At 71.0% G+C, this 176,295-nt stretch carries 158 protein-coding genes, 1 tRNA gene, 3 pseudogenes and 2 CRISPR repeat arrays; of the genes and pseudogenes, 83 read left to right on the top strand and 79 right to left on the bottom strand.

Features of this window, described 5'->3' with window-relative positions; genetic code table 11:
- The 5 genes from ACYVOM_RS17875 to ACYVOM_RS17855 form a co-directional block, all read left to right on the top strand.
- On the top strand, positions 1 to 954 hold a 954-nt coding region (locus tag ACYVOM_RS17875; protein WP_460304524.1), incomplete at its 5' end, for a heme/hemin ABC transporter substrate-binding protein.
- 23 nt (positions 955 to 977) lie between these two features.
- Entirely contained in the window at positions 978 to 2,051 is a 1,074-nt protein-coding gene (locus ACYVOM_RS17870; protein ID WP_460304523.1) for a FecCD family ABC transporter permease, read from the top strand.
- Positions 2,048 to 2,863, top strand: coding sequence for a heme ABC transporter ATP-binding protein (locus ACYVOM_RS17865; protein ID WP_460304522.1), 816 nt, complete (start codon positions 2,048 to 2,050; stop codon positions 2,861 to 2,863). Before ACYVOM_RS17870 ends, ACYVOM_RS17865 begins: the two co-directional genes overlap by 4 nt.
- A gap of 86 nt (positions 2,864 to 2,949) precedes the next feature.
- Positions 2,950 to 4,047 carry a saccharopine dehydrogenase family protein gene (locus tag ACYVOM_RS17860; RefSeq protein ID WP_460304521.1) on the top strand — a complete coding sequence of 366 codons (1,098 nt, stop codon included), beginning with the start codon at positions 2,950 to 2,952 and terminating at the stop codon, positions 4,045 to 4,047.
- A gap of 266 nt (positions 4,048 to 4,313) precedes the next feature.
- Complete coding sequence (locus tag ACYVOM_RS17855) at positions 4,314 to 5,411, top strand: nitric oxide synthase oxygenase (protein ID WP_460304520.1); 1,098 nt, start codon at positions 4,314 to 4,316, stop codon at positions 5,409 to 5,411.
- 343 nt (positions 5,412 to 5,754) lie between these two features.
- Here ACYVOM_RS17855 and ACYVOM_RS17850 read toward each other — a convergent pair whose 3' ends face one another.
- From ACYVOM_RS17850 to ACYVOM_RS17825, 6 genes are all read right to left on the bottom strand, one after another.
- Complete coding sequence (locus ACYVOM_RS17850) at positions 5,755 to 6,831, bottom strand: LLM class flavin-dependent oxidoreductase (RefSeq protein WP_460304519.1); 1,077 nt, start codon at positions 6,829 to 6,831, stop codon at positions 5,755 to 5,757.
- Positions 6,832 to 6,889: 58 nt separating this feature from the next.
- On the bottom strand, positions 6,890 to 7,660 hold the full coding sequence (locus ACYVOM_RS17845) for an ABC transporter ATP-binding protein (RefSeq protein WP_460304518.1): 771 nt from the start codon (positions 7,658 to 7,660) through the stop codon (positions 6,890 to 6,892).
- Positions 7,644 to 8,678: a taurine ABC transporter substrate-binding protein gene (locus ACYVOM_RS17840; protein ID WP_460304517.1), complete on the bottom strand. Its 1,035-nt coding sequence runs from the start codon at positions 8,676 to 8,678 to the stop codon at positions 7,644 to 7,646. The genes ACYVOM_RS17845 and ACYVOM_RS17840 overlap by 17 nt, the downstream gene beginning before the upstream one ends.
- A gap of 26 nt (positions 8,679 to 8,704) precedes the next feature.
- Positions 8,705 to 9,487: an ABC transporter permease gene (locus tag ACYVOM_RS17835; protein ID WP_460304516.1), complete on the bottom strand. Its 783-nt coding sequence runs from the start codon at positions 9,485 to 9,487 to the stop codon at positions 8,705 to 8,707.
- A gap of 131 nt (positions 9,488 to 9,618) precedes the next feature.
- Complete coding sequence (locus tag ACYVOM_RS17830) at positions 9,619 to 10,302, bottom strand: YceI family protein (protein ID WP_460304515.1); 684 nt, start codon at positions 10,300 to 10,302, stop codon at positions 9,619 to 9,621.
- 12 nt (positions 10,303 to 10,314) lie between these two features.
- Positions 10,315 to 12,396: an ArnT family glycosyltransferase gene (locus ACYVOM_RS17825; protein ID WP_460304514.1), complete on the bottom strand. Its 2,082-nt coding sequence runs from the start codon at positions 12,394 to 12,396 to the stop codon at positions 10,315 to 10,317.
- Positions 12,397 to 12,547: 151 nt separating this feature from the next.
- On the opposite strand from ACYVOM_RS17825, the gene ACYVOM_RS17820 reads away from it, so the two are divergent.
- Positions 12,548 to 13,600, top strand: a complete 1,053-nt coding sequence (locus ACYVOM_RS17820; RefSeq protein ID WP_460304513.1) for a hypothetical protein — start codon at positions 12,548 to 12,550, stop codon at positions 13,598 to 13,600.
- A 355-nt stretch (positions 13,601 to 13,955) separates the two neighbouring features.
- Here ACYVOM_RS17820 and ACYVOM_RS17815 read toward each other — a convergent pair whose 3' ends face one another.
- Complete coding sequence (locus tag ACYVOM_RS17815) at positions 13,956 to 15,182, bottom strand: beta-ketoacyl-[acyl-carrier-protein] synthase family protein (RefSeq protein ID WP_460304512.1); 1,227 nt, start codon at positions 15,180 to 15,182, stop codon at positions 13,956 to 13,958.
- A gap of 229 nt (positions 15,183 to 15,411) precedes the next feature.
- Between ACYVOM_RS17815 and ACYVOM_RS17810 the strand changes: the two genes are divergently transcribed.
- Positions 15,412 to 16,200, top strand: a complete 789-nt coding sequence (locus tag ACYVOM_RS17810) for an NUDIX domain-containing protein (RefSeq protein ID WP_460304511.1) — start codon at positions 15,412 to 15,414, stop codon at positions 16,198 to 16,200.
- Here the strand turns inward: ACYVOM_RS17810 and ACYVOM_RS17805 are convergent.
- Positions 16,197 to 17,228 carry a CaiB/BaiF CoA transferase family protein gene (locus ACYVOM_RS17805; protein ID WP_460304510.1) on the bottom strand — a complete coding sequence of 344 codons (1,032 nt, stop codon included), beginning with the start codon at positions 17,226 to 17,228 and terminating at the stop codon, positions 16,197 to 16,199. The two genes, ACYVOM_RS17810 and ACYVOM_RS17805, sit on opposite strands and share 4 nt — an antisense overlap.
- 107 nt (positions 17,229 to 17,335) lie before the next feature.
- Between ACYVOM_RS17805 and ACYVOM_RS17800 the strand changes: the two genes are divergently transcribed.
- From ACYVOM_RS17800 to ACYVOM_RS17790, 3 genes are read left to right on the top strand one after another with little or no spacing between them, the layout of a single operon-like run.
- Complete coding sequence (locus ACYVOM_RS17800) at positions 17,336 to 18,238, top strand: SPFH domain-containing protein (RefSeq protein ID WP_460304509.1); 903 nt, start codon at positions 17,336 to 17,338, stop codon at positions 18,236 to 18,238.
- Positions 18,239 to 18,241: 3 nt separating this feature from the next.
- Positions 18,242 to 18,514 carry a type II toxin-antitoxin system antitoxin gene (locus tag ACYVOM_RS17795; protein WP_460304508.1) on the top strand — a complete coding sequence of 91 codons (273 nt, stop codon included), beginning with the start codon at positions 18,242 to 18,244 and terminating at the stop codon, positions 18,512 to 18,514.
- The gene (locus ACYVOM_RS17790; protein ID WP_460304507.1) at positions 18,511 to 19,137 is read left to right on the top strand and encodes a GOLPH3/VPS74 family protein; all 627 of its coding nucleotides are present in this window, start codon (positions 18,511 to 18,513) and stop codon (positions 19,135 to 19,137) included. Before ACYVOM_RS17795 ends, ACYVOM_RS17790 begins: the two co-directional genes overlap by 4 nt.
- Positions 19,138 to 19,145: 8 nt before the next feature.
- Here ACYVOM_RS17790 and ACYVOM_RS17785 read toward each other — a convergent pair whose 3' ends face one another.
- Both ACYVOM_RS17785 and ACYVOM_RS17780 read right to left on the bottom strand, forming a co-directional pair.
- The gene (locus tag ACYVOM_RS17785; RefSeq protein WP_460304506.1) at positions 19,146 to 20,003 is read right to left on the bottom strand and encodes a PhzF family phenazine biosynthesis protein; all 858 of its coding nucleotides are present in this window, start codon (positions 20,001 to 20,003) and stop codon (positions 19,146 to 19,148) included.
- Between the two features lie 895 nt (positions 20,004 to 20,898).
- Positions 20,899 to 21,375: a cupin domain-containing protein gene (locus tag ACYVOM_RS17780; protein WP_460304505.1), complete on the bottom strand. Its 477-nt coding sequence runs from the start codon at positions 21,373 to 21,375 to the stop codon at positions 20,899 to 20,901.
- 56 nt (positions 21,376 to 21,431) lie between these two features.
- Between ACYVOM_RS17780 and ACYVOM_RS17775 the strand changes: the two genes are divergently transcribed.
- The 5 genes and pseudogenes from ACYVOM_RS17775 to ACYVOM_RS17755 all read left to right on the top strand — a co-directional run bounded on the left by ACYVOM_RS17775 (position 21,432) and on the right by ACYVOM_RS17755 (position 37,790).
- On the top strand, positions 21,432 to 22,061 hold the full coding sequence (locus ACYVOM_RS17775; RefSeq protein ID WP_460304504.1) for a TetR/AcrR family transcriptional regulator: 630 nt from the start codon (positions 21,432 to 21,434) through the stop codon (positions 22,059 to 22,061).
- Positions 22,062 to 22,408: 347 nt separating this feature from the next.
- A pseudogene (locus ACYVOM_RS17770) lies at positions 22,409 to 22,672 on the top strand (helix-turn-helix domain-containing protein); the annotation flags it as partial.
- Positions 22,673 to 23,872: 1,200 nt separating this feature from the next.
- The gene (locus ACYVOM_RS17765; protein ID WP_460304503.1) at positions 23,873 to 29,122 is read left to right on the top strand and encodes an RICIN domain-containing protein; all 5,250 of its coding nucleotides are present in this window, start codon (positions 23,873 to 23,875) and stop codon (positions 29,120 to 29,122) included.
- Between the two features lie 135 nt (positions 29,123 to 29,257).
- Positions 29,258 to 37,105, top strand: coding sequence for an RICIN domain-containing protein (locus tag ACYVOM_RS17760; RefSeq protein WP_460304502.1), 7,848 nt, complete (start codon positions 29,258 to 29,260; stop codon positions 37,103 to 37,105).
- Between the two features lie 85 nt (positions 37,106 to 37,190).
- On the top strand, positions 37,191 to 37,790 hold the full coding sequence (locus ACYVOM_RS17755) for a hypothetical protein (protein WP_460304501.1): 600 nt from the start codon (positions 37,191 to 37,193) through the stop codon (positions 37,788 to 37,790).
- 539 nt (positions 37,791 to 38,329) lie between these two features.
- Here ACYVOM_RS17755 and ACYVOM_RS17750 read toward each other — a convergent pair.
- Positions 38,330 to 39,598, bottom strand: coding sequence for an IS256 family transposase (locus ACYVOM_RS17750; RefSeq protein ID WP_460304528.1), 1,269 nt, complete (start codon positions 39,596 to 39,598; stop codon positions 38,330 to 38,332).
- Between the two features lie 609 nt (positions 39,599 to 40,207).
- Here ACYVOM_RS17750 and ACYVOM_RS17745 point away from each other — a divergent pair.
- The 4 genes and pseudogenes from ACYVOM_RS17745 to ACYVOM_RS17730 all read left to right on the top strand — a co-directional run bounded on the left by ACYVOM_RS17745 (position 40,208) and on the right by ACYVOM_RS17730 (position 41,506).
- On the top strand, positions 40,208 to 40,402 hold the full coding sequence (locus tag ACYVOM_RS17745) for a hypothetical protein (RefSeq protein ID WP_460304500.1): 195 nt from the start codon (positions 40,208 to 40,210) through the stop codon (positions 40,400 to 40,402).
- Between the two features lie 74 nt (positions 40,403 to 40,476).
- Positions 40,477 to 40,725 (top strand): annotated as a pseudogene (locus ACYVOM_RS17740) (transposase); the annotation flags it as partial.
- Between the two features lie 107 nt (positions 40,726 to 40,832).
- On the top strand, positions 40,833 to 41,009 hold the full coding sequence (locus ACYVOM_RS17735; protein ID WP_460304530.1) for a helix-turn-helix domain-containing protein: 177 nt from the start codon (positions 40,833 to 40,835) through the stop codon (positions 41,007 to 41,009).
- 80 nt (positions 41,010 to 41,089) lie between these two features.
- Positions 41,090 to 41,506, top strand: a complete 417-nt coding sequence (locus ACYVOM_RS17730; RefSeq protein ID WP_460304499.1) for a hypothetical protein — start codon at positions 41,090 to 41,092, stop codon at positions 41,504 to 41,506.
- A gap of 817 nt (positions 41,507 to 42,323) precedes the next feature.
- Here ACYVOM_RS17730 and ACYVOM_RS17725 read toward each other — a convergent pair.
- Positions 42,324 to 42,506, bottom strand: coding sequence for a hypothetical protein (locus tag ACYVOM_RS17725; protein WP_460304498.1), 183 nt, complete (start codon positions 42,504 to 42,506; stop codon positions 42,324 to 42,326).
- Here ACYVOM_RS17725 and ACYVOM_RS17720 point away from each other — a divergent pair.
- The 4 genes from ACYVOM_RS17720 (at position 42,495) to ACYVOM_RS17705 (ending at position 44,264) form a co-directional block, all read left to right on the top strand.
- On the top strand, positions 42,495 to 43,001 hold the full coding sequence (locus tag ACYVOM_RS17720) for a hypothetical protein (RefSeq protein WP_460304497.1): 507 nt from the start codon (positions 42,495 to 42,497) through the stop codon (positions 42,999 to 43,001). The genes ACYVOM_RS17725 and ACYVOM_RS17720 overlap by 12 nt on opposite strands.
- A 154-nt stretch (positions 43,002 to 43,155) precedes the next feature.
- Entirely contained in the window at positions 43,156 to 43,545 is a 390-nt protein-coding gene (locus ACYVOM_RS17715; protein WP_460304496.1) for an HYD1 signature containing ADP-ribosyltransferase family protein, read from the top strand.
- Positions 43,545 to 43,832 (top strand): DUF6881 domain-containing protein, encoded by a 288-nt coding sequence (locus tag ACYVOM_RS17710; protein WP_460304495.1) that lies wholly within the window; start codon positions 43,545 to 43,547, stop codon positions 43,830 to 43,832. Before ACYVOM_RS17715 ends, ACYVOM_RS17710 begins: the two co-directional genes overlap by 1 nt.
- A 174-nt stretch (positions 43,833 to 44,006) precedes the next feature.
- Positions 44,007 to 44,264, top strand: coding sequence for an SMI1/KNR4 family protein (locus tag ACYVOM_RS17705; protein WP_460304494.1), 258 nt, complete (start codon positions 44,007 to 44,009; stop codon positions 44,262 to 44,264).
- A gap of 908 nt (positions 44,265 to 45,172) precedes the next feature.
- On the opposite strand, the gene ACYVOM_RS17700 is transcribed toward ACYVOM_RS17705, so the two are convergent.
- Complete coding sequence (locus ACYVOM_RS17700) at positions 45,173 to 45,367, bottom strand: hypothetical protein (RefSeq protein ID WP_460304493.1); 195 nt, start codon at positions 45,365 to 45,367, stop codon at positions 45,173 to 45,175.
- Here ACYVOM_RS17700 and ACYVOM_RS17695 point away from each other — a divergent pair.
- The 4 genes from ACYVOM_RS17695 to ACYVOM_RS17680 all read left to right on the top strand — a co-directional run bounded on the left by ACYVOM_RS17695 (position 45,356) and on the right by ACYVOM_RS17680 (position 48,776).
- Positions 45,356 to 45,679 (top strand): GIY-YIG nuclease family protein, encoded by a 324-nt coding sequence (locus tag ACYVOM_RS17695; RefSeq protein WP_460304527.1) that lies wholly within the window; start codon positions 45,356 to 45,358, stop codon positions 45,677 to 45,679. The genes ACYVOM_RS17700 and ACYVOM_RS17695 overlap by 12 nt on opposite strands.
- Before the next feature lie 78 nt (positions 45,680 to 45,757).
- Complete coding sequence (locus tag ACYVOM_RS17690) at positions 45,758 to 46,072, top strand: hypothetical protein (protein ID WP_460304492.1); 315 nt, start codon at positions 45,758 to 45,760, stop codon at positions 46,070 to 46,072.
- A 116-nt stretch (positions 46,073 to 46,188) separates the two neighbouring features.
- Entirely contained in the window at positions 46,189 to 46,371 is a 183-nt protein-coding gene (locus ACYVOM_RS17685; protein ID WP_460304491.1) for a hypothetical protein, read from the top strand.
- Positions 46,372 to 47,444: 1,073 nt separating this feature from the next.
- On the top strand, positions 47,445 to 48,776 hold the full coding sequence (locus ACYVOM_RS17680) for a tyrosine-type recombinase/integrase (protein ID WP_460304490.1): 1,332 nt from the start codon (positions 47,445 to 47,447) through the stop codon (positions 48,774 to 48,776).
- Between the two features lie 282 nt (positions 48,777 to 49,058).
- A CRISPR array of direct repeats spans positions 49,059 to 49,453; the repeat unit is 29 nt; unit sequence CGGACCACCTCCGCCTGCGCGGAGCGAAC.
- 88 nt (positions 49,454 to 49,541) lie between these two features.
- A CRISPR array of direct repeats spans positions 49,542 to 50,364; the repeat unit is 29 nt; unit sequence CGGACCACCTCCGCCTGCGCGGAGCGAAC.
- Between the two features lie 285 nt (positions 50,365 to 50,649).
- Here ACYVOM_RS17680 and ACYVOM_RS17675 read toward each other — a convergent pair.
- From ACYVOM_RS17675 to ACYVOM_RS17640, 8 genes and pseudogenes are all read right to left on the bottom strand, one after another.
- A complete protein-coding gene (locus tag ACYVOM_RS17675) occupies positions 50,650 to 51,111 on the bottom strand; it encodes an NUDIX hydrolase (protein WP_460304489.1) in 462 nt (153 codons plus the stop codon).
- A 5-nt stretch (positions 51,112 to 51,116) separates the two neighbouring features.
- Positions 51,117 to 51,791 carry a carbamoyltransferase C-terminal domain-containing protein gene (locus ACYVOM_RS17670; RefSeq protein WP_460304488.1) on the bottom strand — a complete coding sequence of 225 codons (675 nt, stop codon included), beginning with the start codon at positions 51,789 to 51,791 and terminating at the stop codon, positions 51,117 to 51,119.
- Positions 51,792 to 51,898: 107 nt separating this feature from the next.
- Positions 51,899 to 52,654: pseudogene (locus ACYVOM_RS17665) on the bottom strand (carbamoyltransferase N-terminal domain-containing protein); the annotation flags it as partial.
- Positions 52,655 to 52,716: 62 nt separating this feature from the next.
- The gene (locus ACYVOM_RS17660; RefSeq protein WP_460304487.1) at positions 52,717 to 53,550 is read right to left on the bottom strand and encodes an AAA family ATPase; all 834 of its coding nucleotides are present in this window, start codon (positions 53,548 to 53,550) and stop codon (positions 52,717 to 52,719) included.
- Positions 53,543 to 54,505 (bottom strand): Gfo/Idh/MocA family protein, encoded by a 963-nt coding sequence (locus tag ACYVOM_RS17655; RefSeq protein ID WP_460304486.1) that lies wholly within the window; start codon positions 54,503 to 54,505, stop codon positions 53,543 to 53,545. Before ACYVOM_RS17655 ends, ACYVOM_RS17660 begins: the two co-directional genes overlap by 8 nt.
- Positions 54,502 to 55,347 (bottom strand): sugar phosphate isomerase/epimerase family protein, encoded by an 846-nt coding sequence (locus tag ACYVOM_RS17650; protein ID WP_460304485.1) that lies wholly within the window; start codon positions 55,345 to 55,347, stop codon positions 54,502 to 54,504. The genes ACYVOM_RS17655 and ACYVOM_RS17650 overlap by 4 nt, the downstream gene beginning before the upstream one ends.
- Positions 55,344 to 56,567 carry a methionine adenosyltransferase gene (locus ACYVOM_RS17645; RefSeq protein ID WP_460304484.1) on the bottom strand — a complete coding sequence of 408 codons (1,224 nt, stop codon included), beginning with the start codon at positions 56,565 to 56,567 and terminating at the stop codon, positions 55,344 to 55,346. The genes ACYVOM_RS17650 and ACYVOM_RS17645 overlap by 4 nt, the downstream gene beginning before the upstream one ends.
- On the bottom strand, positions 56,564 to 57,517 hold the full coding sequence (locus tag ACYVOM_RS17640) for a glycosyltransferase family 2 protein (RefSeq protein WP_460304483.1): 954 nt from the start codon (positions 57,515 to 57,517) through the stop codon (positions 56,564 to 56,566). Before ACYVOM_RS17640 ends, ACYVOM_RS17645 begins: the two co-directional genes overlap by 4 nt.
- Before the next feature lie 246 nt (positions 57,518 to 57,763).
- Here ACYVOM_RS17640 and ACYVOM_RS17635 point away from each other — a divergent pair, with 246 nt between their 5' ends.
- Together ACYVOM_RS17635 and ACYVOM_RS17630 are read left to right on the top strand one after the other, a co-directional pair.
- A complete protein-coding gene (locus ACYVOM_RS17635; protein WP_460304482.1) occupies positions 57,764 to 59,191 on the top strand; it encodes a helix-turn-helix domain-containing protein in 1,428 nt (475 codons plus the stop codon).
- Positions 59,188 to 59,748 carry a GNAT family N-acetyltransferase gene (locus tag ACYVOM_RS17630; protein ID WP_460304481.1) on the top strand — a complete coding sequence of 187 codons (561 nt, stop codon included), beginning with the start codon at positions 59,188 to 59,190 and terminating at the stop codon, positions 59,746 to 59,748. Before ACYVOM_RS17635 ends, ACYVOM_RS17630 begins: the two co-directional genes overlap by 4 nt.
- 1,703 nt (positions 59,749 to 61,451) lie before the next feature.
- Here the strand turns inward: ACYVOM_RS17630 and ACYVOM_RS17625 are convergent.
- Positions 61,452 to 61,525, bottom strand: a tRNA-Pro gene (locus tag ACYVOM_RS17625).
- 110 nt (positions 61,526 to 61,635) lie between these two features.
- Positions 61,636 to 62,568, bottom strand: coding sequence for a Ppx/GppA family phosphatase (locus tag ACYVOM_RS17620; RefSeq protein WP_460304480.1), 933 nt, complete (start codon positions 62,566 to 62,568; stop codon positions 61,636 to 61,638).
- Positions 62,569 to 62,661: 93 nt separating this feature from the next.
- Here ACYVOM_RS17620 and ACYVOM_RS17615 point away from each other — a divergent pair, with 93 nt between their 5' ends.
- On the top strand, positions 62,662 to 64,053 hold the full coding sequence (locus ACYVOM_RS17615) for an alpha,alpha-trehalose-phosphate synthase (UDP-forming) (protein WP_460304479.1): 1,392 nt from the start codon (positions 62,662 to 62,664) through the stop codon (positions 64,051 to 64,053).
- Positions 64,054 to 64,113: 60 nt separating this feature from the next.
- On the opposite strand, the gene ACYVOM_RS17610 is transcribed toward ACYVOM_RS17615, so the two are convergent.
- Complete coding sequence (locus ACYVOM_RS17610; protein ID WP_460304478.1) at positions 64,114 to 64,734, bottom strand: TetR/AcrR family transcriptional regulator; 621 nt, start codon at positions 64,732 to 64,734, stop codon at positions 64,114 to 64,116.
- A gap of 130 nt (positions 64,735 to 64,864) precedes the next feature.
- Between ACYVOM_RS17610 and ACYVOM_RS17605 the strand changes: the two genes are divergently transcribed.
- Together ACYVOM_RS17605 and ACYVOM_RS17600 are read left to right on the top strand one after the other, a co-directional pair.
- Positions 64,865 to 67,051, top strand: coding sequence for an MMPL family transporter (locus ACYVOM_RS17605; RefSeq protein ID WP_460304477.1), 2,187 nt, complete (start codon positions 64,865 to 64,867; stop codon positions 67,049 to 67,051).
- Between the two features lie 99 nt (positions 67,052 to 67,150).
- Positions 67,151 to 67,747: an NADPH-dependent FMN reductase gene (locus ACYVOM_RS17600; protein ID WP_460304476.1), complete on the top strand. Its 597-nt coding sequence runs from the start codon at positions 67,151 to 67,153 to the stop codon at positions 67,745 to 67,747.
- Positions 67,748 to 67,846: 99 nt separating this feature from the next.
- Here ACYVOM_RS17600 and ACYVOM_RS17595 read toward each other — a convergent pair whose 3' ends face one another.
- The 5 genes from ACYVOM_RS17595 to ACYVOM_RS17575 form a co-directional block, all read right to left on the bottom strand.
- On the bottom strand, positions 67,847 to 68,134 hold the full coding sequence (locus ACYVOM_RS17595) for a hypothetical protein (RefSeq protein ID WP_460304475.1): 288 nt from the start codon (positions 68,132 to 68,134) through the stop codon (positions 67,847 to 67,849).
- A gap of 629 nt (positions 68,135 to 68,763) precedes the next feature.
- Positions 68,764 to 69,600, bottom strand: a complete 837-nt coding sequence (locus tag ACYVOM_RS17590; RefSeq protein WP_460304474.1) for an SAM-dependent methyltransferase — start codon at positions 69,598 to 69,600, stop codon at positions 68,764 to 68,766.
- A gap of 152 nt (positions 69,601 to 69,752) precedes the next feature.
- Positions 69,753 to 70,073, bottom strand: coding sequence for a hypothetical protein (locus ACYVOM_RS17585; RefSeq protein ID WP_460304473.1), 321 nt, complete (start codon positions 70,071 to 70,073; stop codon positions 69,753 to 69,755).
- A gap of 46 nt (positions 70,074 to 70,119) precedes the next feature.
- Complete coding sequence (locus ACYVOM_RS17580) at positions 70,120 to 71,550, bottom strand: M1 family metallopeptidase (RefSeq protein WP_460304472.1); 1,431 nt, start codon at positions 71,548 to 71,550, stop codon at positions 70,120 to 70,122.
- Positions 71,551 to 71,614: 64 nt separating this feature from the next.
- A complete protein-coding gene (locus ACYVOM_RS17575; protein WP_460304471.1) occupies positions 71,615 to 72,370 on the bottom strand; it encodes an IclR family transcriptional regulator in 756 nt (251 codons plus the stop codon).
- Positions 72,371 to 72,531: 161 nt separating this feature from the next.
- On the opposite strand from ACYVOM_RS17575, the gene ACYVOM_RS17570 reads away from it, so the two are divergent.
- From ACYVOM_RS17570 to ACYVOM_RS17560, 3 genes are all read left to right on the top strand, one after another.
- Positions 72,532 to 73,251 carry a CoA transferase subunit A gene (locus tag ACYVOM_RS17570; RefSeq protein ID WP_460304470.1) on the top strand — a complete coding sequence of 240 codons (720 nt, stop codon included), beginning with the start codon at positions 72,532 to 72,534 and terminating at the stop codon, positions 73,249 to 73,251.
- A 1-nt stretch (position 73,252) separates the two neighbouring features.
- Positions 73,253 to 73,903 (top strand): 3-oxoacid CoA-transferase subunit B, encoded by a 651-nt coding sequence (locus tag ACYVOM_RS17565; protein WP_460304469.1) that lies wholly within the window; start codon positions 73,253 to 73,255, stop codon positions 73,901 to 73,903.
- A 76-nt stretch (positions 73,904 to 73,979) separates the two neighbouring features.
- Complete coding sequence (locus ACYVOM_RS17560; protein ID WP_460304468.1) at positions 73,980 to 74,207, top strand: hypothetical protein; 228 nt, start codon at positions 73,980 to 73,982, stop codon at positions 74,205 to 74,207.
- A gap of 54 nt (positions 74,208 to 74,261) precedes the next feature.
- Here the strand turns inward: ACYVOM_RS17560 and ACYVOM_RS17555 are convergent, their stop codons facing one another.
- From ACYVOM_RS17555 to ACYVOM_RS17510, 10 genes are all read right to left on the bottom strand, one after another.
- Positions 74,262 to 75,845 carry a GMC oxidoreductase gene (locus tag ACYVOM_RS17555; RefSeq protein WP_460304467.1) on the bottom strand — a complete coding sequence of 528 codons (1,584 nt, stop codon included), beginning with the start codon at positions 75,843 to 75,845 and terminating at the stop codon, positions 74,262 to 74,264.
- A gap of 438 nt (positions 75,846 to 76,283) precedes the next feature.
- Positions 76,284 to 76,781, bottom strand: coding sequence for a hypothetical protein (locus tag ACYVOM_RS17550; RefSeq protein WP_460304466.1), 498 nt, complete (start codon positions 76,779 to 76,781; stop codon positions 76,284 to 76,286).
- On the bottom strand, positions 76,778 to 77,140 hold the full coding sequence (locus ACYVOM_RS17545) for an ArsR/SmtB family transcription factor (protein ID WP_460304465.1): 363 nt from the start codon (positions 77,138 to 77,140) through the stop codon (positions 76,778 to 76,780). The genes ACYVOM_RS17550 and ACYVOM_RS17545 overlap by 4 nt, the downstream gene beginning before the upstream one ends.
- A gap of 139 nt (positions 77,141 to 77,279) precedes the next feature.
- Positions 77,280 to 77,651, bottom strand: a complete 372-nt coding sequence (locus tag ACYVOM_RS17540) for an ArsR/SmtB family transcription factor (RefSeq protein ID WP_460304464.1) — start codon at positions 77,649 to 77,651, stop codon at positions 77,280 to 77,282.
- Positions 77,652 to 77,881: 230 nt separating this feature from the next.
- On the bottom strand, positions 77,882 to 78,088 hold the full coding sequence (locus tag ACYVOM_RS17535) for a DUF4287 domain-containing protein (protein ID WP_460304463.1): 207 nt from the start codon (positions 78,086 to 78,088) through the stop codon (positions 77,882 to 77,884).
- Between the two features lie 72 nt (positions 78,089 to 78,160).
- Positions 78,161 to 79,255: a mechanosensitive ion channel family protein gene (locus tag ACYVOM_RS17530; RefSeq protein ID WP_460304462.1), complete on the bottom strand. Its 1,095-nt coding sequence runs from the start codon at positions 79,253 to 79,255 to the stop codon at positions 78,161 to 78,163.
- Between the two features lie 138 nt (positions 79,256 to 79,393).
- Complete coding sequence (gene kynU / locus ACYVOM_RS17525) at positions 79,394 to 80,644, bottom strand: kynureninase (RefSeq protein ID WP_460304461.1); 1,251 nt, start codon at positions 80,642 to 80,644, stop codon at positions 79,394 to 79,396.
- Between the two features lie 233 nt (positions 80,645 to 80,877).
- Complete coding sequence (locus ACYVOM_RS17520) at positions 80,878 to 81,495, bottom strand: AAA family ATPase (protein ID WP_460304460.1); 618 nt, start codon at positions 81,493 to 81,495, stop codon at positions 80,878 to 80,880.
- 347 nt (positions 81,496 to 81,842) lie between these two features.
- Positions 81,843 to 83,162 carry an amidohydrolase family protein gene (locus ACYVOM_RS17515; RefSeq protein ID WP_460304459.1) on the bottom strand — a complete coding sequence of 440 codons (1,320 nt, stop codon included), beginning with the start codon at positions 83,160 to 83,162 and terminating at the stop codon, positions 81,843 to 81,845.
- On the bottom strand, positions 83,159 to 84,322 hold the full coding sequence (locus ACYVOM_RS17510; protein ID WP_460304458.1) for a nitrate ABC transporter substrate-binding protein: 1,164 nt from the start codon (positions 84,320 to 84,322) through the stop codon (positions 83,159 to 83,161). Before ACYVOM_RS17510 ends, ACYVOM_RS17515 begins: the two co-directional genes overlap by 4 nt.
- Before the next feature lie 278 nt (positions 84,323 to 84,600).
- Between ACYVOM_RS17510 and ACYVOM_RS17505 the strand changes: the two genes are divergently transcribed.
- Entirely contained in the window at positions 84,601 to 85,629 is a 1,029-nt protein-coding gene (locus ACYVOM_RS17505) for an isopenicillin N synthase family dioxygenase (protein ID WP_460304457.1), read from the top strand.
- 24 nt (positions 85,630 to 85,653) lie between these two features.
- Positions 85,654 to 86,898, top strand: a complete 1,245-nt coding sequence (locus tag ACYVOM_RS17500; protein WP_460304456.1) for an FAD-binding oxidoreductase — start codon at positions 85,654 to 85,656, stop codon at positions 86,896 to 86,898.
- On the opposite strand, the gene ACYVOM_RS17495 is transcribed toward ACYVOM_RS17500, so the two are convergent.
- Positions 86,899 to 87,783 carry an EamA family transporter gene (locus ACYVOM_RS17495; RefSeq protein ID WP_460304455.1) on the bottom strand — a complete coding sequence of 295 codons (885 nt, stop codon included), beginning with the start codon at positions 87,781 to 87,783 and terminating at the stop codon, positions 86,899 to 86,901.
- Between the two features lie 68 nt (positions 87,784 to 87,851).
- Here ACYVOM_RS17495 and ACYVOM_RS17490 point away from each other — a divergent pair, with 68 nt between their 5' ends.
- The gene (locus ACYVOM_RS17490) at positions 87,852 to 88,727 is read left to right on the top strand and encodes a LysR family transcriptional regulator (RefSeq protein WP_460304454.1); all 876 of its coding nucleotides are present in this window, start codon (positions 87,852 to 87,854) and stop codon (positions 88,725 to 88,727) included.
- A 128-nt stretch (positions 88,728 to 88,855) separates the two neighbouring features.
- The gene (locus tag ACYVOM_RS17485; protein WP_460304453.1) at positions 88,856 to 89,698 is read left to right on the top strand and encodes an SAM-dependent methyltransferase; all 843 of its coding nucleotides are present in this window, start codon (positions 88,856 to 88,858) and stop codon (positions 89,696 to 89,698) included.
- Between the two features lie 10 nt (positions 89,699 to 89,708).
- Here the strand turns inward: ACYVOM_RS17485 and ACYVOM_RS17480 are convergent, their stop codons facing one another.
- From ACYVOM_RS17480 to ACYVOM_RS17450, 7 genes are all read right to left on the bottom strand, one after another.
- Entirely contained in the window at positions 89,709 to 90,374 is a 666-nt protein-coding gene (locus ACYVOM_RS17480) for a GntR family transcriptional regulator (protein ID WP_460304452.1), read from the bottom strand.
- 152 nt (positions 90,375 to 90,526) lie between these two features.
- Positions 90,527 to 91,522: an isopenicillin N synthase family dioxygenase gene (locus ACYVOM_RS17475; protein WP_460304451.1), complete on the bottom strand. Its 996-nt coding sequence runs from the start codon at positions 91,520 to 91,522 to the stop codon at positions 90,527 to 90,529.
- A 67-nt stretch (positions 91,523 to 91,589) separates the two neighbouring features.
- Complete coding sequence (locus ACYVOM_RS17470; RefSeq protein WP_460304450.1) at positions 91,590 to 92,453, bottom strand: ABC transporter permease; 864 nt, start codon at positions 92,451 to 92,453, stop codon at positions 91,590 to 91,592.
- Between the two features lie 5 nt (positions 92,454 to 92,458).
- On the bottom strand, positions 92,459 to 93,241 hold the full coding sequence (locus ACYVOM_RS17465; protein WP_460304449.1) for an ABC transporter ATP-binding protein: 783 nt from the start codon (positions 93,239 to 93,241) through the stop codon (positions 92,459 to 92,461).
- A gap of 224 nt (positions 93,242 to 93,465) precedes the next feature.
- Positions 93,466 to 96,384: an aminotransferase gene (locus ACYVOM_RS17460; protein ID WP_460304448.1), complete on the bottom strand. Its 2,919-nt coding sequence runs from the start codon at positions 96,382 to 96,384 to the stop codon at positions 93,466 to 93,468.
- A 100-nt stretch (positions 96,385 to 96,484) separates the two neighbouring features.
- Positions 96,485 to 97,921 carry a hypothetical protein gene (locus ACYVOM_RS17455; protein WP_460304447.1) on the bottom strand — a complete coding sequence of 479 codons (1,437 nt, stop codon included), beginning with the start codon at positions 97,919 to 97,921 and terminating at the stop codon, positions 96,485 to 96,487.
- Positions 97,922 to 97,967: 46 nt separating this feature from the next.
- Positions 97,968 to 99,185: a cytochrome P450 gene (locus ACYVOM_RS17450; protein WP_460304446.1), complete on the bottom strand. Its 1,218-nt coding sequence runs from the start codon at positions 99,183 to 99,185 to the stop codon at positions 97,968 to 97,970.
- Positions 99,186 to 99,294: 109 nt separating this feature from the next.
- On the opposite strand from ACYVOM_RS17450, the gene ACYVOM_RS17445 reads away from it, so the two are divergent.
- The gene (locus tag ACYVOM_RS17445; RefSeq protein ID WP_460304445.1) at positions 99,295 to 99,882 is read left to right on the top strand and encodes a TetR family transcriptional regulator; all 588 of its coding nucleotides are present in this window, start codon (positions 99,295 to 99,297) and stop codon (positions 99,880 to 99,882) included.
- A gap of 2 nt (positions 99,883 to 99,884) precedes the next feature.
- Here ACYVOM_RS17445 and ACYVOM_RS17440 read toward each other — a convergent pair whose 3' ends face one another.
- A complete protein-coding gene (locus ACYVOM_RS17440; RefSeq protein ID WP_460304444.1) occupies positions 99,885 to 101,027 on the bottom strand; it encodes an acyl-CoA dehydrogenase family protein in 1,143 nt (380 codons plus the stop codon).
- Positions 101,028 to 101,121: 94 nt separating this feature from the next.
- On the opposite strand from ACYVOM_RS17440, the gene ACYVOM_RS17435 reads away from it, so the two are divergent.
- Together ACYVOM_RS17435 and ACYVOM_RS17430 are read left to right on the top strand one after the other, a co-directional pair.
- Positions 101,122 to 101,730, top strand: a complete 609-nt coding sequence (locus ACYVOM_RS17435; RefSeq protein WP_460304443.1) for a TetR/AcrR family transcriptional regulator — start codon at positions 101,122 to 101,124, stop codon at positions 101,728 to 101,730.
- Positions 101,727 to 102,821: a CaiB/BaiF CoA transferase family protein gene (locus ACYVOM_RS17430; protein WP_460304442.1), complete on the top strand. Its 1,095-nt coding sequence runs from the start codon at positions 101,727 to 101,729 to the stop codon at positions 102,819 to 102,821. Before ACYVOM_RS17435 ends, ACYVOM_RS17430 begins: the two co-directional genes overlap by 4 nt.
- Before the next feature lie 153 nt (positions 102,822 to 102,974).
- Here the strand turns inward: ACYVOM_RS17430 and ACYVOM_RS17425 are convergent, their stop codons facing one another.
- Both ACYVOM_RS17425 and ACYVOM_RS17420 read right to left on the bottom strand, forming a co-directional pair.
- Positions 102,975 to 104,147 (bottom strand): acyl-CoA dehydrogenase family protein, encoded by a 1,173-nt coding sequence (locus ACYVOM_RS17425; protein WP_460304526.1) that lies wholly within the window; start codon positions 104,145 to 104,147, stop codon positions 102,975 to 102,977.
- A gap of 108 nt (positions 104,148 to 104,255) precedes the next feature.
- Positions 104,256 to 105,119 (bottom strand): helix-turn-helix domain-containing protein, encoded by an 864-nt coding sequence (locus tag ACYVOM_RS17420; RefSeq protein WP_460304441.1) that lies wholly within the window; start codon positions 105,117 to 105,119, stop codon positions 104,256 to 104,258.
- 125 nt (positions 105,120 to 105,244) lie between these two features.
- Here ACYVOM_RS17420 and ACYVOM_RS17415 point away from each other — a divergent pair, with 125 nt between their 5' ends.
- From ACYVOM_RS17415 to ACYVOM_RS17405, 3 genes are read left to right on the top strand one after another with little or no spacing between them, the layout of a single operon-like run.
- A complete protein-coding gene (locus ACYVOM_RS17415; protein ID WP_460304440.1) occupies positions 105,245 to 106,270 on the top strand; it encodes a phosphotransferase family protein in 1,026 nt (341 codons plus the stop codon).
- Between the two features lie 50 nt (positions 106,271 to 106,320).
- Positions 106,321 to 107,085 (top strand): 3-hydroxyacyl-CoA dehydrogenase, encoded by a 765-nt coding sequence (locus ACYVOM_RS17410; RefSeq protein ID WP_460304439.1) that lies wholly within the window; start codon positions 106,321 to 106,323, stop codon positions 107,083 to 107,085.
- Between the two features lie 45 nt (positions 107,086 to 107,130).
- On the top strand, positions 107,131 to 108,660 hold the full coding sequence (locus tag ACYVOM_RS17405; protein ID WP_460304438.1) for an acyl-CoA synthetase: 1,530 nt from the start codon (positions 107,131 to 107,133) through the stop codon (positions 108,658 to 108,660).
- A gap of 61 nt (positions 108,661 to 108,721) precedes the next feature.
- Here the strand turns inward: ACYVOM_RS17405 and ACYVOM_RS17400 are convergent, their stop codons facing one another.
- The 5 genes from ACYVOM_RS17400 to ACYVOM_RS17380 all read right to left on the bottom strand — a co-directional run bounded on the left by ACYVOM_RS17400 (position 108,722) and on the right by ACYVOM_RS17380 (position 113,908).
- Positions 108,722 to 109,492, bottom strand: coding sequence for an SDR family NAD(P)-dependent oxidoreductase (locus ACYVOM_RS17400; RefSeq protein WP_460304437.1), 771 nt, complete (start codon positions 109,490 to 109,492; stop codon positions 108,722 to 108,724).
- A 118-nt stretch (positions 109,493 to 109,610) separates the two neighbouring features.
- Positions 109,611 to 109,874 carry a hypothetical protein gene (locus ACYVOM_RS17395; RefSeq protein WP_460304436.1) on the bottom strand — a complete coding sequence of 88 codons (264 nt, stop codon included), beginning with the start codon at positions 109,872 to 109,874 and terminating at the stop codon, positions 109,611 to 109,613.
- Positions 109,875 to 110,499: 625 nt separating this feature from the next.
- On the bottom strand, positions 110,500 to 111,651 hold the full coding sequence (locus ACYVOM_RS17390; RefSeq protein WP_460304435.1) for an acyl-CoA dehydrogenase family protein: 1,152 nt from the start codon (positions 111,649 to 111,651) through the stop codon (positions 110,500 to 110,502).
- A gap of 17 nt (positions 111,652 to 111,668) precedes the next feature.
- Positions 111,669 to 112,832, bottom strand: coding sequence for an alpha/beta hydrolase family protein (locus tag ACYVOM_RS17385; RefSeq protein WP_460304434.1), 1,164 nt, complete (start codon positions 112,830 to 112,832; stop codon positions 111,669 to 111,671).
- Positions 112,829 to 113,908, bottom strand: a complete 1,080-nt coding sequence (locus ACYVOM_RS17380) for a homogentisate 1,2-dioxygenase (RefSeq protein ID WP_460304433.1) — start codon at positions 113,906 to 113,908, stop codon at positions 112,829 to 112,831. Before ACYVOM_RS17380 ends, ACYVOM_RS17385 begins: the two co-directional genes overlap by 4 nt.
- A 253-nt stretch (positions 113,909 to 114,161) precedes the next feature.
- Between ACYVOM_RS17380 and ACYVOM_RS17375 the strand changes: the two genes are divergently transcribed.
- Positions 114,162 to 115,496, top strand: a complete 1,335-nt coding sequence (locus tag ACYVOM_RS17375) for a lipase family protein (protein WP_460304432.1) — start codon at positions 114,162 to 114,164, stop codon at positions 115,494 to 115,496.
- Positions 115,497 to 116,227: 731 nt separating this feature from the next.
- A complete protein-coding gene (locus ACYVOM_RS17370; RefSeq protein WP_460304431.1) occupies positions 116,228 to 116,776 on the top strand; it encodes a hypothetical protein in 549 nt (182 codons plus the stop codon).
- A gap of 175 nt (positions 116,777 to 116,951) precedes the next feature.
- Here the strand turns inward: ACYVOM_RS17370 and ACYVOM_RS17365 are convergent, their stop codons facing one another.
- Positions 116,952 to 117,755: a GntR family transcriptional regulator gene (locus ACYVOM_RS17365; RefSeq protein ID WP_460304430.1), complete on the bottom strand. Its 804-nt coding sequence runs from the start codon at positions 117,753 to 117,755 to the stop codon at positions 116,952 to 116,954.
- 249 nt (positions 117,756 to 118,004) lie between these two features.
- Here ACYVOM_RS17365 and ACYVOM_RS17360 point away from each other — a divergent pair, with 249 nt between their 5' ends.
- From ACYVOM_RS17360 to ACYVOM_RS17335, 6 genes are all read left to right on the top strand, one after another.
- A complete protein-coding gene (locus tag ACYVOM_RS17360; protein WP_460304429.1) occupies positions 118,005 to 118,229 on the top strand; it encodes a hypothetical protein in 225 nt (74 codons plus the stop codon).
- Positions 118,217 to 118,507 (top strand): hypothetical protein, encoded by a 291-nt coding sequence (locus ACYVOM_RS17355; RefSeq protein WP_460304428.1) that lies wholly within the window; start codon positions 118,217 to 118,219, stop codon positions 118,505 to 118,507. Before ACYVOM_RS17360 ends, ACYVOM_RS17355 begins: the two co-directional genes overlap by 13 nt.
- Positions 118,508 to 118,788: 281 nt before the next feature.
- Entirely contained in the window at positions 118,789 to 120,066 is a 1,278-nt protein-coding gene (locus ACYVOM_RS17350; protein WP_460304427.1) for a tyrosine-type recombinase/integrase, read from the top strand.
- A 141-nt stretch (positions 120,067 to 120,207) separates the two neighbouring features.
- On the top strand, positions 120,208 to 121,140 hold the full coding sequence (locus ACYVOM_RS17345) for an alpha/beta fold hydrolase (RefSeq protein ID WP_460304426.1): 933 nt from the start codon (positions 120,208 to 120,210) through the stop codon (positions 121,138 to 121,140).
- A 162-nt stretch (positions 121,141 to 121,302) separates the two neighbouring features.
- On the top strand, positions 121,303 to 122,481 hold the full coding sequence (locus ACYVOM_RS17340; RefSeq protein WP_460304425.1) for a hypothetical protein: 1,179 nt from the start codon (positions 121,303 to 121,305) through the stop codon (positions 122,479 to 122,481).
- A gap of 86 nt (positions 122,482 to 122,567) precedes the next feature.
- Complete coding sequence (locus tag ACYVOM_RS17335) at positions 122,568 to 123,215, top strand: TetR/AcrR family transcriptional regulator (protein ID WP_460304424.1); 648 nt, start codon at positions 122,568 to 122,570, stop codon at positions 123,213 to 123,215.
- Between the two features lie 81 nt (positions 123,216 to 123,296).
- Here the strand turns inward: ACYVOM_RS17335 and ACYVOM_RS17330 are convergent, their stop codons facing one another.
- On the bottom strand, positions 123,297 to 123,656 hold the full coding sequence (locus ACYVOM_RS17330) for a TraR/DksA family transcriptional regulator (RefSeq protein WP_460304423.1): 360 nt from the start codon (positions 123,654 to 123,656) through the stop codon (positions 123,297 to 123,299).
- Between the two features lie 147 nt (positions 123,657 to 123,803).
- Between ACYVOM_RS17330 and ACYVOM_RS17325 the strand changes: the two genes are divergently transcribed.
- From ACYVOM_RS17325 to ACYVOM_RS17310, 4 genes are all read left to right on the top strand, one after another.
- Entirely contained in the window at positions 123,804 to 124,658 is an 855-nt protein-coding gene (locus tag ACYVOM_RS17325) for an aldo/keto reductase (protein ID WP_460304422.1), read from the top strand.
- A gap of 71 nt (positions 124,659 to 124,729) precedes the next feature.
- A complete protein-coding gene (locus ACYVOM_RS17320) occupies positions 124,730 to 126,265 on the top strand; it encodes a MutS-related protein (protein ID WP_460304421.1) in 1,536 nt (511 codons plus the stop codon).
- On the top strand, positions 126,262 to 127,743 hold the full coding sequence (locus tag ACYVOM_RS17315) for a MutS-related protein (RefSeq protein ID WP_460304420.1): 1,482 nt from the start codon (positions 126,262 to 126,264) through the stop codon (positions 127,741 to 127,743). The genes ACYVOM_RS17320 and ACYVOM_RS17315 overlap by 4 nt, the downstream gene beginning before the upstream one ends.
- 132 nt (positions 127,744 to 127,875) lie before the next feature.
- Positions 127,876 to 128,334, top strand: coding sequence for a peroxiredoxin (locus ACYVOM_RS17310; protein ID WP_460304419.1), 459 nt, complete (start codon positions 127,876 to 127,878; stop codon positions 128,332 to 128,334).
- On the opposite strand, the gene ACYVOM_RS17305 is transcribed toward ACYVOM_RS17310, so the two are convergent.
- Both ACYVOM_RS17305 and ACYVOM_RS17300 read right to left on the bottom strand, forming a co-directional pair.
- Complete coding sequence (locus ACYVOM_RS17305; RefSeq protein WP_460304529.1) at positions 128,322 to 129,857, bottom strand: hypothetical protein; 1,536 nt, start codon at positions 129,855 to 129,857, stop codon at positions 128,322 to 128,324. The genes ACYVOM_RS17310 and ACYVOM_RS17305 overlap by 13 nt on opposite strands.
- An 85-nt stretch (positions 129,858 to 129,942) precedes the next feature.
- On the bottom strand, positions 129,943 to 130,650 hold the full coding sequence (locus ACYVOM_RS17300; RefSeq protein ID WP_460304418.1) for a (2Fe-2S)-binding protein: 708 nt from the start codon (positions 130,648 to 130,650) through the stop codon (positions 129,943 to 129,945).
- A 242-nt stretch (positions 130,651 to 130,892) separates the two neighbouring features.
- Between ACYVOM_RS17300 and ACYVOM_RS17295 the strand changes: the two genes are divergently transcribed.
- The 3 genes from ACYVOM_RS17295 to ACYVOM_RS17285 all read left to right on the top strand — a co-directional run bounded on the left by ACYVOM_RS17295 (position 130,893) and on the right by ACYVOM_RS17285 (position 133,455).
- Positions 130,893 to 131,708 carry an ABC transporter ATP-binding protein gene (locus ACYVOM_RS17295; protein WP_460304417.1) on the top strand — a complete coding sequence of 272 codons (816 nt, stop codon included), beginning with the start codon at positions 130,893 to 130,895 and terminating at the stop codon, positions 131,706 to 131,708.
- A 476-nt stretch (positions 131,709 to 132,184) separates the two neighbouring features.
- Positions 132,185 to 132,946 carry an SDR family NAD(P)-dependent oxidoreductase gene (locus ACYVOM_RS17290; RefSeq protein ID WP_460304416.1) on the top strand — a complete coding sequence of 254 codons (762 nt, stop codon included), beginning with the start codon at positions 132,185 to 132,187 and terminating at the stop codon, positions 132,944 to 132,946.
- 116 nt (positions 132,947 to 133,062) lie between these two features.
- Entirely contained in the window at positions 133,063 to 133,455 is a 393-nt protein-coding gene (locus ACYVOM_RS17285; protein WP_460304415.1) for a hypothetical protein, read from the top strand.
- A 49-nt stretch (positions 133,456 to 133,504) separates the two neighbouring features.
- Here ACYVOM_RS17285 and ACYVOM_RS17280 read toward each other — a convergent pair whose 3' ends face one another.
- From ACYVOM_RS17280 to ACYVOM_RS17270, 3 genes are read right to left on the bottom strand one after another with little or no spacing between them, the layout of a single operon-like run.
- Positions 133,505 to 134,335 carry a 1-aminocyclopropane-1-carboxylate deaminase/D-cysteine desulfhydrase gene (locus tag ACYVOM_RS17280; protein ID WP_460304414.1) on the bottom strand — a complete coding sequence of 277 codons (831 nt, stop codon included), beginning with the start codon at positions 134,333 to 134,335 and terminating at the stop codon, positions 133,505 to 133,507.
- Positions 134,336 to 134,340: 5 nt separating this feature from the next.
- Positions 134,341 to 135,387, bottom strand: a complete 1,047-nt coding sequence (locus ACYVOM_RS17275) for a threonine aldolase family protein (protein ID WP_460304413.1) — start codon at positions 135,385 to 135,387, stop codon at positions 134,341 to 134,343.
- Entirely contained in the window at positions 135,384 to 137,462 is a 2,079-nt protein-coding gene (locus tag ACYVOM_RS17270) for a DUF6421 family protein (protein WP_460304412.1), read from the bottom strand. Before ACYVOM_RS17270 ends, ACYVOM_RS17275 begins: the two co-directional genes overlap by 4 nt.
- A 106-nt stretch (positions 137,463 to 137,568) precedes the next feature.
- Between ACYVOM_RS17270 and gltX the strand changes: the two genes are divergently transcribed.
- Positions 137,569 to 138,960 carry a glutamate--tRNA ligase gene (gene gltX, locus ACYVOM_RS17265; RefSeq protein ID WP_460304411.1) on the top strand — a complete coding sequence of 464 codons (1,392 nt, stop codon included), beginning with the start codon at positions 137,569 to 137,571 and terminating at the stop codon, positions 138,958 to 138,960.
- A 50-nt stretch (positions 138,961 to 139,010) separates the two neighbouring features.
- Entirely contained in the window at positions 139,011 to 140,111 is a 1,101-nt protein-coding gene (gene galT, locus ACYVOM_RS17260; protein ID WP_460304410.1) for a galactose-1-phosphate uridylyltransferase, read from the top strand.
- Positions 140,112 to 140,214: 103 nt separating this feature from the next.
- On the opposite strand, the gene ACYVOM_RS17255 is transcribed toward galT, so the two are convergent.
- The 3 genes from ACYVOM_RS17255 to ACYVOM_RS17245 all read right to left on the bottom strand — a co-directional run bounded on the left by ACYVOM_RS17255 (position 140,215) and on the right by ACYVOM_RS17245 (position 142,912).
- A complete protein-coding gene (locus ACYVOM_RS17255; RefSeq protein ID WP_460304409.1) occupies positions 140,215 to 141,033 on the bottom strand; it encodes an SAM-dependent methyltransferase in 819 nt (272 codons plus the stop codon).
- A 128-nt stretch (positions 141,034 to 141,161) separates the two neighbouring features.
- On the bottom strand, positions 141,162 to 141,794 hold the full coding sequence (locus tag ACYVOM_RS17250; protein WP_460304408.1) for a response regulator: 633 nt from the start codon (positions 141,792 to 141,794) through the stop codon (positions 141,162 to 141,164).
- Positions 141,791 to 142,912 carry a sensor histidine kinase gene (locus ACYVOM_RS17245; protein WP_460304407.1) on the bottom strand — a complete coding sequence of 374 codons (1,122 nt, stop codon included), beginning with the start codon at positions 142,910 to 142,912 and terminating at the stop codon, positions 141,791 to 141,793. The genes ACYVOM_RS17250 and ACYVOM_RS17245 overlap by 4 nt, the downstream gene beginning before the upstream one ends.
- A gap of 179 nt (positions 142,913 to 143,091) precedes the next feature.
- Here ACYVOM_RS17245 and ACYVOM_RS17240 point away from each other — a divergent pair, with 179 nt between their 5' ends.
- Positions 143,092 to 143,610, top strand: coding sequence for a GlcG/HbpS family heme-binding protein (locus tag ACYVOM_RS17240; RefSeq protein ID WP_460304406.1), 519 nt, complete (start codon positions 143,092 to 143,094; stop codon positions 143,608 to 143,610).
- Positions 143,611 to 143,661: 51 nt separating this feature from the next.
- Here ACYVOM_RS17240 and ACYVOM_RS17235 read toward each other — a convergent pair whose 3' ends face one another.
- From ACYVOM_RS17235 to ACYVOM_RS17220, 4 genes are all read right to left on the bottom strand, one after another.
- Positions 143,662 to 143,859, bottom strand: coding sequence for a hypothetical protein (locus ACYVOM_RS17235; protein ID WP_460304405.1), 198 nt, complete (start codon positions 143,857 to 143,859; stop codon positions 143,662 to 143,664).
- 129 nt (positions 143,860 to 143,988) lie between these two features.
- Positions 143,989 to 146,094, bottom strand: coding sequence for a bifunctional polysaccharide deacetylase/glycosyltransferase family 2 protein (locus ACYVOM_RS17230; protein WP_460304404.1), 2,106 nt, complete (start codon positions 146,092 to 146,094; stop codon positions 143,989 to 143,991).
- Complete coding sequence (locus tag ACYVOM_RS17225) at positions 146,091 to 146,555, bottom strand: hypothetical protein (RefSeq protein ID WP_460304403.1); 465 nt, start codon at positions 146,553 to 146,555, stop codon at positions 146,091 to 146,093. Before ACYVOM_RS17225 ends, ACYVOM_RS17230 begins: the two co-directional genes overlap by 4 nt.
- A 66-nt stretch (positions 146,556 to 146,621) precedes the next feature.
- Positions 146,622 to 147,542 (bottom strand): TetR/AcrR family transcriptional regulator C-terminal domain-containing protein, encoded by a 921-nt coding sequence (locus tag ACYVOM_RS17220; RefSeq protein ID WP_460304402.1) that lies wholly within the window; start codon positions 147,540 to 147,542, stop codon positions 146,622 to 146,624.
- 103 nt (positions 147,543 to 147,645) lie between these two features.
- On the opposite strand from ACYVOM_RS17220, the gene ACYVOM_RS17215 reads away from it, so the two are divergent.
- On the top strand, positions 147,646 to 148,734 hold the full coding sequence (locus ACYVOM_RS17215; protein ID WP_460304401.1) for an FAD-dependent monooxygenase: 1,089 nt from the start codon (positions 147,646 to 147,648) through the stop codon (positions 148,732 to 148,734).
- 26 nt (positions 148,735 to 148,760) lie between these two features.
- On the opposite strand, the gene ACYVOM_RS17210 is transcribed toward ACYVOM_RS17215, so the two are convergent.
- The gene (locus ACYVOM_RS17210) at positions 148,761 to 149,195 is read right to left on the bottom strand and encodes an excalibur calcium-binding domain-containing protein (RefSeq protein WP_460304400.1); all 435 of its coding nucleotides are present in this window, start codon (positions 149,193 to 149,195) and stop codon (positions 148,761 to 148,763) included.
- Positions 149,196 to 149,350: 155 nt separating this feature from the next.
- On the opposite strand from ACYVOM_RS17210, the gene ACYVOM_RS17205 reads away from it, so the two are divergent.
- Positions 149,351 to 150,097: a maleylpyruvate isomerase family mycothiol-dependent enzyme gene (locus ACYVOM_RS17205; RefSeq protein ID WP_460304399.1), complete on the top strand. Its 747-nt coding sequence runs from the start codon at positions 149,351 to 149,353 to the stop codon at positions 150,095 to 150,097.
- A 114-nt stretch (positions 150,098 to 150,211) separates the two neighbouring features.
- Here the strand turns inward: ACYVOM_RS17205 and ACYVOM_RS17200 are convergent, their stop codons facing one another.
- The 3 genes from ACYVOM_RS17200 to ACYVOM_RS17190 all read right to left on the bottom strand — a co-directional run bounded on the left by ACYVOM_RS17200 (position 150,212) and on the right by ACYVOM_RS17190 (position 151,989).
- Positions 150,212 to 150,877, bottom strand: coding sequence for a DUF4232 domain-containing protein (locus ACYVOM_RS17200; protein WP_460304398.1), 666 nt, complete (start codon positions 150,875 to 150,877; stop codon positions 150,212 to 150,214).
- A 53-nt stretch (positions 150,878 to 150,930) separates the two neighbouring features.
- Positions 150,931 to 151,248 (bottom strand): DUF6191 domain-containing protein, encoded by a 318-nt coding sequence (locus tag ACYVOM_RS17195; protein ID WP_460304397.1) that lies wholly within the window; start codon positions 151,246 to 151,248, stop codon positions 150,931 to 150,933.
- 72 nt (positions 151,249 to 151,320) lie between these two features.
- On the bottom strand, positions 151,321 to 151,989 hold the full coding sequence (locus ACYVOM_RS17190; protein ID WP_460304396.1) for a TetR/AcrR family transcriptional regulator: 669 nt from the start codon (positions 151,987 to 151,989) through the stop codon (positions 151,321 to 151,323).
- 141 nt (positions 151,990 to 152,130) lie between these two features.
- Between ACYVOM_RS17190 and ACYVOM_RS17185 the strand changes: the two genes are divergently transcribed.
- The 3 genes from ACYVOM_RS17185 (at position 152,131) to ACYVOM_RS17175 (ending at position 155,291) form a co-directional block, all read left to right on the top strand.
- A complete protein-coding gene (locus tag ACYVOM_RS17185) occupies positions 152,131 to 153,249 on the top strand; it encodes an ABC-2 transporter permease (RefSeq protein ID WP_460304395.1) in 1,119 nt (372 codons plus the stop codon).
- A 44-nt stretch (positions 153,250 to 153,293) separates the two neighbouring features.
- A complete protein-coding gene (locus tag ACYVOM_RS17180; protein ID WP_460304394.1) occupies positions 153,294 to 154,376 on the top strand; it encodes an ABC-2 transporter permease in 1,083 nt (360 codons plus the stop codon).
- 105 nt (positions 154,377 to 154,481) lie between these two features.
- The gene (locus ACYVOM_RS17175) at positions 154,482 to 155,291 is read left to right on the top strand and encodes a hypothetical protein (RefSeq protein WP_460304393.1); all 810 of its coding nucleotides are present in this window, start codon (positions 154,482 to 154,484) and stop codon (positions 155,289 to 155,291) included.
- Positions 155,292 to 155,406: 115 nt separating this feature from the next.
- Here ACYVOM_RS17175 and ACYVOM_RS17170 read toward each other — a convergent pair whose 3' ends face one another.
- Positions 155,407 to 156,102 (bottom strand): GntR family transcriptional regulator, encoded by a 696-nt coding sequence (locus tag ACYVOM_RS17170; protein WP_460304392.1) that lies wholly within the window; start codon positions 156,100 to 156,102, stop codon positions 155,407 to 155,409.
- 135 nt (positions 156,103 to 156,237) lie between these two features.
- Here ACYVOM_RS17170 and ACYVOM_RS17165 point away from each other — a divergent pair, with 135 nt between their 5' ends.
- The 11 genes from ACYVOM_RS17165 (at position 156,238) to ACYVOM_RS17115 (ending at position 167,475) form a co-directional block, all read left to right on the top strand.
- A complete protein-coding gene (locus ACYVOM_RS17165) occupies positions 156,238 to 157,788 on the top strand; it encodes an ABC transporter ATP-binding protein (protein ID WP_460304391.1) in 1,551 nt (516 codons plus the stop codon).
- On the top strand, positions 157,785 to 158,816 hold the full coding sequence (locus ACYVOM_RS17160; protein ID WP_460304390.1) for an ABC transporter permease: 1,032 nt from the start codon (positions 157,785 to 157,787) through the stop codon (positions 158,814 to 158,816). The genes ACYVOM_RS17165 and ACYVOM_RS17160 overlap by 4 nt, the downstream gene beginning before the upstream one ends.
- Entirely contained in the window at positions 158,813 to 159,733 is a 921-nt protein-coding gene (locus ACYVOM_RS17155) for an ABC transporter permease (protein ID WP_460304389.1), read from the top strand. The genes ACYVOM_RS17160 and ACYVOM_RS17155 overlap by 4 nt, the downstream gene beginning before the upstream one ends.
- Positions 159,733 to 160,704 (top strand): ornithine cyclodeaminase family protein, encoded by a 972-nt coding sequence (locus ACYVOM_RS17150; RefSeq protein ID WP_460304388.1) that lies wholly within the window; start codon positions 159,733 to 159,735, stop codon positions 160,702 to 160,704. Before ACYVOM_RS17155 ends, ACYVOM_RS17150 begins: the two co-directional genes overlap by 1 nt.
- Before the next feature lie 2 nt (positions 160,705 to 160,706).
- Positions 160,707 to 161,879, top strand: a complete 1,173-nt coding sequence (locus ACYVOM_RS17145; protein ID WP_460304387.1) for an amidohydrolase — start codon at positions 160,707 to 160,709, stop codon at positions 161,877 to 161,879.
- A 95-nt stretch (positions 161,880 to 161,974) separates the two neighbouring features.
- Positions 161,975 to 162,964: a BMP family ABC transporter substrate-binding protein gene (locus ACYVOM_RS17140; RefSeq protein WP_460304386.1), complete on the top strand. Its 990-nt coding sequence runs from the start codon at positions 161,975 to 161,977 to the stop codon at positions 162,962 to 162,964.
- Between the two features lie 242 nt (positions 162,965 to 163,206).
- Positions 163,207 to 163,353, top strand: a complete 147-nt coding sequence (locus ACYVOM_RS17135; RefSeq protein WP_460304385.1) for a hypothetical protein — start codon at positions 163,207 to 163,209, stop codon at positions 163,351 to 163,353.
- 170 nt (positions 163,354 to 163,523) lie between these two features.
- On the top strand, positions 163,524 to 164,915 hold the full coding sequence (locus tag ACYVOM_RS17130) for a hypothetical protein (RefSeq protein ID WP_460304384.1): 1,392 nt from the start codon (positions 163,524 to 163,526) through the stop codon (positions 164,913 to 164,915).
- On the top strand, positions 164,912 to 166,048 hold the full coding sequence (locus ACYVOM_RS17125) for an ARPP-2 domain-containing protein (RefSeq protein ID WP_460304383.1): 1,137 nt from the start codon (positions 164,912 to 164,914) through the stop codon (positions 166,046 to 166,048). Before ACYVOM_RS17130 ends, ACYVOM_RS17125 begins: the two co-directional genes overlap by 4 nt.
- Positions 166,049 to 166,094: 46 nt before the next feature.
- On the top strand, positions 166,095 to 166,850 hold the full coding sequence (locus ACYVOM_RS17120) for an SDR family oxidoreductase (RefSeq protein WP_460304382.1): 756 nt from the start codon (positions 166,095 to 166,097) through the stop codon (positions 166,848 to 166,850).
- A 16-nt stretch (positions 166,851 to 166,866) separates the two neighbouring features.
- Complete coding sequence (locus ACYVOM_RS17115; protein ID WP_460304381.1) at positions 166,867 to 167,475, top strand: TetR/AcrR family transcriptional regulator; 609 nt, start codon at positions 166,867 to 166,869, stop codon at positions 167,473 to 167,475.
- Positions 167,476 to 167,540: 65 nt separating this feature from the next.
- On the opposite strand, the gene ACYVOM_RS17110 is transcribed toward ACYVOM_RS17115, so the two are convergent.
- The 3 genes from ACYVOM_RS17110 to ACYVOM_RS17100 are packed head-to-tail and all read right to left on the bottom strand — an operon-like array spanning position 167,541 to position 169,302.
- Entirely contained in the window at positions 167,541 to 168,134 is a 594-nt protein-coding gene (locus tag ACYVOM_RS17110; protein WP_460304525.1) for an NUDIX domain-containing protein, read from the bottom strand.
- Between the two features lie 57 nt (positions 168,135 to 168,191).
- Positions 168,192 to 168,602: an acyl-CoA thioesterase gene (locus ACYVOM_RS17105; protein ID WP_460304380.1), complete on the bottom strand. Its 411-nt coding sequence runs from the start codon at positions 168,600 to 168,602 to the stop codon at positions 168,192 to 168,194.
- Positions 168,603 to 168,612: 10 nt separating this feature from the next.
- A complete protein-coding gene (locus ACYVOM_RS17100; RefSeq protein WP_460304379.1) occupies positions 168,613 to 169,302 on the bottom strand; it encodes a nitroreductase family protein in 690 nt (229 codons plus the stop codon).
- A 38-nt stretch (positions 169,303 to 169,340) separates the two neighbouring features.
- On the opposite strand from ACYVOM_RS17100, the gene ACYVOM_RS17095 reads away from it, so the two are divergent.
- The 3 genes from ACYVOM_RS17095 to ACYVOM_RS17085 all read left to right on the top strand — a co-directional run bounded on the left by ACYVOM_RS17095 (position 169,341) and on the right by ACYVOM_RS17085 (position 172,593).
- Positions 169,341 to 169,805 carry a hypothetical protein gene (locus tag ACYVOM_RS17095; RefSeq protein WP_460304378.1) on the top strand — a complete coding sequence of 155 codons (465 nt, stop codon included), beginning with the start codon at positions 169,341 to 169,343 and terminating at the stop codon, positions 169,803 to 169,805.
- Positions 169,806 to 170,033: 228 nt separating this feature from the next.
- A complete protein-coding gene (locus tag ACYVOM_RS17090) occupies positions 170,034 to 171,251 on the top strand; it encodes an MFS transporter (protein ID WP_460304377.1) in 1,218 nt (405 codons plus the stop codon).
- A gap of 100 nt (positions 171,252 to 171,351) precedes the next feature.
- Entirely contained in the window at positions 171,352 to 172,593 is a 1,242-nt protein-coding gene (locus ACYVOM_RS17085; RefSeq protein ID WP_460304376.1) for a GNAT family N-acetyltransferase, read from the top strand.
- A gap of 59 nt (positions 172,594 to 172,652) precedes the next feature.
- Here ACYVOM_RS17085 and ACYVOM_RS17080 read toward each other — a convergent pair whose 3' ends face one another.
- Complete coding sequence (locus tag ACYVOM_RS17080; RefSeq protein WP_460304375.1) at positions 172,653 to 173,813, bottom strand: TetR/AcrR family transcriptional regulator; 1,161 nt, start codon at positions 173,811 to 173,813, stop codon at positions 172,653 to 172,655.
- A gap of 346 nt (positions 173,814 to 174,159) precedes the next feature.
- Between ACYVOM_RS17080 and ACYVOM_RS17075 the strand changes: the two genes are divergently transcribed.
- Entirely contained in the window at positions 174,160 to 175,371 is a 1,212-nt protein-coding gene (locus tag ACYVOM_RS17075) for an oxygenase MpaB family protein (protein ID WP_460304374.1), read from the top strand.
- A 237-nt stretch (positions 175,372 to 175,608) separates the two neighbouring features.
- Here the strand turns inward: ACYVOM_RS17075 and ACYVOM_RS17070 are convergent, their stop codons facing one another.
- Entirely contained in the window at positions 175,609 to 176,238 is a 630-nt protein-coding gene (locus ACYVOM_RS17070; protein ID WP_460304373.1) for an MBL fold metallo-hydrolase, read from the bottom strand.
- Positions 176,239 to 176,295 lie beyond the last annotated feature (57 nt).

Genomic DNA, 176,295 nt, shown 5'->3' with positions numbered 1-176,295 from the left:
CCCGCCGCCGAGCACGCCGCCGGCCCCGCGGCCGGCGGCGGCTGCGGCCCGGCCACCGTCACCGGCCTGCCCGAGGACGTCGACCCGCTGCCCGCGCCCGCGCCGCGGCTCCCGGTCACCGTGACCGGAGCCGACGGGCGGAAGGCGACGGTCGCCGACACCAGCCGCATCCTCGCGCTCAACATGTACGGCTCCCTCGCCGAGATCGTGTTCAGCCTCGGCCTCGGCGACCACGTCGTCGGCCGCGACGCCTCGACCACGTTCGCGTCCGCGAAGGGCCTGCCGCTCGTCACCACGCACGGCCACGACCTGTCCGCCGAGGCCGTCCTCGGCCTCGACCCGACGGTCGTGCTCGCCGACGCCAGCATCGGACCCGACGAGGCGATCGCGCAGATCCGCGAGGCGGGCGTCCCCGTCGTGATGGTCGACGACGAGCAGACCCTGCCCGCCGTCACCGAGCACATCGCCGACGTGGCGAAGGCGCTGGGCGTCGAGCGGGCGGGCGAGAAGCTGGCGGCGCGCGTCACCGACGGCATCGAGGAGGCGAAGCGGAGCGCTCCGGAGGGCGCCGCGCCGACCATCGCGTTCCTGTACGTGCGCGGCACCGCGGGCGTCTACCTCATCGGCGGCGACGGCGCGGGCTCCGACGCCATGATCGAGGCGATCGGCGCGCGCGACGCGGGCACCGCCATCGGCCTCAAGGGCTTCCGGCCGCTCACCAGCGAGGGCCTCATCAACGCGGCCCCCGACGCCCTCCTCGTGATGAGCTCGGGCCTGGAGTCCGTCGGCGGCGTCGACGGCCTGCTGAAGCTCCCCGGCGTCGCGCAGACCCCCGCGGGCGAGCACCGCCGCGTCATCGACGCCGACGACGGCTCCCTGCTCAACTTCGGCGCGCGCACCGGCGACACCATCGCCGCCCTCGCGCACGCCGTCTACGAAACGTGCGAAGAATGACCCTGGTAGAAGACACACCTCCCATGGCGAAGGCGCCCCCGGCCGTCCCGGCGCCCGGGAAGGGGCGCGCCAGGCGGATCGCGCTGGTCGCCGGGCTGGCCGTCGCGCTCCCCGTGCTCGTGCTGGTCGCGGCCGGCAGCGGCCAGGTCGACATTCCGCCCGGGCAGGTGCTCGGGTCGGTCCTGCACCGGCTCGGGCTGCCCCTCGGCGACCTGCCGACCGCCGCGCAGGGCGAGAACGCGCTGTGGATCGTGCGGATCCCGCGCGTGCTCATGGCCGCGGCGACCGGGGCCGCGCTCGGCTGCGCGGGCGCGCTCATGCAGGGCGTCTTCGGCAACCCACTCGCCGAACCCGGCGTCATCGGCGTCTCCTCGGGCGCGGCGGTCGGCGCCGCCGCCGTCATCGCGTTCGGGCTGAACGCGCTCGGCGGCTGGACGGTCGTCGCCGCCGCGTTCGCCTGCGGCCTGCTGACGACGCTCGCCGTCTACGCGATGGCACGGTCCAACGGGCGGACCGAGGTCGTCACGCTGCTGCTCACGGGCATCGCCGTCAACGCGGTCGCCGGCGCGGCCCTCGGGCTGCTGATGTTCCTGTCCAGCAACGACGCGCTGCGCTCCATCACCTCCTGGCAGCTCGGCAGCCTCGCCGGCGCGACCTGGGACTCGGTCCACGTCGTCGGCCCGATCGCGGTCGCCGGGTGCGCCGTCGCCTCGGGCATGGCCCGGAGCCTCGACCTCCTGGCGCTCGGCGAGCGGACGGCCCGGCACCTCGGCGTGGGCGTCGAGCGGCTGCGGTTCACCGGGATCGTCGTCATCGCGCTGCTGACGTCGGCGGCCGTCGCGTTCAGCGGCATCGTCTCCTTCGTCGGCCTGGTCGTCCCCCACCTCATCCGCATGGCCGTCGGGCCGGGGCACCGCGTCCTGCTGCCCGCCAGCGCGCTGGGCGGGGCCTGCCTCCTCGTGGCCGCCGATCTCGTCGCCCGCACCGCGGTGCCCTACCAGGAGCTCCCCCTGGGCGTCCTCACGGCGGTCGTCGGCGGCCCGTTCTTCTTCTGGCTGCTCCGCCGCACCCGCGCCCGCTCGGGAGGCTGGAGTTGAGCGCGATCCTCGAAGGGCTGCGCCGCAAAGTACGGCTGCCCGGAGAGAAGGTGACCCTCACCGCCGAAGGCGTCGCGGTGAAGCGCGGGGGGCGGCCGGTGCTCACCGGCGTCGACCTGGCGGTCGAGCCGGGCGAGGTGCTCGCGCTCGTCGGCCCCAACGGGGCGGGGAAGTCGACGCTGCTCGCCGCGCTCTGCGGGGACGTCGCGTTCGAGGGCGCGGTGCGGGTCGACGGGCTGCCGCTCGCCGACTGGAGGCCGGTCGAACTCGCGATGCGCCGGGCCATCCTCACCCAGACGCACTCGGTGTCGTTCCCCTTCGCCGTCGAGGAGATCGTCCGGATGGGCCGCGCGCCCTGGATCGGCACCCCGCTGGAGGACGAGGACGACGCGGCGGTCTCCGCCGCGCTGGAGGACGCCGACGTGTCCCGGTTCGCCGGGCGTCCGTTCCCGAGCCTGTCGGGCGGTGAGCAGGCCCGGGTGGCCCTCGCCCGGGTCCTGGCCCAGCGGACCCCCGTCGTCCTGCTGGACGAGCCCACCGCGGCCCTGGACGTCAGGCACCAGGAACTGGTGTTCGCGGTGACGCGCGGGCTCGCCGAGCGCGGCAGGTCCATCGTGGCCGTCGTGCACGACCTGGGCCTGGCCGCCGCGCACGCCGACCGCGTCGCGGTGCTGTCGGACGGGCGCCTGACGGCGTGCGGCCCGCCCGCGGAGGTCCTCACCGGCGATCTGCTGTCGGAGGTGTACGGCCATCCGATCGAGGTGGTCCCGCATCCGCGCACCGGCCGTCCTCTGGTCCTTCCGGTGCGCTGACGTACGGCGCCCCCAAGCCTCGCCCCGCGATCCGCGTTCTGGTAGACAGAGTGTCCAATGAACGCGTGCCGAGCGAGGAGTGCGTCATGGGGCGTCGTTACGATGCGGTGCTTTACGGGGCGACCGGCTTCACCGGCGGGCTGACCGCCGAGTACCTGGCCGCGCACGCGGGCGGGACCCGCTGGGCGCTGGCCGGGCGGGACCGGGCCAAACTGGAGCGGGTGCGCGAGCGGATCGGCGCGGACGTGCCGCTGCTGCACGCCGACTCCGGCGACCCCGGCTCCCTCGCGGAGCTGGCCCGCTCGGCCCGGCTCGTCATCTCGACCGTCGGCCCGTACCTGAAGTACGGGGAGCCGCTGGTCGCCGCGTGCGCCGAACACGGGACGGACTACGTCGACCTGACCGGCGAGCCCGAGTTCGTCGACCGGATGTACCTGAAGTACCACGAGCGCGCGGTGCGGTCGGGGGCCCGGCTCGTGCACGCGTGCGGCTTCGACTCGATCCCGCACGACCTCGGCGCCTACTACACGGTGCAGCGGCTGCCCGAGAACGTCCCACTGCGGGTCGAGGGGTTCGTCAGCGCCAGCGGCAGCGCCTCCGGCGGGACCGTCGCGTCCTTCCTCGGCGTGCTGCGCGACCCGTGGGGCATGCGCCGGGCCGCCGCCGCGCGGGCCGAGGCCGAGCCGCCGCTCCAGGGGCGGCGGGCGCGGATCGCGCGCGGTCCGCTGCCCCGCACCCGGGTGCACGGCGGCGTCCCCGTGCCGCTGCTCACGCTCGACCCGCAGATCGTCGTGCGCAGCGCCCGCGCGCTGGAGCGCTACGGTCCCGACTTCACCTACGGGCACTTCCTCGCGCTCGTGAAGGGCGGCGGGCTCGGCGGTCCGGGCGGCCTGCGCGCGACGCTCCGGCAGACCTCCGGCGAGGGCCCGTCGGCCGAGCAGCGGGCGAAGAACTGGTTCAAGGTGCGCTTCCAGGGCGAGGGCGGCGGCGTGCGCATCGCGACGGAGGTCTCGGGCGGCGACCCCGGCTACGGCGAGACCGCCAAGATGCTCGCCGAGTCCGCGCTGTGCCTGCTGCACGACGACCTTCCGCTCACCGCGGGCCAGGTGACCACCGCCCAGGCGATGGGCGACGCCCTCATCGCCCGCCTCCAGCGCGCGGGACTGACCTTCCGCACGCTGTAGCGCACGCCGCTCGGGACGCGGCGTGCGCCCGCCGGGCAAGCCCGACGAATCTGGCGAATCACCCGATGAATGCCGAGGTGGGAGGGGTCGGACGGTTCGGCGAGGTGAAGCGGGATCGTTCGCGGGGAAGTTCCCGAAGCTCCGGACGGGCCCATGCCGCCCATGCCATGCTGTGACTTCCCGTGACGGCTAATGCGCGTTTTGCAGTTATTTATCCGTCCGTCAGGGGAACCGTCCATTGTCGTCAGGTCCCGGGCAGGGGGGTCATGCTGCTATTCCGGAGCAGGAGCGGAGCCGTCGACGAGGACGAGGCCGCCCGGTTCCTCGCGGAGTTCCACGACGAGTCCGGAGCCTCGGAGCGGGCCTCTGCGCGACTGCGCGCCGTTCGCGAGGAGATCCGCCGCACCGGGACCTACCGGCACACCCCCGAGGAACTGGAGTACGGAGCGCGGGTCGCCTGGCGCAACAGCTCCCGCTGCATCGGCCGCCTGTACTGGCGCAGCCTGCGGATCCGCGACCGGCGCACCGTCCACTCGGCCGCCGGGGTGGCCGCCGAGTGCGTCCAGCACCTGCGCGAGGCGACCAACGGGGGCCGGGTCCGCCCCGTCGTGACCGTCTTCGCGCCCGACGGGCCGGAGGGCCGCGGGCCGGTCATCCACAACGACCAGCTCATCCGGTACGCCGGATATCCCGGGCCTCTCGGCGCGGCCACCGGCGACCCCGCGGGGGCGGCCGTCACCAGGCTCGCCGAGCGGCTCGGCTGGCGCGGCAGGGGCGGCGCGTTCGAAGTGCTGCCCCTGGTCGTCGACGGGCGCGACGAGCCGGGGCGGTGGTTCACCCTGCCCGCCGACGCGGTGCTGGAGGTACCGCTCACCCACCCCGACCTGGTGTCCTTCGCCGGGCTCGGACTGCGCTGGTACGCGGTGCCCGCGGTGTCGAACATGACCCTGGAGATCGGCGGCGTCCGCTACCCGGCGGCCCCGTTCAACGGCTGGTACATGGGCACCGAGATCGGCGCCCGCAACCTCGCCGACACCGACCGGTACGACCTGCTCCCGGCCGTCGCCGACCTCCTCGGCCTCGACACCCGCGACGAGGCGACGCTCTGGCGCGACCGCGCCCTCGTGGAGCTGAACGTCGCGGTGCTGCACTCCTTCCGCGAGGCCGGCGTCACCATCACCGACCACCACACCGAGGCCAGGCGCTTCCTCACCCACCTCGACCGCGAGGAGACCGCCGGACGGATGTGCCCGGCCGACTGGTCCTGGATCGTCCCCCCGCTGTCGGCCTCGGCGACCCCCGTCTTCCACCGGCTCTACACCGACGCCGACCTCCGCCCGAACTTCGTGCACCGGCCCGCCTGAACCCCTGTCCCGCCTGCGCGAGAACGGTTGCGCACCGCCCCGGTCACGGTCGCGCACAGGCCGTTGACACACTGGGAGGGGCGGCGGCACGGTGTGCGGGAACCGCCGGGGGGAAGGGAAACGATCATGAACGCACGCAAGCTCATCGGTGGTGCCGCGGCCTTCCGCGTCGCGCACACCGCGGCGTCGGACTGGACCGACCACGACGTCCTCGCCGAACTCGTCGAGGGATGAACCCCGCGCGCCCTTCGCCGTGCGACGGCGAAGGGCGCGCGTTTCCCCATCCCCATGGGCTCGCGGTCCCGGGAGGCGGCCACGCCGGGCGTGCGCCTGCCCGGCCGGGTCAGACGAGGGCCGGCGCCAGCCTCGGCAGCACGTTCTCGCCGATCCGGTAGGCCTCCTCCAGATGGGGCCAGCCGGACAGGATGAACTCCTCGATCCCCAGCTCCGCGTACTCGCGCAGCAGGCCCGCGACCTCCTCGTGGCTGCCGACGAGCGCGGTGCCCGCGCCCTCGCGCACCAGGCCCACGCCCGCCCAGAGGCCGGGCGAGATCTCCAGATCGCGGGTGTCGCCGCCGTGCAGCTCGGTCATCGCGCGCTGCGCCGTCGAGTCGAACCGGGCGAACCGGGCCTGCGCGGCCTCGATCCGCGCCGGATCCATCCCCGCCAGCAGCTTGTCGGCCTCGCCCCACGCCTCGGCGGAGGTGTCGCGGCTGATGACGTGGATCCGCAGCCCCACCCGCAGCTCGCGGCCCCGCGCCGCGGCGGCCTCCTTGAGCAGCGCGACCTTCGCGGCGACGGCCGCGGGCGGCTCGCCCCAGGTGAGCGCCACGTCCACATGCTCGGCGGCCACCTGGACGGCCGCGGGGGAGGACCCGCCGAAGTACAGCGGCGGGACCTGCTCCAGCGGGGCTTCAAGGCCGCCGCCCTCGATCCGGTAGTGCGGGCCGGCGTGGTCGAAGGGCGCCCCGGCGAAGGAGCGGCGCAGCACGGACAGGAACTCGGCGGTCCGCGCGTAACGCGCGTCGTGGTCGAGGAAGTCGCCGTAGGCGCGCTGCTCGACGGGGTCGCCGCCGGTGACGACGTTGAGCATCAGCCGTCCGCCGGAGATCTCCTGGAACGCCTGGGCCTGCTGGGCCAGCAGGGTCGGCAGGACGAACCCGGGCCGGAACGCCACGAGCAGCTTGATCGTCTCGGTGTGCTGGGCGACGGCCGCGCACGTGATCCACGGGTCCGGGCAGCCCGCCCCGACAGGGGTGAGCACTGCCTCGAAGCCGGCGTCCTCGGCGGCGCTCGCGACCTGCGACAGGTAGCGGACGCTGCCGGGCCGCCGCGAGGAGCGGCCCGCGTCCGTCGTCATGATGGCCGCACGCACCTCGTTGCCGTCGCCGGTCGTCGGCAGGAACCAGTGGAAACGCATGAGAACGCGCCTCTCTTTAAAATCGGTCGGCTTGCTAGGGATTACCCCTGGGCCGATATTACGCCGCCGCGGCCCGCACCGCTGAGGCGATCTTGTCCCGGAACGCCGGATGGTCCGGATGCAGGTGCGGGTCCTCGGCGTGCGGCAGCTCCGAGGCCTCGTCGAGCACGACCCGGCCCGGCCGCTTGCTCAGCACCAGGATCCGGGTGCCGAGATAGACGGCCTCATCGACACTGTGCGTGACGAACAGGACGGTCTTGCCCGTCGCCTGCCAGACCCGGCGCAGCTCCTCCTGGAGCCGCTCCCTGGTGAGCGCGTCGAGCGCGGCGAACGGCTCGTCCATGAGCAGGATCGCCGGGTCCGGCGCGAGCGCGCGGGCGATCGCCGCGCGCTGCTGCATCCCGCCCGACAGCTCGTACGGCCTGCGGGCCGCCGCGTCGGCGAGGCCGACCAACTCCAGCAGCTCCGCCGACCGAGCCCGCCGGGCCGCCTTCGGCAGCCCCTTGAGCCCGAACTCGACGTTGCCGCGCACCGTCAGCCACGGGAACAGCCGCGGCTGCTGGAACACCACGCCCCGGTCGGGCCCGGGCCCGGTCACCCGGGCGCCGGACACCGCGACCTCGCCGCCGGTCGGCGCGGCGAACCCCGCGACCAGCCGCAGCAGGGTGCTCTTGCCGCATCCCGACGGCCCGACGATCGCGGTGAACGAGCCGGGCGCCAGGTCGGCTTCGATGCCCTCCAGGGCGGTGACCGGGTCGCGGCGCCCCCCGTAGACGAGGGAGACGCCGCGCAGGGTCACCGCCCCGCCGGACTTAAGAACCGAAGGCATCGGACAGAGCCTTGGTGGCCAGACCGGACTGGAACACCGACAGCTGCGGCACCGCGTCGATCTGGTTCTGCCCCTTCAGGAACTCCGCGGCGCTGAAGAGGGTGTCGGCGAGCTTGCCGGGCGCCGCGGGGGTGCCGAGGTACTCGGCGCCCTTCTGCTCGGCGCCGTCCAGCAGGACGAGCTGGTCGAGCTGGCGGCCGGCCTCGGTCGGGTCGAGGTTCAGCTCCTGGCCGATCGCCGTCGCGGCCGCGGTGTGGTCGCTGCGGACCAGCTTGACGGCCTTGTCCTGCTGCTGGAGCCAGGTCTTCAGCGCGGCCGGGTACTTCTCGGCGAACTCGGTGCGCACGACGGCGAGGTCGGCGGTCACCTTGCCCTTGGCCGCGAGGTCCTTGCTGGTGATGAGGACGTTGCCGTCCTTCTCCAGCTCGCCCAGCACCGGGGTCCACACGTAGGCGGCGTCGATGTCCCCGCGCGTCCACGCGGCCTGGATGTCCTGCGGCTCCAGGTCGACCAGCGTCACGTCGGACTCGGCCAGGCCGGAGTCCTGGAGCGCGGCGAGCAGGCTGTAGTGCGCCGTCGAGGAGAACGGCGCGGCGATCTTCTTGCCCTTGAGGTCGGCGATCGTCGCGGCGTCCTTGGCGACGAGGGCCTCGTTCTCCCCGATGACGTCGAAGATCCACGGCACCTGGTACGGGATGTTCAGCGGCTCGGACAGGCCGCGCGTGACGGGGCTGCTGCCCGCGAGGCCGATGTCGACCGAGCCGGCGATGATCGCGGTGTTGACGTCGCCTCCGGAGTCGAACTTCGACCAGGTGATCTCGGTGTCGGGCAGGGCCTGCTCCAGCCACTTCTGGTTCTTGACGATCAGGTCCCCGTTGGGGATGAGCTGGTAGGCGATGCGGAGTTCCTTGGGCGTGCCGTCGGCGTTGGCGCCGCCGCCCTCCTCTCCGCTGGAGGAGCATCCGGTGAGTGCGCCCAGGAGGAGGGCCGCACCGGCGATGAGCGAGGTCAGCTTCACGGTGTTTCTCGACTTTCGGGGGAGGGTCATGCCCGGCCGCGCCACGGCACGAGCTTGTGTTCGCCGTACTGGAGGAGGGCGTCGATGAGCAGGCCCGACGCCCCGATGACCAGCAGTCCGAGGACCACCACGTCCGACTGGTTGTAGCGCTGGGCGTCCCGGATCATCCCCCCGATGCCCGGGACCCCGTTGACGGTCTCGGCCGCCACCACGGTGGTGTAGGCGACGCCGACCGCGACGCGCACGCCCGTCATGATCTCCGGCAGCGCCGACGGGAGCACGATCCGCCAGGGCAGCGCGAACCTGCTCGCGCCGAGGGACCGCGCCGCGTTCAGGTAGTCCTCGTGCACGCCCCGGACGGCGTCGGCCGTCGCCACCGCGACGGGCGGCAGCGCCGCGACGAACAGGAGGATCACCTTCGGCGTCTCGTCGATGCCGAACCAGATGATGAGCAGGCTGAAGTAGGCGAGCGGCGGCAGGGTCCGCACGAACGTCACCAGGGGCCCGAGCAGTGCCCGGACCGTCGGGACCAGTCCGATGAACAGTCCGATGACGATGCCGCCGATGATGCCGTACAGGCTGCCGAGGACGATGCGCCTGAGGCTGATGCCCAGGTGCTCCCACAGCAGGTGCCCGGCGTAGCCGCGCTGCCCGTTCTCCTGCACGGTCGAGGTCTCGATGAGCGCGTGCCAGACCGACGACGGCTTGGGCACGAACACCTCGGGCCAGATCCCTGCGGCGGCGACCGCCCACCACAGCGCGAGCAGGGCGAGCACCCCGCCCGCGCGCAGCGCCAACGCACGCGCCACCGCTACCCCATCTCCTACAAAACCAATCAAACAGGTCGGAAAAGAAGATACGGGCATCGGGAACGCTTTGTAAAGCCGCGGGCCCTCCCCGCCGGAAGGCGGGGAGGGCCCGGGATGCCGCGCGGACGCGGTCAACGGGTGAACTTCAGCAGGAACTCCACCTGCCCGTCGTCCTCCACCTTGATGCCGCCGAACGACGGGTTGGCGATGCCGTAGTCGGCGAACGCCACGGGGATCTGCCCGGCCACCTCGAACATGTCGGCGCTCGTGCGGGACGCGGTGACGGGGAACGTCACCGCCTTGGTCTGGCCCTTCAGGGTCAGCTCACCCTTGGCCTCGGCCTCGGCCTGCGCCCCGACGGCCGGGACGGCGCCGAGGTCGATCGGCGAGGTCAGCTTGAAGGTGGCGGTCGGGAACTGCGCGACGTCCATGATCCGGCCCTGGAACTGCGCGTCGCGCCGGTCCTGGTCGGTCTTCACGTTCGCCATCTGCACGGTGAACGAGCCCTCGTTCACGGTGCTGCCGGTGATGGTGAGGTCGCCGGTGACCTCCTCGGTGCGGCCGACCGCCTCCACGCTCTGGCCGAACAGCACCTCCTTGACGCGGTATCCGGCCTGGGATCCGGCGCCGACCTTCCACGCGCCGTCGGCCGAGACCGACTGGCCCGCGGCCGCCGCGGAGGGGCTCGCGCTCCCGACGGCGAGCTTCTCCGGGGCGTCGCCCTCGATGAAGCGCGTGTAGACGAACGGGGCGACGACGAATCCGAGGAAGAGCACGCCGACGGCGCCGACGATCCACCAAGTCCACTTCTTCACGAACGATCTCCATCAAGAGAGGTCATATACGGTCGTTCCAACGATCTGCTCGGCTTTGTAGTTCGCGGCCACCCAGTCCGAGATGCGCTGGGCCTCGTCACTCCCGTACTCCGAAGATCCGAACATCGAACTCCCGATGAAGTAATGAATCCGGCCCTGGGCGACCAGTTGCTGGAAACGCGCGAGCGTGGGGGCTGGATCCGTGCCGTTGAACCCGCCGATCGCCATCACCGGCTCGCCCGAGCCGAGCTGGTAGCCCGCCGCGTTGTTCGACCCGATGACGGCAGCCGCCCACGTGAAGGAACGCGCGTCCGCGCGCAGCGCCGCGACGAGTTCCGCGCCCGGCTCCGGCGCGTTGAGCAGACCGGACATACCGCCACCGCGCATCCCCCCGCCGAAGCCTCCAAAGCCTCCACCTCCGGACCCGCCGGACCCGCTGCCTCCGGACCCGCCGAAGCCGGAGCCGCCGTCCCCGGACCCGCCGGAGCCTGTGAGGCCTCCTCCTCCGGCCCCGCCGCCCAAGCCGCCGCCGTCGGTGCCAGGGCCGGAACCGCCTCCCGATCCGCCGGCATTGGGCCCGCCGGTGCCCGTCGCCCCGCCGGGGCCGATGCTCGCGGGGCCGCCGCCGGGGCCGTTGGAGCCGAAGGAGATCGCCGGTCCGCCGCCGCGGAAGCCGCTTCCGCCGCCGGGCCGTCCGGGGAAGCCGGTGTCCGTCGAGGGCCCTGCCGTCGGGGTCGCGCCGGTGTGCGGGGCCGCGGCGGTGTCCACCGCGTAGGCAGCGGGTCCGGCGAGCCCCGCGCACAGCGCGCCCACCGCCCCGACGGCGAGGATCCGGCCCCGGCCGAGGAGCAGCAGAGCCGCGACGAGCCCCGCGGCGACGATGGTCCAGCGCAACCACGGCAGGAAATCGGGGCTGCGCCCGAGCAGGACATGACCCCATACCGCGGTCACCGCGGCGGTCGTGGACAGGACCTCGCGCCGCCGCAGGCACACCGCGACCCCCATCCCGACGAGGGCGGCGACGGCAGGGGCCAGGGCGACCGCGTAGTACGCGTGGAAGATGCCCTTCATGAACGAGAAGACCAGGCCGGTCGCCACCAGCCAGCCGCCCCAGAGCGCGAACGAGAACCGGGCGGCCCCGCGCGTCACGAGGAGCCCGGTGACCAGCAGGATGAGCGCCGCCGGAACCAACCAGGAGATCTGGCCGCCCAGCTCCGAGGCGAAGATCCGGCCCACGCCCGCCTCCTGGGCGAGATTGCCGAGGCCGCCGTAGTCGGCGCCGTTGAGCCGGCCGATGCCGTTGTAGCCGAACGCCAGTTCCAGCACCGAGTTGCTCTGCGAGCCGCCGATGTAGGGCCGCGACGAGGTGGGCACCAGGGCGACCGCGACGATCCACCAGCCCGCGCCCGCGACCACGGCCGCGCCCGCGCCCAGCAGCTGGCCGAGCCGCCGCCGCACCGACCCGGGGGCCATCAGCAGCCACGCGAAGGCGAATCCGGGCAGCACCAGGAACGCCTGGAGCATCTTGGCGAGGAAGGCAAGGCCCACCAGCGCGCCCGCGATCAGCACCCAGCGCGTCGCCCCCTCGGGGAAGGCGCGCACGAGCGCGTAGGCCGCGGCGGTCAGCAGCAGGACCAGCAGCGCGTCGGGGTTGTTGAACCGGAACATCAGGGCGGCCACCGGGGTGGTCGCCAACGCGAACCCGGCGACGAGCCCGCCCGCCACCGCGGCCCGCGGCCCTACCGTGCCGGTCAGCGCCCGCCGCACCGCCGCGTAGAGCAGCGCGACGGCCGCGACGCCCTCCACGGCCTGCGGCACGAGGACGCTCCAGGAGTTCACCCCGAAGACCCGCGCCGCCAGCACCATCGGCCACAGCGCGAGCGGCGCCTTGTCGACGGTGATCGCCCCGGCCGCGTCGGTGGCGCCGAAGAACATGGCGCTCCAGCTCTCCGCGCCGGCCTGAACGGCCGCCGAGTAGTAGGCGTTGGCCCATCCGGACCCGCCGAGTCCCCAGAGGTAGAGCGCGCCCGTCGCCGCCAGCAGTACGGCCAGCGCCGGGCGCGCCCACCGGGGCTCCCCTGATCTCGTCCCCATGGCCTGGAGCGTAGGCATCGCGCATGAGAGTCCGATGAGACCTCCGTCACCTGTTTCTCAGAGCGGAGCACCCACCCTTCTCACATCCGGTTCACCCGGTTCTCACGGACACGTCGGACAGTGGATCTCGGGCAAGGGGAGGGAGAAGGCCATGAGGCTCATGCAAGCGGCGGCCGGGACCAGGCTGCGGGACCACCTGGACCTGGTGGGCCCGACCGGCGAGCTCACGCTCGCCGAGGTCGAGCGGTCCGGACTGCGCGGCAGGGGCGGCCGATGGTCGCCCGCGGCGGCCCGGCTGAAGGCCGCCCGACACTGCCACACCGTGGTGGTGAACGGTATGGAGGGTGACCCGCTGTCGGCCAAGGACACCTGGCTGCTCCAGCACGCTCCCCACCTCGTCGCCGACGGAGCCGTCGCCGTCGCCCGCCTGCTGGGCGCACGGGAGACCACGGTGGCCGTCCCCGAGGGCATCGACGGCCTCGGCGCGCTCCTCAAGGAGGCTTTCGCCGAGCGCGACGGGCACCACGTCCAGGTCGCCGAGAGCCGCGGAGGCTACCTCGCGGGCGAGGACACCGCCCTGGTGAGCGCCCTGCGCGGCGGGCCCGCCCGCCCGTCGGCCTTCCTTCCCTCGGACGAGGGATGGTTCGTCGGCAACGCCGAGACCCTGGCCCATCTCGCGCTGATCGCCCGGCACGGCGCCGCCTGGTTCCGCGGCCAGGGCACTGCCGCCGCGCCCGGCACTATGCTGGTGACGCTGACCGGCGCGGTTCCGCAGCCGGGCGTCCACGAGGTGCCGGTGGGCACTCCGCTTGCCCGCCTCGCCCACCCGGCGGGCCCCGTCCTGATCGGCGGGCACCGCGGCCTGTGGCTGGCGGGGGAGGCCGCCCGGAACGTCAACCTCGACCCCGACATCGTCCCGTGCGAATCGGCTTCGGTCACCGTCCTGCCCGCTGGGGCCCCGGTCCTGGAGCGCACCCGCGACATGACCGCCTGGCTGAAGGAGCAGGGCGCGGCCGAGGCGGGCTCCCGCCTGGTCGCCAGCGCGCTGACCGTCTCGGCGGCCGAGTCGGCCCGCACCCGCCGCCTCATGCGCTCCCTCGGCGACACGGTCTTCCCGCAGTCCGGGCCGGTCGACGAGATCGTCTTCGGGCCCGGGTCCCGGGCAGGCGACCTCAACTCCACGAACTTCCTTCCGGCCGCATAGCCGGAAGGTCCCCACGGACGGCCCCGCTCTCCGCGTGAGCGGCTGGGCCCGCCACGCCGGCCATCCCACTCTCCGGCGCGGCGGGCGGAGCGGGGCGCCCGTCCAAAGGCTCCGGCCGTTAGGAGTTCCGGCCGGAACCAGGTGTCCCCGGTGGCAGCCCGAGCCGCCGGGGACACCATTTTCCGTTCTCTCTCGCGTTCCGCCGGTGAAAGCATCCCGAATCCATCGCAAAGCACTTCGCAACCACCGCATGGCCGTCCCTCCGCATCCGCCGGACCCCCGCCGACGGGATCCATGACATCGCGGCCGGACGACCCGCCGCCTCCCTCACGTGAGGGAGATCGCGGGGCGCCCGTCAGAGCGGCCGGAACACCAGCGAGGCGCTGTGCCCGCCGAACCCGAACGAGTTGGACAGGACGGGCGCGGGCGCGATCGTCCGGGGCGCGCCGTGCACCACGTCGATCGCGTCGGCGTCCGGGCCGCCGGTGAAGTTCGCGGTCGGCGGGACGGTGCCCCGCGCGGCCGCGAGCAGGGCGAAGACCGCCTCGACGGCGCCGCCCGAGCCCAGCAGGTGGCCGGTGACGCCCTTGGTGGCCGCGACCGGGGGAGACCCGGCGGGGAAGCACGCCTCGATCGCGCGGGCCTCGGCCCGGTCGTTGTAGGTCGTCGCGGTCGCGTGCGCGTTGACGTGCCCGATCTCCTCCGGGCGGACCCCCGCGTCCGCCAGCGCCGCGCGCATCGTGCGGGCCGCCACCCTGCCGTCGTCGAGGGGCTGCACGATGTGCCCGGCGTCGACGCCCGCCGCGTATCCGGCCAATTCGCCGTAGATCCGGGCGCCGCGCGCCTCGGCCAGGTCCATCCGCTCCAACACGAGGAACGCCGCGGCCTCGGCCATGACGAACCCGTCGCGGTCCCGGTCGAACGGGCGGGACGCCTCGTGCGGGGCGTCGGCGCGGCGCGAGAGCGCGTTGATCCGGGCGAACGCGGCGACGGCGAAGGGCGTGAGCATCGCCTCGACCCCGCCCGCGACGGCCGCGTCGACCCTGCCGTACCGGATGGCCGTCATCGCCTCGCCCAGCGCGACCGCCGCGCTCGCGCAGGCGCACGAGAACGTCAGGCACGGGCCTTGGAGCCCGTGCCTGATGGCGATCCGCGCGGCCGTCGCGTTCGGCATGATCATCGGCACGGACGCGACGGGCAGCCTCTCGCGGGGGAGCGCGCCGAGATCGGCGATGGCCGAGGTGTGCGCGCCGCCGGTGCCGACGTAGACGCCGGTGCGGGGGTCGCCCTCGGCGTCCTCGGTCCGCAGGTCCGGCAGGCCCGCGTCGATCCTGGCGTCGGCCGAGGCGGCGACGGCGAGCCGGGTCGGGCGGTCGAGATGGCGTTGGCGGGCGCGCGGGAAGTAGTCGTCCGGCTCGAAACCGGTCACGGCGCACCCGAACGTCACGGGGACCGCGGCCTCCAGCAGCGCGGGCAGATGGGCCGCGGTCCCCTTGCCCGCGAGGACGGCGGCGAAGGCGTCCTCCGGGGTGTTGCCCGCGGGGCTCTTGAGGCCCATTCCGGTGACGGCGACACGGTGCACGGCGGCCTCCTGGGGGATAGGGCCGGAAAGTACCATGCACCACTCATACCGCTCGTTTGGCTCCCGTTATAGAAATCACGGATGGCTCTGTCATGGGGCGACAAAAACGTCACGGTGCCGGGTGGCGGGGGCGGCCTCGGCCGGAGCCCGCCGACCCGCCCCGCGAACACCCGGCGCGGCACCCGATTCCTGCCTAGGCTGGACGGAAGTCGGGACGAGGGGGCGCGCAATGACCGACCGCGAAGATCACCGCGATCCATACGCGGAACGCAACGAGAAGCTCGTGCGGGACCGGATCCCCGAGCTGATCAGGGCCTCCGGAGGGGAGCCCGACATCCGCGCCGCCGATCCCTCGGAGATGCGGCGCCTGCTGCTGGCCAAGCTCTGGGAGGAGGCCGACGAGTTCTCCGCGGAACCCTCCGCCGAGGAACTCGCCGACGTCCTCGAAGTCGTCCGCGCCCTCGCCGACGGCATCGGCTGCGACCTCCTCGAACTGGAACGCGTACGCGCCGCCAAGGAGGCCGCCCGAGGGGGGTTCACCGAGGGCCTGGTCCTGCGGGGCATCGCGGGAGCGGAGCGCCCCCGGGTGCTCAAGGCGCGCGCTCTGCTCCTGGACCAGGACTCCCTCGTGCTCTTCCGCCGCACCCGGCCGGGCCGCGCCCCGTACTACACGACCCCCGGCGGCGGTGTGGAGGAGAGCGACGCCGACGTCGAAGGAGGGCTGCGCAGGGAGCTCATGGAGGAGCTCGGCGCCACCGCGGGCCCCGTGAAGCCCGTCTTCACCTTCTCCGAGCACCGTCCGCACGCCACCTACGTGCACCACTTCTTCGTCTGCCGGCTCACCTCGATGGACCTCGCGCTGCGCTCCGGTCCGGAGTTCGCCGATCCGACGCGCGGCGCCTACGACGTCGAGAGGATCCCCTGCCGAGGCGAGTCCTTCACCGGCCTGCCCCTGTGGCCGCGGGAGCTGCGCGACTTCCTCATCGAGGCCGCGGGGGTCCTGCCCTCGCTCGTCTAGCGGGTCCGCCAGCCCTCGCCGGCGTGCTCGTCCAGGGCCGGTGCGGGAAGGGCGGGGCCCGTCGAGGTCCCGGGCACCAGGGAGCCCGTTCTCCCCTCCGCGATGACGCCCCGCGCCTGGAAGTGCGGATGGGCGAGCATCTGGGCGCGGTCGAGCACGGCGCTCGCCGGGGCCCCCGCATTCTCCAGCCGCTCCAGGGCGACGTCGCGGGGGAACTCCTTGAGAGCCTGCCTTATCTGGTCGTCGAGCTGGCGGACGCGGGAGATCCGCGCGCCGAAAGGCTCCTCGGCGAGAGCGGGGAGCCCCAGTGCCTCGCAAACGGCCCGCCATAGGTGCTCCTCCGACACGACGCCCAAGGCGACGCGCAGGCCGTCGGCGCAGGTGTAGACGCCGTAGCCCGCGACGGGGCCGATGCCGTCACCGCCGGGAAGGGCGGGCGGCGCGGTGGAGACCCAGTGGGCGAGGGTGTCGGCGAGGCCGATGTCGAGATGGGTGCCTTCGCCCGTCCGGGCGGCGCGCAGGCAGGCGGCGGTGAGGGCGAACGCCGCCGTGGCCGCCGCCGCCATGTCGGCCATGGGGAGGTCCACCGCGTCCGGCGGCAGGCCCCCGGGCGGGAGTGCCCCGGCCGTCGCCCGGTAGTTCACGTCGTGGCCCGGGACGCCCGCCAGGGGGCCCGTCTCGCCGTAGCCGGTGAGCGCGCACGTCACGAGCGAGGGCCGGGCCGCGCGCAGCCGCTCCGGGCCGACGCCGAGGCGCTCCGCCACACCCGGACGGAACCCGGTGACCACCGCGTCCGCTTCGGCCGCCAGCCCCAGGCAGCGCGCTCTGCCCTGCGCGCTTTTCAGGTCGAGGACGATCCCGCGCTTTCCGGCGTTGAGCGGGCCGAAGTGCCCCGGGAAGGCCCGCATCGGCTCGCCGCCCGGCGGCTCGACCTTGAGGACGTCGGCGCCCATCTCCGCCAGGAGCAGCGTGGCGTAGGGGCCGGGCCGCCACATGGTCAGGTCGAGGACCCGCAGACCGTCGAGCATGCGGCCACTGTAGCAAGCGAGCGCTTGGTTACCATCGCCGAAAATCCGGAGCTGGCAAAGTGATATCACTTTGCTAATTTGGAGACATCGCAACAGAAGGAGCAACCATGAGCGAGACCTTGATGCCCACCCCCCAGATCCGAGAGAAGATCGCCTTCGGCGCCTCCGGCTGGCCCGTCCTCGGCCTCTGCCTCGTCGCCCTCCTCGGCGGGGCCGCGGCCGTCGTCGGCGGCATCGCCATGGGCGGCGGCGCGGGCATCGGCGTCCTCGTCGCCGGCGTCGTCATCGCCATCGCCGGCCTGCTGTTCATGGCCGGCCTCACCGCCGTCGCCCCCGGCGAGGCCCGCGTCGTCACCCTCCTCGGCCGCTACACCGGCACCGTCCGGACCGACGGCCTGCGCTGGGTCAACCCGCTCACCGACCGCCGCCGCGTGTCGACCAGGATCCGCAACCACGAGACCGACGTCCTGAAGGTCAACGACGCCGACGGCAACCCGATCGAGATCGCCGCCGTCGTCGTCTGGCAGGTCAAGGACACCGCCCGCGCCGTCTTCGAGGTCGACGACTTCGTGGAGTTCGTCGCCATCCAGACCGAGACCGCGGTCCGGCACATCGCCAACAGCTACCCCTACGACACCCACGACACCGGCCTGTCCCTGCGCGACAACGCCGACGAGATCACCGAGCGGCTGTCCACCGAGATCGGCCTGCGCGTCGACGCCGCGGGCGTGAAGATCATCGAGTCCCGGCTCACCCGCCTCGCCTACGCCCCCGAGATCGCCCAGGCGATGCTCCGCCGCCAGCAGGCCTCGGCCATCGTCTCGGCCCGCACCAAGATCGTCGAAGGGGCGGTCGGCATGGTCGAGATGGCGCTGACCCGCCTCGCCGAGGACGAGATCGTGGACCTGGACGAGGAGCGCAAGGCGGCCATGGTCTCCAACCTCCTCGTCGTCCTGTGCGGTGATCGGGACGCCCAGCCAGTCGTGAACACCGGAACCCTGTACTCCTGACCCATGGCCGTGGAACGTAAGAAGCTCCTGCTCCGGCTCGACCCGGCGGTGCACGACGCCCTGGCCCGCTGGGCCGGGGAGGAACTGCGCAGCACCAACGCGCAGATCGAGTTCCTGCTCCGCCGGGCCCTCGCCGAAGCCGGACGGCTGCCTTCCGGGGTCGCCCGGATGCGCCGCCCTGGCCGCCCCGCACGGGACGTCCAGGACGACGAGCGAGAACCGACCGCCGAGACCGACCCCCCGTACGAACCCCCAGAACAGGAGGAGAAGCGATGAACCAGCCGGACAGCCTTCCCCAGCGGATGTTCCTGCTCGCCCTGAACCCGGCGAAAGGCAAGACGACCACCGGCCTCTACCTGCGCCCGCTCATCCGCTCCGCCGCCCTCACCGAGCTGTACCTCACGGGATACCTGCGCGACGACAACGGCAAGCCCGCCGTCGAGGTCGAAGGCCCCTGCGCGGACACCGTCCTCGCCGACGTCCTGGAGGAGATCGCCTCAGGCCGCCCGCGCAGGTGGCAGCACTGGGTCGGCCGCAGTAACCGGCACACCCACCTGGCCGTCCGGCAGCAGCTCCTCGACGGCGGCGTGCTGAAGGCCGAGCGCCGAAGGATCCTCGGCATCTTCCCGACCACCCGCTACCTGCTGCGCGACCCCCGCGTCCGCACCCGCCTGGTCTCGACCGTCGCAGCGGTCCTGCGCGACCCCGTGAGCCGGGCCGATCCCGTCGACGCGGCCCTCGTCGCCCTGGCCGTCCAAGGCCGCCTCAACCACGTCGTGCCCCGCGCCAAGCGCCGCGAGCACAAACGGAAGATCGCCGCCCTCACCGAGGTCGCCGGTCCCGCCGCCCCCGCCCTCAAGAAGACCATCGACTCCTACGCGGCCGCAGCCGCGGGCTGACCCCGGTGTCAGGCCAGGGGGACCGCGCCGCCGGCGACGGTGATGCCGCCTTCCGCGGGGATGTCGGCGATGAGGAGGCTCGGGCGGCCGACGTGGGCGCCCTGGCGGATGACGATGCGGTCGCCCGCGCCCGCGCGGCCGATGGCGCGGAGATAGGCGCCCGTCGAGGCGGCGGCCGATCCCGTCGCCGGGTCCTCGGTGATGCGGCCGACCGGGAAGAGGTTGCGCGCCTCGTACTCGCCCGGGCCGAGCAGGCTCAGCACGGTGACGGTGCCCGTCCAGCCGTACGCGCGCATCAGGGCCGCCACCTCGCGCGGCGCGAACCGGAACTGGTGGAACAGCTCCCGGTCCCGCAGCACCAGGATCGGATGCCAGTTCCCGGCGAACGACTCCAGCGGCGGGAACGCCGGGTCGAGGTCAGTGGCCTCCAGCCCGAGCGCCGCCAGCAACTCCCGCAGCTTCGCGCCCTCCAGCGGGCGCGTCGCGGTGTCCACGCTCCGGAAGGAGACCCCGGCGGTCCCTTCGGCGTCAAGCACGGTGTCGAGGGCGACGTCCCCGGCCGCCGTCGCGAACACGTAGGCTCCCGGCCCCGTCCGCTCCGCCAAGGCCGCCGCCAGCGCCACCGTCGCGTGCCCGCAGAACGGCACCTCCGCCCCCGGCGAGAAGTACCGCACCCCGACCCGCGCCGCCCCGCCCTCCCGCACCGGCCCCTCGGTGACGAACGCGGTCTCCGAATACCCGACCTCCCGCGCGACCTCCAGCATCTCCTCCTCAGAGAGCCCGCTCCCGTCGAGAACCACCCCGGCCGGATTCCCCCCACCAGGCCCGTCCGCGAACGCGCTGTACCGCAGGATCTCCACACGCACCCCCAGAAAGAACGGGGCGTTCCGCCCCCACGGGCACGCTCTGCCGCACCCCGCTCCGCCAAAGGCTATCCGTCGTCCGCCGCCGACCAGGCGGCACCGACCGCCCCGCGCCCCCGGCATTACCGCCGCCCTGGATGCCCCTCAGGCAGCGACTTCGCATAAACCCGCCAGAGCTCCGCGAGATTGCCGGTGTACATCTCCGTATATCCGCACGAGGCGCAGATCCAAGCCCGTACACCCCCATCGGCCGAGGCCTGCCGCCAAATGAACGGCCGCTCCTCCGGCTCGCGCTCCTCCACATGCGCCCGAACCATCACCGCCCCACCCGCCCCGTACTCCTGAATCTCCACCTCGCCCATCACATAAGCCGACCCACACTTCACACACTGCCCTCGACGCATGACACCTCCCAGACTGAGCGATCCTAGACCCCGAACACCCCACCCCCACAGCACCCCAAAGATGAACACCAGAACTCCCCCCCCGATCTCCATGCCCAAAACCAAGCCCCATTTCCACACCCAGAAAAGCCCGCCGGAATCAAAGGCCCGACTCCGGGATCCCCTCGAAGTGGTCGCCACCGGCCTGGGCGCTCCGGGTCGTCGGCCACGGAGACCGCCTACCGCCAGCAGGTTCGCCCACTGACGGAAGGCGGGACGGCCACGGACCGGCTCTCCCAGAATGACGCCCTCGCGTGGATGCGGAACTCTCGCTTCACTGGTTCGTGTAGAACCAGACGCCTGTCCGATCTGTGACGCTCTCCGCACTGAGACATCCAGCAAATCCGGGGAGAATGGATGAAGATCAACGTGAAGGGAGCCAGGCGTCTGGTTCTACGCGAACCGCTGGGGCGTGACCAGCCGTCGGGAGGAGCGGGGGTCGGAACGCCCTGCGCTCACATGGGTGGTGGGCCGAGGATCTCGATGTCGTGCAGGGCGGCGGCGTGACCGAGGGCGGCCGGGTCGATGGGGGCGGCGGTGTCCGGGCTGGGGAGATGGTGGGAGGGGGCTGGGGTGCCGGCGGCCTTGATGAAGGACGCGAATCCGGAAGGTGAGGTGATCTGGAGGGCCCTCAGTGGTTCCGTGCCGACCTTGAAGGTGTGGGGCTTGCCTGCGGGGAGCAGGACGAAGTGACCCGGCTGGGCCTTGAGGACTTGGTTCTCGCAGTGGAACTCGGCCGCGCCTTCGAGGACGTAGAACAGTTCGTCCTCGTGCAGGTGGCGGTGCAGGGGCGGGGCGAAGCCCGGCGGGTTGAGGAACTCCACCACCGTGAGCCGGTCGTGGGTGGCGGCTCCGCCCGCCTTGATCGTGGCGAGGCTGCCGAGGAACCAGAACGTCTCGCCCTCTTCGGGGCCCAGCATGGAGGCGGTCATGGCGACCAGCTTTCAGTAGACGCTGTTATGTTCAATATAAGGCTAGTATGGTCAACGTGGTCAAGAGGCAGTACGTATCCCCGGTGCGGGAGGAGGCGGCGCGGCGCACTCGGGCCGCGATCATCGCCGCGGCGACCGAGCTGTTCGTCGCCCAGGGGTACCTGGGCACTTCGCTGAGCGACGTCGCACGGGCCGCCGGGGTGGCGCGGCCGACGGTCACTGCCTCCTTCGGCTCGAAGCCGATGCTGCTCAAGCAGGTGCTGGACGAGGCGCTCGCCGGAGATGACCAGCCGGTCCCCGTCGCCGAGCGGCCCTGGTTCCGACCGGTGTGGGAGGCCTCCAGCCCCGCCGGGGTCCTGGACGCCTACGCGCGGGTGTGCACGCTGATCGGCGACCGGGCCGCACCGGTCTTCGAGACCGTCCGGCGCGCCGCGGACAGCTCTCCCGAGCTCACCGAGCTGTGGCACACCCTCCAGCAGAACCGCCTCGCCGGGGCCCGCATGGTGGTCGAGCACGCCGGGACACTCGGGCCGCTCTCCCACACCACCACGGCCGCGGTGGACGTCCTGTGGATGCTGAACGACCCGGCGCACTTCAACGCCCTGGTGGGCGAACGGGCCTGGAGCCCCGACGCCTTCACGGCATGGCTCTCGGTCACCATGCGCGCCGCCCTTCTCCCCTCATAAGGACCCGCCCGAGGCCGGACACGCGTCCACCCACGGCGGGGCCGGGCGGTCACCGCGGGAGTTCGGGCTTCGACCAGCCGCCATCGGTCGTGCACCGGTCCGGGCTCACTGCCCTGCACCGCTCCCAGGGAGCAGCTACTTGCGGTGGCACTGCCACTGCCGATTGCCGGAATTACGACAGTGACGCCATGCACGCGAAGGTGATCACTGAGCGTTTTCCAGCAGCTTCTGAGGGGCTGTTGATCACGACCTGATTGCGTTGCGGCGCGGTTGGTCGTGGACGTGAAGAAACCCCTGGTAGGAGAGGTGGTCTCTGACCTCCAACCGCCCCCGACCAGAGGTTTCACGTGCTTTTCTATCGTGCTTCGCTGCCGTTGTCGCGTTCGACCCTGATCTACCTGACCGGTCTTGTCCGGCGGGAACGGGCGAAGTTGAAGAGCAAGGGCCGGGCGTTGAACGCCGGGCAGCAGGCGTTGATGGCGCTGGCGTATCTGAAGAACGGGGATACGTTCGCGCAGCTCGGAGCGGGTTTCGGGGTGGGGACGACGACCGCGTGGAGGTACGTGAACGAGGTGGTGGCGTGGTTGTCGGCCCGCTCGCCGAAGCTGCGCTCCGTGAGTGGGCCCGTGGTGCCGGCACGCCGTTGTGAGGTCGCCGCAATCTGGGGAGGCCGGTATCCGGTGATCGTGCGACTACGGGCAGAGCCTGGTCGCCATTGGTGCCACTTCTCGCATTCGAAATCGAGATTCGGAAGTTCATCTGATCCGCTGGCGCCATTGAATCGCGGTCAATTCCCGCGTTCGCTAGCCCATCCGAGTTAGAGGATATTTCACCGAAAAATATGACGCTCTCAAATGCGCCCATCTCGCACCTATGGGTTCGGGCCCGACGCGGGTGGGTCGGGTTCACCGAGGTCACCGCTGGAAAGCGAATCTGGGCCCCTTCGACATCGTTCTCGACGGCCGCTTGGCTGTCAACCATAACTATCAGCAGCAACACCCTGACCGCCCTTGGCTACGCCCTGTATCAAATTTATCTGTGACAGAGCGTGAGCCCCCGAGATGGGTGGTTCGACGTGATAGTCCACGACCCGGTGATCGGTATTTCGGGATAGTCGGGGCTCGCGGAGACATGAAGGCGGGCAAATGCTTGGAACAAAGCCGAGCGCCCTGAGTCGCCACCGGACCCACATCAGAACTCTTCGCTAAGCAGACCCGGGTGCACGGTCGGGACTTCCGCGGCAAGGTCGGGGAGTAGGAAGCGGTGCGAACGCGGCCGAGGTTCCCTGCCGGGCGGCGGACGAGGTTCCCCGCCTTGGGCGGCCGCAGCACGGTGGGGCATCGGTATCCCGTCGGGATGGCAGGTTCGTCACCGAAAGTTCGAGAAGAAGCATAACGAATTGATCTCGAATAGGTCTCGGCTTGTGGTGTCGGCTGTGAGTTTGCCGAGGGTATGGACCGTGGGCAGGTGTGGCCGTTGCGTTGTGTAACTTCACATCCGAAAAGACGATCTTGTGGTGCTTCGTTTTTCTCAGGTACTTCTTATCCGCTTCTTATGTTCATGGGCGGTTTGGGGTGTCGATGCAACGAATGGGTGGAGCTGGGACCGAGGTCCTGTTCTCGAGGGCCCTCTGTGCTCTGGCGAAGGTCGGGCGCGCCGGGGTCGCGATCCGGAGGCGTTCGGCGCGGCGTCGGTCTGAGGGTTTTCGGGCTGTACTGGCCGGCGTTCTGTCCTGCGTAATCGCTCTCGGGCTCGTTCAGGCACCTGCCACCCCTGCGGCTGCCGAACCGCGCAAGAAGTCGCCGGAGGACGTGGCGTCCGCCGAGGCAAAGAAGTCGCGCAAGCCGGTCGAGGTCGTCCAGCGAACCTCGCAGACGCGCAGGCTCACCGCGCTGCCGAGCGGCGAGTTCAAATTCGAGCAGTCCGCGTCTCCGGAGCGGGTGAAGCGCGGTGGCAAGTGGCGCGACGTCGACCTGACGCTCGTGAAACGAGGCGGGCGGATCCAGCCGAAGGAAACCGCCGCACCGGTCACGCTGAGTGCGGGAGGCGCCGATCCGTTCATCGAGATGTCCAAAGGCGGAAAGTCGCTGTCGCTGACTCCAAATGTCGAGACCCTGCCCGCACCCGTTCTGGACGGTGACACCGCGCGCTACCCCGATGCGCTCGGCCCAGGACTCGACCTGGTCGCCAAGGCCACCCCCGTCGGCGTCAGCCACTACATCATCGTCAAGACACCTGAGGCCGCGCAGAGCCCCTCACTGGATCGGATCGACTTCGATGTGGCGGCCGCGGGGCTCGAAGTCGCCAGGCAGAAGGGTGACACCCTCACCGTCTCTGACGGCGGCACCGCCTGGGCGGCGGCTCCCCGCCCGCGCATGTGGGAGGCGCCGAAGTCCGGAGAGACCGATCTCGACACGCTCACGGCCGGCGCGATCGGCGAGGCCGCTGAGGCTCCACTCAAGGTCGAGGCAGACGCAGCGCAGGTCTCGCTGCTGCCCGACCAGGCGCTTCTCTCGAACGAAGACGTCAACTACCCCTTGGTGATCGCTCCGGTCTGGCAGACCTGGAGCGGTGATGCCGAAGGAGTAGACCCGGACATCGTGGAACCGGACAATACCAACAACTACGCGGCCTCGACCAATGCCGAGGCGCCCAACACCACCTACCCGGTGGAGTACGACTGCGCTTATGCGGTGGGCACCATCGTCCTTTCGTGTGCACCACAGATGCCGATCAACGTCGGCTACCAGTCCGCGACCCAGAAGTGGCTGGGCTACGTGCGCCTCGATGCCTCCCCGATCTGGACGTGGACGAACGAGAGCGAGATGGGCAGGAATCTCGACATCAAGATCAACTCGGCGCTGGTGAGCTTCGGGATCTCCAGTTACGCGGCCTGTAACGAGCGCACCCTGCGGTTGTTCGCGGTGCAGAACCGGGCCAAGGCGGGCGGCTGGACGTGGAACGCGGGTCCCGCGACAGGCTGGCAGACCCATCGGCTTCTGGACAGCGCCGTCGCCAAGGGTTGGACAGGCACTACCACCAGCTGTACGAAGGACTCCAGTCAGCGGTTGGAGTTCAGCTCCGCCGCGATGGCGGCCTGGTTCCAGACGGCGGTCAATCAGGAGAGCGACTTCGTCACAGTCGGCGTGTTCCCCTCTGCGACCTACTACGACGATACGTCCCACACCTATGTGGTCGGAGACTCGGCGGGTAACGCCTCGCTGAAGCGGCTGGGCGCTGACCCGCGCATCGTCGTCACGTACTCCCGCGACCCTTACGCGCCGGCCGGCCTGGAGGTGGGCGACACGGGGACCGCAGGGGGGGACTGGAACAAGCGGACCGTCTGCGAAGGGTCCAAGGTCGGAATCGCCACAGGCTTCCGCCGCTTCCGCGCGCTGATCTCCGACACCGACTCCGACAACTCGAATCCCCAGCAGAACCAGCTTCTGCGCGGTCGCTGGCAGATCGACCGGGGCCAAGAGGTCATCGTCCGCAACGACGAGCCAGACCAGCTCGACGACGCTTTCCAACCCGCCAACTTCCAGAACGGCAGTGACACGATCTATAGGGCGGAGGTGATCCACGATGTGGGCATCTCCCGTATGCCGGACCTGAAAGTCAACGGGCCCGATGGTGGAACGCCCTACACCGCGAGAGTGTGGGGTGAGGACGACACGTATCTCTGGAGTGTCGAAAGCCAATGCACGTTTACCGTCGACGAGGTCAGACCCAACGCACCCGCCGTCTGGTCGCGTGATTATCCGCAGAACCGGTTCGGCGGCTACGATCCGGCGACCCGTGCCTATCGGTGGGGTTGGTTCGGGTTCGGCCCGAACAACTCCGGCGACGTGACGACATTCCGATACCAGTTCAACGACGAAACCGTCAAGACGGTCACGGTCCCCAAGGGCACATCGTCGGGCGTCTCCTGGCAGCCGAAGAAGGCGGGCGTCCAGTGGCTCGACGTGTGGTCGATCGACGAGGCCGGCAATGTGTCGGACAAGACGCGTTTCGAGTTCGGCCTGGAGCAGCCGCCGCGCGACGCGGCCTGGTCGATGGACGAGAAGGAGGGTGCGACGGCCGTGGCGGTGTCCGGCACGGGCAACGCCCGGCCCGATGCGAACCTGATCCTGCACAACGCGGACCGGAACGCCGACGGCAACATCGCTGGCGTCATGGACGACAGGTCCGTGTCGTTCAGGGGAGTGGTGGGCTCATACGGTGAGGTCCCCGCGCGAGGCCCGGACGGGCAGCAGATCCCGCTGGTGGACACCTCCAAGCCCTTCATGGTGTCGACCTGGGTGAAGCCGAGATCGACAGCGACGGATCAGGCCGCCGTGGGCTTCGGCTCGCAGAACGGCTCGCGGTTCGAACTCGGTCTCTTTGGCGGCAAATGGTCGTTCCGGCATATTCGGGTGGACGGCTCGGTGGCGGCACAGGCTGTGCGGGATCAGGCCAAGCCGTCGAACGGGACGGAATGGACTGCGAACTGGGTCTCGCTGATGGCCGGATTCGACCCGGCGACTGACAGTATCTGGCTGCGTACCCAGTCGCCGGACAACTTCGGCACCAAATGCATCGTGGGCTGGAAGGCCCATCCTGACAACGAACAGTGCGATGTCTACCCGGTTCTCGACCCGCAGGACCCGATCAAGCCGGTCACCGACAACGAGCCGCTGTCACCGGGTTCAGGGGGTTTCGTCCTGGGTGCGGCCACCGGCAAGGACGGAGGCAACTGGGCGAACTGGAACGGCTGGATCGATGACACCCAGGTGTGGCCGCTCAGCCGCACTCAGAAGGCGACGCTCAACGCCATCTACGGGGAGACGGTGCAACCGCTCCCGCTCAAGGGCGGATCACTCGGCTCGTCCCCGGACGGAATGATCTTCCGCTTGGAGAACATCAACGCCGTGGACGGCCCCAACGGGCCCCAGTGCCTGGACAACATCGACTCGCGGCTGACCGGTGGCGCCGAACTCGGCCAGTACGGCTGCTTCACCGATCAGGCGGCCTCCGCCTGGCCGTCCCAGGACTTCAAGGTCACCGAGGTCGGCTTCAACGAGTACTCGCTGACGTCGATGAACAGCCTCAAGTCCGGCCAGCCGCAATGCGTCACGATCAATGGCGACCGCGTCCCGGCACAGGACGTGGACCGCAAGAACCGCGACGGCAGCGACCGCACGCCAGACGAGGCCGCGGCCAACGTCAACCTGTGGCCGTGCGAGGACGGCGCGCCGGACCAGACCTGGGTGATCGCCCCGGTCGACGGGGGCTACCAACTCGTCTCCCGTGCACCTGACGCGGACGGGAACGCACTCTGTCTCGAGTCGAAGAACGGCGCAAAAGCAGATGGCTCCGATGTCGTGTCGGCCTCGTGCACCGGGCCGACCGACGCCGATGAGGATGCCCCCCGGGCAGCTCAGCAGGTGTGGAAGCTGCGCTCGTCGAACAGCGACGTCGCGCGCTTCGCCGACGGGGTGGAACGCCGCCTGGTTAACGTGAACTCCGGCCTATGCCTGAACGTGCCCGGGGCGAGCGTCAACGGGCTGAAGCTCAAGCAGTACGTGTGCAACTCCAGCACCGCGCAGGACTGGCGGCTCACCCAGACCGCGACCGACATGTTCACGCTGACTAACCCCGCGGCGGGCCGTTGCGTGGACGCCCCCTACGACGGTGAAGTCCGGATCAATGAGGGCATGCACATCTGGGATTGCAACGGCCGCGACGCCCAGCAGTTCCGCGCGGTCAAGCAACCCGGCGGGTACTGGCTGATCAACCGGAAGAACAAGCTGTGCCTGTCGGTGCAGGACAACTCGCTCTACAGCGACATCGGCGTTCTGGAGACCGAGTGCGGCGGAACGGCCAAGGCGAGCCAGCTCTGGGACATAAGCCAGGGCAAGGACACCTACCTTGACGCCCAGACCGTTCGGATCCGCAGCGTGGACACCGCCAACGACCGGTGCATCGACATCCCTTGGGGAAGCACCGCGGAGAACGAGCAGGTACAGCAGGCCGGCTGCAACACTTCCGGTGCCCAAGACTGGACGCTCGCCTCAGTCGGAGACGGCTCCTACACGCTCCGCAACAGCGTGTCGGAGAAATGCCTGGAGGTGGCAGACGGCAGCACTGCCGCCGGCGCCCGGATCCAGCAGCGAAGCTGCGACTACACGCAGCGGCAGATGTTCTACGTGGGCCAGGTCGCCAACCATGAGCAGCGTTTCTCGGGCTACCAGCTCGTGAGTCGGGTCAGCGGCATGGCACTTCAGCCGACCGGTGGAGCTCCCGGCGACGGTGTCAAGATCACTCAGGCTGCGATCGCGCAGCCCGCCGCGCAGGCACAGACGTGGAAGCTGGAGCTGGCGTCCGAGGCGCCAGCGCCGCCGCCCGCCGCGCCGCAGCCCTCATTCGCCGAGGACTTCACCGGCGCCGACGGAATGATCACGAATGAGTACGGCCACTGGAACCCCGAGGACCCGGCCAAAGTGACCTCCCCGGTGTGGGAGACGACGTCAGGCACGCTGATGCGGCGGGGTAACGTCGGCTGGACCGGCGTCCCCGACGGGATTGAGCCGAATGCGACGTCCGCCAACGGAACCGGATCGAACTCGTTCCGGATGCGCAGCCGCCGCGACGATTTCACCGACTTCCGGGTGGATCTGCGGCTGCGCAACCTCGGCTTCTCGGGCGGAACGCAATCCTACGACGGCGCGCACCTCATGCTCCGGCAGCGCGGTGACGACGAGTACTACTACGTCACTTTCCGCCGCGACGGCGCCATCTCGGTGAAGAAGGTCCTTGATGGTGATTCGACCCATCGGTGGGTCGGCGGTGCCAACGACATTCCGCTCGGCGTGGACTGGACGAACGTGTCCATCACCGTCGCCGGGACCGGAACTCAGGTCGTGATCAAGGTGATCGTGAACGGGGCAGAGGTCCTGTCGGTCACGGACACCCCCGATGCGACGCTGGGCGGTAGGACCATCGCGGCCGCCGGAAGCGTCGGTGTCGGAGGGGACTTCGCTCAACTCGAGTTCGACGACATCAAGGTGTTCCCCTTGTAGCCCTTGGCGGCCGGGTCGTCGGTGTCTCTCCGACGGCCCTCTCGGCCGCCCTCGCGTCTCCCCTTCGTTTCTTCCGCCGACGGCGACGCGGCGGAGCTCCCCCCAAGAAATGAGTTGTGAGTTGTGGCTGGTGTGATGCGGGTCTCCCGGGGCTCTGCCGCGCTGGTGTCGGTGGTGGCGGCATTGTCGCTGCTCGTCGGAACAGCGGCTGAAGCGGCGGCGGAGGGTGCTCGGCCGAAGCTGTCCGCGGCCGGTGAGAAGAAGCGGCCCAAGGCCCCCGACGTCGATCCGGTGCCCGGCAAGAACGCCAAGCCGGGCAAAATGAAGCTCCAGGGCAAGCCCGACCAGGAGCGGTCGAAGGCCGACTGGCCGGGTGCCCGAGAACAAGACGCCGACCTGACTCCGCTCGGTGACGCCGCGAAGAAGGACTGGATCCGTGCGGGCGACCTGCCGGTGTGGCTCAACCGACCGGGGCCGCGTAGGGACAAAGGGAAGAAGAGCAGCCAGGTCCCCGAGCAGATCCCGGCGAAGGTCTCCGCTCGCGTCCTCGACCAGGAGGCCGCGCACAAGGCGGGCGTCAAGGGCGTGGTCGTCGAGCTGTCAGCGCAGGTGCCGGGCCGCGTCAAGGTGGGCGTGAACTACGCCGAGTTCGCCACCGCGTACGGAGGTGACTGGGCGTCAAGGCTCCGACTGCTACGGCTGCCCGACTGTGCGGCCACCACGCCGGATGAAGCCGAGTGCCAGGTCGGCACTCCGATCCCGTCGGTGAACGACCCGGGCACGAGCACCGTCAGCGCCGATGTCGAGATCGCGTCGACGGATGCCGTTGAGACCTCGGCCGCGGCGCCCTCAGACGGCACGTCGGCCACCCCTGCTGAGACCGCGCCGCAGGCCACCGCGCTCTTCGCGGTAGCCGCCGCGCAGTCAGGTCCGGGCGGAGACTGGACCGCGACCAAGCTGTCCGCGTCCTCCTCCTGGTCGGCGGGCAGCAACACCGGCGGATTCGCCTGGAATTACGAGGTCCAGGTTCCGCCCGTCCCCGGCGAGCTGGTGCCTTCCATCGTCCTGGCCTACTCTTCGGCCTCCAGCGACGGCAAGACCTCGGCCGAGAACCAGCAGGCCTCCTGGATCGGCGAGGGTTTCGACTACTCGCCCGGCTTCATCGAGCGGCGCTACCGTACCTGCACCGACGACAACGACGGTGCGGACATCCCGGCCACCGCACCCATCGCGGGCGAGATGTGCTGGTGGAACGACAACGCCCACCTGTCGATGGGCGGCCGCTCCGGTGAGCTCATCTACTACCCCGGTCAGGACATCTGGCGCCTCGCCGACGACGACGGAACCGTGCTGCGCCGCTACACCGGCGACCCTGACGGCGTCGATGAGGCCAACGACGACAACGGCGACAACAACAAAGAGTGGTGGGTGATGGCCACTCCGGACGGCACCCGCTACTTCTTCGGCCGTGACAAGCCTGATGACTGGACCTCCGGAGCCGGCACGAACTCGGTGTGGACTGTGCCCGTCGTCGGCGACGACGCCGGAGAGCCCTGCCACGACGCCGATACCTATCTGGACTCCTTCTGCGACAAGCAGGCATGGCGCTGGAATCTCGACCACGTCATCGACTCCAACAACAACACCCTCACCTACTTCTATGACAAGGAGTGGAACAACTACGCCAAGAACAGCGGTCGCGACAACGAGAACGAGATCGACGACGATCTCAACAACACGCCCTACATCTCCGGCGGCTACCTGAAGGAGATCTGGTACGGGCAGCGGCGAAAGAACGGAGACGAAGGGGGCACCTTCGGACAGGAACCGACCGCAAAAGTGATCTTCAGTCGGACCGGCCGCACCGACTACCCGACCGACCAGCGCTGCACCGACGGAGAAGCGTGCGGTGACCAGCGTCGCAGCCCCTCGTTCTTCGAACGCGAGAAGCTCTCCCAGATCACTACCAAGCTCCGGGACTTCAACGGCATCACCTACGACACGGTCAACCACTGGGATCTGGAGCACGACTACCGCAACGGCGTGCTCTGGTTGGCGCAGCTCCAGCAGTTCGGCTCCTACAACGCCTACGGCGCCGGAGCCTCGGCCCGGCCCTACACGTTCGACAACATCTCGCTTCCCAACCGTGTCACCAACAACCCGCAAGGCGGGGCGGGCCTCGGCGCCGACGACCGGCCCGCCGCGTTCCGTCCCCGCATGCTTTCGATTCACAACGGCTCCGGCGGCTCGACCACAGTGAACTGGGCCGCGACGAACTGCGTCTGGAAACCCGCGGACAAGGCACCGTTCCCCTGGACGTCCAACGGCCAGGGCGGCGGCACGACGGGGACCACACGGATCTGGCCCGCCACCAACACCCAGCGCTGCTACCCCGTCAAGTACATCCCGGCCGACACCCAGCCGGACGCGATGGACACCTGGGCCGAGCGCAAGGAGATCGTCCAGGACGACTGGTTCCACAAGTACGTCGTGGACAAGGTCGTCGAGACCTCCTACGGCGTGGCCGGCTCCGAGGCCAAGACCACCGACTACTCCTATGTCGGCGGCGGCGCCTGGAAGTTCGAGGCACGCGACGGCCTGGCGGATTATCTGCGCACCTACAACCAGTGGCGCGGCTACGCGACAGTCCGGACCATCACCGGTGACGAGGCCAACGAGAACCGCATCTACACCGAGGCCAAGTACGCACGTGGCATGTCCGGCAACCCCGACACCGACCCCATCAGAGTGGGCAACGCGAACTACCCCGTCCGATACGTCAACGACGACTATGGCATGTTCGAAGGAGACGGGGTCAGGGACGTGGACCGGCTCGCCGGCCAGGTGATCCAGACCCGGACCTTCAAGGCGTCAGGCTGGGCCGACGCCGACGCCGTCTCCGGGACCATCAGCAAACCCGCCTTCTACCCGATCGGCGCGGAGCGCACCCTACGCTGGGGCGGCAAGGTCCAGCCCGGCTACGTCCGCACCGAATGGTCGCAGGACTGGCGGCTCGACCACGCGGGCGTGCGGACCTGGACCAAGCAGGCCTTCGTCTATGACAAGGCCGGGCGCACCGTCGTCGCCGAGGACCAGGGCAGCACCAACACTGACGACGACAACATCTGCACCCGCACGTCCTACCCGAACCAGAACTTCACCAACGGAGAGGTCGAATTCGCGCTCGGGGAGTTCGACTGGGAGAACCCCAGCGCGGTGTTCCTCGACCGCCTGCTCGACGTCTCACCGGGCAAGAACCTCCTCACCTACTACAGCGTTCCGAGCAGGGTCCTGTCCGTCAACGCCCCCTGTCGGGTCTTCGGCACGGTGGACCGGACCCTGACCCTCGACGGGCAGCTCGCGGGTAAGAAGGTCGTCTCCGATGTGAAGACGATCTATGACGGTCGCGGCTACCGCGACTATCCGTCTCGGGGCAACGCCACCACCATCGAGGCGTTCACCCAGGTCGTCGGCGGCTACTCCCAGACCGCGCCGACCACGGTCACCACATACGACGCCTACGGCCGGAGCAAGACGGTCACCGACAAGGGCGACGGCAGCGCCGACGACCCCGACCGAACCACGACCATGACCTTCGAGCACAGCGACGGCGGCTGGTTGTGGTACTCCACAGTCGATAACGCGCTCGGGCACCCCATCACGACCACCTATAACCCGGCCTTTGGTGTTCCGGTGAAGGTCGAGGACGCCAACGCCCGGATCGCGACCGCCCACTACGACGGCCTCGGTCGGATGACCGAGGCGTGGCTGCCCGACAACAAGGAGAGCGCGGGCGGAATACCTTCGACGAAGTACACCTATGACACCTGGGCCAACCCTGGTGACCCCGTCGAAGTGATCACGCAGACGCTCGTCAACAAGGCCACCGGCAAATACCGCACTTCCGTCGACATCTACGACGGTCTCCTGCGGCCCCGGCAGACCCAGACCGAGGCGGTCGGCGGCGGCCGGATCATCACCGACACCTTCTATGACAGTCGTGGCCTCGCTTGGAAGTCCAACGCGGGCTACCCGATCAGCTCAGGCTTCCCCGCCCAGGTCGGCCAGACCCAGCTGTGGGAGTCCGCCGACAATGCCGTCCCGGCCCAGACGATCACCAAGTACGACCACACGGGCCGGCCTTTCCGGACGATCTCCTACTCCTACGGCAGTCGGCTCTGGGAGACCAACACGATCTTCCAAGGAGACCGGACCACCACCGTGCCGCCGGACGGTGCCAAGCCCGTCATGCAGATCACCGACGTGGCAGGGAACCTGGTCGAACAGCGCCAGTACAAGATCAACGCACCGGTCGGCGCAGACGGTCACCCACAGGCCTTTACCACAGCGGCGGCCAACAACGCTGCCAACTTCGTGGCGAGCACCTTCGAGTACGACTCGCTGGGCCGTCCCTCGAAGGTGAAGGACGCGGCGGACAACACCTGGGAGACGGGCTACAACGCGCTCGGCCAGGTCGCGTGGACGAAGGACCCGGACAAGGGCCAGACGACGCTCGCCTACAACAGCTTCGACGAGGTCATCTCCACCACGGACGCACGCGGCAAGACCATCACCACGAAATACGACAAGCTCGGCAGGGCGACGGGCACGTGGCAGGGTTCCACCAAGCTGACCGAAACCCTCTACGACACCCTGGCCAAGGGCCTGCCCACATCGTCCACCCGCTATGTCGGCGGCACCGACGCCGCGCACTCCTACGTCACCAAGGTGCGCGGTTACGACGTCATGTACCGGCCGACGGGATCGATCCTCACGATTCCGGCGTCCGAAGGCTTCGGCACATCCACGACGGGGACCACCAGTTTCACCACCGCCCAGACCTACAACGAGGACGGCACGCCCCGCACCCTGAGCTACCCCGCGGTGGCCGGCACCACCGGACTTCCGCTGGAGAACGTCACCACCTACTACAACGGCGACGGCCTGCCCACGTGGAACACCGGACTGTCGACGTATGTCGCCGACACCACCTACACCGCGCTCGGTGAAATCAGCCAGCTCTCGATGGCGGCCGTCTCGGACCGGTTCATCTGGCAGACCTTCAACCGGGACGAGAGCACCCGTCGGCTGACCTCCGCAGAGGTGAAGCGGCAGACGTCGAACGACTTCGCCGACTCTAAGACCAGCTACTTCTACACCGACTCGGGCTCGATCACCTCAGTGCTCAACGAGCAGAACGGCCTCTCCGAGCGCGAGTGCTACACCTACGACTACGCGCAGCGGCTCGAGGAGGCTTGGACGACCAAGGCGGGTGCCTGCCAGGCCAAGGGTTCCGCGAGCACCATCGCGGGAATCGCGCCGTACTGGAACGTCTATGGCTACGACGAGGACACCGGGAACCGCAAGACCGAGACCATCAAGACCTTCACCGGCTCGAACCTAGCCACCGACATCGTCCGGACCTACAACTACGGGGCGCCGCTGGGCACGAACGGGCCGGCGAGCCCGCATGCCCTGCAGTCTATCTCCGAGACGTTCGCCGGGACCACCATCACGCAGGGCTACACCTACGACCAGACGGGCAACACCATCTCCCGTCCGGGCGGCCAGGAACTGGCGTGGAACGACGAAGGAGACCTGTCATCGGTCGGTGGCGACGGCGCCACCGCCGGCGCCTTCCGGGTGATCAGCAGAGGCAGCAAGAAATGCCTGGAACTGCCCAACAGCTCCCAGGACCAGGCGGCCAAGCTCCAGCAGGCGAACTGCGACGAGACCGCCAAGCAGGACTGGCGGATCGTGCCCGTGGCCGGGACGACGGACACATTCACGCTCGTCAGCCCGGTGAGCGGCCAGTGCATGGACGTCGCCGCCGAGTCGCTCGCGGCCGGTGCCGCGGTCCAGCAATGGGCCTGCAACGGCAAGACCAACCAGCAGTGGGTCCTCGAGCGCTCCGGCGACCACTACAAGCTGAAGGCCAAGCACTCCGGCCTGTGCCTCGACGTTCCGGGCGGTGCGCACACCAACGGCCTGAAACTGCAGCAGGACGTCTGCAACACCCAGCGGTACCAGCAGTGGAAGCTCCAGTCCGCGGCGAACTACATCTACGACGCCTCCGGCAGCCGCCTGATCGCCAAGGACTCCACCGGCGCGACGCTCTACCTCCCCGGCCAGGAGGTGAAGATCACCTACACCTCGGCCGACCGCACCACCAGCAAAAAGAGCGCGATCCGCTACTACAGCCACGCCGGAATGACCGTGGCCTACCGCACCGCCACCGCCTCGACCAGCCTCCAGTTCCTCACCGCGGACCCCCAGGGCACCAGCGAACTTACCGTCAACGCCGTAGACCAGGACCAGTACACCCAGCGCTGGTACGAACCCTTCGGCGCCGAACGTGCATCCGCCACCCCCACCCTCTGGCCCCTGGCCTTCGACAAAGGTTTCGTAGGCGGCACCAAGGACTCAACAGGCCTCACCCATCTGGGCGCCCGTGAGTACGACCCCGACACCGCCCGCTTCCTCAGCGTCGACCCCGTCTTCGTCGCTTCCGATCCAGCCAGTTGGACCAACTACGGCTATGCCGGCTACAACCCGATCGACTACAGCGACCCGACGGGCACAACGCGCTGCAGCCTGGATTCGACCCTTCCAGGCTGCAAGGACTACCGACCGCCGGAAGCGCCTCCGCTCCCCAACCCGGCTCCGAGTGACCCGGGCATCACCGGCCCGGCCCCGACCGCCCCGGCTCCCGCCCCGGCTCCCGCGCCGGTTGAGAAGAAGTGCGGAACCTGGGACCTGATCTGCAAGAGCAAGAAGTTCGTGGTCGAGCACAAGACCGCGATCGTCAGCACGGCCCTCGGTGTCGGCTGCGGCCTCGCCGTCGGCTGGACTGGCGTGGGCGCCGTTGGCTGCGGAGCCCTGGTCGGCGCCGTCAACTACGCGATGTCGACCCCCCGGGACCAATGGAATGCCACCGGCTTCCTGGTCAACGCTGCGGTGGGCGGACTCGGGGCGATGGGCGGAGGACTGCTCGGAAAAGCCGCTAACGGCCTCAAGACCGTCGGCAAATCCGCGATCAGCAAACTTGCCAGCAAGGGCGGTCCTGTCTCGAAGAAGATCGCGGACAAAGCATCCGGCGGCGCAAAGAAGGCAGCCACCAAGCCCGGCTGCAACAGCTTCGTCCCCGGCACCCGGGTGGTCATGGCCGACGGCTCCGCCAAGGCCATCGAAGATGTGGACCTCGGGGACAAGGTCCTCGCCACAGACGAGACGACCGGCACCACCACCCCGCGCCCGGTAACCGCCACCATCGCCGGCGCGGGCGCGAAGTCCCTCACCACCTTGACAATCGACACCGACGGCGCCAAGGGAACCAAGACCGCCACCCTCACCGCCACCGACAACCACCCCTTCTGGGTCCCCACCCTCCACGAATGGGTAAAAGCCGCCGACCTCAAACCCGGCACCTGGCTCCGCACCAGCGCAGGCACCTCAGTCCAACTCACCTCCCTCCGCCCCCACACCACCTACACCCCGGCCCACAACCTCACGGTCGCCACCAACCACACCTACTACGTCCTCGCCGGTAACACCCCGGTCCTCGTCCACAACTGCGGACCGGGCGATGCCTTCGACGGTGTCGCAGACGATCTTGCTGGCAGCAAAGTCACAACAGGCCAGGTTGTTGATGACGCTGGAAATAAGATCGGCGGCCCCGTATCAAGCGGTGAGCACGGATCCTTCCCAGCGGTCAGAGACGCAATCCAGGAGTCTGGCCTTCCTCACGACCCGACTGGCTCCTTTGCTGCGGCCAGTCACGTGGAAACTAAGATCGCGCTGGCGATGCGTAACAACGGCGTCACGAGAGCTACGGCGGTTATCAACAATCCAGCTGGGGTCTGCCCTGGCCCCTATTCCTGCTCGACGGCGGTGCCATCTATCCTTCCTAGCGGATCCAGTCTGACCATCTGGTGGAGAAATAGTGACGGTTGGAACGGGTTGACCCTTCTTGGAAGAGGTTGATCGTTAAGATCGCTTCGACTGGCCTCCCCCTGGAGTAGAATATCCAGGGGGAGGCCAGTCCCTTGCTGGAGATGAAGAGGTGATTATGATGCTTGCGCTGCATGCGTTTTTCCGAGGGCAGGTTTACTATTCATTGTCGGGCATCAGGCTTGATCGCTTTGTAGATGAGGTGCTCAGCCCATCTGATTCTGGTGGCGGCCCCCTTCCTGGTGGTGGGACGGGCGAGACCCTTGCGACGTTCGTTCTTGCTGCTCCGCATAGAAACCCGACCAGGCCTGATATGGAGTTCGATAGCTACCTACAGGTCATGGCAAATCTTCAGAGTATGCATGGTGCGCTAAAGTGGTTGCTTCCCACAGGTTCTGTGGTTTCGGTGGACGAATCCTTGGCAGGCAACGTGTGGCTCTCCGACAATCCGGAGCCGCCTGCCGTCGACCCGCTCGTTGTTGCAGATATGGATAGTGGTCTGACTATCGACCTTCGTTGTACATTTCCAGTCTCGAAGGTACGCGTCGCAGTCGACGAATTCTGTGGACTGAGGACCGGAAAGCGGCCGGATTCTATTGGCTGGATTCCAGGTGACTTCAGCGGTCACCGTATCGGCGACGAGGTAGTCAATGATAATTCGCGTTACTGCGAGGATCCTTGGTGTCAAGTTTCCGACTCCCCGCACAACTATCATTGACAAATTTTTAGGTGCTGCGTAAATCCTTCCTGGCCTACTGAGGACGCGGAAACATGGGTCCGCTCGGGGGAATTTACGGTGGCTCTGTAGGTGCTTTGTGTCACTTCGCAAAACGGTTGCAAACTGGCCCGAACGATCTCGCAACTGGTCACACTGGGTGTGCATGGGTGTCGTTGTGCGGCTGCGTTGCCGTCAGCGTTGCCGTCAAGCTGAGGGGCGCTTGTAGGGTTCCTACAAGCCTTGTGAGCTGGGCCGGGTACAGAGCGGGTGTCGGGTCTCGGGTATCCGTCGTGTTTCTTCGATGCCTGGCCGGGGCGACACTCTCGAAGGCGGGTCAGGGCTGGGCGGAGCCTACGGCTTGAGTGCCGCCCTCCGGCGTACAGGCCGGTCGATTCGGACTGGCTCTTTGTGCGGTGAGTGGGCTCAGCCCCGCTGCTTGCCATTCTCGGGCGGCTATTCCCGGTCTTGGGCTTGGTGCCGGGCGGGCTGCCGGGCCGGGGGTCTGTTTAGCGAATGGTGGGACAGGTTGTTGTTGCTGTCTAGTGATGGTTGCGGGTGAGGCGGCCGTCGAAGGCGAGGTCGAAGGCGCCCAGGGCGGCTTTCCAGCGGCGACCCCAGCGGGCCTGGCCCGTTCCGGTCGGGTCCAGGCTCATGAGGGCGAGATAGACGCATTTGAGTGCGGCTTGCTCGTTGGGGAAGTGCCCTCGCGCCCGGACGGCCCGGCGGATCCGGGCGTTGACCGATTCGATGGCATTCGTCGAGCAGATGACCTTCCGGATTTCGACGTCGAAGGCGAGGAACGGCACGAATTCGGGCCAGGCGTTGTCCCACAATCGCACGATTGCCGGGTAGCGGCCGCCCCACGTTTCGGCGACTTCGCACCAGCGCTCCAGGGCGGCTGCTTCGGTCGGGGCGGTGTAGACGGGTTTGAGTGCTTCGGCAAGCCTGGGCCAGTGCTGGCGGGGCACGTACCGGAACGTGTTGCGCAGCAGATGGACGATGCAGGTCTGCACGACGGTCCGCGGCCAGGTGGCGTTGATCGCCTCGGGCAGGCCTTTGAGCCCGTCGCAGACGGCCATGAGCACGTCGCCGACGCCGCGGTTTTTGAGCTCGGTGAGGACGTGCGCCCAGAATTTGGCGCCTTCCGCGCCGTCGCCGGCCCAGAGGCCGAGAATGTCCCGGAACCCGTCGGCGGTAACCCCGATAACGAGGTAGATCGGCCGGTTCGCGACTTTGCCGTCCCGCACTTTGACGTGGATTGCGTCGATGAACAGAACGGCATAAACCGAGTCAAGTGGGCGGTTCTGCCATTCGGTCATGCCTTCCAGGACGCGGTCGGTGATCGTCGTGATGGTCGCTTTCGACACTTCCGCCCCATAGATCTCGGCCAGGTGGGCGGAGATTTCTCCGTGGGTGAGGCCTTTGGCCGAAAGGGACAGGACCATGTCGTCGACCCCGCCCAGGCGCCGCTGCCGCTTGCGGACGATCTTCGGCTCGAAGCTCGCGTTCCGGTCCCGCGGGACCTCGATCTCGACCGGCCCGACGTCGGTGACGACCGTTTTGGGCCGGGCTCCGTTGCGGTGATTGACCTTCTCGCCAGGGTCGGTGATCTCGCCGTGGCCACGGCCGAGATTGGCGTCCATCTCGCCCTGCAACGCGGTCTCCAGCACAAGCTTCACCAGCCCCGCCAGCATCCCGCCCGGCCCGACCAGCTCCCGGCCCTCGGCCTGGGCCGCCTCGACCAGCCGGCCCACCAGCGCCCGCTCCTCCGACTGCTTCCTCTGCTTGTCCTGCCGCGAACCGGACAGACCGGCCTCCACGATCTCGGGGGAATCCTCGCTCACAGCGTCTCCTCAGATTCTCTGAGTCACACCCTTCGCGGAACAGTCCCGAGCCAAACGCTACGGTCGGTGACCTCCGGAACCTGGAGTCTGACGGTAGCTTCGATAAAATGAAGACGGGAATAATGAGGTCAATTTCGGACGATGACCTAATTAAGGCATCCAGGCAGACGGATGAAATTGAGGCAATGTCGCTTTATGAAGATGAGCTAGTCATGGGTAATGGAAATCACCGAATGAGGGAGCTGCTGAAGCGGGCCGATAGTCCGAATTCGATCATTACCGACGATACGCCTATCTACATTCTGGGTTTCTAGAATGTCTGTTTGGCGATCGTGGAGGCGGTACCCTCGTTGGCCGACCGTGCAAAGTCGCACGGGCGGCCAGGTTAAGGGCGATATTAAATCGGCTCTAGTAGACGATGTGCTCCGCCTCGGTGCTCTGGCGGAGACTCGTCACTGGACTGGCAGGGGTCGGCCGGCATGGCTGCGAGAGCATCGATCGAGAGCAAGCAGAATATTCGTGACGAGGCTTCGGAGGGAGGCGGGTGGATATCTTCACTGTTCGGTTACTGTCGTGCTCGACGACGGGACGGGAGGGCACTTCGGTCTGCACGTGTCCGAGGATGATTTCGACCGATTGGAAGAAATTACGGTAGATGGTTTGGTGCTCCTTGCGCATTCCTTCCTTAGGACGTTCAGAAACATTCCTCTGGATCAAGAACAGCGGGAGGCTTGGGAGGCTGGCTATAGCGATGGCGGCCTCGCCTGATCTAGATTCGGGCATGTCGGCACTTGTTCCCTGAGCTTCCCCCGTGGTTACGGACAGCTACAGTAGTTGACCTTGTGTCAGCTGGAGGGGGAGCTTCGTGCCCCAGACCGCACCCGACCGAGTTCCGTGAGCGCGCTGTCGCGTTGGCTCGCCTCGGCGATAAGCCTGTGCCCGAGTTGGCGAAAGAGCTGGGGATCAGCGAGTCGTGCCTTCGGAATTGGGTGTCGCAGGCGGATGCGGATGCCAAAGGCGGCCGGGACGGTCGTTTGACGAGCGAGGAGAAGCGTGAGCTGACGTGTCTTCGGCGCAAGAACAAGCAGTTGGAATTGGAGAACGAGATCCTCAAGCGTGCGGCGGTGGAGTCAACTGGTCAGCGCAATACCCGACGTGGTGAAGGGGGTTGTGCGTGGCGAGGTTGGGTCGTCCGGGTATGTCGGACGTGCAGAAGCGTGAGTTGTGGGATCGGTGGAAGGCCGGGGAGTCGATCAGTGCGATCTCCCGGGCGCTGGGGAGGCCGCCGGGGTCGGTGTTCACGATCCTCAAGTCCAACGGCGGCTACGTGCCGCCGGTGCGCAAGCGCAGGCCGGGAGCGCTGACGTTCTCTTAAACCCTGGCCAATGGCTGCAACTGCCAAACGGTAACCGCGTCCGGATCACGGACACAGAGCGTCATATCCGTACTACTTCTGTGTACAACCTGACGGTAGCCGGTTATCACACCTACTACGTCCTCGCAGGTAGCACGCCCGTCCTTGTCCACAACTGCGGACCTGCCGACCCGGTCCACGTGTATCGGGCACCGCAGCGGGGTAACGGACCGGACGAGCTCGCGAACGGGCTGAACCCTGCCAGGCACTCGGAGCCAGGTGGAAGGGCTTATGTGGGGACTGAGGATGTTGCCCAGAAGTACGCTGACTATTCGGTCGGTACACACGAGGATGGCTACATCAAGTTCACATTCAACCGCTCCGAATTCGAGGAACATTTCGGTTCTGGATTCCGCTATGAAGCGGGTCCCGGCAGGGAATGGGAGATACCTCATGGGCAGATCGATCTGTTCAACCGGCTGACGATATCCAGAGAGTGGTTCCACGCGCCATGGTAGAAGGTCGAGACATACGAGACATACGAGACATACATGAACTTCCTCCGGCTCAGTGGGGAGAGTTCGGCCCTGACCTGGTCGGGCGTGTCGTCGAGGTGCGGATCTTGTGCGTCCACGTCTTCGGTGTCGGTGTCCAACTGACGTCCCAAGGTGCCTACGGCCACGTGAACCCTCCGCGCGTGACGGACGGACGATTCACGGTCGAAGAGGCCTCGGAACATGTCGGAGAAGTTCGGCGGGCCTTGGTGCTCGCAGCAGATCCGGGTCGGCAGCCGACTCTGACGATCCGCCCGTCTGAAGTTCCAGAAGCCTGACCGTCATCCTGGCCCATTCTCGGAATGGAGAATGGGCCAGGGTACGTCCCAAATCGAGCGGACCGATTGATTTGTATTAATCGTCGCATTCAAAATGCCTTGGCCGGTCCTGCGAGCTATGCTCGGGTTCCTGAGGATTTGGCCTTAGGGCTTCCTGTATGTCAGGTTAGGCGGCCTTCGTTCAGCTCCCGTCCGGTCGCAGTGAGTGCTCAACCGTCGTGGTCGGACGCCCCCGTTGCCGTCAGCGTTGCCGTCAAGCCGCAGGGCCTGTTGTAGGAAACCTACAACGTCCGTGAGCTGGGTAAATGCGAACTGTCGTCGGTCGGGCATGTTGGTCCTGTCAATGCTCGCCAGGATTCGGTGCCTGCCCGGTATTCGGGTCTTCGGCGCGGGGCGGGCTGCTGGGCCGGAGGCAGGAGGCTGCCCGTCCCGGGCGGGGCGTAGCCCGCGGCGAGCGGAGCGCGCTCTTGATACTTGTAGAGAAAGTCTCAGCCAGCTCGTCGTCAGGCGGGCGGTTTCTGGCTCTTGGTGTCCCTGCGCTTCGGCTGGTCCCGTTCGGCGCGGCGTTCGGCGGCTGCTCGGTCGTCTTCGGCCTTGGCTTCGGCGATCTGGGCGTCGATGTCGATGCCGGCTTGCCGGTGGCGGTAGAGGGTGGCGCCGATGAGGAGTCCGTGGTGGTCGTGCATGGCCTGCCCGATGGCCTGGCGGGCGGCTTTCAGCCGAGTCCAGTCCTGGGCCTCGAAGAACTCGGACACCTGCTGCACGGCCAGGGCTACGTCGTCCAGGTCCGCGAGTACCACCTCATCGCCGCCGACCGCCAAGGCGGCCCGGGCGCCCGCGCCGCCGAGGTCTGGTGCCAGACCCGCCCGAACGACAGGCGCCTTTGGTTCACCCACGCCGGAGGAGTCTCCATCTGCCCCGCCGACCAGCTCGACACCGCCCGCGAAGCCGTCGACGACGAGCTCACCCCAACCGCCGCGATTAGCGACGGCGTGATCGACCTGACCGCTCTCACCCAGACCCTCGAAGCCGACCTCGAAGCCCGCTTCCCCGGCTGGCTCATCACCCGCGAGACCACCGGCCGCTGGAACGCTACCCGCCCCGACTGGGGCACCCTCTACGCCACCACTGCCACCGAACTCGGCGACCGACTCACTCGCCACGCAACGGCCCGCCCGTAACACCAAGCCCAGAGCCCTCGTCCGCCCCTGTTGCCGTCAGCGTTGCCGTCAATAACCGCGACCAGTCCGGCACGCTCCGAACACCCACCAGGTAGAAGCCATGAGCCGCGACCCATAAACCACCGGAACATCGGCGCAGCCGCACACCTACTACGTGCTCGCCGGCAACACCCCCGTCCTTGTCCACAACTCCGGACCTTGCCCTCCGGAGAAGCTCTACCACTACACAACCGAAGACAAAATGAACAAGATCCTCGATAGTAAGGAGCTTTGGGCCTCCACCAAGGCTGCCAAGCCTCAGGATGCTAAGCTCGGCGATGGGCAATATCTCTCGGATATCGCGCCTGGTACGAAGACGCTGGGCCAGTTGGCCAGAGCGTTCTACGGAACGCCGTGGGGTGGCAGAAACTTCAGCCACTTCATCGAGATCGATGTTCGCGGTCTACCGCTCGTCACAGCACCCGATCGTCCAGGCGTCTTCCTGATCCCCAACGACAGCGCCCTGGACATCACAGAAAGAATCCTGAGATTCGGGACGAACTAATGACTAGCTATCTGAAGCTCATCTGGCATCACGAATTCACTGATGAGCCAACCTGGCTCTACAGCGAACTCGATGAGAATAGATATGAGGTTCGCAAGGTCGAAGTTTTCAAGGACGGGCGAAGGTTCTTCGCTGACTCTCAGAACTCGAGCGGAAACTCGATGCTCGGTGAAATTCCGGCACCGAGTCTGGTGGACCTGGCGGACGAACCGGAGTTCACGCCGTCCGAGATCAGCCGCGCCGAGTTCGAGGTCGAGTGGGATGCCGCGCACGCTGACCTCGAGTAGCAGGGGCGCCAGGTAGTCGTAGCTCAGGCTGCCGATAGACCTCGAGAGGGTGGATGGGACTTATCTCCAGCCACCCTCTTGGGGTTTGAGGAAGGCCGGGGATCTCGGGGTCCGGGAGCTTTGCTTAATAACTGGCCAGCTCAGATCAGCAGATCAGAGGTATGGAGACGAGCCGTGGAGTTCGGAGAGTTCGAGGAGTTGCCACAGGCCACCCGTGCTGGGCGGTCTGGATCTGGCTACCCCGAAGAGATCACCATCTTCGCCTGCTGGCTCGCATCTGAGCCTGACATCCAGCGCGCCGAATCGCTGCTGGGTGTCAGGCTTCCGGAGAAATACAAGACATTCATGATGCGATACGGGGGAGGGATACGGGGGAGGGGAGTTTCTCTTCCTCGACCTGCTTCCAGTGGTGTCCCCGGATGGACGTGCTGAAGATCTTATTGGGGTTAACAGCGGCGAATATAGAATTGAGAACTTCGTCGCCGTATCCCCGGTGGGCACTGGGGACTGGTGGGGTTTCTTGGTCGTTGATGGTGCATGCGGAAACACAGTTGACTTTTGGGACCACGAAACCGGACAGGTGGAATATTCACCCCTCGACTTCTTGGACTTTTTTGCCCGAAAAGGGCTAAGAGTCGGCAACTGACGTGAGCAGCGTGGCCAGCCGCGGGGCCTCGGTCGGGCCTGCTTGGTGGCCCGCGTGCGCCCCCGTTGCCGTCAGCGTTGCCGTCAAGGCGAGAGGGTGCTTGGAGGTTTCCTACAAACGCTGTGAGCTGGGCGGATGCTCCTTGAACACATCTGCCGGGTTGATCGTTTCTTTCTGAGGATCCGCGGGCCGAGACCGAGGTCTTGATACGGCTCTGACGAGCCTTGCTGACCATGCCCGAGTGCGGGCGTGAAGGCTACGACTGGCCATGATCGAATCGTCGCCGGCGATGTTCTGGATCTTGTTGCCGGGCGGGCTGCTGGGCCGGAGGCAGGAGGCGTGCCCGTCCCGGGCGGGCGTAGCCCGCGCGCGCGTCAGCGCGCTACTTGATACTTGTAGAGAAAGTTTCAGCCAGCCCATGTGACTCTTGGTTACTCTGCGTACGTTCTGGTGGTTGGGGCTTGTTCGGATTCGCGAGCTGAGCGATCGGTTTGGCAGGGGCGGGAGCCCGTACGCTGGCCCGGCGTATCGGGCGGGCTCCTGGCCTGCCCGCTGAGGCCCGATCAGGGCTCCCGCGAGGGTTCCCTGCCCAAACCGGTCGCGCCCGTCTTCGCGCGCGCCTTGGCCGCCTGGCGATCCGGGTCCCGACGCTTCCGAGGCGGTGGTCTCCTGGTCGCGGTCGTCGCTGGCACGTTCACGGCATCTGCTCGTCCTGATCGCTCGTCTGGGTTGCCGTCACCGTTGCCGTCAAAGCCTGCACTCGGACCGTCACCTTCTGGAAACGGGGCAGGTCGAAGCCATACGACAGCCCGCAATAGCCGCGCACACGTCCTGAACGCCGCACACCTACTACGTCCTTGCTGATGACAAGGCCCCGATCCTTGTCCATAACTGCAATAAAAATCAGGGGATCTACCTATTCCGCGATCTTGCGAATAAGGGGAAGCTTTATGTGGGTAAGACGAACAATTTCGCGCGAAGGATCCGAGAGTACATGGGGAAGGGGCGCCTCTCTTCGCCCAAATGCATCGTGAAGATCCATGTCTGCGGAGGGGATGATGAAATGTTCGCTGCCGAGGATCTACTCAAGAAGCGTCTGGAAAGGAACGGCTGGGAGCTTTCGAATAAGATTGAATCGCCGGGTGCGTCAATAAACTCTAAATTTGGCGACCAGTTGTCCATATTCGATCTGCTAGAGTAGCGTCGTCGGTCTCCGCACGGTCGGGGTAGGCCGCCGTTGTCCGTGCGTTGTGTAAGGGGTGCCTTGGAAGAGCATGCGATGATTTTGACGTATTCGCTGCGTGGAGGTCAGTTCGGAGGAGTTCACGAGAGTCGGAATGTCCGGGCTAGGGCCAGGAGAATAGGTGATCTTCTCGCAGAGGCCGGAGCGGGAGAATTCGATGGTGATGAATTTGGGGACGCAGAGGTATCCCTTTATTTCTATGGCCCCGACGCCGATCTGCTCTTTAGTATCGCAAAGGATCAGTTGAAATCAATTCCATACAGGCCTGCCTCGATTGAGCTCCGATATGGGAGCCCTGATGATAAGCATGCGCAGGAATCTGCGACCGTGTTGGATCTTGACACTATTTGAAGTGGTGAAGTTGATTACTTTTCCGGTGGTTTCATCAGGGTTGCTCGTTACAGCATGATCGCATCTCGGCACGGCGTTTCAAGGTCGGTGAGAACAGCGCCAAGGGCATCGACCAGATGGTCACCGATCCGGCGGCCAACACCCTCAAGTGCGCTGGCGGCAACTGGAAGTCCGGCGGTGACCTGGACAAGAACATCCTCGTCGGCCCCATGGGCGACCCCATAATTAACGCCCAGGTCCTCATCGACACCGTCTCCGACGTCGTCGGCGACTGCCGCAAGGGCGACTACGACTCCTGAATCACCAAGACCGTCACCTACGGCGCCATAGCCCTCCTCACCCGAAAACTTCCCATCAAGGGCGGAGCCCCGGAACCTCTCGGCAAACCCAACGCCAATCCCACAGGCCCCGCCCCGAAGCCGTTGATTTCAGCAACAAAAAGATTTCAATGCCTGGCGGTCGCGGTGTAACGTGCGTTGAACGGAGCAGCTTCGTTCCAGGAATGCTCGTCCTCATGGCCTGGTCTGGAGGTGCAAGGGGAAGGCGCGTATAGCCGACGAGCCGGCTAGGGATCGTATGGCCATTTCCTCGGAGGAGGTGGTAGAGTTCTGCGGCTTTTCGGGGTCGTCGAGTGGAGCCGTATCTCGCTGGGGCGGTATCCGTTCGACGGGATGTATCAGGTGCCGTTCGGCGTGTGGCGGTTTACCGAGCGCGGGGAAGAGGTGCGGCAGGCCATCAGCGAGGTAGCGCGGGCTCATAAAGGACCGCAAATTGGGTGGTTGATTGCACTATGAGGAATTGGCTGAGAGGCGGAGTCGCCGAAACCCCCAAAGGCAGCCGACACTGGCTCTGTCCCGACAGGCGGTCACATGGTTCTGTGCTGGTTCCGCGGAGAGGCAAACATCTCCAACCTGGGCCGCGAGCATAGCGTTGCACGCGCCACCGGACGTCCGACTGTCTGCCTGCACGGTCAGCGGCACCTTCCCCGGAGACGACCGTGGACCGCACTTGACCAGAAACGACACGTAATAGACCACGGAACCGCAGGTCAGAGCCTTGGGTGAGATCCGGGTCAAGGTGGTGCACTAGAGCTGGGGACCACGAAAACCGCTGAAAACAGCTCAGACGGGATGCTTGCTGTTGCAAGCACCCCGCCTGACCTGCGAATATCCGTCGGGACGACAGGATTTGAACCTGCGACCCCTTGACCCCCAGTCGCTTGGTGTGGTTCATCATTCACCTTGAGTAATCGTCGACTTTGGGAGAAACTGCAGGTAGAGCGCTTGATCATCTGTTGGTCCGTAGCAGTCGGTGCCAGGCGCTCGCTCACAGTCCACGGTCAAACGACGGTCAGACGATCATGAGGTGCGACATGGGGTTCTCCCGGAAGCGTGCTGCCAAGAACGGCAAGCCGAGGTACACGGCCTACTACACCGACCTCCGCGGCAGGGAACTGTCCGCAGGAACGTTCGCCACCAAGAAAGAAGCCGACAAAGCCTGGCAGAAGGAGGAGGCCAAGGCGGCCGAGGGCCACACGGGCGATCCGGCCCGAAAGAGACAGAGGTTCCGAAGATACGTGGAAGAGGAGTGGCTCCCGAACCACGTCATGGAGGCCACGACCCGAGAGGGCTACACGTACTCGATCTACGCGCACATCATGGACTGGTTCGGCCCCCTGCGCATGATCGAGATCATGCCGAGCGACGTGCGCGCCTGGGTGAAGGACCAGCACGACCGCGGCTGCTCACCCGCCGTCATCCGCCTCAACAAGTCCATCCTCAGCGGCATCTTCACCACCGCCCTGAACGACCAGATCACCGTCCTCCACCCCTGCAAGGGAGTGAAGACCCCGACGGTCCCGAAGAAGCCCCTGCGCATCGTCGCCCCCGAGGAGTTCGACAAGCTCTACGTCGCCCTCTCCTCAGACGATGCCCGCCTCCTCGCCGAAACTGCAATCGAGAGCGGAATGCGCTGGGGCGAACTCACCGAACTGCGAGTCAAGGACATCGACCTGACGACCCGCATCGTCACCGTGAGCCGAACGGTCGTCGAGCTCAACCCCAAGAACCACCCGCAGGGCAAGCGCTTCCTCGTCAAGCAGTACCCGAAGGACCGCGAGTTCCGCCGCTTCAAACTCAGCCCCCACATGACCGCCAAGCTCAAGCACCACGTTGAGAGCAAGAAGCTGGGCCCCGAAGACCTGCTCTTCCTCCACCAGGAAGAAGCACCGGCCTTGAAGACGATTCCCGACCAGACGACTCCCCTCGGCCTAACGGACCCGAACGCCGCCGGCCGAAGCTACCGACACGGCACCCTCAGCGCCTACTCCGCCGGAAAATGCCGCTGCCGCCACTGCAGAGGCGCCTACGCCACCTACCGCGCCCAACGCCGACGCACCGGCAAAGACCACCCCCGCAACCCCCGCACCTGGGACACCGACGGCCACATCCCCCGCCGCTGGTTCCGCGACCACATCTGGCGCCCCGCCCTCAAAACCTCCGGCCTGGACTTCAAAGTCCGAATGCAGGACCTCCGCCACGCCCACGCCTCCTGGCTCCTAGCCGGCGGCGCCGACCTTCAAGTCGTCAAAGAACGCCTAGGCCACGGCAGCATCTCCACCACCGAGAAATATCTCCACACCCTCCCCGACGCCGACGACACCGCCCTAGACGCCCTGGCCCGCACCCGCTCCCGTACCAGGTAGCCCTCACACTGCCTCTCGATAACACTGGGAGGCAAACAAGACACAGTCGCGGCCAGCCGTCCGACATCTCTGCCGGACGCGCTCCTTTCAGATGACTTCCTCGACTACGCCTGACCATGCTCGCGCTCCGATAGGCCGCGAGCATGGTCAGGCTCCACGGCTTCGCCCGGTCGAAGGCCCCGAGATCTGCTTGTGCAGGAAGCCGTCGCTGCAGGCATCAACGGATTAACTTCCACACCTGCGCGGGCCGGAACACTCGCGCATCGTGCGTACGCGTCGCCCCGGACCACCTCCGCCTGCGCGGAGCGAACCGGGCCCGCAAGGAGACCGACCGGTGGATCGCCGGACCACCTCCGCCTGCGCGGAGCGAACGGCGGCCTCGACACCGGCGTCTACGTCAGGGACGGACCACCTCCGCCTGCGCGGAGCGAACGACTTACCTCCGGGGGGCCTGTGTGATCAGCATGGACCACCTCCGCCTGCGCGGAGCGAACCCGACCACGGGCGCGGAGTAGTACGGGCTGACCGGACCACCTCCGCCTGCGCGGAGCGAACCCGACCACGGGCGCGGAGTAGTACGGGCTGACCGGACCACCTCCGCCTGCGCGGAGCGAACGCTTCGTGAGGAAGCGGCGCGCGCCGCTACCGCGGACCACCTCCGCCTGCGCGGAGCGAACCCTTCGCGACCTGCGGCTAAAGGGCGGGGTTATCGATTTGAGATACTGGGAGCGAACGAGCCCCACATGACCACCCAGAGCAGCAGCCACGGACCACCTCCGCCTGCGCGGAGCGAACCATGACGCCTTCGCCCGGAGGGTCGCGGCGGCCGGACCACCTCCGCCTGCGCGGAGCGAACTCCTGGAGATTGGCCAAGGCCTGCTGGTAGTTCGGACCACCTCCGCCTGCGCGGAGCGAACTCGGCGCCGACCATGCGGAGAACTACGGTGCGCGGACCACCTCCGCCTGCGCGGAGCGAACGCTAGTCACCGCGAGTGCTCCCCGTCAGATGGGGGACCACCTCCGCCTGCGCGGAGCGAACCCGCACACCGGCACCAACCTGGCGTACAACAACGGACCACCTCCGCCTGCGCGGAGCGAACAGCAGTCGCAGCGCCTCCGCGACGCCACCGACCGGACCACCTCCGCCTGCGCGGAGCGAACCTCGGCGTGCTTCGTCGTCGCCAGGCCGGCGGCGGACCACCTCCGCCTGCGCGGAGCGAACGGACGCGCGATCGCCAATGACCAGTCCGAGAGCGGACCACCTCCGCCTGCGCGGAGCGAACCGGTCAGCGAGGGCCGGACGGCGTCGGTCAGCTGGACCACCTCCGCCTGCGCGGAGCGAACCCGCCGAACATGCCGAGCATCGGCATGCGGTGCGGACCACCTCCGCCTGCGCGGAGCGAACACCGGGGTGGAGGTCAAGATGGTGGGCAACGTCGGACCACCTCCGCCTGCGCGGAGCGAACGCGGCTACGACCCGGTCGGGGGCGTATGCATCCGGACCACCTCCGCCTGCGCGGAGCGAACACTCTGGCGATCGCAGCCGCAGCGGCCGACCACGGACCACCTCCGCCTGCGCGGAGCGAACCCTTCGCGACCTGCGGCTAAAGGGTGGGGTTATCGATTTGAGATGTTGGGAGAGTGTGTAGAGCCGTCATATGGCTGACGGTAGTGGTTGGGCTTGGAGTGGTGTGGACGTTCAGTGATCGTTGTCTGCGCCGATGTCTGACGTCCTCAGCCGGTAGCGCACCGGACGGCTGTCCGGACCCTTCGTGTTCGCGACCGACGCTCCTTCGGAGCGCGATATCTCCAGGGTGTGGTGGGCGGACGATCTCTGCGTCCGCTACGCGAAGATTGGCCTGGCTTTGGGTGATCAGGTCAGGGAGACCGGGTGTGCGGGTGGTCCGGTTTCCAGGTAGTCCCGGACGATGTCTCCGAGTTGTCCGGGATAGATCGTTTGGTCGGCCTTGGTGATGTCGGTCAGGGTCCACCAGCGGTGTTCTTGGATGTTGTCGGGGCGGGTGGCTTGCTCGGGGCGGACCTGGTCGAGAGCGATGTGTGCGGCGAAGTAGGTCTCGACCTGGCGTGCGAGGTGGCCGCCGACGGCGTGGTCCTTGGTTCGGGTCGCCAGTTCGGGGCCGAGGTTGACAGCGGTGATGCCGAGTTCCTCGTGGAGCTCGCGGGTGAGTGCCGCTTGGGGGGTTTCGCCGGGGTCGAGGGAGCCGCCGGGGGTGGCCCAGAAGCCGCCGTTCTCGTCGTAGCGCAGGAGTAGGACCCGGTGGTCGGGGTCTAGGAGGATGGCGCGGGCGGCTTCTCGGATGGGCGGCGTGGTCATGGCTCTCATGGTAGGTCGGCCTTCTCTACGAGGTAGGGACCGATGCACAGCGCGTCCAGGTCGGTGTCCTGGAAGGTCGCTAGGGCGTGTGCGGGGGTTTCCACGATCGGTTCGCGGTCGTTGAAGCTGGTGTTGAGCACGATCGGGACGCCGGTGAGTTGGTGCAGTTCGGTCAGGACGGGGGCGAGGGCCTGGCCGTGGTCGACGGTCTGGACGCGGGCGGTGCCGTCGGTGTGCAGGACGCCGGAGATGTCTCCGGGGCGGTCGGGCAGGGCCGGGGGCGCGAGGAGCATGAAGGGCGAGGGGACGTCGAGGTCGAACCAGTGTTGGGCTTGGTCGGCCAGGATGGCGGGCGCGAAGGGCCGGAAGGGTTCGCGGTGCTTGATGCGGGCGTTGAGGGCGTCGGCGGCTGTGCGGTCGCGGGGGTCGGCGAGGATGCTGCGCTGGCCGAGGGCGCGCGGGCCGAGTTCGCTGCCGCCCTGGAACCAGCCGACGAGTCGTCCGTCGGCGATGAGCTGGGCGGCGGTGACGGCGATGTCGGTCTCCCGCCGCCACACGAAGCCGGTGCGGCGGCGCTCCACGAGACCGGAGCGCGGGTCCCGGCGGAGCGCGGTCTCGATCTCGGCGTCGCTGTAGGGGCGGCCGAAGGAGTCGGCGGACAGGGGTCGACGGGGGAGCATGCCGGTGAGGTGGTGCCAGGCCCACAGAGCGCAGCCGAGGGCCTGACCGCGGTCGCTCGCAGGCGGGGGGCGAAGTAGGACGAGACGGCGGGCAGGCGGCGGATCCGGTCGGCGGCCACGCAGTTGAGGGCGACGCCTCCGGCGAAGCACAGGTCGGGCAGCCCGGTGGCGGTGACGATATTGGTCGCCAGGAGGCAGAGAGCGGCTTCGGTCTGGGCTTGCAGGTAGGCGGCGGCGTCGGTCCCGCGCGGATGGCGGCCACGGCTGCCTGGCGGGCCGAAGTCCCAGCCGGTCGTATGTGCGAGTCCGGCGATGCCGCGGGCATGGGTGGCGGTCAGGCGACCGCGCGCATCGGTGCCGGTGATCTCGAAAAGGGGCTCGGGGTAGGCGTTGGGGTCGCCGAGCGCGGCGAGTGCCATCGTCTTGCCCGCCTCCTGCTCGTGCCAGCCCAGCCAGTTTGTGAAGGCCTCGTAAGTGGCGCCGATCCCGGCGGCGCGCGCCCGATGGGGTGGGTTGCCGCCGAGCCGCTGGATCCCGTCGGGGGTCGCGGCGTAGAAGGTCTCGGTGTCGCCGCCGTTCCCGGCACCGTCGACGACCAGGACGGTCGCCTCCGCGGCGGGCCCGAGGCAGTAGGCGGTGTAGGCGTGGGCGAGGTGGTGATCGACGGGCAGGACCGGGAGCTGCGCGAGGTGGTGCAGGCCGACGCGGGCGGGATCGGGAAGGGTGTGGCCGAGGCCACTGACGGCGACCAGGTCGATGCTGTCGAGGGTGAGGCCGGCGGTGCGCAGGCAGTACAGCAGGGCCGACTCCCAGCCGGGGCTGTAGCGGGTGCGGTTGAGCCGCTCTTCGCTGATGGCGATCATGGTGTCCTCGGTGAGAAGGGCCGCTCCGCCGTCGTGTCCAAGGTTGATGCCGATCACCGCGGTCATCGGGAGACCTCCGTTGCCGCAGCCGGGTTCCACAGCCCGGCAGGGCCGGACGGCGGTCGATGGAGGGTGCCGAGCTGGCAGATCTGGACGTGCCCGCCCCGCCAGGGCAGCAGGTCCGTGACGGGGTGGCCGAGGATGTCCAAGCCCCCGAGCGCGGCGTAGACGTCGGCGACCGTCTCGTGGAGCACGGGGCGGCCGGGCATCATCGGCCAGGTCGGGGCGAAGGGAAGCCCCGCGGCGGTCAGATGGGCGGAGATGTGGGCGTAGACCTGGCCGGTGGTGAGGTTGTCGGTGTTGATGACGAGCGGCCGGTTGGGGCCCAGGCTTGGCGCGATGTCGCGGTAGAAGATGTGCAGCCGCTCCAGCAGGCCGCGGTCGTACCACCGGTCCCAGTGGGCCCGTTCGGCGGAGTTGCCGCGCCGGTCCAGGCTCACTTGGGGGCTGACCAGCAACACGATGGTGCGCAGCCGCTCCGACTGGTGCGGCTGCACGTGCCGCATGTAGAAGGCGAGGGCGTCGTCGTAGGGCATGGCGTCGCCGGGGTCGGCGGCGTAGCAGTAGGCCAGGGCGCCGAGGTGGTTGCGGTCGGAGACGATGAGGCCGGTAGCCGGGTCTTCGGCGAGTTCGCGGGTGCGGCGGGCCTGATCGGCCTCGCGCTTCAGGAACCAGCGCGAGAGGTCCGGGCCCGTGGCGTCGTGAGCGGTGCAGTGGCGGTTGGGCTCTGAGAACCACACCGCCGCGTCCAGGTAGGTGGTGGCGAGCTGGGCGATCAGGGAGGTCTTCCCCGCGCCGGGTGGCCCGTCGAATGCGGCGATCACGGGTTCAGACATGGATGCTCCCGAGGGTCGTGGTGATCCGGGCGAGGCCGAGGGCGAGGTTTTCGACCTGGACGGAGAGGGCGGCGCTGCCGGTCGACGTGCCGGACGACAGCGCGTCGGCGACCGCGGCCCACATTGCGGGGAACGGATCGGCGTCGCCCGCGGGGCTGTAGGGGGCGGGCCAATGCACGTCGGCGGGGGCGTCGGGGCCGATCAGGTGGAAGGAGTCGGTGAAGACGCCGGGGCCGGGCCGGGCGATGACGATCGAGTAGGGCCTGCCGTGGTCGTCGGTCACGATGGCGTGCACGGCGTGGTCCGGACCGATCGCACAGGCCGCGGGGTAAGCGGGGCCGACGACGGTCAGGAGAGAGGTGAGCTGGTGGTAGCCCTCCCACAGCAGCACCTTCAGCGCGGCTTCCTGGTGCGGGGCGAGTCCATCGGGGACGGGCTGGGGTGGGTCGTCGGCGAAGGTGTAGGGCGCGAACCCTTCCGGAAGGATCCGAGAGCGGGCGGTGGCGTCGACGCCGTCGGCCTTGACCAGCCAGCCGCCCCGCACCGACGGCATCGTCGCTTTGAGGTCGTGGAGGGAGGGGTCGTGCATGCGCATGGCACCGACCTCCAGGAGCAGGCCGTGCTGCTCGGCCTCACGGCGGAGCCGCGCGGAGAGGGTCGCGTCGAGGGTGAGCGGCTTCTCGGTGAAGACGTGGACGCCCGCGGCGAGCGCCTCGGCGATGAGGACGTGGTGCACCCCGGTGAGGACGGCGAGCATGTCGGCACCGTCGAGCAGCTCCGGCAGCGTTCCTGCGACGGTGCCGACGCCGAACCGATCGGCGGCGGCCGTGGCGCGCTCGCTCTGGCGGTCCAGGACGGCGGTGACGGTCCAGGCGGGCGAGGCGGTCAGCGCGGGCAGGTGAAGGCCGAACGCGGCGGCGCCGCATCCCGCCACGGCGATCTTGTGGGGCTTCACGATGCCTCCCAGCAGGTCTGGGCCCCGTGCAGGGCGCGGGTGCAGATCTCGTTCTCCGGCAGCGCCCGAAGGGCGGGGTTGAACAGCTCGACTGAGACCGGCCCGGCATAGCCGCCCAAGGCCAGGGCTTCGGCGAACTCGGCCCAGGGCAGGTGGCCGTCGCCGGGGAACAGCCGTTCCTCGTCGGTCCACCGGTCGGTCGGCAGAGCCGGCGCGTCGGCGATCTGGACGTGGCCGATCCTCAGACCGGCGACTGCGGAGGGGTCCGCGCCGGTGGCGGCCCAGTGGAAGGCGTCGACGCACGCCTCGACGCGTGGCACGCGTTCCAGCAGCTCGGCGAGTTCGGGCAACGTCGACAGGACTGGGTTCGGGCCATCAAGGTCGGCGGGCAGACCGCGCTGAACGCCGACGGCTTCGGCAGCAAGCACCACGCCGTGCTCGCCCGCGATCCGGGCAAGGGAGCGCAGCCGAGTGGCGGCGGTGGCCAGGGCGTCCTCGCGGGTTCGGTGGGAGCGGGGATTGACGACGATCGTGGCGACCGGGCAGCCGATCGTGCTCATCGCGGCCAGCCGCTCATCCAGGCGTTCCAACGCTTCGGAGAAGGAATCGACGAGGATCGGGTGCGGCAGGACGGGCCCGGCGGGCAGGAGACCGGAGGCAGCCGCCACGCTCAGGCCGAGTTCGCCCAGCAGGCTTGCGGTCTGGTCGGGGCCGTGGGCGAGGACCTGCTGGATGGGGATCTCGACCGAGGTGAAGCCCGCGGCGGCCGCGGCCAGGAGGAAGTCGGGCAGAGCGAGGCCGGACAGCGTCGCGGCGTTGAGGCAGGGCGTGAGAGCGCTCATGCGGTGGCCAGCTTCCCGGCCAGCAGCTCCGTGCGCAGCGCGTCCAGATCGGCCATGACGGAGGTGACGACCTGGCGGACCAGGCGCGGGTCTGCGGGACCGGAGGTCTGGCCGAGGACCTGCCAGGGGTCGTCGAGGTCGCGGCCGGACTGGGAGACGAGCGCTACCGCCCACTCCTGCCCGGTGAGCACGTGCAGTTGCTCGGCCGCGCGCTGGGCGGCGAGGTTGTAGAGCTTGCCGACGTGGTAGACGGGGTTCTTGCCCGAGACTCCCTCGGCGCTCCACGGCCGGAACATCGAGATGAGACCGTTAGCGCGGTTGCCGCGGCCCACGACCCCCTCGTCCCCGGACTCGATGCTGGACCCGGTCGCCGTCAGGTACAGCTCCCGCCGGGCCTCGTCGTCGCGGGTGTTGACCGCCACCGTGATCCGGTGGCCCGGCGCGATGTCGTGCGCCAGGGCGAGGACGGTCTGGCGGGCGAGGTCACGGTGGGCGATGTAGGTGTCCAGGTCGGGGGTGTGGGCCGCGATTTGGGGCACGCAGCAGGTGAGGGAGATGTCCTGCTCGTTGCGGGCGACCATCAGCTTGACGTCGGTCCCGAAGTAGGGGTGGGCGGCCAGGAAGCCGGGGGAGGTGAGGTGCCGCTCGACGGCCAAAGCGAGTTGCTCGGCGGGGCCGTAGGGGGCGTATCCGACCCCGGCGCTGGTGTCGTTGGCGAACATCCTGCGTCGCTCGGCCAGGTCGTCGATGGTGCGAGGCGCGAACCAGAAGCGGCGGCCTGCCTCCTGCTGGTCGGTGTCTCCGTGCACGGCACCGGGGCTGGAAGCCGTGCTGATGCGCCGCCGGACCTCGATGTCGTGGTCGACGTCCAGGAGCGGGAGCGCGTCGCCGAGGAAGGTGCGGACGGTGCCGTCGACGAGGTCGTCGACGGGGATGCGGTGGCCGCCGAGGGCGGGGGTGAGGCGGCCGTTGACCAGCACCTGGATCGGGGCGGTGAGGCGGCCGACTCCGAAGGTCACTTCTGCGGCACCGCCGAGCAGGGCGGTCTTGTCGGTGTTGTGGTGCAGGATCGCGCCGAAGCGCTCCAGGCAGTAGGTGCTGTAGGCGCGGGAGACCGCCTCGGCGACGCCGTCGGCGAGGGTGTCGGGGTGCCCGGCGCCCTTGCGCTCGACCAGCTCCAGGCCGGGCGCGCTCGGGACGGTCACGGCGGAGACCTTCATCGTTTGTTCTCCTTCGCGGGATCGTTCATGGGTCGGGGAGGAAGCAGGTGCTGACCGGACAGCACGAGCCGGGCCATCTCGGCTCGGTAGGCGGCGATGCGGGCGAGATCGCGCAGCCCGGTCACCGCGTCGGTCGGGCTGGTGAACGCCCACGAGCCGACCAGGTGGCCGAGCGCGTCCTGGACATCGCCGAGGCCGGCTCGGATCGCGGCGGGCTCGACGTGGACGCTGGTGTGCATGCGGGCGAGGCTGACGCCGTGGCCGATGCCCTGCCGCAGGTAGTAGGCGAGCGTCGTCTCCGACCGGTAGATCGGGTGCACGGCGTGCGCCGCAGGCTCGATGAGGATCCGCAGGCCGCGCTGACGGGCACGGTCGAGGAACTCCAGGTCCTCGCAGTCGCCCATCCACCGGCCGCGCCGCCCGAGATCGGTGCGCAGCAGGCCGATCTCCAGCGCGGTCTGCCGGTGGAAGATGAGGTTGCAGCCCGTCACCCAGAACGGCCACAGCGCCTCCGCCCGGTCCGCCGGCCAGCTCACGGCACCGTGGCATTCGGCGAGCACCGGGGAGGCGAAGCGCGCGCCCTGCGGGTACTCCACGGTGGTGCGGCCGCCGACCGCGAACACCTCCTCGGCAGTGATCGCGGCGGTCAGGGCCTCAAGCCACAGCGGATCGGGCATCACGTCGGGATCGATGAAGGCCACATAAGTGCCGCGCGCCGCACCGATTCCGCGGTTCTTGCCCGCGCTCAGGCCCGCGCGCGGCTCACGCACGACCCGCACCGGGAACGGCCGGATGCGGCCGCTGACGAGCCGTTGCACCCGCCGGACGGGCCCGGGCGGGTCGTTGTCCACGATCACTGCCTCCATGCGCTCCGACGCGAACGTCTGCTCGCCGAGTGCCTCCAGCAGATCCGGCAGGCGCTCGCGGCTCGCTCCGCGTGCGCTGACCACCACTGACGTCGTAGGGCGGTCGGATCGCGCCATCCGTTGTTCGTCGGGCATCGCCGCCTCACCTCCTTCTCCCAGGAGCCTCGCGGTGGACCGACGCACGACCAACAGCGTTTCGTCATAGCGCTGTGACCGACCGTTAGGCCACATCGGCCTAACAGATCGCCGTACTGCGGTTACGGTGTCGGCAGGGCTGATCACCACAGGACCCGCCGCGGCGGCCGACGGGGACGCGCGCGGAGGCGGCGGATGAGTGAGACGGCGAAAGAGCGGCTGTGCCCGACGTGCCGACGCACGCGGGTCTCGCGTTACAACCCCGATCCGCTGTGCGGGCCCTGCCTCTCCGCCGCCCGCGCGCGCGGCCACGCGCCGCAGTGGTTGTGGGATTCCGAACTCTTGCGGCGGGCGCTGGCACGCGCGGACATGGCAGCGGTCGTGGCCGTGATCCGAAGCGCGTGCGGGATGTCCCAGCTGGAGTTCGGCCAGATCCTCGGCTGGTCTCAGTCGGTGGTCACGAAAGTCGAACGCGGGGAGCGGCGCACCGCCTACGACATCGGCGAGATCCTGCGGATCGCAGACGCGCTCGGCATGCCGCGCCCCGCGCTGATCCCGCTGGTCCTAGGTGCCGATCCCGGTCACTGCGGGCAGGATGAAGACGAAGCCCGCAGGTTCTGGGGAACGGACGAGAACGTGGATCGACGGCACTTCGGCCAAGCGGCCCTCGGCACTGCGCTAGCCGCCGCGCTACCCCCGCCCGCACGCGTCGACCAAGGGCATCTGCGGTATCTGCACGCCTGCCTGAACCGCCTGCGCACCGCAGACGCCACCGCCGGGGGAAGCGGCGTCCTACGCGAGGCCATCGCGACCTACCGGCGCGCTTACGCGATGCTCGACGACAGCGACTATACCGAGCAGGTCGGACAGGAGCTCTTGGCCGTCACCGCCGACCTCGCGATCCTCGCCGGGTGGCTTGCCTACGACTCAGACGACCAGTACCTGGCCCGCACCCTGTACGAGAAGGCCGACCACCTCGCGGCAGCCAGCGGTGTCGCCTCCATCCAGGTGCACGCCGCGGTCAACCTCGCCCAGCAGGCCAGTCACCTGGCCGCCGCCACCGGGAAACGCGGGTACGCCCGCGAAGCCCTGCGCTTCGGCGACCGCGCAGCCGAAGCCGCACGCTACGAGACACCGTCGTCCCTGCACGCCCTCATCGCGCTCCGTCAAGCCCTCGTCCACGCCCGCCTCGGCGACCGCATGGCCCACGAGAAATGCATCGGCAGAGCCCGGCGCGCCCTCGAACACGATCGCGGTGAACCCCTGCCCTGGACCCGGTTCGTCACCCATTCCGAGATCACCGGCTACGAGGCATTGGGCGCGGAAGCTCTTGATGAGCCAGACCGCTCCCTCTCCCTCTACCGCGACGTCCTGTCGGACGACAACCGCTCACCCCGCGATCGAGCCGTCTACCGCGCGTACCTGGCGGGCGCGCTCTGCACGGCAGGCGACGTCACCCTCGCGGTCTCCCAGGGAACGCAAGTCCTGACGGCTCTCGGCGCCTCCATCGGTTCAGCCCGGGTACTGCGCACGCTCGCTCCGCTCAGGTCCGCCTCGAACGATGAGGAGTTCGCGACCCGATTCGACGCCGCCGCACGCGACTTCCCGGCTCTGACCGCATGACCGCCGACCTGACCTTCCAAAGGCTCACCGCCGCCCAAGTCCGGGCCCGCCGCGACATCGTCCAGGACGTCCACGCCGACGCCTACGCCGAGACGCTGACAGACCCGTTCCGCGCCGGCTCCGAGTTCATGCGCCGCTTCGACGCCTACACTAGCCGCGAGAACTTCGATTTCGTCTTCGTCCTGGTCGGCGGCCACATCGTCGGCCAGGCATGGGGCTGGCCGCTCCCACCCGACACCGCCTGGTGGAACGGCCTGGACGCCGAGCCCGAACCGGGCTTCACCACCGAAACCGGCACCCGCACCTTCGCCCTCTCCGAGATCATGGTCCGCCGCGCCTGGACCGGCCGCGGCATCGCTTACGCCCTCCACAACGAACTCCTACGCCACCGCCCCGAACAACGCGCAACCCTCCTGGTCCGCCCCACCAACCCCGCCTACCCCGCCTACCTCCGCTGGGGCTGGCACCCCGTCGGCCACCTACGCCCCGACCTACCCCACGCCCCCACCTTCGATGCCCTGATCCTTTCCCTCCGCAACGACGACCAGGAGCCTTGAGCTGGAAGGTCACATGCCCGGCTCGGATCTGGTCAGAGGCAGGATGCAAACTCAGGTCCGATATCGCCTGCCGGCCTTCGTCGCAGGCACAGCCGCTCGAGGAACTCGGGATAGGCGAGTGACGGCGCCTCTCCGAGAGCTTGAGCATGGCGTTCCGCGTCGTTCCGCACCGTTCCGCGGAGCGGATACGTGCGGAACGGCCCGGCATCATCCCGAGTGGCGACGGCTTGCCCGGTGAGGCGCCCCAGAGAGACTTTCGGTGCGCGGGGCTCAACGAGCATCCGGCTTTCCTTCCATGAGAGCTCCTCAACGCTGTTCCGGCGTTGAGGGCAAGAGCAGTTCTCCGTACGCTGCGGAACGATCCGGATCGAGCGGATCGACTCGGATCGCAGCGGACGACCCGCGACGATGGGCCGGGGACACCCTCGAGTGCGGGTCGGCCGCCCCCGCCAACACCGACCGCAGCGCCATCGGCCCTGGCGGAACCCCGAAGCCCGTTGCGCGCCAGGTGATCTCCCCGGGCTGTGTGGCGTCCCCGTTGGCCCGACAGCCGGCCCTTCGCCGCTCAGCAGCTTACGAAGCGGCGGCTCCTGAGCCTTTCGGCAGCCTGTACGTCTCCTGATCGGCAGAGCCGATACCTCGAACATGCGCCAAGCAGCTCATCGCGCCTTCACCCTGATCGGCACAGGCTGCCCGCCGCGCCGCGCAGCGATGACGAATGCCCCCGTGCCCGTCATGGTCAGAAGAGCATGGACCCTGCCGCTGGGACCAGGCAGGCCGCTTCGCGGGGCAAGAGATAGATAAAGGCAACTTACGCCCTGAACCGGAACCCGCTATGGACGGGACCGGGCGCGGTCCGATCATGTGCAGCACTCGGGAAGTGCATGGCTTGAGACTCCGACGCCAGGTGCCCCACCCGGTATCTACCCAGTTCACCCCAGCCGATGAAGGCCGTGGCTCCCCGATCAAACTCTCGGCCTCCAGGAGGCTGAGAGCGGACCACCTCCGCCTGCGCAGAGCGAACGGCGTCAGCATCGGGGCGGAGGGCACGGCGTACGGACCACCTCCGCCTGCGCGGAGCGAACGCGACGATCATCCGGGACCACTACGGCCGTGCCGGACCACCTCCGCCTGCGCGGAGCGAACCCTTCGCGACCTGGGCTTATATGGGGGCGTTATTGTTTTGAGATTCTAGTTGGTTGCGGCGTGGCATGTGCTCCACCGTAGCGCGGCGGGCCGGGGTGGGCGGATGCTGGGGCGGGCTGGCGAGGCGTTTGCCGGCGGCGGTCCTGGTCTGCCGGGGCTGGCATTGGCCAAGGTGCCGACGTTATGTCTCGATCTTGGTCTTCTGAAAGCCAAGAGGCCCCGGTTGGGGTCGGAGAGGTGTGGCTGGTCGGTATCTCGTAGATGTAGTGCCTGAGTGTGCTGAGCGCCCCTGTCGCTCTTGGAAGCTCCGAACGTTCGTTGACGCCTTGATCATCCCCGTCGGTATCCGGTCTGCCCTGACGCGTTCTCGGACGGGTTCGTTTGAACATTTCAGGCGGAGTTGGTGCGTTGACCGGGGACTGGCTGGTCGGGGCTGGGATGGGTGGGTACCAGTCGGGGGTGGTCGGCAGGTCCGATGCCACGGTCAAACGGCGGTCAAATGATCAAGGCCCCATCTTCCCAGTAGGGAGATGAGGCCTTCGACCTGCGGTTATCCGTCGGGACGACAGGATTTGAACCTGCGACCCCTTGACCCCCAGTCAAGTGCGCTACCAAGCTGCGCTACGTCCCGGATTTGTCGTCTTCGTGGGGGTTTCCCCGGTGTTGGCGACGGGGTTAACTGTAGCGCAGGTTGGGCGGGGGCGCACATCGGTTGGGCGGGGGTGGGGAGGGAGCGGGTGGTCAGGGGGTGTGGGGGAGGAGGTCGAGGCGGCGGAGGATGACGCCTTCGCGGAGGGCCCAGGGGCAGATCTCGAGGGCGGGGATGGAGAAGAGGTCCATGACGGCGTCGGCGACGATCGCGCCGGCGAGGAGCTGGGGGGCGCGGGCGTCGGAGACGCCGGGGAGGGCCTGGCGGTCGGCGATGGGCATGCGGGTGAGGCGGTCGGCCCAGTCCTTGGCGGCCTCGCGGGTGAGGATGCGCCGGACGAAGGGGCCCTCGGCGCTCGGGGCGGCGCCCGCGATGCGGGCGAGCTGCTTGAAGGTCTTGGACGTCGCGACGGCGTGGTCGGGAAGGCCGTAGCGGGTGATCGGCCCGACCTGCGCGGCGATCATGGCGCGGACGTGTTTGCGCAGGGCCCTGACCTGCTCGGGGTCGGGCGGGTCGGCGGTCAGCCAGGCCCGGGTGAGGCGGCCCGCGCCGAGCGGCACCGAGACCGCCGCGTCGGGCTCCTCGTCGATGCCCGTGGCGATCTCCAGGGAGCCGCCGCCGATGTCGAAGACCTGGAGGCGGTTGGAGGACCAGCCGAACCAGCGGCGGACCGCGAGGAACGTCAGCCGGGCCTCGTCCTTGCCGGACAGGACCTGGATCTCCGTCTGGAGGTCGGTCCTGATCGAGGTGAGGATCTCCTCACCGTTGACCGCCTCCCGGATCGCGGAGGTGGCGAACGCGTGGATCTCCTGCACGCCCTTGTCCTCGGCGACCTGCAGCGACTCCTTGACGAACGAGTGCAGGCGCTTGGCCCCCTCGTCGGAGAGGCGGTCGCCGTCGAGGTGCTCGGCCAGGCGCAGTTCGACCTTGTGGGAGTAGGCGGGCAGCGGCCTGCCGCCCTGGTGTGCGTCCATGACGAGCAGGTGCACGGTGTTCGATCCGATGTCGAGGACGCCCATTCTCATGGAGTTGAAGTTAGCCGACGCCGCAGGTGTCGCGTGGTGACGGTCACGTGTTCGATGTGGGACCGTTCCCGGTATCTGGGTAGGTTCGATCTTGTGAGTGATTTCGTCGTCGTCGCCAATCGCCTGCCCGTGGACCGTGTAGTAGGACCGGAGGGCGAGGTCGGATGGCGCCGGAGCCCAGGCGGCCTGGTGACGGCGATCACCCCCCTGATGCGTGAGCGGGACGGCGCGTGGATCGGCTGGACGGGCGCGGCCGACGAGGAGGCCGAGGCGTTCACCGAGGACGGTCTGCGTCTTGTGCCCGTTCCTTTGACCGCGGAAGACGTCGAGCTCTACTACGAGGGCTTCTCCAACGCGACTCTTTGGCCCCTCTACCACGACGCGATAGCCCCGCCCGAGTTCCACCGGACCACCTGGGACGCCTATGTGCGCGTCAATAGGCGGTTCGCCGAGAAGGCCGCTGAGGTGGCGGACGAAGGCGCGCTGGTATGGGTGCAGGATTATCAGCTTCAGTTGGTGCCGAAGATGCTCCGGGAACTCAGGCCGGACGTGAGGATCGGGTTCTTCCTGCACATCCCGTTCCCGCCCGCCGAGCTGTTCTTCCGCCTCCCCTGGCGTAAGGAGATCGTCGAGGGCCTGCTCGGGGCCGACCTCGTCGGCTTCCAGTTGCCTGCGGCGGCGGCCAACTTCGTCCGCCTGGCCCGTCGTCTTCTGGACGTCCGGGTGCACGGCACCGTCGTGCACGTCGACGGCCGCGACGTCCTCGCCGAGGCGTTCCCGATCTCGGTGGACGTCGACGAGCTGACCGATCTCGTGCACCGCCCCGAGGTGAGGGAGCGGGCCGTCCAGATCCGCAAGGAGCTGGGCGATCCGGGGTGCGTCCTGCTGGGCGTGGACCGCCTCGACTACACCAAGGGCATCACCCAGCGCCTTGAGGCGTTCGGCGAGCTGCTGGCCGACGGGGCGCTCAAGCCGGGCGAGGCGGTCTTCGTGCAGGTCGCGACGCCGAGCCGGGAGCGCGTCGAGCAGTACCAGATCCTGCGGGACGAGATCGAGCTCCAGGTCGGGCGGGTCAACGGCGAGTTCGGCCAGCTCGGCAACCCGGTGATCAACTACATGCACACCAGCTACAGCCGGGACGAGCTCGCCGCCCTCTACCTCGCGGCCGACGTGATGGTCGTGACGCCGCTGCGCGACGGCATGAACCTCGTCGCCAAGGAGTACGTGGCCTGCCATGAGGACCTCCGGGGCGCGCTCGTCCTGAGCGAGTTCGCGGGAGCCGCCGCGGAGCTCCGCCGCGCCTACCTCGTCAACCCCTACGACGTCGACGGCCTGAAGCGCGCCCTGCTGGACGCCGTCCGCGCCGACGCCCGCGACGTCCAGCGGCGCATGCGCGCCATGCGCCGCCGCGTCGTCGACAACGACGTCTCCCGCTGGGCGTCCGAATTCCTGGCCCGCCTGCGCAGCTCCACTCCGGCGCCGTAACGGCCGCCGCCGCAAGCGCCCGCGCCGCTCGCGCCGCGGGCGCTTTCGCGCTGCCCGGGGTCAGGTCGAGGGCGCGCCCAGGCAGAGGGCGGTGATGGCGGTCACCAGGGAGTCGATGAGGGCGAGGGTCTGGGGGGCGGGGTCCTCGCCGGCGCGGGTGAGGAGGCGGTGGCGGGAGAGGAGGCCGAAGAAGGAGGAGAGGAAGAGGGCGGCGGCGTCGCCGGCGGGGAGGGCGAGGGCGATGCCGTCGGCTTCGGCGATGTCGGTGAGCATCGAGGCGGCGATGCCCTCGATCTCGTGCTGGTGGGCCTGGACGATGTCCTGGAGGTCGGGGTCGCGGGCGGCGAGGGTCTGGAACTCGTCGAGGAGCGCGTTGCAGGCGTCGTCTTCGAGAACGCCGTCCCACAGGGCGGCGACGAGGGCGCGGACCTGGTCGGCGAAGGGGCCGCGGCCGGGGGCGGCGGCGCGGACCCGGTCGACGAGGTCGGCGGTGAGCTGCTGGATGACCGCCCGGTAGAGGTCCTTCTTGGTGCCGAAGGCGTAGTGCACCGTGCCCTGGGCGACGCCGAGTTCGGCGGCGATCGCGCGGGTGCTCCCCGCGGCGACGCCCTCCCGCGCCATCAGGTCGATGGCCGCCCTGACGAGTTGCGGGCGTCGCTCGGCGGTGGGGACGTGGGCCATCGGCCAAGGCTACCGGGTGAGCGGTCTCACGCTGATGTGGGCAAACGACTAGGTCGAACGACTTGGTCGAGTGACCAAGTCGGGGATACGGTAGGCCGCGCCCCCGAAGCCCTCCCCTCGAAGGTTCCTCATGGCCGCATACCTCTACCGCCTGGGACGTCTCTGCTTCCGCCGCCGCAAAGCCGTCCTCGGGCTGTGGCTCGCGCTCCTCGTCGCCGCCGGCGCCCTCGCGGGGGCGTTCGCCGGCAAGACCGGCGACGCGTTCACGGTGCCTGGCACCGAGGCCCAGGCCGCACTCGACCGGATCAAGGACACGTTCCCCGAGCAGGGCCACGGATCCGCCCAGGTCGTCTTCGCGGCAGACGCCGAAGGCGGGATCCTCTCAGCGCGCGCCAAGACGGCGGTCGGCCAGGCCGTCGCCCGGATCAGCCGGGTCGACGGCGTGGCAGCGGCCCCCGATCCCTTCGCCACCGGCGCGGTCTCCCCGGACGGGCGGGTCGCGCTCGGCCTCGTCTCCTTCGCGGTACCGCTGGACGAGATCGAGGACGCGCAGCGCGAGGCCGTCAAGGAGGCGGCGGCACCGGCGGAGGCGGCGGGCCTGACCGTCGCCTTCGGCGGCGACGCCTATGCCGAGTTCGCGAAGGTCGAAGGGGGAGAGTCCGTCGGGCTCCTGGTGGCGGGCGCCGTCCTGCTCATCACGCTGGGCTCCCTCGTCGCGGCAGGGCTGCCGCTGCTCAGCGCGCTGGTCGGCGTCGGCGTGGCGCTGGCCGCGCTGTTCGCCCTCACCGCCCGGTTCGAGATCATCTCGACCGCGCCCGTGCTCGCGCTGATGGTGGGGCTCGCGGTGGGCATCGACTACGCCCTCTTCCTCGTGTCCCGGTATCGAAGGAACCTCGGCGAGGGGCTCGCACAGGACGAGGCGGCGGCCCGTGCCGTCGCGACCGCGGGGAACGCGGTCGTCTTCGCCGGGCTGACGGTGGTCGTCGCGCTCGGAGGGCTGGCGATCGCCGGAGTGCCCTTCCTGACGGTCATGGGCCTCGCCGCGTCGGGCGCGGTGGCCGTCGCGGTCCTGGTCGCGATCACGCTGCTGCCCGCGCTGCTCGGCTGCGTCGGGTCGTCGATCGACCGGCTGCCGGTCTGGCGTCGGGCGGTCCGGCCGCGCGCCGGCACGACGCTCGGCGAGCGGTGGGCCGGGGTCGTCGTGCGGCACCCGGTGGCCGCGCTCTGCGCGGGACTCGCCCTGCTGGCCGTGCCGGCGGCGCCGCTCGCGAGCCTGAGCCTCGGCCTGCCCGGCGGCGGCTCCCAGGCCGAGCACACGGACGCCCGCGAGGCCTACGACCTGGTACGCGACGCCTTCGGGCCGGGCTTCACCGCGCCGCTCATCGTCGTCGCCGACGCCGGTCGAGCCGCCGACCCCGAACGGGCCCACACCCGGATCGCGCATGACCTGGCCGCACTCGACGGCGTCGCGGCCGTCCTGCCCCCGGAAGCCGACGGCCCGACCCGGACCGCCCTGCTCACCGTCGTCCCGCGGACCGGCCCGGACGAGGAGGGCACCCGCGACCTCGTGCACGAGATCCGCGACCGCCGCGGCGAGTGGCGGGCCGAGACGGGTGCCTCGATCGACGTGACGGGCACCGCCGCCGCCAACATCGACATCTCCGAACGGCTCGGCCGCGCGCTGCCGCCGTTCGTCGCGGTGATCGTCGGGGTGGCGTTCGTGCTCCTGGCCGTCGCGTTCCGCTCGGTGCTGGTGCCGCTGAAGGCCGTCGCCGGCTTCCTGCTCAGCATGGCGGCCTCCCTCGGCGCGGTCGTCGCGGTCTACCAGTGGGGGTGGCTCGACGGCCTCATCGACGTCCCGAAGGTCGGCCCGGTCGTCAGTTTCGTCCCCATCCTCCTGATCGGTGTGCTGTTCGGACTGGCGATGGACTACGAGCTGTTCCTCGTCTCCGGCATGAGGGAGGCGCACGCGCGCGGCCTGGGCCCGCGCGAGGCCGTCGTCGCCGGGGTGCGCGGCGGCGCCAGGGTCGTCACCGCCGCGGCGCTCATCATGGTGTCGGTCTTCGGCAGCTTCGTCCTCGGGCACGATCCGGTCGTGCAGCCGATCGGGTTCGCCCTGGCCGTCGGCGTCCTGCTCGACGCGTTCGTGGTCAGGATGACGCTGGTCCCGGCCGCGATGGTCCTGTTCGGCGAGGCGGCCTGGTGGTTCCCCAAGTCCCTGGATCGCTTCGTCCCCCGCGTCGACATGGAGGGCGCGGACTTCCTGGACGCGCTCGCCGACGAGAAGGGGGATCTTCGGGAGACCGCGGCGGTGTGACCTCGTCGCCTCCATGGGTCCTGTTCGCCGCGTCGCTCGTGTTGACCTTGAGGAAGGTTGAGGTTCTAGCCTCGGGGCATCCGGAAAGGGAGGACGCTCATGAGCGAGCAGGATCTGCGTCTCGTCGTCATCGTCGGGAGCGTGCGGGGCGGGCGGCTGGGCGGGACGGTGGCCGAGTGGTTCACCGGCCGGGTCGCGGAGTTCGGCGGGTTCGACGTGGACGTGGTCGACCTGGCGCAGGTCGACCTGCCGCTGGCGTGGCCGGCGCACGGGGAGGATCCGCCGGCCGAGGTGCGGGCGGTCAGCGAGCCGCTGGCCGCCCGGCTGGACAGGGCCGACGCGTTCGTCGTGGTCACACCCGAGTACAACCACAGCTACCCGGCCGCCCTGAAGAACCTCATCGACTGGCACGGCAGGCAGTGGTACGCCAAGCCCGTCGGCGTCGTCTCCTACGGCGGCCTGTCCGGGGGCCTGCGCGCCACCGAGCACCTGCGCGCGGTCTTCGCCGAGCTCCATGCCGTGACCGTCCGCGACACCGTCAGCTTCCACGGGGCGTGGTCCCATTGGGACCCGTCCGGCACCTGGCCCAAGGACTCCGCCGCCTGCGACGCCGCGGCCAAGACCCTCCTCACCCAGCTCGCCTGGTGGGCCGGCGCGCTCAGGTCCGCGAAGGCCGCCGCCCCCTACCCCGCTTGACCGCCGCGACGCGTGCCGATCGAATCGGCCCGCCATGTGCGGGAAGAGCCCGCCCATCTGCTGGGCGGGCTCTTCCCGGGCAGTTCCGGCAGTGCGGAATCAGCCGTTCGGCGGCGAGATGCTCTGGAAGGCCGTGCAGTTGTCAGGCCACTCGTCGGGCGGCTCCGGCTCGGGATTGATCCTGCATGCGGTCAGCCAGACCCCGCCGTTCTCGGTGAGGACGGTCACTTCCAGCAGATCCCGCACCCTAGACGAGAGCGTGACATCAACGACGTTATCTGGATAAGTAGGCATTTCCGAGAAGGCATGCCAGGTCGCCGTCTGCATGAGGTCGCGCGGATCCCGGATGTAGGTCTCCCCGTCGCCGGTGACGATCGCGGTGAACATCACATTTCCGTGGAACTCGGAGTCGATTCCGAAGCCCCCTCCGGCCGGCCCCGGAGGCCCTTGTTCTCCGGGAGGCCCCTGCTCTCCGGGAGGCCCCTGCTCTCCCGGAGGGCCGGGCCGGCCCTGGCACTTCTTGCACGGCCCCTCGTCGGCGGTGTTCGCGGAGGGAAGCGCCCAGCTGTCCCGGGAAAGGTCGGTCTGTGAGGTCGCCTCCTCACCGGGCCCGGCGGGCGCGAGCGCGCGCGGTTCGGGATCGGCGACGCGGATGACCGCACCGTGTGTCGTCTCCGCACGCGCCGCGGTGGCCGAGGCGAGCGAGGCGACCGCGAGCACGCCGGTGGCGGCGAGGGCGATGCCGTAGGCCAGTTGCCGGTGGCGCCTGGGCGACGACGGCGGCGGGGCTTTTCGAGAGTCCAAAGACCGCTCCCTGGTGGGTCCGACGGATCGGACGTCCAATTCCATGGCCGGAGATCGGCTCCGGCGCAGTGGAGATACCCAGGGGAACTGCGATGGCGGCGTCCGCGTTCATCGGATCGACAAAGGTAAATTGGGTCTTCGCAGAGATTCGATCGGCATATCGGAAATCAACGAATAAAGTGATGAATTGGTCCGCCTGGGCGGACGCCGGCCTACGAGAGCCTGCCGACGCCGGCGTAGAAGTGGACCCGGGAGAGGTGGTTCGCGGTCGGGGGGATGGCGGGGCGCCAGCTGGGGAGATGGACGAGGCCCGGGGAGACGAGGTCGAAGCCGTCGAAGTAGGCGAGGATCTCGGCGTGGGTGCGGGGGACGAGCGGAGCCGTTGCCTTGCTGTAGATCTCGCGGAGGGCGTCTCCCGTCTCGGGGTCGCTGAAGTCCAGGGTGCAGTGCGACAGGACGAGATGGCTGCCCTTGGGGAGCGCGTCGCGGAGCGTGGCGACGATCTCGCCGGGCTGCTCGGCGTCCTTGATGAAGTGCAGGATGGCGACCAGCAGCAGCGCCACGGGCTCGTCGAAGTCGATCGCGTCGCGTACCTGGGGGAGGGCGAGGATGGCGGCGGGGTCGCGCAGATCGGCCTGGACGACCGAGGTGGTGCCGCGGCTGCCGTCGGCCATCAGGGCGTTCGCGTGCACCAGGACCATCGGGTCGTTGTCGACGTAGACGACCCGGATCGACGGGTCCACCTCGTGCGCCACCTGGTGGGTGTTGCCCGCGGTGGGAATGCCCGTGCCGATGTCGAGGATCTGCCGGATGCCCGCCTCCGCCGTCACATGGCGGACGGCTCGGCCGAGGAACGCCCGATTGGCACGGGCCGTCACGGCCATGTCGGGAGCGGCGGCGAGGGCGGCGTCGGCGGCGGCCCGGTCGGCCGAGAAGTTGTCCTTGCCGCCGAGGTAGTAGTCGTACATCCGGGCCGGGTGCGGCCTGGTGATGTCGATGTCCTGCGGCACCCGGTCCGGTTCGACCGAGGTCCGGTCCCACTCTGACATGCGCGACTCCCCGTGGATGGTTCGGTGACAGGAGAAAGATCGTCTCAGAAGTCGGGAATCTCTGCCACGAAAAGCGCCAGGGCGGATGCGGAGATTTCGGTCGGCCTTCCGTCAGCCGTCCACGAAGTCACCGATCATGTCGGCGCCCGTGCTCAGGGGCGACCCGGCGGCTCGGTCAGGGTGAGCCGGGTGCCGTCCCAGGTGCCGACGACGGTGTACTCACCCCATCGCACGTCGTTCTGCGACCTGTGCGGCACCGCGTTCCAGTCCCAGCCGACGATCTCAGGGCCGTCGCACTGCGGGGGCAGGGACTCCCGGACCACCGAGCAGAACCGGGGGCCGGACTCGGCTTTCTCCAGCACGGTTCCGACGCCCGTGTGGCGGCCCGGAGGGCCGGGCGTGGAGGCCGGTCGGGCCGACTCCGTCCCGCAGGCGGCGAGCAGGAGGAGGAGGGCGGGGGCCAGGAATCTCATACCTTCCTGACGGGCCGCGCCCTCCTCCGCGTTGCGCGTGCGGCGCCTAGAGGGCGGGCTTGCCCGGGGTGCTCACCCAGGCGGTGAACAAGGCGTCGAGGTCCTGGCCGGAGATCCTCTCGGCGAGGGCCTGGAAGTCGGCGGTGGAGACGACGCCGTCCTCGTACCGGGCGACCCAGGTGCGGCCGAGCTTGAAGAAGTTCGCGTCGCCGACGGCCTTGCGCAGGACGTGCAGGGTCATCGCGCCGCGCGTGTAGGAGGACCAGTCGTAGATGCCGTCGCGTCCGGGGTCGTCCATGACGGTCTGCCAGGACGGGTTCGTGGCGGCGCGCGCGTACGCCGCGTCGAAGGCGGCCTGGGCGGTGCGGCCTCCGGTGGACTCGGTATAGAGCCACTCGTTGTACGTCGCCCAGCCTTCGTTCAGCCAGATGTCCTTCCAGAGGGCGGGGGTGACGCTGTCGCCGAACCACTGGTGGGCGAGTTCGTGCGCGATCGTCCCGGTGGACGGGAGGCGGCCGGGTGTGCCGATGTCGTAGACGGACCGGCTCTGGGTCTCCAGGGCGTAGCCGACGCCCACGCGGTCGACGATCCCGCCGGTGGAGCCGAACGGGTAGCGTCCCCACGTCCTGGCCATCCAGTCGGTGACGGTGTTCGTCGTGGCGAAGAACGCGGCGCCCTGGCCGGTGTCGAGCGCGGTGTCGACGGCCGTGACGGACGCGATGCCCGCCTCGGTCTTCCCCTCGGTCACGTTGTACTTCCCGATGGTGAGCATCGCCAGCTCGCTCGCCATGGGCTGCCGCATGCGCCACGTGACGGTCGTCTTGCCTTGGGAGGTCTTCTCCCGCGTCTTCTCTCCGTTCGCGAGGGCCGTCAGGTCGGACGGCGCCGTAACGGTGACGCTGTACGTCGCCTTGTCTTGCGGGGTGTCGTTGACCGGGTAGTACGTGGCCGCGCCGAACGGCTGGTTGAGCGCTGTGACGCCGTCGTCGGTCGCGATCCAGCCGGACGTGCCGAGCGTCTCGTCGTCGATCCGCTGCGGGACGCCGTGGTAGGCGACGGTCACCACGAACGTCCGGCCCTTCACGATGCCCTTGCGCGGGGTGACGACGAGTTCCTGAGCCCCCTCGCGCGCCCACCGCGCGGGCCCGTCGACCTTGACGGAGTCGATCTCCAGGGGGCCGAGGAAGTCGAGGTCGAACGAGGAGAGGTTCTGCGTCGCCTTGGCCCGGATCCGGGCGGTCGCGGTGATCGCGCCGGTCGCCGGCTCGTAGGCGAAGGACAGGTCATAGTCCTGGACGTCGTAGCCGCCGTTGCCGTTGTCGGGGAAGTACGGGTCGCCTCCTCCGGCCGCCCCGGGCGTGAACTTCCCGCCTGCCTGCACCGCCGACGCCCCTGCCAGCACCATCGCCGCGGCCGCCACCGCGACGGCTCCGCCCCGCCACATCACGTCGTTCTCTCCCGTTCGCCGGCTGATCACCGCTCCCGAGCCTCGTGCACGCGTGTTACGGCCACAAGTCCCGTCCTCGGTTTTTTCGGGCCGGTCAGCGGATGAGCCGGCTGAGCCGGTGGGACTCCTCCAGGAGGAGGCGGCCGAGGCCGGGCCGGCGGTCGGGGCGGAACCGCGGCTCGATCCCGGTGAGGGTGAGGGCGTACTCGGGGGAGCCCGAGGGGGAGAAGACCGCGGCGGCCATCCCCCAGGAGCCTTCGACGACCAGGCCGGGGTTCAGCGCCCAGCCGTTCTCCCGCACGGAGGCGAGTCGTTGCCTCACCTCCGCCGCGGAGTGCGAAGGGCCCCAGCGGGAGACGAGGTCCGTGCGGGCCAGATAGGAGTCGATGCGCTGCTCGGGAAGGTAGGCGAGCACCGCCAGGCCCGCCGAGACGACGCCCAGAGGGAAGCGCGCGCCTTCGTAGAGCACGTACGAGCGGATGGGGAAGTCCCCGTCTTCCCTGAGGAGGACGACGGTCTCGTCTCCGCGCAGTACGGAGAAGAAGGCGCTCTCTCCCGTCTCGCGGGCAAGGCGGAGCACGCTCTCGCGGGCCTCGTCGGTGAGGTCGTAGCGGGCCGCGGCGGCCATGCCGAGGACGTAGACCTCGGGGCCCGGATACCACCGGCCCGTCTTGGCGTCGCGGTCCACCAGGCCCTCGGCGGCCAGGGACTCCAGCAGCCGGTGGGCCGTGGCGCGCGGCAGTCCAGTTCCGCGCGCAGCCTCCGTGGTGGTGGCGCCCACGGCGGTGTGCCTGGACAACTCGCGCAGGAGGGCGGCGGCACGCTGGATGACGCCCGAGGTCTCGTTCATCGGTCGATCCTAGCGTCCACTCACTGGACACTTGATGGCCGACCTGTCTGCTGGACAGGAGGAATCCCCGCTTCTCTTGACGGTGGAGCTGGCGCTATCGGATAACTGATGCCGTCCGCTCAGCGGACGATGACCGAGGATCGGCGAGAGAGGGTGCGCGGATGCGGAAGCTGCGCGAAGGCGCGTCGGCGGCGCTGGCCGGGGTGCTGCGCGACGGGATGGTCGTCGCGGTGGGCGGGTTCGGCCTGTCCGGGATCCCGCGGGGCCTCATCGAGGCGGTCCGCGACTCCGGAGTGCGGGACCTCACCGTCGTCTCCAACAACATGGGCGTGGACGGCAAGGGCCTCGGCCTGCTCCTGGAGAACAGCCAGGTCGCCAAGGTGATCGCCTCGTACGTCGGCGAGAACAAGCTGTTCGCCCGGCAGTACCTGGACGGCGTGCTCGACGTGGAGTTCTGCCCGCAAGGCACCCTGGCGGAGCGGCTGCGCGCGGGCGGCGCCGGGATCGCGGGCTTCTACACCCGCACAGGCGTGGGCACCGAGGTCGCCGAAGGCAAGCCGCACGAGGTGTTCGACGGCAAGACCCACATCCTGGAGCGCGGCATCGTCGCGGACGTGTCCCTCGTGCACGCGCGCGTCGCGGACGCCGAGGGCAACCTCCGCTACCGGTACACGGCCCGCAACTTCAACCCCCTGGTGGCGACCGCGGGGCGGGTGACCGTGGTGGAGGCCGAGGAGGTCCTCGAAGGCTTCCTCGACCCCGACGACGTGATGACGCCCGGCATCTACGTCGACCACGTCGTCAGGTCGGCGCACCGGGAGAAGGACATCGAGCAGCGCACGGTCAGGCCGCGGCCCGTGACCGTCGGACAGGGGGCCTGACATGGGCTGGACACGTGAGGAGATGGCCGCGATCGCCGCGGCCGAACTGCGGGACGGCGACTACGTCAACCTCGGGATCGGGATCCCGACGCTGGTCGCGAACTTCGTCCCCGACGGCGTGCGGGTGCTGCTCCAGAGCGAGAACGGCCTCCTCGGCATGGGCGCCTTCCCGTACGAGGGCGAGGAGGACGCGGACCTCATCAACGCGGGCAAGCAGACCGTCACGACGGTCCCCGGGGCGTCGTTCTTCGACTCGGCGGAGAGCTTCGCGATGATCCGCGGCGGGCACGTCGACATCGCGATCCTCGGGGCCCTCCAGGTGGCGGCCAACGGCGACCTGGCGAACTGGTCGGTGCCCGGCAGGCTCGTCAAGGGCATGGGCGGCGCGATGGACCTCGTCGCCGGGACCCGCAGGGTCGTGGTGCTCACCGACCACGTCGCCAAGGACGGCACCGCCAAGATCGTCGAGCGGTGCGCGCTGCCGCTGACGGGGGTCGGCGTCGTCGACCGGATCATCACCGATCTCGCGGTCCTCGACGTGACGCCGTCGGGGCTCGTCGCCCGCCGCCTCGCGCCGGGCGTCGACCTCGCCGCGCTGCGGAAGGTGACGGGCGCGCCTGTCGCCGACGGCCTCGCGGCACCCGTAGGCTGACCCCCGCGACGCGCTGATCTGCTGGAACGCCCCCGCCCGTCGAACAGGTGAGCGATTCTTGCGGTAGGGTGTGCGCATGCTGAGGAACGAACCGATCACCGCCGAGGTCACCGGCGCGGGCCGTCCGGTGCGCATCATCCGGGCGGGGCGGCGCTTCGGCGTCCGGGTCCTGCACCAGTGGCAGGCGCCAGGGGAGGGCAGGCTGTACCGCCTCCAGGTGAGCGGGGAGGACGGCTCGGCGGTCGCGGTCGCCGAGGTGGTCCAGCACCACGGGGCGTTCCGCCTGCAGCGCTGGTGGGATTGAAGAGCACCCTGTCCGGCCCGCCCCGCGCGTGCGAAGGCGGGCCGGGGGCTCGGGCTAGAAGACGGTGTCCTTGTCTTCGGCGATGAGGTGGTCGGTCGCGCGCTCGGCCAGGGCGGCGATGGTCATCGAGGGGTTGCAGGCCGCCGTGGTGCCGGGCACGAGCGCTCCATCGAGGACGTAGAGGCCGGGGTGGCCCTTCACGCGTCCGTCGAGGTCGCAGACGGCGCCCATGGCGGCGCCGCCGAGCGGATGCCAGGTCGAGGGGTAGAGGGCGGTGGTGTCGGTGAGGGCGGAAAGGGGGCCGGCGATCTTCGTGGCGCGCTGGTGGATCTTCCGGTAGAGGGCGTCGTCGGCGTCGGCGGGCCAGTGCAGGACGGCGTCGTCCTTGGCTGCGTCGTAGGTGAAGGTGCCGCGGCCCTGGCTGATGCCGAAGCCGACCATCATGGTCGAGCGGAGGTTCGGGGTCGGCGGGAGCGAGGCCTGGATGATGGTGTTGGCGCCTGCCGGGTCGGACCAGTCCTTGCTGCCGTAGATGACGGGGCCGCCCTGGGGGGCGCCGAAGTCGTCGAGGAAGTTGGTCCACAGGTAGATGCGGTCGCCGTTGGAGCCCCAGCCTTCGCCGAGGCCGTCGGGCATGTCGGGGATGGCGCCCTTGGCCGCGGCGCGCATGAGCAGGCGGGTCGTGCCCGCCTGGCCCGCGGCCATGACGAGGGCCTTGGCGGTGAGGATCTTGTTCTCCAGGACGGTCCCGTCGGTGGCGATCCGATCGACCCGCACCTCCCAGCGGCCGTCGGGGAGCTTGGCGACGTCGGTGACGTTGTGCTGCGTCGCGACGCTCACCAGGCCCGTCGCCTCGGCGGCGGCGATGTAGGTGACGTCGACGGAGTGCTTGCCGCCGTTGTTCACGCCCATCGCGCAGTCGCCGTTGGTGTACGACGGCTTCATCTCGCCGTCCAGCTCGCGCAGCGCCCAGGTCCAGTCGATCGGCATCGGGATCTTGGAGACGGCGTATCCGGCGCGCTCGGCGTTGCGGGCGAAGACCCGGGCGGGCTTGTAGGTCTTGCTGTTGATCAGCTCGTCGGGGGCGGTCTCGACCCGGAGCATCTGCGCGACGCGCCGGTAGTAGACCTCGTCCATGCGGGTGTAGTCGATCCCGGCCGGCATCACCGCCTCGAAGAGCTCGCGGGTCGGCTGGAGGGTCATGCCCTGGTAGACCAGGGATCCGCCGCCGACGCCGGAAGCGCAGATGATGTCCATCCCGTCGCCGAAGACCCGCTCCAGCAGGCCGGTGTAGGGGGTCTCGAAGCCCTTGAGCTTCATGCCGAAGAGCTCCACGGGGGAGCCGAGCCAGAACAGCCGCTTGTCCGGGGAGGTGGTGACGCGCGGGAAGGTCTCGGCGTTCGGCCCGGTCGGCCAGCGGACGCCGCGCTCCAGCACCAGCGAGGGGATTCCGGCCTGGGCGAAGCGCAGCGCCGTCACGCCTCCGCCGAAGCCGGATCCGATGATGACGACGCGATGCTCCTCGCGGGTCAGGGGGACCCGCCTGCCCGCGGCGCGCGCGGCGGGGGCGGCCGCGACGGCGAGCCCGGCGCTCGCGGCGGCGCCGGCGAGGACGGAACGGCGGCTGAGAACGGACATGGTGCTCCTAGCGATCGGGGTGGGGCCGCGCTGGAAGGCCGAGGGGAGGGGCGCGGCGCGGCCTGGCGCCGTCGCCCATGCGGGCTTCGCCGGTGGGGAAGTCCAGGTGGGGCGGCGGCTCGGACCGTGAAGACGAGCAGCGGACGCGGCCCCGCACGGGCGCCGCGCTGACGAATATGCGATTCTCAGAAGGCGGTAACGCGATTACGGGTGTCGGCCCGGCAGTACTTTTCCGTGCGCTGGACACCGGCGGTAGGCGGCTTCGGCCACACGGACGCCGGATCCGTTGTCACCGCGGCGAGAACCGGCGAGTAGGGGTCGGCGGCGGGGAGGGCCGGAAAGGCCCGTGAGCGGCGGTGGTCCTTCAGGGGCCGGGCACGGAGGGTGGGGGCCGGAGGACGGAATCGTGCGCGGTCCCGGCCCCTGACGCGCGGACCGTCAGGAAAGGGGTTCGGGGAGGGGCTCGATGAGGTCCTCGGCCCAGAAGGGCAGGCCCGTCGGGGTCAGGGGCGCCCGGCAGAGCGCGGGGACGGAGGTCACCGGGACGTCGCGCAGGGCCGCGCGCAGGCGTTGCGCGAGGACGGCCAGTGCCCACGGCGGCACGGACGCGGGCAGGTGGGCCGCGATCTCGCGGGCCTGCGCGTCCTGCGCGGTGACGCCGTCGACGGGTTCCAGGACGATGACGACCTTGGCGCGGGGTCCGTCCGGGCCGCCGTACTCCTCGGCCGCGCCGAGCCAGGCGTCGTCGACGGCGACCGTCCAGGGCGCGGCGTCGGCGGGCTGCGCGGCGATCGTGTGCCCGGCGTGGTGGAGTCCCCTCGGCAAGGTGACGTCGAAGAGGTCGCCGAGGGTGTCCGGGGCGAGGAGCAGCAGGGGGACCGCGTGCTCGAACTGCCCGGGCATGGGCGGGATGGTGAACGCGAGGCGCTGGATCATCGGGGAGAAGCCGTCTCCGTCAGGTGCACGGGCGGGGCGGTCTGGAGATCGGTGAGCAGGGCCTCCTGGCCCACCGCGAGTTCGGTGAGGATCCGGCGGGCGGCCCGCATGAGGTCCGACACGTCGGGCCCGGCCAGCTCGTAGATCACGCTCGATCCCTCCCGGTTCGCCCGGACGATCCCGTGGCGGCGCAGTACGGCGAGCTGCTGGGAGAGGTTGGAGGCCTCGATGCCGAGGTCGGCGAGCAGGTCGCGGACCGCGGTGGGGCGCTCGCAGAGCAGTTCCAGCACCCGGATCCGCACGGGGTGTCCGAGCATGCGGAAGAAATCCGCTTTGACCTGGTACAGCGGTACCGGCATACGGCTGTCCCCTTCTGCCCCGCATGACTGAGTGACTTGAAGATATCTTCAAGTCATAGGGAAAGAATCCAACCACAGTCGGTTGGCGGCCCGCGCGGATATCACCTCACGGGTCTGGGTCCCCGGCGGTGCGAAGGGCTCAGGCCCGGCGGGGATCGTCGCCGCGCAGGTCCTGGAGGAGGTCGATCTGCCCGGCGAGGACCTCGGTCAGGATCCGGCGCGCGACGGCGAGCAGCTCGGCGACCTGCGGATCGGCGAGGCGGTACCGCACGCTCGTGCCCTCTCTGCGCCCGGCCACCAGCCCGGTCCGCCGCAGCACCGCGAGATGCTGCGACAGCTGCGCGGGCTCGATCCCCACCTCCCGCGCCAGCTCAGCCACCGTGTGCTCCCCCTCGCAGAGCAGCTCCAGCACCCTGATCCGCGCGGGATGCCCGAGCGTCCGGAAGAACTCGGCCTTTCGCTGGTACAGCGGCGTTCTGGAAACCGGCCCGCGCGCGGCATCCCCGGTCATCCGCCGCCTCCGTACTCGACAACCCACCCGGCCCCGACCCTACCGGCATCGCCCCGACGAGCAGCGGCCCCGACCACGGCTTCCGTGATCGGGCCGGCTTCATCGGAGCTGTCGGATCGGAGGTGTCCAGGGTGATTCCTGCCCTGGGCTGGACGAGGTTCCGGGCACCGGCCTGTGCCCGGAGCCTCTCGACGGGGACGGTGTCGAGCGCCGGTGGTCCGCCGGGGTACTTATCGCGGGGACTTGAGGGCGTGGGCGACGAGGGCGTTGGCGTGGCCGTGGCCGAGGCCGTGCTCGGCCTTCAGCCAGGAGACGAGTTCGCCGTGCCGGGCGGGCCTTCTGTCGTCGATCAGGGCGATCCAGTGCGCGACGGGGTGCCCGTACTTCTTCTCGATCGACGGGAAATAGCTCGCGGGGCCCTTCACCGAAGCGTCCATCGTGTTCCTCCGTGCTCGTCGGGTCTGCTCACCTCCACGACGCGCCCGCTATGTGACAGGGAACGCGGCGCGTCAGCGGGGGCGGGGGACGGGGCCGCCGGCCCGGCGGGGCCGGAAAGGGGTGCGGGGGAGGGCCGGGGGGAGGTCGGCGAAGACCAGATGGCGCGTCGGCAGGGGGATCTCGATGTGCTCGGCGCGGAAGCGGGCGTGCAAGCGTTTGAGGAACTCGTGCTTGACGAGGAACTGGTCGTTGAACTCGCGGGCGCGCAGGACGACGGTGAAGTCGACGCTGTGCTCGCCGAAGGTGTGGAAGCGCACGAGGGCCTCGTAGCCGGGGATGCCCCCTTCCACCTCGGCCATCACCTCCTCGGCGACCTTCAAGGTGACGCGTTCGACCTGGTCGAGGTCGCTGTGGTAGCCGACCTTGGCCTGGAGGAGGAGGTCCATCTCCTGGCCCGGCTGGTGGAAGTTGGTGAGGATCGCGTCGGCGAACTTGGCGTTCGGCACGATGACGAGGTTGTCGGTGATCGTGCGGATGGTCGTCTTGCGCCAGTTGATGTCGACGACGTTGCCCTCCTGGCCCGTGCTGAGCTGCACGAAGTCGCCGGGCTCGATCGTCTTGGACGCGAGGATGTGCACGCCCGCGAAGAGGTTCGCGAGGGTGTCCTGGAGGGCGAGCGCGACCGCCAGGCCGCCGACGCCGAGCGCCGTGAGCATCGGCGTGATCGACACGCCGAGGCTCTGGAGCAGCACGAGTGCGCCGATGACGAGCACGACCGCGCGGCTGATGTTGGCGAAGATCGTCACGGAATGGGCGACGCCGGAGCGGGCGAGCGCGACCGCGGTGGCGAGCCCGCCGGCGAGGCGCGCGGTGGCGAGCGACACCGCGAGGATGAGCACCGCGATGAGGGTCTGGCCGACCGTTCGCTGGACCCCGGGGTCGAACCGGACGAGCAGCACGCCGACCCAGACGCCGCCCGCGAGGCAGGCGATGATCGCCAGATCGGACATGAGCCGCACCACGAGGTCGTCCCACGCCCAGCGCGTGCCCGCCGCGCGCGGCGACAGGATCCGCATCAGCAGCCGGACGCCGAGTCCCACCGCGAGCATGCCGACGATGGCGGCCGTCGCGAGCAGCAGACGATCCCAGGTGAGCGACTCGGGCACCGTGTTCCGTTCTGGCGGCGGACATGACTCTTCGAGGCCGATGGTAGGCCGCGGCCCGCGCGCCGGGCTCGGATAAATGGCCTTGACCTGCGAAAGGGATCGTGACTGTCACCGTCAGGACACATGGCGTAGCCGGGATCAGGTGAGACCCTGGGGACTGTCGGGAAACGTGAGGTGGCGGTCCGCGGCGACGATGTCGCGGAGGCGGGTGAGGCCGGTATGGATGTCGCGGTGACGGGTGTAGAGCGGGGCGAAGCCGAGGCGCAGGTGCTCGGGCGGGCGGTAGTCGGGCACGACCCCTTCGGCCTTCAGCGCCTGGCACAGCTGCCAGGCGGCCGGGTGGCGGAGGGCGAGATGGGAGCCGCGGCGGGCCGGATCGCGCGGCGTCGCCACCGTGAAGCCGAGCGGTGCCAACCAGGCGTCGGCGAGGCGCAGCGCGTAGTCGGTGAGGGTGCGCGCCTTGGCGGCGACGGGCTCGATGCCCGCGCGGGCGGTGAGCCGCACGCCTTCGAGCGCGGCGAGGCCGGAGAGCATCGGCGGCGTGCCGACGAGGAAGCGGTCGATCGTGGGCGGCGGCCGCCAGTCGGGCCCCATCGCGAACTGGTCGGTCTGGCCGAACCAGCCGTGGATCGGCTGGGCGAGGAGGTCCTGGAGGTCGCGCCGGACATAGAGGAAGGAGGGCGCGCCGGGGCCGCCGTTCAGGTACTTGTACGTGCAGCCCACCGCGAGGTCGGCGCCGGCCGCCGCCAGCCCGGTCTCGACGGCGCCGGCCGAATGGCACAGATCCCAGAGCGCGAGCGCGCCGTGCCGGTGGGCCGCGGCCGTCACGGCGGGCAGGTCGGCGAGCGCGCCCGAACGGTAGGAGACGTGCGAGAGGCAGACCAGGGCGACCCTGCCGTCCAGGGCGGCCTCGACGTCCTCGGTCCGCAGGCCCTCGTCGGTGTGGGCCCGCACCCTGCGCATTTCGAGGCCGCGCGCGGAGGCGATGCCTTCGAGGATGTACCGGTCGGTGGGGAAGTCGTCCGCGTCGGTGACGATGACGTCGCGGCCCGGCCTGGCGTCGAGTGCGGCGACGGCGAGCTTGTAGAGGTTCACGCTCGTGGAGTCCGAGAGCACGACCTCGCCGGGTCGTGCGCCGAGGATCCCGGCCAGCGCGTCGCCCGCCTCGCGCCCGACGGTCAGCCAGGAGTGCCAGCCGTCGATGAGGTCGCTCTGCCAGGTGTCCAGGGCCGAGTGCAGCGCGGCCCGGGTGGTTTTGGGCATGCGCCCGAGGGAGTTGCCGTCGAGGTAGACGGTGCCGGGATCGTCGATGACGAAGTCGTCGCGGAAGTCCGCGAGAGGGTCCGCCGCGTCGAGCGCGCGGGCCTCGGCGAGAAAGGGGTCGAGCACGGGCATTACCGTACAAGCAGGCAGCAGGCACCGAAGACCTCCGCCTCGTCCGCCGGAGCCGTGGGCCGACGCACGTGAACCGATCCGTCAAGGCTGCGGGTCGGGGTGGTTCCACGATCCAGCGGGATCCTTGGCTCCTCCAGCGCGATCGACGCTCGGCCGTCGGCGGCGCCGAGCCAGCCGAGGGCGGTGGGGCGTCGGGTCATGGGTGCCTGGGGTTGTGGGGCGTGGGGTCACGCGGGTCCGGGGTCACGCGGGTCCGGGGTCGTGGGGGGCCGGGGTCGTGAGGGTGTGGGTGGGTGGAGGAAGGCGGTGAGGGGGGCGAGCAGGGGGGTGAGGTCGGGGTCGGGTGGGACGGTGGTGTCGTGGGTGAGGACGGGGCCGGGGATGTCGAGGGGGTCGTAGCGGCCGGCGAGGAGTTCGGCGCGGAACTCCGCGAGGTTCGCGGTGTCACGGTGGCCCGGATGGCGGGAGGGGCCGGCGGCCCGCGCGGCGAAGCGGTGTAGGAGGACGTCGCCGCGGGCGTGGCACTGGACCTGGACGGTGCGGGCCCCGGTCGCGGCGATGAGGGCCTGGAAGTCCGGGCAGGAGACGCCGCGGCGGAAGTTGGACTCGGCCACGCAGTCGGCGCCCGCGGTGAGCGCGTCGCGCAGGAGGGGGAAAAGGACGGCGGCGGACGCGGCGCCCAGCCGCCGGGAGCGCTCCCGGTCCGACCAGCCGAGGCTGTCGAACAGCGCCTCCTTGATGACGTCGCGGCCGTAGTACGGGAGCGAAAGCCGTGCCGCCAGGGCGCGGGCAAGGGTGGTCTTGCCCGAGGCGGGCGGGCCGGACACCACGATCAGGGCCGCCATGCCGCGCCTCCTCTGCGCTCCGTAGCCTCGTGTGAGGAAGACGCTACACGCAGGTGCCGACATTCCCGGTGCGAGCGGCGGCGACGGGCCGCCCGGCCGGACCGCCCATGCGACCGCGTCAGTTGGGCCGTCCCGGCCGGGCTGCCCCGTGTTGGGCCGCCCCGGCTGGCCGCCCACGCGACCGCGTCGGTCGGGCCGTTCTGGCCGGGCTGCGCCGTGTTGGGCCGTCCCGGCTGGGCCGTCCATGCCGACCGTCTTGGCTGGCCGTCTTGGCTGGGCTGCCCATGGGGGCCGCCTCGGTTGGGCCGCTCTGGTCGGGCCGCCCGGGGTGGGGCGGCCCGGGGTGGTCAAAGGGTGAGGAGGCGGGCGGTGAGGTCGGCCTCGTCGAGGCGGGTGCTGCGGCCGTCGGCGATGACGGGCGTGCCGCCCACGATGACGGTGTCGACCAGGCGGGGCGTCGCCGTGGTGAGCAGGGACGCGGACGGGTCCCGGACGGGCAGGACGGCGAAGTCCCGCGCGAACCGCAGAAGGGTGAGGTCCGCGGGGGCGCCGACGGTGACGCCGCCGGACGACGCGGGGAGGCCCAGGACCCGGTTGGCTCCGGAGAACGCGATGTCCATCATCTCCGGCGCGGGCAGCAGGTCGGCCCGCCGGTGGAAGGCGCGCTGCACGTAGGAGCCCATCCGCAGCGATTCCAGCATGTCCTGGGTGTCGTTGCTGGCCGCCCCGTCGACGCCGAGGCCGACGCCGAGGCCCGCCGCGAGCATCGCGGGGACGGGGGCGACCCCGCTGCCGAGCCGCATGTTGCTCACCGGGTTGTAGGACACCGCGACGCCGCGCGCGGCGAGCCTCGCCATTCCTTCGGGGGAGAGTTCGACGCAGTGCACGGCGAGGAGCCTGTCCCACAGGAAGCCCGAGGCTTCGAGGAAGTCGACGGCTCCGAGCCCGGTGTGGGTGCGGCACATGTCGTCGTCGGTGGTGGTCTCCAGCAGGTGGATCGAGACGGTCATGTCCCGGGCCTCGGCGAACTCCCGGACGCGGGCCATGCCTTCGGGCGTCAGGCAGCGGGGGTTCGGCACGGCGAGCGCCATGGTGATCCGCCCATCGCCCTTGGCCGCGCGGGCCGCGAGCGCATCGGTGTGCGCGAGGGCCTCCTCCAGCGGTTGGACGAGCCGTGGGTCCGATCCCCACTTGCGGGTCGCGTCGACCCGGTCGGTGACGCCCCTTCCGAACACGACTCGGACGCCGACGTCCTCAAGGGCCCGCATGACGGCGTCGTGCAGTTCCTCGGAAGGTGACGGCCACATGTGCTCGACGAGGGTCGTCGTCCCGCTGCGCAGCGCTTCCAGCGCCCCCGACGCGGCGGCGAGGTAGGCCTGCTCAGGGGTGAGCGCGACGGTGTCCTCGGCCACCGACAGCAGCCACGTCAGCAGAGGCAGTCCTTCGCCCACACCCCGCATGAGCGTCTGCTGGAGGTGGGTGTGGGTGTTGACGAATCCGGGGATCACGTGCGCGCCGGCCCCGCCGATCCCGGACGTTCCGGGCACGTGGTCGCGGATCGCGGTGACGGCTCCGCCGTCGAACAGGACGTCCTGGTGGGGGACCCAGGCGCCGCCGGTGTAGACGGTGGCGTCGACGACGGCGCCCGGGGTGGTCGGGTCGGTCACTTCACGCCGATCTCGTGGTCGGTGAACTGGTCGGTGAAGAAGTCCGCGGGCTTCAGGTCCGCGGGCACCTCGACGCCCGCGCCCTTCAGCACGGGGGTGAGCATCTCGACCTGGTCGTTGACGCGGCCCTCGTCGTAGGTGCCGAGGGAGCCGTCGGCCTCGTTGGCGAGCAGGCCCTCGTCCTTGAGGAGCTTGGCGCTGTAGGCGGCCTCGCCCTCGCTGTAGGGGTTGAACGAGATGACCTCGGCGACCATGTCGGTGATCACCTTGTTGACCGCTTCGGGCGAGGTGATGTAGTCGACGCCGCTCTGCTGGATGATCGGGACGAGCTTCTCCAGGCAGGGGGACAGCTCCGTGAGCTTGTCGGCGCGCACGGAGACGTTCGCGGCGTAGGTGTCGTAGCCGACGTCCTTGAGGAGCTGGTAGGAGACGGGCTTGTTCCAGGCGGGCGTCTGCTCCTGGAAGGTGTAGGGCTCGGAGTTGGCGTAGCCCTGGAGGGCGATGTCGGGGCGGCCGGCGAAGCGCGCGGGCGAGCCGTCGTAGCTCTCGTCGATCTGCGACTTCTTCAGCAGGCCCTGGGCGACGAGCCAGGCCGGGTAGTACTGGCCCTTGGAGACGACGACGGCCGCGTCGGTCTTGCCGATGTCGCCGATCGTCTTCCAGTCGGGGAAGGTCGCCGGGTCCCACATGAGGATCGCGGGGCTGTGCGACAGCAGCGGGGTGACGCCGACGACGCGCTGCTCGGCGGAGGCGGCGACGAGCTGGTCGCCGTGGACGAGGCCGAGGGTGATGTCGTCGTCTACGTACATCTGGGACGGCACGGACTGGAAGCCGATCGCGGGTCCCCCGGCGCGCAGTTCCAGGTCGACGCCGGTGTCCTTGCCCTGGGCGACGAGCGAGCCGGTGACCGACTTCTTCTCGGTGTCGACCTTCGCGTCAGGGCCGAGCAGGCCGAACATGGCGCCCATGTCGGACTGCGGCTGCCACTGGAGCTGGACGACCACCTTCGCGGGGCAGGCCTGGCTGAGGTTCTGCGCCTCGGGGGCGGCCTCCAGGGCCGCCGCGGGGGCGGCGTCGGTGGCCTCGTCCGCGCCGCAGGCGGTCAGCGCCAGCGCGCCGACCGCGCCGGCCGCCAGCATCGCCGTGAACCTCTTCATCATGTGCCGCTCGCTCTCTGGCCGGCCCCATCGGAAGGTTTCCCTGGGGCTGATGTCTGGGAGTGGATTGCATGTAAACATGCGTTTGTGTCGGCGTCGTTAAATGTGGTTTCGAGAGGAAGATCCCTGCCAAATGCGAGTGATCGTAACTTCGTGTTACGTGGGCGACATAAATGGGGCGCAGGCTGGCGCCTGGAAATGGGGATTGCATGTAACCCGCATTTCGCCGGACCGGGCGCCCGCCGTACCGCCGGACCGAACCTGAGCAGAAAGGGCCGCCCATGTTCGCGGTGCCCGTCCTCGACATCAGCCCGTACCTGGCCCCCGGCGCGCACGCCGGAAACGACCCCGCCTGCGCCCGCGTCGCCGCCGAGCTCGACCGGGCCTGCCGGGAGGTCGGCTTCCTCCAGATCACCGGCCACGGCGTCCCCGCGGAGGCGACCGACGGCCTCGCCGCCGCCCTCGACGCGTTCTTCGGCCTCCCGCTGGACGCCAAGAAGGCCTACCGGCGCCCAGGGGAGAACCGGGGCTACTCGCCGCCGAAGTCGGAGTCCCTGAGCCGCAGCCTCGGCATCGAGACCGCCATGAACGACTTCTACGAGTCCTTCACCGTGGGCAGTGAGCGGTCCTGGTATCCCGGGCGCGACCTGCCCGAGGCGAGCTACGCCGGCAACACCTGGCCGGACGCCGCGCCGGACTTCCGCCCGGCCGTCGAGGCCTACTTCGCGCAGGTCACCGACCTGTCCCGGGTCCTCCTGCGGATCTTCACCGACGCGCTCGGCCTTCCGCAGGGGTACTTCGGACCGATGACGGGCCACTCGATCGACGCCCTGAAGATGAACAACTACGCGCTCCCCGAAGGCGAGGTCGCCGGGGAGGTGCTGGGGATGGGCGCGCACACCGACTTCGGCATCCTCACCGTCCTGTGGGCCGACCGGGTGCCCGGCCTTCAGGTCCTGGACTCCGGCGGCGTCTGGCACGACGTGCAGCCCGCCGAAGGCGCGTTCCTGGTGAACCTCGGCGACGCGATGGCCCGGTGGACCAACGACCGCTGGATGTCGACCGTGCACCGGGTCGACCCGCCCGTCGTGGACGGCGCGATCGTGCGCCGCCGCTCGGCCGCGTTCTTCTTCGACGGCGACCACGACGCCGTCATCGAGGCGCTGCCCGGCTGCGCGGACACCGGCTCGCCCGGGTACCCGCCGATCACCGTCGCGGAGAACATCGCCATGAAGGTCGCCGGCCTGAAGGGCGGCGCGCTGGCGGCCCAGGACCTGCGCGAGGCCGACCGGGTCCGCGCCGCGCGCTAGACGAGCCTTCCAAGGACCCCGCTCATGACCCGCATCCTGCTTCCGGAGCACGTCCGCGCGTTGGAAGACCTCCTCGGCGCGGACCGCGTCGTCTCCGGCGCGGACGCGGTGGCCCGCTACCTCAGGGCGTCCGCTCCGGGCATGTCCCGTACGGACGCCTTCGAGGCGGTGGCCCGCCCCCGCTCCGTCTCCGACCTCGTCGCGATCGCCTCGCTCGCGGCCCGGCACCGCCTCCCGCTCGCCCTGCACGGCCTGGGCGCGGGCCCGCACGTCCCGTCGGAACTGTCGGGCGGTGCGGGGGTCGCGGTGGACGGGCGGGGGGTGGCCGGGGTGGCCGAAGTGGGGCGCGGGAGGATCGCGGTGCTGCCGGGGACGCTGCTGCGGACCGCCGAGGAGGCGGCGCGGATGACGGGCCAGGAGCTCGCCGTGCTGCCCGGCACGCGGCGGGTCGCGACGGTCTCGGGGTTCGTGAGCGGCGGCGCGGACGGGCTCGGGTCGGCTTCGCACGGGGAGCTGGGCGACGGGAACGTGCTCGCGGCCGAGCTGCTCAGCGTGGAGGAGGAGCCGCGGCTGATCCGGCTCGAAGGGGCCGAGGTCGGCGCGGTCCTCGGGGCCCGCGGGACGTCGGGGGTCCTCACCCGGATCGAGCTGCGGCTCGTCCCGGCGCGGGAGTACACGGCGTTCTGCGGGGTGTTCGCCACCTATGACGCGTGCTGCCGGTTCGGCTGGGACCTGGTCGAGAGCGGACTCGGCGCACGCATGGTCTCCTTGCACGGGGAGCCTTCGGCGTCGCTGCCGATCGCGGCCTCCGACCTCTGCCCGGACGGCCCCGTCGCGCTCGTCCGGATCGACTCGGCGGCCGTCCCGGAGCTGTCCGCGCTGGCCGCCCGGCACGGCGGCCTCCTCATGTCCTGGCCGGACGACGAGGCGCTGCTGCCCTACAGCCACCGGGCGGAGCAGCCGTCATGGGTGCGCGCGGAGTACCCGGCCGAGGGGCGCGAAAGGTTCCTCGCGCAGGTCAGGTCGTCGGCGGGCCGTCCCCCGGGGGCCTATCTGCGCCACCTGGAGCTCCAGCGGACGCCGGCGGGAGGGGTGCGCTGCCTGGGCTTCCCGCCGGTCGCGGCGGCGGCGTCCCTGGACGAGGTCCGCACGGTCTGCGACTCCTTCGGGATCTCCCTGGTGGCCGGCGTCCCCGCCGAACCCCCGGCCCGCACCGTCCTGCGCCGCCGCACCGACCCGCACCGCCTGCTCACCGGCCCGCACGCGTGATCACGCGGGTTCGGCAGGTGTGATCGCGGGACGCGGCGCGGGCCGGACCGTGGCGACCGACAGCGCGTTGACGCCGACGATGACGGCGATCGCGGTCCAGGAGCGCGGATCGAGGTGCTCGTCGAGGACCAGCAGTCCGATGAGCGCGGCGAAGACGGGGTGGACGCTCATGAAGACGCCGAAGAAGCGTGGCGGGACGGTGCGCAGGGCGAGGAAGTCGGCGAGGAACGGGACGGCCGAGGACAGGACGCCCGCGGTGAGCGCGCACAGCAGGGCGGCGGCCGTCGGAGGGTGCTGCCACAGGATGATCGCGCCGACGGGCACGTAGGCGAGCCCGGAGACGAGCGCCGCCGCTCCGGAGCCCTGTACGCCGGGCAGCCTCTGCCCGACGGTCCGGTTGAGCATGATGTAGCAGGCCCAGCACACCGCGGCCAGCAGGCCCATGCCGATGCCGAAGTAGTCGGTGGACGGGCGCGGCCGGGTCAGCTCCAGGACGGCGACGGAGGCGGCCAGCGCGCAGAAGAGGTCGATCCGGCGGCGGGTCCCGGCGAGCGCGACGGCCAGCGGCCCGAGGAACTCCAGGGTGACGGCGAGGCCGAGGCCGATCCGGTCGATCGCGGTGTACAGGCCGAGGTTCATCAGCGCGAAGGTGGCCGCGAGGCCGAGGACGGGCCGCCACTGGGCCGCGGTGAAGGCGCGCAGCCGGGGCCGGCCCGCGGCCATCAGGACCGCCGCCGCCACCCACTGGCGCACCGCGACGACGCCGGCCGGCCCCAGGACCGGGAAGGCCAGCGACGCCACCGAGGCGCCCACCTGGTTGGAGAGCGCGCCGCCCACCATCAGCGCGATCCCGCTCGCCGACGCGCCGCCTTCGTCAGATCTCATACCGGTACTGTGCGGCACGACCATCCATGCGCAAAATGCATCGAACGCCCCACTTATACGATGGACGCATGGATGAGCACCTCGCGGGCGATCCCCGGCTGGAGCTGCGGCATCTGCGCTGCCTCGTCGCGGTCGTCGACGCCGGGAGCTTCACCGACGCCGCCGCCGACCTGGGCGTCTCCCAGGCGTCGGTGTCGCGCGCGCTGCTGGCGCTGGAGGCGCTGCTGGGGGTGCGGCTGCTGCACCGCACGAGCCGGACGGTCAGCCCGACGACGGCAGGGGTGCAGGTCCTCGCCCGCGCCCGGGCGCTGCTGAGCGGCGCCGACGAGCTGATCCGGGAGGCCGCCACCGGGCACCGGAGGCTGCTCGTCGGGCACGCGTGGGCGGCGTTCGGGCGGCACACCGCGGAGTTCCAGCGCCGCTGGGCCGACCGGTACCCCGACGTGGACCTCCACCTGATCCGGCACAACACGCCCACGGGCGGCCTCGCCGAGGGCCTGTGCGACCTTGCGGTGATCCGCGCCCGCGTCGACCTGCGCCCGTGGTCGCACGCGGTGGTCGGCCACGAGGGCCGCACGGTCGCGCTGGCGGCCGACGACCCGTGGGCGCGCCGCCGCTCGATCCGCCTCGCCGAACTCATCGACCGCACCCTCGTCCTGGACCGCCGCACCGGCTCCACGACCCTCGACCTGTGGCCCGAGGAGTCCCGCCCGCGGGTGGAGTACATCACCGACATCGACGACTGGCTCGCCGCGATCGCGACGGGCCGGCGCGTCGGCGTCACCCCGCAGTCGACGGCCGTGCAGTACCGCCGCGAGGGGATCGTGTACCGGCCGCTGCGCGACGCGCCGCCCGTGCCCGTCCACCTGATCTGGCGCCGCCACGACCCGCACCCGGCGGCGCACGCCGCGGTCGCGCTCGCCACCGAGCTCTACACGGCCTGACCTGCGCGGCGGTCCTGAGGCCTTACCCTTGGATCATGCACTCCCTCCGCTGAACCCCCGCCGCGGCCTCCGCCTCCGCCCTGGACGCCCCGCCCGCCGCGGGGCCGGTTTCGCCTGAGGAGAACGCCTTGTTCGCCGAGCTCACCGCGCTCACCACCCGCCCCGAGCCCTTCGCCCGGACCACCACCGCCGAGCTGTGGACCGACCCGCACCTCTCGGAGCGGATGCTCGCCGCCCACCTCGATCCCGACGTGGACCTCTCGTCCTACCGGTCGGCCTTCCGGCAGCGCTCGACGGACTGGCTCACCGCCCGGTTCGGACTCGGCCCCGGCGTCCGGGTGGCTGACTTCGGGTGCGGCCCCGGCCTGTACGGGAACGCCCTCGCGCGCTCCGGCGCGGCGGTCACGGGGATCGACATCTCGCTGCGCTCGGTGCTGTACGCGGCGGCCGAGGCACGCCGCGAAGGGCTGTCCGCCCGGTACCTCCAGGAGGACTACCTGACCTGGCGGTCCGGCGAGCGGTTCGACCTCATCATCATGATCATGCGGGACCTCGGGGCGCTCTCCCCGCACGACAGGCACCGCGCTTTGCGGACCGTCGCCGCGCACCTCGCCGAAGGCGGCGCGTTCGTCTTCGACGTGGACGGCCCCGCGGGCTTCGCCGAGGTCCGCGAGCAGACCCGCTACGCGCCCTCCCTCATGGACGGCTTCTGGTCGCCGGAGCCCTATTTCGGGTTCCATACCACCTTCCGGTACGAGCACGCCTTTCTCTCGCTGGACCGGTACGACATCTACGAAGCCCGCCGGACCAGGACGTTCTGGAACTGGGTCCAGTACTTCACCCCGGCGACCGTCCGCGCCGAACTGCACGCCGCGGGCCTCGCCGACGCCGAGGTCCTGGGCGACGTCGCCGGATCGCCCTACGATCCGGCGGCTCCGCACTTCGCCGTGGTGGCCGCACCCGTCCCGTGACCGGGGCGGCTCAGGTCCGGGAGGCCGCCAGCCAGCGCTTCATCCGGACGGTGAGGGCAGCGACGTGCGCGGCCGCCGTGCACTGGGCGGCGACGGCGTCGCCCGCGTCCAGCGCGGCGAGGATCGCGCGGTGCTCGGCGAGGGCGCGCTCGCGGTTGCGCTGGACCGACCACATGCCCGAGCGGTACAGGTGCGCGCGGGCGTCGAGGCGGTGCAGCGCGTCGCGCAGCGCGGCGTTGCCGGAGGCCGCCCGGATCGCGGTGTGGAACTCCAGGTCGAGCGCCGCCTCGGCGGCCGGGTCCGGGTCGCGCTCCAGCAGCTTGGCCTGCCGTTCGACGATCTCGGCGAGCACGAGCAGGCCGGGCTCGTCGATCTTGACGGTGGCCTCTTGCGCGGCGAGGCCGTCCAGCACCTCCCTGACCCGCATCACGTCGAAGATGGACTCCTCGTCGATCGCCGCGACCTTCGCCCCCGCGTACGGGGTGTGCACCGCGATCCCGTCGTAGATGAGCCGCTGGACCGACTCGCGGACGGGGCTGCGGCTGACGTTCAGCTCCACCGCGAGCGCGGGGACGCTCAGGGGGGCGCCCGGCGGCAGTTCGCCGGAGAAGATCCGCTCGGCCAGCCTGCCGTAGACGGTGTCGACGAGGAGTTCGCCGCTGTCGCTACCGACCATCTCTACCTCCGGAGCGTCGTCCGGATCCGGGCCGCGCGGGGGCTGCGGCGTCCGGCTCCCGGTGGGGGACGGGGGCGGCCCGGCCGCGGGAGGACCGGGGCCGCGCCGGGAGGGCGCGCGGGGCGGCCGGAGACCGGCCGCCCGGCAGTCCCTCAGGCCTTGCGCTCATCGTAGTTCGCCGAGACGCGCCGCCTCAGGTACTCGGCCGCGGTGATCGCCTCGTACTTGCGCTCGGGCCCCTCGATGACGACGTCGCGGTTCGCCTGGGCGAAGAACGGGATGCTGTAGCGCGGCCCGGAGTACTCGCCCTCGACGGGCATGCGCACCCGGTGGAAGTTGGAGACGAGCCGGTCGTCGCTCCAGCGCATGAGCATGTCGCCGATGTTGCAGGTGATCGCGTCCGAGGACGGGGGCACCGGGGTCCACTCCTCGGCCTCGGCGTCGCGGCCGGGGCAGACCTGGAGGCCGCCCTGGCCGTCGCGCTGGAAGAGCAGGGTCAGGCAGTCGAAGTCGGTGTGCGCGCCGGCCCGCCACACGCGCGGGTCGGGGCGGTAGTCCTCGGGCAGCGCGAAGTAGTGGATCATGCGGAGCGTCGAGGCGTACTGCTCGCTCGCCGGATCGTGCGCGCCGGCGAAGAAGTCGGTGTCGAAGCCGAGGCGGTCGGCGAAGCAGGACAGCACCCGCATCGCCACCTCCCAGCAGCGCGCCTCGAAGGACAGGGCGAACTCCCGGAAGCCCGGCAGGGCCTCCTCGCGCGGCCAGAGCTCGGCCATGTGCGGCCGGGTCATCTGGTAGGACTCCTTGCGGTCGGGCGTGCCGATCGACGGCCGCACCTGCGTCTGCGACTCCCAGCCCGCGTTGAACGCCTTCACCAGCGGGATCTCGGCCTTGACCTCCTCGGGCAGCGCGAAGAACCGCTCGGCCTCGGCGAACGCCCGGTCGATCAGCTCGGGCTCGATGCCGTGGCCGGTGAGCTGGAAGAAGCCGATCTCGGTCGCGGCCCGCCAGAGCTGATCGGTGATCTCGGCCTTGCGGGCCTCGAAGTCGGTGAGATCGATGACCGGGATGGCCCGGTCGGTCGTCTCCACGCCCATCCCGCCCATCCGGGCTTCCTTGCTGAGTTCGGCGAGCGAGTAGTCGGTGGTCAATGCTCCTGCTTTCGTGCTCGATGTGCCCGATGTTTCGTGCTCGGTGTGCTGGTTGCGGGCCCGCGCGTCAGCGGGAGCCCGAGGTGTGCCACCGCCCGACGGCGAGCCGCGTGACGGCTGCGAACAGCCCGAAGACGGCGACGCCGAAGAGGGAGGCGAGGAAGATCGCCGCGACCATGTCGTCGGAGCGCAGCTGCGCCTGGAAGGAGGCCAGGAGCGTGCCGATGCCGGGCTCGCCCTGAGCGAAGAACATGTCGCCGATGATCGCGCCGACGACGGCCTGGCCGGACGCGATGCGCAGGCCCGTCAGGATCGACGGGAGCGCGGCGGGCAGTTCGAGGCTGAGCAGCCGGCGCGGGCCGGAGGCGCGGCCGAGGGTGAACATCTCGTGCAGGCTCCGGTCGATCGACCGCATCCCGAAGTGGGTGTTGGTGATGATCGGGAACAGCGAGATGATCGTGCAGACGACGGTCCGGGAGAACGAGCTGTAGCCGAACCAGATGCCGATGAGCGGCACGAGCGCCAGCACGGGGATCACCTGGAGCATCACCGCGTAAGGGAAGACGACCTGCTCGGCGACCCGGGAGCGGCTCATGATGATGCCGACGACCACGCCGATGACGGTCGAGGCGGCCAGGCCCATCGCGGTGTGCCGGGCGGTGACGGCCAGGGCCTCCAGCATCGGCTGGAGCCGGTCGGGGTCCAGCAGCGACTCGGTCAGCACCTCGTGCGGCGGCGGCAGCAGGAACCTGCGGTCCGGCGCGAGCAGCAGGTAGCTGACGGCGTACCAGCCGGCGAAGCCCATCAGCACGGACAGGACCGGCACCAGCGCGCGGCGCAGGACGCCCTTGCGCGCGCTCTTGGCGGGGGAGGGCGCGGCCTTGACGGCGGCCGTCGCGGTGATCTTGGGGGCGGTGGTGGTGCTCGCCATGCCGCTCATCCCTTCCCGTGCAGCAGCGCCGAGACCTCGGCGACGCGATCGGTGAACCGCTGGTCGAACCTGATGGCGCCGTCGCGGTCGCGGGGCAGGCCCACCTCGACGACGCCGCTGATCCGGCCGGGACGCGCCGACATGACGACGACGCGGTCGGCGAGGTAGACCGCCTCGGACACCGAGTGGGTGACGAGCATCGCGGTGAACTCCTCCCTGCGGTGCAGGTCGAGGAGCTGGTTCTGCATCTCGTCGCGGGTCATCTCGTCGAGCGCGCCGAACGGCTCGTCGAGCAGCATCACCTCGGGCTCCAACGCGAGCGCGCGGGCCAGGGAGACGCGCATCCGCATGCCGCCGGACAGCGCCTTGGGGAGCTGCTTGGCGAACCCGGTGAGCCCGACGGCGTCGACCGCCGCGTCCACCCGCCTGGCGCGCTCGTCCTTGGGCATCTTGGCGAGCTGGGTGAGCAGCTCGACGTTCTTGCGGACGCTGCGCCACGGCAGCAGCGTCGGGTCCTGGAAGATGAAGGCGACGGACTCGGTGGCCAGCGCGACCGAGCCCTCGGTCGGCTGCTCCAGGCCTGCCGCGAGGCGCAGCAGCGTCGATTTGCCGCAGCCAGAGGGCCCGACGATGGCGACGAACTCGCCGCGTCCGACGCTCAGGCTGACGTCCTCCAGCGCGGTGGTCCCCGTGGCGTACCGCATGCTCACGCGGTCCACCGAGATCTGCCGCCCGTGCAGCAGATGTGCGGCGTCCACGCCGTGCATCGTGTCGATCAGTGACCTCACCGCATCCAGCTCCTTCCGGTATGTCTCCCGGACTCGGTGGACCTCAGTGTGGATTACATGTAGATCGCGAAAAGGTCCCTGCCGTAAACATCGTGTTTCGTGGTGCTATCCGCGACTTTGAGCTGGGAAGTCATGGGAAATGTCGCCGTGTTCCAGGCTTGGGCCGCGTTCGCCAAGTGTGTGGGAAGCGGGTTCTTTGCCCGGAGATTGAATGTAATCCTGGGTCAGGTGGTGGCGAGGGCGCGGTCGAGGACGGTGAGGAAGAACGCGGCGCCGTCGGCGTCGAGGCACAGCGGCGGCTTGATCTTGAGGATGTTCAGGTGGTCGCCGGTCGGCTGCATGATGACGCCGAGGTCGCGCAGGTGGTCGCAGAGCGCGGCGGTCAGGCGGGTCGCGGGCTCGCGGGCGGCGCGGTCGGCGACGAGTTCGAGCCCCAGGTAGAGGCCCGAGCCGTGGACGGCGCCGATGGCCGCGTGCCGCTCGGCGAGGTCCCGCATGCCCTGGATGAGGAGGCCGCCCACCCTTGCCGCGTTCTCTTGGAGGCGCTCGTCGGCGATGACGTCCAGGACGGCCGTGCCGATGACGCTGGAGACGGGGCTCCCGCCGGTCGAAGAGAAGAAGTAGCCCTGGGTGCGGTACCGCTCGGCCACCTCCCGGGAGGTGACGACCGCGCCGAGGGGGTGGCCGTTGCCCGCGGCCTTGGCCACCGTGACGACGTCGGGCACCACGCCCTGCTGCTCGAACCCCCAGAACCAGGCGCCCAGCCTCCCGTACCCGACCTGGACCTCGTCGGCGATGGCGAGGCCGCCGTGCCGTCTGACGGCTGCGTACACCTCGGCGAGGTATCCGTCCGGAAGGGGGACGCCCCCGGCGTTGCCGTAGAACGGCTCGGCCACGAACGCCGCGGGCGCACGGCCTTCGGCGGCCAGGGCGTCGATGAAGGCCGCCGCCTCGGGGCCGTACCTGTACGCCTCGCCGTCGCGGTGCCGGCCCCGGTAGGGGTTGGGCGCGTCGACCGTGTGCACCCAGGGCGGGCGGGTGGCCAGGGCGTCGGGGTTGTCGGCGGTGGACGTCGAGACGGCGTCGGAAGCGTACGTCCAGCCGTGGTAGGCCTCCTTGACGGCGACGACGTCGTGCCGTCCCGTCGCGGCGAAGGCGAGCCGCAGAGCCAGGTCGGCGGCCTCGGACCCGGAGTTGACCAGGAACACGGTGTCCAGGGGCTCGGGCAGCAGTCCGGCGAGGCGCTCGGCGTACTCCACGACGGACGCGTAGTGGAACCGGGAGTTCGTGTTCAGCCGCCGGAGCTGCCGGGAGGCCGCCCGTTCGATCCGGGGATGGGCGTGCCCGGCGACGGCCACGTTGTTCACCATGTCGAGGTAGACGCGGCCGTCGTCGGCGACGAGGTGGTGCCGCCAGCCGCGCTCGATCCTGGGCGGCTCGTCGTAGTAGTGCTCCTGGACGCCGGCCAGGGCCGCCCGCCTGCGCGCCAGGAGGGAGGGGCCGTCGTCGGCGGCGGAGGGGGCGAGCCCGAACAGGGGTGAAGGGTCGGCGGTGAGGGAGAGCCATCCTTGCGCGTACTCCGGGCGAACCATCCTCGGCGGCTCGGGAGCGCCCGCCTCGCGCACCGTCGCGTGCAGCCGGGCGCCCACGCGCACCGCCATGAGCACGTCTCCGGCCTTCACGTCGCCCTCTTCGGCGACCCGCACGCCGTCCGCACACGTGACGGCGAGTTCGGCGATGCCGTCGCTGAGGACGAACCCGCGTTCCGTGTGGGAGAGGCGTCCCGCGAAGGGCGCGCGGGCCTCGGTGTCACACCCCGGCCACACGTCGACGCCCGTCGGGACGGTCGCGGCGGAGGACTCCGACAGCACGCGCGCTGCGGTCAGCCGTGGCCGCGCGTAGTCGGTGGCGACGCCCGCCGCCGTCCCGTGCGCCGCGAGCGCTTGAGCGGCCAGCTCCTCCTCGGCGCCGGGGCGCAGCCACGCGCCCTCGTCGAGCGCGTCGGCGTCGGGGGAGAGGTCGAGCCGGACGAACGGGCCGGCCAGCATCGGCACCGCCGCGGGGACGGTCACGGACGTGGTGCGCGGGTCGGCGAGGCCGAGTGAGCCGCGCACGAGCCCGGCCATGACCTCCGAGGGCACCGACACGGCCCGTTCGAAGATCCGGAAGTCGTCGTCGATCGCGTCCATCGCGTAGGCGTTGTCGGAGTCGATGACCGCCTGCCACGCCCCGCTCAACACGAGGATCGCGCCGCGCAGCACCACCAGCGGCCACAGCGCCCGCGCCTCGGCCGCCGACAGCGGGCGCGCGGCGTGGAAGGCCCGGACCGCCGGGAGCACGCCGTGCGGCTCGGCCGAGGCGTGGTGCAGCACCGAGGCGACGGTCGAGGCGAGCTCCGCGACGCCCCAGCTCAGGGTGAGGTCGCCGAAGTCGATGATCCCGTCGGGCAGCCCCGCCGCGTCGCACACGGTGTTGTCGTCGGTGATGTCGAGGTGGACCGCCTGCAAGGGCAGGTCGTCGCCCAGGATCGTCAGCCTTGCCCAGGCCTCTTCGGCGGCGGCCAGCGCGGCGTCCGTGCGCGGCGAAGACGGCACCCGGTCGGCCAGCGCGGGCAGCACCCTTCCCGCGTGTCGGGGATCCCACTGGAGCACCCGGTCGAGGCCCGGATGCGTGAAGTCCCGCAACGCGGCGCTTGCCAGCCCCGACACCCTTCCGAGCGCCGCGACCGTCCGAGGCGGCAGGTACGCCGACCCCGTAAGGCTCCCACCCGGGAGGAACCGCAGAAGGCGCGCCACCCGGGGCCCGCCCGAGGTCTCCACCCGAGCGGCCAGCCTCTCTCCGCCCGCCCCCCGCAGCACCGTCGCGATCCTCAGCCCGGGCACGGCCTCCGCGAGCGCGTCGGCCGCGGCATCCTGCGCCGCGACCTCGTCCCCCGTGAACACCGGATGCGCGAACTTGAGCACGCCGAGCGTCCAGCCCTGCCCGTCGAGGAAGAAGTTCGTGTCCTGCTGGCTCCCGATCGCCCGGGCCCGCCCCGCGACCCCGAACACCCGCCCCGCGATCTCCGCGGCCTCGCCCTCCCCGATGACGGGCGCCGCCCCGATCTCGTCCCGGAAGAAGTCGAACCCCACCGAACCACCCATGACTTCTCCCAAAGCTCCACAAGCCCGCATTCCACCCGGACCATATTCTGTCGCCCGAGATCGTTGCACTCCGGAGGACCGGCCCCCGCGGACTGGACCCTCAGGTGCGGGTGAGGGTGCGGGTGAGGGCGGCCACGATGGTGGTGGCGAGGACCCACCCGGCGAGTATCAGCAGGTGGGCGAGGGTCTGGTAGCCCGACACCGGCCGGAACGCGGCCTCCTGGCCTAGGCCGACCACGGGGAGGAGAAGGTCGAGGGTGTAGAAGAACGGGCTGAACTCCGGCGCCTCGCCGGGCTTCAGCGGAGCCGGATGGCGCAGGCCGTAGACGGTGGTGCCGATCGCCAGCAGGGCGGCCAGCCAGATCGCGGCCCGCGCCGGGCGATAGCCGTAGCCGACCGTCGCGTCCTGAAGGTGCCCCCACATCCGGGCGTACCAGACGAGGGACGAGCGCCGCCGCCGTTCCCTGGCGAGCCGCACCGTCCGGGCGGCCACGTCGTCCCCCGCCCGCGCGTACGCGGCGCTCAGCTGCTCGTAGGACGACGGCACCTGGCCGTCGGCGTCCCGGCCGAGCACGCCGAGCCATGCCGCCACGGCCGAGCGCGGGTTCAGCGCGGTGTAGGAGAGGCCGTCGAGCCGGACGACGTCGGGCCACACCTCCGGCGGCGCGTGGATCACCCCGATCCGCGATCGGCGCAGGACGAGTTCGCCCGTGATCGACGTCTCCTCGTCGAGCAGCAATTCCTCGACCGTCCAGCTGCTGGCCCGCAGGCAGGTGCCCTCGGGATGGCGCAGTGCGGCGCCCCGCAGGTCCACGAGCACGGCCCCCCGAAGCCCGCGGAGGTCGGTCATGCCCTCCGCCTGCATTCCGCCCGCTGACAGTCGTGAACCCACGGTGACGGTTTCGGCGTTCAGCGCGGTCCCACCCGGATCGCACAGCCTCGACCGGGACAGATGGACGGTTCCGGCGACGACCAGGCCGGTGAGCCGGGTCTCGCCGTGGATCTCCGCATCGGTCGCGATCACCGAGCCGCCGACGGAGGCGTGGTCGAGTTGGAGCACGCGCGCTCCCCACGTCTCGCGCTCGACTCCGATGCGGGCGCCGTCGAGGAAGACGGCGCCCGCGAGCCGTGCTCCGCCGAGCCGCACTCGGAGGATCCGGCACCCGGACAGCCGGAGCACTCCGCCGACCTGTACCGTCGCGGCGTCGAGTTCGGGCATCACCGACTCGCGCAGGTTGAACTGCCGAACATCCGCGCCGTAGAGGCAGAGCGCCTGCTCGAAGTGGCACTGGGCGAGTCGGACGGGGTGGCGGACCACGGCGTGGCTCAGGTCGAGCCGGCCGGTGATCCGGGCGCCGACCAGCCGCAGCGCGCTGACCTCCCCGGACGGTTCCGGTTCGGTGAGGAGCAGGGCCTTCAGCACCTGCGCGCGGACCGTGCGCGCCGGCCCGGCGCCGCCGCGCAGATCCACGACGCGTCCGGCGGGAAAGGCCTTCCACACCCGGCGCTCGGTCTCCGAAAGATCAGCAATTTCCACTTTGGGGAGCTTGCGGTATATCCGGAGCGGCTGTCAACGCCGGGCGTCAGTTGAAGGTGGTGGGGAGGGAGGACCAGCCGCGGAGGGCCAGGCCGGTGCGGCGGACGGGGGTGGCGGCGGGGGTGAGGGAGGGGAAGCGGGTGAGGAGGCGGGTGAAGGCGATGCGGGCTTCGAGGCGGGTGAGGTGGGCGCCGAGGCAGAAGTGGGAGCCGGCGGCGAAGGAGAGGTGGTCGTTGGGGGCGCGGGTGAAGTCGTAGGCCTCAGGGGAGGGGAAGTGCGACGGGTCGTGGTTGGCCGCGGCGAGGATCGTGATGACGGTCTGGCCGGGCAGGAGGTCGGCGCCGAGCAGGGTGACGGGTTCCAGGACGGTCCTGGCGTCGATCTGGATCGGCGGCTCGTGGCGGAGGAACTCCTCGACGGCTCCGGGGATCAGGTCGGGGTCGGCGCGCAGGGAGGCGAGGAGGGCGGGGTCGGCCAGGAGGGCGGCGAGGCCGCTGCCGAGGAGGTTCGTGGTGGTCTCGAAGCCCGCGCCGAACAGCAGCAGCGCGGTCGAGGCCATCTCGGCCTCGGTGAGGCCGTCGTGCGTGACGAGGCGGGTGAGCAGGTCTTCGCCGGGTTCGCGGCGCTTGCGGGCGAGCAGGTCGAGGAAGTAGCCGATCATGATCCGGCCGGAGGAGGCGAACCCATCGAGCTCCTCGGGGGAGACCTCGGGGTCGGTGAACCGCGCCATGGTGCGCATGAGCGGGAGGAAGTCCGCGCGGTCCTCCTGCGGCACGCCCAGGAGATCGGCGATGACCTCCAGGGGCAGCACGAAGGCGAAGGAGCGGATGAAGTCGGCGGTCCCCTCCTCGGCGAGCCCGTCGAGGAGCGCGTCGGTCCGCCGGGTGACGATCCCGGCCAGCTCGGTGACGTGCCGGGGCGTGAACTGGTCGCTGACGAGGCGGCGCAGCCGGGTGTGCTCGGGCGGGTTGGCGAACAGCATGCTCGCCCCGATGGTCGAGGTGATGAGGTCGCGCACGTCGCTCGCGACATTGCTGAACTGCATGCCGAGCAGCTCGTCGCCCTTGCCCAGCGCGCGGTGGCGCAGCGCGGCCGAGCAGCCGTCGAAGCCGGTCAGCACCAGGGTTCCGTCGGCGGTGAGCAGGGCGGGCGCGGCCTCGCGCAGCCGCCGGTAGGCCCCGTAGACGTCGGCGTCGGACGGGGTGAGCATCGCCTCGTAGAAGAGCTGTTCGGCGGGCGCGGAGCTGACGGCTTGGACGGTCATGGCGACTCCCGGTCGAAAGACGGCGTACCCCACGAGAGTGACACTTTTCGAGAATCCGTCAATACCTCGAACAGAGACGGCATATCTGTCTCGCTGTTAGGGTGCGGGCGTGGAGGAACCAGCCGATTTCCGGCTCCGTGTGCGCCGGCAGCTCCGCGAGGACGCGATGGACGCGGCCTACGCCGTCATCGTCGGGGCCGGGTGGGGGGCCGTGCGGATGACGGCGATCGCGCAGGCCGTCGGGGTGAGCAGGCAGACCCTGTACAAGGAGTTCGCCGACAAGGAGGAGATCGGGCGCGCGCTGGTGCTGCGCGAGACGGCCCGCTTCATCGACGGGTTCACCGCGCAGACCGCCGATGTCCGGGACATCCCCGCCCTCATCGGGGCGGCGGTCCGGTTCGGGTTCGAGCACGGCTCGTCGCACCGGATGCTCGTGGCGATCCTCGCCGAGCCGCCCGGCAACGACAGCCTGCTCCCGTTCGTCACCACCGACGGCGGGGCGCTGGTCGCCGAGGCCGCCGAGGTGCTGGCCGCGCCCATCCTGACGCTGGCCCCGCACCTCGACCCCGGCGACGTCACCGAGACGTGCGACGCCCTGATCCGGCTCATGGTGAGCCATCTGCTCCAGCCGAGCGGCGACGCCGAGGCCGCCGCCGCGGGGATCGTCCGGATCGCGCTGCGCGGTCTCGGGCTCTAGCCTCAGCGCGCCAGGTGCCGGGAGATGACCAGGCGCTGGATCTGGTTGGTGCCCTCGAAGATCTGGGTGATCTTCGCCTCGCGCATGAACCGCTCGACGGGGAAGTCCCGGGTGTAGCCCGCGCCGCCGAGTACCTGGACGGCGTCGGTCGTCACCTTCATGGCGTTGTCCGTCGCGGTGAGCTTGGCGATCGAGGCCTGGCGGCCGTAGGGGCGGCCCGCGTCCTTGAACCGGGCGGCCGACAGGTAGGCGGCCCGGGACGTCTCCGTCGCGGCGGCCATGTCGGCGAGGAGGAAGCCGAGGCCCTGGTGGTCGATGATGGCCTTGCCGAACGCCTCGCGCTGCTTGGCGTAGGCGACGGCGTGGTCCAGCGCGGCCTGGGAGATGCCGGTCGCGACGGCGGCGATGCCGAGCCGCCCGGCGTCCAGGGCGTTCAGGGCGATCGCCAGGCCCTGGCCTTCGGCGCCGATGAGGTGGTCGGCGGGGACCCGCACGTCCTCCAGCCGGACGGTGACCGTGGCCGAGCCGGTGAGGCCCATCTTCTCCTCGGGCCTGTCGAACGCGAGGCCGGGGGCGCCCGCGGGGACGTGGAAGCAGGAGATGCCGCGCCCGCCGTCGTCGCTGGTGCGGGCCATGACGGTGTAGAAGTCGGCGTGGCCGCCGTGGGTCGTCCAGGCCTTCGCGCCGCTCAGCACGTAGGAGTCGCCGTCGCGGACGGCCCTCGTGCGCATGGCGGCGGGGTCGGATCCGGCGTGCGCCTCCGACAGGCAGTACGCGCCGAGCAGCTCACCTGACAGCATCTCCGGTAGCCAGCGCGCGCGCTGCTCGTCGGTGCCATACGCGAACAGAGGGAAGCAGGACAGGGCGTGCACGCTCACGCCGACGCCGACGCTCGCCCAGGCGGCGCCGATCTCTTCCAGCACCTGGAGGTAGATCTCATAAGGCTGCGCGCCGCCTCCGAACTCCTCGGGATACGGCAGGGAGAGCAGCCCGGCGCGGCCGAGGGTGCGGAAGACCTCGCGGGGGAAGACCTCGTCGCGCTCGGCCTGGACGACGCGGGGCAGCAGTTCCTTCGCGCACAGCTCACGGGTGAGGCCGATCAGGTCCTCGGCCTCGGGGGAGGGCAGCAGGCGTTCGGCGGGCATCGGGCGGCTCCTTTCGATGCTCGGACGGTACCACTATGAGTACCAAGGAACCCCAACTGGTACTGATGGGCGGTCGACCGGTAGGGTCCGGCTCATGGAGACGCAGGCCAGGGCGCGCAGGCGCGCGGAACTCGTGGAACGGCTGATCGAGCTGTTCCTGGAACGCGGCTTCGCCGACTTCGGCGTCGCCGACCTCGCCAAGCTCCTGCGCTGCTCCAAGACGACCCTGTACGCGGTCGCCGAGAGCAAGGAGCAGATCATCACCGCGGTCGTCCGCGCCTTCTTCCGCCGCGCCACCGACCGCGTCGAGGCCCGGCTGGCCGAGGAGACCGAGCCGCGCGCCCGCATCGAGGCCTACCTCCTGGCGATCTCCACCGAGCTGTCGGCGGCCTCGCCCGCCTTCTTCGCCGACCTGACGGCCTTCGGCCCCGCCCGCGAGATCTACCGGCGCAACACCGCGATCGCCGCCGAGCGCGTCAGGCTGCTCCTGCTGGACGCCGCGCCAGGGCAGGGCGGCCGGTCGGCGTTCGCCGGAGCCGTCGCGGGCCTGGTCATGGAGGCCGTCCACCGCGGCGACATCAAGGAGGCCACCGGCCTCGACGACGCCGCCGCCTACGCGGCCCTCGCCGCCCTGCTCGTCGCCCAGACGGGCGCGCTGAACGCGCCCCGCCCCACCCACGCAGAGACAGGAGCGCGCCCATGACCGGTCCCCTGACGGGCCTGCGCGTCGTCGAACTCGCCGGCATCGGGCCCGGCCCGCACGCGGCGATGATCCTCGCCGACCTCGGCGCCGACGTCGTCCGGGTCGAACGCCCCCAGGGCACGCTCGACCTCACCGGCGGCGGCCCCGACCACCTGCTGCGCGGCCGCCGCTCGGTCGCGGCCGACCTCAAGACCGCCGACGGGCGCGACCTCGTCCTGCGCCTGGTGGCCCGCGCCGACGTGCTGATCGAGGGCTTCCGGCCCGGCGTCGCCGAGCGGCTCGGGATCGGCCCGGACGACTGCCGCGCGGTCAACCCGCGCCTCGTCTACGGCCGCATGACGGGCTGGGGCCAAGACGGCCCGCTCGCCCAGCGCGCGGGCCACGACATCAACTACATCAGCATCACCGGCGCCCTCCACGCGATCGGGCGCGCGGGGGAGCGGCCCGTCCCGCCGCTCAACCTCGTCGGCGACTTCGGCGGCGGCTCGATGTTCCTGCTCGTCGGGCTGCTGTCGGCGCTGTGGGAGCGCGAGCGGTCCGGCGAGGGCCAGGTCGTGGACGCCGCGATGGTCGACGGCGCGGGCGTGCTCGCCCAGATGATGTGGGCGATGCTCGGCCAGGGCACCTGGTCGCCCGAGCGCGGCGCGAACCTCCTCGACGGCGCGGCGCCCTTCTACGACACCTACACGTGCGCGGACGGCGGGCACGTGGCCGTCGGCGCGATCGAGCCGCAGTTCTACCGGGCGCTGCTCGAAGGCCTCGGCCTGGAGGCGGCCGACCTCCCCGACCAGAACGACAGGTCCGCTTGGCCGGTGCTGCGCGAGCGCTTCACCGCGGCGTTCGCGGCCGAGCCGCGCGACCACTGGGCGGCGGTCTTCGCCGGTACCGACGCCTGCGTGACGCCCGTCCTCAGCTGGGCGGAGGCCCCCGGGCACCCGCATCTGGCCGCCCGTGACGCCTTCGTGCGGATCGACGGCGTGGCCCAGCCCGCGCCCGCCCCGCGCTTCTCCCGGACACCGCCCGGCACGCCCGCCCCGCCGCCCGCCCCGGGCGCCGACACAGCGGCGGTCCTGGCCGACTGGGACGCTTAGCGATCGCCCTCCGGGCCGAGGAGCCCACCGCCCGGCCCCCTTACGCCCGCCCGCCGACGGGGATGCCACCGGCCGGCGCGGGCGGGAGGCGCGAAGACGGGAGGGGCCCCGGGTTCCGATTCCCCGGGGCCCCTCCCGTCATTTCCGCACGGGTCAGGCGCGGGGCGGGAGGACCGGCTCGCGGTTCAGTTCGGCGCGGCCGATGGAGCGCAGGTGGACCTCGTCGGGGCCGTCGAAGAGGCGCATCGCGCGGTGCCAGCCGTACATGGCGGCCAGCGGGGTGACGTCGGTGACGCCGGCGCCGCCGTGCACCTGGATGGCGCGGTCGATGACGCGGGTGGCGGCGCGCGGGACGGCGACCTTGGCCATGGAGACGAGGTCGCGGGCCGCCTTGTTGCCCCAGGTGTCGATGACGTGGGCGGCGCGGTGGCACAGCAGCCTCGCCTGCTCGATCTCCAGCCGGGACTCGGCGATCTCGCGCTGGATCATGCCCTGGTCGGCGAGCGGCCCGCCGAACGCGACGCGCGTCTTGGCCCGCTCGGTGAGCAGCGCCAGAGCTCGCTCGGCGGCGCCGAGGGCGCGCATGCAGTGGTGGATGCGGCCCGGCCCGAGGCGGGCCTGCGCGGCGGCGAACCCGCCGCCCTCCTCGCCGATGACGTTCTCCACGGGCACGCGCACGTCGGTGAAGCGGACCTCGGCGTGGCCGTGCTGGTCGTGGTGGCCGAAGACCGGGTAGTCGCGGACGATCTCGACGCCGGGGGTGTCGCGCGGCACGAGGACCATCGTCTGCTGGAGGTGCTTGGGGGCCGAAGGGTCGGTCTTGCCCATGAGGATGAAGACCTTGCAGCGCGGGTCCATCGCGCCGCTGGTCCACCACTTGCGGCCGTTGATCACGTAAGTGTCGTCCTCCCGCTCGATGCGGGTGGCGATGTTGGTGGCGTCGCTGCTGGCGACGTCGGGCTCGGTCATCGCGAAGCCGGAGCGGATCTCCCCGGCGAGGAGCGGGCCGAGCCACCGGCGCTGCTGCCGCTCGGTCCCGAGCAGGTGCAGCAGTTCCATGTTGCCGGTGTCGGGGGCCTGGCAGTTGATCGCCTCGGGGGCGATGTCGACGCTCCAGCCGGAGAGCTCCGCGATGGGCGCGTACTCCAGCTGGGTGAGGCCGGACTCCGAGGGCAGGAAGAGGTTCCACAGCCCTTCGGCCTTGGCGGCCTCCTTGAGCTTCTCCACCACCGGGGGCAGGTCGTGGCCGTCCGGTCCGGCGGCCTTGCGGTGGGCCAGGTACTCGGCCTCGGCGGGCAGCACCTGCTCGCGCATGAACACGACCATCCGGTCGTACAGCTCGCTCGCCCTCGGGGACGGGGCGGGGAGGTCGTAAGCCGACACTGTGTCCTCCTGAACAGACCGATCGTTAGATCGGTCTGAACTTAACCCCGGTCACTCGGCCGCGTCAACGCGGGGTGCCCGGACGATCTCCAGGGCGAACCCGACGTACTGCCGCGCGACGATCTCCGGCGACGAGGGCCCGGACGGCGACCACCACTGCGGCAGGGCCGTGCACATCGTGACGACCGCGCGGGCGGCCTCCTTGGGCAGCGCCGTCGACATGAGCCCCCGGCGGCACCCTTCGATGACCTCGTCGTCCACCATCCGCTGCATCTCCTGGCGGTCGGCGGCGATGCGCGCCCGGTCGGGCTGGTCGATGCTGCGCATCTCGCTCGCGCCGATGAAGCCCAGCTCCCGCCGGTGCGTGTGGAACAGCGCCAGGCACTCCACCAGCATCGTGAACCGCTCCAGCGGGCCGTCGCCCTCGGCGCGGGCGGCGCGCGCCCGGCGCAGCAGGTCGTCCATCGTGAGGTCGAGGAGGGCGACCAGGAGGTGCTGCTTGGTGGGCCAGTGGTGGTAGACCCCCGGCACCGACAGCCCCGCGCGCTGGGCGACGGTCCGGATGCTCGCGCCGTGGTAGCCGAGTTCGACGAACGCCTCAAGGGCCCCGGCCAGAGGGGCGTCCAGGGCCAGGGGCGGGAAGTCGCGCCAGCCGGTCTCGGGCGCGGCGGCGGGGGAGGCGGCGCCGCGCAGCTCCTCGGGGTCGGCGCGCAGCAGCCGGGCGGCGGCCTCCAGACGCTCCTCGGCGAGCCGGGTCTGCCCGTTCTCGACCGCGCTCCAGGTGCCGATGCTGACCTCCAGGGCCGCGGCGACCTGGCGGAGGGTGAGCCCGGCGGACTGCCGGGCCCCGCGCAGCCGCAGGCCGAGCGCCTGGCGTGCCTCTCTGACTTCGGACACGTTCTCGCGTACGGCCACCGTGCTCCTTCGAGGACTGTGTGCTCTTGACAACACCACTTCGGCCGGGCAATAGTACCCCCACTGTTCGGACAGAGCGTTCGATCGGTCGGTTTCAGAAAAGCGACCGGTCTCTTGGAGGGATCATGACTACGGCCGTGCCGCCCGGGGTCGACGTCCCCGCGCTGGAGGCCTTCCTGCGGGAAGCCGCCCCCGGCCTGCTCACGGGGCCTCTGCACGTCGGCCTGCTGTCCGGAGGGCGGTCGAACCTCACCTACCTGCTCACCGACGGCGCCGACCGCTGGGTGCTGCGCCGCCCGCCGCTCGGCCACGTGCTGGAGACCGCGCACGACATGGGCCGCGAGTACCGCGTCCTGGAGGCCCTGCACCCGACGGACGTGCCCGTCCCCGCCCCGCGGGTGATCGGCGGCCCCGACGTGATCGGCGCGCCCTTCTACGTCATGGACTTCACCGACGGCCTCATCCTGCGCGACCGCGCCCAGGTCGAGGCGTTCGGCGGAGCCGCCGCGACCGGCCTGGCCGCGGCCCTCATGCAGACCCTCGCCGGGCTGCACCGGCTCGTCCCCGAGGAAGTCGGCCTCGGCTCCCTCGGCCGCCCGGAGGGCTACCTCGCCCGGCAGGTCTCCCGCTGGGCACGCCAGACGGCCGCCTCCCACAGCCGCGACGTGCCCGGGTTCGACAAGCTCGCCGAACGGCTCACCGACCGGCTCCCGTCCCGGCAGGGCACCGGCATCGTGCACGGCGACTACCGGCTCGACAACGTGGTCGTCGCCCCGTCCGGCGAGGTCGTCGGCGTCCTCGACTGGGAGATGGCGACCCTCGGCGACCCGCTCACCGACCTGGCCTCCGCCGTCGTCTGGTGGGACGGCATCCGAGGCCTCGACAGCCCCGTCGCGGCCGTGCCCGGCGACGTCCCCGGCTTCCCCGCCAGCAACGTCCTCGTCTCCGCCTACGCCAGGCACACCGGCGCCGACCTCGCCGAACTGCCCTGGTACCTCGGCTTCGCCTTCTACAAGATCGCCGCGATCTTCGAGGGCATCCACTACCGGGCGCAGGCGGGCCTGACCGTCGGCGACGGGTTCGAGCAGATCGGCGCCATGGTGCCCGACCTCGTCGCACGCGGGCATGACGCCCTCAGCGACTGGTCCTGAACGGCCACCGCGTCGAAGGCGACGCGGTGCGAGAACGAAGAGGTAAGAAGATGGACATCAACGGAGCTTCCGCCGTCGTCACCGGCGGTGCCAGCGGACTCGGCCTGGCCACCGCGCGCGCCCTCATCGAGGCCGGCGCCCGCGTCGTCCTGCTGGACCTGCCCGGCGGACGCGGCGAGGAGGCCGCCGCCGAACTCGGCGACGCCGCGGTCTTCGTGCCCGCCGACGTCACCGACGAGGACGGCGTGACCGCCGCGTTCGACGCCGCCGAGGCGCTCGGCCCGGTCCGCGTCGTGGTGAACTGCGCCGGCATCGGCACCCCGGCCCGCGTCCTCACCCGGGACGGCAAGGCCTCCCCGCTGGCCGCCTACCGCAAGATCATCGAAGTGAACCTCATCGGCTCCTTCAACGTGCTGCGCCTGGGCGCCGAGCGCATGCTCAAGGCCGACCCGGCGGGCGAGGAGCGCGGCGTGATCGTCAACACCGCCAGCGCCGCCGCCTACGACGGCCAGATCGGCCAGGCCGCCTACTCCTCCAGCAAGGGCGGCATCGTCGGCATGACCCTGCCGATCGCCCGCGACCTGGCCCAGCACAGGATCCGCGTCGTCACCATCGCGCCGGGCCTGTTCAACACCCCGCTGCTCGCGTCGCTGCCCGAGGAGGCCAAGAAGTCCCTCGGCGCGCAGGTCCCGCACCCGAGCCGGCTCGGCGAGCCGTCCGAGTACGGCGCCCTCGTCGCGCACATCGTCGCCAACCCGATGCTGAACGGCGAGGTCATCCGCCTCGACGGCGCCATCCGGATGGCCCCGCGCTAGCGGCCCTTCCCGACACGAACCACCCCGAAGGGATCGGAGAAAGCCATGTACCCGGGAGTGCACGCGGACACCGCGCCGGACCGCCCCGCCGTCATCATGTCGGCGACCGGCGAGCGGCTCACGTTCGGCGACCTCGAGGAGAACTCGCGTCGCCTCGCCGACCGCCTGAAGGCCGTCGGGCTGGAGCACGGCGACGTCGTCGCGCTGCTGTCGGGCAACGACGCGCGCATGTTCGAGGTGTACTGGGCCTGCCAGCGCGCGGGCCTGTACGTCACAGCGGTGAACAAGCACCTCAAGCCGGAGGAACTCGCCTACATCCTGTCCGACAGCGCGGCGCGGGCCCTGATCGTCGGCCCCGGCATGATCGACGCGGTCGGGGACGCGCGCTCCGGCGTCGAGTACGCGGTCGCGATGGACCGGCCGGAAGCGGCGGCGGGGCAGTGGCTCGACTACGCGGCCGAGGTCGCGCTGGGCTCGCCCGAACCCGTCGCCGACCAGCCGCGCGGCGGCGACATGCTGTACTCCTCCGGCACAACCGGCCGCCCGAAGGGCATCCGGCCGCCGCTGCCCGACCGGGACATCTCCGAGCCCGGCGACGCGATGGTCGCGCTGTTCGGCCCGGCCCTCGCGCTCGACTCCTCGACGGTCTTCCTGTCACCCGCGCCGCTCTACCACGCGGCCCCGCTCCGCCTGTGCGGCGCGGTCCAGGCGCTCGGCGGCACCGTCGTCGTCATGGACCGCTTCGACGCCGAGGACGCCCTCGCGGCCGTCGAGAAGTACCAGGTCACGCACGGCCAGTGGGTGCCGACGATGTTCGTCCGGATGCTGAAGCTGCCCGCGGAGGTCCGCGCGAAGTACGACCTGTCGAGCATGACGCACGCGGTGCACGCCGCCGCGCCCTGCCCGGCCGAGGTCAAGCGCCAGATGTTCGACTGGTGGGGCCCGATCCTCCACGAGTACTACTCCTCGACCGAGGTCTCCGGCACCACCTGGGTCACCCCCGAGCAGTGGCAGACCCACCCCGGCTCCGTCGGCAAGCCCATCCTGGGCATCCTCCGCATCTGCGCCGAAGACGGCACCGAGCTCCCTGCGGGCTCGATCGGCACGATCTACTTCGAACGCGACGAACGCCCCTTCGAGTACCACAATGACCCTGCGAAGACGAAGGCCGCCGAACACCCGTCCCACCCCAACTGGACCACCGTCGGTGACATCGGCTACGTCGACCCCGACGGCTTCCTCCACCTCACCGACCGCAAAGCCTTCATGATCATCTCCGGCGGCGTGAACATCTACCCCCAAGAGATCGAAGACGCCCTAGTCCTCCACCCCGCCGTCTCCGACGTGGCCGTCATCGGCATCCCCGACCCCGAAATGGGCGAAAAGGTCCTCGCCGTGGTCCAACCCGCCGACGGCGTCGAGCCCTCCGAGGCCCTGGCCGACGACCTGACGGCCTTCGCCCGCACCCACCTCGCCGGCTACAAGATCCCCCGCCGCCTCGAGTTCACCACGAGCCTTCCGCGCACTCCCACAGGCAAGCTCGTCAAGGGCCCCTTGCGCAACCTCTACAGCTAGTCCCTTCCCCGCAACGGCCCCCACGTCCTCCCTTCGGACGCGGGGGCCGTCCCCGTTCCGGTCAGGGGCCTAGCCAGGAGCCGCCGGAGGCGTCGACTACCTGGCCGGTGATGAGGGTGGAGGTGGGGGAGCAGAGGAGGAGGACGGCGGAGGCTATGTCGTCGGGGGTGGCCATGCGGTTGTAGACGGACATGGCGTCGACGGTGGTCTTGAGGTCGGGCAGGAAGTCCAGGAAGGACATCATGTCGGTGGTGGCGGCGCCCGCGGCGAGGGCGTTGACGGTGATGCCGCGCGGGGCGAGGACCGGGGCGAGGGAACGCGTCATGGACTCCAGGGCGGCCTTCGTCATGGCGTACTCGATGGCGGTGGGCAGGGCCAGGCGGGCGTTGATCGACGACATGTTGACGACCCGGCCGCCGTCCCGCAGCACGGGCAGGAGCGCCTGGATGAGGAAGAAGGGGGCCTTCAGGTTGAGGGTGAAGATGGCGTCCCAGGCCTGTTCGGTGACGGCCTCGACGGGGGCGGTGTTGAGGATGCCCGCGTTGTTGACGAGGAGGTCGAGGCCGTCGTCGCCGGTGGCGGCGCGCAGGGCCTCGCGGAGCGCCGCCGCGAGGGCGGCCGGCGCGCCGGGCTCCCGCAGGTCGGCGCGGAGCGCGAACGCGGCGCCCCCGCTCTTCGCGATCTCCTCGACGGTCCGCTCCGCCGCCTCGGCGTTGCTCCCGTAGTGCACGGCGACCAGCGCGCCTTCGGCCGCCAGCCGCAGCGCGACGGCCCGCCCGATCCCCCGCGACCCGCCCGTGACCAGCGCCGTCCTACCCTCGAATCCGCTCATGCCCGACGATCCCCCGCCGCCCCACCGGACGCAATGTCACCTCGGGGACACTTTTCCGGTCCCCGGCGCGAACCGGCCGACGCGCGCTTCCGCGGATCACTCGCGATCGGCGGGGTGCCTACATGGGTATGGTCCCGAGGTTGATCACGGTGCCGGCGCAGCTGGTCGGGAAGTTGCCCAGCGTGCACTTGACCTCGAGGAGTTGGTCGGTGCTCGTGCGCACGGTGACGTAGACATCGGTGCCGCCCGGAATCGTCACCGATGCGCAGTCGACGGTGACCGCGCCGAACGCCGCGGTGAAGTTCGTCAGCGGGGTGGGCGTCGGAGGAATCGTGTCCTCATTGACCGTCTGGCCGAACACCTTCCCATTGCGGACGGCCACGACGGCCTTCGCCCGGTTCTTGGAGGTCGGCGTCTCGATGGTGACGGCCGCCGTGTCGACGCACTTGACCGGTCCTGCCGGTCCTGCCGGTCCTTCTGGTCCTTCTGAGCCCGCCGGTCCCGCCGGTCCCGCCGGTCCCGCCGGTCCCGCCGGTCCCGCCGGTCCCGCCGGACCTGCGGGGCCGACAGGTCCTTGCGGTCCGGGAGGCCCGGGGGGGCCCGGCTGGCCGTGGTGGCACTTCTTCCCGTGGCAGGCGGGTTCGTGTGCGGAGGCCGGGGCCGCGGAGGCGTACGCCGACACCGCGATGGCCGCCGACAGAGGAAGCAGGACGGGTGCCGCGAGCCGGGTGAACTTCGACGCTTCGGGGTCGATCATGACGGGTGTCCAGATCTGTGCGGGCCGATGCAGATGATCATGTAAACGTCCAACTACCCAGCGGCTCGTGGCAGTAGGCCAAGATCAGATCTTCTTGTGTCGAGATGGCGGCAATTTTCGCGATCCACACTCGGTGGTTCGCCCGTTGTCTCCGGGAAAAGGGCGATCTTGGCGCGGACGTCGCCCGCTGAACGCGCCGAGCCAGCTCCCAGGAAGGCCGCCGCCTCGCCCGGGGGCGGCGGCCTCGGGGTCAGACGAGGGGGTTGTTGGGCTTGAGGTCCAGGGTGTGGCGGCCTTGGAGTTCGCGGGCCACCTCCCAGTCCCAGAAGGCGTGGGTGGCGATGGTGTTGATGTCGCGGAAGAAACGCTGGAGGGGGGCGTCGAGGGAGAAGTTGGAGGCGCCGGCGTGGTGGGACATGTCGTTCACGGCGCGGCGGCAGTGGTCGACGATGAAGGCGGTCTGCGCTTTGAGGCCTACGCGCTCGGCGAGGGTGAACTTGCCCCCGATGTTGGACTGGACGCGGGCGATGAGGTCGGCGACGAGGCGTTCGGCGATCATGGCGTTCGTGGCGGCCTCGCCGAGTTTGACGTGGGCTGTGGTGCTGTCCTTCATGGTCTTGAGGCCGTAGGTGGTGACGCGGTTGCGGATCACGTCCTCGAAGGCCGAGGCCGCGCCGCGCAGCGCGCCGGAGAAGACGGGGGCGGCCTGCGCGAAGAGGAACGGCATCAGGGGCATCCGGTACATCGGGTTGTCGTGGATGCGGGCGCCGGGGGTGTCGCCGAGGGTGAGGTCGCGCTGGGGGAGGGTGCGGTGGTCGGGGACGAACACGTCCTCCAGGACGACGGTGTTGCTGCCCGTCCCGGCCATGCCGGCCATGTGCCAGACGTCGTCGACCTTCACTTCGGCGGCGGGGACGGCGAAAGCGTAGAGGCCGTTGTCGTCGCCGAAGCCGACGCAGAAGGCCCAGTCGGCGTGCATGATGCCCGAGCCCCACGGGATCTTCCCGGTGACACGCCAGCCGCCCTCCTCCCGGACGGCCTTCGTCGTCGGCGACGTCGTCGCGGGGGCGAGGAGGTACGGCTTGCCGTCGAAGAACTCCGCCTGAGCCCGCTCGGAGAACTTCGTGGCGAAGACGCAGTGCCCGATGTAGAAGTCGAGGATCCAGCCCGTCGACATGCAGGCGGCGCTGATCGTCTCCACGACGGCCCGGTGGGTGTCGAGGCCGAGTTCGTGGCCGCCCCACTTCTTGGGGGCGAGGATCGGGATCAGTTCGGCGTCGACGAGTTCGGCGATGCTCGCGTCGTGCGGTTTGCGCAGCTCCTCGGTCTCGCGGGCGCGGGCCGCGATGCCCGGGGCCAGGTCGCGCGCCCGCGCGACGGCTTCGTCATGCGTGATCGGCATGGTCTTCCTTCAGGGGGTCAGGCGGGGCCGAAGCCGCGGGCGGCCAGCCACTCGGAGGCGACGGTGACGGCTTCGGCGAGGTGCGGACGCTGGTCCGGGCCGAGGTAGTAGTGGTTGGCGCCCTTGATCTCGACGAGGGTCTTGTCCTCGACGGTGAACGCCTCGAAGAGCCGCCGGGTGTGGCTGGGCGTGCACGCGTCGTCGGCGGTGTTGCCGATGACGAGGGCCGGGACGGTGAGGTCGGCCGCCGCGCGCGGCCCGTCGCCGTACGCGTCGTCGTAGGACCACTGCGAGAGCCAGCTCCGCAGGGTGGTGAACCGGGCGAGGCCGACAGGGCTCATGTTGACGGTCTTCGGGTCGCCCAGGTAGCAGACGCCGGGCTGCCGGTCGTTGGGGTCGACGGCGGGGTCGAGCCAGCGCGGGTCGGCCATGGTGCCGTGCACGACGAACGCGAACTCCTCGCCGGGACGTCCGGCGGCGGCGAGCGACGCGAGCTTGGCCTTCACCCAGGCCGTGATGCGCCGGTTCCGGGCGATCTGCTCCGCGGCGTACCGCTCCAGGAACTCCTGCGTGTAGGGAGGCTGGTTGGGGTTGTCCGGGTTGTACAGGTCGAGTTCCGGGTCCCGGACGGTCGGGTCGTGCTCGTCCATGATCGAGGCGTCCAGCCACTCGGTCATGGTGCCGTGCCGGGAGACGTGCGCGGCCATGAGCATGATGCCGTCGGCGGGCTGGAGGTTCAGCGACCTCAGGTCGAACGGGTCGCCCGCGGGGGTGTGCGTGACGGTTGGCTTCTCGGCCTGCTGCTGGTAGTACAGCGACAGGGAGCCGCCGCCGCTCCATCCGGCCAGCACGACCTTGGCGTAGCCGAGCCGCTCCTTGGCGTGCGCGATGCAGGCCCCGAGGTCCTGGACGACCTTCTCCATGATGAGCGCGCTGTCGACGCCCCGGTAGCGGCTGTTGCAGTAGATGACGTGGTGGCCCGCCTTCGCCAGCGCGGTCACCATCGGCAGGTACGCGCCGCCGCCGATCGGGTGCATGAAGACCACGACGGTGTCGGACGCGGTCTCGGGCTTCAGCAGGTGCCCTTCGAGCACGACGTACTCGCCGCCGCCCCCGTAGGTGTCGCGGTTGCCGGTGATCTCGGGGACGAGGACGACGAAGGGGACGCGTTCGACGCTCACTTGGCGCCTCCGAGTTCGGGGTTGAGGGTGAGGGGGCGGCGCACGTCGATGGAGAGGGTGACCCACTCCAGCCTGGCGTGCTGCTCGAACTGCCGGCGCGACATCTCGCGCAGTTCCTCCGGCGGCCCGTGGTGGAGCCCTTGCGGGGAGTGGGTGATGAGTCCGGGGAGCATCGGGAAGCCGAGCAGTTCGCCGCCGTGGAAGAACGCGACCTCGTCGTAGTCGGCGTTGCGGTGGTACCAGGGCAGGCGCTCGGTACCGGGACGGGACTCGGCGGGCCGAGGCAGGAAGTTCAGGACGACGACGCCCTCGGCCGTCATGACGGTGCTCACCGTCGGGGGCAGGTGCACGCCCTCGGACAGGATCGGGTTGTAGTCGCGGATGTTGACCTTGAAGGGGAAGTAGTCGCCCTTCCAGCCCTCGACGTCGCAGGGGTTGTGGTCGTAGAAGAGCGAGCCCTGGAGCTCCCGGTTCGTCACCCGGATCTCCCACTCGGGGCCGCCGTCGGTGAGCACCTCGGGCTCGGGGATGTAGACGATCGACGGGTCGAACGGCCAGTGCCTGCCGAACACGCCGGGCGGGGGAGTCCGGAACTCCTCGCGCGCCTCGATGATGAAGAAGTAGTTCTCGGTGTCGGCGGGGACCTGGCGGTAGGTGACGCCCTTGGGCAGCAGGACCCAATCGCCCGGCTCGTAGGGCAGGCGGCCGAACTCGGTCTCGAACTCGCCGGTGCCGCGGTGCACGAAGATCAGTTCGTCGCCGCCGAGGTTGCGCACGAAGAACGGCATGGCTTCGGTGCGCCGGCTGAGCAGGAACCGCACGTCGTCGTTGAAGTAGAGGAGCAGCGACGTGCCGCGCGGGTCGGTGTGGTCGGTCGGGGTGAGCTTGTCTCCCTTGAAGCTGGACGGGCGCAGATCCCCCTCGCTGCGGAACTTCGTCGGGTCGTTGCGCCGGTAGAGCTGGGCCTGGCGGCCGACGAAGCCCATCCGGCCGAGCTCGTCGTCCTTGAGGCCGTCGAGGTCGCGATGGACGTGGCGGGGTGTCGTCCCTTTGCGGAGCTGGACGAACGATTCCACGGGGGTGCTCCTTCGGTGCGCCGGTCGGTGGGGTGGCGGGCTCGGCGGTGCGGGCTCGCCGCACGGGTAGCGTGACAGACGCCTCATCGCCTGACAAGTGTCAGATGCCAAGAATCTGAACTCGGAATCAGAAATCACCGTGTCGTACGCCGTACGAATGTTACTCGTCCGTAACCTACTAACCGGTTACTTACCGGGGCTCTCCCGGCGTAGCCTCCCCAAGGATCTTCGAGGGACCAGGGGAGAAGCGCTCATGGAGAAGTCGTCACCGTCGCACCTCCGGGTGCCCGCCGCGGGCATCGCCGCGATCGCGCTGCTCGCGGGCGTGCCCGCGGCCCCCGCCGCCGCCGACGAGCGGGCGATCTCGCGCGGGGTCAAGATCCCCGCGTTCTACGACCCGCCCAAGAGGCTGCCCAAGGCCAACGGCGCGATCATCCGCAAGGAGCCGCTGAAGCTCGCGCTCGACCAGCCCGACATCGACCAGCCGCTGCCCGGCCGGGCCACCCGCATCATGTACCGGTCCACCGACGCGCGCGGCAAGGCCGTCGCCGTCACCGGCGCCTACATCGCGCCCGACAAGGCGTGGAAGGGCCCCGGACCACAGCCGCTCATCGCGCTCGCGTCCGGCACCATGGGCCAGGGCGACCAGTGCGCGCCCTCGCTCTCCCTGGAGAACCCGCTCATCGTCGGAGACAGCACCATCTCCTTCGGCTACGAGAACCTCGCGCTCCTCAAACTGCTCAACGCCGGCGTCGCGGTCGTCGTCACCGACTACGTGGGGCTCGGCGGGACCGACCGGCTGCACACCTACGTCGACCGGCTCGACGAGGCGCACGCGCTGCTCGACGCGGCCCGCGCCGCGCTGCGGCTGCCCGGCACGAAGCTGACGAAGAAGTCCAGGATCGGCCTGTACGGCTACAGCCAGGGCGGCGGCGCGAGCGGTGCGGCGGCCGAGCTCCAGCCCGACTACGCGCCCGAGCTCAAACTCGCGGGCGCCTACGTCGGCGCGCCCCCGGCGAACCTCTCCGAGGTCATCTACGGCATCGACGGCAGCGCCCTCGCCGGCGCGCTCGGCTGGTCCATCAACGGGTTCGCGCAGGGCAGCCCGACGGTGAAGAAGGCCATCGAGAAGAACGTGAACGCCGCCGGGAAGGCCGCGCTCAAGGACCTGTCGACGATGTGCGTGGGCGACGCGATCCTCAAGTACGGCTTCGCCGAGAGCAGGAAGTGGACGAAGGACGGCCGCTCGCTCACCCGCATCATCTCCGCCGACCCGGCGCTGAAGAAGGTCCTGGCCAGGCAGCGGATCGGCAGGCTGAAGCCCGCCGTGCCCGTCCGCGTCACCACGGGGATCCGCGACGACATCGTCGTGCACGGGCAGGCCCGCAGGCTCGCCTCCGACTGGTGCGCCAGGAACGCGAAGGTCGTGTACCACCCGGTCGACCTGCCCGACCTCGGCAACAAGCTCCTCGGCAACCACCTGGCCCCGCTCCTCACCGACCAGGAGACCGCGATCTCCTGGCTGACCGACCGGCTCAAGGGCAAGGGCGTGAAATCCACCTGCGCGAAAATTCCGTATCAGCCCTGAAACCCGAGCGACCCTGGGAGAATGAGAAGTCACAGGCAGTTCACTCGGGTTTGACCATCGCGCAATGGCGTCCCGGCACTCTTGATTGCAGAGACCCCCCTTTGCGTCGGTGATCGGGGACAGCGGAAACCGCGGCAGCGGCCGCTTACCGCATCGGCGAGATTCGTTCCGGGGCCCGCGCGACGTCGCGCGGGCCCCGGCCCCTTTTCCCGCCCCTGCCCCTCCGCGTTCTCCACAGGGGAACCAAGTAGTCCGGAGCGGCCTCGGATGATCCGGGGCCGCTTCTTCGCGCTTTGGGCGGGGCGCTGACCTGCGGGTTCACGCGCTCCGAAGTGATCATGTCTCACTGGTGGTCAGCGTGTGTCGCCATGAGTCGGTGGTTGCGGGCCATAGACGGGCCAGAATCAGCGCATTTGCACTGGTCAGGGGCATGCGGCGGGTTGTTGCGGGCCAGCAGGTGACGGGGGCGCGCTGCGTGGGCTCGGGGGGTGGGTTCTGCGTCGGGGGGGCGGGCGGGACGGGGAGGGGAGGTGGACGGAGCCGGACTTGGGCGGGGGAGCAAGGCCGCTGGCGTCATGCGAACGGGCAGAACAGGCCATGAGCGCAGCTCACCCGGAGGGCGGCGAAGCCGTGGCTTGGACCCTCCTGCCCGCAAGCCCGATGGAGCGGCCTTGCGCGGGGTCCCCGTCCAAGTAGGGATACGGCCACCGTGCGGGCACCTTCCAGGGACGGTGGTGATCGTGGAGCCCGGTGGCACAGCAGCGGACGCAAGCGCATCACATCGCGTGGCTTCCGGGAGGAAGAACTACTCTGGCGGGATGCCACCCGGACGCGTCACGAGGGCCTCATTCCACCGCCCGCTGGAGCCGATCGAACGCCCGATGCCGATGCCGCTGCTCCCCACAGCCACATGGACGGACGCGCAGTGGTCCCGCCTACAGTTCGGCTACGAGTCCCAGGGCATGGATGAGAGATGGGATGCGATCGTGGAAGGCGACGTCCTCTTCCTTCACCGTAGTTGGACGGGGTACGGCGTCTATGAGCTGACCTTCGCTCACACCCAGGCTGACCACCACATCTCCAGCGGCAAAATCGAGACGAGCGACCGCTACAGCTCTCCGCGCCCTGAGTTCGATGCCGTTCTAGCCGAGATGGTCATCGGCATCATTCTCAGGGAGACCCCTGCACACCTAGGCGATCGCTTCCGGGCCGCCGCCCGCGCAGACACCCCCGCCGAACTGCTTACTCACGCTAGCTTGGGCCTCCGCTGCGCTGACTGACAGACCGCCGCTAGTGGTCGCCCGAACAGGGACGCCCGCGCCCCGGCGCTTGCGCCGGGGCGCGGAGCGCCCCGTTGTTCGGGACGGCCGCGTCAGCGGCGGTCCCTTGATCCTGTAGGGGAAAGACTCACACACCAGGCCACTACCGCGCGGGTCTGCGAACAACGCCGCTGTTTCATTGACGCCAGGTGGCCGACTCGTCGCGCTGAAGTCTGCTGATGATCTCGACGCGGTCACCGGGTATGCGAACGACGGTCACTTCAACGGGGCGCTCGGTCTGGGCGGAGTAGCCGATGCGCAGGATCTCCAAGATCGGAATTCGGGTCGGTATCTGGAGTAGGTCCGCTTCATCCTTGGCGGGCATCCGGACACGTTGGATCTCGATCCAGGAGATGGGGCCGTGACCGGCTTCTTCGAGTCTGTCGATCCAGGCGCCCGGCCCCGATCCGGACTCGGCGACGGACGGAACCTCCTTGTGCGCATCAGGATGAATCCAGGTATCGGAGAGCTGGAAGGGAGCTTCCCCTTCCGGGCCGGTGCAGCGCCTGCGGCGCAACGTCGGCGTGCCGGGAAGGATCTTCAGCTTGTTCGCCGGTCGGTCTGGGATCGGCACCACTTCGGCCGTCGGCTTGATGTGATGCGTCCACACCTCGTCACCGGACTGCGCTGCCGGGAAGTTGTACCCGCCGACCGTCGGCGATCCATCCGGCGCAACGTGACGGGTGTTCCGACGGACCAGGTTGCCCCGCTGGATCGTTCGCCGCTCTCCCGGCCGAAGAACGATCGTGCCTCGCTTGCGCGCCGCCCACAGCAGGCGTTCGTCTTCGAGGAAGGCCACCGCTGCGGCCACCGTGTTTCGGGCGGCCCCGTACTCCGCCGCGAGATCCGCCATCGGAGGCAGCACGTCACCAGGCTGCCACTCGCCATCCCGGATCCGGCGACGAAGATCGTCGGCGATCTCCTCGGAGCGCACCGCCACTGCTACCTCCCAGACAGACCTATTAGCTTAAGCATATTGACGCCTACGGCCCGAGCGAGCAAGATGCTATTTGCTTAAGCAAAAGCCTCGACCTCGTCGGTGCGGATACGCCGAGCCTACGAGGATGCCCCGGCAACGGGCATCGGAACCGGGGCGAAGGAGCAGGAGCGCAAGAGAACGGCCCCGGTCAGTGGTGTTAGCCCACCACTGAGGATCCGGGGCCTTGATCAGACTCTGGAGGTCTGACCCGTGGAAGATCTTTCCATGCCGCGCGGCAGCGTCGCTGCCGACCGTGCGGATTCCGTAGATGCGGTGCTGGGCGAGTTGCGGGCGTGGTTCCCGGGGGTGATGTTCTGGCGCGGGGAGTACTCGGGGTTCTTCTGGGCGATGACGTGGGATCGCCTGTTCGACGCGAGGACGCCGGGGGACCTGGCGGGGCGGCTTCGGGAGGCGGGTCGGCCGTGGAGTGGCTGACGAAAGCGCGGAGGCAGAGCGTGATGCTCGCGGCCCTGCTGCGTGAGGCGGGCTTGGACGCGGATGTCCGGCATAACCATGACCTCGGCTACCTGTATGTGGTGGTGCGCCATCCGGGCTCGGTGATCGGGGTGTGCCTGCGGGCCGAAGGGGAAAGCGTCCTGCTGATGATCGGCGGGGCTTATGCGCTCATCGCCGATAGTCTGCGCGACTGCGTGAGGGACGTGGATTGGATGTGCACTCCGGAAGGATTCGCCGACTTGTTGCGGCGAACCTGACACGAAGATATCGGGGGTGTTGGACGGTACCGATGACCTGCGAAAGTACCAGAAAACACCCCCTAGGATGCCCCCTTGCGTAACCCCTTAGATGGCCTGAAATATCCCCCCTTACGTGCCTTGTATCGCGCCCCCCTTTTTGTCGCATCATGAGGAGAGGCGACAAAGCGGGAGGTCCAGTGGGTCTTGGCGAGATATCGGCGGAGGGTCAGGCGTTCGCGCGTCGGGTGAGTCCGGGGTTCGGGGTGTGGGCGGCGGGGGTGGAGCGGTCGGGGTTCTGTGTGCGTCCGGTCCGCCTGGCGGGGGTGCTGACCTTCTACGCGCACGTCCGGGCCTGGATCAAGGCCCGGTGGGACGACCCGTCGGTGTCCCCCAACACCCGCAAGTCCTCGGTAGAGGGCATCATCCCGTCGGTGATGGCGCACGTGCGGTCCGGGGTCCGGGGCCGTCCCTCGGATGCGGTACTGCGGCGGGCACTTCGGCGCTACGGCCTGCGTCCCCCGACCTGGGACGGGGAAATCCCGGCCAAGGAAGCTGAGGCGCTGGCCTGGCTGGCCAAAGCGTCCAAGCTCGTCGTTGACCTGGCGGACGCCGATGCGCTCGCGCCCGTGCTCGCCTGCATGGACAAGCGCGTGCGCGGAACCAAGCCGCTGGGGCCCTCGACGGTCAAGGCCCGCCGCATCGCGCTGTCGTCCTGCCTGGGCTACGCGGTCCAGCCTCGCAAGCTCCTGGACGCCAACCCGGTCCAGGGGCTGCGGGTCCGCCGGACGCGGACCTCTGAGCGGATCGACCCCCACACGGTGCCGTCCCCGGAACAGGCAGGGCGGCTCCTCGACGCCGTCAAGGGCCTGGGAGATGAGGGCGTCCACCTGAGCGCGTTCTTCGCGGTCATGTACTGGTCCGGCGCGCGCCCCGCTGAGGTCCGCCACCTGACCCGCGCGAACTGCATCCTTCCCGCCACCGGATGGGGCAAGCTCATCCTGTCGGGCAGCGTCCCGGAACTCTCGGCGGCCTGGACCGATGACGGCTCGCGCTTCGACCCCCGCGAACTCAAGCACCGGGCCGACCGGGAAGCGCGGCCCGTCCCCATCCCCCCGCCCCTGGTCGCCATCCTGCGCGCCCACATCGCCCGGTGGGGCACCACGCCGGACGGGCGGCTGTTCTGGGACGTGCGCCCGAACCAGGCCCACCCCTACATCACCAGCGCGCGCTACCTCGACGTCTGGGCCTTGGCCCGGACCTCCGCCATCACAGCGGAAGAGACGGCCGTCCACCTCGCCAAGCGCCCCTACGACCTGCGCCACGGGAACGCCTCCTTCCTCCTCGGAGCGGGCATCGCGCCCCCTGAGGTCGCGCGCAGGCTCGGCCACAGCGTGGCCGTCCTGTTCAACACCTACGCCCACTGGCTCAACGGACAGGAAGAGGCGGGCAACGCCCTCGCAGACGCTGCCCTCGCCCTGCTCACCAGTGACCAGACAACCCCGAACAAGCCACTGACCAGCGAAAACAGCGGCCACGGGCCACACACGGGCCAGACCTCCCCTCCGGCCGCTGCTTAGGCACAAAACGCCTGGTCAACGCCCTGCAACAGCAGAAAACCAAGTTCTCCACAGGGCCCCGTGCATCCGGTCGGACCCGTGGGATAGCGTCCCGTGGACGGGCCGGGACCGGGCCGGTCCGCCGACGGAGAGGGGCGTTCGATGAGCGTCGCGCCGGACGTGTGGGAGCGGCTGCCTTCGCGCAGGGTGGAGACCAACGGGATCGCCCTGCACGTCGTCGAGCACGGCGAGGGGCCGCTGGTCGTGCTGTGCCACGGGTTCCCCGAGCTGGGGTACTCCTGGCGGCACCAGGTCCTCGCGCTCGCCGAGGCCGGCTACCGGACGCTGACGCCCGATCTGCGGGGCTACGGCAGGAGCGACCGGCCAGAGGGCGTCGAGAACTACGACATCGTGACGCTCTGCGCGGACCTCGTCGGGCTGCTGGACGAGGCGGGGGCGCGGGACGCGGTCTTCGTCGGGCACGACTGGGGCGCGTCGATCGTCTGGCAGCTCGCCCTGCTGCACCCCGGGCGCGTCAGGGCCGTCGCCGGGCTGAGCGTGCCGCCTTCGCCGCGCGCCCCGGTCGCGCCGATCCCGATCCTGCGCCGCCGCCACGGCGACTCCTTCTACATGTGCTGGTTCCAGGAGCCGGGCGTCGCCGACGCGGCGCTGGCCCAGGACGTCCGCCACACCCTCACCGCCGACTCCATCGACGCGATCGCCGCGGGAGGAGCGCAGCAGCCGGAACCACGTCCCTGGCTGGCGGAGGAGGAACTCGCCTATTTCGTCGCGGCCTTTGAGGACACCGGGTTCACCGGGCCCCTGAACTTCTACCGGAACATCGACCGGAACTGGGCCCTCACCGAGCACCTCGCCGGCGCGGTCATCACCCGGCCCGCCCTGTTCCTCACGGGCTCGGCCGATCCCGTCGGCTCCTTCATGCCGGCGGACAAGCTCGCCGCGATCCTCGCCGACCCGCGCGGCCGGATCGTCATCGAAGGGGCGGGCCACTGGCTGCAGCAGGAGCGGCCGACCGAGGTGAACGCCGCGCTGCTGGAGTTCCTCGCCTCCCTCGATGAGGACCTTACTGCGTAAAGGCGCGCGCTCGGATCGGTACCGAAACGTCGGCCGCGCCTGCGGGACGCGGGGTGCGGCGACTGGTTACCATGGGCCGCGCCCGGTCGACATGTCGGGCTTTTCGTCTTCATCTATGGTTCGCCTTATCCGCGGTTCGGCGGCGACCGGAGGAGCAGCGGCATGTCCCACCTTGAGGCGCCCGGCTCCGAAGACCGGGCGGACTGGCGCGCGTACGCCGAGAAACTCGACGCCGAGGGCGACCCGCGCGGCCAGGCGATCCTCCTGGAGCACCGCCTGGAGACCGGAGAGGGCGACGCCGCGGGGCTCGTCCACGCCTACCGGCGCGTCGAGCGCCGGTGGGGCCTCGACGGGCTGCGCGAGGACGGCTCCTGGCGGTTCACCTGGTCGCGCGGCTTCCTCGACGAGGCCCGCTTCCGGGCCGCCCCGCACAGCAGGCCGCACCGCGGCGCCCTCGTGGAGCGCCTCCGCGCCGCCCACGAGGGCGCAGCCCTCCTCGACGCGACCACCGCAGACGCGGCAGACCCGGAGCGGTGGGAGGCCGCGCTCATCGAAGCGCTGCTGCGCCATCCCGCCGCCGCCCGGCTGCGCCGCCTCGACCTGCGCCTCGCCGACCACCACCACTCCGCGGCCCGCGCCGCCGCCGCGCTGGCCGCGCGCCGCAGGGAGCACCTCGCCGAACTGCGCTTCGGCCACGCCTTCACCTACCTCTACGAGGACGCCACGACGTCCACCGGCGCCCGGTTCGACCCGATGTCCCGCTACGACACCGGATTCGCCGGCGACGAGACCGCCGCCCTGTGGGAGGCCCTGCCCGCGCTGCGCACGCTCGAGGTCGAAGGCGCGCTCCTCTTCCACTGGATCGGCGGAGACGCGCTGACGGACCTGACGCTGCACGGGGCCGTCCGCTCCGACGGGGGAGTGCTCCCCGGCTCGTCCGCCCGCTTCCCCCGGCTGCCGAACCTCGCCGCGCTGACCGTGCGGATCGAATCCGATGTGCACGGCACCGCATGCCCCGTCGAGCAGCTCGACGAGCTGACGGTCGAGGCCTACCCCGCGCTGCGCTCCCTCGACCTCGGCGGCGCCCACTTCGACGACGGAGACCTCGGCGTCCTGCGGGCGCTGGCGGACTCGCCGGTCCTGCCGGGACTCACCCGCCTGCGCGTCCGGAGCCTCGCCGTCGAGGGCTGGGAGGCCGACGGGGAGCCGTTGGCCGCGCTGGCGGAGCTCGCCCCCCGCTTCGCCCACCTCGCCCTGTCCGTCGCCGGGGACGTCGCCGTCGAAGGGGCCGAGGCGTCCGAGGTCGCGGCGCTGCTGCGCCTCACCCCCTGGCAGAGCTGAGGTGGCGGCCGGGGCCGGGCCGGTCGGTAAACTGCGGCGGTCCGGCCGGTCTGGCCGGTCCGGTGGCGGGCGGGGCGAGGATCGGAGTGAGCGTGGCGGAGGCCGTCGGCGGGCAACCGGACAGGTCCGACGAGGCGGTGCTGCGGCGCGGGCTCGCGGCGTTCGCGGAACTGGGCTACGCGCACACCACGGTACGGGAGCTGGCCCGGCGGATCGGGGTCAACCACAACTTCGTCGGCGACAGGTTCGGCTCCAAGCTCGACTTCTGGTTCGCCGTCGTGGACTTCGCCGTCGCCGAGGCGCACCTGTCGTTCGCCGACGACCCTGACCTCCCCGAGGACGGCGCGCTGCCCGACGAGGACCTGCTGCGGCTGGTCGTCCGGCACTTCTACCGGACCGCCGCGCACCACCCGCACCTGCACCGGCTGTTCGCCGAGGAGGCCGCGCACGAGTCCGAGCGGCTCGCGTACCTGTTCGACAAGTACATCGACCCCTCGGCGGCGCGTTTGCGCCCGCTGCTCACCCGGCTCCAGCGGGCGGGCCGGCTGCCGCGCGCCCCCCAGCACGTCCTGTTCTTCGCGGTCATCGGCCCGACCCTCGGCATGACGCACGCGCCGCTGGCCCACCGCCTCGGCCGCCCCGGCGATCCGGCCATCGCCTCCCTGGAGCGCTACGCCGATCAGCTCGCCGACATGGTCCTCACCGGCCTGCTCACCGAGCCCCCGCCCGGATGATCCGACGGCGCCGGCGTCGAGCCTTCCGAGAGGATCTGCCACCGGGGCCGTCCGGAGATCAGGGACGCGCGGGGTGAAGGGTCAGCGGGCGCAGGCGATGCAGGTGCGGGCGGTGGGGCGGGCGGCCAGACGGGCAGGGGCGATGGGGCCGCCGCAGGAGGCGCAGGTCCAGTAGGTGCCTTCGCTCAAGCGCGCGGCGGCGTCGTCCAGGGCGGCGAGGTCGGCGCGGGCCCGGGTGAGGGAGTCGGTGAGGCGCTCGCGCTCGAAGGCGATGGTGGCGCCCTCGGGGTCGTGCTCGTCGTCGGCGTTGCTGCCCTCGGAGGAGGCGACGAGCTCGTCCCACAGGTCGGTGAGCGAGGCCATGAGGCGTTCGTTCGCGGCGCGCGCCTCGCCGATCAGGGCCGCCGCCCGGGCCCGCTCGTCCTTCGTCGGGGCTGTCATGCAAGTGCACAACGTGATCGGACGGACACGTATTCCGGGCGCGACATCCCTTGCGGGGACGGGAGGCGGGGTTCCGCCCGCCCCCCGGGGGCCCGGGGGGCGGGGCGGGCCTGATGTACTGATCAAGAAGCCGAGAGAGGGGTCGCCATGACGTCGCCGCTGAACCCGTCGGGAGTGTTCCGGATCGCGGGCAAGGAGGTGCGCCGCCTGGGCTACGGGGCCATGCGGATCACCGGGCCCGGGGTGTGGGGCCCGCCCGCCGACCGCGAGGAGGCGGTCCAGGTGCTGCGGCACGCCGTCGAGTTGGGCGTGGACCTGATAGACACGGCGGACTCTTACGGGCCGTTCGTCAGCGAGGAGATCATCCGCGAGGCGCTGCACCCCTACACCGAGAACCTCCTGATCGCCACGAAGGCAGGGTTCGTCCGGACGGGGCCGGACCGCTGGTACGTCCTGGGCGACCCGAACTACCTGCGCCAGCAGGTCGAGATGAGCCTCGTCAGGCTCGGCCTGGAGCGGATCGAGCTGTTCCAGCTGCACCGGATCGACGAGCGCTTCCCCGTCGCCGAGCAGGTCGGCGTGCTGCGCGACATGCACGACGAGGGCAAGATCGGCGCGATCGGCCTGTCGGAGGTGACCGTGGCCCAGATCGAGGAGGCCCGCAGGACCGCCGAGATCGCCACCGTGCAGAACCGCTACAACCTCCTCGACCGGAACTCGGCCGACGTGCTCGCCTACTGCGCCGCCGAAGGCATCGGCTTCATCCCGTGGGCCCCCGTCGCCGCGGGCGGCCTCACCGGCCCCGGCACCGCCCTCCAGGCCGTCGCCGACGAGACCGGCGCGACGCCGTCCCAGGTCTCGCTGGCCTGGCTGCTCGCCAAGACCCCGGTGATGCTCCCCATCCCTGGCACGTCCTCCTCGGTGCACCTGGAGGAGAACATGGCGGCCTCCTGCCTCTCGCTCACCCCGGAGCAGATCGCCGCACTGGACGCCCTGGCCTGATCCGGCCCGTCCCGGGGCGGTGCACTGGTGGTAGCGTCCCCGCCCTGGACCACGGGGCAGAAGGGGGCGGAGTGCGCAGTCTGCTGTTCACCGGGGAAGGCGCGCCGCCTGCCCGCCCGCCCGGGTACTGGGCCGACCTTCGGCTCGACGCGGTCGCGGCTGCCGTGTCGGCGCTGGCGGGGGAGGACACGGCGGCCTACCTGCACGGCGCTCCGCGCGACCTCGCGCTCGTCTCCGCAAGGCAGGCGGTCTTCCGCGCGCTTGAGGCTCCGGAGGCGGGGGCGGCGGCACGGGCGTTCTGCGCGGCCTCCGACAGGGTGCGGCGGCGTCTGGCGCGGATCGCGCGGACCGGGCACGTGCCGCAGGCCGGGCGCAGGCTCGCCGAGGCCGTCGTCGCGCACGCCGCGGCGGTCGAGGAGTTCGCCGCGGCGCTCGCCCCGGGCGTCCCGGGGCTGGAGGCCCTCGGCGCGGACCTTGCCGCGCTGGCCGTATCGCCCGCCTTCACCGTCCCGCGCGACGCGGCCCGCGCGCTCCTGGCCCGCCTGGACGCGGTCAGGTACGACCTCCTGCTGCGCGGCGACGAGATCACCGTCGCGCCGTGCGAGCCCGGCGCCGACGACGCCTTCGCCGACCGGGTGCACGCGGTCTTCGCCCGCTTCCGCACCGGCCCTCCCGCGGCGGCTCCCCGGCCCGCCGACGACTCAGGCCTCGACGTGGTGGAGGCGGCGGTCGTCGATCTCGTCGCCCGGCTCCATCCCGAAGTGTTCGCCGACCTGGCCGCCTTCCTCGCGGCGCACCGGGGCTTCCTGCCGGACGGGCTCGTGCGGCTCGACCGGGAACTGCGGTTCTGCCTCGGCCTCCTGGACGTCCTCGCGCCGCTGCGCGCGGCCGGGCTGCCGGTCTGTCACCCCGAGGTCTCGACCGAGGACCGGACGCTGGAGGCCCTCGACCTGTACGACCTCGCCTTGGCCGCCGAGCGCGCGGGCGACGTCGTCCCCAATGACGTCACTGCCGCGCCCGGGGAGCGGGTCATCGTGGTGTCGGGGCCGAACCAGGGCGGCAAGACCACCCTTTCGCGGGCGTTCGGCCAGCTCCACCATCTGGCGGGACTCGGCTGCCCCGTCCCGGCGCGCCGCGCGCGGGTCCACCTGCCCGACCGCGTCCTCACCCACTACGAGCGCGCGGAGAGCCTGGAGAACCCGGCGAGCAAGCTGGAGGAGGAACTGGTCAGGCTGCGGGACCTGCTGGACGCGGCGACCGGCGACAGCGTGGTCGTGCTGAACGAGATCTTCATGTCCACCACCGCGTCCGACGCGCTCGCGCTGAGCCGCCCCCTGCTCACGGCGCTCCTCGACAAGGGGGTCCGCTGCCTTTGGGTGACGTTCTTGGACGAGCTGTCCCGCGCGGACCCCGCGGTCGTCAGCATGGTCGCCGAGACCGAGGGCCCCGACGCGCGCCGCACCTTCCGCATCGTCCGGGGGACCGCGGACGGCCGCAACCACGCTCGCGTTCTCGCCGAGCGCTTCGGCCTGACGTACGCGGCGCTCAGCAGCCGCCTGGAGGAGCGCCGGGTGGGGGAACGCCGGGTGGGGGAGGCCGCCCGATGAGACCGAGACTCCTCGCCGAAGACACCGACTTCTCTTTCGTCGTCCCCGACGGTCCGGTGGCGGCCGATCTCACCGCCGACCTGGAACTGCGGCTGCTCTGGGACGCCATGGCACGCGGCGACGGACGGCTCGGCGCGATCGCCGCCGCCGTGATGCTGCGTCCGCTCACCGACCCCGCCGTTCTGCGCCACCGGCGGGAGGTCCTCGCCGACTGCCTGCGCCGACCGGACGCCGTGCGCGCGCTCTACGCCCTCGCCGACAAGGCGGTGGAGGAAGAGGAGAAGGTCGTGCGCGGCATCGGCGGGAGGTCCGACGGCCGCCTGCGGCGCGCGCTGGGCGTCCTGGAGACGTTCTGCGGACGGCTGCGGAGCCTCGCCGGGCTCGCGGCGGCCCACCGGGCCGAGTTCTCCTCGCCCGCCTTCACCCGCCTGTTCCAGATGATCGGCGACAATCTCGACGAACGGTACCTGCGCGAGGTGGAGGCGACGCTCGCCCTGCTGGAGTTCGAGGGCGGCATCGCGGTCACCGGCGGCCTCGGCCCCGTCAACCGGCCGGCGGGTTTCCGGCTGCACCCGCCTCCCGGGGCGCGCCCGGACCGGCGCTGGCGCAGGGCGCGGCTGCGGCACAAGGCGTCGGGCGAGTCCGACGACGACTGGCGCGCCCTCTCAGCTTTCCGCGCGGGGCTCCTCGGCGGCGCAGCCGACGCGGCCACCGCCTCCGCCGACGACGTCCGCGACTTCTTCGCGGCCCTGCGCGACGAACTCGGCTTCTACGTCGGCTGCCTCAACCTCGCCGAGGCGCTCTCCGCACACGGCCTTCCGCTCTGCCTGCCCGAGCACAGGCAGCCCGGAGAGGCGGCGCTGTCCGCGCGCGGCCTGTACGACCCCTGCCTTGCGCTCCGCCTGGACGCGCCCGTCACGGCCAACGACCTCGACGCCGACGGCATCGCCGTCGTCATGGTCACGGGAGCCAACCGGGGAGGCAAGTCCACGTTCCTGCGCGCGCTTGGCGTCGCCACCTTGATGGCGCAGAGCGGCATGTTCGCCCCCGCGGCCTCCTATGTGGCCACCCCTGCCGACGGCGTCTTCACCCACTTCCGGCGGGAGGAGGACAGCACGCTGACGAGCGGCCGCCTCGCCGAGGAACTCGGGCGGATGAGCGCGATCGCCGCTCTCTTGCGGCCCGGCTCCCTTCTGCTCAGCAACGAGTCCCTGTCCTCGACCGGTGAGGAGGAGGCGTCCGCCATCGCCGCCGACCTCCTGCGCGCGTTCACCGGCCACGGCGTCCGGGTCGCCCTCGTCACCCACCTCCACACCCTCGCCCGCGCCGTCCACGCGGCGCCGCCCGCCCCGACCCTCTCCCTGCGCGCCGAACGCTCCTCCGACGGCACCCGCACCTTCCGCCTCACCCCGGCGGAGCCCCTCCCGTCCGCCCACGCGAGCGACCTCTACACCCGCATCATCGGCCCACCCGGGTAAGTGTGAGCTTGCCCACAGAGGGTCGTCGGATCTGTGGTGTTCTGCGGCGACTTCTCCCTTTCGGCTCCGCATCGCCTCGCAAGACGGGGTCCGGGCCTGGTGAGACACCGGACGTGCCACTAGCTTGGCGGCATGAAGATCGGTGATGTGGTGCCTGATTTCGCGGCGCCCGACGCGACCGGAGCGGAGCGGAGGCTGAGCGAACTGCTCGCCGACGGACCCGTGGTCCTTTTCTTTTACCCCGCGGCGTTCACGCCCGGGTGCACCGCGGAAGCCTGCCACTTCCGCGACATCGTCGGCGAGTTCAAGGCGCTCGGCGCGACGCCCGTCGGGATCAGCGGCGACAGCGTCGAGCGGCAGGCGGAGTTCAGCGGCAAGTACGAACTCGGCTACCCGCTGCTCGCCGACCCTGAGGGCGAGGTGCGCAAGCTGTTCGGCGTGGCCCGGGGCGTGGCGTTCGCGCCGACCAAGCGGGTGACGTTCGTCATCGACACCGACCGCAAGGTCCTGGAGGTCGTCAAGAGCGAGATCCGCATGAACGTGCACGCGGATCGCGCCCTTGCGGCGCTGCAAGGCCGTCAGGCGGTCTGAGTCCGCTCGCCGAGGTCGCGGAACCGCTGCTCGGGCAGCAGCCGCAGGTTGCCCGCCGCCGCGGCGGGGTCGCCGAGGAACCGGTCCATGTCGAAGCGCCGGGCCTCGGCGACCGTCAGCACGCCGCACAGCAGCGCGCCGTCCACGTGCACGATGACGAACGGCCCGACCTGCGCGAAGGCGTCGTCGGCGGCCCGGAGCTCCAGGGCGAGCGCGTGCAGCGCGTCCCGGCGCGGGTCGGCGCCGGTGCCGGGCAGGCCGTCGAGCAGCGCCACGAAGTCGCGGCGCAGCCGCGCCGGGTTCTTGCCGGCCAGGTAGTACTGGGTGTGCCAGGGCGCCTCGCCCGCCGGGACCTGCATCCGGACGCGCAGGTCGACCGCTTCCACGAAGTTCTCGTACGCCTTCGTCAGCAGCTCGTGCGACAGCGGGTGCGCCCCGACGAGGCCGCCGCGCACGGTCGTCGCCTCGCCTTCGGCGCTCGCATGCTGCCCGGCCAGGTGGTCCTCGACGGCGTCGAGCGCCTGCGCGAGGTCCCGGTAGCGCTCCAGGTCCCTGTCGCGCTCGGTGTCCAGCTCGTCGAGCCGGTCCAGCGCGAGGTCGGTGCGGCCGCGCAGCGCCAGCAGTTCCTCCCGGACGGCCTCCAACGCGCCCGGCGCGTCCAGGCCGGCCAGCGCCCGCGGGCCCTCCGGGGAGCCGCCGTCGCCGATCCGCTCGCGCAGGTCGACGACCGCCTCGGCCAGCCTCTCGTCCTGCTCGGCGCGGGTGGCGCGCAGTTCGGCGAGCGCGTCGGCGAGCTGGACGGCCTGCTCGGCGTCGGCGGACCGCAGGTCCTCCAGTTCGGCGCTGATCCGGCGCAGTTCCGCGCCGCCGCCCTCCCGCGCGCTCAACGCGCGCACCTCCGACAGCGCCAGATCGACCCGGACGCCCTGGGTGCGCAGCTCGGTGGCGACCTCGCCGATCCGCTCGCGGCCCGACTGCCGGACCTCGTCCAGCGCGGCCTCCAGCGCGGTGCCCTGGCGGGCGTGCTCGGTGGTGACCGCGTCGGCGAGGGCCGCCTGCTCGGTCCTGGCGTGCCGTGCCTCGGCGAGCGCCGCGGCGATGTCGCCGGCCTGGCGCTCCTGCGCGGCGCGCAGCTCGGCGAGCGCGGCGTCGACCCGTGCGGCGAGGGTCCGGTGCAGGTCGGCGACCGAGGCCTCGGTGCGGCCGGTGCGCTCCTCGATCCTGCCGACGTAGCCGGCCAGCTCGTCGTGGCGGCGCAGCGCGACGGCCAGGTCGTCCTGGCCCTGGGCGAGTTCGGAGGCGCGCTTGGTGAGGCGCGCGAGATCGGCGGCCTCGGGCCGGCCCGCGACGTCGGCGCGCAGCTCCGCGATCTCGCCGAGCGCCTCCTCCAGCCGAGCCGCCAGCCGTTCGGCGTCCTCCTGCTGACTGATGCGCTCGGCCGTCTCGCGTCTAGACCGGCCGAAGGCCAGGTAGAGCTCCGCACCGGCGACCGCCAGGCACGCGACGACCAACCACACCGCCATGGCACTCCTTAAGGCTCGGGTATCTCTGACGATAAGCCCTGAAATGCCCTGCGGTCAGGGGGTTTCGGATGTGCCTGGAGATCTTTCAGGCGGCGGCCTCGTCGAGCGCGCCGGTGACCGGGCGGGCATCCGACCCACGAGAGGTGAGGCAGCACGTTCCGCAGGCTTCGGCCTCCGGGAGCGTCACCCACAGGCAGCAGGTCTTGCGCCGGGGCGGGTCGAGCTCCATGAGGTCGCGGACCGGGCGCCCCGCCAGCGCGAGGAGGTCCGCGGCGTTCACCGGCGGCAGCAGGCCGACGTAGGTGTCGAGCGGCCGGGTGAGGGATTCGGCGACCGAACCCCACAGGTTCCGGCGGCCCGCGCGGGCGACGTCGGCGAGCGCGTCGATGAGCGGGCCGTGCAGGTCGGCGAGGAGGGAGGGGAGGTCGGTGGTGGTGCCCGGCTCCTCGGCGGTGCCGATCCGCATGTGCGGGTAGTCGTCGCCGAGGTCGCGCAGCCGCAGGGTGTCGGCGGTCCACGCGGGGAACAGGCCGCCGGTGGACGCCCAGGACAGCGCCAGCGGGATCGACGCCCAGTACGCGTAGTTCTTCCACCAGAGCGTCGCGCCGACGTGGCGGGGGGCGTTCCAGCGCGCCGCGTGCGCGGTGACCATCGTGTCGAGCGCGTCGCGGTGGGTGGTGGCGAGCTGGGTGATGGTGAGGCCGTCGGCCTCGCGGAGGCCGGCGCCGATGCCGGGCAGCTCGTCGGTCTGCGCGAAGGTGGCGAACAGTGCCAGGAGAGGCTGGAGCGTCATGCGGGTCTCCGGTTCCGGAGCCGGCCGGGCCTGCGGCCCGGGGCGGGAGGGGTCGAGCTCTAAATTAGGTGAGCCTTACCTAACTTTACCCGATCTGCCGCTTCGATCCACGGGCGGGGCCGCATTCGCCGAAACTCTGTCCGGCTCGTTATGCTTCGGCTAAGGAAAGGCTAGCCTAAGTGACGTTTCGGCTGTCCTGACCCTGTCAGGCCGAGTCGGTGGGACCCCCGGAAGGTGCGCGCATGACGAACGAGAAGCCCAGGCTGCGCGCCGAGCGACTGCGGCTGGCCTACGACGGCCGCACGATCGTCGACGACCTCGACCTCGACATCCCCGACGGCAAGGTCACCGCGGTCATCGGCCCCAACGGGTGCGGCAAGTCCACCACCCTGCGCGCGCTGGGCCGGCTGCTGAAGCCGCGGGCGGGAAGCGTCATCCTCGACGGGGAGCTCATCGACAAGCTGCCGACCCGCGACGTCGCCCGCACCATCGGCGTGCTGCCGCAGTCGCCGATCGCGCCGGGCGGCCTCACCGTCGCCGAACTCGCCGCGCGCGGCAGGCACCCGCACCAGAGCTGGTACAAGCCCTGGTCGGAGAAGGACGAGGCGGCCGTCACCGAGGCGCTTGCCCGCACCGAGCTGCTCGACCTGCGCGAACGCCAGGTGGACGAGCTGTCCGGCGGCCAGCGGCAGCGCGCGTGGATCGCCATGGTCCTCGCCCAGGGCACCGACCTCCTCCTGCTGGACGAGCCGACCACGTTCCTCGACCTCGCCCACCAGATCGACGTCCTCGACCTCGTCCGCGAGCTGAACGGCGACGGCCACACCGTCGTCATGGTCCTGCACGACCTGAACCTCGCCGCACGCTACGCCCACCACCTCGTCGCCATGCGCGACGGCCGGGTGGCCGCCCAGGGCGGCCCGGAAGAGGTCCTGACGGCCGATCTCGTCCGCGACGTCTTCGACCTCGACGCCCAGATCATCGCCGACCCGTCCTCCGGCACCCCGATGGTGATCCCGCTGAGCCGCATCAAGGCGCCCCGCTCCATCCCCGCCTGACGAGGCGGCGCCGGACGCGTGCCGGAACCGGGGAGGCCCGGCCGCCCGCGCGGCGCCGGGCCTTCGGCGTGCCCGGAGAAAGTGCCCGGAGAAAGTGCCCAGAGAAGGAGAAAGCGGGCCCGGAGAAGAAAAACCGGGCCTCTCAGCACCAGGGGGCTGTGCTGAGAGGCCCGGACGGGGGACTCCCCACCGGTTGCCAGGAGGATCTCCATTCGCTCTTGGTGATCCGGCGGTGAGTCTCTTCGTTGCTCTAAGAATGCCCAACGGTTCGGCGTTCGACACAAAGTTTTTGGTAAAGAAGGCAAGCCTTGCCTTCACATCCTGTGGTAGACGGGGCACTTCGCTGTGGTTTGTTAAGGGATGCCCTGGTTTGCGGGGGCGGGCTCGCCGACGCGGCGGGCACCGGGTTATGCTGCGCTCCCCGGAGTGCCGAATTGGATTCGGTTTCCTTGCCCCGGGTGTGCGCAGGAGGCGAAGTGAAGCAGCTCAGCGGCCGGACGGCCCTCGTGACCGGCGGCGGACGCGGCATCGGCCGGGCCATCTCGCTCGCGCTCGGAGAAGCCGGCGCGGACGTCGCGGTGAACTACACCAAGGACGCGGGCTCGGCCGAGGAGACCGTCGCGGCGCTGCGCGCCCTCGGGGTGCACGCCGAGGCCTACCAGGCCTCGATCGCCGACCCCGGCGAGGCCGCGCAACTCGTCGCGCGGGTCGCCGCCGACTTCGGCGGGCTCGGCATCCTCGTGCACAGCGCCGGGATCGCCAGCCGCGGCAGGACCGTCGCCGACACCGACCCGGCCGAGCTGGAGCGGGTCATCGGCGTGCACGCGCTCGGCGCCCACCACGTCGCGCGGGCCGCGGTGCCGCACCTGCGCGCCCAGGAGCGCGGCGACGCCGTCTTCATCTCCAGTATCGTCGCCGAGACGGCCCCCGCGGGCTCCGCCCCGTACGCGATGGCCAAGGCCGCCATGGAGGCGCTCGCCCACGTCCTGGCCAAGGAGGAGCGCCGCCACGGCGTCCACGTCAACATCGTCGCCCCCGGCCTCACCGACACCGACATGGGCCGCCGCCTCGCCCGCGCCACCACCGGCGCGGCCGACATCCGCGCCCTCGACGCGGCCTCCCCCTTCGGCCACGTCTGCTCTCCCGAAGAGGTCGCCGACGTCGTCCGCTTCCTCGTCTCCCCGGCCGCCTCGTACGTCACCGACCAGCGCATCGTCGTCGACGGCGGCACCTTCTAGGGCGCGAGAGGCCTGAGACGTCGGTTCGGGGCCGCGGGTTCGTCGCGCGAGCGCACGCCGTGCGGGGGACTCCGGTCCCTGGTCGCGGGGATCGGGCGGGGACGACGATCGCGGGTATGAAGATGACATTCGCCGGGGCGGCGGCGGCCGGAGGGGCGCTCGCGCTCGTCGCCGTGCTGGGGCAGCCCGCGGAAGCGGTCTCGTACGACACCGTCAAGCTCGTGGTCACCAGTGCCAGCGGGAAGCCGATCTATCTGGAGCACCACATCGCGAAGTGCAGGACGAAGACGAACTGCACGCAGTCGGGCAAGGACGGCACGACGAAGACCGCCAGGTACACGCAGACGATCAAGGTGCGCGGCGACCGGGCGGTGTGGGTCAGCACGACGGCGCTGAAGAAGCACCGGGTGCGGGTCTACGTGAACGGGGCGCTCGTCCGCGACCGCAAGGCGGTCTGGCAGGGGCAGGACGACGCGGGCTTCTACGTGAGCGACCTCTACATCCGCTGACGCCGGTCCCCTTGGACGTTCCCCTCGGGCGCTCCCCTCGGGCCCGGTGTCAGCCGGTGATGACGGCGATGACCGTGGTGCCCGGGGGCAGTTCGCCGGTCGCGGCCATCGTGTAGACGCCGAAGAGCATCTTGCCCGTGTAGATCGGGTCGAGGCGGACGCCGTGGCGGGTCGTGAAGTCGGCGGTGAAGGCGGTGAGCTCGGGGGTGGTGCGGGCGTAGCCGCCGTGGTGGAAGTCGGTGCGGAGCGACCAGGACTCGGACGTGCGGCCGTGTTCGGCCTGGAGGCGGCGGACCTCGTCGGCGAGGAAGCCGCCGCCCTTCAAGACGGCGAAGCCGAGGGCCCGCGCGCCGGGGCGCAGGCCCAAGGACAGCCCGGCGAGGGTGCCGCCCGTGCCTACGGGGCAGCACAGGACGTCGTAAGGCTCGGTGATCTCTTCGGCGAGCTCTACGCAACCGCGTACGGCGAGGCCGTTGGAGCCGCCTTCGGGCAGCACGTAGAAGCGGCCCGGAGGCACCGGCTTGTCTCGGTACGCCGTGCGTGAGACGTACCTGAGTTCCATGCCCTGCGCCGTCGCGAATTCCAGGACGGGGTTGAGCGGGGCGTGCTCCTCGCCGCGGATGATCCCGATCGTCCGGAAGCCGCAGCGCCGCCCGGCCGCGGCCGTCGCGCGGATGTGGTTGGAGTACGCGCCGCCGAAGGTCAGCAGCGTGTCGTGGCCCTGCGCGGCGGCCTCGGCGAGGTTGTGCCGGAGCTTGCGCCACTTGTTGCCCGGGATCTGCGGGTCGATCAGGTCGTCCCGCTTCAGCAGCAGGCGCACGCCGCCGAGCCGGTCGTCCACGATGGGCACGAGCGGCGTCGGCGGCACGTCCGGCAGCACGCGGGTCAGCCCAGTTCGGCGGCGACCGCGGCGGCGAAGGTGTCGATGTCGGACTCGGTGGTGTCGAACGACGCCATCCAGCGGACCTCGCCGGTCTGCTCGTCCCACGTGTAGAAGCGGAACCGCTTCTGCAGGCGCTCGGTGACCTCGCGCGGCAGCACCGCGAACACCGCGTTCGCCTGCACCGGCCGCTGGATCTCCAGCCCCGGAAGGCCCTCGACGGCCTTGGCGAGCCGCTGCGCCATCGCGTTGGCGTGCCGGGCGTTGCGCAGCCACAGGTCGCCCTCGTACAGCGCGACGAGCTGCGCGGAGACGAACCGCATCTTGGACGCGAGCTGCATCGCCGACTTGCGCAGGTACTTCAGCGACGGCGTCAGCTCAGGGTTCAGCGTGACGACGGCCTCGCCGAGCATCGCCCCGTTCTTCGTGCCGCCGAGCGACACCAGGTCCACCCCGGCGTCGGTGGTGAAGGCGCGGATCGGCAGGTCAAGCGTCGCGGCCGCGTTGGAGATCCGCGCCCCGTCGAGGTGGACGAGCATGTCCCGTTCATGCGCGTAGGAGGTGATCTCGGTGATCTCCTCGGGCGTGTAGCGGGTGCCCAGCTCCGTCGTCTGGGTGATCGAGACGACGTGCGGCTGCGCGCGGTGCTCATCGCCCCAGCCCCAGGCCTGGCGGTCCAGCAGCTCGGGCGTCAGCTTGCCGTCCGGCGTCGGGACCGTCCAGATCTTGATCCCGGCGACCTTCTCCGGCGCGCCGCCCTCGTCCACGTTGATGTGCGCGGTCTCCGCGGCGATCACGGCCGACCACCGGCGGGTCGCGGCCGACAGCGCGACGACGTTGGCGCCGGTCCCGTTGAACACCGCGAACGCCTCGGCGGCGGCGCCGAAGTGGTCGCGAACGACCTCCTGGAGGCGCGCGGTGTAGGCGTCCTCGCCGTAGGCGATCTGGTGCCCGTCGTTGGCCGCGACGATCGCCGCGAGCACCTCCGGGTGGATCCCGGCGTAGTTGTCGCTGGCGAAGCCGCGCTTGGAGGTGTCATGCAGGGTGCTCATGCGGCGCGGATGCCTTTCGTGGAGTCGATGACGTCGCCCAGGCGCTTGGCGAGGGCCTCGTAGAACATGCTGAGCGGGAACTCGTCCGGCAGGACCGCGTCGACCCAGGCCTTGGGCGGCTCCGCGACGGGCAGCGCGGCCACGCCCTTGGCCCACGCCGAGCCGGGGTGCGGCTCGACGTACTGCGACACCAGATCATAGGCGGCGAGCCAGTGCGCGAGCTTCGGCCGGTCGATGCCGTCCTTGTACAGGCCCTCGACCTCGGCGCACAGCGCGTTGACGGTCCCGGGCAGCCGCTCCCAGTCGAGGGTGAGCCGGTTGTCGGTCCAGTGCAGGACCCCGTGCTTGTGCAGGAAGGCGAACAGGAGCTGGCCGCCGAGCCCGTCGTAGTTGCGGACGCGCGCCCCGGTGATGGGGAAGCGGAACAGCCGGTCGAAGAGGATCGCGTACTGCACGAGCGGCGCGTGCGGCAGGTCCAGGAGGGTCGCCTCGCGGAACGTGTTGAGGTCGCAGCGCAGCTCTTCGAGCGCGTACAGCCAGTACGGCATCCGCTGCTTGATCATGAACGGGTCGAACGGCAGGTCGCCGTGGCTGTGCGTGCGGTCGTGGATGAGGTCCCACAGCACGAACGTGTCCTGAGCGAGCTCCTGGGAGGACAGGAGGCGGGCGGCGTCCGGAGGCAGGGGCAGCCGCAGCGTGTCGGCGGCGGCCCGCGAGACGCGCCGGAACCGGGCCGCCTCGCGGTCGCAGAAGATGCCGCCCCAGGTGAACTTCGGCGGGGTCTCGGCGACCGCGACGGTCTCGGGGAACAGCACCGCGGAGTTGGTGTCGTAGCCCGCGGTGAAGTCGGTGAACGCCACGGGCACGAACATCGGGTTGTCGTAGCGGGACCGCTCCAGCTCGGCCAGCCACTCGGGCCACACGACGCGGAACAGGACCGCCTCGAAGTTGCGGTCGGGGTTGCCGTTCTGCGTGTACATGGGGAAGACGACGAGGTGCTCCAGGCCGTCCTCGCGGCGCTCCTGCGGCTGGAAGGCGAGTAGTGAGCCGAGGAAGTCCGGGATGCCCAGTCCGTCCTCGTCCCAGCGGCGCAGGTCGGCGACGCAGGCGGCCAGGTAGGCGGCGTCGTGCGGGAAGAGCGGGGCCAGCGCCTCGACGGAGCCGGTGATCCGGGCGAGCGCGGCGCGCGCCTCGGGCACGGAGGCGGCCGGGACCGACCCGTCCTTGAGCTGGAGCGGGCGCAGCTCCTCGACGGCGGCCTTCAGCTCCGTCCACGCGGGGTGCGCGAAGGCCGCGGAGGAGACGGCCGCGGCGCCTCGCTCGGCGGGCTCGCCGGCCGCCCAGGTGACGATGCCGCGCCACAGGGCGGCGTGGTCGAGGTCGCCGATGGAGTCGTCGCCGAAGAGGTCGGAGTCGGCGAACACCGCGACACGCCCGGCGTCGGCGCGCACGGCGACGGCGAGGGGAGCGCCGGCGGGGTCGGCCGTGGGGGAGGTGCGCAGGAGCACCTCGCCGCCGACCGGCGCGTTGAGCGCGCCCGCCCGGTAGAAGCAGGCCGCGCCGACCCCGGCCAGGACGTCGTCCGGGCCGACGGGACCGCCGCGCTCGGCGAGCACCCAGTGCGCGACGTCCTTGTGGGAGCGACGCGGGTCCTGCACGGTCGTGGAGACGACGCCGACGCCGAAGCGGGCGAGGAGATCGCCGAGGTTCGTGCCGTACTTGTCCTGCTCGCACTCGGCGAGGACGACGAGGCCGCCGCCTCCGCGCACGAACTTCTCGATCGCGTCGAGTTCCTCGCCGGAGAAGACCGGGGAGCCGACGCCGGTCGTGCGCTCCCAGCGGTCCTCGGCCGGGTGGGCGATCACCAGGACGTCCTGGGCGGCCAGCACCTCGGGGGTGAGGGGCCCTTCGGCGTGCGGCTCGATGGCGTGCCCGGCGGCGCGCAGGAGGCCTGCCGCGCGCGTGTACCCCGCGTCGGCGGGGTGTCCGGGGTTCATCGCCTTGACGGCGTCGGCCCGGATGCTCCACGCCTCCCGGTGCGCCTCGTCGAACAGCACCTGCACGAAGCCGCGCATGGGCGAACCTCCCGGAAATCTCTCTTAATACAACAGATCTTACGGGATGTACCGTACTAGAACGGAAAATCTTCTGTCACCTCCGGTCGGCACTAGGATTTGATCCATGTCTTCTTCTCCCGTCTCCTCGAAGGTCCGGGTGCGCTTCGCGCCCTCGCCCACCGGCATGTTCCACGTCGGCGGCGCCCGCTCCGCCCTGTTCAACTGGGCCATCGCCCAGCAGACCGGGGGGACCTTCGTCCTGCGGATCGAGGACACCGACGCCAACCGCAACCGGCCCGAGTGGACCGAGGGGATCATCAGCGCCCTCGCCTGGATCGGCGTGGACAGCTCCTCGCCGCACTTCGAGGGCCCGCTCATGCAGTCCGCGCAGGAGCCGCAGCACCGCGCCGCCGTGGCCGGGCTGCTGGCCGACGGCCGCGCCTACCACTGCACCTGCACCCGTGAAGAGGTCATCGCCCGCACCGGCGACTCCAACCGCGGCTACGACGGCCACTGCCGCGACCTCGGCCGCGCCGAGGGCGTCGTGCGCTTCCGCACCCCCGACGACGGCGCGACCCCCGTCGACGACCAGGTCCGCGGCCTGGTGGAGTTCCCCAACGTCGCCATGGAGGACTTCGCGATCGCCCGCTCCGACGGGTCCCCGCTGTTCATCCTCGCCAACGTCGTCGACGACATCGAGATGGGCATCACGCACGTCCTGCGCGGCGACGAGCACCTGTCGAACACGCCCAAGCAGCAGCTCCTGTGGGACGCGCTCGGCAAGACCCCGCCGGTCTGGGCGCACGTCCCGGTGATCGTCAACGAGAAGCGGCAGAAGCTGTCCAAGCGGCGAGACAAGGTCGCCCTGGAGGACTACAAGGCCGAGGGCTACCTCGCCGACGCCATGGTCAACTACCTCATGCTGCTCGGCTGGGCCCCGTCCGGCGACCGCGAGATCGTCCCGTGGGCGGAGATGGTCGAGGAGTTCAAGGTCGCCGACATCAACAGCTCCCCGGCGTTCTTCGACGTCAAGAAGCTGCGCGCGATCAACGGCGAGTACATCCGGGCGCTGCCCCTGGAGAGGTTCATCGCCGAGGGCGAGGCGTTCCTCGACCCGTCCTGGGACCGCAAGGTGTGGGCGCAGCTCGCCGAGCTCGCGCAGACCCGCGCGGCGGTCCTGTCGGAGATCCACGCGCTGGTCGACTTCGCGTTCCTGGACGAGCCGGTCTTCGACGAGCAGTCCTGGAACAAGGCGATGAAGGAGCCGGCCGCCGAGCTGCTCGCCGCCACCGAGGAGTCCTACCGGGACGCCCCGTGGGAGGCCGAGGAGCTGAAGACCAGGCTGGAGGCCGTCGGCGCGGGGTTCGGGCTGAAGCTCGGCAAGGCCCAGGCCCCCGTGCGCGTCGCGGCCACCGGTCGCACCGTCGGGCTGCCGCTGTTCGAGTCGCTGGAGGTCCTCGGCCGCGAGCGCACCCTGGCCCGGATCGCCGCGGCCCGCGCCCGCTTGGCGGGTTGATCGCGTTCGATGGGGGCTGAGTTGGGCGGATCAGGGAAAGATCTTCATCCATGAGGCGCACCGCGATCACGCTGGCCGATGGCCGCGAGCTCATCTACTTCGACCTGGAAGGCGACCCGCCCCGGGAGGTCCGCGACAGGCGGGCGCTCCCAGAGCCGCCCCAGGCGTCCGAGCTGCGCCTCGACGAGCTGCGCGGCGAGTGGGTGGCGATCGCCGCCCACCGCCAGGCCCGCACCTTCCAGCCCCCGGCGTCCGAATGCCCGCTTGACCCGTCACGGCCGGGGTTCTCCACGGAGATCCCCGGCCCGTACCGCGTCGTCGCGTTCGAGAACCGCTTCCCGTCGTTCTCCGAGCGGATCGAGGGCTCCTCGACGGGGCCGGGCCTGCGTCCTGGGCAGGGGCGCTGCGAGGTCGTCTGCTTCACCGCCGACCACGAGGGGTCCTTCGCGCGGCTGTCCCCGCAGGACGTCCGCCTCGTCATGGACGCCTGGGCCGACCGGACGGCGGCCCTCTCGGCCACGCCCGGCGTCGAGCAGGTGTTCCCGTTCGAGAACCGCGGTGAGGAGATCGGCGTCACCCTCGCCCACCCGCACGGCCAGATCTACGGCTACCCGTACGTCACCCCGTACACGGCCCAGCACCTGGCGGCCCTCGACCAGGACCCCGACCTCTTCGCCAAGCGCCTGGAGAAGGAGCGCGCGGGAGGCCGGGTCCTCGTCTCGAACGACCACTGGACGGCCTTCGTCCCCTACGCCGCCCGCTGGCCCTTCGAGGTCCACGTCTACCCGCTGCGCAAGGTCCCCGACCTGGCGGCCCTCTCCGACGCCGAACGCGACGCGTTCTCAGCCGTCTACACCCCCGTGCTGAAGGCCTTCGACGCGCTCTTCGACGTTCCCCTCATGCCCTACATCGCCGCCTGGAACCAGGCCCCCGTCAACCACGCCCGCGACACCTACCACCTCCACCTCCAGCTCTTCACCATCCGGCGGGCCCAGAACAAGCTGAAGTACCTGGCCGGCTCCGAGTCGGCCATGGGCGCGTTCATCAACGACGTCAGACCCGAACAGGCCGCCTCGATGCTCCGCGAGGCCCTGGCCCGCGCCACGGCCCCCGACGCCCCCGGCCACAAACAGATCCCCGGCCTCAGCTAGCCACCGCCGGGGGAGCGCCCCTGGGATGGGACGTGGCAGGGCGCGCAGGGATGCCACCGTCGCATCGCCCCGCGCGCGGTCGGCGGTCGTGCTCAGGGCTCCGTCAGAGCCTCGCCACGCCGGCCAGGACGCGGAGCGCGGTCCTCTCCCCGGTCTCCCGCCCGTCCGCGGTCGGCCAGGCGTGCACGTCGACGAGGCCCGGCGGGACGAGTTCGAGCCCGCCGAACAGCGCTCGCACGGTCTCGAAGGTGCGGACGGTCAAGGCTCCGGCGTAGGCCTCGCGGATGACGTCGGCCTGCTCGGGGGTGACGCCGCCCTCCGAGGCGACGTGGCTCACCGCGAGGAGCGACCCTGGCGCGAGCGCGCCGGCGTAGGCGCGCACGAGCGCCCCGGGGTCGTCGGTCCGCACGAGGTGCAGGACCGATCCGAGGATGATCGCCGCGGGCCGGGACAGGTCGAGGTGCCCTCTGACCGCCTCCAGCACCTCCGCCGTGCGGGTGATGTCGGAATGCCGGTAGATCGTTCCGTCGGTTTCCAGGACCGTGCGACCGCGGGCGAGCACCGCGTCGTCGTTGTCGACGTAGACCACGCGGGCCTTCGGGTCGATCGCCTGCGCGACCTCGTGGACGTTCGGGTGCGCGGGCAGGCCGCAGCCCAGGTCGATGATCTGCGAGATCCCCTGGCCCGCGGCGTACTCGGTGACCCGCAGCACCCAGGCCCTGTTGTCCGCGGCGAGCCGGGGGCCGTTCTCGGCGGCCCGACGGATCGACTCCGCCAGGCGTCGTGAGCTGGATCCGGTGTCCGCCGCGTCGCCGTGGAGGGCCGCGTAGAGCTCGGCCGACCGGCCGCCGGACGCGCCCCCTTCGGAATCGGGGCCCGGGGTCGCGTCGGTGGCGTCGTCGCCGTGGTCGCTGTCGTGCACGTGTCATGTGTACGGCCGCGCGGCGATCATGGCGAGCGCGCCGGCTGTCCGGATACGGCCACGGCGGCTCGCGGCGGGGCGGTGTGCGCCGACGGTCGCGTGCGGCACCGGTGTCCGCCCGGTCGGTTTCAGTCGGTCAGGCGGATGAGGCGGAGGTCGGCTGCGGTGGCGACGGCCGCGGTGCGGGAGTCGACGCCGAGTTTGGCGTAGATGTGGATGAGGTGGGTCTTCACGGTGGCCTCGCTGATGAACAGGTGGCGGGCGAGGTCGCGGTTGGTGCGGCCCTCGGCGAGGAGGGCGAGGATCTCGATCTCGCGCGGGGTGAGCGCGAGCGAGGGGCGGCGCACCCGGTTCATGAGCCTGCCCGCGACCTTCGGCGACAGGGCCGTCTCGCCTCGGGCGGCGGCGCGGACTCCGGCGAAGAGTTCGTCGGGCGGGCCCGCCTTGAGGAGGTAGCCGGTGGCGCCTGCTTCGACGGCCCGGGTGATGTCGGCGTCGGAGTCGTAGGTGGTGAGCACGAGGACGTGGGGCGGGTCCGGCAGCGCCAGGATGCGGCGGGTCGCCTCGACGCCGTCGATGCCCGTGCCGAGCCGGAGGTCCATGAGGACGACGTCGGGCGCGTCCAGGCCCGCCCTGCGGACCGCCTCCTCGCCGTCGGCTGCCTCGGCGACGAGGTCGAGGTCGGCCTCGCCCGCGAGGAGCGCGGCGAGCCCGGCCCGGACGACCGGATGGTCGTCGACGATCATCACCCTGACGGTCATGCCGTCCTCCGGGGAACCGTAGCGGCGATCGTGGTGCCCTCGCCGGGGGCGGTCTCGACGGTGAGGGCGCCGCCGACGGCGGCCAGGCGGTCCCGCATGGAGGGCAGCCCGCGGCCGCGGCCCGGGGCGGGGACGGCGGCGGGGTCGAAGCCGGAGCCGTCGTCGTGGACGTCGAGGGTGACGGCGTCGCCGACGTAGGTGAGGGTGATCACGACGCGGTCGGGGGCGGCGTGCTCGGCGGCGTTGGCGAGGGCGCCCTGGGCGACCCGCAGCAGGGCCTCGCGCAGGTCGTGCGGGAGCTCGCGCTCACCGCCCTCCACGCGGACCTCCACCGCGGCGGGACTGCGGTTGCCGAGGGCGCGGAGGGCCTCGGGGAGGGTGCCCGCGCCGAGGTCGTGCGCGCCGAGGCCGCGGATGAACCTGCGGGCCTCCTCCAGGCCGGCCGAGGCGGTCCCGGCGGCCTGCGCGGCCAGCGCGCGGGCGCGGCCCGGGTCGTGGTCGAAGGCGCGGTCGGCGGCCTGGAGCAGCATGCCCATGCTGGTGAGGCCCTGCGCGAGGCTGTCGTGGATCTCCCTGGCCAGCCGCTCCCGCTCGGCCATGACCCCCGCCGCGCGCTGGGCGGAGGCCAGTTCTCCGCGGGTCCGGGTGAGATCGTCGATCAGCCGCTGGAGCAGCACGAAGACCGTCGACGTCATCGCCGCGACGCCGATGGGGGCCAGCACGAGGCTGGGGTCGAACCTGTCGGCGACCTGGATCTGCACCGAGATCACCGCGACCGTCAGCACGATCACCACCACGGCGGTGAAGCGGTGGGGGAGGACCCGGAGGCTGACGAAGAACAGCGGGACCGCGCACCAGGAGAAGCTGGGCGCGATCTCCGTCAGCCACAGCCAGCACGCGACGAGGGCGAGCAGCCACCACACCCGGTGCCTGCCGAGCCGCTCCCAGCACAGCACGCCCGCCCCGTACAGGACGCCGAGGACGGTCGACAGGGTGAGCGGGACCACCGTGTAGGGGACCGCGCCGTGCCGCGTGATCATCCGGAGCGCGGAGGCGAGCAGGAGCAGGTAGAAGCCCGCGCTGACGGCGGCCGTCAGCCTCCTCTGCGATGCGTCCATCAACACCCTCCGTAGCCGACCACATCGGCGGCGTCGGCGTATCCACCATAAGGTGGATTTCGGAGTGCGCCTTTCGGGCTTTTCAGATCATTCGTTTCCCTGACGGGTGCGGGACCGTCCCGGCGGAGAGTGGGAGGTGCGAGGCCGCAGGGGCCCCGCGCCGAACAGGAAGAACCCCGATGCAGAAGCTGATCGCCACCGTCGCCGGCGGACTCGTCCTCGCCGCGGGCACCGCAGCCCTCACCTCCGGCTCCGCCTCCGCCGCGCCCGACCGGGACGTCGTCCAGACGCTGGACACGCTGACCGACGAGGCCGCGCTGAAGGTCGCCGACGCGATCCGCAAGGCGGCCGACAAGGAGAAGCAGCGGGTCACCGTCGCGATCGTGGACCGCTCCGGCGCGCTCAAGATCATCCTGCGGGGCGACGGCTCAGGACCGCAGACCGAGGAGTCCGCCGAGCGCAAGGCTTTCACCGCGGTCGGCTTCGGCCGCCCGACCGCCGACCTCGCCGGCGGCGTCTCCGGCGCGGGCGCCACCCTCCGCGACATCCCCGGCACCCTGTTCCTCGGCGGCGGCCTCCCGATCATGTCGGGCGGCTCCCCCATCGCGGGCATCGGCGTGGCGGGCGCCCCGTCCGGCGACATCGACGCCCGCCTCGCCCAGGAGGGCCTCAAGGCCGTCCAGCGCGGCCTGGACTGACACCGTGCGGTGCCGCGGGCCGATCGCCCGCGGCACCGGCCCGCGCGGGGGTCACGGGCGGCGGTGGCGTTTGCCCTTGGGGGTGGCGGGGGTGTCGAAGAGCAGGCGGAGAGTGGGGTTCTCGGACGGGACGGGGTAGTGCTGGGGAGGCCACCAGCAGGTGCCGGACGCGGTCGTGGGGGAGCCTTGGAAGGCGGCGCCGCGGGCCTGGGCGAAGGACAGGGATCCGGGGGGCGGGGACTGCTCCATCGGGTGGGATCTCCTTGCTGCGATGGCCTTGCGTCAAGGAAAGCACCGATCCGTCCCGGCCGCCCCACGAAACACAAAAGCCCCGGCTCCCACTTCGGGGAGCCGGGGCGGCTGCGCGCCGTCGGCCGGTCAGCGCGCAAGGGGCGCGGGCGCCTCCGGGACGGGGGCGTCGGCGAAGGTGCCGGTACGGCGGATCGTCTGCCAGCGGAGGCGGGCGCCCAGAAGCGCCGTGACCACCGACTGGATGACGACCAGGTACATCAGCTGGCGGTAGACGAACTGCTGGAGCGGCAGCACCCACAGCGGGCGCACCGGCTCGCGGTCCAGGTACAGGGCGTAGGCCCCGGCGGCCATCTGGCCGGCCACGAACAGCGCCCACAGGCCCACCGTCTGGACCGGGTCGCCGAAGAACAGGCCCCACAGGGCGAAGACGTCGACGGCGGGCGCGATGAGCGGGAGCAGCACCTGGAACGTCACCAGGTACGTCAGGCAGCGCCTGCCGAAGCTCTGCCGCAGCGAGCCGCGGTGCTTCCACATCGCCTGGAGGGTGCCGTAGCACCAGCGGTAGCGCTGGCGCCACAGCTGCCGGAGCGAAGCGGGCGCCTCGGTCCAGGCGAGCGCCTTCTCCTCGTAGACGACGCGCCAGCCGGACCGGCAGACGGCCATCGTCAGGTCGGTGTCCTCGGCGAGGGTGTCGTCGCTGACCCCGCCGACCTGCGCGAGCACCTCCCGGCGGAACGCGCCGATCGCGCCCGGCACCGTCGGCATGCACTGGAGCAGGTCGAACATCCGCCGGTCGAGGTTGAACCCGATGACGTACTCGATGTGCTGCCACTTGCCGAGGACGCCGCCCCGGTTGGCGACCTTGGTGTTGCCGCTGACGGCGCCGACGCCCGGGTCGGCGAACGGGGCGACGAGGTGGCGCAGGGTGTCGCGCTGGAAGACCGTGTCGCCGTCGACCATCACCAGGACCTCGCCGCGGGCCAGGCCCGCGCCCGCGTTGAGCGCGGAGGGCTTCCCGCCGTTGGCCTTGCGCACCAGCCGGACGCCCGGGACGCGGGCGGCGATGTCGGCGGTGCCGTCGGTGGAGCCGTCGTCCACGACGATGACCTCGACCCGGCCCGGATAGTCGGTGTCGGTGAGCGACCTGAGCGTCGCGGCGATCCCGGCCTCCTCGTTGTAGGCCGGGACGATCACCGAGAGGTCCGGGTGCACGGGCCTGCCGCGCTTGGCGGGCCCGCCGCGGCGCACCGCGCGCACGTGGACGTGGGCGAGCAGCACCAGCACGATGAGGCGCAGGACGCACAGCACCCCGGCGATCCCGAACAGCCAGCCGAGCACCGTCACCGCGCGGTCGGCGAACCGCTGGGTGTGCACGAGCAGCGCGCCCGCGAACCGCTCCGAGCCCGTCGCGGCGACCTCGGCCTTCGGCATCTTGAGCGCGTCGGCGATCGTGGTGAACCGGTAGCCGCGCGGGGCCAGTTCGGTGATGATGCGCTCGACCGCGGCGACCGTCTCGGCCCGGTCGCCGCCGGAGTCGTGCAGCATGACGACCGCGCCCTCGCCGCGCTCGCCGGCCGTGGTCGCGGCCTCGACGATCCGGTCGACGCCCGGTTTCGCCCAGTCCTCGGTGTCCCGGTCGGTGAGGACGACGAGGTAGCCTTCGCGGCCCGCGCGCCGGGCCGCCTCCCACTGGGCGCCGGTCGTGCCCGACGGGGTGGCGGAGTAGGGCATGCGCATGAGCCGGGTCTTCACCCCGGCGGTCCCGGCGAGCGCGCGCTGGGTGAGGCTCAGTTCGAGGTCGGCGCGCCGGCCGGAGGCCGTCGCGAGGTCGGCGTGGGTGTAGGTGTGGTTGCCGATCTCATGGCCCTCGGCGAGGATGCGCCGGGTCAGCTCCGGATTCTCCGCGACCCGGCCGCCCACCACGAAGAAGCTCGCGTGCGCGTCGTGCTCGCGCAGGACGTCGAGGATCGCGGGCGTCCACTCGGGGTCGGGGCCGTCGTCGAAGGTCAGCGCGATCGTCTTGGCGGGGAGCCGGGCGGACTCGCCGTCGGGCAGCAGGACGGGGCCGCCGCCGGTGACGGAGTCGGGCGCCGACGTCGTGTCCGGCGGAACGTCGCGCGGCGCCTCGCCGACGGTGCCGCCGACGAAGCCCTGCAGCAGTAGAAGGCACAGCAGGAACGCGCCGGCCGTCGCCAGGATCACCCAGTGCGCCCTGGGCTCGCGTCGGGTCACGAGTTCTTGCCGTTGCCGTTCCCGTTGCCGTTCCCCTGGCCGTTGCCGTTCCCCTTGCCGGGGTTCTCGGTCGGCTTGCCCTTGGACTTCGTCTCGGTCGGCACGGGCTCGGCCGCGTCCGTCACGGCGACGGTGTCGTCGGTGGCCGCGGCGTCAGCGGAAGGGGAGGCCGCGGGCGAGGCGGACGGGGCCGGAGCGGCGGGGTCGGCTACGGGGGCCGCGGGGTCGGTCGCGGAACGCGAGGGCGCGGCGCTCCTGGGAGCGAGTCCGGGCGCCCGCGACCCGGCCGGGTTCCCGGGCACCGCCCAGTCCGTCAAGGGCACGTCCGCGCCGGTGCCGAGGCTGATGGCGAGCACCAGGACATAGCCGCCGAAGACGGTCCCGGCGGCGGCGGCGCCCAGCCGGAAGAGCTTCCGGCGGCGTCCGCTGCCGTCGACGAAGACGGGTTTCGCTGCGTTCACGCGCAGAGTGTAGGACTAGATCACGAAAAGGGTGATAGGTACCGCCAAGTTGGCGATCGCCCTGGTTCACGGAGTGTGCCCGGTGGTTCCCTCGGCGGAGCGGGCGATGAGCGCCTCGATGCCGTCCAGGAGGATGCGCAGGCCGTAGGTGAAGAAGGCGTCGAGGTTCAGGTCGTAGCCCTCGGGCGGGAGCGCGGCCATGACCTTGGTGAAGGTCGGCAGGTGGGAGAGGTCGGTTCTGGCCATGTTCGCCTGGGTCCAGTCCTCGTCGGACTGGCCGGTCGCGGCCTGCGCCTGGGCCTCGCTCTCCAGGTTGGTGGCGAGGCCCTGGACGTGGCTGTAGATCAGGACCTGAAGGTTCAGCATCATGGTGGCGTCCAGGCCCAGGCCGTCGAGCGCGGTGAGCAGCCCTTCCCCGTGCCGCATCAGGTTCGGCAGCAGGAGCGGCCTGCCCAGCGGCGTGATGTGGGCGAGCCAGGGGTGGCGCCGGTGGACCTCCCACAGGTTGGCCGCGGCGGTCTCGCAGCGGGGCCGCCACCCGTCCGGCGCGACCTCGGGCCAGGTGGCCTCGCCGAAGGCGGCGTCGGCCATGAGCAGGACCATCTCGTCCTTGCTGCCGACGTGCCGGTAGGTGGCCATGGCGGACACGCCGAGGCGGGCCGCGACGCTGCGCATCGAGACGGCGGCGAGGCCCTCGGCGTCGGCGATCTCCAGCGCGGCGGCGACGACGTGCTCGCGGGACAGCTCGCGCTCGCCTGAGGGCCGCCGCGCCTTGCCCCGCTCGGCGACGACCGTGCCCGCCCGCGGCCGCGCCTCGACGAGCCCCTCGTGCCCCAGCGCGGCGAGCGCCTTGGCGGCGGTGCCCGGGGCGACATTCCACCGGATCGCGAGCTGCCGCGTGGACGGCACCCGGTCGCCGGGCGCGAGTTCGCCCGCGGCGATCCGCTGCCGGATGTCCTCGGCGATGTGCTGGTACGACACGGTCACGCGGCCTCCTTCTGTACTAGTACAGAAGTTAGCAGAAAGCCCTTTCCATAGCTGTATATACGCCGTACATTCAGCTGTACAACGAACCGAAAGGGAGTACCTCGTGAAGATCCTCGTCTCCGGCTCCGGCTCCGCCGGCACCGCCCTCGCGTTCTGGCTGCGCCGCGCCGGCCACGAAGCCACCGTCGTCGAGCGCGCCCCCGCCCCGCGCTCCGGCGGCCACGCGGTCGACGTGCGCGGAGCCGCCCTCGAGGTCGTCCGGCGGATGGGGGTGCTGGCGGAGATCCGCGCGGCCCGGACCTCCTACCGCGGCATGTCGATGCTCGACGGAGACGGCGTCGAGGTCTTCCGCGACACCGAGTCGACCTACAGCGGCGGGCGGATCGAGAACGCCGACGTCGAACTGCTCCGCGACGACCTCGCCCGCATCCTCCTGGAGAGCACCCCCGCCGAGTACCTCTTCGGCGACACCGCCACCGCCCTGGAGGAGCACGCCGACGGCGTCCGGGTGACGTTCGAGAAGGCCGCCCCGCGCGACTTCGACCTGGTCGTCGGCGCCGACGGCCTCCACTCCCGGGTGCGGGCGCTGGCCTTCGGGCCGGAGGCGGAGTACGTCCACCCGCTCGGCCAGTACATCGGCATCTTCGAGACCGGAAACTTCCTCGGCACCGAGGACTGGCAGACTTGGATGCGCGACGGCGACCTCGGCTACGGCCTGTTCACCAGCCGCGACAACACCCGCCTCAAGGTGTTCGCGGGCTTCGCCTCGGAGCCCATCGACTACGACCACCGCGACGTCCCCGCCCAGAAGGCCCTCGTCGCCGCCCGCCTCGAGGGCCTGCGCTGGGAGACCCCGCGCCTCCTGGAGGCCCTGCGGGCCTCGGACGACTTCTACTTCGACGCGGTGGCCCAGGTCCGCATGCCGCGGTGGAGCACCGGCCGCGTCGCCCTCGTCGGCGACGCCGCCCACTGCCCGTCCCCCATGTCGGGCCAAGGAACCAGCCTCGCCCTCGTCGGCGCCTACGTCCTCGCCGACGAACTCGCCAAGGCTTCCCACCCCGAAGCCTTCGCCCACTACGAGACCCGCATGCGCCCCTTCGTCGAAGCCAACCAGGCCCTGGCCCTGGAGAACCCCGGCGCCCCCGCCCCCGAAGAGTCCGTAGACAAGGCCAAGAACGCCATCACCCTATGACCGCCCGCCGGGACGCGACGGCGGCGTCAGGTTTCGCAGGCGACGCCGTCGTGGTCGCGGTCGGTGTACCAGGCGTACTCGGGGTCGGTGCCCTGGGTGTAGGGGCCGTAGCCCGCGGCGTTGGCCTCGGCGCAGGTGCCGAAGTGCGGGTCGGTCGAGGGGGCCGCGGGGGTGGTGGGCTTCGGCTTCGGTTTGGGCCTGCGGGTCTTCGGCTTGCGGGTCTTCGGGGTGCTGGGCTTCTTGGCGGGCCGCACCGTCTCGGTGACCGTCACCGTCACGGTGACCGTCGCGGTCGGGGCGGCGGCCTGCTGGACGGAGGCCGGCGCGGCGTCGCCGGAGTCGAAGACCGCGCCGCACGCGCCGGCCAGGACGAGGAGCCCGAGGAAGCCGCCGCAGCCCAGGACGAGCCAGCCTCCGGCCGAGGGTTTCTGGGGCTGTCTTCCAGGTCCGGTCTGTGCCATCGCGGTCTCCCGTCGCAGAAATACCCCCACGGGAGACTGTGCCGGAACCGTGCGCTCGGCCGAGACGCCGTGACCGGGCCGTCGTCGAGTTGACGCGTCCTCGCGACCCGCCGGACGGGTTCCCCGGGGGCGGGCGCGGAGTTAGGGTTCGGGGCATGAGGGAGCATGCGGAGTTCTGCGGGTTGCTGGAAGCGGAGATCGACAGGCTCGCGGAGGCCATCGCGGCGACGGCCCCCGACGACCTGGTGCCGGGTTGCGGCGACTGGACCGCGCTGGACCTCGCCCAGCACATCGGGACCGTCCACCGCTGGGTGACGAAGATCGTGGAGACGAGGGCGACCGAGCGGCTGCCGTTCCGCGACGTCCCGGTCGATTACCCCGAGGAGTGGATCGCCTATCCCGGATGGGTCGCCGACGGCGGCGCCCGCCTCCTGGAAGCGCTCAAGGCGGCCGACGGCGCGGACCCCGTCTGGGCATGGGGCCCGGACCAGCACGTGCGGTGGTGGTCCCGCCGCATGTTCCACGAGACGATGGTCCACCGGGCCGACGCCGACGGCGCCTCCGGCGGGACTCCGGTGTTCGACCACGCCCTGGCCGCCGACGCCGTCGACGAGTTCCTCACCAACATCCCCCACGGCCGCGCCTCGGGCCCGGCGGTCGCCGCGCTCACCGCGCCCGGAACGCTCCATCTGCACGCCACCGACGCCGAAGGGGAGTGGACCATCCGCTTCGGCCCCGAGGGCTACTCCTGGGAGCGCGGCCACATCAAGGCCGACGCCGCGGTCCGCGGCCCCTTGGCCGACCTCCTCCTGTTCACCTTCGGCCGCCAGGACGACACCGCCCTGGAGACCTTCGGCGACCGCGCCCTCCTCGACTCCTGGATGGCGGCCGCGAAGTTCTGAGCCCGACCCGGCCGGACGCGCGGCGGCCTCGTCGGACAGCCGGGCGCCGCCCGCGGCGGGCTCACCGCCAGGGCGGGCCCTGATCCGGCGGCTGCCGGATCAGGGAGGGCCGGGTCAGCCCAGGCCGGGGGCCCAGGGGGCCACGCCGATGGCTCGGGTGGTGCCCAGGTCGAGGTTCAGGCCGTCTAGGCGCTGGGCGGCGAGCCCGGCGCCGGGGGTGACCACGATGCGGTCGATGGTGACGCTCTCGCCGCCGCTGTCCACGAGGCCGCGCCACAGGACGCCGGCGGTGGCGGTCTTGCCGGGCTCGACGGTGACGGGCTGGGCGGGGGCGTCGAAGGTCGGGATGGCGGCGATGCCCCCGGAGCCCTGGCTGATCTTGACGTCGACGCGCTCGCCGTCCGAGTCCATCAGGGTGATCTCGGGGTAGCCGTTCAGCTTGACGGGCTTGTCCCCGCAGTTCTGGAGGTCGATCTGCACGACGCGCAGCCCCATGGCCGCGTCGGAGACGCCCTGCAGGACGCGGTACCCCTCGGCAGGGCAGGCGCCGGACGGCACGGGCGGCTTCTCCCCGGGCGGCGGGGCCACCGACGCCGAGATCTCGGTGGGGACGGGCACGGCCGCTCCGGATCCGCCCGGTGAGGCAGCTGCGGAGGCGGCTGCGGAGGGGGAGTCCGAGGCCGCCGCGTCCGTGCCGTCGGCGCCTTCCGAGGCCTCTGAGCAGCCCGAGGCCAGTGCGAGCAGGACGGCGAGCCCCGCGGCCCATCGCGAACAACGCATGACATAACCCCCCGAATCGGCTACGGCGGCCGACGCTACCACCGCCCCGGGAGTCAGGGGAGGCGAAGGACCGCCTTGCCGCCTTCGAGGTCGATCCGGGTACGCGGCGGGGCGCTGTCGCCCTCCTCGTCGCGCAGCACCAGTGAGGAGCGCTTCTCGTCGAGTTCGTAGCGCTTGGTCGGGGCGAACAGGGCCTGCATCTCGTCCAGGCCCGCCGAGGCCACCGGGCGGCTGTCCTCGGGCCTGCGCCAGGGCAGCCGGTAGCGCTCGTTGGCGCGCAGGCCGAGGCGGTCGACCGCGGCGACGACGATGAGCAGCAGGACGAGCCCGGGCAGGGACGTCACCACGAGGAGGGCCGGCATTCCCGTCATGGGCGGTCAACGTACCCGCGGTCCCGCCGGTTCCGGAAGGTCGTAGTTCCGGAAGGTCGGAATTCCGGAAGGTCAGAGTTCCGGGACGTCCCCGGGGGCGGCGGGCATCCGGAGCGCCTCGGGCGGGAGGGTGTTGGGCGCGAGCAGGAGTCCGCCGATGGAGTCGAGGATGAAGCGGCCGAGGTACTCCCAGGTGCCGTGGGTGTGGCGGCCCTCGGCGAGGTCGAGTTCGAAGGTCGCGCTCGCCCGGAACAGCAGGGGCCGGACCATGCGCCAGCGCATCCGCATCACCTCGGGCGGGATGTCCGGCATGGTGCGCGCCACCGACCGCATGGCGTCCGCCAGGTGCGGGCCGGCCAACTCGGGCAGCACCCGCGGCTCGATCGACGGGTCGCCGAGCGCCTGGGTGACGAACCTGGCGTAGTGGGTGGGCGGCCCGAGGCGGTCGAGGTGGACGAGGGTGGGCAGCAGCACGCAGGCGAGGTGCTCGCGCGGATCGGGTGATCCGGCGGCCTTCTCCATCATCTGCCGGGAGATCGCGTCGGTCTGCGCGCGGTGCGTCCGGATGATCTCCAGGATCAGGTCGAGCTTGGTGCCGAAGTGGTAGGCGACGGCCGAGTGGTTGGCCGCGCCCGCCTCCTCGGCGATCCTGCGGGCGGAGACGGCCGAGGGGCCGTGCACGGCGATGAGGCGCTCGCCCGCGCCGAGCAGCGCCTCGCGAGTGCTCGCCTTCACCGTCATGCCTCCCATCCTTCCATCTGTGACGCCCCTCTCTCTTCCGGCGATCGCGTACCGATCATTAAGTCGAATGACTTAACCTTAGCGCATGGCCTAAGTCGATTGACTTAAAACCAGGCCTCCGCGATGCGAGGGAGCGAAGTGATGCAGGAGACGGACACCGTCCCCGCTGAGGGCGGGCAGAAAGCGGACGCGGGAGGGCGCAAGCAGCCCCCCAAGGCGGTGATGTACGCCTTCGTCGGCCTGATCCCGTTCCTGCTGGTGATGATGCTCGTCAGCGTCTACACCACCTCCATGCACCAGCCGATCCCCCGCGACCTGCCCATCGCGGTGATCGGCACCGGGCAGCAGGCGACCGGCCTCGTGGACGCGCTCAACGCCGTCGACGCCTCCCCGGTCGAGGCCCGCACCGTAGGGGGCGTCTCGGAGGCGAAGAGCCTGCTGGAACACCGTGAGATCGGCGCGGCCTTCCGGCTGCCGACCGCCCCCGGCGGCCATGCGACCCTCTACACCGCCCAGGCCGCGGGCATGGGCCAGGCGTCGATGATGCAGGCGGTCTTCGACGGGATCGCCGCACAGCAGGGCCTCCAGGTGGACCATGAGGAGATCGCGCCGCTGCCCGCCGAGGACGGCATGGGCACCTCCGCGATGATGATCGTCACCGGCTGGATCCTGGCCGGTTACATGATCATCACCATGCTCACCCAGGGCATGCCCGAGGCGTTCACCCTGCGAAAGACACCGGCCTTCCTTGCCGTCTGGGCCGCGCTGATGAGCTTCGTCGTCTGGTTCCTCGCCGATGTCGTCATCGGGGCCGTCGGGGGACACGCCTGGGAGATGCTCGCGCTCGGCTGGGCGACGATCTTCGCGGTCGGCCTCGCGCAGAGCTTCATCGCCCGGCTCATCGGCGGGCTCGGCTCGATCGTCGGCGTGTTCGTCCTCATGTACCTGGGCGTGCCGTCGTCGAACCTCGGCATGCCCGTCCAGGCGATGCCCGGCTTCTTCGAGTGGCTGCACGGCGTCCTGCCGACCCCGGCGGAGGGCGAGGCGCTGCGCGCGATCCTCTACTTCGGCGGCGACGGGGTGAGCGGCCACCTGCTCGTCCTCGCGCTGTGGGGCGCGGTCGCCGCCGCGGGCTCGGTCCTCCTGGACTCCCTGCGCGGCAGGCGCAAGGCAGCGCACCTGCTGACCCGGGACGAGGAGAGTGCCGCGGACGAGGCGGCCGAGGCCGCCGCCGCGTCGGCCGTCCCCGTCACGGCCTGACCCGGCCACCGCCCTTCCGCCCCTTCTCCTCCGCGAGGTTCCGCATGTCCTCCACCACCAGCGGCCAGCACGCCGCGCTCCGCGGCCGCTCGACGGCCGGCAAGTACGTCCTGGTCGGCCTCTTCCCCTTCCTCATGGTCGTGATGATGCTCGGCGTCATGCTGACGGCCATGCACCAGCCGTCCCCGAACCGGATGCCGCTGGCCGTCGTCGCCGCGACGGCCGCCCAGGCGGACCGGGCGACGTCGCAGCTCACCGCGGCCACGGGCGAGGCGTTCGACCTGCGCACCGTCGGCACCGAGGCCGAGGCGCGCGAACTCGTCCTCAAGCGCGAGGTCGCCGGGGCCTACGCGGGGCCGTCGGTGCGCGGGCCGGGCCAGGCCGTCGTCTACGTCGCCGGCGCGGCGGGCGCGAGCCAGGCGCAGATGCTCACCTCGGTCCTCACCGGATTCACCGCGGGGCAGGGGGTCGCGCTCCAGCGGGAGGACATCGCCCCGCTGCCCGCCGAAGACGGCGCAGGCATCTCCACGCTCTACCTGACGCTCGGCTGGATCCTGTCCGGCGCGATCTTCGTGCTCGTCGTGGGCGCCGCCGCGCCGGAGCTCATGCGGCCGCGGCCCTTCGCGCTGGTCGCCGCGGGCTGGGCGGTGTTCATGGGCTTCGCCGTCTGGCTGACGATCGGCCCGGTCATCGGCGCGATCGACGGGCACCCCGAGCTCATCGGGCTCGGCGCGCTCGCCTCCTTCACGGGGGCGCTGGTGACCGCGTTCTTCTCCCGGCTGCTCGGCCCGCTCGGCAGGTACAGCCCCGCGCTCGCGCAGATCGCGGGCGTCCCGGCGATCGGCCTCCTGGTGATCCTCGGGGTGCCCGCCTCGGGCGGCGCCGTCTCGGTGTGGCTGGAGCCGTCGTTCTTCCAGTGGCTGCACGGCATCCTGCCCATGCCCGCCGTCCTGGAGACCGCCCGGTCGATCCTCTACTTCGACGCCAGGACCCTCGGCGGCCACCTCACCACCCTCCTGATCTGGCTCTTCGCCTTCCTGATCCTCAACTTCCTGCCGCTGGGGCGCCGGAGCCAGGAGGCCGTCGCGCCCGCCGCGGCCGCCGTGCCGGAACCCGTCACCGTCTGACGCGGCCGGGCCCGCTGCGAGGCTGGCCCGTTTCATGCCCCCTACGCCTGGCCGGATACGGACATCGAGGGAGCACGGCGCCGAGCCGTCGCGCACACTGCGGACATGATCGTTTCGGCGCGCGGCGCCGCGCACCTCGTGCTGGACGCCGTCCTCGTCCTCTCGGCCGTCGCGCTCGCGGGCGCGGCCTGGGGGGTGTGGGCCCCCCACTCCGGCTGGATGGGCCCGGACAGGTCGGACTTCGCGGCCGTCGGCTTCCTGGTGCTCACCGCGGTCCTCTCCGCCTTCGCCGGCCGATACCTCGTGGCAGGGGGCGCCGCAGTGCTCGGATGGCTGGCGCTGGCCTTCGCGCTGTGCCGGGCGGTCCTGGAGTTCTTCGAGGCGGCGGCCATGACCGATTTCGACCGCGGGTCCGCTCTCGACGAGCTGACGGCCCGCGCCGACGCAGCCTCCGATCTGGTGCTCCAGCCTCTGCTCTGCCTGATCGTCGTGCTCCTCTGGGCCTTCTTCCCGGCGGGCCGCCTGCCCGGCGGGCGGCTGCGCCCCCTCGCCCTGGCGGCGCTCGCACCGGCGTGCGCGGGCTACGCGGCGGTGATCGCGGCGCTGCCCCTGCGGCTCATCGAGCCCGACGCTTCCCGCGCCCTCCTGGACACCGGACGCCACCTCGTCCTGTACGGGCTGCTCTTCTCCGCACTCGTCCTCGGGGTCCGGGCGCTGGCGCCCGGGGAGCCGCGCACCGCGGTGCTCCGCCTGCTCCCGTTCGCGGTCGGCATCGCCTTCCCCAGCTGGGTCCTCGGCGAGGACGCGTGGTACCTCGGCCTCGGCCTGGTCGCCTTCTCCCTACCGGTCACCGTGGGCCAGGCCCAGCGTCCGCGGCACGACTCCGGGGAGATCCGCGAACACGTCCCGGCCTGACGCCGCCCGCCCCCGTCCGCATCGGGCCACCGGGACCGTTCCGAGACCGGCTGTTCGCAGAGCGCGGGAACGTCAGCCGGAGGCCGGACCGCCGCGCACGTCCGACCCGCGAGGGTCAGGTTCTGCGGCGGCGGCGTTTGGCGATCTCCGCGGGGTCGAGGGCGGGCTCGGACCAGGTGGCGGCGAGGGCGGTGCTGGGGGCGCGGCCCGTGGCGATGTGCGCGTAGGCGGACGCGGCGGCGCCGTCGCCGTCGCCCGCGGCGATGAGGGCGAACAGCTCCTCGTGCTCGGAGCACTGCTCGGCGGGGTCGCGCGATGAGGTGAGGCGGAACAGCCACTCGGTGCGCGAGGCCAGCGGCGACATCAGCGAGGTGAGCAGCGGATTGTCCGCCAGCTCGATGATCTCGGCGTGGAACGCGGCGTTCGCGGCGGCGATGCGCGGCACGTCGGCGGCGGCCGTGGCGGCGCGGCACTCCTCCAGGCGCTTCTCCAGCGCCGCGACCGACGTGGCGCTCGCCCGGTCGGCGGCCAGGCGCGCGGCGAGGGACTCCAGGACCTCGCGGACGTCGAACAGGTCGCGCACGTCGGCGGGCGTGAACGGGGAGACCAGCGCGCCCTTGCCGGGCACGAGCAGCACCAGGCCCTCGGCGGCGAGCATGCGCAGCGCCTCGCGGAGCGGGATGCGCGAGACGTTCAGCTCGGCCGCGAGGTCGCGTTCGACGAGCCGCTCGCCGGGCTTGAGGGCGACCTCGACGATCCGCTGCCGCAGCGTCGCGTAAGCGAGGTCGCGGAGGGAGCCCGGTTCGGACACGGCACCTGCCTTCATCAGCCCGTTAACGGGGGGATCTGCCCCAATTTTCGGGTTTGCACGGACGAAACATCCACGCAACACCCCCGGCATGATCAGGGACCAGATTTAACGGTATACCACTAAGGAGGGAGGCCCGTGGAGCCTGCTCTGGAGCTTACCGGCGTCGGTAAGACGTTCGGAAAAGTGCGCGCCCTCGACGCGGTCGACCTGACCGTGCGCGCGGGAGAAGTGCACTGCGTCCTCGGCGAGAACGGCGCCGGGAAGTCCACGCTGTGCAACCTGATCTTCGGGTCGGCGGCCCTCGACGAAGGCGACATGCGCCTGTTCGGGGAGACCTACCGGCCCCGGCGTCCCGCCGAGGCGCTCGCGCTCGGCGTCGCCATGGTGCACCAGCACTTCAGCCTCGTGCCGACCCTGTCCGTCGCGGAGAACCTGCTGCTCGCCGAGCGCACCAGGCTGCGGATGCCCGACCTCACCGGCCGGGTCGCCGCGATCGAGGCCGAGTACGGACTCAAGGTCGACCTCTCCGCACGGATCGCCGACCTGCCCGTGGGGGAGCGGCAGAGCGTCGAGATCGTCAAGTGCCTGCTGCGCGACCCCCGCCTGGTCCTGCTCGACGAGCCGACCGCGGTGCTCGGCCCGGCCGAGGTCGAGGCGCTGCTGGCCACCTGCCGCCGCATCGCCGACGCCGGGCGCGCGGTCGTCCTCGTCACCCACAAGCTCGGCGAGATCGAGCGCGCGGGCGACGCCGCGACGGTCCTGCGCGGCGGCACCGTCGCCGGCAGCGGCCCCCTCGCCGACTTCACCAAGGACGAACTCGTCGAGCTGATGGTCGGCCGCCACCTCGCCGACCTCGACCCGCTGCTCGTCGCGGGCCTCGACGCCGACGCGGCGGGCGAAGGGCACGAGGTCCACGAGGCCGCCGAAGACGGCGAGCCGCCGGTCGTCTCCCTGCGCGGCCTTCGGGTGCGCGGCGCGCACGGCGCCGACGTCCTCGACGGGGTCGACCTCGACCTCCGGCCTGGCGAGATCGTCGGCATCGCCGGGGTCGAAGGCAACGGGCAGAGCGAACTCGTCGCCGTCCTCAGCGGAGCGCTCACCCCCGACGGGGGCACCTTCACCCTCGACGGGACCGACCTCACCCGGGCCGCCCCCGCGACCCGTACGGCGGCAGGCCTCGGCGTCATCCCCGAGGACCGCCACCACGAGGGCTGCGTGCCGGGCATGACCGTCGCCGACAACCTCTTCCTCGGCCGCCTGCACGAGTTCCGCAGGTTCGGCCTCCTCGACCGCAAGGCGATGCGCGCCCGCGCCGCCGAGGTCATCGCCGAGCACGGCATCCGCGCCTCAGGGCCGGACGCGCACCTGCGCACGCTGTCCGGAGGCAACCAGCAGAAGGTGGTCGTCGCCCGCGAACTCGCCTTGGACCCGCTCCGGTGCCTCATCGCCGCCCAGCCGACGCGGGGCCTCGACATCGGCGCGGTCGACGCGGTCCTCAGCCGGGTCCGCGACGCGGCGGCCTCGGGAGCCGCCGTCCTCGTCGTGTCCAGCGAACTGCCCGAACTGCTCACCCTGTGCGACCGCGTCATGGTCGCCTACCGGGGCCGCCTCCTGGGCCCCGTAACGCCGGGCGCCCCCGGGGCCCGCGACGCCATCGGAAGACTGATGCTCGGAGCCTCCGCATGAGAAGGAACCTCCTCGTCTACGGGACGGCCGTCGTCGCCGCCCTTCTCGTCGGACTGGCCCTCGCCGCGGGCGGCGGCGCGGGCCCCGCGACCGCGGGCACCGCCCTGTGGGAGGGCATGTTCGGGTCGTCCTACGCCTTCGGCAGCGCGCTCAACGCCGCCGCGGTCCTCGGCCTGATCGCCACCGGCTTCACCGTCGCGCACCGCGCGGGCCTGGTGAACGTCGGCGGGGAAGGGCAGCTCGCGGTCGGCGGCATCGCCGCGACCGCCGTGGGCGTGCACCTGCCGGACGGCGCCCCCGCGCCCGTCGCGCTGGCCGCGCTGCTCCTCGCGGGCTTCGCCGGCGGCGCCGCGTGGGCGGGCATCGCCGCCTGGCTGCGGGTGCGGCGCGGCGTCAACGAGGTCATCACGACCCTGCTGCTCAACTTCGTCGGCACCTACCTGGTCGTGCTGTTCGTGCACGAGGAGGGGCTGCTGCGCCAGCCCGTCACCTCCGCGGACACGCTGCCGCAGTCGGAGCCGCTGATCGAGGCGGCGCGGCTGCCGCTGCTCGGCCTGCCCGAGTCGCCCGCGACGATCGCGGTCGTGCTCGCCGCGGTCGGCGTGGTCATCGCGGCGGTGGTGCTGCGGCGGACCGCCGTCGGCACCCGGCTGACGTCCGTCGGCCTTTCCGAGCCCGCCTCGGCCCGCATGGGCCTGTCCGTCGGACGCCTCCAAGGCGGCTCGCTCGCTGTCGCGGGCGGCCTCTCGGGCGTCGCGGGCGCCACCCTCATCGCCACCGTGCCTTACGTCCTCGCCGAGCACTTCACCTCCGGCTACGGGTTCACGGGCCTCATCGTCGGCCTCCTGGCCCGCGGCAGCCTCACCGCCGTCGCCGGGATCTCCCTGGCCTTCGGACTCCTCGCGTCCGGCGGCATCAACCTCCAGCTCGCGGCGGGCGTGCCCGCCTCGTCCGTCCAGGTGGTGCAGAGCGTCCTCATCATCTGCATCGCCGGCGCCGTCATCTTCCGGAAGGGAGCCGCGCGATGAGCGCCTTCGCCGAACTCGTCGACGGCGGGGTCCGCCTCGCCATCCCGCTGCTCGTCGCCTCCTCGGGCGAACTCGTCAGCGAGCGGGCGGGCGTCCTCAACATGAGCGTCGAGGGCATGATGCTCACCGGCGCGTTCGCCGGGGCCATCGGCGCGCACACCACGGGCAGCGCTTCGGCGGGACTCGTGTGCGCGCTCGTCGCCGGTGTTCTGTTCGCGGCCTTGCAGGCCCTGCTCAGCGTCACCCTGCGGGCCGACCAGATCGTGACGGGCGTCGCCGCCAACGCGCTCGCCCTCGGCGCCACCACCTACGGGGCCCGCCTCTACTTCACCGAAGGCCGCACCGTCCCCGGCTTCGACCCGATCTCCATCCCGCTGCTGTCCGACATCCCCGTCCTCGGCCCCGCGCTCTTCGAGCTGACCATCGTCGGCTACCTGTGCATCGCCGTCGCGATCGCGCTCGCGGTCCTGTTCGGCAAGCGCTCCGGCTTCGGCCTGGCCGTCACCGCCATCGGCGCCGACGCCGAGACCGCCGACCGCTCCGGCCTGCCCGTGCGTGCCGTCCGCTTCGGCGCGGTGCTGCTCGCCGGGCTCACCTCCGCGCTCGCCGGAGCCCACCTGGTGCTCGCCGACGTGCATGCCTTCACCGACAACGTCACCGCCGGCGCGGGCTACCTCGCCGTCGCCGCGGTGATCGCCGGGAAGTGGAAGGCATGGCCGACGCTGATCGCCTGCCTGCTGTTCGGCCTCGCCCAGGCGCTCCAGTTCGCCGCGCCGGCCTTCGGCATCACTCTCCCGACGGCAGTGCTCGTCATGTCCCCCTACCTGCTCGCCCTGATCGCGGTGAGCGGCCTGGTCGGCGCCAGCAGGTCGCCCGCCGGGCTCACCCTCCCCTTCGTCCGAGAGGCCCGCGCCTGATGACCCTCATCCTCACCCGCTCCGACGTGCTCGCGCTCATCTCCTGCCCGGAGGTGATCGCGGCGGTCCGCGGCGCCCACGAGGACCTGGCGCGCGGCGACGCCGTCCTGCCCGCCCCGCCCGCGATGGCGCTGCCCGGCTCGGACTCGGCGTTCCTCGTGATGGCCGCGGCGTCGCGGCCCGCCGGCCTCGCCACCGTCAAGCTGCTCGCCGACGTGCCCGCCAACCGCGAGCGCGGCCTGCCCGTCCAGCGCTCGGCGATCCTCGCCGTCTCGGCCGAGGACGGGAGCTGCGCGGCGCTGATCGACGGCGGCGCCGTCACCCGCCTGCGCACCGCGGCCGCCTCCGCCGTCGCCACCGCCGCGCTGGCCAGGCCCGGCAGCAAGGTGCTCGGCTTCGTCGGCGCGGGCGCTCTCGCGCTCGCCCACGTCGAGGCGCTGCGCGCGGTCATGCCGTTCACCCGCATCGTCGTCTGGAGCCGTACGGAAGCCACCGCGCGGGCCTTCGCGGAGAAGACGGGCGCCGAAGTGCTCGGCTCGGCGGAGGAGGTCGTCAAGACCGCGGACGTGCTCTGCACGCTCACCCCGTCCAAGGATCCGATCGTGGAAGGGAAATGGTTCCGTCCGGGACTGCATGTCAACGCCGTGGGCGCGCCGCCGAGGGCCGACCATCGGGAGATCGACACCGAGGGCATCCGCAGGGCGCGCGTCGTCGTGGACAGCAGGCTGACGGCTCTCCACGAGTCCGGCGACGTGCTCATCCCGCTCGGCGAGGGGGCCATCGGCCCGGCGCACTTCGAGGACGAGCTGGGAGAGGTCCTCATCGGGGCGCGTCCCGGACGCACCGACAGCCGGCAGATCACCCTGTACAACTCCCTCGGCGTCGGCCTCCAGGACCTGGCCGCGGCCCGGATCCTCCTCGACGCCGCGATGCTGCGCGGCGTCGGCACCGAGATCGACCTGGCGGGGTGACCATGACCGACCTGCTTCTGCGAGACGCCTTGCTGCCCGGCAGGGAGGCCCTTACCGACCTGCTCATCGCAGGGGGAAGGGTCGCGGCCGAGGGCACCGGCCTGTCTTCTCCCGGCACGCGGGAGATCGGGCTCGGCGGATGCCTTGTGCTGCCAGCCTTCGTCGACGCGCACTGCCACCTGGACAAGACCCTGTGGAGCGGCCCGTGGGTGCCGAACACGGCGGGCCCCCGCCTCCAGGACAAGATCGACTACACCCGGACGCGCCGCGCGGAGTTCGGCGTGGCCTCCGCCGACCGGATCGAGGCGCTGCTCCGCCACGTCGTCTCCTTGGGCACGACACGGGTGCGCACCCATACCGACGTGTCCCCTGAGTTCGGCCTTCAAGGCTTCCACGCCGTCCGGGAGGCGGCCGAGCGCCTTGCCGGGCTCGTCTCCGTCGAGCAGGTGGCGTTCCCCCAGTACGGCATGCTCACCAACCCCGGCACCGCCGAACTGATGGGCGAGGCGCTGCGGACGGGGCTGGCCCAGGTCGTCGGCGGCATCGACCCGGCCGGGCTGGAGCGCGACCCGGTCCGCCACCTGGACACGGTGTTCGGCCTGGCCGCCGAGCACGGCGTCCCGATCGACGTCCACCTGCACGACCGGGGCAGCCTCGGCGCCTGGGAGTACGACCTCATCATCGAGCGGACCCTCGCGACGGGCATGCGCGGAAGGGTGACGATCGGGCACGGCTACGCGCTCGGCGACGCCGACCCGGCCCGTCAGGAGGGGATCGTCCAGGGGCTGGCCGAGGCGCGGATCAGCGTCGTGACGTGCGCGGCGCACAGCGATCCCGTGCTGCCGATCCTCGGGATGCGGGCCGCGGGCGCGAACCTCGCGGCGGGCAACGACGGCATCCGCGACCTCTGGTCGCCCTACGGCGACGGCGACATGCTCGCGCGCGCCCACAGGATCGCCGAGCGGGCCGAACTGTACGCCGACGAGCAGATCGGGCTCGCCCTCGCGGCGGCGACCCACGGGGGAGCCCGCGCGCTGGGTCTGCCCGAGCACGGCCCCGCGGTGGGCGCCGTCGCCGACCTTGTCGTCGTGGAAGCGCGTACCGAGGCCGAGGCTGTCATGTCCAGGCCGTCAAGGACGCTCGTTCTCTTTGAGGGAACCGTCGTCTCGCAGTGATTACGTCGGCGAAATCCGACGGAAACGATCGCCCGCTTCACTTAACGGTATACCAGTAAGCCCCCCGCAAGAAGCCCCCACCTGAGGAGTCCCCGATGCGAAAGACCGCTCTCGCCGCCGCCCTGCTCGCGCTCGGCCTCACCGCCACCGCCTGCGGCGGGAGCGAGGAGACCGGAGGCGGCTCCGGCGAGGAGAAGCTGAAGGTCGGCGTCATGTTCCCGGGCTCGCTGTCGGACGACGGGTTCATGCAGTCCGGCTACGAGGGCTACCAGCGGATCGAGAAGGACCAGGCCGACAAGGTCTCCCTCACCAAGGTCGAGCAGGTCGCCCAGGCCGACTACCAGCAGGTCCTGACCCGCCTGGCCACGGGCGCCGACCTCGTGGTGTCCTTCGGCGGCCAGACCGACTCCGTGCTGCGCCAGGTCGCGCCGACCTTCCCCGACGTCAAGTTCGTCGAGATCGGCGGCCCGTCCGACGCCGAGCCGCTCGCCAACCTCGCCTACTACGACCCGGTCCAGGCCGACGGCGGCTACCTCGCCGGCGCCTACGCGGCCCTCATCACCAAGAAGAACAAGGTCGGCTTCGTCGGCGGCCTGGAACTGCCCGCGATCGTCAAGACCGCCGAGGCGTTCGAGCAGGGCGCCAAGGCCGTCGACCCCGGCGTCGAGGTCGTCAAGGCCCAGTACGTCGGCGACTTCAACGACGTCGCCAAGGCCCAGCAGGCCGGCCAGGCGGCCGTCGGCACCGGCGCCGACGTCTTCGGCCAGCAGCTCAACCTCGGTAAGCAGGGCCTCGTCCAGGCCGCGCTCGGCGGCGGCGGCGTCATCGTCGGCGGACCGCTGGTCAAGGAGTGCGGCACCGAGAAGGGCTACGCGGGCTACGTGAAGAGCGACACCGGCTTCGAGCTGGAGTACGCCGTCAAGGCGGTCCTCGAAGGCGGCTTCAAGGCCGAGCAGGTGGCCTTCGGCGTCGCCTCCGGCACCGGAGCCACCGACTTCGTCCTCTGCGACGCCTCCGCCGAGGTGACCGCCAAGATGGACGAGGTCAAGGAGTCCCTCGCCAACGGCACCGTCAAGCTGGGCTGATCCTTCCCCGCCCGTATCGGGCCCCGCTGCTCCGGCCGCGGGGCCCTCGCCATGCTGAGCATCCGCTTAGCATGCGGGGAAGGCCTGGTCAAGACCCGTTCCGCAGGGGCGTCGGGGGCGCGGAAACGGGTCTTGTCGGCCTTTTCCGGATCGCCTGGCAGCCGGGTCGAGCGGCTGGAAGTCCGACTCTCCCTATAGGGAAAGCTGCTTACCGATCCGGCGACGCGGGCGAGGTGGGCGCAGTGGACGAAGCGAGCGCGACGGGCGTCGCCACCCAGCGGATCGGTCTGTGGCTCACCACGGTGCCCGGAACCATCCTGCTCGTTGCCTTCGCGACCTTTCCCGGGTTCTTCGCTGGGCGCGGCGCTCTTCGCCCGTACCTCGCATGAGCGAAAAACCCTGCCGGACGCGGACGGAACCGGTGCTACCGTGCCGGGGTCGGCCGTGGGACTTCGGCGGGACTTCCGGAGCTTGCCTGTAAAGCGATGATCTCGCAGTTCCCGCTCCCCTTCCCCGGCCGGCACCTGGACGTTTTTTCTGGGGGGTCGGGGAGGTCGGGGTGGACGCCGGGGAACTGATCGCGGCCGAGGACGTGCTCCTTTTCGTCAACGCGGCGATCACCGGGACGGGGCAGCGCGAATTCCACACCGGGCAGACCCGGCAGGGCCTTTCGCTCGAATTCCTGCACCGTTATCTGCTGGGCAACTACCGCGAGTTCTACGCGGCGGCCCTCGCCCTCGACGTCAACGACCACAACGCGGCGCTCATCGCCGCGAACCTCCTCGCCGAGGGCGCGGTGAGCGACGTGGAGGGCGCACTCATCGGACGCCGTCTCCAAGACCTGCCTCCGCAGCGCGTCTACCGGCTGTTCCGGGAGGTGCGCAGGGCGGGGGCGAACAACCGGCGGGTCCGCGCGATCATCCGGGACTGGCTGCGCGCCCGCCCCGACCTGGCCTTCGACGCCGTCAAGTACCGGGCGGGGCTCAAGGACGCCGTCAAGCACGCACACCTCTCCCTGGAGGGCGAGCTCGGGACCTTCCTGTTCACGCCGTTCAAGCCCGCCGCGTACCGCACCCCGATCCTGGAGTCCTGGCGGCGCGCCCACTACGACAAGGACGCCGTCTACGAACTGCCGTACACGGTCGCCGAGGGCCTCGCGGCCAAGCGCGGCATCAAGCGGGAGGCGTTCCTCACCGGCATCGCGCCCCGGCTGACGCGGCTGGAGAGGCTGCGGCTCCAGGAGTCCGGGGGAGAAGCGGTCAAGGCCGACCTCACCCGGATGCCGCTCACGCGCCTCGCCCTCTACGCGCTGTCTTTGCCCGTCGCCGCACGCGTAGAACGAAGGACCGAGCTCACCAGCGCGCTGCGCGCCGCCGCCCTGCGCACCGCGGGCGGCGCCGCCGGGACGTGGGGCAAGGTCGCGGCCGTGCTCGACGACAGCTACTCAGCCTCCGGCTCGGCGCAGAAGCGGCGGCGACCCCTTGCCGTCGCGCTCGCCTGCCACTACCTGCTCGAAGCCCTCGCCGCGCGTTACGTGCCGCTGTGGGTGTCGGGCCGTACCGATCCGCTCCTCGCGCGCGCCGAAGGCCCGACCCCGCTCGGCCTGCGCATCCTCGACGGCCTGGAGCACCGGCCCGACCGCCTCGTCATCGTCTCCGACGGCTGGGACAACGCCCCGCCCGGCCTCGCCGGGGAGGTCCTGCGGGTCTGGCGGACCCGGCTCGACCCCTCCGGAGCCTGCTCGATCGTGCACCTCAACCCCGTGTACGACGCCGCGGCGTTCGACGTCAGGCGGCTCGCCCCGACCGTTCCGACGGCCGGGATCCGCGACGCCGAGAACCTTCCCGCGCTCGCCGGCCTCGCCCGCTTCGCCGAAGGACGCACCGGGATCACCGAACTGAACGCGCACCTCGCGGCCCGCGTCGCCGCCTACCTCGGGGAGGCCCCGTGAACCGGCTGTCCCTCACCGGCCTGCGCACCGCGCCGTCCCAGGTGTGGGGCGGGATCCGGCTCGTCCCCCTCCTCCGCGACGCGCCGATCGAGGACCTGCGCCTGCACCCCCGCGTCTACGACGCCCACGGCATCGTGGACCTGGGCAAGCGGACCGCCTACGCGTCCTACATCCCGCACGGGCTCGTCGCGGCCTGGACCGACGACGGCACCCCCGCCGCGGCCTACGGCACCGGCCTCACCGCCGACGCCGCGCCGCCCGAGCGGATGCCCGTGCGCGTCCACCGGCGGATGGCCCGGCGTCCAGAGCCGAACCGGCTCCGCTTCCTGCCGATGCACCTGGCCATGGAGGGCTACCTCGCGCTGCACTTCCGCGGCCCGTCCGTCGCCTGGGCGCAGTGGTCGGCCGACGCCCTCCGCCGCGGCCTCACCCCGCGCGAGGAGGAGGCCTACAGCGGCGCCGCGATCCTCGGCCTGCAAGACGCCCTGCGCGTCTTCGAGATCCACCCGGGGCAGTGCGGCGTCCTCGTCTACGCCGCCGACGCCCTCGCCGCGGCGTTCGCCGTCCCGCACCCCGCCGACTACCGGCTCCTGCACCCGACCCTCCTGCAGGACCTCTTCGGCGAGCTCATCCACCACTACGCGCTGCTCAGCGGGCCCGTCCCCGACTTCGCCGCCCGGATCGACGGCACCGCCGTCAAGTCCCTCGCCGACCTGCGCGCCGCCGCCACCGCCCAGCTCGACGGCTGGGCCCGGTTCCACGACGCCACCATGCCGCGCGGCCTCCTGGACGCCCCCTACACCTTCCAGGACGTCTACCGGCTCGGCCGCTTCAGCCTGCTGAGGTTCCTCCCGGCCTTCACCCGCCGCAGCGAGAACCACATCGGTGAGCTGATCACGGCCGACGACGGCGCCCTCGCCTACCTGAAGACGTTCCGCCTGTCGGAGGCCCAGGTCCGCCGCGGCCACCTCCTGGTGTCGCTCGCGGCCCACGACTGGCACCTCGCCCGCACCGCCGAAGCGCTCGGCCTCACCGACGTCCAACTCGCGCTCCGCGTCGTCTCCGCGGGATTCGGCCCCATGATGCGCCAGGACGTCCTCGACGGCCACCTCGCCGCCGCCCGCCGCGGATGAGCCCGGATAGACTGCCGACGATCACGGAGAGTCGAGGAGCGACGGCATGGACCTGTTCCGGTTGGACGGCAAGAACGCGCTGGTCACGGGCGGTACCCGGGGCATCGGTCTCATGATCGCGCGCGGGCTGCTCCAGGCGGGCGCGGCCAAGGTCGTCATCAGTTCCCGCAAGGCCGACGCGGTGGCCGAGGCCGTCAGGGAGCTCTCCCGGTACGGCGAGGTCGAGGGCGTCCCGCTCGACGTCTCCACCGAAGAGGGCTGCGACACGCTCGCCGCGGCCATCGACGGCCCCCTGCACATCCTCGTCAACAACGCGGGCGCCACCTGGGGCGCGCCCATCGAGGAGTTCCCCGCCTCCGCCTGGGACAAGGTCCTCGACCTCAACCTGAAGTCGCCGTTCTTCCTCACCAAGGCGCTCCTGCCGAACCTCCGCGAGGCCGCGACCCCCGACGACCCGGCCCGCGTCATCAACATCGGCTCCGTCGACGGCATCATGACACCGGGCGAGCGCTACTCCTACACCGCGTCCAAGGCCGGCCTCCACCAGCTCACCCGCGTCCTCGCCAAGGAGCTCGGGCCGCAGGGCATCACCGTCAACGCGGTCGCGCCAGGTCCGTTCGAGTCCAAGATGATGGCCGCGACGCTCGACGCGTTCGGCGACCTCATCGCCCAGGCGGTTCCCGTCAAGCGGATCGGGCGGCCCGACGACATGGCGGGCGTCGCCGTCTACCTGTCGAGCCGCGCGGGCGCCTTCGTCAACGGCGCGGTGATCCCCGTGGACGGCGGCCTGATCATCGCGTGACCCCGGAGACCGCACGGTGAACGCCGCCCTGACCGTCGAGGACGCGTGGGCCGACCTGCCCGCGACGGCGCGGCGGCTGCTCGTGGCGGGCCTTGAGGCGTTCGGGGAGAACGGGTACCACGGCACGTCCACCCGGGCGATCGCGCTGCGCGCGGGCATGAGCCCCGCCGCGCTCTACATGCGCTTCCCGACCAAGGAGGACCTCCTCTTCGAGATCGCCCGCACCGGCCACGAGGTCCACCTCGCGCGGCTGCGCGCGGCCGCCGACGCGGCGGGCGCCGACCCGTCCGCGCGGGTCGCCGCGATCGTCGAGGCCTCGGTCCGCTTCCACGCCGAGCACCACTCTCTCGCCCGCACCATCCAGTACGAGCACCCGTCCCTCACCCCGGACCACCAGCGCGCCCTCCTCGGCATCCGCCGCGACACCGAGTCCCTTTTGGCCGCCGCCGTGGCCGAGGGCGTCGCCACCGGCGCCTTCGCCCCCGACGACCCCTCCACCACCGCGCTGGCCCTCATGTCCCTGGCCATCGACGTCTCCCGCTGGTACCCCGCCCAACGCCGCCGCACCCCCACCGAAATCGCCGAGACCTACACGTCCCTGGCCCTCCGCCTCCTACGCCCCTAGCCCGCCGACGGCGGGACCGTGACGCCATGACGCGGTCGTCCGGTGCGGGGGAGGCCGAGGCGGGGTCAGCGGCAGGTGAGGGCCTGGTGGACGAGCATGCGGTCGATGGCGTCGAGGAGGGGCTCGGGGATGGAGACGAGGCCGGCGTCGGCGAGCCAGCGGACCCAGACGGCCTGGAGGCCGGGGGCGGCGTCGAACTCGGCGTCGGAGACCGTGCCCAGCGCCTGGGCCGCGGTCCGGTCGGCCAAGGCCTGGACTTCGGCGGGCGTGTACCAGCGGGCGCCCTTGGCCTCGTCGGGGGCGGGGGCGAGCACACCGGTCACGCTGGACGCGGACGCGCGGTACACGCGCCACTCGTGGCCGGGCTCGCAGCCGGGCGGCAGGGGACGGCGGCACGGCGAGGGGCGCCAGCCGCCGGTGACGTGGGCCATGTCCGCGTCGCGGAGCGTCAGGCCCAGCTCCTCGGCGAGCTCCGCGATCGCGGCGGCGCGGAAGGACGCCTCCTCGTCGAGGGCGCCGTCGGCCCCCTCGATCTCGTGGCCGTCGAACACGTGCCCCGCCGCGGGGGCGAGCCCGGACGGGGCCGTCGCCCGCGTCAGCAGGAGCACCCGCCCCTCGCCGTCTTCGATGATCACTCCGGCCGAGGCGGTGTCGCACATGTCGGTCACCCGACCATCATCCCGCCCTCCGCCGGGAGGCGGCGGGCGGGGCGGTGCTCAGGCCTCGACGAGGGCCTCCATCGCCTCGCGCATCCTGCCGGAGATGGCGACGGGGCGGCGGGTGGCGCGGTCGGTGAAGACGTGGGTGAAGTCGCCGCTGGCGATCAGGGTCTCGCCGTCGGCGCGGAAGAGGCCGACCTCGTAGCGGACGCTGGAGGTGCCGAGCTTGCCGATGCGCATGCCGACCCTGATGATCTCCGGGAAGGCGGCCTCGGCCTTGTACTCGCAGCGGGACGCCACGCACATGCCGATGACGTCGCCGCTGCGTGGGTCGAAGCCCGCTTCGCGGATCAGCCAGGTGTTGACCACGGTGTCCATCATCTCGTAGTGGATGACGTTGTTCATGTGGCCGTACATGTCGTTGTCGTTCCAGCGGGTGGGCACGTCCACCCAGTACCGGTAAGTCACGTCCGGCATCCTACGGTTCGGTAACTTCGGGGCCGAGGGGAGGGCCTTCGAAACGGTCGATCCAGGCGAAGTCCTCCACCTTGGCGCGCTTGAGGCGGGTCGGCCAGGTGACCGGGTGGCCGAGGAACACCGTCGAGACCAGCGCGAAGTTCTCCGGCACGCCGAGCAGCCCCCGGACCGCGTCCTCCTCCCGGACGTGCATGGTCGTCATGACGCCGCCCAGCCCCTCCTCGTGCGCGGCGAGCAGCAGGTTCCACACGAACGGGTAGAGGGAGCCGCCGCCGGCGAAGGTGTACCTGTCGTGGTCGCGGTCGACCGCGGCGAGGACGTCGAGCTTTCCCAGCACGACGAGCATCGCGGGCACCTTGTCCAGGTTGCGCACGAAATCGCCGCGTGGCTCGCCCTTCGGTCCTGCCGCGATCGCCGCGGCTTCGGCCGCCCGGTCCGCGGTCGGAGACCACGCCCGCAGGCCCGCCTCGCCGATCGCCACGTAGTCGCGCCAGACCTTCGCGTAGAGGTCGCGCAGCGCGGCGCGCAGCGCCGGATCCTTCACCACGACGACCCGCCAGCCCTGGTTGTTGCCGCCGCTGGGCGCGAACCTGGCCGAGTCGAGGATCCGGTACAGGACGTCGTCCGGCACCGGCTCGTCGGTGAAATCCCTGATCGCGGGCGTCCCGCGCAACGCCTTGAGCAACTCCATACCGGAATGCTCCCACGCGCCGTGCGACCCTTAACCCCATGAGCCGTCCCGTGCCGCTCCTCCTCACCGCCGCGGTCCTCTCCCTGGCCGCGGCCTGCTCCGACGCGGCGCGGCCGCACCCCACCCCGCTGTCGGCGCCCGCATCCGCGCAGCCCTCGGCCGCCCCGGGCAGCACCGTCACCGTGCGCGAAGGCCAGGCGTTCACCCTCGCGCCCGGCGCGACGGCGGCCCTCGCCGGCTCCTCCGCGAAGGTCTCCTTCACCGGCGTGTCCGCCGACTCCCGCTGCCCGGTCGACGTCGAATGCGTCTGGGCCGGCGACGCCACCGTCGAACTCGCCACCCCCGACGGCCCCCTCACCCTCCACACCCTTCCCCCCGCGACCACCCCGCCGGTCCGCCTCGGCCCCTACCGCCTCACCCTCGTCACCCTCCTGCCCGAACGCCGCTCCGACGCCTCGCCCGCCCCCGGCTCCTACCGACTCAGCCTGCGCCTCGACCCCTGAACCCCCACCCACGCCGTGGCCTCTCCGCCACGCGGAGATCCTCGCACACGGCCCTGACAGAATCCGGCCCGCAGTTGACGGACACCGTCCGAGGGGTGTGAGGTGAAGGCCGCGGCCCGTTCCGCACACGCCTGGAGGAGGTTTCCGCCGATGTGACGACCCGCTCGGCCCCGGCAGCGCGCCGGCGGCCTGTCGCGAGGAGGTCGGGCGAGGACTCGGGAGCGGGCAATGGCGATAGTGGAGACCGGATATCGGAGCGTCTGGGCGGTCAGGGAGGCGCGGACGCCGTTCGTGGCGAGCTGCGCGGCGCGGATGTCGTACGCGGTGCTGCCCCTGGCGCTGATCCTTCTCGTGCGGGACGCGACAGGGTCCTATGGGGCTGCGGGACTCGTCTCGGGGGCTTTGTCGGCCACGCTCACGGTCTTCGCCCCGATGCGGGCCCGCCTCCTCGACCGGGCGGGTGCCCGACGGGGGCTGATCAGGCTCGCCGTCCCCTATGTCCTCGGGCTCTGCGCGGTGGTCGGGCTCGCTCTCGCCGGGGCGGCGACGGGCGCGCTGGTCGCCGCGGCGGCCGTCACCGGGGCGTTCGCGCCGCCGCTCGGCCCGGCGATGCGCGTGCTGTGGGCGCGGATCCTCAGGGACCGGCCAGGGCTTCTGCAGGCGGCCTACGCGCTCGACTCCGTCGCCGAGGAGGCGGTGTTCACGGCGGGCCCGCTCGGCGCGGCGGCCCTGCTCGCGGCGGGCGGGCCCGTGTGGGCCATGGCCGCCGTGGCGGTGCTCATCACGGCGGGGGCCGCGGGATTCGTGACGGCGAAGGCCACCGCCCGTACGCGGGACACGGAGCCGAGGCAGGAGAAGGCACCGGTACGGCCGCTGTCCATGTCCGGTCTGCGCACACTCGTGCTGTCCTTCGCCGGGGTGGGCCTCGCGATCGGCGTGCTCGACGTCGCGCTGCCGTATCTTGCCGACCGGACGGGCGCGGCGGAGGCGAGCGGCGTGCTCTTCGCGCTGCTGTCGGCGGGAAGCGCGCTGGGCGGTCTCTGGTACGGGCGGCGGGCCTGGAAGAGTCCGCTCGCCGTGCGCTTCACGCGGCTGCTGGCGGTCTTCGCTCTCGCCTTCGCGCCGCTCACCCTGGCGCCGGGGCCGGTCGCCACGGGAGCCATCGTCTTCGCCATGGGACTCGCCCTGGCGCCCCTGTTCATCTCGGCCTACCTTCTCGTGGCCGCCCTGACCGAGGCGTCCGGCGCGTCGCCCACGGAGGCCAACACGTGGGTCTCCACCGCGAACAACGGCGGTGTGGCGGCGGGCGCGGCCCTTTCCGGCATGCTCCTCGACCCCTTCGGGGCCTCGGCGGCCTTCGCGCTCGCCTTCACCGGTGTGGCGGCCCTCGCGATGGTCGCCGCCGCACGGCGCGCGACCCTCGGCTTGCCTCGGCCGATCCTCTGACGAGGCAAGGAGCCGGCGGCGCCTCGACGGCCTGCGGCGCGTGATCGAAAACCGGTGGACGGGCCATGTAGCGTCGAAGGACGCGAGGGGAGGAGCGGGCGTGGGCGTGGAGATTCGCGAGGTGTGGCCGGACGAGGTGGGAGAGTTCCGCAGAGCCCTGCTCACGGGCTTCCACACCGATCCGGCGGGCACCGAAGCCGACGTGGAGCGGCTCGCCGGGCAGATCACCCGCCCAGGGTGGGCGCTGGGGGCGTTCGACGACGGGCGGTGCGTGGCGACGTTCCAGAGCTTCCGGCACGAGGTCACCGCCGTCGGCGGCCGGCCTGTGGAGTCCAGCGCGGTCACCCGGGTGACCGTCACGCCCACGCACCGGCGGCGCGGACTGCTGTCGGAGATGATGGCGCGCGACCTGCGGGCGGCCCGCGAGCGCGGTGACGCGCTGTCCTCGCTCATCGCCTCCGAATACCCCATCTACGGGCGTTTCGGTTTCGGTCCGGCGGCCTGGCTCACCGAGTACGACATCGACGTGCCGCGGGCGCGAGTGGGCAAGGACTGGTCGACTCCACCCGAAGGCCGGCTCCTCCACGCCGACGCCGACCGCGTCCTCGCCGAAGGGCCCGCGCTGCACGAGCGGCTGCGCGCGCTCCGGCACGGGGTCGTCACCCGGCCCGAGTACTTCTGGCAAAGGCTCACGGGCGCTTACCGCATGCCCCATGAGCCGTGGACGACGCCCGTCCACCTGATGTACCTCTCGGCGGAAGGCGTCCTGGAAGGCCTGGCGACGTACCGCTCCGACGGGAAGTGGGATGTCACCCGTCCTGCCGCGACCCTCACCGTCCAGGACCTCATCGCCGTCACGCCGGAGGCGGAACGCGCTCTTTGGCGGCATCTGTCCTCGATCGACTGGGTCGTCAAGATCCGTACTGGAGGCCGCGCGCCCGACGACCCGTTCCCGCAGTGGCTCGGCGATCCCCGCTCCGCCCGCGTCCAGGGCTCCTACGATCACCTGTGGCTGCGCCCCCTGGACGTGCCCCGCCTCCTGGAAGCCCGCGACTACAGGGCTTCCGGCGATCTCGTCCTCGACGTCCGCGACCCGCTCGGCCTGTCCGGCGGCCGCTTCCACCTGGCGGCCTCACCCGCCGGCGCGACCTGCGCCCCGACGACCCGCACCGCCGACCTCACCCTGCCCGCCGGCTCCCTCGGCACCCTCTGGCTCGGCGACGAGTCCCCGCTCCGCCTCCGCGCCACCTCCCGCCTCACCGAGGAGACCCCCGGCGCCGCCGCCCGCGCCGACCTCCTCTTCGGCACGCCCACCCGCCCGTGGTGCCCGGACGTCTTCTGAACCCGCCGCGGGAAGGCGTCATCGGCGTCATCGGTCGCGGTGACGTCGCGGCGCGGGGGCTACACGCCCAGGGCCGCGACGACCAGGGCGGTGACGGTGCTCCGGTGGCCGGGGGTGTCCTCCCAGCGCAGGAAGCGGCCCGACTCGACGACGACGCCGAGGCCCGCGTGGACCAGGATGCGGGCCTGGCGCGGATCGAGGTCGGGGCGGACCAGGCGGAGCTGCTGCTCCCACACGGCGAGGTGCTCGCGCTGGGCGAGGGCGAGCGGCTCGCGCACGTCCGGCGGCAGGCCGGGCATCTCGGCCCTGGCGACACTGGTCATCGCGGTGTACTCGAAGCTGTAGGCCACGTAGGTGGCCGCCAGCGCGTGCACCGCCTCGCGGGGGTCGGCCACGTCCTTGAGGCTCTGCTCGACGGCCTGCGCCAGGATCCCCGCGGCCTGCAGGCAGGCCGCGGCCAGGATGTCGACCTTGCCGGAATAGTGCTTGTAGAGCGCGGAAGGGGCGAGCCCGACCGCCTTCGCGATCTGCCCGCTCGTGACGGTGGCGAACCCGTCCCGGGCGAACAGCGGGATGGCCGCCGCGAGGATCTCCGCCCGGCGCGTGCGCGGCACGGGCTGGGCGGGAAGGTCGGCTGAGCGCACGGGCCCGTCGCCCGGGGGACCGGTCGACGCCACCCGGAGCGCGGCGGACAGCAGCAGCTCTTCGAGCCGGCGCTGGGCGATGACCGTGTGATGCGTCGTGATGGACCCGATCGCGCCGAGCGCCGCCGCGGTGCGCAGCCCCTCGGCGGGGAACGGGTGCTCGCGGCGCACCGCCACCGTCACCTGCTCGACCACGTGCGCGAACTTCGTTCTGACCTGCTTGCGGTCGGCGTCGTTCAGATACCGCGTCGCCCACCGGTACACGCCGCCCGACGCCCTGCGCCGCACCGTCAGCCGGACGAGCGCGCCGAGCACCTCGCCGAGCGGGGCCGCGGGAGGCACCTCGTCGAGTGCCCCCGCCAGCCGCTCCACCATCCCGTAGGCGCACTCGGCGAAGAGGGCGTACTTGTTCGGGAAGTGCCGGTACAGGGCCGCCGCGGTGATCCCCACTCCCGCGGCGATCTCCTCCATGGAGGCCGCGTGGTAGCCCCGCTCGCTGAACACGGGACCGGCCGACTCGATGATCAGCTGCTTGCGGTTGCGCGGGCGGGTGGCCGCACCGGCCCCCGGCGTCACGACGACACCCGGGAGGGCTCCCCGAAGTACATGGCCATACGCAAGTCAACCACAGCACGATGGCCATACGTACGAAGTCGATCACTATGCGATGAATCGGTCGTGAGCGCGTCGGCGGGCGGTGGTCGCGCGGGTGGATCCGGGAGGTCGCGCGGTGTCCGCTGTGGTGGTCCGGCAGCCCGAAAAATCCCCTGAAACAGGGCCTTGCCGTCCTTGATTCGCGCAGTTATGTTAATCGAGATTCACCTCCCCAAGATCGACCTGCTCCACCTTGAGTCCGCCACCACCCCTCGCGGCACAGGCGCATTGTGACGTCGTCTGGCCCTACGCGGAAGTAGGAAAGTAAATGGAGAATCTCAGCAGAAGGCGTGTTCTGACGCTCGGTGCCGCCCTGGGTCTGACGAGCGTGGCGCTCGAGGCGCCCTCGGTGTGGTCGTGGTCGTCCAAGGGCTCGATCGCGCACGCCGACACGATCACCGACCCGTTCCAGGTGTGGGACCCCGCCGCGGACCAGGTGGCGGCCCGGCTGCTCGCCGACGGCTCGATCCCGGCGGTGAACGCCGCGTGGAACACCTGGCGCCTCAACAAGGACCCGCTGCCGTCCGGAATGCCCGACTACCTGGTCTCCTACCTGCAGGAGCACAACAAGCTCCCGTCGTGGGCCGACCCCACGAAGCTCGCCAAGGCCCAGGCCCTCTACAAGCGCCTGAGCGGCTACCTCTTCATCTCCGAGAGCCTCGGCAGCGGCTTCCTGAGCACGGTCATCCCGCGCGAGGCCCGCTCGGTGTACTGGTCCGCGGGCGGCGCCAACATGCAGGATCGCGCCGCGAAGACGTTCACCTTCGGGTACGACCTGCACAACGAGAAGGCCTTCGACCCGACGGGTTCGTTCGTCACCACCGCTAACAAGACGCGCCTGGTGCACGCGATGGTGCGCAACCTGCTCCCGCTGTCGCCGCACTTCCAGGCGACGGCGGACCAGCCGCTGCCGATCAGCAACGGCGACATCCTGGTCACGTTCCACTCGGTCGGCACCGTCGCCTACAACAACATCGAGAAGTGGGGCGTCCGGACCTCGGCCTCGGAGGAGGTCGCGGACCTGCACGCCTGGCAGGTCGCCCTCAGCCTCCTCGGCGTCCAGGACCAGTTCATTCCGCAGACGTGGGCCGACGCGAAGGCGCAGGCGCAGGCGATGCTGTGGCCCCGGCTCGCCGCCACGGCCGAGGGCAACGACCTGGCCCAGAGGCTCCTCGACGCCGTCAAGGGCCTCGGCACGGACCTGAGCACGGGCTTCGTCAGCGAGATGGTCCGCTACCTCATCGGCGACACCTACTGGAGCTGGCTCGGCCTGCCGACCGACCTCATCTCGCGCGCCCTGATCAAGGTCAACTGGCCGCTCTACGTCGCCTTCCGCGAAGGCACCTCGTTGATCCTCCCGAGCAGCTTCAACCTGTTCGACGGCTTCGTCCGGGGCATCTCCATGATGTACCTGAACAACGGCGCCTCCGCCACCCAGACCCCCATCACCCTCCCCAGCGCCAACCGCCCCGGCGCCTGACCCCTGACCGCCCCGCGGCTCGCCCCCCGAGCCGCGGGGCTCCGCTTTTTCCCCCGCCCGCGCGGGACGGAGCCCAGCGAGCCGATCCGGTGCGCCGGAAGCCCCCCACGGGTCGCGCCGACCCCATGCGCCGGAGGCCCCGTCACGCGGGGCGAGCCGAACCCACGACATCGACCCGAAGGCGTTCGTCGGTCGGGGAAGGTCGGGGAGGGCCCGGGTGGGCCCACCCCGAGTGGGTCAGTGGCCTCGGGCTATCCATTCCTCCAGGTGGGGGGACTCGCCGCTGATGCTGGTGGAGTCGCCGTGGCCGGTGCGGACGGTGGTCTCGCCCGGGAGGGTGAGGAGGCGTTCTCGGATGCTGGTGATGATGGTGGGGAAGTCCGAGAAGGAGCGGCCGGTGGCGCCTGGTCCGCCTTGGAAGAGGGTGTCGCCGGTGAAGACGGTGCCCAGGTCGGGGGCGTAGAGGCAGACGGCTCCGGGGGCGTGGCCCGGGGTGTGCAGGACCTGGAGGGTGAGGCCGCCGACTTCGATGCGCTGGCCGTCGGAGAGTTCTCCGTCGGGTTTGCGGTCGGGCCAGGTCTGGTCCCACAGGACCTGGTCGTCGGGGTGCAGCAGGATCGGTGCGCCGGTCGCGTCGGCGAGCGCCGGGGCGGCGTCGATGTGGTCGTTGTGGGCGTGGGTCGACACGATCGCCTTGAGGCGGCGGCCGTTCAACGCCCGCTCGATGGCCGCGGCGTCGTGGGCGGCGTCGATGACGATGGCCTCGTGGTCGTCGCCGAGGATCCAGACGTTGTTGTCGACGTCCCAGGTGCCGCCGTCCAGGGAGAACTGGCCGGAGGTGACGAGGTGGGTGATGGGGGTGGTCACAGGATCACCACCGAGCGCAGGACTTCGCCGTGGTGCATCTTGTCGAAGGCGGCTTCG

Source organism: Actinocorallia aurea, assembly GCF_054783995.1.
Note: the sequence above shows the minus strand (reverse complement) of the source record. Positions and strands in the feature narration are given on the sequence as shown.

Bases quoted from the DNA above. Each gene is read 5' to 3' on its own strand.
- ACYVOM_RS17185 (WP_460304395.1), top strand. From the start codon at position 152,131: ATGCAGGAGACGGACACCGTCCCCGCTGAGGGCGGGCAGAAAGCGGAC.
- galT (WP_460304410.1), top strand. From the start codon at position 139,011: ATGAGGCGCACCGCGATCACGCTGGCCGATGGCCGCGAGCTCATCTAC.
- ACYVOM_RS17490 (WP_460304454.1), top strand. From the start codon at position 87,852: ATGGATGAGCACCTCGCGGGCGATCCCCGGCTGGAGCTGCGGCATCTG.
- ACYVOM_RS17795 (WP_460304508.1), top strand. From the start codon at position 18,242: ATGGCCGTGGAACGTAAGAAGCTCCTGCTCCGGCTCGACCCGGCGGTG.
- ACYVOM_RS17510 (WP_460304458.1), bottom strand. From the start codon at position 84,322: ATGATGAAGAGGTTCACGGCGATGCTGGCGGCCGGCGCGGTCGGCGCG.
- ACYVOM_RS17780 (WP_460304505.1), bottom strand. From the start codon at position 21,375: ATGACCGCCTCCATGCTGGGCCCCGAAGAGGGCGAGACGTTCTGGTTC.
- ACYVOM_RS17450 (WP_460304446.1), bottom strand. From the start codon at position 99,185: ATGACCGTCCAAGCCGTCAGCTCCGCGCCCGCCGAACAGCTCTTCTAC.
- ACYVOM_RS17195 (WP_460304397.1), bottom strand. From the start codon at position 151,248: ATGACGGGAATGCCGGCCCTCCTCGTGGTGACGTCCCTGCCCGGGCTC.
- ACYVOM_RS17345 (WP_460304426.1), top strand. From the start codon at position 120,208: ATGAGCGTCGCGCCGGACGTGTGGGAGCGGCTGCCTTCGCGCAGGGTG.
- ACYVOM_RS17400 (WP_460304437.1), bottom strand. From the start codon at position 109,492: ATGAGCGGATTCGAGGGTAGGACGGCGCTGGTCACGGGCGGGTCGCGG.
- ACYVOM_RS17100 (WP_460304379.1), bottom strand. From the start codon at position 169,302: ATGGAGTTGCTCAAGGCGTTGCGCGGGACGCCCGCGATCAGGGATTTC.
- ACYVOM_RS17270 (WP_460304412.1), bottom strand. From the start codon at position 137,462: ATGCGCGGCTTCGTGCAGGTGCTGTTCGACGAGGCGCACCGGGAGGCG.
- ACYVOM_RS17190 (WP_460304396.1), bottom strand. From the start codon at position 151,989: ATGACGGTGAAGGCGAGCACTCGCGAGGCGCTGCTCGGCGCGGGCGAG.
- ACYVOM_RS17645 (WP_460304484.1), bottom strand. From the start codon at position 56,567: ATGAAGGTCTCCGCCGTGACCGTCCCGAGCGCGCCCGGCCTGGAGCTG.
- ACYVOM_RS17505 (WP_460304457.1), top strand. From the start codon at position 84,601: ATGTTCGCGGTGCCCGTCCTCGACATCAGCCCGTACCTGGCCCCCGGC.
- ACYVOM_RS17635 (WP_460304482.1), top strand. From the start codon at position 57,764: ATGAGTGAGACGGCGAAAGAGCGGCTGTGCCCGACGTGCCGACGCACG.
- ACYVOM_RS17520 (WP_460304460.1), bottom strand. From the start codon at position 81,495: ATGGCGGCCCTGATCGTGGTGTCCGGCCCGCCCGCCTCGGGCAAGACC.
- ACYVOM_RS17595 (WP_460304475.1), bottom strand. From the start codon at position 68,134: ATGTTCACCGCGATCGTCACCGGCGACGGGGAGACCTACATCCGGGAT.
- ACYVOM_RS17205 (WP_460304399.1), top strand. From the start codon at position 149,351: ATGAGGGAGCATGCGGAGTTCTGCGGGTTGCTGGAAGCGGAGATCGAC.
- ACYVOM_RS17425 (WP_460304526.1), bottom strand. From the start codon at position 104,147: ATGGTCGTGTTCATGCGCGAGCAGGTGCTGCCCGCCGAGGCCGAGTAC.
- ACYVOM_RS17700 (WP_460304493.1), bottom strand. From the start codon at position 45,367: ATGGACAAGGATCGGGGCCTTGTCATCAGCAAGGACGTAGTAGGTGTG.
- ACYVOM_RS17160 (WP_460304390.1), top strand. From the start codon at position 157,785: ATGAGAAGGAACCTCCTCGTCTACGGGACGGCCGTCGTCGCCGCCCTT.
- ACYVOM_RS17200 (WP_460304398.1), bottom strand. From the start codon at position 150,877: ATGCGTTGTTCGCGATGGGCCGCGGGGCTCGCCGTCCTGCTCGCACTG.
- ACYVOM_RS17120 (WP_460304382.1), top strand. From the start codon at position 166,095: ATGGACCTGTTCCGGTTGGACGGCAAGAACGCGCTGGTCACGGGCGGT.
- ACYVOM_RS17300 (WP_460304418.1), bottom strand. From the start codon at position 130,650: ATGACGCTCCAGCCTCTCCTGGCACTGTTCGCCACCTTCGCGCAGACC.
- ACYVOM_RS17565 (WP_460304469.1), top strand. From the start codon at position 73,253: ATGGGCTGGACACGTGAGGAGATGGCCGCGATCGCCGCGGCCGAACTG.
- ACYVOM_RS17820 (WP_460304513.1), top strand. From the start codon at position 12,548: ATGAGGCTCATGCAAGCGGCGGCCGGGACCAGGCTGCGGGACCACCTG.
- ACYVOM_RS17850 (WP_460304519.1), bottom strand. From the start codon at position 6,831: ATGCGTTTCCACTGGTTCCTGCCGACGACCGGCGACGGCAACGAGGTG.
- ACYVOM_RS17275 (WP_460304413.1), bottom strand. From the start codon at position 135,387: ATGAGCACCCTGCATGACACCTCCAAGCGCGGCTTCGCCAGCGACAAC.
- ACYVOM_RS17480 (WP_460304452.1), bottom strand. From the start codon at position 90,374: ATGGTCGGTAGCGACAGCGGCGAACTCCTCGTCGACACCGTCTACGGC.
- ACYVOM_RS17535 (WP_460304463.1), bottom strand. From the start codon at position 78,088: ATGGACGCTTCGGTGAAGGGCCCCGCGAGCTATTTCCCGTCGATCGAG.
- ACYVOM_RS17675 (WP_460304489.1), bottom strand. From the start codon at position 51,111: ATGACCACGCCGCCCATCCGAGAAGCCGCCCGCGCCATCCTCCTAGAC.
- ACYVOM_RS17310 (WP_460304419.1), top strand. From the start codon at position 127,876: ATGAAGATCGGTGATGTGGTGCCTGATTTCGCGGCGCCCGACGCGACC.
- ACYVOM_RS17620 (WP_460304480.1), bottom strand. From the start codon at position 62,568: ATGAGAATGGGCGTCCTCGACATCGGATCGAACACCGTGCACCTGCTC.
- ACYVOM_RS17405 (WP_460304438.1), top strand. From the start codon at position 107,131: ATGTACCCGGGAGTGCACGCGGACACCGCGCCGGACCGCCCCGCCGTC.
- ACYVOM_RS17630 (WP_460304481.1), top strand. From the start codon at position 59,188: ATGACCGCCGACCTGACCTTCCAAAGGCTCACCGCCGCCCAAGTCCGG.
- ACYVOM_RS17390 (WP_460304435.1), bottom strand. From the start codon at position 111,651: ATGCCGATCACGCATGACGAAGCCGTCGCGCGGGCGCGCGACCTGGCC.
- ACYVOM_RS17315 (WP_460304420.1), top strand. From the start codon at position 126,262: ATGAGACCGAGACTCCTCGCCGAAGACACCGACTTCTCTTTCGTCGTC.
- ACYVOM_RS17560 (WP_460304468.1), top strand. From the start codon at position 73,980: ATGCTGAGGAACGAACCGATCACCGCCGAGGTCACCGGCGCGGGCCGT.
- ACYVOM_RS17180 (WP_460304394.1), top strand. From the start codon at position 153,294: ATGTCCTCCACCACCAGCGGCCAGCACGCCGCGCTCCGCGGCCGCTCG.
- ACYVOM_RS17210 (WP_460304400.1), bottom strand. From the start codon at position 149,195: ATGGCACAGACCGGACCTGGAAGACAGCCCCAGAAACCCTCGGCCGGA.
- ACYVOM_RS17540 (WP_460304464.1), bottom strand. From the start codon at position 77,651: ATGACCGGGGATGCCGCGCGCGGGCCGGTTTCCAGAACGCCGCTGTAC.
- ACYVOM_RS17285 (WP_460304415.1), top strand. From the start codon at position 133,063: ATGAAGATGACATTCGCCGGGGCGGCGGCGGCCGGAGGGGCGCTCGCG.
- ACYVOM_RS17545 (WP_460304465.1), bottom strand. From the start codon at position 77,140: ATGCCGGTACCGCTGTACCAGGTCAAAGCGGATTTCTTCCGCATGCTC.
- ACYVOM_RS17870 (WP_460304523.1), top strand. From the start codon at position 978: ATGGCGAAGGCGCCCCCGGCCGTCCCGGCGCCCGGGAAGGGGCGCGCC.
- ACYVOM_RS17555 (WP_460304467.1), bottom strand. From the start codon at position 75,845: ATGTCCGTTCTCAGCCGCCGTTCCGTCCTCGCCGGCGCCGCCGCGAGC.
- ACYVOM_RS17295 (WP_460304417.1), top strand. From the start codon at position 130,893: ATGACGAACGAGAAGCCCAGGCTGCGCGCCGAGCGACTGCGGCTGGCC.
- ACYVOM_RS17430 (WP_460304442.1), top strand. From the start codon at position 101,727: ATGACCGGTCCCCTGACGGGCCTGCGCGTCGTCGAACTCGCCGGCATC.
- ACYVOM_RS17735 (WP_460304530.1), top strand. From the start codon at position 40,833: ATGTCGGACGTGCAGAAGCGTGAGTTGTGGGATCGGTGGAAGGCCGGG.
- ACYVOM_RS17790 (WP_460304507.1), top strand. From the start codon at position 18,511: ATGAACCAGCCGGACAGCCTTCCCCAGCGGATGTTCCTGCTCGCCCTG.
- ACYVOM_RS17660 (WP_460304487.1), bottom strand. From the start codon at position 53,550: ATGTCTGAACCCGTGATCGCCGCATTCGACGGGCCACCCGGCGCGGGG.
- ACYVOM_RS17245 (WP_460304407.1), bottom strand. From the start codon at position 142,912: ATGGACGCATCGCAGAGGAGGCTGACGGCCGCCGTCAGCGCGGGCTTC.
- ACYVOM_RS17685 (WP_460304491.1), top strand. From the start codon at position 46,189: ATGGTCACCGATCCGGCGGCCAACACCCTCAAGTGCGCTGGCGGCAAC.
- ACYVOM_RS17860 (WP_460304521.1), top strand. From the start codon at position 2,950: ATGGGGCGTCGTTACGATGCGGTGCTTTACGGGGCGACCGGCTTCACC.
- ACYVOM_RS17235 (WP_460304405.1), bottom strand. From the start codon at position 143,859: ATGGAGCAGTCCCCGCCCCCCGGATCCCTGTCCTTCGCCCAGGCCCGC.
- ACYVOM_RS17590 (WP_460304474.1), bottom strand. From the start codon at position 69,600: ATGTCAGAGTGGGACCGGACCTCGGTCGAACCGGACCGGGTGCCGCAG.
- ACYVOM_RS17145 (WP_460304387.1), top strand. From the start codon at position 160,707: ATGACCGACCTGCTTCTGCGAGACGCCTTGCTGCCCGGCAGGGAGGCC.
- ACYVOM_RS17760 (WP_460304502.1), top strand. From the start codon at position 29,258: ATGCGGGTCTCCCGGGGCTCTGCCGCGCTGGTGTCGGTGGTGGCGGCA.
- ACYVOM_RS17375 (WP_460304432.1), top strand. From the start codon at position 114,162: ATGGAGAAGTCGTCACCGTCGCACCTCCGGGTGCCCGCCGCGGGCATC.
- ACYVOM_RS17440 (WP_460304444.1), bottom strand. From the start codon at position 101,027: ATGCCCGCCGAACGCCTGCTGCCCTCCCCCGAGGCCGAGGACCTGATC.
- ACYVOM_RS17845 (WP_460304518.1), bottom strand. From the start codon at position 7,660: ATGCCTTCGGTTCTTAAGTCCGGCGGGGCGGTGACCCTGCGCGGCGTC.
- ACYVOM_RS17150 (WP_460304388.1), top strand. From the start codon at position 159,733: ATGACCCTCATCCTCACCCGCTCCGACGTGCTCGCGCTCATCTCCTGC.
- ACYVOM_RS17140 (WP_460304386.1), top strand. From the start codon at position 161,975: ATGCGAAAGACCGCTCTCGCCGCCGCCCTGCTCGCGCTCGGCCTCACC.
- ACYVOM_RS17090 (WP_460304377.1), top strand. From the start codon at position 170,034: ATGGCGATAGTGGAGACCGGATATCGGAGCGTCTGGGCGGTCAGGGAG.
- ACYVOM_RS17575 (WP_460304471.1), bottom strand. From the start codon at position 72,370: ATGAACGAGACCTCGGGCGTCATCCAGCGTGCCGCCGCCCTCCTGCGC.
- ACYVOM_RS17095 (WP_460304378.1), top strand. From the start codon at position 169,341: ATGAGCCGTCCCGTGCCGCTCCTCCTCACCGCCGCGGTCCTCTCCCTG.
- ACYVOM_RS17805 (WP_460304510.1), bottom strand. From the start codon at position 17,228: ATGCTCGACGGTCTGCGGGTCCTCGACCTGACCATGTGGCGGCCCGGC.
- ACYVOM_RS17680 (WP_460304490.1), top strand. From the start codon at position 47,445: ATGGGGTTCTCCCGGAAGCGTGCTGCCAAGAACGGCAAGCCGAGGTAC.
- ACYVOM_RS17605 (WP_460304477.1), top strand. From the start codon at position 64,865: ATGGCCGCATACCTCTACCGCCTGGGACGTCTCTGCTTCCGCCGCCGC.
- ACYVOM_RS17340 (WP_460304425.1), top strand. From the start codon at position 121,303: ATGTCCCACCTTGAGGCGCCCGGCTCCGAAGACCGGGCGGACTGGCGC.
- ACYVOM_RS17305 (WP_460304529.1), bottom strand. From the start codon at position 129,857: ATGGCGGTGTGGTTGGTCGTCGCGTGCCTGGCGGTCGCCGGTGCGGAG.
- ACYVOM_RS17110 (WP_460304525.1), bottom strand. From the start codon at position 168,134: ATGTGCGACACCGCCTCGGCCGGAGTGATCATCGAAGACGGCGAGGGG.
- ACYVOM_RS17500 (WP_460304456.1), top strand. From the start codon at position 85,654: ATGACCCGCATCCTGCTTCCGGAGCACGTCCGCGCGTTGGAAGACCTC.
- ACYVOM_RS17710 (WP_460304495.1), top strand. From the start codon at position 43,545: ATGACTAGCTATCTGAAGCTCATCTGGCATCACGAATTCACTGATGAG.
- ACYVOM_RS17650 (WP_460304485.1), bottom strand. From the start codon at position 55,347: ATGAGCGCTCTCACGCCCTGCCTCAACGCCGCGACGCTGTCCGGCCTC.
- ACYVOM_RS17250 (WP_460304408.1), bottom strand. From the start codon at position 141,794: ATGACCGTCAGGGTGATGATCGTCGACGACCATCCGGTCGTCCGGGCC.
- ACYVOM_RS17690 (WP_460304492.1), top strand. From the start codon at position 45,758: ATGATTTTGACGTATTCGCTGCGTGGAGGTCAGTTCGGAGGAGTTCAC.
- ACYVOM_RS17610 (WP_460304478.1), bottom strand. From the start codon at position 64,734: ATGGCCCACGTCCCCACCGCCGAGCGACGCCCGCAACTCGTCAGGGCG.
- ACYVOM_RS17410 (WP_460304439.1), top strand. From the start codon at position 106,321: ATGGACATCAACGGAGCTTCCGCCGTCGTCACCGGCGGTGCCAGCGGA.
- ACYVOM_RS17155 (WP_460304389.1), top strand. From the start codon at position 158,813: ATGAGCGCCTTCGCCGAACTCGTCGACGGCGGGGTCCGCCTCGCCATC.
- ACYVOM_RS17670 (WP_460304488.1), bottom strand. From the start codon at position 51,791: ATGCTCCCCCGTCGACCCCTGTCCGCCGACTCCTTCGGCCGCCCCTAC.
- ACYVOM_RS17855 (WP_460304520.1), top strand. From the start codon at position 4,314: ATGCTGCTATTCCGGAGCAGGAGCGGAGCCGTCGACGAGGACGAGGCC.
- ACYVOM_RS17325 (WP_460304422.1), top strand. From the start codon at position 123,804: ATGACGTCGCCGCTGAACCCGTCGGGAGTGTTCCGGATCGCGGGCAAG.
- ACYVOM_RS17725 (WP_460304498.1), bottom strand. From the start codon at position 42,506: ATGCACGACCACCACGGACTCCTCATCGGCGCCACCCTCTACCGCCAC.
- ACYVOM_RS17800 (WP_460304509.1), top strand. From the start codon at position 17,336: ATGAGCGAGACCTTGATGCCCACCCCCCAGATCCGAGAGAAGATCGCC.
- ACYVOM_RS17460 (WP_460304448.1), bottom strand. From the start codon at position 96,384: ATGGGTGGTTCGGTGGGGTTCGACTTCTTCCGGGACGAGATCGGGGCG.
- ACYVOM_RS17415 (WP_460304440.1), top strand. From the start codon at position 105,245: ATGACTACGGCCGTGCCGCCCGGGGTCGACGTCCCCGCGCTGGAGGCC.
- ACYVOM_RS17825 (WP_460304514.1), bottom strand. From the start codon at position 12,396: ATGGGGACGAGATCAGGGGAGCCCCGGTGGGCGCGCCCGGCGCTGGCC.
- ACYVOM_RS17550 (WP_460304466.1), bottom strand. From the start codon at position 76,781: ATGATCCAGCGCCTCGCGTTCACCATCCCGCCCATGCCCGGGCAGTTC.
- gltX (WP_460304411.1), top strand. From the start codon at position 137,569: ATGTCTTCTTCTCCCGTCTCCTCGAAGGTCCGGGTGCGCTTCGCGCCC.
- ACYVOM_RS17330 (WP_460304423.1), bottom strand. From the start codon at position 123,656: ATGACAGCCCCGACGAAGGACGAGCGGGCCCGGGCGGCGGCCCTGATC.
- ACYVOM_RS17075 (WP_460304374.1), top strand. From the start codon at position 174,160: ATGGAGAATCTCAGCAGAAGGCGTGTTCTGACGCTCGGTGCCGCCCTG.
- ACYVOM_RS17495 (WP_460304455.1), bottom strand. From the start codon at position 87,783: ATGAGATCTGACGAAGGCGGCGCGTCGGCGAGCGGGATCGCGCTGATG.
- ACYVOM_RS17600 (WP_460304476.1), top strand. From the start codon at position 67,151: ATGAGCGAGCAGGATCTGCGTCTCGTCGTCATCGTCGGGAGCGTGCGG.
- ACYVOM_RS17470 (WP_460304450.1), bottom strand. From the start codon at position 92,453: ATGGCGAGCACCACCACCGCCCCCAAGATCACCGCGACGGCCGCCGTC.
- ACYVOM_RS17175 (WP_460304393.1), top strand. From the start codon at position 154,482: ATGATCGTTTCGGCGCGCGGCGCCGCGCACCTCGTGCTGGACGCCGTC.
- ACYVOM_RS17810 (WP_460304511.1), top strand. From the start codon at position 15,412: ATGACCGACCGCGAAGATCACCGCGATCCATACGCGGAACGCAACGAG.
- ACYVOM_RS17240 (WP_460304406.1), top strand. From the start codon at position 143,092: ATGCAGAAGCTGATCGCCACCGTCGCCGGCGGACTCGTCCTCGCCGCG.
- ACYVOM_RS17435 (WP_460304443.1), top strand. From the start codon at position 101,122: ATGGAGACGCAGGCCAGGGCGCGCAGGCGCGCGGAACTCGTGGAACGG.
- ACYVOM_RS17570 (WP_460304470.1), top strand. From the start codon at position 72,532: ATGCGGAAGCTGCGCGAAGGCGCGTCGGCGGCGCTGGCCGGGGTGCTG.
- ACYVOM_RS17585 (WP_460304473.1), bottom strand. From the start codon at position 70,073: ATGAGATTCCTGGCCCCCGCCCTCCTCCTCCTGCTCGCCGCCTGCGGG.
- ACYVOM_RS17755 (WP_460304501.1), top strand. From the start codon at position 37,191: ATGATGCTTGCGCTGCATGCGTTTTTCCGAGGGCAGGTTTACTATTCA.